Source organism: Arthrobacter sp. YAF17 (genome assembly GCF_052113365.1).
Taxonomy (GTDB): Bacteria; Actinomycetota; Actinomycetes; order Actinomycetales; family Micrococcaceae; genus Arthrobacter.
Genome location: NZ_JBFRDB010000003.1, coordinates 1 through 230,686, shown reverse-complemented (window position 1 = coordinate 230,686; position 230,686 = coordinate 1). Strand labels below are relative to the sequence as shown.

The following is a 230,686-nucleotide window of genomic DNA, read 5'->3' as shown; positions in this document are numbered from 1 at the left end:
CGTGGGAGGAGTGCCGGAGTTGCCGCACCCGGACCAGCACACAGAGGCACAGCACCACGGTGGCGACCATCGCTGCCAGGGCACAAACCCCGAGAAAGTCAGTGGTTGCGGCCCCTGCCCACCTGATGTAGTTGGAGGCCGGGTCCGGGGCGGGGACGGGCTGCGACGCCGCGACCGCCCAGCTGCGCCAAATCAGCAGGTCCGCGGCGAGGATGGCCAGCAGCGTCCGGCCCCAGGACAGCTCGGTCCGCTCCGGCTGCAATCCGGGGTCCCGCACGGCGGCGGCGCTCACCGGGCCACCACGAGCAGCACGGCCAGCACAAACGCGGCCGCCGCCACCCCTACCGTCATCACGAGCATCACACCGGAAAACGGCAGCTCACGGTTGTTGCGCATGGCTTCTTCCATCTGCCCCCAGCGGCGGTAGGCCAGGACGGCGAGGACGGCACCGATGAACGCCAAAGCAACGCACATGGCGATCCGCAGCGGGGCGGGGGCAATCTCCGGGAACAGCTGATCGATGCCCAGGGCCCCCACAATCAGGGCCAGCGAAGTCCGGATCCAGGCCAGGAACGTCGTTTCGTTGGCGAGCGAGAACCGGTAGTCGGGGGTGGATCCGGTCTTCCGCCATGCTGGTTCGCGCATTCGTCGCCTGCTGTCCGCTGTTGACTTGTGGCACCGGCTCCGACTGGGGGCCGGGGTAAAATTCTAAGTCATGAGCAATGAGCCCGTCATCACCCCCGCACTGCCGTCAACACCGTCCCGCGAATCCCGGATCCACGGGTGCCTGCTGGGCGGCGCCCTCGGTGATTCGCTGGGGTACGCCGTCGAATTCGACGACATCTCCACGATCCGTTCGACGTACGGCCCGGACGGGCTGCAGGACTTTTCAGCGCTCGACGGCGGCAGCCACTTCTCCGACGACACGCAACTCACGCTCTACACCGTTGACGGGCTGCTCGAGGCGCTCGAATGGGCCAATTCGGGCGTGGCCGCGGACACCAACGCGTGCCTGTGGCTCGCGTACCTGCGCTGGCTCGCCACCCAGGGTGTGCCGGTGCCGGACGCGGCACCGTTCCAGCCGCCCCGCTGGATCGATTCCCACGGCGTCCTGAAGCACCGCCGCGCTCCGGGAAACGCCTGCCTGAGCGGACTGGCCACCGGCGAGATGGGAACGTTCTACCGACCCGTCAATCCGGACTCCAAGGGCTGCGGCACCGTCATGCGTTCCGCCCCCTTCGGCCTGGTCCCCTACATCCCGGCCGAAGCCGTCTACAAGCTCAGCGCCGATGCGGCATCGCTCACCCACGGGCATCCCGCGGCGCGGCAGAGCTCCGGCGTCTTCAGCCTCCTCATCCATGCCCTGTCCGCCGGCCGCGGACTGCGTGAAGCTGCGGAATTCGCGCTCGGAGAACTCGGCGCGGGGCACCAGCGCAAAGGTGAAGAGCCCGACGCCGATCTTGTCGCCCGGCTCGAGACAGCCCTCCGGCTGGGCGCCGCCGGCGCAGTGCTCGACCCCGAGGAACTGGTCCGGGAACTCGGTGAGGGATGGGTAGCGGAGGAGGCCCTCGCCGTCGCACTCTACGCGGTGCTGGCTACGGCACCGGATCCGACGGCGGCTGCCGGCCACCCGGAGGCCCACTTCCGTGCGGCCATCGCCGTCGCCGTGAACCACAGCGGCGACAGTGACTCCACCGCGTCGATTGCGGGCAACATCCTGGGCACGTTCTACGGCGAGGACTGCCTGCCGGCGGAGTGGCTCGACGTTCTCGAGGCCCCGGAGCTCATCCGGGGCATGGCCTCACAGCTGGCGGCGGTCACCGGCCCCTAAGCCCGCGCCCAAGTGCCGGACGCCCCGGACACCTAGGCGCTGCGGAGGGTGATGTTGTTGCAGGCCTCGCACACGTCCTCGGGGATCAGGCCGCGGCGCTGGAGGAAACCGAAGATGGCGCAGCCCAGGCAGAAGCCGGCGAACGCTTCGAGGGACGCGGCAACAATGAGGACCGCGAGCAGGATCCAGGCGGCCAGCGCCAGCCCCACGGCCAGCAGGACGGCGGCGGCGGTGGACATCGCGGCACCGATGCCCTGCGCGAACCGCTTCGGCGGGCCCGGCACGAGCCGGGTCTTACCCAGCCGCGGCGTCAGGACCTTGACGGACAGCTGGGCGAGCGGCGAGATCCGCGGGCCGAACAGGACGCGCAGCCAGAACCCGGCGGCAATGACGCCAAGTCCCCAGCCGAAGCCGGTCAGCAGCGTCACCACGGACAGGATCACCACGAGTCCGGCCGTGATGCGGGCGGCATACTCATTCACCGGGTTCGGAAACGCGAAGACCGCCCGCCAGTCGATTCCGCTCTTCCGGGCGGTTGCGGGCGCCGGACTCCCGGAGGGCGCCGAGGTGGGTTTGCTCATCGTCCAAAGCTAGGAGCGGGCCCGCCCGGGCGGAATGTTTGTTGCGCCGTATGACCCCTGGCGCGCCCGGCTCCCGACGTGCTGTGCGCCTCACATGCCCGAACGGGCGTTCAGGCGATCGCGGCCGAAGCAACGTGACCGCCCACCATCTGCAGGAATTCGCCTTCGGACAGGACCTCGATCCGCCGGCCCCGCTCGTGCAGCTCCAGTACGCGCCGGGCCTTGCCGGTGAGGCGGCCGGAGCGCAGGTCGGCGGCCACAAAGCCGTCTCCCACCACCAGGACCGTGGTGCGGGCCGTGACCCGGCTTTCCGGACTGGCGCCGAACTCGGCGGAACGGATCTTGGCCTCGGGCCGCGGTATGGCGAGTTCACCGGTGAACACGACGGTCTGGCCGAACAGGGGGTGTCCGGGATCGGCGAAGGCGTTGGGCAGCGGGTTGGCGCCCTCCTCGGGCCAGCCCGGCCGGTAGTCCCGGACAGGGACGGCCGCGCCAGCTCCGCCGGCGAGTGCCTCCACTGCTGACTGGCTGGCCTTGGAGAGCGGGTCGCGCCGCGGGTCGAACGCCGGCTGGCGGGACACCGTCAGGCCCAGGGACAGGTAGAGCTCGGCGATGCTGCCCGCGCCGTTGCGCGCGGCAATGTCAATCAGGATCCCGGCACACGCCCGAGCGTCCTCGGCGGCGTCGTGGTGGTTGACCAGCGGGACACCGGCTTCCTCGGCAGCATACGGCAGGGAATTGGACACCAGTGAGTAGCAGCGGCGTGCCAGCATCACGGTACAGACGTAGTCGTAGGCCGGGCCGGCGAGGCCGGAGACCTCGAGGCCGGAGCGGATCACTCCGAGATCGAAGGCGGCATTGTGGGCGGCCAGGATGTCGCCGCCGATGAAGGCGCCGATCTCCGGGAACAGCTCGCCGAAGCGCGGCAGCCCGGTCACCTGTTCGGGCCGGATGCCGTGGATCCGGACGTTGTGGTGGTCGAAGCGGTCGTGGTTTTCCGGCGGCCGCATCAGCCAGGACGCCTCCTCGACGACGACTCCGCCGCGGACTTTGCTGAGGCCAACAGCGCAGGGTGAACCCCGGAAGCCGTTCGCCGTCTCAAAGTCGATCGCCGTAAAGTCCAAACCCACGCCCCAAACTTTACCGCCCGAATCCGGGCCGGCCCGCACCGGGCTGCCGCCTGTCGCGCGCCGTGGGCCCGGGAAGGAAGGCTGGCGCGCCGGCCGTCAAGTACCCTTAACAAGTGAACCTTCTAGCTTTGAATGACTTTGCCGTGTCCACGATCGGCGGTGCAGGACCGGTCCAGCCGCAGCTGGCCTCCTTCCTGCCCGACTGGCTGAACCCCCAGATCTTCCTGGCCGACCCCGCCCTCGCACCGTGGGTGGTGCTGCTGGTCTGCGGCATCATCTTCGCGGAAACCGGCCTGCTGGTCGGCTTCTTCCTGCCGGGCGACTCACTGCTGTTCACGGCCGGGCTGCTGGTTGCCACCGGGACCATCAAGGTCAACATCTGGGCCTTCATTGCGCTGATCATCGCCGCGGCGATCATCGGGAACCAGGTCGGCTACCTGATCGGGTCCAAGGCCGGCCCGGCCATCTTCAACAAGCCCAATTCCAGGCTCTTCAAGCGCGAAAACGTCGAAAGCGCCCACGCCTTCTTCGAGAAGCACGGCGGCAAGGCCCTCATCCTGGCCCGTTTCGTGCCGATCATCCGGACCTTTGTCCCGGTGATTGTGGGCGTCGCCCAGATGGACAAGCGCAAATTCTTCCTGTTCAACGTCATCGGCGCCGTGCTGTGGGGCGGCGGCGTGACCCTGCTGGGCTACCTGCTGGGCGACACGTTCCCGTGGGTCCGCGACAACCTGGATATCATCTTCATCATCATCGTCCTGGTCTCGGTGATCCCGATCGGCATTGAGGTCGCCCGCGGCTTCATCGCCAAGCGCCAGGCCGAAAAGTACGGCACCGACGTCGTCGAGGAGTTCATCGAGGAGCACGAGCCCGAAGAGGAACGCAAGACGCCGTAGCTCCCGTTCCGGGCGGCAGTCCGGACAGCAGCCCGGACGGACAAGCCAAAGGAAGGCGCCCCACGTCGTGGGGCGCCTTCCTTTGTTAACTGTCAGTGCGGCTGCCGGCTACCTTCCGGACAGGGCCTCGATGATCGCCGGGAGGAGCGCCCGGAAGGCGTGCCCGCGGTGGCTGATGGCGTTCTTCTCCTCGGGACTGAGCTCGGCGCAGCTGCGGTCCAGCCCGGTGGGCTGAAGCACCGGGTCGTAGCCGAATCCCCCGGTCCCGCGCGGTGCGCGCAGCAGCGTACCCTCCAGCTGCCCGTATTCCACGACTTCCCGGCCCTCCTCCGGGGTCGCACCTGCGCCGGAAGAGGGTACGGCTAGCGCCGCGGCGCAGACAAAGGCGGCGCCCCGGAACTCATCCGGCACGTCGGCCAGCTGGTCCAGAAGCAGCTGCAGGTTGGCGGCGTCGTCCCCGTGCCGGCCGGCCCAGCGGGCCGAGAAGATCCCGGGTGCCCCGCCGAGCACATCGACGGCGAGCCCGGAATCGTCGGCGATGGCCACGAGCCCGGTGGCCATCGCCACCGCGCGGGCCTTGAGCAGCGAGTTCTCGGCAAACGTCACGCCGGTCTCGGCGACGTCGGGGGCACCCACGGCCCCCGCGTCCACCACCTGGGTGTCGACGTCGAGGCCGGGCACCTGCCCGCGCAGCAGTTCGCGGAGCTCCCGGAGTTTGCCCTTGTTGTGGGTGGCGAGCACCAGCCGCGGCGCTGTGCCCCCTGTCACGGGGCTTCCGCCAGGGTCTCGCGCTGGATCGCGGCGAGCTGCTCGGTGCCCATCAGGGCGAGATCGAGGAGTTTGTTGAGCTCGTCCCGGTCGAAGGGGGCGCCTTCGGCGGTGCCCTGGACCTCGACGAACTTGCCGGATCCGGTGACAACGACGTTCATGTCGGTCTCGGCGCGGACGTCTTCGACGTACGGCAGGTCCAGCATGGGGACGCCGTCGATGATGCCGACGGAGACGGCGGCGATCGTGTCGGTCAGGGGCTGGGCGTTGCGGGCGATCATCTTGTTTTCGCGGGCAAAGCGGATGGCATCGGCCAGGGCCACGTAGGCGCCCGTGATGGCGGCGGTGCGGGTTCCGCCGTCGGCCTGCAGGACATCACAGTCCAGCACGATGGTGATCTCGCCCAGGGCCTTGGTGTCGATGATGGAACGCAGCGACCGGCCGATCAGACGGGAGATCTCGTGGGTGCGTCCGCCGATCTTGCCCTTGACGGACTCGCGGTCGGAGCGGGTGTTGGTGGCCCGCGGCAGCATGGCGTACTCGGCCGTGACCCAGCCGCGTCCTTCGCCCTTGAGCCAGCGGGGCACGCCCTCGGTGAGGGAGGCCGTGCACAATACCCGGGTGTTGCCGAACTCGATCAGGGCCGATCCTTCGGCCTGCTTGGACCAGCCGCGGGTGATGCTGATCGGCCGGAGCTGATCGGGCGTGCGGCCGTCGGCGCGGATGATGGGGGCGGTAAGGGCTTCGGAAGTCATGCCATTAGCTTATCGACCCTGGCAGGTCCCGGCGCGCGGTGCCCGGCCCCGTTCAGATGGTGTAGTGCACACCCGCCACGGCCACGGCCACATGCTGGCCGAAGACACCCTTGGCTTCCGCCATAACGGTGGTCGGCGAGGTCCAGACGGGAATGTGGGTCAGCAGCAGCCGCCGGGCACCGGCGGCCACGGCGGCCTCCCCCGCCCGCTTGCCGGTCAGGTGCACGTCCTTGATGCCGTCGTCGCGGCCCTCCTCGAAGGCTGCCTCGCAGAGAAACAGGTCGGCGTCGCGGGCCGCATCCTCGAGGCCGCTGCAGGAGTCGGTGTCCCCCGAATAGCTGAGCACCCGGGTGACGGGGTTGCCGTCCTTGTCCGGTTCGGTGACCTCCACGCGGAGCGCGTACGCCTCTTCGACCGGGTGGTTGACGGCGTACGGGGTGACCGTGAAGGGGCCCATGGTCACCGGCTTGCGCTCGGACCAGTTGCTGAAGTCGAATTCCTCGTGCATCCCGGGGTCCAGTTCCAGGCCGTAGGCCGTGGCCATCCGGTCGGCGGTGGCGGCGGGCCCCCACACGGGAATCCTGCCGCGGCCCCAGCCGCCCGGCTTCCAGCGCACGGCGACATGGAGCCCGCACAGGTCCATGCAGTGGTCCGGGTGCAGGTGGGTGAGGAAGATGGCGTCAATGTCCTCGAGATCGGTGTAGCGCTGGATGGCGCCGAGCGCCCCGCTGCCGAGGTCCAGCACAATCTTCCAGTCCCGCTCGCCGTCGTTCGCGGTCAGCAGGTAGCACGACGCCGGCGAGCCCGGACCCGGAAAAGATCCGGTACAGCCCACGATGGTCAGCTTCACAGCAGGGTTCCCCCGCCCGCGGATCCGCCAACGAAGTTGGAGATCCGGGGGCGGCCCGCGCCGGCCTGCGCTGCGGCAATCATTTCCGGCGTGATCCTGGCCAGGCTGCCCGTGGGGTACTGGGCCGCCACATGGTCGACGTGGCGGACGCTGAGGACCTCGGGGCCGAGGAAGCGCCGGGCGAGGTGCTCGAACTGCGAGGCGTCTCCCGTGGCGATGAAGTTGTGTTCGGGCGCCGTGGCGTCGGTGCGCTCCAGCCCGCGGGAGGCCAGTGCGCGGTAGACATCCTTCGCCGTCTCCTCGGCGCTGGAGACGAGCGTGACGTCCTCTCCCATCACATACGAGATGACGCCGGTCAGCAGCGGATAGTGCGTGCAGCCCAGCACGACTGTGTCGACCCCGGCGGCCTTGAGCGGTTCCAGGTACTCGCGGGCGACGGCGAGCAGCTCCGGGCCCGTGGTGATGCCGGCTTCGACGTAGGGCACGAACGCGGGGCAGGCTGCGGAGGTGATGTGCAGGTCCGGGGCAGCGGCGAAGGTGTCCTCGTAGGCGCGGGAGCCGACGGTGGCGGAGGTGCCGATCACGCCCACCCGGCCGGTGCGGGTGGCAGCGACGGCACGGCGCACGGCCGGCTGGATCACTTCGACGACGGGAATCCCGTACCTGGCCGTGTAGCGTTCGCGGGCGTCCCGCAGCACGGCGGCCGAGGCGGAGTTGCACGCGATGGTCAGCAGCTTCACGCCGGAATCCACCAGCTCGTCCATCACCCCCAGGGCGTTGGCCCTGACCTCGGCGATGGGGAGCGGACCGTACGGGCCGTGGGCGGTGTCGCCGACGTACAGGATGGATTCGTTGGGCAGCTGGTCGATGATGGACCGGGCCACGGTGAGTCCGCCGACGCCGGAATCAAACACACCGATCGGACGCGAACCCATCTCGCTGTAGGCCTGGCTGACGGACTGGCTGCTGCCGGTACTGCTCGCTGGGGAGTCCGCAACAGCTCCCGCTGCCGGATCCATGCTCGATGCTGAAGTCATGATTATTCGAGGATAGGGCTTAGCCACGGGCCCGGCCATCACATTGTGTTGTCCGACTCATGTCAAATGTGTCACACGCCGCTGCCCAGGCACTGTTGAGCCGCAGCTCAGCCGTGCGTCTCCAGCGACTGCAGCATTGCCTGGACCAGCGATTCCTGGAGCCAGGTGGTGAAGTTGTAGACGAGCGCCAGGTAGCTCTCGACGTCTTCGGCCTGCGACCAGTCCTGCATCAGGTGCACGTGCCCGGCGTCCTCGTCGTCGCGGATGTCCAGCCGTTCGGCCAGCACCAGCCGGACGTCGTTGAGCGCCATGGACCAGTGCCGCGCGTCGTCGGGCGTCAGGACCAGCTCGTCCTTGTCCAGCCCAAGGGACGCGGCCTTCAGCGCGCCGATCTTGCTCTCACGCAGCGACCGCTCTGTGTACCGGCGGAACTCCAGCGAGGCGGCGGCGTCGTTCTTAGAAACGCTCGGAAGCAGCCGGCGGAGGGCACGGTCCGAGGGTTCGCGGGCGTCGGCGTCGAGTCCGACCAGCGCCGCGAGGGGGTCCTCATTGGCGCGTTCCTCCGGCTCCAGCATGGACACGACGTCGTCGAACAGGCTGCGCAGCAGTTCCCGCTCGGCCGGTTCCAGGTAGCCGCTGATGCCTTTGATGCCGTACTTGAATGCCTTAGCCACGTTTTCCCTTGCCCTTGCCCGATCCCCCGCCTGATCCGGCGCCGCCGGTGGCCTTTTCCACAGTGGCCCACAGACCGTAGCCGTGCATCGCGACGGCGTGCTGCTCCACCTGCTCCTTGCTGCCGTGCGCCACGATGGAGCGGCCCTTCTTGTGGACTTCGAGCATGAGCTTGTTCGCCTTGGCCTCCGAGTAGCCGAAATAGCTGCGGAACACGTAGCTCACATAGCTCATCAGGTTCACCGGATCGTTCCAGATCACGAGGTTCCACGGGACGTCCGGGGCGATCAGGACATCGGTCGACGTCGCTGTTCCGGTCTGGGTGCTCTCCTGGGTATCAGGGCCGAGCGCAACGCTGAGGGTCATCTGTCCATTCTATGTGGATGATGGGCCCACGCCGGCGAGGGCCCCGCGGCGAAGCGAAGCAAGACGTGGGAGCCGGTGGGTGGGCCCACGCCGGCGAGGGCCCCGCGGCGAAGCGAAGCGAGACGTGGGAGCCGGTGGGGACTAGAGTGAATTCGTGAGTACCTCAGCTGGCTGGGACCGTCCCCGCACGTCCCTGTACACCGATCATTACGAGCTGACCATGCTGCAGGCCGCGCTGCATTCCGGCGCCGCCCACCGCAAGTCAGTGTTCGAGGCGTTCGCCCGGCGGCTGCCGGACGGGCGCCGCTACGGCATTGTGGGCGGCACGGGCCGGCTGCTGGAGGGCATCGCGGATTTCCGCTTCGGCGACGTCGAAATCGACTTCCTCCGCCGCACCAAGGTGGTCAACGAGGAGACCCTGGACTATCTGGCCGGGTTCTCCTTCTCCGGCGACATCTGGGGTTACGCGGAGGGCGAAGCGTACTTCCCGAACTCCCCCATCCTCATTGTTGAATCCACCTTCGCAGAAGCGTGCATCCTTGAGACGTACATCCTGTCTATCCTCAACCACGACAGCGCGATCGCCTCGGCGGCCTCGCGGATGATCACCGCGGCCGGCAGCCGCCCCTGCGTGGAGATGGGTTCGCGCCGCACGCAGGAGGAATCGGCCGTCTCCGCCGCCCGCGCCGCCATCATCGCCGGCTTCGACAGCACCTCGAACCTGGAGGCCGGCCTGCGCTACGGGCTCAAGACCGTGGGCACGGCCGCGCATTCCTTCACTCTCCTGCACGACTCCGAGCGCGAGGCGTTCGAGGCGCAGATCGCCTCGATGGGCGCCGGCACCGCACTGCTGGTGGACACCTACGACGTCGAGGCGGCGGTGCGTACCGCCGTCGAACTGGCCGGTGACAAGCTCGGCGCGGTGCGGCTCGACTCCGGCGACCTCGTGGCGCAGGCGCAGTGGGTCCGCCAGCTCCTGGACGACCTGGGCAACGAGCGGACCCGCATCATCGTCACCTCCGACCTGGACGAGTTCGCCATCGCCGCCCTGCAGTCCGCCCCGGTGGATTCCTACGGCGTCGGCACGTCCCTCGTGACCGGTTCGGGCGCCCCCACCGCCAGCATGGTCTACAAGCTGGTCAGCCGCACGGACGACGGCGGCGAATTCGAACCCGTCGCCAAAGCCGCCAAGAACAAGACCAGCAAGGGAGGGCGAAAGTACGCGCTGCGCAAGCTCAACGAACGCGGCACGGCCACCCAGGAGATCGTCGGAATCGGGCACCGCCCGGAGGACGACGGCAACGACCGGCCCCTGCTGCAGCAGTTCGTCAAGAACGGCGAACTCCTGCCCGGCTGGACCGGTCCCGAGGGTGTGCTGCGCGCACGCCAGCGCCACGCGGACACCATGAAGGAGCTTCCCGCAGTCGTGAACCGGCTGCAGCGCGGCGAAGCAGCCATCCCCACCATGTACGAGGAGAACTGATGTCCCGCGCCCTCATCATTGTCGACGTCCAGAACGATTTCTGCGAAGGCGGCTCCCTGCCCGTCGAAGGCGGCGCTGAACTCGCCGGCGCCATCAGCGAATACGTCGACGCCCACCACGGGCAGTTCGACCACGTCGTGGCGACTCAGGACTGGCATGTCGATCCCGGTGCGCATTTCTCGGAGGAGCCGGACTTCATCGACAGCTGGCCGAAGCACTGCGTGGCCGGTACCCGAGGCGCCGATCTCCACCCTGACCTCGACACGGAATACATCCAGGCCTACTTCCGCAAGGGCCAGTTCACCGCGGCCTACTCGGGCTTTGAGGGCCTGCTGGCCCCGGACGACGCCGTGCCCACCGGGGACCGGAAGCCCGGCGCCATGCCGGTCGCCGGGGGCGCCCCCGGCGGTGACCTCGACGTCGAGACCGGAGGCGTGGCTCTGGCCGGCGAGGACGCGATCGGGCTCGACGACTGGCTGCAGAGCCACGACGTCGAGGACGTTGTGGTCGTCGGAATCGCCACCGACCATTGCGTCAGGGCGACCGCCCTCGACGGCGTGCAGGCCGGGTACTCGGTCACTGTGCTGCGGGATCTCACCGTCGGGGTGGCCGAGGATCTCGACGACGCCATCGCGGAGATGGAACTCGGCGGCGTCGACATCGCCTGAGGCGGCGTCTTTCGCCCGCACGTTCCTTGCACGCTGACGGGAAAGCCGTGCCGCCGCAGTAGACTCGAAATCCTTGCCAATATCGTCTGACCAGTAAGAACCCCGGAGTACATCATGAAGAAGACCCTGACCGTCCTGATCGCTGCCGGGGCCCTGCTCGGCGCTGCCGGCTGCTCTGCGCCGCAAGACACCACTGCGGAGAGCTGCGCCCGGATCCAGTCTGTCGGCGCCGGACCCACGTCCGCGGCGGACAAGGCCGGGATGATCCGCCTCGCCAACCGGCTCCGGCCCATCGAGGCGACGGCGTCCAAGGAACTGCAGGCTCCGCTGCACTCCATCATCGAGTTCCTCGACGCGTCCGCGCAGGAGAACCCCGACAACGCCAAGCTCGAGGAGCTGCACGGCTCCTACACCGAGGCGGGCCAGAAACTCAGCGAGCTCTGCACCGCCGGCACCCAGTAGCGTCGAGCCCGCAGCTGCGAAATCTTTCACCAAGAAGGGACCGGGTAACCCCGGTCCCTTTCTTGTGCTCCGCCGTGTGCCTGCCGCCCCTACTTCCGGCCGATGAACCAGTCCTGCAGTTTGCGCAGCCGGGTCTGCAGCTGTTCCTCGTTGGCCTGCGCCACGGCCGGGCCGCCGCAGACCGTCCTGAGCTTGGTGTGGATGACGCCGTGCGGCGTGCCGGTCCGCGCAGACCAGGCCGCGACGTTTTTTGCCAGTTCGGTGCGCAGGTCCATCAGCATGCGGTGGTCCGGCACGGCAGCGGCCACGGCCGGACCGGCCGCACTCTGCGGTGCGCGCGCGTTCTTGCGGTTGAGCTGCTCGTGCTGGCGCTGGCGCAGCAGCGTGCCGACCTGTTCGGCGTCGAGCAGGCCGGGAATCCCGAGGAAGTCGAGCTCGTCCTCCGAACCCACCTCGCCGCCGGTGCCGAACTCGCCGCCGTCGAACAGCACACGGTCAAAGGAGGCCTGCGAATCCAGGGCCTCGAACTTGCCCTTGGTCAGCGAGTCGGAGGCTTTCTCCTCGCGGTTCGCCTCGTCCATCAGCGAGTCTTCCGGGTTGAAGAGGCCGTCGCCGTCCTCCTTCTCCGGGCGGTCCAGGGCGTGGTCCCGTTCGGCTTCCATGGAGTTCGCCAGCGCCATGAGCTGCGGCACCGAGGGCAGGAAGACCGACGCCGTCTCACCGCGCTTCCGCGCGCGCACGAAACGCCCCACGGCCTGGGCGAAGAACAGCGGAGTGGCGGTGGAGGTCGCGTAGACGCCGACGGAGAGCCGGGGGACGTCCACGCCTTCGGAGACCATGCGCACGGCCACCATCCAGCGCTTCTCGCTGGCGGTGAACTCCTCGATCTTGCTGGAGGCCTTTGTGTCGTCCGAGAGGATGACCGTGGGCGACTCGCCGGTGATCCGCTTCAGCTGCCCGGCGTAGGCGCGCGCGTCCTCGTGGTCGGTCGCAATGACCAGTCCGCCGGCGTCGGGAACGGTCCGGCGCACCTCGCTGAGCCGCTTGTCCGCCCCGGCAAGCACGGCGGGAATCCATTCGCCCGCCGGGTTCAGGGCGGTCCGCCAGGCCTGGGAGGTGACGTCCTTGGTGACGGCTGATTCACCGAGGGAGGCGGCCATCTCCTCGCCGCCGCTGGTGCGCCAGCGCATCTGGCCGGAATAGGCCATGAACATCACGGGCCGGACCACGTGGTCCCGGAGCGCTTTGCCGTAGCCGTAGGTGTAGTCGGCCTTGGAACGCCGGATGCCGTCCCGGTCCTCTGCGTATTCCACGAACGGGATCGGCGACGTGTCGGAACGGAACGGCGTGCCCGTCAGTGAGAGCCGGCGCGCCGCGGGTTCAAAGGCTTCGCGGAGCCCGTCACCCCACGAGAGCGCCTCGCCGCCGTGGTGGATTTCATCGAGGATGACCAGCGTGCGGGCGGCTTCGGTCTTGGCGCGGTGCAGCATCGGCTTGCTCGCCACCTGCGCGTACGTGACCGCGACGCCGATGAAGCCGCGGCCGTGCTGGCCGTCAGCGTTCTTGAAGTTGGGATCGATGGCGATGCCCACCCTGGCGGCCGCGTCGGCCCACTGCCGCTTCAAATGGTCGGTGGGCGCCACGATGGTCACGCGGTTGACGATGTTGGCTTCGATCAGCATGGAAGCCACCCGCAGGGCAAAGGTGGTCTTGCCGGCGCCGGGGGTAGCGACTGCGAGGAAGTCCCTGGGATGCGTGGCGAAATAGCTGTCCAGGGCCTCCTGCTGCCAGGCACGGAGCTTCGGCGCGGTGCCCCAGGCTGCCCGCTCGGGATACGCGGGCGGCAGTACGGGTCCGCCGAAGAGTGTCTCTGTCACTGAGGGCCCTCCATTGCGCATGCTGCTGCCGCTGACGGGGAAACCCACTTAAGCACAAAAAACACCAATCTTTTTCGGATAAACCGTAAGCAATCACCGGCCAGCATGGACCGGGCACCATTCATCGGGAGAACAGGCTACCCCGGCACGGGGCGGCGCTTGTCAGCGCGGGACGCGCGGAGCCGTTGCGTCCCCGCCTGGCGCGGCCGTGCTACTTGTCGCCGGAACCCTTGCCGCCGTCGCTGCCCGGGCGGAGGCCGTCGTAGACCTCTTTGCATTCAGGGCAGACGGGGAACTTCTTCGGATCGCGGCCCGGCGTCCAGACCTTGCCGCACAGGGCGATGACGGGTTCCCCGGACAGCGCGGATTCCATGATCTTTTCCTTGCGCACGTAGTGCGAGAAGCGTTCCCGGTCACCGGGTTCGACTTCCTGGCGCAGTTCCTCGCGCTCGATCGTGGCCGTCGACGTCCCGGCTCCGGAGAGCTCGCGCATCGGGTCGTTTTCGAGAGGATCGGTCATGCTGTTCATGAGTCCCATCTTAGCCGCTGGATCGGACGAAACGGCACCAGCAGGGCGGGAGTGCGGCGGCGGCATGTTGACGGTGGAGTGCTACAGCCCCTGCCACGCGGGCTTGTTCTCATAGCTGTGGCGGTAGTAGTCGGCGAGCCGCAGCGACGACGCCGCCGCCTCGTCCAGCAGGATCGTGGCATGGGGGTGCAGCTGCAGGACCGAGGCCGCGCAGATGGCAGCGACGGGTCCTTCCACGAGGTCGCGGACGGCCTGCGCCTTCTGCGCGCCGGTGGCAATGAGGATCACATGCCGGGCCTCCAGGATGGTTCCCAGTCCCTGGGTCACAACGTGGTGCGGGACGTGGGACAGGCTCCCGAAGAACCGTGCGTTGTCCCGGCGTGTCTGCTCGATCAGCGTCTTGATCCGGGTCCGCGAGGCCAGGGAGGACCCGGGCTCGTTGAATCCGATGTGGCCGTCGGTGCCGACGCCCAGCAGTTGCAGGTCCACTCCCCCGGCCTCGCGGATGGCGTCCTCGTAGGCCTGGCAGGCGGCGGGGATGTCCGCGGCCGAGCCGTCCGGGCCGCGGACGTTCGCCGGGTCGATGTTCACCCGCTCGGTGAATTCGCGCCGGATCACCTCATGGTAGGACTCCGCGTGTCCGGCTGGCAGCCCCACATATTCATCCAGGGCGAAGGCACGCACCCGGCTGAAGTCCAGGCCGGCCCGTTCGTGCCGCAGCGCGAGTTCGTTGTAGACCGGCAGCGGGGACGAACCTGCCGCCAGGCCCAGGACGGCGTCGGGTTTGCGCCTGAGCAGCGCCTCCACGGCATCGGCCGCGAGCGCGGCGGCTGGCTTGCTGCCGGACAGAATGACGACTTCCATGGCCCTGCCTTTACCGTTGCACTGCCGCGGCCGCTGCGGCCTGTACCGCTGCCTTACCGTTGCACTGGCGCTTGGCCGCACCCGTTGCCGGATCCGCCCCTAGGGGCAGGTTATCCCAGTCCCGCCCGCGGCGCCCGCGTCAGCGGTTGACGGCCAACTGGGCAAGCAGTTCCGGCCCCCGTGCATCGAGCCATTTGCCGCCCAGCCTGACTCCGAGGGCGAACAACACGAGCCCCAGGACGGGGCCCAGGACCAGATTGATCCAGCCGGGCACGGCGCTTCCGGTGACGAACTGTGCCACCACGAGCGCTATTTCCGGGATCATCAGGACCAGGAGTGCCCCCATCCCGCCGAACTGCACCGCCAGGGTCTGCGCCACATTGCCGGGCGGCTTCTTGAAGGGGCTGTCCCCGGGGAGCGGCACGGCCGTCGTGTAGCGTGCCGAGACGACAGAGGAAAGCCCGATCCCGCTGAACAGGACGCCGAGGGACAAGCCGAGCACCGCGGGCAACTGCTGCCAGTCCGCACCGATCAGGAACGGCAGGACGCTGAGCGCCAGCACCACCGGCAGCGCGAAAACGAGGCATGCCACCGCCCGGCCGAGCCGGTCGTGGACGCCCCGCACGCCCGTGGAGAGATGCAGCGCGAAGGCGGTGTTGTCGTAGGAGACGTCTGCTGAGATGGACCAGGCAAGCAGAAACGCGGTCAGCGGGCCGATGAAGAGGAGCAGCCCGTAGGATCCCGTCTGGGTGGCCTGGAACAGAAGCAGCACCGGGAGCAGCGGGACAATGACGAGGGAGCCAGAGTACCGGGGGTCCCGGAGCCAGTAGGTCAGGGACCGTGCGGCGACCGCGCCCGTTGGCGTCGCCGGGAACAGCCCGAAGAAGCCAAGCCCGCCGGCCCGCTTTCGGGAACTGCCGGCATAGGGCGGCGTCACGAGCGCGCGCTGCAGCAGGAGCTTCCAGCAGAACGCGAGTCCGCCGAGTGTGGCAAGCGCGATCAGGAACTTGAGGGCCGCGGCGCCGTAGCTCCCCGCGGCAAGGTCGCCGCCAAGGGACCACGCGGCCCCCGCCGGCGTCCAGGACAGCGTGCGGGCCAGCCCGGTCAGGAAATCCCCGGAACTGGCAATCCCGTCGGCGATGCCGGCGATGATCGGGCCCATCAGGATGAGGGGTATCAGGAAGATCACCGCGCTGACGTCCTTGAAACGGCGGGAACTGGCCAGCCCTGCGGTGGCGGTGGTGACCACCTTGGACAGGACGATGCAGCTCAGCACGCCGAGGACCGCGCCCACCAGGGCGCCGCCCGCGGCGGGCAGGCTCCGGGACCAGGTCCCGACGGTGCCAAGCGCCACCAGCGTGGTCGCCGTGCCCGGGATGCCGATCAGCCCGCCGAGGGCCAGGCCCGTGAGCAGCTGCGGCATCGGCACAGCGAAGGTGGTGAACCGTGCCGGGTCCAGTGTCATGTCCGCGGCCGCGGCAGCGACCGGGACGACGGCCCACCCCAAAAGTGCCGCGGCGCCGCCCAGCACCACGACAGTGTGCGCCAAGCCGGCGTCCTCCCCGCGGAGGAACAGGAGTCCCGCGATGGCGAGCCCCACGAGTCCCAGGGCATACAGGACGCCGACGCCGAGGCCCACAAGTTGCCAGGGGCTGCGCCGGACGCTGTTGCGCAGCAGGATCAGCTTGAGCCTCAGAAGGTGCGCAACCATTCGAGACCTTCCGTGGGGTTGCGGCCGCCGACCAGCTGGACGAAGCGGTCTTCGAGGGACTCGCCCGCGCGGACTTCTTCGACCGTCCCGGCGGCGAGCAGCCGTCCGGCGGCGACGACGGCGACGTGGTCGCACATCCGCTGGACGAGGTCCATGACGTGGCTGGAGACAATGACCGTGCCGCCAGACGCCACATAGCGGTCCAGGATGTCGCGGATGTTGGCCGCGGACACCGGGTCGACGGATTCGAACGGCTCGTCGAGCACCAGCAGCCGCGGTGCGTGGATCAGGGCCGAGGCAAGCGCTATCTTCTTGGTCATGCCGGCGGAGTAGTCCACCACCATCGTGCCGGCGTCGGAGCTGAGGTCCAGTGCCGCGAGCAGCTCCTTGACGCGCCCTGCCACGACGTCCTTATCCATGCCCCGTAACAGCCCGGCGTAGCTCACCAGCTGCTCGCCGGTCAGCCGGTCGAAGAGCCGGACGCCGTCGGGCAGGATGCCCATCAGTTTTTTGGCTTCCAGCGGCTGCTTCCAGACATCCACCCCGTGCACGAACGCGGTGCCGAACTCGGGCCGCAGCAGTCCCGTGGCCATCGACAGGGTGGTGGTCTTGCCGGCGCCGTTCGGACCGACGATTCCATAGAAGGAGCCCGCCGGAACGTCCAGGCTGATACCGTCCACGGCGATCTTGCCGCCAAAGCGCTTGGCGAGCCCGCGCAGGGACAGCGCGGGCACCGGCGGGGCTGGCTGGCTTTCAGGGGCAGGCGGATGCGGTTGCTGAAAAGTCATGTCGTTAGACTAACCGCCACCCTACCCGGAATGGATCGTCCGCAAGGCGTACCCCCATGGGCGGACACTCTCCGCCGGAAGTCCCGCCCGCAGGCCGCTAGAAGGAGTGGCGCGGAATGGCACGTTCGTACTGCGGCGGCCAGGCCATTTCATGGCCGAGTTCGAACGCGGCCCTCAGCCACCAGTGCGGGTCGCGCAGGGCGGCCCGGGCGATGAAGACGCCGTCGGCCTGTCCGGTGGCCACGGCATGTTCGGCCTGGCCCGCCGAGGTCAGCAGCCCGACCGTCCCGGTTCTGACTCCGGTTTCGCGCCGGATCCGGGCGGAGAAATCGGTCTGGTAGCCGGGCCCCACCGGGATCTGCTGGTAAGCCACGGCGCCGCCGCTGGAAACGTCGACGAGGTCCACGCCATGTTCCGAGGCCGCCTTGGCCATCCGCACCGACGCCTCCGCATCGATGCCACCCTCGGCCCAGTCCGAGGCGGAGATCCGGAGCAGCAGCGGCATGGAGTCGGGGATGACGTTGCGCACGGCATCCACCACGGCCAGGGTGAGCCGGTTCCGGCCTGCCTCGTCGCCGCCCCAGCGGTCGGTGCGGTCGTTGACCAGCGGACTTTGGAACTGGTGCAGGAGGTAGCCGTGCGCGCCGTGGATTTCGATTGTGTCGAAGCCGGCACCGACGGCCCGCTCCGCTGCTGCGGCAAAATCGGCGATCACGCCGCCGATCTCCTCCTCCGACAACGCGGAGGGGGCGTCGTAGCCGTCAAAGGCCGAGGTGCCGGGACCCACGATGGGCCAGCCGCCGTCGTTGGCAGCCACCGTGCCCTTCTGGCCGGAGAACGGCCAGTAGGACGACGCTTTCCGGCCGGCGTGCGCCAACTGGGTGCCGATCTTGGTCTCCGCGGATCCGTGCCGGTGGACGAACGCCGTGATCCGTTCCCACGCCGCCGCCTGGTCGTCGTTGTAGAGTCCGGCGTCCCGCGGGCTGATCCGGCCGGCGGCGTTGACGGCGGCCGCTTCGGTGAGGATCAGGGCTGCGCCGCCGGTGGCGAAGGAGCCCAGATGCATCAGGTGCCAGTCGTTGGGGACCCCTTCACCGGTTTCCGGCTCACAGCTGTACTGGCACATCGGCGATACCCAGCCGCGGTGCTGCAGGTGCAGGGAGCGCAGGTCCAGCGGCGTGAAGAGCGCGGATCCCATCAGAAGAGGACCCGTGCCAGGTTCTGGCGAGCCTTCGCGACCCGGTCGTCGCCGGTGCCCACGACGTCGAACAGTTCCAACAACCTGACCCGCGCCGTTTCGCGCTCGGGGCCGAAGTTTCGGCCGATGAACGCGACGATCCGGCCGAGCCCGTCCTCGACGTGTCCGCCGGCGATGTCCACGTCGGCAACACCAAGCTGGGCTTCGAGGTTGTCCGGCTCGTCCGCGGCCAGCTTGCGCAGTGCGTCCGTGTCCGCGGCGGAGACCGGCTGGAGCCGGCCCATGAGCTCCACCTGGGCGAGCCCGGCCTTGGCTTCCGCGTCGGCGGGCATCTCCAGGAGCGCCTGGCGGTAAGCGTCCGCGGCCGCGGCGTAGTCCTCGGCCTCGATCGCGTCGAAGGCCTTCTGGTGCAGGGGTGGCAGGGGCGGAGCCTCGGGGGCGGCGGCGCCGGGGCCGCCCGTGCCGATCCGTCCCGACACGCCATTGGCGGCGGCGACCTTAAGCAGTTCGTCCAACAGGCCGCGGACCTGCGTTTCCTCGGCGCCGCCCTGGAAGAGGGGCACCGGTTGGCCCTTGACGAGGGCGACGGCGGTGGGAACCGCCTGGACCTGGAACGCCTGGGCAAGCTGCGGGAACACCTCGACGTCGGCGGCGCCAAGGACCAGCTGGCCGTCGTAGCCGTCCACGATCCGCTCGAGGACGTCAACCAGTTCGGCTGAGCCGGGCGAGTACGCCGCCCAGAGCGCGACGACGACGGGAACCTGGGCGGACAGCTCCACGAGTTCCTGGAAGTTGGCTTCGGTGATGTCCACCCGCAGCCGACGGCTGCCGTGCTCCGCGTCCCCGTTGTCCGGTGCCCCCGGAGCGCCCGGCATGCCTGCCGGGCCAGCCGCGGCCGGCGGCGCGGCTTGTCGCTGTTTCAGGGCGGAGAGGTCGACGGCGCCCCGCAGGTTAAGCGGGTTGGCGGCAGCAGGCGGGACCGGTCGGGAAGCTGGCGAAGTCATGGTTCCACTCTAGCCACATCGGCCCCGGGCGGTGCCACCTGGCGGACCCGGAGAGCAGAAAAGACCCGGCCAGGCGGCCGGGTCTTTCCTGTCAGCGTGGCTTCGGTCAGCCGTTTCATTCAGGGCTGGCCCTGTCCTACTTGAAGCTGGCTCCCGTGAGGCCGCGGGTCGCGGCCACGAGCTTCATCGGGTCCTGGGACCCGGCCGGCGGGATGTAGACAGCCACGGACTCGGCGAAGTTCAGCACCATGCCGGTGCTGGTCTCCTTGCCGCCGGCCAGGGCAGCTGCGTCGTCGCCGATGGTCAGCTTGTCGCCCTCGGCCTTCGGGGTACCGTCGAACGCGAAGTTCAGGCGGCCCAGGGCGAGCGCCCCGCCGTCGGCGGTCCGGAACACCACGACGCTCTCCGGGACCACCTTGTGGGTGAAGGAGAAGGTGCCGTTGACGCCGGAGTTCACCACATCGGCCTGGTAGGCCAGCGTGTCCGCAATGTACGGGGAGGACTCGCCCTCGGCGAGCTTGTCCTTGAACGCGGAATCGGCGGAATTCAGCCGGTCGCCCAGGCCGCCCAATGCTTCCTCGCCGCTGTAGAGGAGGCCCGACTTATCCGACGGCGCCACAGTCTGCGTGCCGCCGCGTGCGATCCCCGGGAAAGTTGTCCCCGGCTGCAGCGGTGTTGTGAGGACCAGCTTGTAGTTCTCCCGCGCGGAGGCCTGGGTGAGGGTGAGCAGCTGCGGAACTACGTTGCCCTCGCCCTGGGTGACGGCCATGACCGTGCGCGGCCAGCTGCGCTTCTCGGTGACCACGGTGGTGAGCAGCTTCGTGGCACGGACCGGCATGCGGGCCTCATACGAGCCGACCTGGGACCGGATCTTGTAGTTCTGCGTGCGGACTTCGAGTTCGGGATTGGCCACGCGAGGCTCCAGCTTGCTGGCATCCTTGGCGGCATCGCCGGCGTCGACCGCACTGGCAACCTGCTCCAGGATGCGGCGGAACTGGGCATCGACCAGCACCGGCGAATCCGGGGCCTGCTCCGCTGCGGCGGACGACGTGCCCGGCGACGGGGCCGGCGCCTGGCTGGCCTGAGCCGCCACGCCGCTGCCGGCGACGGCGGTGGCCGTCAGCACGGCCACGACCGCTCCGGAACGCCTCAGCCGCTGCAATACGGTGGCCGGCGCGGCAACGGACTTCTCTGCGGCGCCCTTGGGGGTGGTGTTCGTCGGGCCAGTATTTGCCGGGTCCGGGCTTGTCGGGGCTGTGTTTGTCGGGGCTGCGCCCTTCGAGTCAGCTGCCGGCGAGTCGACAACGGGGACCGCTGCCGTGGCTGCGGCGGATTTCCGGGCTTCGTTGCGGGCCGCGGCCTTGGCCTGCGCACGGCGGGCAAAGCCGCTCCCACCGGTCGAACCATCGCCTGAACCGCCGCCGGTCCCGGAACGGGTCCCGGACTTGGGCTTGAGCACCAGCAGGGCGGCGCCGGCCAGGATCAGCAGGCCGCCCAGGACCATAAACGGGATGGCCCACGGAGTAGAGGTGTCATTCGGGAAGGTCATGGTGATCGACGTCGGGGCGGGCTCGGTGCCGTCCGTCGCGAGCAGCAGCGACCAGTCGCCGTCGGCGGGCGGGGTCCAGTCGTACTTCAACTCGCCGCTGGCGTTCTCCGTGCTGACCCACAGATCCGAACCCGCCGGTGAAGGTGCGGTCGCTTCGCCGTCGGCATGCGTCAACTGCAGCGCCTTGCCGTCCTCGGACACGCCGGAGACCGTGTTGTGCGCGGTCTGACCGACCCAGGCCTCGACGTCGTCCGGGCGCCCGGCGGCCAGCATGAAGCTGCCTTCGCCCTTGACGTTGATCGTCACCGTGCCGTCCCGCATGGTACGAAGCTTCTCGTCAAATACGGTCAGCGGCGCCGCGGTGGCACCGGAGGGTGCGGTGGCGGTTACGGTCTCGGCCGGGGCCCAGAAAGTCTTTTGGCCGATACCGGCCAGGAGTGTCAGGAGGCCGAGCAGCACTAATGCAACTGCAGTCTTGAAACGCAAAATATTACCTATCATCAGCGGACACTTAGCTTCAATAGTAACGGTTTTGTTACCACGGAGTCAGATCGGCCTGCTTGTCAACCCCTTCCGCGGCCTCCGCAGAAGCCGCCTCACCGCGCCAAAACAAGCCTGCTGATAGTGTTTGCGTTGATCATCACAGTAGGGCCGTGACCGCGGCACCGACGGGAAAATTCTCAAGGATTAAGGGCTTTCAACGCAGTGACTGGATACACGGATCCGCCCCTCTCAGGACAAGAAGAAAGCCAGGAATCCGGCAGCACGGCAGGCGGTCCGCAGGAGCAGGTTTCCCCCCGCCGGTCAGCCTTGGCCGGAATGCTGAACGCGATGGCCCACCGCCTGCGCCAGCCCCTTCCGGGAGCCCAGCCGCGCCTGCGCTTCGAAATGCCCCCGGAACAGGACGACGAGACGACACCCGAGACTGAGACGGGCACCCGTTTTGGCGATCCCGGCCCGCGGATGTCCTCCCAGCACCCCCTCTACGTCGGGTTCATGGGTACTGTCGGCGTCGGCGTGGCCCTGCTCGTCTACTGGATCGGCTCCAACACAACGCAGCTGCTCCTCTGGATCGTGGCGGCGCTGTTCATCGCGCTGGGTCTGGACCCGGTGGTGCGCTGGCTCGAGGCGAAGAAGTTCCCCCGCGCCGCCGGCATTGTGGTGGCCGTTTCTTCCCTGGCCCTGGCCGTCGCCGCCTTCTTTGCCACACTGATTCCCACGATCGTGCAGCAGGTCACCCAGATCGTCGAGGAGGCCCCGAGCTGGATCACGGAGTTCATTAACTCCGACTTCTTCCGCAGCATCGACAACCAGTACGGGGTGCGGGAACGCATCACCCAGGAGCTGGAGAAGTTCGTCAACAACCCGGAGGCGATGGGCGGCATCTTCGGCGGCGTCGTGGGCTTCGGCTCGACCGTGGCGAACGGCCTGTTCGGCGCCCTGATTGTGCTGGTGCTCAGCCTCTACTTCCTGGCTGCCCTGCCGGCCATGAAGAAGTGGGGCTACCGCCTGGCCCCCCGGTCGCGCCGTGCCAGGGTCGAGGCCCTGTCCGAGGAAATCACCGGTTCGGTGGGCAACTACGTGATCGGCCAGGCCGTCGTCGCCCTCGTGAACGCCACCTTCGCGTTCATCGTCATGACGATCGTCGGCGTCCCGTTCGCCGTGCTGCTGGCCTTCGTCGTTGCCCTGCTGGCCTTCATTCCGCTGGTCGGCGGCCTGATCGCCGGCGTGATCGTCACGCTGATCGCCCTCACGGCCGGCTGGCAAACCGCCGTGGTCTATGCCATCTGCTACTTCGCCTACCTGCAGTTCGAGGCCTACTTCATCTCCCCGCGCATCATGCAGAAGGCCGTCGCGGTTCCAGGCGCCGTCGCCGTCATCTCGGTGATCGCCGGCGGCAGCCTGCTGGGTGTCCTGGGCGCGCTGATCGCGATCCCCACCGCAGCCGCCATCATGCTCCTGGTCAAGGAGATCTTCATCGTCCGCCAGGACAAGCACTAGCAAGCATTTCGCTACGAAAAAGGACAGCCGCTGCGTGGATCCACGCAGCGGCTGTCCTTTTTCGTAGCGTCTTTTGCAGTGTGCCCTCAGGCGTGCGCCGTCGCGACCGGACCGTCCCATTCCTGCGGCAGTCCAGTACCCGAGCCGGCGTAGCCTCCCGGCAGCACCTCCTCGACAATCTCGTTCAGCACCCGGCCGGCGTACTTCTCCCCCACCCACAGGTGCTTGGCGCCGTCCACGCCCACGACGCGGGCCTGCGGCACCACCCCGAAGCGCTCCGTGGCCGCAGCCGGCTGGAGGTAATCGTCGTGCTCGGGCACCAGGACCTTGAGCGGCTTGCCGGAGGCCGCCCACTCCTTGAGGTGCACGTCAGTGGCCCGGTGCAGCGGCGGCGAGAGCAGGATGGCGCCCTCCACCCCGGAGGCCACCGGCTCCGTAGCGCCGTACATCAATGCGAGCTCGGTCCCGAAGGACCAGCCCACCAGCCAGCGGTTCGGCAGGCCGCGGTCGACGGCGAACTGCACGGCCGCCTCGACGTCCAGGCGTTCGCCGATGCCCTCCTCGAACGCTCCGTCGCTGGTTCCGCGCGGCGAGGCAGTGCCGCGGGTGTTGAACCGGAGCACGGCGATCCCGGCGAGGGCGGGCAGGCGGTAGGAGGCTTTGCGGTAGACATGCRAGTCCATAAAGCCGCCGTGGGTGGGCAGCGGATGGAGCGTGATGAGGGTGGCCTTCACCTCGCCGGACTCCGGGAGCGCCAGCTCGCCGACCAGCCGGTGCCCGTCGCCGGTGCGGAGCTCCACGTTCTCCCGGCGGGCGGGCAGAACCGTGGAGGCGCGGATCGCGGTCGGTGCGGAAGGCTGGCTGAAGACGTACGACGCCGGGTCAAAACTCATGCGTCCAGCTTAGCGAAGGCACCAAGCGGAGACAGCAAGCGCAGCCGCCGGACTGAGACGGCAAGCGGAGATGTTCCGCGAAGCAGTCAGCGGTACCGGTAGCTGCGGGAGGTCCAGCAGTTGGTATGCCAGTGCCGCCGCTCCGCCAGCCCCGCGGCCGCCCCGAAGAGGTGGTCCTCGGACCACACGACGAGATGGGCCACGCCGGGCAGAACCGCCGTCGAACAGCCCGGACAGATGTAGGTCTTCTCGGCGCGTCCGGCGGTGATGGGCCGGACCGACCACTCGCCGTCCGGCGCACTCTCACGGCGTGCGAAACCCGAGCGTGCGCGCTCAAGGTCCAGCTCGGGCACCGGGCCGCCCTTCGCTCCGGGCTTCGCTCCCCTACCGGATCCGGCCCGTCCTGGGACGGCACGGCGGGGGCGGTTGGAACGGGGCATGGTTCCATTCTGCCCCAGTCCGGGTGCCTCCTGTCCCCGCAGACGGTAGTGTTGACCGGGTGCGTTTAGTGATAGCCCGTTGCTCCGTTGATTACGTCGGCCGGCTCAAAGCCCATCTTCCGCTTGCCACCCGGCTCCTGCTGGTCAAGGCCGACGGTTCCGTCCTGGTCCATTCAGACGGCGGATCCTACAAGCCGTTGAACTGGATGAGTCCTCCCGCGTCCCTGCGGGTCTCCACTCCGGACGAGGTCGACGTCGAAACCGGCGTGGTGGAGCAGTGGACCGTCCAGTCGGCCAAGACCGATGACCGGCTGATCATCAACATCCATGAGCAGCTCCATGACACCTCCCACGAGCTCGGCCAGGACCCCGGGCTGATCAAGGACGGCGTGGAGGCGGACCTGCAGCGGCTGCTGGCCGACCAGATCGAACTTCTGGGCGCCGGTTTCTCCCTCATCCGCCGCGAGTACTTCACCGCCATCGGCCCGGTGGACATCCTGGCCAGGGATGCCAGGGGCGGCACCGTGGCCATCGAGCTCAAGCGCCGCGGAGACATCGACGGCGTCGAGCAGCTCACGCGCTACCTTGAACTGCTCAACCGCGACCCGCTGCTGGCTCCGGTCCGCGGGATCTTCGCCGCCCAGCAGATCAAGCCCCAGGCCAAGGTCTTGGCAAACGACCGCGGCATCGACTGCATCACCCTCGACTATGACGCGATGTGCGGAGTCGACGACGTCGAATCCCGGCTCTTCTAAAGGGCCGCGGCCGGTCAGCGAACCGGAAAGGCCGCAAATGCTGCAGCTAATGCACCTTCTCAGGCATTCATCGATACTTTGTACAAAATTTATGCCAATTGTGCGCCGTGCCCGTTGACCTGACGCAACTGTCATGAAATTCTTATACGAGTCTTTGTGTAGGTGTTTTTTCATGCTCGCAAGACATGTTGCGAGCGTGAAGCGCCTGCCGCCTAAGCCCGGTATTCCGGTCCCACAGCCAAGGTTCTTCTCGCGGAGTGACCAAGTCCGGCACGAAGTGTGCCGGCCTTAACCAAGATCCATAATGAGGAGAAATACATGGCACAGGGAACTGTCAAGTGGTTCAACGCTGAAAAGGGCTTCGGCTTCATCACCCCGGATGACTCCGATGGCGATGTCTTCGTTCACTACTCGGAGATCCAGACCGGCGGCTTCAAGACCCTCGACGAGAACGCCCGCGTTCAGTTCGAAATCGGCCAGGGCGCCAAGGGCCCCCAGGCTACCGGCGTAACGCTGGTCTAGTATCCCGCCGCGGAAACTGCCTGCGGCGGTCTCCGCGAAAAAAAATGATCCCCGGCTTCGGAGCCGGGGATCATTTTTTTGTCGTGTTGGCGCATTGTTTGGGCTGTCGGACACGACGCGGGCACCTGCCGGCCGTGTCACGGACGTCCTGCCGGGGCCTCGAGTTGCATGGCTTGGCCGCCGCCGGTCCCGCCCGGAGGCTGCAGTCCGGGGGCACGTTGACACGGACACGCCGCGGTAACAGGACTAAGCGGCCGGAAATGGTGTTCAAAAGCGCCCCTGACGGCGAGCTGCGGTGCCGGGAGCTTCCTTCGATGCGGGGTTTATGGGCACGCCCGCCGGGCAGTTTTCGGCGTCACAGCTTAGCTAGCGAGGATGTGCCCCACCCGCACCGGGAAACCGGCTACACCTATACACATCCTTCGTCCGATAACCCCATTGTTTGGCACATTGCCGTGCATTGTTTGGACACCGTATTGGAGGCTGCTATTGGCCGGCCCGAATTGTTGCCGCCCGTGCTGCCGCCTTGTTGCCCTGCAATCGTGCCCTGTGTGGGCGCCCCAGGGTTGTTGCCCCAGATTGTGGTCAAGGGCCGTGCAGAATGCCCCATGACCCGGGGTCAGCGCACAAGGGTCCTGAGCAGCCGTGCGCTTTGGCGCACGGACAATCCGGGCAGGTAGGCCCGGCTCAGCGCCCGGCCCATCGCCGGCAGCTGCAGGGGGTCCTGGTAATAAAGGTACAACGTCCGGTAGTCGGGCTTGAAACGGGACTTGAAGCTGGCCAGCGAACGGAACCCGTACACGGGCTCCAGTGCTTTCCCGACGACGTCGAGGATCCCCGCCAGGCCGCCGGCCGCCGCCTCCTCGCCGGCCACGTCCGCCACCTGCGCCATGTCCTTGGCCAGCGGCGATCCGGACAGCGAGATGACCTCCACTGAGCTGCGCAGCTCCTGCACCGCGGAGGCGATCAGGAACTCCATGACGCCGGGGAAGGCGTCGCCGCGCCGGCGCATGAAGTCCAGCGTCCAGCTCACAACGCGCCCCTCCGTGTGCACCGGAAGCCAGCTCGTAACGCCCTGGACCTGCCCCTCGGCGTCGACGGCCACGCAGCAGAGCACCTCCGGGTCAACAAGCTCGTCGATGCCACCAAGGGTGAAGCCCATCTCCGGGACGGACTTCTGGGCGGCCCACTCCTCCGATACTTCGCTCAGCTGGGCGCGCAGCGCCGGTGAAAAGTCGGCGTAGCGGCCCCACACCGCGCGCACCCCGGTCTTCTCCGCCCGGTTCAGGGCCGTACGGACGTTTTGCCAGTCCTTGCCCTTGAACTCGAGGGAGCGCACCGCCAGCCTGGTTTCCTGGGCCACCGCCACCCGCCGGAAGCCGCGGCCCTGCAGCATCGGCCACAACTGGTCTGTGCAGGAGTAGAAGCACGGGATGAGGGCGTGTTCGGCGCAGTAGCGGATGAAGCCTGCTGCGGCCTCTTCGTGGAACGCCGCCGGGCCAAAGGGCCCGGCCAGCGTCAGTGCGACGTTGCCGTGCTGCTGGTACGCCACTCCCCCGCGGCCCTCCGGTGCGAACCAGTACTTGTTGGGCTCCCACAGCGCCATCCAGGACAGGGAGTCCCCGCCTTGGCGGATCAGGCCACGGGCCACGTCGCGGTCCTCCGCCCCGGCGTCGGTGCGGTGCAGCCGGCGCTGCAGTACCAGCCAGACGGCGGCCAGGGTGACCGCCCAGAAGATGATTCCGGAGGTGGCGAACAGGAAAGCCTCGACGGCGTCGCGGCCCTGGAAGATGCGGCTGTAGATTCCCGGGATGGGTAACGGCAGGTACTGGCGGGAGAGCTCGGCGGCCAGTCCCAGCAGGCCGCCGTCGCGGTCCATGCCGCCGGCGGCCAGCCACACTCCGGTGTAGCAGGCGGCGAGCACCAGCCAGGTGCCGCCGACGACGGCGGCGAGGGCCCGGCGGGCCCGTGGACTTGTTTCCACGCGGAACTGGCGCCGGTTGGCAGTGAGCAGCACCACCAGCACCAACGGGACCACCACGAGCGGCAGAATGTGGACAAACCCGGATCCCATCACTCCGGTGCGCGGCCGGTTGGGGTACTGCGGGATCCTGGCGACCAGGGTCAGGTAGACGGCGGCCATGGCTGTCACGGCGAGCTGGACCATGATCGCGATCCGCAGGGCCAGCCGGCGGCCGTGCCGCATGCCGTCGGCGCAGATCAGCAGCAGCACCACGGGGACCACCGCCAGCGCAAGGCCCAGCGGCCCCGCGAAGCCGGCGCGCCCCGCCTCCAGGCACGTGGCATCCAGGGTGCCGCCGCAGTATTGTTCCAGCTGGTTCAGCGTGGGCAGCGGGTTCAGGACGACGTCCCGCAGCAGGGCCAGAGGCCCGGTGGGCGTCCGGACGGTCGCCGTCAAGATCGGCCCGACGGCGAAAATCGCCACGGTCAGCGCGAGCAGGTTGCGGGTCTCGCGGCCTGTGGAGCGGTGGCGGTGCAGGGTGCCCTTGTCGCCCTGGATCCACCAGCCCGCCGCCAGCCCGGCCAGTGCCCCGGCGAACCCGACGACCGTCTCGGCATGCCCGACGTACAGCACAAGCATGAGGGAGATGGAGATGACGGCGGTGCGCAGGCGCCTTTGCCACAGCGTGGGCAGGAGCCCGCTGGACGCCAGCGAGACGGCGATGACCGCCGCGTAGGGGCCCATCAGCCGCGCGTTGACCATCCGGCTGAGCCAGCCGTCGTCGACGTAGCGCGCCAGCTGGGTCAGGAGCAGGAACAGCGTCACCGCCGCGAATTGGGCGGCGAAGTAGAACACTGCGGTGCGCCGCGTCCCCAGCTGCCGCTCGGCGAGGCCCAGCAGGAGCAGGATCATTAGCGCGGCCGCGGCGTAGGCCAGCAGGTTCGTGGCGAAGAACATCGACGTGAACAGCGCCCACCACTGCCCTGCTTTCAGCTCCGGGGCACTGACGGACGCCACGTCGAGCAGCGATTCCGGTGGCCCGGAGAGAAAGCTTCCGGTGGCTGCGCCGGTGATCAGGAAGACAGCGAGGACGGCAAGGGTGAAGGGTATGGCGCGCAGATGCCCCAGCGACTGCCGGACGCCGTGGAGGCCGAGGCCCTGAAGGGAGGCGGCCCCGGTCCCCTTCTTCTGTGCCGTTGCTCCCGGACTCACTGCGGGATGCCCCAGCGGGAGGCCAGGAAGTCGAGACCGCCGGGCAGGCCCCTGGACGCGGTCTCCCAGGAATGCCCGGCACCGGCAATCCGGTGGGCCTCCACGGTGAACCCGGCGGAGCGCGCCGCATCGGACAAAAGATCCATGTAGCCGATGAATTCGGGGTCCCGTTCACCGGCGCCAAAATAGATGGCATGCCCGTCAAAGCGGTTGTCCTTCATGAGCCGCAGCGGCGTCTGGCGGTCGAAGGCCTCGGTGTCGCCGCCGAAAGACGCGGCGATGGTCTTCTCCCGCTCCTTCGCGAGGGCGGGTTCCTTCTCGCTGGAAAAGGCCAGGGCGGAGCTGTAAACGTCCGGGTGCCGGGTCACCATCTGCATCGCACACGTCCCGCCGAAGGAGAATCCTCCGGCCGCCCACCGCGAGGGGTCCGGGTCCACGTCCAGCGTCCGGTTGATCCATGCAGGCACGTCCGCGGCGAGGAACGTGTCGGCCCGGGCGATTTTGCTGTCCATGCAGAGGGTGTTGCCCGAGGCGGAGCCGTTGGGGTCCACCACCACCACTACCGGGGACACGCCGTGGTGCTCGGCCGCATACCTGTCCATGCGGCTGCGCAGCGCCCCTCCCGTGAGCCAGTCTGCCGGTGCGCCGGGCTGGCCGGAGAAGAGGACCAGGACGGGAAGGGCCGGCCGGGGGGTGGTCCGGTACGCGGGCGGCAGATAGATGTAGGCCTCGCGGCTCCCGAAGCCCGAGGTGGTGCCGGGGATGACGGCCCGCCGCAGCACGCCGCCGTCGGGCAGTTCAGCCGGGGGGGTCCATTCGGAGAGGCTGACGCCGGCCGGGGCTCCGGGAGCGCGTTTCAGCCCGTCTTCCAGCGGCTGGATCCGGGCAACGGCGGTGCCCATCAGGTCGCTCATCGTGTGGTTGAGGCCAAAGTATCCGTTGATCTGGACGGCGGAGAGCAGGACCACGCCGAGCAGCGCACCCGTTGCCACCCCGGCCGCGCGGGCCGGGTGCCGGGGGCTTCCCTGCCCGGTGGCAGGGTCCCGTCCGGGCCGCCAGATCCCCCACAGGCGGAAGGCCCAGAGCAGCAGTGCCGTGACCGGGAGAAGGGACCAGGCCAGGACCTCGCGGGGCAGCTCCTCCGGGAAGACCGAGACGGCGTAGATCATCAGCCAGTGCACGCCGGCGAGCAGCGCGGCGGCTGCCAGGATGGCGGCGGCGGGGACTAGGAGGAAACCCAACCGGCGCGGGGTGGCGGTATTCCCGTGGCGGCGCCGTGCGCCGTGCCAGAGCAAGTAGGCAACGCCCGCGGCGCCGGCAGCCCAGGCAATCCACAGCACCGGGCCGTCGACCAGCCGGAGGTCTTCGAGGAAGTCCACCGCGGCTAGCGCCAGGTGCCGACGCCGACGACCGGCCCGGCTTCAAGCCAGGAAGACAGCCCGGTGTAGGCGTCGAACCGCATCGCGAGCAGGACGTCCTGCCCTTCATAGCGGAGTTCCACGATCACGGCATCGGGCTGGACCTTGACCAGCTCGGATTCGGTGGGCTTGCGCCTGCCGATCAGCTCCAGCGAACTACGGCGGAAAGTGTGCTTTGGCCGCATGCTCAGCGAGGCAAGGCGGAACCACTCAAGGTCGTTGTCCTGATAACGACAAACCCCCATCTGCCAGCTGTTTCCAGCCGTGCAAATGGAGGCGTCCACCGTGCCCAGGGCGCGCCGCAGATTGAAGCGGCGCACCCCGGAAAGGCACAGTGCAAGTACCAGCAACGCAAAGATCGTTGCCAGGACGATGAACGGAAAAACAGTATCGTTCATCAAGGTCGTGCTAGCGGATCCCCGCAGTAGCCGCGTCGCCCATTTGGGCGTTGTCAGCAACAATGACGACCCGGTTGTTGTCGACGGAGAAGAATCCCCCGTCGACTACTACAGCAATGCGGTCACCGGAAACCGGCTCGATGGCCAGCTCACCTTCGGCCAGAATCGCCAGCAGGGGCGAGTGGCCGGGCAGGATTCCGATTTCACCATCGCTGGTGCGGGCCTTGACCATCTTGGCCGCTCCGGACCACACAAAGTGGTCTGCTGCGACAATCTCAACCTCAAGCTCAGCCATATTACTTGGTCTGTTCCTGGATCTTGGCCCACTGGCGCTCGACGTCATCCAGGCCGCCGACGTTGAAGAACGCCTGCTCTGCGATGTGGTCCAGCTCGCCGTCGCAGATCGCGGTGAAGCCTTCCACGGTGTCCTTGATGGACACGGTGGAGCCTTCGACGCCGGTGAACTGCTTGGCGGTGTAGGTGTTCTGCGAGAGGAACTGCTGGATGCGGCGTGCACGCGACACGACGATCTTGTCCTCTTCAGACAGTTCGTCAACGCCGAGGATGGCGATGATGTCCTGGAGTTCCTTGTTCTTCTGCAGGATCTGCTTGACGCGGACGGCTGTGTTGTAGTGGTCGTTGCCGATGTACTGCGGATCCAGGATGCGGGAGGTCGACGTCAGCGGGTCAACGGCCGGGTACAGACCACGGGAAGCGATTTCACGGGAAAGTTCCGTGGTCGCGTCGAGGTGTGCGAAGGTCGTGGCCGGAGCCGGGTCGGTGTAGTCATCTGCGGGGACGTAGATGGCCTGCATCGAGGTGATCGAGTGGCCCTTGGTGGACGTGATGCGCTCCTGGAGGAGACCCATCTCGTCAGCCAGGTTGGGCTGGTAGCCCACGGCGGACGGCATGCGGCCGAGGAGGGTGGAAACCTCAGAGCCTGCCTGTGTGAAGCGGAAGATGTTGTCGATGAAGAGCAGCACGTCCTGGTTCTGCACATCGCGGAAGTACTCGGCCATGGTCAGCGCGGACAGGGCCACGCGCAGACGCGTTCCCGGCGGCTCATCCATCTGGCCGAAGACAAGGGCGGTGTCCTTGAGGACGCCTGCCTCTTCCATTTCAACCCAGAGGTCGTTGCCTTCACGGGTACGCTCGCCGACACCGGCGAACACCGAGGTGCCGCCGAAGTTGCGGGCAACACGGGTGATCATTTCCTGGATCAGAACGGTCTTGCCGACGCCGGCACCACCGAACAGACCGATCTTGCCACCCTTGATGTACGGGGTGAGAAGGTCGATGACCTTGATGCCGGTTTCCATCATCTCGGTGGAACCCTCGAGCGTCGCGAAGGCGGGAGCCTTGCGGTGGATGGGCCAGCGCTCGGTGATCTCGAGTTCCGACTCAGCCACGTCAAGCGGCTGTCCGAGGACGTTGAAGATGTGTCCCTTGACGACGTCGCCGACGGGGACGGAGATGGGGGCGCCCGAGTCCACTACAGCGGTGCCGCGGACGAGTCCGTCGGTTGCCTGCAGGGAGATGGCGCGAATGACGTTGTCGCCGAGGTGCAGAGCAACCTCGAAGGTGATCGTCTTGGTCTCACCGTTGAGAGTAATCTCGGTGGTGAGTGCGTTGTAAATCGAGGGGATTGCGTCAGCCGGGAATTCGACGTCGACAACCGGGCCAATAACACGTGCAATACGGCCGGTAGCACCGGTCGTCGCGGCTACGTGTTCGGTAGCTGTGGCAGTCATCTCTCTCACTTCACTCAGTAGATGGCGTTGGGGTTAAGTTTACTTTGGTGCAGGTAAAGCTGGTTCCGAATTCGGGGAGGTTATGACGCGTTCAACGCGTCGGCACCGGCCACGATTTCGGAGAGCTCCTGCGTAATTTCAGCCTGGCGGGCGGTGTTGCGCAGACGCGTGAACTTCTTGATGAGCTCCGTGGCGTTGTCGCCGGCGGACTTCATTGCCCGCTGGCGGGCAGCGAGCTCCGAGGCTGCTGCCTGCAGCATCGCGGCGAAGATACGTGATTCGATGTAGCGCGGCAGCAGAGCATCGAGAACCTGCTCCGTTTCCGGCTCGAATTCGTAGAGCGGCAGGAGGTCCGATTCGGACGATGCCTGCTCTTCGACAACCTCAAGCGGGAGAAGACGGACAACCGTCGGCTCCTGCGTGACCATTGACTTGAAGCGGGTGTAGACGACATGAATCTCGTCGACGCCGCCCTCTGCGTAATCGGTCGCAAAGTCAGCCAGCAATGCCTCGCCGATTTCCTGTGCGGTGGCAAACTCCGGTGCGTCCGTGCCGCCGGTCCAAACGCGCTCGTAAGGACGGTTCCGGAAGTCGAAGTATGCCTGCGCCTTGCGGCCGACCAGGTACATCTTGACTTCTTTGCCTTCCTCGACGAGCAGCTCGTTGAGGCCTTCGGCCTGCTTGAGCACGCTCGCGGAGTACGATCCTGCGAGGCCACGGTCCGAGGTGATTACCAGGACGGCGGCCCGGCGGATCTGCTCCGGCTCGGTGGTCAGCGGGTGGTCGATTTCGCTCTGGCTTGCGACAGCAGAAACGGCACGCGTGATGGCGTTTGCGTAAGGCAGTGAAGCTGCTACGCGTGCCCGGGCCTTGCCGATGCGCGAGGTAGCGATCAGTTCCATCGCCTTGAAGATCTTGCGCATCGACGTCGTCGAGCTGATCTTCTGGCGGTAGACCCGGATCTGGGCTCCCATACTTATCCTTTCCTAAGATCCCGGTGGCCGGGACTGCCGGAACCCGCGAAGGTCCCGGCAGTCCCTGCCAGCGAAACTAGCGCTTCTGCTTGACGATTTTTTCCTGGTCGACCTGTGCCTCGTCGATGGCGGCGTGCTCTTCATGGCCCGCACCCACCAGGAGGCTGTCTCCCTCGCCGAAGAAGCCCTTCTTGAAGTCCACGATCGCGGTCTTCAGTGCTTCTGCAGTGTCATCGCTCATGACGTTGGTCTGGGCCAGCGTCGTCAGGATGGAGGACTTGTGTTTGAGGTGCTCCAGGAACTCGGTCTCGAACCGGTTGATGTCCTCAACCGGAACGTCGTCCAGGTGTCCGTTGGTGCCGGCCCAGATGGAGACGACCTGGTCCTCGACCGGGAACGGCGAGTACTGGCCCTGCTTGAGCAGTTCCATCAGGCGTGCACCACGGGTCAGCTGCTGGCGCGATGCGGCGTCGAGGTCCGACGCGAACATTGCGAACGCCTGCATGTCGCGGTACTGGGCCAGTTCCAGCTTCAAGGTACCGGAGACCTTCTTCATGGACTTGACCTGGGCGGAGCCACCCACGCGGGAAACGGAGACACCCACGTCGACGGCCGGACGCTGGTTGGCGTTGAAGAGGTCCGACTGCAGGAAGATCTGGCCATCGGTGATGGAGATCACGTTGGTCGGGATGTACGCGGAGACGTCGTTTGCCTTGGTCTCGATGAGCGGCAGGCCGGTCATCGAACCTGCACCGAGCTCGTCGGAGAGCTTGGCACAACGCTCCAGGAGGCGGGAGTGCAAGTAGAAAACGTCGCCCGGGTAGGCTTCGCGTCCCGGCGGGCGGCGGAGCAGCAGCGATACTGCACGGTAGGCCTCGGCCTGCTTGGAGAGGTCATCAAACACGATGAGGACGTGCTTGCCGCCGTACATCCAGTGCTGGCCGATTGCCGAACCGGCGTACGGTGCCAGGTACTTGAAGCCTGCGGGGTCGGACGCGGGAGAAGCCACGATGGTCGTGTACTCCAGTGCGCCGTTGTCCTCGAGGGTCTGGCGGACAGCCGCGATCGTGGATGCCTTCTGGCCGATGGCCACGTAGATGCAGCGCACCTGCTTGTTGACATCGCCGGAAGCCCAGTTGGCCTTCTGGTTGATGATCGTGTCGATCGCGATTGCCGACTTGCCGGTCTGGCGGTCACCGATGATCAGCTGACGCTGGCCGCGGCCGATCGGAATCATGGCGTCGATAGCCTTGAGGCCGGTCTGCATCGGCTCGTGGACCGACTTGCGCTGGGTCACGCCGGGCGCCTGGAGTTCCAGTGCACGGGTGGTCTCGGCCTTGATCTCGCCGAGGTCGTCGATGGGCTCGCCCAGCGGGTCGACTACGCGGCCGAGGAAGGCGTCGCCCACCGGTACGGACAGAACCTGTCCGGTGCGGTGAACTTCCTGGCCTTCTTCGATGCCGGTGAAGTCACCGAGGATGATGACGCCGATCTCGCGCACGTCGAGGTTCTGGGCCAGGCCCAGGGTGCCGTCTTCGAAGCGAAGCAGCTCGTTCGCCATGACCGAGGGAAGGCCCTCAACACGGGCGATGCCGTCACCTGCGGTTGTTACACGGCCGACCTCTACGCGCTCTGCGTTTCCGGGTTCGTAGGACGCCGCGAACTCGTTCAACGCATTACGGACGTCGTCGGCGTTGATGGTCAATTCGGCCATCTGCAGTCCCTGCTCTCCTGTTTTCGTGATCATCGTTGCTCACGATGACCGGGGTTTCGTTTCGTTAAGTTGTGCTTGTCCGGCTGGCTAGGCAAGCTGACGGTGAAGCTGGCCCAGGCGGGCGAGGACCGAAGCGTCTACCACTTCGTCACCGACCTGGATCCGGATGCCACCGATAAGTGCCGGGTCAACGTTCATGTTGATCTTGAGCTCGCGACCGTAGAGGGCGTTGAGCCCCGCCTGCAGGCGGCTGGTCTGTGTCTCCGTCAGCGGACGGGTGACACTGACCGTTGCAATCCAGCGCTGCTGGCGCTTGGCTGCCAGCTCGGCGAAACGACGGACAAGCTTGGTCACCTTGAGCCCGCGCGGCTGCGAAACTGCCTGTCCGATAAGGACTTTCGCTTCTTCGCTGGCACTGGGCACGAGCTTTTCGGCGAGGGCAACCTTGGCAGCCGGGCTGGCCTGCGGTTCGGACACAGCACGCTGTACCTCGTGGTTGGACTCCACAGCCTGGTTGAAGGAGAACAGATCGTTCTCCAGCGCTTCCAGCCCGGTGATTCCTGAGGCAGAGACGGCAGACTTGTTTTCAGCAACGGCGATGACCACCGAAGCGGCAAGAGTCTCGAGTGCATCGCCGATGTCCCGGGCGGATGCCCAGCGTGAGCCGGCCAGTCCGCTCGCAATTTCCACAGCATCCGCGGAGACTTTCCCACTGAAGAGCTGCTTGATAAGCGCCGACTTTTCGTCACCGGAGCGGGACGGGTCAGTCAGGGCGCGGCGCAAGCCAGCCGAGCTGTCCACCGTTCCCAGGATTCCGAAGAGTTCCTTAGCCAACTGCAGCGAGGCAAAAGGAAGCTTGGCTTCCAGCGCCACCAGGGCTGCGGTCAGCGATTCGCTCGATACACCTGCCATTACTTAGCTACACCTGCGTTCTGGTTCTCCAGATCTGCCAGGAAACGGTCAACCACACGGGCCGAACGCGCGTCGTCCTCGAGGGACTCACCGACGATGCGGCCTGCCAGCGTGGTGGCAAGCGTGCCCACCTCCGTGCGGAGCGACACAACGGCCGCCTGACGCTCGGACTGGATCGCAGCGTGGGCCTGTGCCGTGATGCGGGCAGACTCTACAGCTGCCTTCTCCTTCAGGTCCGCAAGGATCTGAGCGCCTTCGGCGCGGGCTTCCTCGCGGATGCGGTTGGCCTCGGCACGGGCATCGGTGAGCTGCTGCTTGTACTCCTCGAGTGCAGCGGAAGCCTCTGCCTGTGCCTTTTCAGCCTTGGCGATGCCGCCTTCAATGGCCTCCGCCCGCTCGGCGAAGGTCTTCTCGAACATCGGGACAACGTACTTGACCACGATGAACATGAGAACAGCGAAGCCGGCGAAGACGACAAGCATTTCCCAGGGATTGGGAACCAGAGGGTTAGTGCCCTCTGTGGCGGCTGAGATGATCGTTTGATGCATATTTCACCCGTCCTTATCTACTCGGTTCTGGATGTTCGGTTGTTCTGTTTACTTGAGAACGAACGCGAAGACCAGGCCGAGGATGGCGAGGGCTTCAGTCAGCGCAAGGCCGAGGAATGCGATCGGCTGCAGGACGCGCTGGGCTTCCGGCTGACGTGCCACACCGTTGATGTAGGCGGCGAACACGAGACCCACACCGATACCACCACCGATGGCGGAGAGGCCGTAGCCGATGAGGTTGAGGGAGCCGTTGATGGAGCCTTCCATTTTTCTTCCTTTCAAGATGCCACCTATGTGGCAGGTTGTTTGGGTTGCTTCATCCCCGTGAGGGGAAGTTTGTGGGAGCCTAGTGGCTATCGGCGTTTAGGGCGCCTTCGATATAGATCGCGGTCAGCAGCGTGAAGACGTAGGCCTGCAGCACCATGATCAGCGCCTCGAGCATGTACATCGCGATGGCGCCGCCAAGGACGAGTACGGACGCGCCCTTCATGAGAACGCTTTCCTGCATCACGAGGAACTCGATGCCGGAACCGGCGATCATGACGATCAGGTGGCCGGCCAGCATCGTGGCGAACAGACGGAGGCTGTGCGTGACCGGGCGGACCAGGAAGTTGGAGATGATCTCGATCGGGATAACGATCGGGAGGATGTACCAGGGAACGCCGGAAGGAACCGTAGCGAGCTTGAAGTACTTCAGGCCGTTCTTCCTGACGCCGATGGCGATCCAGGTGATGTACACGATCCCCGCGAGCACGTAGGCACCGCCGACGTGCGAGAAGGTCGGAAGCTGGATCAGCGGGATGGCACCGTAGATGTTGTTTACCAGGATGAAGAAGAAGAGGGTGAACAACAGCGGGACGTACTTCATGAAGTCCCGGCCGCCGATGATGTCCTTGGCAATGCCGTTGCGGACGAAGCTATAAGCGGCCTCGCCTGCGAACTGCAGCTTGCCGGGGACCAGCTGCTGCTTCCGCGCAGCTAGCAGAAAGAATGTAGCGATAATAACGACCGAAAGGATTACCAGCAGCATCTGCTTGGAGAATCCATCGACCGCCCCCCACGGCAGGATTGCCGGCAGGTGGATTTCTTCAATTCCAGGAGGCGTAAAAGTTCCTGAATCTTGGGCCGGGAGCGCAAGCGCGATCAACGCGTTTCCTCTCTGCAGTGTCCATCATTGGGCGTTGGTAGGGAAAAGGCGGCGTAGCTGCCGGCCTGTCCCCCTGTGAAATTATTTGGCATTACTGATCCTCGTCCTTGGACGGGCCACGTGCAGCATTGTCCCCGCCAACGGAATTATCCGGGCTGGTGAGGCCGTGCATATGAGAAAGATAGAACCCTCCCGCGGCTCCCAGCAGGGCGCCTGCGAGCACAATCCAGCGGGTTCCCCACAGATTATCCAGACCCCACCCTATCAAACTCCAGACGAGGATTCCGCCAACAATGTAGCTGAAGACGGCGATGCCGGCGTTGTATCCGCCGTCGTGTCCTTTGTCGGAAACACCGGGGGCTCCGGAGGTGCTTTGAGGGGTGCGGGGCTTGTTCTTCCGCCAGTCTTTGCGGCTAAACATCGGTGCCGCCTTCAGGGATCTCCGGGTCGTTATAGAGCTGCAGCCGTGACTTGCTGAAACCGTAGATCTCGGCAGCCTGCCACAGGACCACGGTCACGACGGCGCCGGCCAGGAACCAGCTCCCGTTCAGCCACTCCGGGCTGCCGATCGCGAACAGCACCACAGCAAAGCCGACGACCTTGATGAAGTAGGTGGCCGCGAACAGGCCGATGGCACCGGAAGAATGGTTCCGGCCGCCGAAGTGTCCGACCAGGAGGCTGATCGCGAAGAAGGCGATCACCAGCACCCCGCCGAAGAGGGATGACAGCGCGGCAGCTGTGCCGTCGAGCAGCAGTGCCGTCAGGCTGGTGAGCAGCAGGGCGCCGCCGCCAACGGCCGAACTGATGGCCAGCAAGCGCAGCCACAAGGATTTTGTGGGACCTGAGACACCAACGGGTCCGGCGCCGGGCGTTCGCCCGGGTTCGGCGTTGGAGGTCATGTGATCCCAATCGTCGAGGTGTTGGTTGCTGGTCAGACGTCGCGGCGTGAACCCGCCCCTGAATTCTACACGAGATAGAACACGCCGTTGTCCGGTTCGTCATCTGGCGCCGTTGCGGTGTCTAGGATGCCGGCACCCGGGTGACCTTCTTCCGCCGCCGGAGGCGCCGGATGAGGTCCGGGGAGGCAAGGTAGAGCGCCAGTACGGCCAGGCTTCCGGCCACGCAGAGCACCACCGCGGGCAGCGGTGCCGTGGCCGCGATGAACCCAAGGACGATCACTGCGGCCGTGCATACCGAGACAGTGCCGGCCGACTGCAGGTGCGAGAAGCCGACGTCGGTCAGCCGCTGGTACACGTGCTCGCGGTGGGACGCGTACCACCTTTCGCCGGCGTTGATCCTGCGCAGCAGGGTGTACCCGGTGTCGGCCAGGTACACCAGGATCGGGGACAGGACATATTCCACGTACACGCCGCTCAGGAACCCTGCCACCGCCAGGGCCGCAACCGAGGCGCCGAGCAGGTAGCTGCCGACGTCGCCCAGGAATACGGAGCCCCGGGAGAGGTTCCACGGCARGAACCCCAGGAAGGCCATGGCCAGCACGGCGCCGCCGGCGGTCAGCCATGGCTGCCCGGACAGCGCTCCGGCCACCGCATACGAGCTGCCCGCGAGGATGCCGTGGAAACTGGAAATCCCGTTAATGCCGTCCATGAAGTTGGCGATGTTGATATAGGCGGCAATGGCCAGCGCGGCCAGCGGCAGCCACCAGAAGGACTGGCCGGTGAGGACCAGCAGGGCCGTGGACCCGGCAGCACCGATCCCCAGCTGCGCGGCGGCGCGGCCCCGGATGGAGAGACCCCGGAGGTCTTCGATCCAGCCCACTCCCGCGCTCGCGACGATGATCGCCAGGACCACAAGGAAGACCGACCGGTCCACTGTCACCGCCCCCAGCAGGACGGCGGCCGCATATCCGATGCCGGTGGCCAGGGACACGGCCACCCCCATGCCGCGGATGGTGGTCCGGGCGTGGGACGACCTGGCCGAAGGAACGTCAACGACGCCCATCCTGACCAGCCACGGCTTGACCGCGAACGGAAGCAGGATGCTCGCGAGCAGGGTGATGCCGGCGGCGAGGTAGACRGGCATCATGACGCCGCCCTGATGCTCTCGCCCGGTTCATCCGCCTCGTCGTCAGGGATGGACTCGATGTCCAGGCCCTGCTCCGCCTCACAGCGGGCCAGCCAGACATCAAGGTCCAGCCCGTCCGGGTCCTGCTCGTGGGCCCGGGTGTGCGAAATCTTCGGATGCAGTGGGCGCTCGTCCAACTCGCCCGTCCCCACGAGTTCCTCATGGAGCTTCTCTCCGGGACGGAGCCCGGTGTAGATGATGTCTACCTTCTTGCCGGACATCGCGATCATGCGCTGGGCGACGTCCAGAATCCTGACCGGTTCCCCCATGTCAAGGATCATGACCTCGCCTCCGCATCCGATCGCGCCGGCCTGGATCACCAACTGGCAGGCCTCCGGGATCGTCATGAAGAAGCGGGTGACCTCGGGGTCCGTCACCGTCACGGGTCCGCCGACGCGGATCTGTTCCGTGAAGAGCGGCAACATCGAGCCGCGGCTTCCCATCACGTTGCCGAACCGGACGGAGACGAATTTGCGGCCGGTCTGGCCCGCCATCCAGGCGGCCAGCTTTTCGGCGACACGCTTGGAGTGGCCCAGCGCCGTCGTCGGATTTGCCGCCTTGTCGGTGGAAATATTCACAAAATGTGAAACGCCGGTGCGTTCGGCGGCGCGCAGCACGTTCAAGGTGCCCAGGACGTTGGTCTTCCAGGCCTCGACCGGATACTGCTGCAGCAGCGGTGCGTGCTTGAGGGCGGCAGCGTGGAACACTACCTCCGGGCGGCGGTCCTGGAAAATCTCCTGGAGGGCGGCCCCGTCGCGGATGCTGGCCAGGACAGTGTCACGCCCGGCGAGCAGTCCCCGCCCGGTGATGGAAATCTGCGTTTGCTGCAGCCCGGTTTCGTCATGGTCAAGCATGATCAGTTCCGCCGGAGCAAACTGGACGATCTGCCGGCACAGCTCGGAGCCGATGGAGCCGCCGGCACCGGTGACCAGGACGCGCTTGTCCTTGATATAGCCGGCAATCTCGTCGACCTTGATGTCCACCGGCCGCCGCCCGATCAGGTCCTCGACCGCCACGTCGCGGAAATCGGAGAAACCTTCGGGCGCCCCCCGGCCAAGCATGTCGCGCAGCGGGGGAAGGACCAGCACCCTGACATTCAGTCCGGCTACGGCGTCGGAAATCCGCCGGACCACGGCCGCCTCCACGTTGGCGAAGGCCAGCACCAGCACGGAGGCGCGGGTGCGGCGGATGAGGGCCGGCAGGTCATCGCCGCGGCCCAGGACCTGGACGCCGGAGAGCCGCAGGTGCTTCTTGGTGGGGTCGTCGTCGATCAGCCCTACCGGGAAATACGGCGAATCGGCATCCTGCAGCATGCGCGTCAGCAGGGAGTTGCCGAGGAAGCCCGCACCATAGATCAGGGTGTTCTGCGCGCCCTCGCCGGGGCGGTTCTTGCCCTCGACGTAGAGCCTCTTGGCGTAGCGGGCTGCTCCCATAAAGAGGCAGGCGAACGGGAACGCGATGAGCCCGACGCTGCGGCCGATCCCGATGGTTTCATAGAGCACCAGCAGGCTCAGCGTGATGGAGGCGGCCACAATCACGGTGACGAAGACGAGGGCCTTGGCCTCCTGGAAACTGCCGAAGGGGTACCTGCCGCGGTACAGTGCCAGCGCGTACCCGGCCGCGGCCTGCACAACGATAGCGATGGCCATGATGATGATGGCGCTGACCAGCTGTTCTTCGCGGATGCCCATCTCGTAGCGCAGCAGCAGGGCCAGGATGATCGCCACAACCCACGACATCGAGTCGAGGAAAAGCTGGATCCAGATCCAGAGCGGGGGCTTCTTCTCGTCCCGTGCTGCGGCGGGTTCGCGCGCTTCAGATTTCGTAGTCAACAGAGATTGCAACCGACTTCCACTACCACGGCGGCCATGCGCCTGTTTCAAAAATTACCCGCCGTGCAACTGTCGGACAGCACCCGGGTCTCCCACGATACTAATCGCTATCGTGCTGGAAACTGGGCTCCGTGCCGGTCACGAGGGGCTGGTCCAGCTTGATCCGCGCCGGAGTCAGCCCTGATCCGGGGCCGTCCCGGAGGGCACCGGCGGCATCGGCTGCCAGCTGCGGTCGGCAAGGATGCCGCGCGATTCGCGCCATCCCTGCCACAGGGCACCGGCCCCCTTGATGCGGCGTTCAACCAGCACCAGGCGCACGAGTTCCTTCAGGTAGGTCAGTGCCGTCCCGGCACCGAATCCGAGCCGGTGGTACTTGCCGTGCGCGCGCAGGTACTGCGCCACATGGCCCCGGTTCCGCATCACATAGCGGCGGCTCAGGTCGGAAGAATCGTTGAGGTGGCGCACCCCCAGGTCCACCTGGCGCTGTGCCCGGACCTTCTTGATGACAAAGGCGTTCACGTAGACCACCGGCGTCTGCTGTGCGGCCAGCCAGCCGTAGATCAGGTCATCCCAGGTGATAAAGAACCGCGGGTCCGGCAGCCCGATGGTCCGGGCCACCGACGCCTGGATCAGCATGCCCTCGAAATTTCCGACGTTGGTGGGGAAAACCTGGGACGTACGGAACACATCGCCGCGGACGGGCAGGAAGACGCCCAGCGCCTCAACAAAATGGTGCTGCCAGAAGAACGGCTTGCCAGCGGCGTCGTAGCGCCGACCGATCATGCAGGAGTACTCCGCCGTGAACTCATCGAGCGCCTCCACGGCCCCCGGGAGCACCTCGACGTCGTCGTCCATGAGCCACAGCCACTCTGCGCCGGCGCCGAGGGCAAGTTCAACGCCGCGGGAGAACCCGCCGGAGCCGCCCACATTCGCGGCCAGCCGTTCGTACTGGATGGGCAGTCCGCCGGCGGTCATGGCGCGGGAGACGACGTCGGCGGTGTGGTCCGTGCTGGCGTTGTCCACCACCACGATCCGGTCCGGCCGGGTGGTCAGGCGGCTGAAGGAATCGAGCAGATTCTGCAGGAAGTCGGCACGGTTGTACGTGACGACGACGGCAAACAGGTTCTTCACATCAGGCCTGGCGGTTGGTGGACATAAGCCGGGTGGGTGAGCCGAAGCCCTTTCCGCGGAAACCGGTGGAATAGGCCCCGAACCAGTGCGCCAGGCCTTTGAGGTCCCCGTTCTTCAGGAAGTAGTAGGGGAAACCGACGATGTCCGCGCCAAACCAGCGCAGGTTCCGGTATTTGCGGGTGAGGTAGCCGCGGTTGCGGAAGTAGCAGTACCGCTTGAACTCCCCCTCGGGGATGACCGGGGTGATGAAACCGCCAAAGACGGGCTTCATCTCGGTCCACGTGGCGGGGTGCTGCACCGCGACAGTAGCAAGTGTGCCGTACTTCAGGCCGGCCTTCTTTACGCGCGACAGGAAATCGACTTCATCGCCGCGGATGAAGAACTTCACGTCGGGGATTCCGATCTTGTAGAAGACCTCGGTGCGGATCAGGGCGCCGTTGAAGAAGTGCACCATGTCCGGGAGGTAGCCCATGGGCGCCAGCCGAGAGCGGTCGTTGGTCAGCAGCCCGTTGATGCGGAAGTTGAACGAGAGCCGGTTGGGGTCGGCGGTGGCGGCGACGAGCGGGCTCACGATGTCGAGCTGGTGCTCCTCCGCGGTCTTGAGCAGTTCGGCGAGGCAGCTTGCATCCTCGGGGTGGCCGTCGTCGTCCATCATCCAGATCCAGTCCGCGCCGCTGGCCATGGCGGCCAGGATCGCGTAGGCGAATCCCCCGGCGCCGCCGAGGTTGGCTTCGGAGCGCAGGTAGTTGATGTTGTCCCCGCCGGCGCTGACGATCTCCGTCGCCGGAACGGTGCCCGAGTCCACGAGCGCGATCGAGTGGATGGGGGCGGTCTGTTCGGCAAGGCCTTTGAGGAGGAGGGTGAGCTCCTCATGGCGGTCAAAGGTTACTGCCGCGACGGCGACTTTGGGCTGCATATCAGTTCCTCGGGGAATCGTCGACGGCGGTTGCACCGGCTTCGGCGGTTGCGCTGGCTTCAGGGGATGCGCTGGCTTCAGGGGTAGCGCTGGCGACGGCGGTTGCGCTGGCTTCGGGGGTCTCGACGGCGGCAGGCTCCTCGCCGACGCCCAGCACGCCAGGGACAACTTCACGGAGCCGTTCCAGGCTGATGGCGCCCTGGCGGACCACCCGCAGCGGCACGGCGGTGCCGTCGACGATGGTGGACGGCAGCGCGTCGGCGCCCTCGGTCGGGCGGTGCCCGCCCTCGAGGTAGACCTCCACCGACTCGGCGAGCTGGGCTTCGGCGTCGGCCGCGGTCTGCGCCGCCGGCTGGCCCGTGCGGTTCGCCGAGGAGACGGCCAGCGGCCCGGTCAGCGTGAGCAGGTCCTGGGCGACGTCGTCGGCCGGGATCCGCAGGGCGACGGTGCCCTTGGTTTCGCCAAGGTCCCAGTCGAGGGACGGCTGGGCATGCAGGATGAGGGTCAGTCCGCCGGGCCAGAACGCCTCGGCCAGGCGACGGGCCTCGGCCGGGACATCGGTGGCGAGGCCGTCGAGGGCATTGAGCCGCGGAATGAGGACGGGCGGCGGCATCTTGCGGCTGCGGCCTTTCGACGCGAGCAACAAGGTCACGGCGAGGGGGGAGAACGCATCGGCGGCGATCCCATACACGGTGTCCGTCGGGAGGACCACACACTTGTGCTCCCTGATGGCCCGCTGCGCATGTTCGAGTCCCGCAGCGCGTTCCTCGGCTGCCGTGCAATCGTAGCTAGTCGTCACTGGCCTATTCTTTCATCACGTCGGGTAGTGCCCGGGCCGCCGTCAGGCAGCCGGGCCGGCGAGGACGGCGCTGGTGGCCCGGTCCTTGCCGTTGAGGTCGCGGTGGGTGGTTACCCCGGTCCACAGCCCGGACCGCTCCAGCATGGCGGCGATCCATTCGGCCTGGACTTCGGCATGCTCCATCACGAAGTAGCCCCCGGGGACCAGCAGCCGGGCCGCCGAGGCCGCCGCCGCCGTCGGAAGCTCCATGCCGTCCGCTCCCCCGCCGTACAGCGCCTCGGGCGGATCGTGCAGCGCAACTTCGGGTTCGTTGGGGATGGCTTCGGCGGGGATGTAGGGAGGATTGGAGACGACGACGTCGAAGGTTCCGTTGTGCGCGGGCAAGGCATCGCGCAGGTCACCGCGGATGAGGTGGACGCCGAGGGGCAGAAGGTTTTTGGCCGCCCAGGCGTGCGCAAACTCGCTGAATTCGACGGCGTGGACCTCCGCACCGGGGACTTCGTGGGCGATCGAACCGGCGATGGCCCCGGAGCCCGTGCCAAGGTCCACAACTTTGGGATGAGACGTGCCCTGCAGCCGGCCCGTGTCTTTGAGCCAGTCCAGCACGAGCTGCACCACGGATTCCGTTTCCGGCCGGGGAATGAAGACCCCCGGTCCCACGGCGAGTTCCAGGTAGCGGAAATGCGCGACGCCGGTGATGTGCTGCAGCGGAATGCGCCGGGCCCGCTCCGCGACGAGCTCCCCGTAGCCCTCCGGTGCCGGGGTGTCCCCCAGCATCATCGCGCGCAGCCTGCCAAGCCCCACGCCAAGCAGGTGCTCGGCCAGGAGTTCGGCGTCGACCCGGGGACTCGGGACGCCGGCGGCGGTCAGGGCGGCGGTAGCCTCGCGGACCGCGTCCGCGAGACTAGGGCCGTTGCCTTCTGTCATCAAGACGGGGCCGGACTAGTCGCCGATGGCGTCGAGGCGGGCCTGTTCGTCCATCTCGATGGCCGACTGGATGACCGGTTCCAGGTCGCCGTTCATGACCTGGTCCAGGTTGTACGCCTTGTAGCCGGTGCGGTGGTCCGCGATCCGGTTTTCAGGGTAGTTGTAGGTGCGGATGCGCTCGGAGCGGTCCATGGTGCGGATCTGCGACTTGCGCTGGGCCGAGTTTTCGGCGTCGATCTGCTCCTGCTGGTGCGCCAGGATACGGGCGCGGAGGACGCGCATGCCGGCTTCGCGGTTCTGCAGCTGCGACTTCTCGTTCTGCATGGCCACCACGATGCCGGTCGGAAGGTGGGTGATCCGGACGGCGGAGTCGGTGGTGTTCACGGACTGGCCGCCGGGGCCGGAGGAACGGTAGACGTCGATCTTCAGGTCGTTCTGGTTGATCTCGAGCTCTTCGGGCTCGTCGACTTCCGGAAGGACCAGCACGCCGGCAGCCGACGTGTGGATGCGGCCCTGGGATTCCGTCACGGGAACGCGCTGCACACGGTGCACGCCGCCCTCGAACTTGAGCCGGGCGTAGACGCCCTCGGCGGGATCGTTCGAGCTGCCCTTGATCGCCACCTGGACGTCCTTGTAGCCGCCGAGGTCCGACTCGTTGGCGGAAATCATTTCGGTCTTCCAGCCGCGGGATTCCGCGTACCGGGTGTACATCCGCAGCAGGTCGGCCGCGAACAGGGCAGCCTCATCGCCGCCTTCACCGCCCTTGACCTCGAGGATCACGTTGCGGGCATCGTCCGGATCCCGCGGGATCAGCAGCCGGCGCAGCTTCGCCGCAGCCGTCTCCAGCGATTCCTCCAGCTCCGGCACCTCCGCGGCAAACTCCGGGTCCTCGTCCGCCATTTCCTTGGCAGCCGCCAGGTCATCCTGGATGCCGTGCCAGGCGTGGTACGCCTCGACAATGCCGTTCAACTGGGCAGAACGCCGCCCCAGCTTCCGGGCAAGCTTCTGGTCAGCATAAACAGCAGGATCCCCCAGCTGCGCCTGGATAGCATCATGCTCATCCAACAGGCCCTGTACGGACTCAAACATTTTCAAAACCTTTCAACGCTCTGCGTCTAAGTCTAGTAACAGTATGTCAGCAGCAACGCGAAGGGGCGGGGCCGGCAAAAATATGCGACGGCCCCACCCCCAGCTCAGCTACTTGTCGTTATCGGACTTCGCACCAAGCGTCGTCTTCTGCACCTGCATGAGGAACTCGACGTTGCTCTGGGTCTCCCGGATCTTGTTGGTCAGCAGCTCAAGGCTCTGCTGCGTCTCAAGGCCGGAGAGGACGCGGCGCAGCTTCCACATGATCTTGACTTCCTCGGGGGAAAGCAGGTTCTCTTCGCGGCGGGTACCGGACGCGTTGACGTCCACGGCCGGGAAGATGCGCTTGTCCGCGAGCTGGCGGGACAGGCGCAGTTCCATGTTGCCGGTGCCCTTGAACTCTTCGAAGATGACCTCGTCCATCTTGGAACCGGTCTCTACGAGCGCGGTGGCGAGGATGGTGAGCGAGCCGCCGTTTTCGATGTTGCGGGCTGCACCGAAGAAGCGCTTCGGCGGGTACAGCGCGGCGGAGTCGACGCCACCGGACAGGATGCGGCCGGAAGCCGGTGCTGCCAGGTTGTAGGCGCGGCCCAGGCGGGTCATGGAGTCGAGGAGCACCACAACGTCCATGCCCATTTCCACGAGGCGCTTGGCGCGTTCGATGGAGAGCTCGGCCACGGTGGTGTGGTCGTCGGCGGGACGGTCGAAGGTAGAGGCAATAACCTCGCCCTTGACGGTGCGCTGCATGTCCGTGACTTCTTCGGGACGTTCGTCAACGAGCACCATCATGAGGTGGACCTCAGGATTGTTGGTGGTGATGGCGTTGGCGATGGACTGCAGGATGAGCGTCTTGCCGGCCTTCGGCGGCGAAACGATCAGGCCACGCTGGCCCTTGCCGATCGGGGCAACCAGGTCGATGACGCGGGGGCCGATCTTCTTCGGGTCCGTCTCGAGGCGCAGGCGCTCGGAGGGGTACAGCGGGACGAGCTTCGCGAATTCGACGCGGTCCTTGAGTTCCTCGGGGGTCTTGCCGTTGACCGAGGTGACGCGGACCAGGGCGTTGAACTTCTGGCGGGCGGACTGCTGCTGGCTGCGGTCTTCGCCTTCACGCGGGGCGCGGATGGCACCGACGACGGCGTCGCCCTTGCGCAGGTTGTACTTCTTGACCTGGGCGAGGGACACGTAGACGTCGTTCGGACCGGGCAGGTAGCCGGAGGTGCGGATGAACGCGTAGTTCTCCAGCACGTCCAGGATGCCTGCGACGGGCAGCAGGACGTCATCCTCGGTGACCTCGACGTCGTCGACGTCCGGCCCCTGGGCGCGTCCCCGGCGGCGGTCGTTGCGGTCACGGAAGCGGTCGTTGCGTGAGGTGTTGTCGCGGCTGTCCTGCCCGCCGGAGCGGTCGGGACGGTCATTGCGGTCGCGCCGGTTGCGGCGGTTCCGGCGGCTGCCGCCGTCGCTGTCGTCATTGTCGCGGGTGCCCGCATTGTCGCGGGTGTTATCGCGGCTGCCGGCAGCCTCGTCGCGGCCGCCGCGGGTGCGGGTGTTCTCACGGCGCTGGCCGTCATCGCTGCCCTGTTCAGCCTGGCGCTGCTCGGTGCGCTGGTCAGCCTGGCGCTGCTCGGCCGGGGCCTCGACAGCCGGGGCTGTGCCCTGGGCCGCGCCTTGGGCAGTGCCCTGACCTCCGGTCGGCTCGGCGGCTTCGCCGCGGCGGCGGTTGCGGGTGCGGGGCTGGCGGGTGCGGTCGCTGCCTTCGGTAGCGGAGGCGGCAGAACCTGCACCGGCAGCGCCGGTTTCAACAGAACCGGTCTCGGCGGCAGCTGCGGGGGCTTCCACTGCGGGAGCGGCGGCGGGTGCTTCGGCGGCGGGAGTCGTGATGACACCGTCGCTGCCGGCGCGGCGGCTGCGGCCACGTCCACGGGCCCGCGGGTTTTCCTGGGCCGGGGCCTCGGAATCGGCGGCGGCAGGTGCAACGGCCGGAGCCGCGGACTGGGAGACGGTGCCGTTGTCGGTCGCCTTTTCAGCAGCGCGGGCCGGAGCCTTGCTCACGGGAGTGCCGGCGCGGTGGGCGGAAATGGCGGTCACAAGATCGCCCTTCCGCATCCGGGAACCGCCGGAGATCCCCAGCTGGCTGGCAAGAGCCTGGAGCTGGGCGAGCTTGAGGCCGGCGAGGCCGCTGCTCTTGGCGGGTGCTGCCGTTGACGATCCGGCAGCAGAAGATGATGTTTCCACAGCTGAAGACAGCTCAGTGGTTTCGGTCACGAAGGATCCTTCCCCCTCGACGGCGTCCAGGCTAGGAGCTGGACGCGATGATTTTGATCCGGGCTGCAGTTCAGATCTGCAGCCGCGATTTTCGGCCCTGCCGGATGGATATTGGCCAGCACGGCCGGATACTGCATTCACCTGGCGCGTTCCGAAAATGAGGAACGGCGGGCTGACTTTTCAGGGAGGCAGAGATAGTTTCTGCGGATTCCTGCGTCAGACCGAAAGCAGGTGGCACCGGAAAATATTGCGCAGTGAAAGATGAGAGAGGCAACTAGGCCAACATCGCGGTCTTGTGAACGGTATTTTACATACCGCCTGCGTGATTACCGCCGGTGCACTTCCACTTTAGCACCTTCAACGTCCACAGCCAGCTTCATCACACGCCAGCCCACCTCCGGCGTGTTGCCGGACGTGAAGGAGCCGATAAACCCGACGGCGGCCTCCGCCTGGGCCTCCCCGTTGGCAAGGACCAGCACGGTGGGACCGGCCCCGGAGACGACGGCGGCGAAGCCTGCGCGCCGCAAGGCAGCGATCAGGTCGGCGCTGGGCCGCATGGCCGCGGCGCGGTAGCTCTGGTGCAGGTAGTCCTCGGTGCCGGCCAGCAGGAATTCCGGCTTCTGCGTCAGCGCGTGGATCAGCAGGGCCGCACGCCCCGAATTCATGGCCGCAGCGTGGTGGCCAACCGAGGCGGGAAGGAGGGCCCGCGCCGCTTCGGTTGACAGTTCAAAGTCCGGCACGGCTACCACCGGGATGACCGTGGCGGCCACGGCCGCGCAGGTGCTGCTGTACTGGTCACTGTCCTGCCATGACAGCGCCAGTCCGCCGAAAATCGCGGGTGCGACGTTGTCCGGGTGGCCTTCCATCTCACTGGTGAGCTGGAGGACCCAGTCCTTGTCCCGGCGGAACGGCTCCGGAACCAGGGCGTTGGCAGCGGTCACGGCCGCGACCACGGCACAGGCGGAGGAGCCAAGGCCCCGGCCGTGGGGATTGATGTTGTCGGCGGTGATCCTCAAGCCCTCGTGCCGGAAGCCGAGGCGGTGCAGGGCCTCGGTGATGGCCCTGACCACCAGGTGGCTGGCGTCGCGGGGCAGGGATTCCGCGCCTTCCCCGCTGAGTTCGAACTCCAGCTCGCCGCTGTCCAGGGTTTCCACCGTCAGGGTGTCGAACAGCGTCAGCGCCAGGCCGAGGCTGTCATACCCGGGTCCGAGGTTCGCGCTCGTGGCCGGCACGCGGACGGTCACGAGCTGCCCGGCCGGAACCGCCGGGGTGTCGGCGGCGGACTCGGCCGGGATGGTGAGGGTGGTTTCCACGGCTACTTTTCTTCCAGGCCCAGGGCTGTGGCCACGGTGACCACGTCGTTCGAGACCTTGACCGGCTGCACTTCACTGCCGTCCTCGGTGCGGAGCGCCCACTGCGGATCCTTGAGGCCATGGCCCGTGACCGTGATGACGATTGTCTTGCCGGCCGGCACTTCGCCGGCGGCGTGCTTCTTGATCAGCCCGGCGACGCCGGCAGCGGAGCCCGGCTCGACGAAGACGCCTTCACGGGCGGACAGCCAGCGGTGGGCGGACAGGATTTCCTCGTCGGTCACGGCCTCGATTACGCCGCCGGACTCGTCGCGCGCGGCGACGGCGGTCTCCCAGGACGCGGGGTTTCCGATCCGGATGGCGGTCGCGATCGTGTCGGGTTCCGTGATCGGGTGGCCGGCGACGAACGGTGCCGCACCCGCGGCCTGGAAGCCCCACATGACGGGGGTCTTGGTTGAGACTGCGGCGAGCGTGCCGGCGGTGACGGATTCGAAGGGCGCACAGTATTCCTTGTAGCCCTTCCAGTACGCGGTGATGTTTCCCGCGTTGCCGACCGGGAGCACGTGGAAGTCCGGGGCGTCACCGAGCGAGTCGACCACTTCGAACGCGCCGGTCTTTTGGCCCTCGATCCGGGCGGGGTTGACCGAGTTGACCAGGAACACCGGGTAGGACTCACCCAGCTTGCGGGCGATGTCGAGGCAGTCGTCGAAGTTGCCGTCGACCTGCAGCAGGGTTGCACCGTGCGCGATCGCCTGGCTGAGCTTGCCCATGGAGATCTTGCCTTCGGGCACCAGCACCACGCATTTGAGCCCGGCGGCGGTGGCGTACGCGGCGGCGGACGCGGAGGTGTTGCCCGTGGAGGCGCACACCACGGCCTTGGCGCCGGCGGCGACGGCGGCCGTCATGGCCATGGTCATGCCGCGGTCCTTGAAGGAGCCGGTCGGGTTCATCCCCTCGACCTTGAGGTAGACATCGCTGCCGGTGAGCGCGGAGAGCTGCTGCGCGTGGACGAGCGGGGTGCCGCCCTCCCCCAGGGTGATGACCGTCGTCTCCTCGGTGACAGGCAGACGATCAGCGTATTCGCGGATGACGCCGCGCCATTGGTGAGCCACTTAGACTCCTTCTACCCGCAGTACGGATGTAACGGAATTGATGACGTCCAGGCCCTTGACGGCCTCGACGGTGGCTGCCAGTGCAGCCTCGCTTGCGCGGTGGGTCACGATCCGGAGTTCCGCTGATTCGATGTTGGAATCAGCATCGCGGTGGATGGTCTGCCGCATGATTTCGATGGAGACCCCGTGCTCGGCGAAGAGACGGGCGATTTTTGCCAGCACACCGGGCTGGTCCGCGACGTCGAGGCCGATGTAGTAGCTGGTAACCGCGGAGGCAATGGGCAGCGCCAGGACCTGGCCAGTCGTCGTCTCAGCGCGGCCGGGGCCGCCGAGGACGATGCTGCGGGCAGCGGAGATGAGGTCGCCCATCACGGCGGAGGCGGTGGGCTTGCCGCCGGCACCCTGGCCGTAGAACATCAGCTCGCCGGCGTTTTCGGCCTCGACGAAGACGGCGTTGAAGGCGCCGTGGACTGCAGCCAGCGGGTGCTCCCGCGGCAGCAGCGTCGGGTGCACGCGCACGGAGACGCCGGTGTTGCCGTCGGCTGTTTCCGTGCCTGCGGCCGCCCCCAGCTTCTCGGCGATGGCCAGCAGCTTGATGACGAACCCGGCGTCCTTCGCCGCGGCGATGTCGGCGGCGGTGACGGAGCTGATGCCCTCGCAGTACACATCGTCCAGGGAGAAGCGGGTGTGGAAGGACAGCGAGGCAAGGATCGCGGCCTTGGACGCGGCGTCGTGGCCCTCGACGTCGGCGGTGGGGTCGGCCTCCGCGTAGCCCAGGCGCTGCGCCTCGGCCAGGGCGTCGGCGAACTGGGCCCCGGTGGAATCCATCTGGTCCAGGATGAAGTTGGTGGTGCCGTTGACGATGCCGAGCACCCGGGTGATCCGGTCGCCGGAGAGGCTGTCCCGGATGGGCCGCAGGATGGGGATCGCGCCGGCCACGGCGGCTTCGTAGGACAGCTGCACGCCGGCCTTGTCCGCTTCCTCGTGGAGGGTGGGACCGTCCTTGGCAACGAGCGCCTTGTTGCCGGTGACCACGCACGCACCGTTCCGCATGGCGGCCAGGATCAGGCTGCGGGCGGGCTCGATGCCGCCCATCAGCTCGATCACCAGGTCGGCGTCCTTGACGAGGGTCTCGGCGTCGGTGGTGAACAGCTCCCGCGGCAGATCGACCTCGCGGGGGGCGTCGATGTTGCGGACGGCGATGCCGGCCAGCTCCAGGCGGGCGCCGGCACGCGACGCCAGCATGTCGGCGTCGTCGAGGAGAATCCGCGCAACCTGGGCCCCGACGTTGCCACAGCCCAGCAGGGCTACTTTCAGGGTTCGCAATTCGGTCATTCAGACTCCCATGTCGCGGTTGAGCAGATCTTCTTCGGTTTCCCCGCGGACAATGAGCCGGGCAGATCCGTCGCGCACAGCGACTACGCCCGGCCGGGCCAGATAGTTGTAGTTGCTTGACAGGGCCCAGCAGTAGGCGCCGGTACCCGGTACAGCGAGCAGATCACCGGCTGCCACGTCCTCGGGCAGATATACATCTCTAACAACTATGTCGCCGCTCTCGCAATGTTTGCCCACTACGCGGGACAACTCCGGGGCCGCGTCCGACGTCCGTGAGGCCAGAATTGCCGAGTAATCCGCGTCGTACAGCACCGGACGCGGGTTGTCGCTCATTCCGCCGTCGACCGACACATACCGGCGCGGGTGCGTAACGTCGTTCTCCGCGTTTTCGCCCGGGGCGTCGACCCGGACGGTCTTGAGCGTGCCCACTTCGTAGAGCGTGAACGTGGTGCTGCCGACGATCGCACGGCCCGGTTCGATCGAAATCCGCGGGGCGGAGATCCCCAGCTCAGCGCATTTGGAGCGGACGACGGCGGCCATCGCCTGGGCGATTTCGGCGGCCGGGCGCGGGGTGTCCACCGGCGTGTAGGCGATGCCGTAGCCGCCGCCGAGGTCGAGTTCGGGGAGCACGATCGAGTACTTGGCCTGCATCGCGGCGAGGAAGTCCAGCAGTTTCTCCGCGGCGAGGGCGAAGCCGTCCGGTTCGAAGATCTGCGAGCCGATGTGGCAGTGCAGGCCCAGGAGTTCGATGCTGGCGTGGCCGGACGCGGCCGCCACGGCTTCCTCCGCCGCGGACAGGCCGGCCTGCTCGGTGGAGTCCTCCGCCATGGAGAGGCCGAACTTCTGGTCCTCGTGGGCCGTGGCGATGAACTCGTGGGTGTGGGCGTGGACCCCCGGGGTCAGCCGCAGCATGACCTTGGCGGTTTCGCCGCGGTTGGCGGCGATCGCTGCGACGCGTTCGAGCTCGGCGAGGCTGTCCACCACGATCCGGCCCAGTTTCAGGTCCAGCGCCCGGTGGATCTCGCCGTCGGACTTGTTGTTGCCGTGCAGCGCGACGTCGGCGCCGGGGATCCCGGCGCGGGCGGCGACGGCGAGTTCCCCGCCGGAGGCCGTGTCCAGCCGCAGGCCCTCTTCCTCGACCCAGCGGACCACTGCGGTGCACAGGAAGGATTTGCCGGCGTAGTAGACGTCCACTCCCCCGCAGATGTCGGCGAAGGCGTCATTGAAGGCGTCGGAGAAGGCGCGTGCCCGGGCGCGGAAGTCGGTCTCGCTCAGGACAAACAGTGGCGTGCCGTACTGGCGCTGGAGCTCGCTGACGGAGATGCCGTCAATGGCGAGTTCGCCGGCGTCGTTGCGTTCGACGCCGCCGGCCCACAGGGGCTCGTGCAAGGCGTTGAGGTCGGCGGGGACCTGCAGCCACTCCGGTGCGAGCGGGGAAGCTGCGCCGGCCTGGTTCAACGGGGCAGGGTTGGACGGGCTCGTGGTCATGGCGGTTACATCCGTTCCGGCGCCGAGACGCCCAGCAGTTCCAGTCCGTTGGCCAGCACCTGGCTCGTGGCGTCGTTGAGCCACAGCCGGGTGCGGTTCAGGTCGGTGATCGGCTCGTCGCCCTGCGGGGCCACGCGGCAGGCGTCGTACCAGCGGTGGTAGGCACCAGCGATGACCTCGAGGTGGCGGGCCACCCGGTGCGGCTCGCGCAGTTCAGCAGCCTTGGCCACAATCGAGGGGTAGCTGCCCAGGTAGGAGAGCAGCTCGTTCTCCGTCGCGTGGTCGAGGAGCGAGGCCACGAAGCAGTCTTCGCCGTCCACCCTGCGCTCCACCCCGGCGGCAACGGCATTGCGGGCGGTGCCGCGGGAACGGGCATGGGCGTACTGGACATAGAAGACGGGGTTCTCGTTGCTGTGCTTCTTCAGCAGCTCCGGGTCCAGGGTCAGGGGCGAATCGGCGGGGAAGCGCGCCAGCGAGTAGCGGACCGCGTCCTTGCCCAGCCAGGAGATGAGGTCCTTGAGCTCGATGATGTTGCCGGCCCGCTTCGAGAGCTTGGCGCCGTTGACGGATACCAGCTGGCCGATCAGGACCTCGATGTTGACCTCGGGGTCGTCGCCGGCAGCGGCCGCGATCGCCTTGAGCCGGTTGATGTAGCCGTGGTGGTCGGCGCCGAGCAGGTAGATCTTCTCGGTGTAGCCGCGGTCCTTCTTGGACAGGTAATAGGCGGCATCGGCGGCGAAGTAGGTCGGCTCGCCGTTCGCGCGGATCATTACGCGGTCCTTGTCGTCACCGAAGTCGGTCGTGCGCAGCCAGACTGCACCGCCGTCGTCGTAAACGTGGCCCTGTTCCCGGAGCCGCGCGACGGCGTCTTCGATCGCCCCGGCGTCGTGGAGTTCCTGCTCGGAGAAGTAGACATCGAATTCGACGCCGAACCCGGCGAGGGTGCTCTTGATGTCGTGCAGCTGCGCCTTGTACGCAGCGCCGCGGATCACCGGCAGGGCGGCGACGTCGGTCAGTTCGCGGATGTCCGGGTGCCGGGTCAGCACCTCGTGGCCAAGATCCGCGATGTACTCGCCGGGGTAGCCGCCTTCCGGGACGCCGCGGCCGTGCAGCCGCGAGAGCACGGAGTGGGCGAAGACGTTCATCTGCGATCCGGCGTCGTTGATGTAGTACTCCGCAGTGACGTCCGCGCCGGAAGCCCGGAGGACGCGGGCGATCGCGTCGCCCAGGGCGGCCCAGCGCGTGTGGCCGATGTGCAGCGGGCCGGTKGGGTTCGCGGAGACGAACTCCATGTTGACCGTGTGGCCCGCGAGCGCCGTGTTGGTGCCGTAAGCACGCCCCGCCTCGACGATGGCCTTGGCGAGGGCACCGGCGGCGGCGGCGTCGACGGTGATGTTCAGGAACCCCGGTCCTGCGATGTCGACGGCGGACACACCGTCGATGGTCTTTAGCCGGGCGCTCAGGACGGAGGCGAACTCCCGGGGGTTGGTCCCCGCGGTTTTGGCCAGCTGAAGGGCGATGTTGGTGGCCCAGTCGCCGTGGTCCCGGTTCTTCGGACGCTCAACGCGCACCTCATCCGGGACGTCGGATGCGGAAAGCCCGATTTCGCCGGCGGCGACGGCGTCCTTCAGGCAGGCGGATATGGCGAGGGAGAGTTCTTCTGGGGTCACACTTCCAGCCTACCGGTGGCCCGCAGTGTGGCGGAATTTGGCGCCCGTCATGACAACGGGGCCCGCCTCCGGGCGCGCTGCCTGGGCAGCGTCGGAAAAACCACAGTTCACGGCGGCAGGATCACAGGGTGAACCACTACGCTGATTTACACGTCGTTATCGGAGTATCCGCTGCGGGCCATCCTTGGGGGCCACAGCGTTCCTTCACTCCCCACCCGATCGTCGCTAGAGAAATGAGCCGCTGCATGAACACCTCTCTCCGAAAAAGCGTTTTCGTCGGCATCGCCGGACTTTCCCTGGCCGGCTCGGCAGCCGGCTGCGCTCCCGGGCAGGCTTCCACCCCGCCGGCCACCAGCGCCGCACCGTCAGCCGCCGCGGGTGCCGGCACCTACAAGGACGGGACCTACAGCGCGGACGGCAACTACGTCTCGCCGAACGGCAACGAGACCGTGGGTGTGGAACTTACGCTAGCTGGCGGCACCGTGACCGGAGTCAAAATCACGCCGCACCCGACCAACTCCAATACCCGGAAGTTCCAGGGCGAGTTCTCCGGCGGCATCCAGTCCCAGATCGTCGGCAAGAAACTCGACGAGATCAAGGTCTCAAAGGTCGCAGGTTCATCACTGACGAGCGGCGGCTTCAACCAGGCTGTGGACAAGATCAAGTCCGAGGCCGGGGCCTAGCAGCCAGTCATAGCCGGCGATCAGCAAGCAGGAGGGAAATTGCCGCATCCGGGCTGGACGGGCTTCAGCTTCGACGGGATCGGTACCCGTTGGGAGATCTCGACACCGTCCCCGCTCTCCGGCGCGCTCTGCCGCCGGCTGCTGGACACCGTGGCTGACTACGACGCCGTCTGGTCCCGCTTCCGGCCGGACTCGCTGATCTCCGCCGCGGCCCGGCACCCGGGGCGCCATGAGCTGCCCGCCGGGGCGGGCGACCTGGGTGCCCTCTATGAAACCCTGTACCGGCTTACCAGCGGGGCCATGACCCCGCTCATCGGCGGCAGCCTGGAACAACTCGGCTATGACGCCAAATACTCCCTGCGCCAGGGCGGCCCGCCCCTGCCCGCCCCGCCCTGGGACGAGGTGCTGGACTGGCAGGGCAGCGTGCTGACCACCCGCGCCCCGGTGGTGATCGACGTCGGTGCGGCCGGAAAGGGACAACTGGCGGACATGTTGTCCGGTGTCCTGCACGAGGGCGGCGTCGGAGAGCACCTCATCGACGCGAGCGGCGACTTGCTCAACGCCGGGCCGATGCCGGTCGATGTGGGCCTTGAGCATCCTTACGACCGGACCCGGGCCGTTGGCATCGTCAGCCTCGGCGCCGGTGCGCTCTGCGCCTCCGCCGCCAACCGGCGCGTCTGGGGCGACGGGCTGCACCACGTGCTGGACGGCACCACCGGGGTGCCCGTGCGCACCGTCGTCGCCAGCTGGGCGATGGCGGCGAGCGCCATGGTGGCCGACGCGCTGGCAACGGCTCTGTTCTTCGTCGACGGATCCCGGTTGCGGGAAGAGTTCGACTGTTCGTGGCTGACCGTCTACTCAGACGGCCACGCGGAGTATTCGGCCGATTTTGAAGGAGTGCTGTTCTCATGACCACAACCATCTCCACTCCCATCAGTTCGCGGCTGGACACGGCGCTGGGCCGGTTCACCATGTACCGGCTGGTCCTCTGGGTCCTTGCTGTGCTGGCCGGCTACAGCCTGCTGCTGAATGTGCTCGGCTGGCTGACGTTCGGGCTTCCGGAGATGATTGCCCACCTGGTGCTCTGCCTCGGCCTGACGTACGCCTCCAACCGCGCCATTGCGGCCCTGTTCCATGTGCGCCCGCACTCGGAATCGTCACTGATCACCGGCCTGCTGCTCTATTTCCTCTTCTGGCCGACGCAGTTCTCGGCGGGGCTGCAGTACCTGGACCTGGCCGGCGTCGCCCTCGCCTGTGTGATCGCGTCGGCGTCCAAATACGCCCTGGCCTGGCGCGGCCGCCACATTTTCAATCCGGCGGCGGCCGGAGCGTTCATCACCGGGCTGACGGGACTCAATATCGCCACGTGGTGGGCCGCCACCCCCGCAATGCTCTGCCTCGTGCTGCCCGGGGTCCTGCTGGTCCTGTTCCGGGTCCGGAAGCTGCTGATGGCGACCGTCTTCACGGTGGTGGCGGTGTCCATTGTTGCCGTGGAATTGCTGCGCACCGGCATGGCGCTGGGCGAGGCGCTGTGGCAGCCCATAGCCCAGCGCCCGGTGCTGTTTTTCGTCGGCTTCATGCTGACCGAGCCGCTCACCCTGCCGCCGCGCCGGTGGCAGCAGCTGGCGCTGGCCGCCGTCGTCGGACTGCTGTTCGCCGTCCCTTACAACCTGGGCTTCGTGGCAAATTCCCCCGAACTGGCGCTGCTCGTGGGGAACGCGCTCGCCTTCATCGCCGGCCAGCGCGGCCGCGTCCTGCTCCGCTACCGCGGCTCCCGCCCGTTGACGCCGACGACGACGGAATTCAGCTTCCAGCCCGAGCGCCCGCTCCGCTTCACCCCGGGACAGTACATCGAACTGAACCTGCCTCACGGGAAAGCCGACCATAAAGGCCGCCGCCGGGTGTTCAGCCTGACCAGTCCCCCGGGTGCGGCAGAGCTCACGATCGGGGTGGGAACTGCCGCGCCGCTGTCCACGGCCAAGCAGTCGCTCCTGGCTTTGGAAGCCGGCGACGAGCTGACGGCCACCACGGTGGGCGGCGACTTCGTACTGCCACGGACTCCCGGAGCGCCGGTGCTGCTGATCGCCGCCGGCATCGGCATTACGCCGTATCTGGCACAGCTGTCCGGGAACGCCGGGGACCGGGACGTGGTCCTGCTGTACCTGGCCAGGAATGCCGATGAACTCGCCTACGCCGAGGAACTCGAACGCACCGGTGCGCGGGTCATCGCCCGGCTTTCCGACGGATCGGTACCGCCGGCGTTTATGCAGGATGCGGGTGCTGCCCGGATCGACGGCGCCTCGCTGAAAGAACTGGTTCCTGACGTCGCGGCCCGGGAGGTCTATGTGTCCGGCTCTCCGGCGAGCGTCCGTTCCCTCCGCGCCGCCGCCCGCCGGGCCGGGGCCCGCCGGATCCATGTGGACTCCTTCTCCGGGTACTGAGCGCGTCGATTTTCCCTTGAAGCCCCCCTTCCTGCTAAGCTCTAGGACGTCCCGCCGGTCACGGCAGGAACCCTGACTGCCCTCGTAGCTCAGGGGATAGAGCGTCTGCCTCCGGAGCAGAAGGTCGTTGGTTCGATTCCAATCGAGGGCACAAACAAGAACCCCTAGGATCCACTGGATTCTGGGGGTTCTTTCGTGTTGGCTGGCACTGTGTAAGTGCACAGGCCGCGCCGCGGCCCTACGAACGGGGACATCGGATGGACTTCGGTGCAGCGCTGCTGTTTCCGTTCCAATGGCTGGTCTCGGCGATCTTGGTTGGACTCCACGACGGCCTGAGCATTGTCGGCATGCCGGCGGCCAGCGGCTGGACCTGGACCCTGTCCATCATCGGCCTGGTGCTGGCTATCCGCACCGCCCTGATTCCCGTCGCCCTGAAGCAGATCAGGGCACAACGTCGCATGCGTCAGCTGCAGCCGGACCTGAAGGAGCTGCAGGAAAAGTACAACGGCAGGACCGACGCGCTCTCCCGGCAGGCCATGGCGCAGGAACAGATGGCCCTGTACAAGAAGCACGGCACCAACCCGTTCTCGGCCTGCCTTCCCCTGCTGATCCAGGTGCCATTCTTCTTTGCTCTCTTCACCGTGCTGTCCGGCATCCCGACGGCGGCTGCCAAAGGCCAGGGCATCGGGGCGATGAGCGCGGAGCAGGTGGTGCAGTTCGGGGAGTCGAGCATCTTCGGCGCCCCGCTGGCGGCGTCCATGCTCCACGGCACCCCGCCGGGCGGCAACGTGGTGGCCGTGTGGATCCTCTCGATCGTAATGATCCTCACCATGACGGCGGCGCAGTTCATCACGCAGAAACACGTCATGGCCCGGAACATGTCCGCGGAGACCGTGGCAGGCCCCGTCATGCGGCAGCAAAAGGCGTTGCTCTATGCCTTGCCGCTCGTCTTCGGCGCGGGCGGTATCATCTTCCCGATCGGCGTCCTGATCTACTGGACCACGACGAATCTATGGACCATGGTGCAGCAATTCGTCCTCGATCCCCGGTCCTGAGGCCGGGCAGGAGAGGCCGGCCGGCTCAGGTCCGGGATTCCACGATGGCCTTGAGCTCCGCCAGCGCCAGCGGCCACGCGTCGTCGAACATGGCGACGAATTCCTCTTCGCTGTCGAGCTCCACGTCCACCGTTGTGGCGCCCCCTGACTCGCTGAAGGCGTATTTTTCATGGGCGCCCATAAACGCCTTCGCTGCCTCGCTGGTGGTGTCGTCCTCGCCGTTGACGACCTGCCCGATGTAGCGCAGGGAGATCAGTTCGTTCGGCCTGTTCTCCTCGACCGTAGCGATCATCCCCGCCACCGAGCCGTCGCCGTCGGGCCCGAGGAACCGGATTTCGCTGCCCTGGTCCCAGTTCCCCTCGTAGGAGGACTCACTGTTGAACACACTGGTCCGCTCCCGGTACGTGGCATCGTCCAGCATGGTGGTCCACACGGCCTGCACGGGGGCGTTGACGGTCACCGAATACCGTAACTTTTCCATGGATGATTTTACGTCCGGGCGGGAACCGGCGAATAGTACGCAGTGCAGGACGAAGGAATCTCAATGATGCTAACAATGGATGTTGGCGGAGCCGTTCGGGTGTCCCCACCATGGCGGTCCGGAGCCCTGCGCCGGGCCGCACGGGTCCCGGCCGGCCGCGCCAGCGGACGCCCGTTCTGCTCCTTGGCCTAGGCTGGGCGCATGAATATCACCAGAAGGGCAACGCTCATTTGGTCGCTGGGGGCAGTTATTTTCTCTCTCATCGGCGTCTACACCGCACTGACTTCCGACGGCGTTTGGTACCTGATCGGGTCCGCCGTCGTTCTCCTTCTTGCCGGTGTTGTCTTCGCATCCAAGGCCATTCTGGCCACACGCCCTGCGTCGTAGAGGAACAGGGTCGGGGTTTCCGGTGTCTGCGAAGGAGCACCCAGGACCCAACAGCCGGCCGCGAAGCCCGCTGAATTGGCGTAGCGGATGAGGCGGGAAGGGACTGACGTGCGCGATCTGCAAGACAATGAGGCTGAACTTGACGAGGGTGTCAGCAAGTTTCCTGTCGCGAAGTCCGTGCGGGGCAAGATCGCCGTAATCGTGGGGGTTCTTCTGGTCTCTTCTGTGCTCGGTATTGGCTTGAGCAGCAGGGTGGATGATCGTGGAGAGCGGGATGCCGAAGTGCTGTCCCTCATGTCGGGCTACTCCGTGGATGATGTGAGCATTTACGACGGGTCATGGCACGGGAACGACGGGAGTCTCCCCGGTCGCTATACCCTGAACGTCACCAAAGACGGCTCAGTGCATGTATGCCGCCAAATTATCGTTGAGTCCCTCCGCGCCAATGAGCCGGTCCAATGCGATGGTGGCACGGTCATCCACCCAAGGGTGGTTCCAGCGTCAGGGACCAAAGAAAACCCCGATGGCGACGCAATCACGCCCTAACCGCGTGAACAAGCCCCGTGAGAAGCTTGCTTCGGAAAAATAGAACTTCTGGGGGAAATGGGTTGGACATGCGAGTAAATGAGGGTGTGCTGCTGCTGTCAAAGCTGTCTGTTTACCTGGATGAGCTTGGAAAAGATACGTCCGCAGCATGGTTCCGTCAACGGGCCGATGAATTTCAGAAAGGGATGAATCGAAAGCGACTGCTGGAAGCCTGCCGCAGCATCATCCACTCAACTGACAATGGACCGGGTCGAATTCCTGACCTCTATTTCGCTCATCCTGACGGGTCCCCGGACGTTGTCCGTACCGAGGACTACCTTGACACCATCCGGGCTGTGCGACGATTTGCACGCCGTGGCGTTCCGCCCTGGTCGTTGTTTATGGTGTGACGGGGATTGCCGTCCGAGGACGCCCCTCCACCGGCGATAGGGCCGGGGTGGGATCAGTGAGTGGTCCCGGCCCGGCTGACGCCGGCCGCCGCGGACCTGGTCGTGGACCGTCCCTTAGTTGGCCGCGCTATACGTTTGAGCGCTCTGGCCGGAAAGCGGGCGCGGCCCCTGCCAATTGTCGGTGGTCACTCGTAGGCTGTCTGCATCGGCAGCGGGGTTCCGGCGGCCGGGTGGCTGGACTGGGTGCCGGCTGCCGCACGATCACGGGATCCCGCCGAAGCACAAAGGGGTCTCACATGAACTGCTCCATCATCCCTCCGTACCTGCTCCGCCGCCTGGCAGCCCAGCGCGATCCGGAGTTCTCGGCAACCGCGCGTGCGGCGAAGGAAGCCCTGCAGCACCTCCCCAGCGTCCAGGCATCGCGGGCTGTTCCAGGGCCCGGCAGCCACCCCGGCATGCGGGAACCCCAGCCGTCCCCGCCGGAACGGACGATCTACGACGCCAAGTCCGCCGAGCAGCTTCCCGGCAGCGTGGTCCGGAAGGAAGGGGAACCTCCCACCGGTGATCCTGCCGCCGACGAGGCCTACGACGGGCTGGGGTACACCCACCGCCTCTATGCCGAGGCCTTCGGCCGGAATTCGATCGACGGCAACGGCCTGCACCTCGAGGCCACAGTGCACTACGGGCGCCTGTATGACAACGCGTTCTGGGACGGCCGGCAAATGGTCTTCGGCGACGGCGACGGCCAGGTGTTCCAGCGGTTCACGAAGTCCTTGAGCGTGATCGGCCACGAGCTCGCCCACGGCGTCACCCAGTACTCGGCAGGGCTGGTCTACCGCAACCAGGCCGGCGCGCTGAACGAATCGATGTCGGACGTGTTTGGGGCGCTCGTTGAGCAGCACGTCCGGCGGCAGTCGACGGCGGAGGCCAGCTGGCTGATCGGCGAGGGCCTGTTCACGGACCAGGTCCAGGGGAAGGCGCTGCGTTCCATGAAGGCCCCGGGATCTGCGTACGACGACGACGTGCTCGGCAAGGATCCGCAGCCGGACTCGATGGACGGCTATGTCCACACGAGCGCTGACAACGGCGGCGTCCACATCAATTCCGGCATCCCCAACCGGGCTTTTTGCCTGGTGGCCACCAGCCTCGGCGGCAACGCATGGGACGCGCCGGGCCGGATCTGGTACGACACGCTGACCGGCGGCTCGCTGGCCCCGAACGCAACGTTCGGCGCGTTCGCCAAGGCCACTGCAGCGTCCGCCAAGGAGCTTTTTGGGGCGGATTCCCCAGAGCATGACGCCGTGCGCTCCGCGTGGGAAACTGTGAAGGTAAAGTTCCCGGGAGCCCGGCGGTAACCAGGCTCATGACGATCCGAGCCCCATGAAGATCCGCGACTCATGAAGATCACCGTCTCATGAAGATCACTGTCCAGCGCAGCGGCGGCATTGCCGGCATGAAGCGGACGTGGACCGTGCAGCCCACGCCACCGGAGGATACAGACCTCTGGCAGCCGCTGATTGAGGCCTGCCCGTGGGACGCCGTCGCCGCGTCGGGCCGGGGTGCGGCCGATGGCCAGCCGGACCGGTTCCTGTACAGCATCCGGGCCGGACAGCGCCGTGCCACCCTGCCCGAGCAGGCCGTCACCGGACCATGGCGGGACCTCGTGGAGACGACCAAGGCGGCGGCTGAGCCGCCGCCGTCGGACGGTCTGGCTCCCTAGACAGCGGCGGCCAGATGTCCGCGGAAGGTGCGGCGGTAGGACTGCGGGCTTGTGTCCAGCACCTTGGCGAAGTGGTGCCGCAGCAGCACGGAGTGGCCAAAGCCGGATTCGCGGGCGATTTCGTCGATATTGAGGTCCGTGGTCTCGAGCAGTTCCTGGGCCCGCAGCACACGCTGTGAATTAAGCCAGGCGGCCGGAGTCGCTCCCGTTTCAGAACGGAAGCGCCTGGCGAACGTCCGCGGCGACATGTGGACCCGCGCGGCGAGTTCGTTGACCGAATGGTCCTCCTCCAGATGCCGCACCATCCACTGCAGGAGTTCCTCCATGGGCTCGGAACCGCAGCGCGGGATCGGCCGGTCGATGAACTGGGCCTGGCCGCCGTCGCGGTGCGGCGGAACCACCATGTCACGGGCAATGGCCGCCGCCACATTCGCGCCGAATTCCACCCGGACCAGATGCAGGCAGGCGTCGATGCCGGCGGCTGTGCCGGCGCTGGTGATGATCCGGCTGTCCTCGACGTACAGGACGTTCTCGTCCACGAGGGCAGCGGGGTACCGGCTGGCGAGCTCCTGGGAGTAGTGCCAGTGCGTGGTGCAGCGGCGGCCGTCCAGCAGGCCGGCCCGGGCGAGCGCGAACGCCCCGGAACAGATGGACATGACCCACGCGCCGCGCGCATGGGCTGCGCGCAGGGCATCCAGGACGGATTCGGGGACGTCCCGGTCGTGGCCGAAGGGGGTCATGATGACCAGGTCCGCGTCCGCGGCTGCCTCCAGCCCGAGCCCCACATGCATGGACGGCCCGGACTTCATCGGAACATCGCCCGGCACGGGCGTGCAGACGCGGAAATCAAACGCGGGGACGCTGCTCCCGCGCGCCGAGCGGTCGATGCCGAACACTTCGAACGCGGTCGCGAACTCGAAGATCGAGAAGTTGGGGACCACGATCATTGCCACTGATTTGATCATGCCTCCATTCTGCCAGAACAGTGGCAGAAATTATAGCTTTTTGGGCATTTCTGCCACTTCTGTTGTCTGTGCCACCGGAGAACCATGGAGGTATGGAATTCATCGGAATCGCAGTCATCGTCCTCATCGTCATCGGCGTCGCCGCCACGATCGCCGCTCTTCGGAAGGACGGGCTGGGCCACAACCCGCCGGTCCGCTCGGAAGACTACTGGTCCGCCCTCGACCTTCCCAGCAGCAACTACACCTTCCGGATCTTCTAATCCGGTCCAGAACCCGGATCGCACCGCCCCCAATCGAAGTAAAGCCACAACCGGCCCGGCCCCGAGAGGGACCGGGCACCTTTCTGTCCTGGAACCTGTCCCGGAACCCGCAACGGAGCCGCAACCCGCGGGGACACTTCCCAGTAGACTGTGTGCAGCCATGACATTGCATATCTCCTACCCCGCCGAGCTGCCGGTCTCCGAGCGCCGCGAGGACCTGATGGCCGCCATCGCGGCCAATCAGGTGACCATCATCGCCGGCGAGACCGGTTCCGGTAAGACGACCCAGATTCCCAAGATGTGCCTGGAGCTTGGCCTCGGCGAGAACGGGCTGATCGGCCACACGCAGCCTCGCCGTCTGGCTGCCCGCACGGTCGCCGAGCGCATCGCGGAGGAACTCGGCGTCGAGATCGGCCAGGAAGTGGGCTTCCAGGTCCGGTTTACCGGGGAGGTCAGCCGCAACACCAAGGTCAAGCTCATGACCGACGGCATCCTGCTGGCCGAAATCCAGCGCGACAAGCTGCTGCGCAAGTACAACGCCATCATCATTGACGAGGCGCATGAGCGCAGCCTCAACATCGACTTCATCCTCGGGTACCTCAAGCGGATCCTGCCGCAGCGGCCCGACCTGAAGATCATCATCACCTCGGCCACCATCGATCCGCAGCGCTTCGCCAAGCACTTCGGCAGCGAAGAAGAGCCCTCGCCGATCATCGAGGTCTCCGGCCGCACCTATCCCGTCGAGATCCGCTACCGGCCGCTGTCCCAGCCGGCCGGCGGCGCCGGCGGTACCGGCGAGGATGCAGTTGCCGCCTCCGACGACGAACTCGAAGAGGACCGCGACCCGCTGGACGCAGTGTGCGACGCCGTCGACGAACTCGCGCTGGAGGCTCCCGGCGACATCCTGATCTTCTTCTCCGGCGAGCGCGAAATCCGCGACGCCGCCGAGGCCCTCAACGGCAGGATCCAGTCCAACCGGAAACTGGCCGGCACCGAGGTGCTCCCCCTTTTCGCCCGGCTGAGCCTGCAGGAACAGCACAAGGTCTTCCACCCGGGCAGCAAACGCCGGATCGTGCTCGCCACCAACGTCGCCGAGACATCCCTGACGGTTCCCGGCATCAAGTACGTCATCGACACCGGCACCGCGCGCATCTCCCGCTACTCGCACCGCACCAAGGTCCAGCGCCTGCCGATCGAGCGCGTCTCGCAGGCGTCGGCCAACCAGCGTTCCGGCCGCTGCGGCCGTGTCTCCGACGGCATCGCGATCCGGCTCTACGCGGAAGGGGACTTCGAGTCCCGGCCGCTGTTCACTGATCCGGAGATACTGCGCACCAACCTTGCCGCGGTCATCCTGCAGATGACCGCCATGGGCGTGGCGCGCGGGCCGAAGGACGTGGAGAACTTCCCGTTTGTGGAGCCCCCGGACTCCCGCGCCATCAACGACGGCGTCACCCTGCTCCGCGAACTCGGCGCCCTCAGCGCGGCGCGCCCGCAGGACGAGACGGGCGACGGCGACAGCCGCTCCGGCCGACGCCCGGCTGCCGGCCGGAACGGAGGCAGAAACGGCGGCGGGCTGACCGCCGTCGGGCAGCAGCTTGCCCAGCTGCCCGTCGACCCGAGGCTCGGCCGGATGATCGTCGAGTCCGGCAAGCGCGGCTGCGTCCGCGAGGTCATGATCCTGGCGGCGGCGCTGACCATCCAGGACCCGCGCGAACGCCCGACCGACAAGCAGCAGCTCGCCGCGGAGAAACACGCACGCTTCCGGGACGAGAACTCGGACTTCACCGGCTTCCTGAACCTCTGGAACTACCTCCAGGAGAAGCAGCAGGAGCTCTCCTCCACGGCGTTCCGCCGGCTCTGCCGCGCCGAGTTCATCAACTACCTGCGCGTCCGCGAGTGGCAGGACCTGTTCGCGCAGCTGCGCCAGCTGGCCCGCCCGCTCGGGATCAGCCTGGACAACAAGCGCCCGGCCGATCCGGTGGGCAACCATGAAGGCATCCACATCAGCCTGCTCTCCGGCCTGCTCAGCCACGTGGGCATCCTCGACGAGCGCAAGCGCGAGTACGCCGGCGCCCGCGGCAGCCGCTTCGCGATCTTCCCGGGATCGGCCCTGTTCAAGAAGTCCCCCACCTTCGTGATGGCCGCCGAACTCGTGGAGACGAGCCGGCTGTGGGCACGGGTGGCCGCGAAGTTCGATCCGCTCTGGGTGGAGCAGGTGGCCCCGGACCTGGTCAAGCGCAGCTACAGCGAACCGCACTGGTCGAAGAAGATGGGCTCAGTGATGGCCCATGAGAAGGTCACGCTGTACGGGGTGCCCATCATTCCGAGCCGCCGGATCAACTACGGCAAGGTGGACTCGGAACTCTGCCGGGAGCTGTTCATCCGGCACGCCCTGGTCGAGGGCGACTGGCAGACCCACCACAAGTTCTTCCACCGCAACCGGGCCCTGCTCCACGAGGTCGAGGAGCTGGAGGCACGGATGCGGCGCCGGGACATCCTGGTGGACGACGAGACGCTCTTCGAGTTCTATGACGCCCGGGTCGGCAGGGACGTCGTGTCAGAGCGGCACTTCGACAAGTGGTGGAAAGACGCCCGGCAGCAGGACCCCGCACTGCTCGATTTCGACCAGGCGTTGCTGATCAGCGAAGACGCCGATGCCCTCGATGACTCTGCCTACCCGAAATCCCTGCTGCACAAGGGCTTCGAGCTGCCGCTGAGCTACGAGTTCCACCCCGTGGCCCCCGGCTCGCCGCCCAACCCGTCCGACGGCGTCACCGCCGAGGTGCCCGTGCTGTTCCTGAACCAGCTCGACGACGCCGCCTTCCGCTGGCTGATTCCGGGCCAGCGGGTGGAACTGGTCACTGCCCTGATCAAGTCGCTGCCCAAGCAGGTCCGCAAGAACTTTGTGCCGGCGCCGGACGTAGCCCGGCAGGCCGTCGCGGCCCTCGAAGCCGACTTCGATCCGGCCGCCGACGAGCTGGAGGCCTCCCTCGAGCTCGTCCTGCGCCGGATCCGCGGCCAGGTCATCCCGCCGAATTCCTGGAACTGGGACGCTGTTCCGCCGCACCTGCGGGTCAGCTTCCGCGTCGTGGACTCCCAAGGGAAGGTCCTCGACGAGGGCAAGGACCTCACTGCGCTGCAGGACCGGCTGGCGCCGGCCACGCGCCGGGCCATCGCCGAATCGCTGGGCGCCACGCCCGCGACGACGGCGCCCGCCTCAAACGGCAGGTCGAAAGCCCAGGCCAACGGCAAGGCCGCGGTTCAGGCGCCCGGCACGGCAGCAGGAACCGCAGCCTCCGCGGCGTCGGCCGCCTCGACCGGTTTCGCCGAACAGGCGGGGTTGACCTCGTGGACCTTCGGGACACTGCAGCGCCAGGTCCAGGGCACGGTGAAGGGACATACTGTCACCGGCTACCCTGCGCTGGTGGATGAGGTATCCTCCGTGGCCCTGCGGCTCTTCCAGACCAGCTCGGAACAGGAACCGGCCATGCGCGGCGGAGTCATCCGCCTGCTCGCCCTCAGGGTGCCGCCGCCGGACCGCTACGTCTTGGAGCACCTGAACAATACCGAGAAGCTGACGTTCAGCCAGAACCCGCACGGCTCTGTCACGGCATTGATTGCGGACTGCGCCCTCGCCGCAATCGACAAGCTCACCCCCGCAGAGCTGCCGTGGGACGAGGCGTCCTTCAGCGCGCTGTACGAGAAGGTCCGCGCGGAACTAATCGACACGGTCTTCACCGTCACCGCCGTCGTGGAGCGCATCCTGGCCAGCACCCGCCGGATCGAGAAGGCGCTCAAGGGAACCACCAGCCTGGCCCTGATCAGCGCCCTCAACGACATCAAGAGCCAGCTGGAGCAACTGGTGTTCCCCGGTTTTGTGGCACGCACCGGCTACAGCCAGCTCAGCCAGCTGCCGCGCTACCTCGCAGCGATCGAGAAGCGCCTCGAGAAACTCCCGACCAACGTCCAGCGGGACGCCCAGCACATGGCCGCGGTCCAGGCCATCGAGGACGACTACGACGACGCTGTGTCGGCCCTGCTCCCGGGCCGGCGGGCCGGCGCTGAGTTAACCCAGGTCCGCTGGATGATCGAGGAGCTCCGGGTGAGCCTCTTCGCCGTCGAGCTCGGCACCGCCTATTCGGTGTCCGAGAAGCGGATCCGCGCGGTGCTGAACAAGGCGCTGGCGCCGGCGTAGCGGTCTTCTAGGCGTCCGGGACGTGGGCGGCGTGCCCGGCTTTCCGGAGCCCTTGGCGCAGCTTCTCCGCGTTGGCGTCCAGCCGCGCCGGGTCCGGGTTCTGGTTCGCCGAGCCGAAGTCGAAGTCCGCCATCGTGTTGGACGGCCACACGTGGACGTGCAGGTGGTTGATTTCGTAGCCGGCCACAATGAGTCCGGCCCGCGCCGCCCCGAACACGTCGATCTGCACGGCGCCGATCTTCTGGGCCACGTACATCACGCGTGCCAGCACCTCAGGGGAAGCATCCGTCCAGCGGTCCACTTCCTCGGTGGGCACCACCAGGGTGTGGCCGTCGGCGAGCGGGCCCACCGTCAGGAACGCCACGACGTCGTCCTCGCGCCAGACGAAGCGGCCGGGGATCTCGCCGTCGATGATCCGGGTGAAGAGAGTGCTCATACGTCTGCCCTTTCCGAGGGTGTTCCGAGGGTACTGGTGTCCAGGACAAAACGGTACTTCACATCTCCGGCCACCATGCGGTCGTAGGCCTCGTTGAGCTGCCCGGCCTTGACCACCTCGACGTCGGAGGTGACGCCGTGCTCGGCGCAGAAGTCCAGCATCTCCTGGGTCTCGGCAATGCCGCCGATCAGGGACCCGGCGTAGGCGATCCGGCGCCGGATCAGCGCGCCCGGGTTTACCGGCGGCATGTCCTCCGAGGGGAGCCCGAGCTGGAACAGGGCACCGTCGACGCGCAGGGTCCGGAAGTACGGGTTGAGGTCGTGCGGTGCCGCGACAGTGTCGATGATGACGTCGATGCTGCGGTTGGCGGCGTCCATCTGGGCCGCGTCGCCGGACAGGATGACCTCGTCCGCGCCGAGCTCCCGGGCCGCGGCTACCTTGGACTCTGACGTGGTGAAGACCTTCACCTCGGCGCCCATGGCCTTGGCCAGCTTCACGGCCATGTGCCCCAGCCCGCCCAGGCCGACAACGCCGACGACGTCCCCCTCCTCGACGTCGAAATGGCGCAAGGGAGAGTACGTGGTGATGCCGGCGCACAGCAACGGTGCGGCCGCGGCGGGGTCGAGGCCGTCCGGGACGTGCAGGACATAGCGGCGGTCCACGACGATCGAGGTGGCGTAGCCGCCCTGGGTGATGGCGTCGCCGTTGCGGCGGTCCTTCGAGCCATAGGTCCCGGTCATGCCGTTTTCGCAGTACTGCTCCAGGCCGTCGAGGCAGCTGTCACATTCCCGGCAGGAATCCACCAGGCAGCCGACGCCCGCCCGCTCGCCGGGGGTGAAATCGTCGACGGCGGAACCGACCCGGCTGACGCGGCCGACGATCTCGTGGCCCGGGACCAGCGGGTAGTTCTGGTTGCCCCATTCGCCGCGCGTGGCGTGGACGTCCGAGTGGCAGAGCCCGCAGAATTCGATCTCGATCTCGACGTCGTCCTCTTTCGGCTCGCGGCGCGCAACTGTCAGGGGAACCAGGCCGCTGTCGCCGGCTGTCGCGCCGTAGGCGGCGGCACGGCGGGGTCCGCCGGCGGTATCCGGCGTGTCCACGGTGAGCTCAGGAAGCGGTTTGGCAAGGGGCGGCGGTACGGGGCGTCCGGGAGTCATGCCCCGACGCTACCCCCGGGAGTTGTTTCCGGGCCAATTGGGGCCACCTTGTGCACCGTGGCCGCGCGGGGCCCGAAGCTCGGCTCGGACAACTTCTACCGTGCCGTGTTGCTGACGGACGTTTCGATGGCAGTCCAGGTCGTTGCTGTTCCCGCCGGAATGCCCTCCTGGGCCTGGGTAAGCACAGATCGCTCTCCGATCAGCAGCCCGGTCCCGGGGTCGATGATGAGCTCCTGACGTGTTCTGGCCGGGCCCTCCTCGAGGCGACCAATGGCCACACCGGTGCGGCCATCCAGGTTGGCCTGGCCTTCGGTGACTGTCACCCCGGGGATCATGGCCGCGGCCTTGTAGAGCGCGGCCCGCAGGTCGGCAGGGACGACGCCGGTCCTCAGGAGGTCCGCGATGAACACGAGCGCTTCCCCGTCGACGGACTGGCCCTTCCCCACGGTTTGTTTGTAAATGCTGTTCAGCAGCCGGTAGGGGTCGCGGGGCAGCTTGGACAGATCCGTGGCGTCCCACCAGCCCGAGCTTCCGTAGAAGGCTCCGTTGCGCGCACGCAACACCTCCGGGTAGGGCCGTATGTTCTGCTTGAGAACGTAGTCCTTGGACGTGGCGTCGAAGAAGGTCGTGGGTACGCGTCCCGATCGGTGCCACACCCATTCAGCGGAGCGGTCAGCGGGAATGTACATGTCCGATTTTTCCGTATCCAGCCACCGGTACTGGGATCCGTCTTGCTCCGTGGAGTATGAAGCCCAGACATTGGTGCTTTTGATCCTCAGATACTGGCCCGGGTTCACCACCGGGTCAGTCGTTTTGATGGTCGTCTCCGCAGCGTTGTTGAGCACTTCCGCAGCCTGGGCGGTGGCTCCGCCGCGCCAGCCGGCAAGGCCGATGACATCTCCCGCTATCAGTGCTGCGACCACAGCAGCGGCGGCGGCCGACGTCAGCCACATGCGTGTGCGGCGCGGACGCCGGGCGGAAAGTTCTGTGGGCGCAAGGTGTGGGGCCAGTTTGTTTGAAACGGTCGCACGGCCGTTGTCCTGAGCCGCCTCTGCGAGGGACTGCATGGCCGCCAGGGATCGATCGCGGCTCCGGGTCAGTTCGTCGTCGGTGATTTCTGCCGCCGGATCAACGGCTGCCAGCCGGCGACGAATCTGGTCAGTGGTTGTATTCGTGTTCATAGGTCTGCACCCTCTGCCTGTGGCTGTGCGCGAATAAGGTGGCTCAATGCCTTGCGTGCCCGGTGAAGGCGCATCCTGACCGCCGTTGCACTCGTGTTGAGCAGGTCGGAAATCTCCTTGGAAGTGAAGCCGTCCCAGTAGGTCAGGAGCAGGACCTCACGTTCGTCCGGACTGAGTCGCTCCAATGCTTCCCGGACGGGCGAATCATGGTTGGGGGCTTCGTCGCCCCGCGCGGACCGGAGAGCGCCGATGAGATTCGCGGACCGGACGGCGGAACGCTCGTGGTTTCGAAGGACATTCTTGGCCACGCCAAACAGGACCATGACGGACAGGTCGCCGTCAGTGGCCAGCTTTTCCCACGCGATCCTGAAAACCTCAGAACAGAGATCCTCCGCGGTGCTGGCGCCGTCCGTTCGTCGTCGAAAATAGCGGTAAATGCGGTCATGGCTGGCCGCGTGCGCGGCCAGGAAACGCTTCTCGCGTTCCAAATTCCCGGGAACCGTCCGGACTGCTTGCAAGCTCATACCCCATTAATGTCCGGCAACATCGAAAGTGTAACGACAGTGCTGAACAAACGCGCGATTGACCCCAACGGCGGAAACGGCACCACGGGCATTATTGTCACAGGTGCCTGATTGACTGGGTTCCATGGACGGCAAGGGTGAGCTGGATTCAGCTTCGGCGGGAGTTGCGTCTTGGCCCGGCGGATTCCCGGACCATTCCGAAGCGGTGGAACGGCTCCGCCGGGCCATAAATGTCATAGCCCGAAGGGCCACTTGAACCATGGACGGCAAGCAAGAGCCCGACGTGGTTTCGGCGACAGTGACGGTCGCGGACCTGGCGCGGATCCTGGCAGGGATCCCGTCCCCGGCCAGCGCCGCGGCACTGGTCACCGAAACACGCGAATTGGAGAACTTGAAGTGCGCCCTGGCCGCCCGTCAGGCCAGGCTTGCCGTCGCCTTCGATCTGCTCCAGAGTCGTGAACAGTCCGACGCCGGGATGCCCGCCGAGCAGCTCGGCGCCGGCGTTGCTGCCCAGGTCGCACTGGCCCGGCGGGAATCCCCGGCCAAGGGCAGCAGGCTCCTGGGGTTGGCCAAGGCGCTTGTTACGGAGATGCCTCACACCCTGGCCGCGCTGGATAAAGGAAAGCTCAACGAATGGCGCGCGACGCTTCTCGTGCGCGAGACTGCCTGCCTGTCCGCCGCCGACCGTGCTGCAGTGGACGAGGAGCTGGCCGCCGACGCCGGGACCTTCGACGGCGCCGGGGACCGGGCCATCATCGCCGCCGCCCGGGCGGCAGCCTACCGGCGGGACCCACGCACGGTCACCCAGCGCGCCAGCCACGCCGCCACCGAACGGCACGTCAGCCTCCGCCCGGCCCCTGACACCATGTGCTACCTCACCGCCCTGCTCCCCGTCGCCGCCGGCGTCGCGATGCACGCCGCCCTCACAAGGCGCGCCGACTCCCTGCGTTCCGCCGGAGACCCCCGGACCCGAGGCCAGCTCATGGCGGACTCCCTTGTCGAGCGCACCACCGGCACCCCCGGCGGGATCACCGGGATCGAGATCCAGCTCGTCATGACCGACCGCACCCTGTTCCAGGGCGACAGCGAACCCGCCCGCCTCCCGGGCTACGGGATCGTCCCCGCCGGCTGGGCACGGGAACTGCTAACTCGTGGAGGAAAAGCGCGCGGCGCAAGCCAGGAAACAGAGCTCGGAACCGGAGCAGGCGGCGGCGTGGCAGGAACAGACGCCGGCCGAGCACGAGCAGAGGGAACGGACAAGGCCACGGACACCGCCGACGACGACTGTGACCTTAGCGTCTGGCTGCGGCGGCTCTACACAGCCCCCTGCACGGGGGAGCTCACCGCAATGGACTCCCGCGCGCGGCTCTTCCCGCCGGGGCTGCGCCGTTTTGTCCATGCCCGGGACGAGACCTGCAGGACGCCGTACTGCGACGCCCCGATCCGGCACCTGGACCACATCATTCCCTGGCACCGAGTCGGACCAACAACCAGCGCCAACGGCGCCGGGCTCTGCGAAGCCTGCAACCACACCAAAGAAACCCCCGGCTGGCGCGCCCACCCCAGACCGGGGCCTAGACACACCTTGGAACTCACCACCCCCACGGGCCACACCTATTTCTCCACCGCTCCGCCACTGCCGGGGACGGTCGTCACCCGGCGGCCACCACCGCGGTCCGGGAAGGACCGAGAAACCGCGGAACCGCCAAGACCGCTCCAGAGCAGACAGCTCAGGCACCGGGCAAAAGTCAGGCGCCGGGCGAAAGTAACGGTGGGCGCCAGCCAGGCAGTGCAGGCTGCGGCCTAGCTCGGACTCGTTTCCGGGCCGCCCCAGCCGGGCAGGGCTGCCGCTCGGTTAGCCGCCTGGCCGTTGCGGCCTGGGCCGGGCTGCCCTATGGCGCGACGCCGTCGGGGGAAGCACCGGTGACGACGTCGTTTGAAGGGTTATTCGACCACTCGGAGAACGACCCCGGATAGAGTGCCGCAGGGAATCCGGCGATTTCCAGGGCCGCAACTTCGTGGGCCGCCGTGACGCCTGAGCCGCAGTAGACGGCTGTGGGGACATCGGCCCGGACGCCGAGATCGGTGAACCGCTCCCGCAACGCCGCCGGGGACAGGAACCTGCCGTCGGCACCCAGGTTTGCGGTGGTGGGGGCGCTTACGGCTCCCGGGATATGGCCCGCCCTCGGGTCAACGGGCTCGAACTCGCCGCGGTACCGCTCCCCCGCCCGGGCGTCCAGCAGCAGTCCCTGCCGGCCCCACGAGGCCGCCTGCCCGGCGTCGATCACGGGCAGTGCGCCGTCCATCAACTCGACGTCGCCCGTCTCCGCCTGCCGTTCGCCGCTTTCGACGGCGTAGCCCGCCCCACGCCAGGCGGCCAGGCCGCCGTCGAGCAGGTAAACGTCGGCGAGACCGGCGTTCCGCAGCATCCACCAGAGCCTCGCGGCGGCCATGTTCCCGCTGTCGTCATAGGCCACCACGACGTCGCCGCTGCGGATGCCCCAGGAGCGCGCAGACGCCTGGAACTGCTCCAGGGTTGGGAGCGGGTGGCGGCCGCGGCTGGGGTCCGCGGGTCCGGCAAGTTCGGCGGCGAGGTCCACAAAAAGTGCACCGGGGAGGTGTTCCGCCAGATAGTGTTCCCGGCCGTGCGGGTCGCCGAGTGTCCAGCGCACATCGAGCAACACTGTTCGCTGCCCGGCGGTGCCGGCGCCGTCCAGCCGGTCCTTCAAGGTGGCCACGTCCATAAGGGTCTGCATCCGCCAACTCTATCCATCCGGGACCTGCCCCCGCGGGTAGGCTGGTGCGGTGATGAGAGTGCAGCAGCAGGACAGGGCATGGGCCGACGAAGCGATCCGCAGAATCAACGCCGAGAACAACCGGTCCGCAGACACTCACTTGTATTCCGTCCCGCTTCCCGAGCACTGGGGTGTCCAGCTGTACCTCAAGGACGAGTCAACTCACCGCACCGGCAGCCTGAAGCACCGCCTGGCCCGCTCGCTGTTCCTCTTCGGGCTGGTCAACGGCTGGATCTCGGAAGGCACCACCATTGTGGAGGCCTCCAGCGGCAGCACGGCCGTGTCGGAAGCCTACTTTGCCCGGCTGCTGGGGCTGCCGTTCATCGCTGTGATGGCCCGGACCACCAGCCGGGAGAAGATCGCCCTGATCGAGCAGTTTGGCGGCTCGTGCCTGCTAGTGGACCACGCCTCGGAGGTCTATGAGGCTGCCGGGGACCTCGCCCGGCGCACCAACGGCCACTACATGGACCAGTTCACCTACGCCGAACGGGCCACGGACTGGCGCGGCAACAACAACATCGCCGAGTCCATCTTCGGCCAGCTTGCCCTGGAGGAGCACCCGATCCCCCGCTGGATCGTCGTGGGTGCAGGCACCGGCGGCACCAGCGCCACCATCGGCCGCTACCTCCGGTACCAGCGCCACAGCACTGAACTCGCAGTCGTGGATCCGGAAAACTCCGCGTTCTACCCCGGGTGGCTGGAAAACCGAAGGGGCGCCGGCGGAACGCACGCGGCGCCGGCAGGCCAGCCGTCACGGATCGAAGGGATCGGCCGGGCGCGGCTGGAGCCCAGCTTCGTCCCGGCCGTCATCGACCACATGATCCAGGTCCCGGACGCGGCTTCTGTGGCGGCCATGCGTCATCTGAACCACCACGCCGGCCTGCATGCCGGGCCCTCCACCGGCACGAACCTGTGGGGCGTCTGGCAGCTCATCGCCGAGATGATCGCCGAGGGCCGCCGCGGCAGTGTCGTGTCATTAATGTGCGACGGCGGCGACCGCTACGCCGGCAACTACTACGACCCGGAGTGGCTGCAGGCCCAGGGACTGGATCCCGAGCCGCATGAAGCGACCATCCGCGACTTCTTCGCCAGCGGGGCCTGGCCTGCCTAGGCCCATGCACCCCTAGACCTCGACGGTATCCCCGCTGGAGAGGTGCCGGTATTCCGTGCCGTACTTGGCGCCGAACCGCGTCACATGCCCTTCCACCAGTCCGCGCCCGTTGTCATTGAGCAGCGCGTCGTGGATCGGGAAGGCCCTCGGGGCCCGGACACCGATCAGGAAGTCGACCACCTCACCCAGTTTGTTCCAGGGTGCGTGGATCGGCACCAGCAGTGTCCGCACGTCCACGCCGTCGGGCACAATGAAGGAATCGCCCGGGTGGTAGACGTTCGAGTCCACGAAATAGCCGATATTGGCCACCACCGGAATCTGGGGATGGATCACCGCGTGCTGGCCTCCAAACGTCCGGATGGAGAACCCAGCCGTCTCGAAGTCCTCGCCGGTGGCGACCGTATGGATCCGCTGCCCGGCGTCGGGCGCCTTCTCCCGCAGTTGCGCCGCGACGCCTGCCGGAGCGTAAATCTGTAGCGCATCGCCGGCCAACAGGGCGGCAGTGACGGCGTCGACGTCGATATGGTCCGGATGCTCGTGCGTGATCAGCACGGCATCGGCGCCGGCGAGGGCCAGGTCCGCCTCCGAGAAGTTCCCCGGATCGAACACCAGCACCTTGCCGTCCTTCTCCAGCCGGACACAGGCATGCGTGAATTTGGTCAGCATCATCCGGCCAGCCTAGGGTTCCGGCAAAGCGGTGTCCACGGGCCCGGCTGGTAATCTTGGACCTTGCCACCATCCCGTATCGAGACCACCAGCGAAGCGAGTTCCACGATGTCCCAGGGCGCCACCGCCAACGGCAGCCGGGCAGCGGCGCCGGCTCCCGCCGCGGCCAAAGAGCAGCGCGTCACGAAGCAGCGGCTCGCGGTCAGCGCCGTCCTGGACGAGCTGACGGACTTCGTCAGCACCCAGGAACTGCACCGCATCCTGCAGGAGCGCGGCACGTCGGTGTCCCTCGCCACGTCATACCGGATCCTGCAGTCCCTCGCTGACGAGGGCCAGGTGGACGTGCTCCGGAACGCCGACGGCGAGGCCGTGTACCGGCGCTGCGCCGTCACCGGCCATCACCACCACCTGCTGTGCCGCAGTTGCGGCAAGGCCGTCGAAGTCGAGGCGCCGGCGGTAGAGGCCTGGGCCGCGCGGACCGCCACCGAGCACGGCTTCACCGCGGTGGAACACACCGTCGAAATTTTTGGGCTGTGCCCGGAGTGCACGGCCCGGACTACCGCCTAAGCCCTGGCTCCGCGGGCAGGAGCGAGGGCGTCGTCGGCGTCGTCGGCAGTGATCAGGATGTTGCCCTCCGAAATGGATTCGGACAGCACGTCGTGCTCAATGGCGGTGGCCAGCGGCTTCTGCTTGACGAAGCACATCAGCACGGCGGCGGCCAGAGCCAGCGGCACCATCCAGATGAAGATCGGCGTCAGCGCGTCGTTGTAAGAGGAGATGATGGCCTCCTTGATCGGCGCCGGCAGGTGGCTGACCACCGCGGGAGTCAGTGAGTTCGATCCTCCCGGGGCACCTCCCCCGGTGGCTGCGGCCGGCAACCGCTCGGCGAGCAATTCGGCCAGCCGGCTCGCAAAGAGGCTTCCCACCACTGCGGAGCCAAGGGTGGCCCCGATCTGCCGGAAGAAGTTGTTCGACGCCGTTGCAGTGCCGACTTCACGCAGCGGGAAGGAGTTCTGCACAATCAGCACCATGATCTGCATGCTCAGGCCCAGCCCCAGGCCCATCACAGCGAGGTAGGCGCAGATTTCCCAGAGCGGCGCTCCCGGCTTCAGGGTGGAGAGCAGCACGAGGGCGACTGCGACCAGTACGCCGCCGGCAATCGGCATCCACTTGTAGCGGCCGGTGCGGCTGACCAGCTGGCCCGAGACGACCGAGGCAACCAGCAGGGCGCCCATCATCGGGATCATCAGCAGCCCGGATTCGGTGGCGTTGACGCTGAAGGCCATCTGCAGATAGGTGGGCAGGTAACCGATGGCGCCAAACATGGCCACACCGATCAGCAGCCCGGCAATGGTCGAGAGGTTGAAGTTGAGGTCTTTGAACAGGTGCAGCGGAATTATGGGCTCGGCCGTGCGCCGCTCCACCAGAACGAAGGCAACAGCGCTGAGGATGGTGCCGGCGATCAGGGCCAGGATGATCGGATCGGTCCACTCGTACTTGCCGCCGCCCCAGGTCGCGAACAGCACAAGGCAGGTCGTGGCGATCGCGAGCAGCACCATGCCGCCGAGGTCCAGGCGCGGCTTGCCGCTGTGCTTGGGCAGCTTGAGGAAGAAGACGGCCCCGGCCAGCGCCAGCAGGCCCAGGGGGATGTTGATCCAGAACACCCAGCGCCAGCCGGGTCCTTCAGTGAACCAGCCGCCCAGCAGCGGCCCGGCGACGGAGGCGATGGCAAAGACGCCGCCCATCATTCCCATGTACTTTCCGCGTTCGCGGGGCGGTACGACGTCGGCAATGACGGCCTGCGACAGGATCATCAGGCCACCGCCGCCGAGGCCCTGGACGACGCGGGCGGTGATGAGCACTCCCATGTCGTTGGCGAGGCCGCCGATGACGGACCCGATCATGAACAGGACAATGGCGGCGATCAGCAGGGCTTTGCGTCCCATGAGGTCGCCGAGTTTGCCGTAGATGGGCATGGTGATGGTGGAGGCGAGGATGAAGGCGGTGATGACCCAGAGCATGTCGCTGACGCCGTGGAGTTCACCCACGATGGTGGGCAGCGCGGTACTGAGCACCGTCTGGTTCAGTGCCGCGAGCAGCATCGAGAGCATCAGGCCGACAAACAGCAGCACCATGTGCTGTTTTTCCCCGGCAGGTCCCGTGGCGGGGACAGCGTGCGTGGTCATGAGAGTTTCCTTAGGAGTTCGTGGAGCAGTGCCAACGACGGCTGGAGGGTTTCCGCGGAGAGACCCTCGACGGGGTCGAAATCGGCGGAGGTGAGTTTGAAGCGGATGGGGACGCCGGCGATCATGACCAGCATGCGCGCGGACTCCTCGGGGCCGAAGCCTTCGGCGCCGGCCGCCCAGCCGGGGTCCTCCGCCAGCAGGCCGGCGAGGCCCTGGCAGACAAGTGTCTCGGCTTTGACCATGTAGTCCATGTGGCGGCGGCCCAGGTGCGGATCCCGGGCGATCAGCTGGCGGCGGCGTGCGCGGTCGGCGCCACCGAGCGCGGTCGAGGCAACGGTCATCAGGAGGCCCGCAACCTGCCCCACCAGATCGTCCGCGGTGACGGAGATCCCCGTGAGCAGCGACGCTTCGAGGACAGGCTCGCGCAGGCCCAGGATGGCGTCTTCCTTGGCCTGAAAATAGTTGAAAAACGTCCGCGGGGAGACGCCGGCATTCGCGGCGACGGCCTCCACCGTGGTCTGCTCGACGCCGTTCTGCAGCGCAAGCGACGCGGCCGCCTCATGGAGGGCCATCCAGGTTTCAGCCTTCTTGCGCTCACGCAGGGGCATCGAAACAGCATCAGTCATGGGATAAATAATTGCACGACTGCAACGATTGCACAAATGCATACTTGCAGTGATGCATACTTGCAGCCGCCAGGCTGCGACGGCTCAGGCGGCCGGCGCCGTCCTGCGGACAATCCGGCCGTTGATTCCGCGCTTGGCCCGGGCGCCGCCGATGATACGGCAGACGACGTAGATGAGGAACGACAGCGTGGTCACGTAGGGGCTGATGGGGATCCGGCCGCCGAGGGCCAGCAGGATGCCGCCCACCGTTGCCGTCACGGCGAACACGACGCTCAGGACCACCACCAGCCGCGGCGACGAGGTCACCCGCATGGCGGCAGCCGCGGGAGTGATGAGCAGCGCGAGCACCAGGAGGGCGCCGACGATCTGGATGGAGAGCGCCACGCTGACGCCAAGCAGCAGCATAAAACCGAGGGCCAGCGCCCGCACGGGCACTCCGCGGGCAGCGGCGACGTCGGGGTCGACACTGGCAAACGTCAGCGGCCGCCAGATGGCGACCAGGGCCAGCATCACGACGACGGCGGCACCCGCCAGCACCTGCAGCTGGACCGTTCCGACCGAGACGATCTGCCCGGTGAGCAGGCCAAACTTGTTGGCCGCACGGCCTTCATAGAGCGAAAGGAAGAGGATGCCCAGGCCGAGGCCGAACGGCATGAGCACGCCGATGGTCGAATTCTTGTCCCTGGCGCGGACCCCCATCAGGCCCAGCAGCAGGGCGGCGGCCACGGAGCCCGCCAGGGAACCCAGCACGACGTCGACGCCGATCAACAGGGCGAACGCCGCGCCGGCAAAGGAGAGCTCGGAGATTCCGTGCACGGCGAAGGCCAGATCCCGCTTCATCACGAAGGTTCCCACGAGGCCGCCCAGCAGGCCCAGGACCGCCCCGGCCCAGATGGAGTTCTGGACGAGAATGAGCAGTTCGCCGTAGTTTTCGAAGTTGAAGATTGAATTGAGCAGGCTGTCCAGGTCCACCTAGCCCACCTCCCCCGCCACGGCATGCGCGTCTTCGTGATGGTGGGTCGTGGCGTCGGGGACACCGACCACCACCATGCGGCCGTTCGCGTTGATCACTTCGACATGGCTGCCGTAGAGATCGGACAGGACCTCGGTGGTCATGACTTCCTCCGGCGTCCCCACACGGAACCGTCCGCCGGCCAGGTACAGCACGCGGTCGACGTAGTCCACGATCGGGTTGATCTCATGCGTCACAAACACCACGGCGCTGTCTTGCTCGTGGCACTGTTCATTTATCAGGGCGCTGACAGCCTGCTGATGTTGAAGGTCGAGGGACAGCAGGGGCTCGTCGCACAGCAGGACCTTCGGATCGGCGGCCAGGGCCTGCGCCACCCGCAGCCGCTGTTGCTCGCCGCCGGAGAGCTGGCCCACCGGCACTTTCGCATAGTCCTGCGCGCCCACGAGTTCGAGCAGCCGGTCGATCTTCCGGTTGGCCCGGGCGGCACCAAGGCGGATCCCCCACCGGTGGCCATCGACGCCAAGGCCCACAAGGTCACGGGCCCGCAGCGGAGTGTCGGGGTCGAAGGACTTCTGCTGCGGGACGTAGCCGATCCGCCGGCTCCCCCGCTCCACGGGGTGGCCGTCCAGCACCGCGGTCCCGGACGTGAGCTCCTGCAGCCCGAGCAGCACTTTGAGGAATGTCGTCTTACCGCTGCCGTTGGGGCCGAGGACGGCGAAGAATTCACCCGGGTTGATGTCCAGATCCAGGTTCTCCCAGAGAGTCCGTTCACCGAACGCGAGGGAGGCACCGCGGAGACTCACTACAGGGGTCAACTTCGCTTTCCTCGATTTCTGCGCAAGCCTGGATGGTTGCACTGTCTGCACGCGCGGTCTACTCACGCCGTTCCGATAATCTTAGGCCCCGCCCGGCCCCGGGGCTGTCCTCAGGACAGCGTGCGGACAATGCCGTCCACGTTGTCCGACATCCACGGAAGGTACCCCTTGCCGTCCGGGAGGGTCTCGCTGAAGTCGAGCACCGGGATCCCGGCCGACACTGCGGCGTCCTTCAGGGCGAGGGTCTGCGGGCCCTCGGTCTGGAGGTTGTAGGCCAGCAGCTTGATGCCGCCGGAGCCCACCAGGTCGACGGCGGTCTTCAGCACGGCGGGCGGGACATCGGCGTCGGATTCGATGGCCGACAGGTACTCGGCGGGGGTCTTGTTTTCCAGCCCGGCAGCCTCCAGCAGGTACAGCGGCACCGGTTCGGTGACGGCGGCCGCCCCCGGGCCCGCGGAGGCCTTCACCGCGGCGAGCTTGGCTTCCAGCACGCCGAGCGAGTCCTTGAATGCCGCGGCGTTGCTGCGGAACGTCTCCGCGGAGGACGGCTCCAGCTCACCGAGCTTGGCAGCGACGGCATCCGCCAGCCGTGCCATGGCCGGCAGGCTGTACCAGACGTGCTCGTTGAAGCCCGCATGGTCATGGCCGTGCCCGTGCCCGTCGGCGTCGTGCGAGGCGCCGGCTTCCTCTTCCGGGACCAGCCCGGAGAGCTCCACAGCGTTCAGGATGCGGCCGTGGTCCAGCCCCGTGTCGTCGGCGAGCTTGTGGATGAAGCCGTCATAGCCCCCGCCGTTCTCCACGAGGAGCTCGGCTTTGGACACTGCCAGCTTGTCCTGGGTGGTCGCCTCGTAGGAGTGCGGGTCCTGGCTGGTGCGCGTGATGATGGACTCGACGCGCACCTTGTCGCCGCCGATGGTGCTGACAATGTCGCCGTAAACACTGGTGGAGGCAACGACGTCGACGATTCCGTCGTCGGCGCTTCCCTGCGGGTTCCCCGGGGTCTGGCCGCAGGCCGTCAGGAGCACGCTCAGGCCGGCAAAGGCGGCAACGATGGCACGGGCAGCAGGACGACGCACAGGAAACCTCGGATCTGTTATTGAGAATCAGGAGCAATAGCAACAGATTTGAGTGTAGCCCTAAATAGGAATGATTCCTATTTAGGGCTACCTCCGAGCCTGTCGCAGCTACTGGTCCTGGCCGAGCCTCCKGTAGCCCGTGGCCTGCGTGGCGTCTCGGATCTCGCCGACGAGTTCCTCGATGACGTCCTCAAGGAACAGCACGCCCTGGGTTTTTCCGTCCGCGCCGATCACACGGGCCAGGTGCGATCCGGTCCGCTGCATCACTGACATGGCCTTCTCGATCTCGTCGTCCATGGACAGGTTCGCCAGGGACCGGATGTGGCTTTCGGCGATAGGCTGGTGATAGGCCGCGTCCGGGATGGACAGCACATCCTTGATGTGGAGGTAGCCGGAGAGCATCCCGTCATCGTCCAGCATCGGAAAGCGCGAGAACCCGGTCCGGCTCACGGCCTTTTCAAACTCCACCGGCGTGGTGGCCGACCTCAGCATCACCAGCTTGTCCAGCGGGACCATCACGCGAGACGCGGTATGTTCCGAGAACTCCAGCGCACCGGTGATCAGCCCGGCGTCGTCATCCACCAGCCCGTGGCGGGTCGATTCCTGCACGATCGACTGGACCTCCTCAAGCGTGAAGGAGGACGTGACCTCATCCTTGGGCTCGATCCGCATCAGTTTCAGGATGTGGTTGGCGGCCCAGTTGAGTGCCACGATCACCGGCTTCACCACGCGGGCGATGAACATCAGCGGCGGCGCCAGCAGCAGGGCCGCCTTGTCCGCCACGGACACCGAGATGTTCTTCGGTACCATCTCGCCAATCGTGACGTGCAGGAACGTGACCAGCAGCAGCGCGACGGCGAACGCGGCGATGTCCGCGATCTCCACCGGTACGCCTGCCGCTTCCAGCGGCACCACCATCAGGTGATGGATGGCCGGTTCAGCGACCTGCAGGATCAGCAGCGAACAGACGGTGATGCCCAGCTGGGCGCAGGCCAGCATCAGCGAGACGTTTTCCATCGCCCGCAGGGTGGTTTGCGCGCGCTTGGATCCCGCCTCGGCCAGGGGTTCGATCTGGCTCCGGCGCGCGGACATGACCGCGAACTCGGCACCAACGAAGAAGGCGTTGCCGAGCAGCAGCACAACAAGCCAGAGAATTCCTGCCCAGTCGCTCATGCGGCACCTACCTGCCCGGCCGGGTGGTTCCCGCCCTGGATCCGCACGGGCTTGAAGCAGATCCGGTCGATCCGCCGCCCGTCCATGCGGGTGACGCTCAGGGTCCCGCCGCCGACGTCGACGGTGTCACCGACCGCGGCAATCCGGCCCAGCTGGCTCATGACGTAGCCTCCCACCGTTTCGTAGGCAGACTCGTCGGGCACGGTCAGGCCCGGGATCTGTTCGGAGAGTTCATCCGGGCGGAGCAGCCCCGGGAAGTACCAGTCCCCCGAAGCGCTCTGGAGGAGCCCCGGCCGGACCTTGTCGTGCTCATCGGCGACTTCTCCGACGATTTCCTCCACCAGGTCCTYGAGCGTGGCGATGCCGGCGGTTCCGCCGTATTCGTCCAGGACCACGGCCAGCTGCAGGTTGCCTTCGCGCAGTTCCGCCAGCAGGGCATCCAGGTGGATGGTTTCCGGAACGCGGAGCACGTCCGTCATGATCGCGCCGGCCTCCAGTTTGGCGCGCCGGTCGGAGGGCACGGCGATGGCCTTCTTGATGTGCACTACGCCGCGGATGTCGTCCGAGGATTCCCCGATGACCGGGAACCGCGAATAGCCGGTGCGGCGTGCGGCGTCCACAATGTCGGACACCGGCTGGTCGCCGTCGATGGTCTCGACCCGGATGCGGGGCGTCATGACGTCCGCTGCCGTCCGTCCCGAAAACTTGAGCGTCCTGGCGACGAAGTTGGCGGTCCCGGCGTCGAGGGTTCCCATCGCCGCCGAGCGGCGCACGAGCGAGGCCAGTTCCGCCGGAGTCCGGGCACCGGAAATCTCTTCCTTGGCCTCGAGGCCAAAGATATTGAGCACCTTGTTGGAGAAGCCATTAAGCAGCACAATGGCGGGTTTGAAGATTGCGGTGAAGATCAGCTGCGGGCGGGCCAGGGCCTTGCCGACCTGGAACGAAAGCGCAATCGCCATGTTCTTCGGCACCAGCTCGCCGATCAGCATGGACAGGAGCGTCGCGAACGCCATCGCAAGGATCAGGGACACGGAGGAAATCGCGGCGTCCGGGAGACCCAGGGCGCGCAGCGGCCCTTCGAGCAGTTTGCCGACCGACGGCTCCATAACGTACCCGGTCAGCAGGGTGGTGATCGTGATGCCCAGCTGGCAGCTGGAGAGCTGCGTGGACAGGGATTTAAGGCATTTGAGCAGGGGTGCGGCGGCAGTGTCGCCGTCATCCACGGCGCGCTGGACCGTCGCCTGGTCAAGGGCGACGAGCGAGAATTCAACGGCTACGAAGAAGCCGGTTCCGAGGATGAGCAGCAGGCCCGCGAAAAGAAGGAGCCACTCCATTTAGCGGCCCGCTTCCGGGGCCGTGGCAACGCGTGGTTGCCCGCGTAATCCGCCCGGCGGAGGATGGTCAGCCGCGGCCGACCCTGATTCCTGGAAAGCTCCGGCGTGGCGCGCCGGAGAGTGATGGGCACGTGAACGGGGTTTGCCGGCTCTTCGGGAAGACTGCGCGGGAACGGATTCCGTTCCCCGCTGACAGCCCCCAGGCCGGCACCTAGATTTACTGTCCATAAGAATTTCAGTCTACAGGAGCACCGGCGGCCGGCCGCCGTCATGACACCCTCTAGGAGGGGCCCGACGGCGGCCGGTTCCGTCCGCGGCGCCTCACCAGCTCTGCGGGACCGGACGGCCTTCCTCGTAGCCGGCAGCGGACTGGATTCCCGCCACCGCGCGTTCCCGGAGTGCCGCAAGGTCCGCCGCACCGGCGTAGCTCATGGAGCTGCGGAGCCCGGCGGTGATCATATCCAGCAGATCCTCGACGCCGGGCCTCGCCGGATCGATGAACATCCGGGACGTTGAGATGCCTTCCTCGAACAAGGCCTTGCGGTCCTTTTCGAAGGCGCCCTCGCGCTGGTTGCGGTTCTGCACGGCCCGGGCGGACGCCATGCCGAAGCTTTCCTTGTACTGCCGCCCGCCGGCGTCCTGCTGCAGGTCCCCCGGGCTCTCGTGCGTGCCGGCGAACCAGGATCCGATCATGACCTGGCTTGCCCCGGCCGCCAGGGCAAGCGCGACGTCCCGCGGGTAGCGGACACCGCCGTCGGCCCAGACCCGGCCCTCGGCCGCCCGGGCGGCGGCCGAGCATTCGAGCACCGCGGAGAACTGCGGCCGGCCCACGGCCGTCATCATGCGGGTGGTGCACATGGCGCCGGGGCCAACACCGACCTTAACGATGTCCGCCCCGGCCTGGATGAGTTCGCGCGTCGCCTCGGCCGTGACCACGTTGCCTGCCACCACGGGGACGCCCGGGTTGAGGCCCTTGACCGCGGCCAGGGCATCGAACATTTTCTGCTGGTGGCCGTGCGCGGTGTCCAGGACCAGTACGTTGACCCCGGCGGCGAGGAGTTCCGCGGCCCGCCCGGCGACATCCCCGTTGATACCGACGGCGGCAGCGACCTTGAGCCTGCCGGCGGCGTCCAGGGAGGGCCGGTACAGCGTGGAGCGCAGTGCGCCCTTCCGGGTGAGGACCCCGGCCAGGACACCGTCCCGCTGCACGGGCGCAAAGTCGGTCCCGGCGGCGTCCATCGCGTCGAAGGCGCGGCGCAGGCCGGAGCCGGCGTCGCCGTCGGGCGTGTCGTCCAACATGGCGGCGTCAAGTACCAGCGGCTGGCGCATCACCGAGGCGATCGAGGCGAAACGGTCTTGGCCCTCGCAGTCGGCGGCCCTGACGATGCCGCTCACCGCACCCGAGTCATCCACCACCACGACAGCCCCGTGCGGACGCTTGCCCATCAGGTGCAGGGCATCGATGACGGTGTCGGCGGGCGAGAGCGTAACCGGGGTCTCCAGGACGGCGTGGCGGGTCTTGAGCCAGGAGGCAACATCGCGGATCACATCCAGCGGTACGTCCTGCGGCAGCACCGCCAATCCGCCGCGCCGGGCCATGGTCTCGGCCATACGCTTGCCGGTCACCGCCGTCATGTTGGCCGCCACCAGCGGAATCGCGGACCCTGTCCCGTCATCCGCGGACAGGTCCACGTCCAGCCGGGAGGTGACGTCGGAACGGGACGGTACCAGGAAGAGGTCCGAGTAGGTCAGGTCGGTGGTGGGCTCTGTCAGGAAACGCACTGCTGCTCCTTAAAGTAAGCAAAAATTGGCATTCCGGTGCTCAACGGGTTCTCTGAGCGATTCTAGCGAGGCTTCCCGAACCCTGCGGACGCGTCCGCTCATCTGCCCGGCCGGCCGCGCCGGCAGCCCCGATGGACGGCCGGAAGACGCGCCGCGGCGGCGCTTGAAGCCGACTCGATGATTTGAGTCACCCTTATTGGCGGTTTGGCAAGAATCGTCACTAGACTGGCAGGGGTCTGGGTTCACTGGACGCGGAGACTGGTTCAATCGTTGTGCTGCGGCACCGTGAAACCAGTGGGAATCAAACTCATGGAAGAGGCGTAATTCAAGTGCCAGAGCAGCCTAGCCACCGTCTACCAGAGGAATTTGGCGGAAACGAGTGGCTCGTTGACGAACTGTACGAGCGTTATCAGCAGGACAAGAACACGGTGGATGCCAAGTGGTGGCCCTTGTTCGAATCCTTTGGCGCCGGAGACAGTGCCTCCACCAACGGGACCTCGGGCGCAGCGGCAGTTGCGCACCCCGCCACCCGCGAACTTCCCGTGGTAGCTCCTGCGGCTCCGGCAGCGCAGCCGGCCGCACCTGCAGCTCCCGCCCCGGCCTCGGCCGCTCCTCCCGCCGCGAAGAAGGCTCCGGCCACCATTGCCCGCGACGGTTCCAAGACCTCGGAAGCCGGCCCCGGCACTGCGCCCATCCCGGCCCAGCTGCCCAAGAACATCAAGGCCCCCACGGCTCCCGAGGAAGACGTCGTCTCCGTCCTCCGCGGACCGGCCAAGGCGATCGCGTCGAACATGGTCACCAGCCTGGAGGTTCCGACCGCCACCAGCGTGCGGGCGATCCCAGCGAAACTGCTGATCGACAACCGAGTGGTGATCAACTCCAATCTTGCCCGTGCCCGTGGCGGCAAGGTCTCCTTCACGCACCTGATCGGTTACGCCGTCATCCGCGCCCTGGCCCAGTTCCCCTCGATGAACGTCTACTACGACGAGGTCGACGGCAAGCCAGTCGCAGTCCAGCCGGCCCACGTCAACTTCGGCATCGCCATCGACATGCCCAAGCCCGACGGCACCCGCCTGCTGATGGTCCCGAACATCAAGAAGGCGGAGACCCTCAACTTCTCCGAGTTCTGGCACACGTACGAGGACCTGATCAAGCGTGCCCGCGCAGGCAAGCTGACGGCCGACGACCACTCCGGCACCACGGTCTCGCTGACCAACCCGGGCGGCATCGGAACTGTACACTCCGTGCCGCGTCTGTCCAAGGGACAGGCCGCCATCATCGGCGTCGGCGCATTGGATTACCCCGCGGAATTCCAGGGCGCCAGCGCGAAGATCATCGCGCACAACGCCATCAGCAAGGTCCTTACCCTGACCTCCACCTATGACCACCGCGTCATTCAGGGTGCCGGCAGCGGCGAGTTCCTGAAGCTGGTCCACCAGCTCCTGCTGGGCGCCCAGAACTTCTACGACGAGATCTTCGAATCCCTGCGGATCCCTTACGAGCCCGTGCGCTGGAGCCCCGACCTGCAGGTGGACCCGGCCGACGAGATCAACAAGGTCGCCCGGATCCAGCAGCTCATCCACGCCTACCGCGTCCGCGGCCACCTCATGGCGGACACCGACCCGCTCGAGTACGTCCAGCGCAAGCACCCGGACCTCGACGTCCTGACCTACGGCCTGACGCTGTGGGACCTGGACCGCGAATGGCCCACCGGCGGTTTCGGCGGCAAGCCCATGCTGGCATTCCGCGACATCCTCGGCGTGCTCCGCGATGCATACTGCCGCACCACCGGCATCGAATACATGCACATCCAGGACCCGGAAGAGCGCAAGTGGTTCCAGGACCAGCTGGAGCACCCGTACTCCAAGCCGAGCCGCGACGAGCAGCTGCGCATCGTCTCCAAGCTCAACGCCGCCGAGGCATTCGAGACCTTCCTGCAGACGAAGTTCGTCGGCCAGAAGCGTTTCTCGCTCGAGGGCGGCGAGTCCCTGATCCCGCTGCTGGACGCCATCATCTCCGACGCTGCCGACGACGAACTCGACGAAGTGGCGATCGGCATGGCCCACCGCGGCCGGCTCAACGTGCTCACCAACATTGCCGGAAAGACCTACGCCCAGGTCTTCCGCGAATTTGAAGGCACCCAGGACCCGCGCTCCGTGCAGGGCTCCGGCGACGTGAAGTACCACCTCGGCACCGAGGGCACGTTCACCTCGGACAACGGCAAGGAGACCAAGGTCTACCTGGCCGCCAACCCGTCGCACCTCGAAGCCGTGGACTCCGTCCTCGAAGGCATCGTCCGCGCCAAGCAGGACCGCCTCGACCAGGGCGAAGCCTTCCCCGTGCTGCCGATCATGGTGCACGGCGACGCCGCGTTCGCCGGCCAGGGTGTTGTCGCTGAAACGCTCAACCTCTCCCAGCTGCGCGGTTACCGCACCGGCGGCACCATCCACATCGTGGTCAACAACCAGGTCGGCTTCACCACCGCCCCGTCCTCGTCGCGGTCGTCCACGTACTCCACGGACGTCGCCAAGATGATCCAGGCGCCGGTGTTCCACGTGAACGGCGACGACCCCGAAGCCGTGGTCCGCATCGGCCAGCTCGCCTACGAGTTCCGCCAGCGGTTCCACAAGGACGTTGTCATTGACATGGTCTGCTACCGCCGCCGCGGCCACAACGAGGGCGACGACCCCTCGATGACCCAGCCCCTGATGTACAACCTGATCGAGGCCAAGCGCTCGGTCCGCAAGCTGTACACGGAATCCCTGATCGGCCGCGGTGACATCACCGAGGAAGAAGCCGAGCAGTTGCTGCGCGACTACCAGGAACGGCTGGAGCGTGTCTTCGCGGAAACGCATGCCGCGCAGACGTCGCCGATTCCAATCATTACTGCGGATTCCGCCGCGGTATCGGATCTGGAACGCCCGATGGCACAGCAGTCCGACTCCGGCATCAGCGCCCCGGCGTCGACGGCGATCTCCGCGGAGACGCTGGCGCGCATCGGCAAGGCACACGTCGACATCCCCGAGGGTTTCACGGTCCACGCGAAGCTCAAGCAGCTGCTCGAGAAGCGCGAAGTCATGTCCCGCGACGGCGGCATCGACTGGGGCTTCGGCGAACTGGCCGCGTTCGGTTCGCTGATCATGGAAGGCGTTCCCGTCCGGCTCGCCGGCCAGGACTCCCGCCGCGGCACGTTCGTACAGCGCCACGCCGTCTTCCACGACCGCGCCAACGGCGACGAGTGGCTGCCCCTGGCACACCTCTCCGATGACCAGGCCAAGCTGTGGATCTACGACTCCCTGCTCTCGGAATTTGCGGCCATGGGCTTCGAATACGGCTACTCGGTGGAACGCCCGGATGCCCTGGTGCTCTGGGAGGCGCAGTTCGGCGACTTCGTCAACGGCGCGCAGACCATCATCGATGAGTTCATCTCCTCGGCCGAGCAGAAGTGGGGCCAGCGCTCGTCGCTCGTGCTGATGCTGCCGCACGGTTACGAGGGCCAGGGGCCGGACCACTCCTCCGCCCGGATCGAGCGCTTCCTGCAGATGTGCGCCGAAGAGAACATGATCGTGGCCAACCCCACGACGTCGGCGTCGCACTTCCACCTGCTGCGCCGCCAGGCCTACAGCCGGCCTCGGAAGCCGCTCATCATCTTCACGCCGAAGCAGCTGCTCCGCCTCAAGGCCGCAGCGTCTTCCGTGGAGGACTTCACCACCGGCACCTTCCGGCCGGTCATCCCCGAGCACGAGCAGCTGCAGGCCGACGCCGTCGAACGTGTCCTGCTGGTCTCCGGGCGCCTGTACTACGATCTGCTGTCCACCCGGCAGAAGACCGGCGACAAGACCACGGCGATCATCCGGGTCGAGCAGCTTTACCCGCTGCCTGCCGCCGAGATTGCCGCGGAGCTTGCCAATTACCCGAACGCCGAGGTTGTCTGGGCCCAGGACGAGCCCGCCAACCAGGGTCCGTGGCCGTTCATCGGCCTGAACCTTCCGGACGCGCTGGACCGCCGGGTCCGCCTCGTTTCCCGCCCTGCCTCGGCTGCCACCGCGGCTGGATCGATGAAGCGCCACTCGGCCGAGCAGGACACACTGCTCAAGCAGGCATTCGCACGTAAGTAAGGTCAACGCTGCCCGGCCGGAGATTGGATCACGCAACTCCGGCCGGGCAGAGTTGTTTAAACCGTCACCGTCCCCGGGCACCGTTGTCGTCCGGGGGCGGTTCAATGGACGCTCTGGAGTGAAGAGGTAGTCGTGGAAGATCGAAAGCTGCGGATCGCAGCCGTGGGCGATGAACTGCTGGCCGGCCTGGGTGACCCCCGGGCGCTGGGCTGGCTGGGGCGGGTCCTGGCGCGCACGCCGCAGGACGGACTGTCGCTGGAATGCTATTCCCTCCCCTGTCCGCAGGAGGGAACTGAGGGTCTGGCCGCCCGCTGGCTTGAGGAAGCCGGCCGCCGCTTCAACAGCCACCACGAGAACCGTCTGGTGATTGGCCTTTCCGGCCGAGATGTCGAGTTTGGCCTCTCCACTGCACGCAGCCGGCTCAACCTCGCCAACATCCTCGACTCCGCCTCGCAGAGCAAGATCGAGGTTTTTGTCGTTGGCCCGCCGCCGTCACTGGACCCGGCCCAGAACCGCCGGCTCGGCGAGCTCAATACCGCCTTCGCCGATGTCACCACGCGGCGCAAACATCTCTACGTCGACACCTTCTCCCCCCTGCTCAACCATGAACAGTGGCGGCAGGACCTCGCCGCCAACGGGGGCACGCCCGGCCAGGCCGGCTACGGGCTGATGGCGTGGCTTGTGCTGCACCGGGGCTGGTTCCAGTGGCTGGGGATGGAAACCCCCGAATAGGCCCCGCCCTGCTCCGGGAAATTCGCGATATATCTTGACCGTGCAGTTGCGGCGATATATCGTGACTTCATAGTCGCGATATATCGTAACCATCGCATGAAGTATCGCCCTCCCGGAGGAACCATGTCAGAGAACAGCATGACGGAGAACAACTGGACCGTCACCGGTCCGCAGACCATCGACGTCGACGGCGTCCGGTCGCTCAAGCTCGGCATAGTCCGGGGCCGGTTCGACATCGTCACCCATGAGGAGGCCGTCGCCAGAATCGAGGTCTCCGAGGTCTCCGGCGATCCGCTGGCGATCAGCATCGTGGTCGGACGCCTCGAGGTCCGGCACCAGCTGCACGGCCCGCAGGGCTGGTTCAAGAATTTGATGGACACCGTCAGCAACAACAGCAACAACTCGGCGGTCATCAGCATCGCCCTGCCAGCCGGCGTCGACGTCGAGGCCGGCACCGTCAGCGGCGACGGCATGGTCTCCGGAATCAGCGGGCACACCCGGCTCAACACGGTTTCCGGTTCCGTCCTGGCCGACGGCACCTCCGGAAACCTGGCCGTCAACACTGTCAGCGGCGAAGTGATCGCCCGCAACCACCACGGCGTCCTGACGGCCAAGAGCGTCTCCGGCGAGATCACCGCCTCCGGCGATTTCAGCCACATCCGCGCCAACACCGTCAGCGGAGACCTGAGCTTCGACCTGCACGGCTTTACCCAGGACTTTGGCGCCAACTCGGTGTCGGGTGACGTCACCATCCGCGTCCCGCACGACGTCGGGGTGGACATCATTGCCAAGTCCGCCAGCGGCGCCGTCGTCATTGGCGACACGAAGTACGCCCAGCCCGGCGGCGGCGTGCAGACCATCGCCGGGCCCGACTCCCAGCTCATGCTGGTCCGCACCAACTCCGTCTCGGGCAAGACGTCGATCTTCCACCGCCCGCCGGCCCCGGACACCGAAACGGGGCTCTGATGCCTCCGGTCTTCGCCCATGGCGCCCTCCGGCTCTACCTCCTGGCCCTGCTGGAGACCGGCCCCAAGCACGGCTACGAACTCATCAAGGCGCTCAGCGAACGTTTCGGCGGCACCTACTCCCCCAGTGCCGGGACCATTTATCCGCGGCTCGGCAAGCTGGAAGAGGAAGGGCTCGTGGCCACGCACACGGAAGGCCGCCGGACCCGTTACAGCATCACCCCGGCCGGGCTCCTGGAGCTGAACAGCCGGCGGGACGAACTTGCCGGCGTGGAAAACGACATCTCCGCATCGGTCCGGCGGCTCGCGGACAACCTGCGCCAGGACATCAAGGACAACATGCGCGGGCTGCGGGCGGACCTGGCGGCAACCGCCGAGGCCGCACGCTCCTCGGCCCGCGCGGCCGGTTCAACGGTCGCCTCGCTGGCGGGCCAGCGCTACTCGCAGGAGAGCGATGGCCGGCTGCGGGAAGCGGAGATGCTGGTGCAGGCCTTCCGCGACGACATCCGGGTGGAATTGCGCCGCCACGGCGGCCGGCACCCGATCACGCCGGTGACGCTGGAGACGGTCAGGACGGTGCTGGACCAGGCCCGGATCTCTATCCGGAATTCCCTGGACTAATCGTTTCAGTTTGCATTGCCCCTCCGGGACACCTGCCCGCCCGCCGGTTCGCGGCGGGTCCCCTGATGTGGGAGACTTGAGGGCAGCTCTTTTGAGTACCAAAAATTAAGGAGGCCAGCTATGAGCAAGCGTGCACGTAAACGTCGTGACCGTAAGCGTGGCGGCGCGAACCACGGCAAGCGCCCCAACGCCTAAGCAACGCTTAGGAACCACAGCTTTGGACAGATGACCCCGGAAACCTCACGGTTTCCGGGGTCATCTGTTTAATGGTACTCGGGCGGCGCCGGTTCTGCCTGGGTCAGGCCTCGACGGGGTTACTGGAGTGGATCCGGTCCAGGATCGAGTTCTTCAGGTTCTCCGGGGCGGCTTCGGTGCAGGAACGCTTCACCATCACGCGGATGACACATTCGAGGTCGTACTGCTCAAAGCATTCGGGGCAGCCGTCCAGATGGTCCTTGATCTCCGCGATGTCATCGCGGGTGAGGGCACCATCCAGATACTCGTAGATACGTTGCATCCGGGCGTCATCGCAATCGCCCAGTCCCTGGCAGTCGCTCATTTCCTGTTCTCCTGTTTGTTGCTTCCGGCCGCCGCGGTGGCATCTGCGGCCCTGAATCCCCGCTCGGCGGCGTAGTCGGCGAGCATATCCCGCAGCATTTTCCGGCCCCGGTGCAGCCGGGACATCACGGTCCCGATCGGCGTGTTCATGATGTCTGAAATTTCCTTGTACGCGAATCCCTCGACGTCGGCGAAGTACACGGCCAGCCGGAATTCCTCCGGGATGGCCTGCAGCGCCCGTTTTACGTCGGAATCCGGCAGGTGGTCAAGCGCCTCGGCCTCGGCCGAGCGCAGTCCCGAGGACGTGTGCGACTCCGCCCGGGCCAGCTGCCAGTCCTCAATGGTGTCCGAGTTGGACTGCAGCGGCTCGCGCTGCCGCTTGCGGTAAAGATTGATGTAGGTGTTTGTCAGGATGCGGTACAGCCAGGCCTTCAGGTTGGTGCCCGGCTTGTACTGGTGGAAGGCCGAAAAAGCCTTCGTGTAGGCCTCCTGGACGAGGTCCTCGGCATCCGCGGGATTCCGGGCCATCCGCATGGCCGCGGAATACAGCTGGTCCACATACTGCATGGCGTCGCGTTCGAACCGCACGCGGCGGTCCTCCGCCGTTTCCGTCGCAACATCCAGAGCCTGGCCGTCCACGATCAGCTCCTGGGCGGCCGCATCGTGCGCGGGGTTGGGCGCCAAGGCAGGGCTGGGGAGTGCGCCGGCAGGGCCGGCAACAGGTGACTCGGCGGGCGTCGCGCCGTTTCCGGCTGCCTCGTGCATGGCCGCAACGGCCGGATCCATGGTGCTCATTGCCTTCAAGTCTACTGTTACCTTCCGGCGGGTGTCCGTAATCGCCGGCACCGCTCCATCCTGCAGGGCCATCGTCCACAACGCGGCAGGATCCGCCGCAGGCTGCGCAATGTCCCCGATAAGCGCGGTGCCACGTGTCAGCTTGTCCTTCACCAGAACCAAATCTCCGCCTCCCTGGCGCCACGCCGGAATCCTCCAGCCGCGGCACCGTGTTCCAGCCCGGCATGTGGGCTGGCCTGACTCGTTATCGTGCTCTTGTTGTCTTGCCCCTTGACCAGCCGCAAACCGGCGGCCGGGCCTGTCATTCACAACCCCGCCGGGCAGGCAAATATTCCGCAAAAGTGCAAGACTAGAACCGGTTCTCCCGCATTGATTCCGCGGTTCGTCCATCCAGGAGGAAATTCATGTCCTTTGTCCGCTTTCTCGCCCGGCCCATGCTCGCCTCCAGTTTCGTCCTTGCGGGCATGGACAAGCTAAAGAATGCGGACGACACCGCGACGCAGCTCTCACCCCTGCTGCGCCGCGCCGCGGAGTCCCTTCCCTTCCAGACCAACGAGAAGGTCCTGGCCCGCGTTATCGGCGGCACACAGGTTGGAGCCGGGGTCCTCCTCGCACTCGGCAAGTCAGCACGCCTGGCAGCCACCGTCCTGGCTGTCATCTCCGCGCTCAACGGCTACGTTGAATGGCGCAGTGCGGACATAACGTCCAAGGAAGGCCGCGACGCCCGCCGCAAGCAGCTGCTGAAAAACGTCTCGCTGACCGGCGGCGTGCTGCTGGCCTCCGTCGACACCAATGGCAGGCCCAGCCTGGCCTGGCGCGCCGAACACCTCGCCGCGGACGCCAAGAAGAACGCCGGCCACCTCGCCGCCGACGTCAAGAAGACCACCGGCAAACAGCTTAAGAAGGCCGACAAGGCCGTGCGCAAAGCCGTAGACCACACCCACGGAGCCTAAAACAGCAATGACCGGCACCACCCCCACCGCAGCCGCCCATCCCCTTCCGGCCGGGACCCCTCCGCTCTGGCGGGCGCCCTTCGCCGACCGGCCCGTTGACGCGACGGTCACCGTGCCGGGATCGAAGTCCCTGACCAACCGGTACCTCGTGCTGGCGGCTCTCGCCGACGGGCCCTCGCGGTTGCGCGCTCCGCTGCACTCCCGGGATTCGGCCCTGATGATCGAGGCCCTGCGGCAACTCGGCGCCACTATCACCGAGGTTCCGGGCGACGGCGCCTTCGGTCCCGATCTGGCTGTCACGCCCATCAGCACGGAACCCTCCGGGGCTCCGGCCGCGATCGACTGCGGCCTGGCCGGGACGGTCATGCGCTTCGTGCCGCCAGTCGCGGCCCTGCGCCGGGGGGCGTCACTGTTCGACGGCGACCCGCACGCGCGCAAACGCCCGATGGGCACCATCATCGAGGCCCTGGCCGGACTCGGCGTAGCGGTCAGCGCCCCCGACGGCGGATCGGCGTCGTCATTGCCGTTCACCGTCCAGGGCACGGGGGAGGTCCGCGGCGGCCACCTCGTCATCGATGCCAGCGCCTCATCGCAGTTTGTCTCCGCCCTGCTGCTGGCCGGCGCCCGCTTCACCGACGGTCTTCACCTGGAACACCGCAGTACCGAATACCCGGGAAAGCCCGTGCCGAGCCTGGACCACATCAACATGACCGTGGCCGTGCTGCGCGGCGTCGGCGTGGGCGTCGATGACTCCGTTCCGAACCACTGGGTTGTCTCCCCCGGCCTGATCCGCGCCTTTGACCAGCGGATCGAACAGGACCTCTCTAACGCCGGCCCCTTCCTGGCGGCGGCCCTCGCCACCCGCGGGACCGTGCGGATCCCCAACTGGCCCGCAGAGACCACGCAGGTCGGCGACCTCTGGCGCGGCATCCTCACGGCCATGGGTGCCGCCGTCACACTCACGGACGGCACCCTGACGGTCACCGGCGGGGCCGAGATCAAGGGTGCCGACTTCGACGAGACCAGCGAGCTCGCGCCCACCGTGGCAGCACTGTGCGCCCTCGCCACCGGCCCCTCGCGGCTGACCGGCATCGCCCATCTCCGCGGGCACGAAACGGACCGGCTCGCCGCCCTCGTGGCCGAGATCAACCGCCTGGGCGGGGATGCCGAGGAGACTGGCGACGGCCTCGTCATCCGCCCGGCGCCGCTGCGCGGCGGCATCGTCCACAGCTATGCCGACCACCGCATGGCCACGGCGGGCGCCATCCTTGGCCTGGCAGTGCCCGGCGTCGAGGTCGAGGACATCGCGACGACGGCCAAGACCATGCCGGACTTCCCACAACTCTGGGAAGCCATGCTGGCGCAGCGAACCGCAGCAGAGAAGGACTCCGCCGGTGGCACGCAGCACTGATTCCTGGGACGAATCCGACGTCCGGATCCGCCCCAACAAAAAGGGATCCCGGCCCCGTACCAAGGACCGGCCCGCCTATGACGACGCCGTCACCGGCCGGATCATCACCGTGGACCGCGGCCGCTACACCGCCGTCGTCGCCGAAGGCACACCCGAAGAGCGCAAGATCATCGCCGCCCGGGCCCGGGAGCTGCGCCGCAACCCGGTCGTTGCCGGCGACTTCGTCTCCCTTGTCGGGGACGTCAGCGGCGAGCCGGACACGCTGGCCAGGCTGGTCAAGATCCAGGACCGCAAGACCCTCCTGCGGCGCAGCGCCGACGACACGGACCCGATCGAGCGCGCCGTCGTCGCCAATGCCGACACACTGGTGATCGTCGTGGCGGCCGCCAACCCGGAGCCGCGGACCGGCTTCATCGACCGCGCCCTCGTCGCCGCGTACGACGCCGGCATCGAGCCGCTGCTGCTGGTCACCAAGGCTGACGTCAAGGATCCTGCGGAACTCCTCTCCAATTACCAGCACCTTGCCTTCCCGGTGATCATCTCCAAGACGGCGGATTCCGCCGCCTCCGGCATCGACGCCCGCTCCGACGACGGCCTGTCCGCGCGCCTGGACAAGGACGCCGTCTCGCAGCTGCGCGGCCACCTCGACGGGAAGGTCACCGTCATGCTGGGCCACTCCGGCGTCGGAAAATCCACCATGGTGAACGCCCTGACCGGCGCCGAGCGCGCCACTGGCGGGGTCAACGCCGTCACCGGGCGCGGCCGCCACACGTCGTCCTCCGCCCTGGCCCTCAAGGTCAACGATGCCCCGGCGGGCAGCTGGATCATCGACACCCCGGGCATCCGCTCCTTCGGCCTGGCCCACGTGGACCCGGACCGGATCCTGCGGTCCTTTCCGGACCTCGAGCCCGGCACCGACGACTGCGAGCGGGGCTGCAAGCACGATTCCAGCGCCGTCAACTGCGGAGTGGACGCCTGGGTGGCTGCCGGCCACGCGGGCGAATCCGGCCCGGCCCGGCTCGCCTCGCTCCGCCGCCTGCTGGGGACGGACCCGCGGATGGAAGCACAGGACGTCAAGGAACTGGGCACCGTCTCGTAGCCGGCTGCGGTCCCGCCTACCGCTCCCCCGCCCGCTTTGGCGGTAGTTTGGAACCATGAGTCAACCCGCTTCGAGCTACAACGATGACCTGCGCCTTGCCCATGTACTGGCAGATTCCGTAGATTCCCAGACCATGAGCCGCTTCAAGGCGCTCGACCTTCGGATCGAGACGAAGCCGGACCTCACGCCGGTGACCGACGCCGACAAGTCAGCCGAGGAAGCCATCCGCGGCCAGCTGTCCCGCTCCCGCCCGCGCGACGCCGTGCTCGGCGAGGAATTCGGCAGCTCAGGCCACGGCTCCCGCCGCTGGATAATCGACCCGATTGACGGGACCAAAAACTTCGTCCGCGGCGTCCCCGTCTGGGCCACCCTGATCGCCCTCGTCGACGAAGGCGAGCCGGTGGTCGGCGTCGTAAGCGCCCCCGCGCTGGGCAAGCGCTGGTGGGCCGCCAAGGGCGCCGGAGCCTACATGGGGCGTTCGCTGGCCGCCGCCACCCGGCTGAAGGTCTCCAACGTCTCGGAGCTCTCGGACGCCTCCCTGTCCTACTCCAGCCTGGGCGGCTGGAAGCAGCGCGGCAACCTCGACGAGTTCCTCGGCCTCACCGAGGAAGTCTGGCGCACCCGCGCCTACGGGGACTTCTGGTCCTACTGCCTCGTGGCCGAAGGCGCCGTCGACATCGCCTGCGAGCCCGAGCTGAACCTCTACGACATGGCCGCCCTGGTACCCATCGTCACCGAGGCAGGCGGGCGCTTCACCTCCCTGGACGGCGAAGACGGCCCCTTCGGCGGTAACGCCCTCGCCACCAATTCGATCCTCCACTCCGAGGTCCTCAAGCGCCTCAATCCCGGCCTGGACGACCTGCTCTAGCAACCCGACGGGCCCGCCCCCAAGGATTCCGCAACCTCCCTGTACGACGCTGTCCAGGACGGCCGGCCTCAGCCGGCCTCAAGGTAGGGCATCTTTTTGGGAGGAGAGCAGCCTTGTCTGACACAGCTCATGCCCGGACTGGCGGCACCGCCGGGATCGGCCCGGTACTGCTGGTGCTCATGGCGAAGTACCGGGACCTGGAGCCCGAATCGGCCGCCGCACTGCACGCCGCCGCCACCGGGCTCGCGCCGCAGCTTCTCGCCGGCGGCTCGCCCGTCGCCGCATCCGTGGTCCTGTCCACCTGCAACCGATTCGAAATCTACTGCGAAGTCCCGTCCGAGGCGGGCCTGGCAGCCGCACGCACGGACGTCCTCGAGTCGGTCCATCTCGGCTCCGGGCTGCCCAAGAACCGCCTTTCGGGCCTCTTCGAGGAACTCCGGGGAACTGCGGCCGCGGAACACCTTTTCGCCGTTGCCGCGGGGCTGGATTCCGTCGTCGTGGGTGAACGCGAAGTCGCCGGCCAGGTCCGGCGCGCACTCTCGGACGCGCAGGCCGCCGGAACCACCAGCGGACGGCTGGGCAGGCTGTTCCAGGCCGCATCCCGCACCGCGAAGGACGTGGGGGCACAGACCGCACTCAGCAGCGCGAGCAGATCCATCGCTTCCGTTGCCCTGGACCTTGCCGCCGCCGTGGGCCCGCGGGACGGCACCAAACAGGCCGGGATCGCCGGCGCGTCGGCGGTTCTCTTCGGGACCGGCGCCTACGCCGGGTGCGTCGCGGAGCTGCTCCGGAACCGGAAATGTTCCGACATTTCGGTTTTCTCCCACTCCGGCCGCGCGAAGACCTTCGTGGCGGCCCGGGGCGGCACCGCCCTCTCCGCCGGCCAGCTGCCGGCAGCCGTTGCGGGGGTGGACCTCCTCATTGGCTGCAGCGGCTCGGGGGCCCGGCTCGACGCTGCCGCCCTCACCCGGTGGCGTGAGGGTGCGGCCCGTCCGCTGGCCATCATCGACCTCGCTCCCAGCCACGATTTCGACCCCCGCGTGGGCGGGCTGCCAGGCGTCGAACTCATCACGCTGGAATCGGTGCACCGCGCTGCTCCCCCGGCGGACGCCGCGGCGCTGCGCCGAGCCCGCGCCCTGGTCCGGCAGGCGGCACGCCACTTCGAGGAGGAGGAAGCCGGGCGCGCCGTGGATACCGCCGTCGTCGCGCTGCGCGAGCACCTACATCAGGTCCTCCACAGCGAAATGGAACGCGTCAGCAAACAGCATGGCCGGTCTGCCGCGGCTGACGACGTGAACCTCGCCCTCCGGCATCTGATCCGGCGCCTGCTCCATACCCCGACGGTCCGCGGCCGGGCGCTCGCCGCGCTTGGGCGCCAGGACGACTACGCCGCTGCCCTCGATGCCCTGTTCGGCCTCAGCATCTCCACCGGCAGCCAGCAGACCGCCCCGAGCCGGGACGCCGCCCGGCCAGTCCGGGAACACGCCGAAGAACCCGCCGAAACGGTCGCAGCGACGGCCAATCCGGTCTGCGGCGGCACCGCCCGCCCGGGCGCCGGATGCCCGGGAACCTGTTCAACTTTGCAGTTCCTGACGAGCCCCCGGACCGGCATCGCCGCAGCCAGCCGAGCGTGCTAGCGAGTGTGCTAGCGCCCGCGTAACAAACAGCTTCACAATCGGCCAGCACCTTTTCGCGCGGGCGGGGAATGTCCTAGGCTCGAAACAGGTCACGAGTGCCAGCGCTAAACCCCGGTTTGCTGGCCGGCAAMCCTCCATTCGCGGCGGGGTGCCCCGGGTGACGACCTGGCCGGTCCGGAACGGACCCGGCAAGCGCGGATCCCCGGTACGTGGGGTCCTTTTCAAGCGAGGTCCCATGACGACTGCCACCATTCCCGCCACCCCCGAACTCCGTGCCGTCGCCGGCCAAGCGCATCCCGATGTGCGGTTCGCCGTCGCCCGCCGTCCGCTGGCCGCGGTGACGGGCGCCGAGATCCAGGCGCCGCTGATCCAGGGCGGCAGCGTCCGCTACGCCAACCTGGACTACGGCGCCTCGGCGCCCGCGCTGTCGGTGGTCTCGGCCTACCTCAACGAAATCCTGCCGTTCTACGCCAGCGTCCACCGCGGCGCCGGCTATGCCTCCCAGATCAGCACCTCGGTCTACGAGAACTCCCGCACCATCGTCCGCGATTTCGTGGGCGGCCGTCCGGACGACGCCGTGATCTTCACCCGGAACACCACCGACTCCCTGAACCTGCTGGCCGGCTGCCTGCCCGTCGTCGACGGCGTGAACACCGGCGAGGTGCTCTACCTCGACATCGAACACCATGCCAACCTCCTGCCCTGGCAGCGGGTGCCGCACCGCAGCGTCATCGCCGCGCCCACCCTCGCCGCCACGCTGGAACTGCTCCACGGGGAACTCGCCCACGGCGGCGTCAGCCTGCTCGCCGTCACCGGCGCCTCCAACGTCACCGGCGAGATCCTGCCGATCCGGGCACTGGCCGCCCTGGCCCATGAATACGGCGCCCGGATCGTCGTCGACGCCGCCCAGCTGGCCCCGCACCGGCGGATCGACATCACCGCGGACGGCGTCGACTACCTCGCGTTCTCCGGGCACAAGCTCTACGCGCCCTTCGGCGCGGGCGTGCTGGTGGGCCGTCCCGACTGGCTAGACGCCGGCACGCCGCACCTGGCCGGCGGCGGAGCCGTGCAGGACGCCCGGATTGACACGGTCAGCTGGACCACCGGCCCCGCCCGGCATGAAGGCGGCTCTCCCAATGTCCTCGGCGCAGCCACCCTGGCCCGGGCCACCCAGGTCATCGCCGGCCTGGACGTTGACCAGTGGCACGCGCACGAAAACGCCATCCGGTCGTTCCTCGTTGAGGGCCTAGCGCGGATCGACGGCGTGACCGTCCACCAGATCTTCGCGGACAGTGCATCCTTCGACGTGCCGGCAGGCCACGAACCGGGGAACGGGGCCGGCACCGGCACCATCGGCGTCGTCAATTTCTCCGTGGAAGGCTACGACGCGGGCCTGGTGGCGGCGTATCTCTCGGCCGAACACGGCATCGGGCTGCGCGACGGCCGGTTCTGCGCACACCCCCTGCTCCGTCGGCTCGGGCTGCCCTCCGGCTCGCTGCGGGCCAGCTTCGGAGTCGGGTCCCGGCTGGAGGACGCCCAGCGTCTGCTCGCCGGTATCCAGGAGCTGCGCCAGACCGGCCTCGGCTGGGACTACGTGGTGGACGCGGGAAGGTGGGTTCCGTCCAACGACACCCGCAGCTACCCGCACTGGGCACCCAACACGCCCGGCACTGCCGGCGCGGCCCCCTGCACCCAGGACTGACCGGGCGGGGAACCAACCTGGCATCGCGGCCCTGCCGCGTGCGGTAAATTCGGAAGGTACCCATCCGGACCTGCCGAAGGAGATCGCACGTGGCACGCGGTGGCCCCAAACTGCACCGGGAACGGCGCCAGGAGCTCGGGCAGAGCTTCCAGGACGGCGGGGAGCACTACGAACGCGTGCGCCCGGGCTACCCCGACGATTCGGCCGACTGGCTGATTCCCGCCGGGGCGAAGGACGCCGCGGACGTGGGCGCCGGCACCGGGAAGTTCACGGCGCTGCTGGCCGGGCGCGGGCTGCACACGGTGGCTGTTGACCCGTCCGCCGACATGTTGGAGCAGCTGCGCAGGACGCTTCCGGGCGTCACCGCCGTCGAGGGTACCGCCGAGCACACGGGTCTGCCCTCCGGGGCTTTCGACGTCGTCACGGTCGCCCAGGCGTGGCACTGGTGCGATCCCGTCCTGGCCAGCACGGAGATCGCCAGGATCCTCCGCCCCCATGGTGTCCTGGGGCTCGTCTGGAACCAGCTGGACACGTCCGTTCCCTGGGTGCACCGGCTCTCGCGGATCATGCATGCCGGCGACGTCCACAAACCCCACTTCAGGCCCCCGCTGGGCCCGGAATTCGGGGGGCTGGAGAGCCACCTCACCCGCTGGGAAGATCCCGTGCGCACCGCCGACATCATGGAGCTGACCAAGTCCCGCAGCTACTACCTTGCGGCCAGCGAAGCGGTCCGCGCCAAGGTCCTGGGCAATCTCGAGTGGTACCTGCACGAACATCTGGGCCACGGCCCCGGCGAAATACTCCCCCTCCCCTACCTGACACAGAGCTGGCGGGCCGTCCGGGCCTGACCCGGCGGGCCCACGGTTCCACGCGCCGGCATTGCACCGAATCTGCACGCTGGCCTATGGTTTCGGTATGCCTAATAATTGTTTATAGGCAGCTACAAATTATGGGGCGGGCAACAGCGCGCCGCCACCGGCCGCGTCGTCGTGACGCACCTACCCAGGGGAGCCCGCCGTGCTGGAAGTAACAGGACACGAAGCGCCGGCGCCACAGGCACCCGCCCGGCGGAAAAAGGGCGGCCGCCGCGCCATGATCGGCCTTCTGGGCCCGGCGTTCGTCGCCTCGATCGCCTACGTGGATCCCGGCAACGTGGCGGCGAACCTCACAGCCGGCGCCCAGTACGGCTACCTCCTGGTCTGGGTTCTGGTGGCCGCCAACATCATGGCCGTGCTGGTCCAGTACCAGTCCGCCAAGCTCGGAATCGTCACCGGGAAGAGCCTGCCCGAGATCCTCGGTGAGCGGCTCAAGCCGGTCTGGCGCCGCGCGTTCTGGGTCCAGGCCGAGATCGTGGCCGCTGCCACCGACCTGGCCGAAGTGGTCGGCGGGGCGATCGCGCTCTACCTGCTCTTCGGGCTTCCCCTGCCCCTCGGCGCCGTAATCGTCGGCGGCGTCTCCATGCTCCTGCTGGCCGTCCAGGCCCGGAACCGGCAGCGGCCCTTCGAGTTCATCATCATCTTCCTGCTGGGCATCATCACGATCGGATTCCTGGCCGGCCTCTTCATCAGCCCGCCCGACCCGGCGGGCGTCGCGGCCGGCCTGATCCCGGGCTTCCAGGGTCCGGACACCGTGCTGCTGGCCGCCAGCATGCTCGGCGCCACGGTGATGCCGCACGCCATCTACGTCCATTCGGCCCTTTCCCGGGACCGGCACCGCCCGAACCCGCACCTCCACGTGCCCGCGCCAGCCATGACGCGCCTGGTCAAAGCCACCCGCTGGGACGTCGTGGCGGCCCTCGCCATTGCCGGGATCGTGAACATCGGGATGCTGCTGCTCGCCGCATCGACCCTGGGCGGCGAGGAGGGAACGGACACCATCGAGGGCGCCCACGCCGCGATCACCGCCAACCTGGGTCCGATCGTCGGCGTCATCTTCGCCGTCGGCCTGCTCGCCTCCGGGCTGGCGTCAACCTCCGTGGGCTGCTACGCCGGCGGCTCCATCATGCAGGGCCTGCTCAAGATCCGGATCCCGATGATGACGCGCCGGGTCGTCACCCTCATTCCTGCCGTAGTGCTGCTGAGCATCGGCTTCGATCCCACCTGGGGCCTGGTCCTCAGCCAGGTCGTCCTGAGCTTCGGCATTCCCTTCGTCCTGGTCCCGCTGGTCGTCCTGACCAGCAACAAGGCGCTGATGGGCCGCTTCGCGGACGGAATGGCACTTCGCATTGCCGCCATCACCGCCGTGGTCCTGGTGGTCGCACTCAACCTCGTCCTGCTGTGGCTGACCTTCTCCGGCGCCGCCTGACGGTAGGCTGGACGGTGTGAAGACCAGCCTGCCATCCTCCTCGATCGAGGACTACGTCAAGGTCATCTACTCCTTTACGGAGTGGCAGGACAAGCCCATCACCTCCACCCAGCTGGCCCAGCGCCTCGGCGTCGCCAACTCTTCGGTCTCCGAGATGGTCCGCAAACTCAAGGACCAGGGCCTGGTGGACCACCAGCCCTACAGCGCCATCACGCTGACGGCCGACGGCGTCCGGCTGGCGCTGTCCATGGTCCGGCGGCACCGCCTCATCGAGACGTTCCTCGTGCGGGAGCTCGGCTACCGCTGGGACGAGGTCCACGATGAAGCCGAACTCCTGGAACATGCCGTCTCCGACACCTTCATCGAACGGATGGCTGCGAAGCTCGGAAACCCGGTGCGGGATCCGCACGGCGATCCGATCCCGGCCGCTGACGGCTCCGTGCAGATGCCTGCGGCCCACCGGATGAGCGACCTCGACGACGGCCACACCGGCCTGATCACCCGCATCAGCGACGACAACCCCGAGCTGCTGCGCTACCTTTCCGCCGAGAAGATCGCGCTGGACGCCGACGTCGAGGTGCTGGGCAGGAAGCCCTTCGGCGGTGCCCTGGTGGTACTCATCGGCTCCGGCGGGACCCGGCGCGAATTCGACCTGGCCGAGGAAGTAGCCTCCGCGCTCTGGGTCCACAGCGAGACGACCCATCCCGGCTGCCGCCTCGAACGGCGCTGAATGCGGGCTGGACTGCCGGGCTGGCGCGCCTGGGCCGCTGTCGCCGTCGGCGGCCTGATCGGAACGGAACTGCGCTACGGGGCCGGCCTGCTGTTCCCGGAGGCGGCGGGGAGCGTCCCGTGGACCACCCTGGTGATCAACGTCGTCGGAAGTTTTGTCCTCGCGTCCCTCACCACCGTCTGGATCGCACGGCCAAAGACCGCCTTTTGGCTGCGGGCCGGCCTCGGCCCCGGGCTGCTGGGTTCGTTCACGACCTTTTCGGCGGTGGTGTTCTCCCTTGACCAGCTGTACCGTGGCGGCTTCCATGCCAGCTGGCTGGCCTACCTCGGGCTCTCCCTCGTCCTGGGACTCGGCGCAGCAGCCGCCGGATGGAAGACCGGCAAGGCCCTGGCCGACCTCACCGGCAAGGCATCATGATCACCGCCGCCCTGGTGGGGGTCTTCGGCGTCGCGGGCGCCCTGCTGCGCTTCGCCGTCGACTCCTGGTTCGCGCACCACCCGGGGCGCCATCCGCACTGGCCGTGGGCGACCCTCGCGGTCAACGTCGCCGGCTCCTTCATCATCGGCGCGGCCGTGGGGCCGACGGTCCGGCTGGGGCTGGGGGCCGAGTGGCAGGCCGGTCTCGCGACCGGGCTCGCGGGCGGCCTGACCACCTTCAGTTCCTGGACCACCGCCACGGTGCGGCTGGTGAGCGAGACGCGGTACCGCGCGGCCGCCGCCAACATTGTCGCCAACCTGATCGCCGGCCTGGCCGCGGCAGCGCTCGGGCTGGCCGTCACCGGCCTGTGACGGGCGTAACGCAGGCCTTTCGCGGGCAGTTCGAGGTCCCTCCCATCCCGTATCGTTGAAGGATGGTTACCCGACGTGAAGCAGCCCAGATCCTCGACATTCCGCTGGAGATGGCCCACCGTCACGGTATCCCGCCCCGGCTCAGCGACGCCGAGCTCGGCGAACTCCTGGACAACCCGCCGGCGTGGCTGGTGCAGTCCAAGGCCAACCGGACCGGCAAACGCCCGGTCTGGGTCCAGCTGACGTGTGCGGTCTGCGGATTCTCCGAGGCTGCCCGGCCGAAGAAGTGGTGGCCGGACTTCACCTATGTGTGCTGTGCGCACCACGCCCCCTATGAGGTTCCCGGCGTCGGCGCCGGGCTGGTCCGCAGCGAGTATGAGGGTGTGGGCAGCCGGTTCGTCGGCATCGTGGACGTCGCGGTACCTGAGGCGTAACTTAGTACCACGGGGCCATCCCGGCCCCCTGCTGTTAGGGAGCGCCCACATGCCTGACAAAACGCCGCACCGGAGCGCGGTCAAGAAACCCGTGAAGACCATCAAGGAAAAACGGGCCGAGAAGAAGTCCAAGAACGTCGCAGAGACGCACTCGGACCCCGTTGCCCACATCAAGAAGCGCTGAACGCACTCGGATGGGCGCCGCCCGCCAGCCGGGCCGCTTCTGCCTACAACCGGGCAAAGCAAAAGGCCGGAAGCTGAAGCTTCCGGCCTTTTGTGTGGGACTCTACGGGGTGGAGCACCGTTTCCGGGGCTCCGATGGTGGAGATGGGGGGAATTGAACCCCCGTCCGATGTCGTGTTGTCAGGGCTTCTCCGGGCGCAGTTTGCGTCGGATTTTCTCGGCCCCGGCCATGCTGCAAACAGCTGGCCGATCCGGGCCCAGTCATCTAAGAGTCCCGTTCACCCCGATGACGGAGGTAAACAGCAGTGGCTATCTAAATGACGCCAGGATCCGGGGCAATAGCAACCTCGGGCTGACGGACTGTCTTACTGCTTAGGCAGCGAGAGCGAAGTCAGTGCGTTTTGATTCGGCACTTATTGGTTTGCAGACAGCGTTTACGAGATAATTCTGCATCCTCGGCCCGCTTCACCTGTCGCGACTAACATCGTCGAAACCGATCATCCCCGTATTTTTTTATCAACTATCTTTTTTCAACCCGGACGGGACACTTACGAGTCCATCCCGGACTACCAATCATAACGCAAGGCCCACCGGATTCATTCCCTGGCCGGTCCGGCGGTTCGTCAGCGCCGGTTCCGCTCGCGCATGACGCGCAGGGCCTCGCGCTTGTCCTGCTGCTCGCGCAGCGTCTGTCGCTTGTCGTATTCCTTCTTGCCGCGGGCGACGCCGATTTCCACCTTCGCCCGGCCGTCGACGAAGTACAGCTGCAGCGGGACGATGGTGAAGCCCGATTCGCGGATTTTGTGCGAGATCTTGGTGAGCTCGTCGCGGTGCAGCAGCAGCTTCCGACGGCGGCGTGCGGCGTGGTTGGTCCAGCTCCCCTGGTGGTATTCGGGGATATGGATGCCCTCCATCCACAGCTCGTCGTTGTAGAACGTGCAGAAGCCGTCCACCATGGAGGCGTGTCCCTCGCGGAGGGATTTCACTTCCGTCCCCATGAGGGCAATGCCGGCCTCGTAGGTGTCGAGGATGAGGTAGTCGTGCCGGGCCTTGCGGTTGGTGGCCACTACCTTACGGCCACTTTCTTTCGGCACGGTAGAACTCCTTGGATCGAGGGGAGGCCCTATACCGGATCGGTGCAGGACCGGGACGGAGGGCTTCCTCCAGTTTACGGCAGGGCCGCGGTCCGGCCGGAGCGCTTCCGCTCCGGGCGGATCAGAGCAGGCCCATCGGGTCAACGGCCCGGCTGTTGAGCCAGGTCTCGAAGTGCGAGTGGCAGCCGGTCGAGTTGCCCGTGGTTCCCGAGTAGGCGATCAGCTGTCCCTGGCTGACCTGCTGCCCGGGCGATACCGTAACGCTGACGTTGTGGTAGTAGATCGTTGTCAGGGAGTTGCCCTGGACAACGCCGTGCGAGATCTTGACGTTGTTGCCGCCACCGTCGTTGGCCCATCCCGCGGAGTACACTGTGCCTGCCGCCGCGGCGTAGACGGGGGTGCCGCAGGCCGCGGCAAAGTCGATGCCGGTGTGCATGTAGCCGCCCTGGCCGTAGAAGTCGATGGTGCCCGGCGGCGTCGCGCGCCAACCGAAGCCCGAGCTGATCCGGACGCCGTTGAAGGGGCTCCGGAGGCCGAACGCGGACGGGTTCCCTGGCGGGGCGGGCACATACGGGGGCTTAGCCTGGCCCTGGGCGCGGGCCGCGGCTGCGGCTGCCTCCGCGATGCGCCGCTGCTCGGCTTCCCAGGCTTCGCGCAGCTTGCGGTCGCGTTCGGCGATTTCAGCCGCGACAGCGTCCTGCTGGGCCTTGACCTGCGCGAGCTGATTTTGGATTCCCGGCTTGGCTGCCTGGAGTTCGGCGTCGAGCCGGGTGGTGTCGGCGATGAGCTTGTCCACCTGGGCCTTCTGGGCCTCCGCCTCGTCGCGGGCGGCCTGTTCGCGTGCCAGCGCGGCGTCGGCCTTGGCCTTAAGATCCTTGATCTCGGCTTCCACGGCTTCGAGCCGGGCCCGGGAGTTGATGTTGGTGGCGTTCTGCTGGGTGAGTTTGTCCATCGCGGAGTTCTGGCTGCGCATCGCCTGGTCGGCCAGGTCGATGGTATCCGTGAGGCTGCCGCCGTTGTTGGAGCCGAAGAACAGCGAGAGATTGGACGGCACACCGCCGGACTTGTAGGCCTGGGTGGCGATCTGGCCGATCAGCTTCTTGGTGTCGGCAATTTTCTGCTGGTCCGTCTCGAGCTGTTGGGTGATCTTGGCCTTGTTCTGCTGCGCAAGGTCCACGCGGGCTGCGAGGGCCTCGGCTTCCTTGACCGCACTCGCGACGCGCCCCTGGGCGTCCAGCAGGGCCTGCTGGGCACCGGGAAGCTGGCCCTGGTAGAGGACCAGGTCCGAGGCGGCCTGGGCGATACGGGAGTCCACGAATTCGAGGGAATGCTGGACCCGGGCCGCCTCGTCGCGGAGGGTGGCCTGCTGGTCCTCAAGGTTGTCGGCGAACGCCACCGGGGTAGACGCGCCCATGCTCGCCGCCAGGACGAGCGCCAGCGTGGCGCTGACGAGGCGGCTGCGGCGGCCAGCCGCGCGGAGCCGGGCCGGGCCCGGTTTCGGGGCGGGTCGTTGCAGCGATGTCATGGACGTTCCTTTTTCGTTAAGCACGCTAGACCTTCAAGTATCGACGTAGCGTCAGGAGAGATGATACCCCTGCCAGCAAAATGCCCAGGCCGATCAGTGCCGGTGCAAGAATCAGCGTCTGACCTGCGGAGATGAAGGCGGTGTCGGGATACTGTCTGGACAGATAACCGCCGAGGAAGAAGTGCGCCACGGCCCACAGCGTTCCGGACGCCAGCGCCGCGCCAATCACGGCGGCAATTACGCCCTCGAGGATGAACGGCAGTTGGATCACCATCTTCGAAGCCCCGACGAGGCGCATGATCCCCGTCTCCCGGCGCCGGCTGAAGGCCGAGAGCCGGATCGTGGTGGCAATGAGCAGGATGGCACAGATGATCATGACGCCGGCGACGCTCACGGCCACGAGGGAGGCCGCGTTCATGACGGAAAAGAGCCGTTCCAGGAGCTGGCGCTGGTCGATCACGGTTTCGACGCCGGCCTGCGAGGAGAAGGTTTCGCTGATGATCTGGTACTTCTCCGGGTCCTTCATGTTGATCCGGAAGGAGGCCGGAAGCTGGTCCGGCGTCACCGAGTCGACGATCGGGGAATTGGAGAATTGTTCCTTGAAGTGCTTGTAGGCGTCGTCCTTGGACTCAAACTGGAAGTCGTTGACGTACTGGGCCACCGCGGGCGACTCCAGGACCTTGCGCAGGTTTTCCTGCTGCTCCGCAGTGGCGGGGCCGGTGGCGCACCCGGCCGCCGTCGAACCGTCGCTGCAGAGGAAGATCGCGACCTGGACTTTGTCGTACCAGTAGCCCTTCATCTGGTTGATCTGGAGCTGGAGCATGCCGGCGGCGCCAACGAAGGTCAGCGACACGAACGTCACCAGGATGACCGAGACCACCATGGACAGGTTGCGGCGCAGGCCGCTGCCGATCTCGGCGAGGACGAATTGGAGCCTCACAGCTGGGCCTCCCCTGCGGCGCGGGCTTCGGCGCGGGTGGTGGCTGCCGGGGCGGCGGACTGGGGATCCCGGCCGCTCGCATCCCGCAGCCGGCGGGACTGGCCCACCACCGGAATCATGGACGTGTAGAGTGCCTTGGCTTCGTCGCGGATGATGACGCCGTTGCGGAGTTCGACGACGCGTTTGCGCATCTCGTTGACGATGTCGTCGTCGTGGGTGGCCATGACCACGGTGGTGCCGTTCTGGTTGATCTTGTCCAGCACGCCCATGATGCCCATGGAGGTGGTGGGGTCGAGGTTGCCGGTGGGCTCATCCGCGAGCAGGATGCCGGGGCGGTTGACGACGGCGCGGGCGATCGCCACGCGCTGCTGCTCGCCGCCGGACAGTTCGTGCGGGAGGCGGTTTTCCTTGCCTTCGAGGCCGACGGTCTTGAGGACCTCGGGCACGGTGTCGCGGATGACGCTGCGGCTCTTGCCGATGACCTGCATGGCGAAGGCGACGTTGGCGAACACGGTTTTCTGCGGCAGCAGGCGGAAGTCCTGGAACACGACGCCGATCCCGCGGCGGAGCCTGGGCACACGCCAGCTGGAGATGTTCGCCACGTTCTGGCCGGCCACGTACACGGCGCCGGAGGATGCGCGGTCCTCTTTGAGGACGAGGCGCAGGAAGGTCGATTTGCCGGAGCCCGAGGCCCCGACGAGGAAGGCGAATTCGCCGCGGTCGATCTCAAGGTTGATGGAGTCCAGCGCGGGTCGCGCCTTCTGGTCATAGACCTTGGTGACATTTTCGAAACGGATCATGGCCCTAGAACCCTGCAGGACGGGGACGGTAGGGTCCAGTTCTGCTGCCGGCGCGCGGGCTTTCTAGTGGGGGAAGTAGAGCTCCGGCTTCTCGACTATACGCACGGGCCCGTGCGGAACCGGCTGAGCGCGGGGGCGTGTCGCAGGATTAGACCCGCGGGGCGGATGTGACACAAGAGGCGGATGGGGCAGGTTGCCTGTGCCTACTGGTTGCGTCTACTTCTCCGCGTTGCGGTTGTCCGTGCGCCAGCGGATGCCAGCGTCGATGAAGTCGTCGATCTCGCCGTCGAACACTGCCGAGGTGTTGCCGACCTCGTGCTCGGTGCGGAGGTCCTTGACCATCTGGTACGGGTTCAGGACGTAGGAGCGCATCTGGTCGCCCCACGAGGCTTTGACGTCGCCGGCGAACGCCTTCTTCTCGGCGTCCTCCTGTTCCTTCTTCAGCAGCAGCAGCCGGGACTGCAGCACGCGCAGGGCGGCGGCACGGTTCTGCAGCTGCGATTTCTCGTTCTGCATCGAGACCACGGTGCCGGTGGGGATGTGGGTCAGGCGCACGGCGGAGTCCGTGGTGTTGACGGACTGGCCGCCCGGGCCCGAGGACCGGAAGACGTCGACGCGGATCTCGTTGTCCGGGATGTCGATGGAGTCCGTCTGCTCGATCAGCGGGATGACTTCGACGGCGGCGAACGAGGTCTGGCGGCGGCCCTGGTTGTCGAACGGGCTGATCCGGACCAGGCGGTGCGTGCCGGCCTCGACGCTGAGTGTGCCGTAGGCGTAGGGGGCCTTGACCTCGAAGGTGGCGGACTTGAGCCCGGCTTCCTCGGCGTAGGAGGTGTCCATGATGGTGGTCGGGTAGCCGTGGCGTTCTGCCCAGCGCAGGTACATCCGCATCAGCATTTCGGCAAAGTCGGCGGCGTCCACTCCCCCGGCGCCGGCGCGGATCGTGACGACCGCCTCGCGCTCGTCGAACTCGCCGGACAGCAGGGTCACGACCTCGAGGTCCTTCAGCGCCTTGCGGATGGACTCCAGTTCGGCCGCGGCCTCGCCCATGGAGTCGGCATCGTCCTCGTCCTGGCCCAGCTCCACGAGGACTTCCAGGTCGTCGATCCGCGCGGTGAGGGAATCCAGGCGGGCCAGTTCGGACTGGCGGTGCGAGAGCCGCGACGTGATCACCTGGGCGGCCGCGGGATCGTCCCACAGATTCGGTTCGCCGGCCCGTTCGCTGAGCTCGGCGATGTCTTCCTTCAGCGCCTCGACGTTCGAAACGTTCTCGATCGAGGTGTAGGTGGCGCGCAGGGCGCGGATTTCTGCGGGAAAATCAATGTTTGCCATGGTTTTTTAAGCCTACGCTATCCGTGCGAGCCGCCCGGACCCGGCCCGGGGCTCACCGCGTGAGCCGGGAACGCGCCGTCGAACTCGCCTCGATCCTGATCCCGTCAGGAACCAGGAAATTGACCACGGGCGGGTGGACGGCGGCGCTTAGCACCACGACGGCGGTGGAGCCGTCCGGGCTGCCCGTTCCCGGCCCGATGCTGAGGCCGCTGAACCGGGTGTAGGAGCTGCTGCGGTCCAGGAAGTCGACGGCGGCGCCCCGCACCCGGGCGCCGGTGAGGACGGCGGTGGGGCCGCCGCCGGCGGTCTCAAGCTGTCCCAGCGTGAAACTGTCCGCGGCGGCCACGGAGGCTCCGTCGGCCAGCGACAGGAGCTTCTTGTGTTCGATGTAGACGCTCGAGGCGGCGGTGACAACGGTGGCCAGCAGCAGGGCGAGCAGCACGTAGCCGATGATCAGCACCATGAGTTGCCCGTCCTCGTTGCGCCGGCCCCGGCGTGGTTGACCGGTGCCCGGTCCTTTCCGCGGGCGCCGCCCTGGGCGCTGCTTTGGAGGACGGCTCATCGGAAGCGGCCCACCAGTTGCGTGGCGGAGGCGCTGAGCTGTCCCGCGTTCAGATTCAGTGCCTCGCTGAACGGGACGAACGGCAGCGGCACTGTGAGATGGACGGTGACCGTCACGGCCGAGCCGGCGGCCATGCAGTCTGCCGGGGCGCAACTCGTTTCGACCCGGGCGCCTGCCGCGGAGTGCCCGTGGTCGGCGAGCGCCAGGAGGACGGCCTGCTCGGCGGCGGCCCGGCCGCCTGCGGCGTCGGTTTGGGCGACGAAGACTTTGGCGGCCTGGTCCGCGGCGCCGACGACCGCGAAGGAGCCGCCCTGGAGCTGGCTCATGGTGATGATGAAGTAGACCAGCGGAACCATCAGCAGCAGCGAGAGGAACGTGAATTCGACGACGGCGCTTCCCCGCTCGGCGTCGTCGCCGCCGTTAGGGCTGGATGGCCGCATGCCCTTTCACCTCCAGGACTGCGCGGGGACCGATCAGCCCGATCACGGGTAGCGGCGCGCGGACGGTGACCTCCAGGGTCCGGACGCCCTGGTACGTGGCCTCTGCGGTCGTCACGTCCGTGGCGAACTCCCGGTTGAGCGCGACCCCGATCAGCTGCGCAGTCCGGTCTTTGGCGTCCCCGGCGCCGCGGTCCGCGAGGGTCCCGTACCTGGCGCCCGAGGCCGCGGCGTCGATCAGCGTGTTCCGGACGTGGAGGACCAGGGTGAGCTGGATGATGGCGAGGAAGAACAGCGTCAGCAGCCCGCCCACGAGGACGAAGTCCACCACCGCCGAGCCCCGCTCGTCAGTTCTGCCCCAGCCTCTGCCGGGCAGCCGCACGTACTACTGCCCGACCTTGTCCATGGCCTGGTTGAACAGTCCTTCCAGGGCGGGGCCGGCGAGCGCGAGCAGCGCTGCCACGAGGACGGCCGACATCAGTGTGATCATCACCCAGCCCGGCACATCGCCCCGCTCGGGATGATCGCCGGCCTCTTCAGGTCCCGTGATCCCGTGTGCAGCGGAAAATCTGGCCAGTCCGGGCACAAGGTTGATGCTGCAGAGCCATAGCGCCATGCGGTTTGGGATCTGTTTCACTTTTCTCCCCTTTGTCGGTTCGGTTGTCATCGTGCTGTTTTCGTGCGGTTCCTTTTCCCCCTTTTACAAAAGCCGTGCTGATCTACAAACCCATGCTGATCGCGGCCAGGCCGGGATAGACGGCGAACAAGACCGTCAGCGGCAGAACGCCGAAGACGACCGGCACCATCATTGCGATTTCCTTTTTTCCGGCGGACTCCATCAGTTCGCGCTTAGCCGTGTCCCGCACGTCCTGGGCCTGTGCCCTCAGCACATCGGCGAGGGGCGTTCCCCGTTCGACCGCCACGATCAGCCCGTCCACGAAGCGGAGCAATGGACCAAGCTCCGTCCGTGACGAGAACTCCTGCAGGGCCTCCACAAGCGGCTTCCCTGCCCGGGTCTCCGCCAGGACGCGGGTGAAGTCCTTCGACAACTCTCCCCGGGCGCTGCGGCACACCCTGTCCAGTGCGCCCGTGGCACTTTCACCTGCACTCACCGCGAGTGCCATGAGCTCGGCAATGCTGGGGAACTCCGCCATCATGCGCGCTTCGCGCTTCCTGATTTGGGCGCCCAGCAGGTAGTCCCGCAACATGAAACCACCGGCCGCGCCGCCCAGCACCAGCACGACGGCCAGGAGGGGGCTGAACCGCCCGGCCGCGCCGAAAACAACGACGGCTCCGACCGCAAGGACAAATCCGGCCGCGCCCCAGAGAAGCTGCTCTGCCCGGAAGTCGGCGGGCGACTTGCCGCTCCCGGATCTGGCCAGACGACGGTTCAACGCGGAGGAACCCGGACTAAGTCTCCCCAGCCGCGTCACGGCGTCGCCGATGACCGGACGCAGAATCCTCTCCAAGGGTCCGAAAGGAGTGATGTTTCCCGGTACGGTCCGCAGGAGCCGGGATTCCACGTTATGGGACTTCAGCTGAGGGGCGATGCGTTCAACAAACGTAGCCGGGCGCATAAATGGCAGCCTGACCATCAACAGCCAGGCGCCGCTGCCGAGGACGAGTCCGCAGGCCACTGCCGCCGCCGTCAGCCCGGTCACCGGAGCACCCTCTCATCGGCCGGCAGCGCACCAATGCGCAACATGACGGCATAGGAGATCAGGGAAACCGCCAGCCCGCCAAGCAGGACGGCGGCCCCGACGGGTGTGTTGTATGCAGCCACCGCTTCGGGCCTGCTTGCCAGCAGCACCAGGACTATCCAGGGCGCTGCCACCGCAAGCCGGGCGGCGTTGACGGTCCAGGATTGACGCGCCTCCAGCTCGCTTCTGGTGCGGGCGCTCTCCCGCAGAAATTCCGCCAGGGTGCCCAACAAGCGGCCGAGATCCGAGCCGCCAACCTCCCTGGTCAGCCGGAGGGCCTCGATGATCCGGTCGGCCACGGGATCCGCCAGCCGGTCCTTCAGGCGGGTCAGTGAAGGATCGAACTGCCCTCCCGAACGGTAGTCGGAGCCAAAATCGCGGAACACCTGGCGGAGTTCCTCCGGACCCTTGTCACCCAGCTGGATGAGTGCCTCCGGGAGCGACAGACCAGCCCGGATCGCCGACCGCAGGTGGTCGACGACGTCGGGCCAGAGCTGGCGCAGCACCGCGGAGCGCTTCCGCGCGCGCCATTTCACGATGGCCATGGGAAGCCAGCCCCCGAACAGGCCAAAGCAGCCCGCGATCGGCCAGGACCTGGTCACGGCAAAAAAGACGAGGGTTGTGAAGACTCCGACGCCGAGGCAGCTTGCCAGCAGGCCGGGGCCGCTGACCTTCTCGATTCCTGCGGTCCGCAGCAGGTCCTCCAGACGTCTGGTCTTGGAAGGACTGGCACTGGCAGCGTTGGGTTGTTCCCAGGCAGACCACCAGACCAGCAGGAGCCCCGCACCGGCAAGCATGCCGAGCATCGCGGCCATCAGCGCGGCTCCAGCAGTGCCGCGACGTCATAACCGGAACGGGCGAACTTCTCGGCGGCCGGCATCGAGTTGGCCTTGGGTTGCAGCTGTCCGTCCGCCAGCGCGAAAACCATGGAGGACTCGATGATGCCGTTTTCCACCCGGCGGCCCAACGACAGGATCTCCGTCACCTCCCTGCGTCCGCTGGCATGGCGGGCACAGTGGACCACGAGGTCAATGCAGGAAGCGACCGTCGGCACCACGAAGGCGCTCGAGATGTTCTCGCCTGCCAGCAACGGGAGAGTGCAGATCTTGGTGACGGCGTCGTGGGACGAATTGGCGTGGACGGTACACATGCCGGGCATGCCTGAATTTAAGGCGATCAGCATGTCCAGGCTCTCGGCCTCGCGGACCTCGCCCACCACCAACCGGTCAGGGCGCATGCGCAGGGCCTCCTTGACCAGCCTGCGCATGGGGATTTCGCCTTCACCTTCCAGGTTGGGCTGCCGGCACTGCAGCCCCACGACGTCCCGCAGCGGAAACTGCAACTCAAAGATTTCCTCGACGGTGATGACGCGCTCGCGGGTCCCGATGCTCGCCGCCAGACAGTTGAGCATGGTGGTCTTGCCCGCCTGGGTTGCGCCGGAGACCAGGATGTTGAGGCCGCTGGCCACGGCCGCGCCGAGGAACCGGGCTGCCTGCGGTGTCAGCGTGCCCAGTTCCACGAGATGTTCGAGCCTGCTGGCTTTCACGACGAACTTGCGGATGTTGATGGCCCAGTGACGCCGCGTCACGTCCGGAATCACGACGTGCAGCCGGGACCCGTCCGGAAGGGCGGCATCGACGAAGGGGGAGGACATGTCGAGTCGGCGCCCGGAACTCTTGAGCATCCGTTCCACGAGGTCCCGGACTTGCTGGTCCGTGAGCGAAACCGAGGTCAGCTCGGATTCGCCGTTCCGGGCCACGTAGATCTCGTTCGGAGCATTGAGCCAGATTTCCTCGATGGCCGGGTCGTCGAGCAGGGGCTGGAGGGCCCCGAACCCGGCTACTGCGTCGAAGACGAACCGCCGCGCTGTCTCCAGCGGACCGATTGGCGGAAGGGGGCCCAGCAAGGCCCGCTCGTCGTAATCCATGACGGCTGCCTCGACTAGGCGGCGAACTTCACCGACCTGCCTCAACGGGTCGAGGCCACGCCGTCGAATCAGCTCGCGGACTTCGTCCTCGACAATGCGTACAGCCTCCACAATGGCCCCCAATATGACTGCTTGCCCAGTCCCCGGGGCGCTGCAATTGGGTTAAAACTAGGGGCGCCCGGGCCGCAGTACAAGGGTGCGGCAGGTCGCATGTGGAAAACCAGCCGCCCGATTGATAACAATTGCCCCACTAGTAACATCAGAAACTCTGGTTCACCTTTGTGTCCGGTGTTAGGGTGGGCGCGACAAGTCAGACATTCTCACATCCCGGACAGCATTGCATTGCCAAGCCGCGGGCGCGAGATCACTATGACACTGCCATGAGCGTGTTGTTCCGGAGCGGCATATGAAGCGGACCCTACTTCCCCCCAACAGTCATCTCGTCGGACGGGTTAGTGCCGCGATACTGGCCGTATCCCTCATCGCTGGACCTGGCCTGGCGGCGCCGGCAGCGGCAGTCGAGCCCTCACCGACAGCTACAGCGGCACCAGCCAGCACGTCTTCCCCTTCGCCGTCCGTTAGCACCCCGCCGCCGGTGTCACCGTCATCTGCCACGACACCTGCCGCTCCGACGCCTGCACCGGCACCTGCGCCAGCGGCTCCAGCCCTGACTTCAGGAACGCCGGATCCCTCATCCGCCGCCAGCAAGGCGGCCATGGCAGCGGCTATCGGTCCCGGCGGCGCAGAGATGGGGCAGGGCTCGGCAAGGGTCGTGGCGCCGTCCGCCGGCAGCAGGTCGCGGCTAACCGAGGCTCTTGCGACTGAAGGCACGTGGACTCCGACCTTCGGCGTCCAGGGAATGGACGTCAGCGGGCATCAACCCAGCGTGAACTGGCAGCAGCAGTGGAACATGGGCGCGCGGTTTGCCTATGTCAAAGCCAGCGAAGGCAACTACTTCACGAACGAAGTTTTCGGGTCCCAGTATCAGGGTTCCCGAAGCGTTGGCATGATCCGGGGGGCCTACCACTTCGCCATTCCCAATTGGTCTTCCGGCGCGGACCAGGCCCGCTACTTTGTCCAGAACGGCGGCGGCTGGAGCGCTGACGGTTCAACGCTTCCTCCAGTTCTTGATTTTGAGTTCAATCCGTACGTCGGCAGAACCATCAGCGGTTTCTATTTCGGCAACACGTGCTACGACATGTCACAGGCGCAGCTGAGGTCTTGGGTGCGCGACTTCGGCAACACGATGTTGTCGTTGACCGGCAGACTGCCGGTCATCTACACCAACACCTCTTGGTGGAACCAGTGCCTCGGCAACCCGGCCGGCTTTGGCGACTACCCCCTGTGGGTCGCAGCGTACCCGGGCTCGTTCACGAACAACGCGGGGCCGGTTCCGACGGCGAGCTGGGGCACCTACAGCATCTGGCAATACAGCAGCACCGGACCTTTTGCCGGTGATTCAAATGTCTGGAACGGCGACTATGCCTCGCTTCAGCGCTTTGCCGGGACCCCCATGCCTACCGGCTCCTTCGACGAGCTCGCGATGAGCCGAAACGGAAGTGAGGTCTCCCTCCGAGCGCGCGGCTGGTCCGTGGACCTGGCCAACGCGCCAGCAGCAGCCCAGGCCCATGTCTACGTCACAGACCCTTCGGGCACGACAAAAGGGTATGCGTGGCAGGCCAATAAGCCCCGGCCCGATGTTGACCAGGCCTTCGGATACGGAGCCAGTCACGGTTTCGACGGAACGGTGAGGATCACGCGCTCGGGTACTTACAAAGTTTGTGCCTTCGCCATCGGCACGTTCGGCAACCAAGAGCTGGGCTGTAAGACGTTGCAGGCCACCGGCGTCGAAGCGCCAACCGGCTCCTTTGACAGCGTCAGCCAGGAACGGACAACGGAGACCGTCACGCTGCGGCTCAAGGGCTGGGCCGCCGATCTGGCCAATCCCGCCGAGTCTTCCTACGCCGACGCCTATGTCACTGACCCAGCCGGAAAAACCACTGGGTACCGGATGACTGCAAACCTCGCGCGGAAGGACGTCGCCGACGCGACTGGCCTCGGGCTGGCCCACGGCTTTGATTACCGGGTGAAGGCCACCGTTCCGGGAGCGTACCGTGCCTGCGTCTACGGGATCGGAAAAAACTCCAACGCATTGCTCTCCTGCGAGGTCCTGACCGTCGAATCCAATCCGGCACCATTCGGCTCCTACGATTCACTGTCGCTGACACAGGCACCCAACGCAGCGAACTTGCAAGTCAGCGGCTGGGCTCTGGATCCCGTACAGCCGGGCACCAGCATTCCCGTTCATGTCTACGTTCAGTCGCCTGACGGGACAAGGCCCGGCTATGCCTTCACCGCGAACCGCAAGCGGCCGGACGTCATTGCCGCGCTGCAAACAGTTGGGGACCACGGATTCCAGGCGTCAGTTCCCCTGGGTCCCGCCGGGAAGTACACCGTGTGTGCCTATGCCATTGGAGTCGCTCCGGTTACGGATGGAAATACACTGCTGGGCTGCAAATCCGTCGACGCCGGTCCCACTCCGGCCACCATGGGTTACCTGGATTCGGCCTCAATCAGAGTCTCCAGCGGGAAGGCGTTTCTCGTAGCATCAGGGTGGACTTTGGATCCGTCCTTCCCGGGCACGTCTATACCGGACCACATCTACGTCACGTCGCCGGACGGCACCAGGAAGGGCTACGCCWTCACCGCCGACCAGAAACGGCCGGACGTCAATGGCGCTCTAATGACCATTGGAGATCACGGGTTCACTTCGTCGGTCTCCATCACCCAGCGCGGCCAGTACGAAGTGTGTGCCTACGGCGTGGCGGTCTCGAAGCTGAGTTTGGGCAATTCCCTGCTGGGCTGCCAAACGCTCTCCTACTAGATTTTGCCGAGTCCGTCCAAGGTGATCCCGCGAGGTTCGAGGGGTAGGATTCAGGTCGGCAGTTCTTCCGCACCTATCGGCGGCAAGGAGTTTTCTAGGATCGGAGATCTCGATTGGCTTCGACAACTGCGGCCCTGCTGCGGAGGTTTGGCGGATTTGGGACCTCTTTGGTCTTGTCGACCGCCATCAACCTGCTGGCGATTCCGTTCGTTATCTCCACTCTCGGCGGGGACGTCTGGGCGGAACTGGCGCTGGCTCAGTCGACGGCGGCGATCTTCGGGATTATCGTTGCTTTTGGCTGGGGAACGGTGGGTGCCGCCATGGTCGCGTCCCTGCCGGCACCAGATCGACCGCAGATGTTCTTGGATTCGTTGATTAGCCGCATCTATCTCTTCGTCTTCGCAGCCCCGGTGATGTACGTCGTGGTCCTCATGCTCGGCCAAGTCGACCCGGCGGCGGCGGCATTGGCTTCACTGGCCTACTTGCTGCCGTTTGTTGGCGCATCCTGGTATTTCATTGGACAGGCAGAACCGTGGAAACTGCTCCTCTTCGATGTGCTGCCCCAGGGCCTAGGAACCGTGACGGGAGTTGTCCTGATCCAGTTCTTCCCGGCGCCCATTCTGTTCGTCCTCTGCCTGGTCGTTTTCAATATCCTGGCGGTTGGTCTCGGGGCAGCCGCGGCACTGAGGTCCAGACGCCAGGTACCTCTCACCGCGGATCTTCGTCTGACCTCGGCTATGGGCCGTCTTCGTGGTCAAAAGTACGGGGTCATCGCCGCCGGGACGGGTAGCCTGAACAGCAACCTGCCGATGATTGCAGTCAAGCTGGTCGCCTCCGCGGCGCTGCCCCAGTACGCGCTAGCCGACAAGCTCTTCCGGTTTGCGTTGGCGGGATTTGGTCCCGTGCTACAAGTCATTCAGGGGTGGATTCCGGAAGCCGGTCGGATAGAAAGCCATCAGCGCATACGGATGGTGACCAAGATCGCCCCGGCCGTGGGGCTACTGGGCGGTGTGGTCTTGGCGGTACTCATGCCCTGGGCCAGTTCCCTGTTTTCTCGAGGGGAAATCGTCGTCGATTTCGCACTCAGCATCCCCTTTGGTCTGATTTTTGCGTCCGTACTCGTGGCCCAGGTCGTGGGGCTTGCTTGCCTGATTCCGCTGGGAAAAGGCGCGGCCCTGGCCAAATCGACGGCCATCGGTGCCGCCCTAAACATACCGTTGATGTTTGCCATGGGAATCTTCTTCGGGGCTCCAGGCGTCGCGTGGGCAGTCGGCATTGCCGAGGTCCTCGTCGCCGGTTACCAGATTCTTGTGGTCCGGGACAGCCTCAGGCATCTCGGTCACCCGCCGGTGCCAGCGCCGGAGCCGCTGCGGTAGGTTCGGCCAAACGGTAACTCCTATGCCTGACTGCGGTTCCCTCGGGAGTACAACTCAACCGGAAGCCCGGCAATAAACTCCAGCAGGCAGGGCGCCGCAATATCCCCACGGCGAAAGCCGTCGGCCAAAACACGGGATGTCGGCCCCCAACGGTGGCCGCTCTCAAAGGCCGCCACTCCCCCGTCCAGTCCCGGAGCGCCGTCCACAGCCCGGATTCGCAGGGCGTCTGCCATAGCCCGGCGCCAGCCGAAACTCAAGTCGTTGGCGGTCCGCAGCATGGCGAGCGGACTCGCGCTTCCGTGGAACTTTCTCGACATCGCCGCGACATGCCGGAGCGATCCGGCGATGCCCTTCCGGCCTCCCACTTCGCCAAGCACGTTGCCGCCGTGCTGCACATAGTCCTGGACTACGTCGCTGACTACCAGCACGCCATCCGCCGTCATGGCGCAGACAGCCAGCCAGTGATCGTGCACCTGCGCAATGGTGTCCAAGCGCGGAAACGGCAGAGCCAAGTCCAAGACCTCGGTCCGGAAGACGCTTAGACATCCCGTAACTTGGTTCTGTGCCATCAGCGAGCCGAGCGGAACATTTCGTCGCTGGGTGGACTCTGCGACGATGTCGTTTCCGGGGCGCCGGACCACCCGGGCCTGCGCCGCAACCATGCTCACATCGTCGAGGTGGGGAATGAGCATTTCAAGCTTGTCCGGGTACCAGTGATCGTCTTGGTCCGACAATGCCACCCATTTGGCTTCGGCGGGAACATGTTGAAGGACCCGTTCGAAGTTTCCGAAGAACCCGAGCCGGTCCGGGAAACCTATCACCCGGAACCGGTCATCGTCCCCAAGTTCCTGGGCGACGAAGTCACGGACGCCTGCGAAGCCGCCGTCAGCCGAGATGAGGCAAAGGAAGCGGGAATGGGTCTGGCTCTGGATGGACCGTAGTTGCGCCAGAAACAGGTCCCAATCCGGTTTGTAGGCGGCTAGGGCGACGACGCCGAATGTACTCGAATCGAAAGACACTCTAGCGACCGCTATTCCAACGCACCGAGCTGGCCACAATAGGCTGCCAGCGCGTCCACGGCCAGCCTGGGTTGGAACCCGGAGTTCTTGATTTTAGTCAGCTCCAGGACGCTGTTTAAGGGCCTGGGCGCTGCCGGCTTGTCTCTGAAGTATTCCGCTGTGCTGACGCCGGTCACGGCATCTCTAGGCTGCCCGGAAAGCTCGTAGACGTCTGCTGCAATCTCCGCCCAAGACTGCGGGGCGCCGTCGTTGGTCAGGTTGTAGCTTCCGAAGGCCGCCCCTGATTGCAGCAGGTGCCGGATACCGGCGGCGATGTCTTCGGTGAAGCTGAGCCGTCCGATCTGGTCATTCACCACGGATGGCTCGATCCCGCGCTTAGCGAGCGAAGCCATGGTCCGGACGAAGTTGTTGCCCTCGCCGATCACCCAGCTAGTCCGCACGATGTAGTGCCGGGGAACTACGCTAACGGTGGCGTCGCCGGCGGCCTTCGTCTGGCCATAGACTCCCAGCGGCGCAAAGGGCTCGTCTTCCGCGTGGTTTTCGTGGGTGCCGTCAAAGACATAGTCCGAGGAAACGTGAACAAGCACGAGGTCATGTTTGACCGCGGTCTGAGCCAGTCGGACGACAGCCGCGGCGTTGACGGCCCAGGCAGATGTCCTTCCTTCAGGAGTCTCTGCGGTATCCACAGCGGTGTACGCGGCAGCGTTGATGATCGTGCTGTAGTTCTTCCAGTTCCGGGCGGTGAACGATTCCGCGCTGCCGAGGTCAAATTCCGCCCGAGCTGCGAACTCAACAGACGTGTCGCCGTCGTACAGTATCCGGAGTGCCTTGCCGAGCTGGCCGTCGGCGCCGACCACCAGGATTTTCTTAGCCGGCATCGGCACCACGTCCGCGAGCCGCGGGTGGGCCCTGTCCTTGTCGGACAGTTCGGCCTGCTCCAGCGGGATCGGCCAGGCTATGTTGGCTGTCTCGTCGGCAAGGTTCAGGAACGTGTACTGGTCCTGGGCATCAGCGGACCAGTGGTCGTTGACGAGGTAGGTGTAGGCGGTGTTGTCTTCGAGGGTCTGGAATGAGTTCCCTACGCCCCGGGGAATGAAGATGGCCTGGCTGGGATCCAGCTCAGCGGTGAAGACGGCGCCGAAGGACGGACCCTCGCGCAGGTCAACCCACGCACCGAAAATCCGGCCGGTGGCGACCGAGATGAATTTGTCCCAGGGCTCCGCGTGGATGCCGCGGGTGGTTCCTGCCTTCTCGTTGAAGGAGATATTGTTCTGCACAGGGCGGAAGTCCGGGAGCCCAAGCGCCATCATCTTTTCCCGCTGCCAGTTCTCCTTGAACCAGCCGCGGCTGTCACCGTGGACGGGGAGGTCGTAGAGGACCACCCCGGGGATCGGGGTTTCGTGTGCTGTGAGCTTCTTCGAGAACTCGATCGACATCGTCTACTGGCCCTGTTCCTTGTACTTGGCTTCCGTAGCAGCCTTCTGGGGGCGCCACCAATCCTCGTTGTTCCTGTACCACGCGATGGTGTCCTCGATGCCGGCGTCGAAGTTTGAGAAGCGCGGCTCCCAGCCGAGCTCGGTGCGCAGCTTTGTGGAATCGATGGCATAGCGCAGGTCGTGGCCGGGCCGGTCCACAACGTGATCGTAGGCGTCCGGGGACTGGCCCAGGCGCTTCAGGATGAGTTCGACGACGTCCTTGTTGTTCTTCTCGCCGTCGGCGCCGATCAGGTAAGTCTCGCCGATACGGCCCTTGTCGATGATCGCGAGGACAGCGGAGGAATGGTCGTTGGCGTGGATCCAGTCGCGGACGTTTTCGCCCTTGCCGTACAGCTTTGGCCGGATCCCGTCAATGACATTTGTGATCTGGCGCGGGATGAACTTCTCCACGTGCTGGTACGGCCCGTAGTTGTTAGAGCAGTTGCTGATCGTTGCCTGCAGGCCGAAGGAGCGAACCCAGGCACGCACCAGCAGGTCCGAGCCGGCCTTGGTGGACGAATAGGGGCTCGACGGATTGTAGGGCGTGTCTTCCGTGAAGCGTTCCGGATCGTCCAGCTCGAGGTCGCCGTAGACCTCGTCAGTGGAGATGTGGTGGAAGCGCTTCTGGTGCTTGCGGGCGGCCTCGATCAGCGTGTAGGTGCCGATGATGTTCGTGTCCAGGAACGGGCGCGGATCGTGCAGTGAGTTGTCGTTGTGCGACTCGGCGGCGTAGTGGACCACGACGTCGGCATCTGCCACGAGTTCGTCAACGAGCGTCGCGTCGCAGATGTCACCCTGGACAAAGCGGAAGCGTTCCCCGGGGAGCTCTGCCAGCGATTCCACATTGCCGGCATACGTCAGCTTGTCCAGCACCGTCACATGATGGCCCGTGTTTTCCAACACAAAGTGGACAAAGTTCGAACCGATGAAGCCGGCGCCGCCGGTGACAAGGAGTTTTTGCATTAAGCCAGCTTAGCGTCTCGTGCCGCCGGGGCTGCTGCGACGCAGGCGCCTTCTGCCCTCCAACGCCAACCTGGCAATCATGATCCTGGCCGCAATGATCCGGCGTAGCGAACGGAATCCTGCCGGCGTTTCGTTTTGGTCGTGCAGCCGGCGAAGAAGCGACGGCTCGTCAAGATGGGTTATCGAACCATCGAGGTTTCCGCAAATCGCAAGCCACAAATCATGGGATTCCCGGACATAGGGGGGGATCGGCGTCACCAGCGGCAGAAGGCTCCGCCTGAATGCCATGCCGCAACCGTAGTAAGCACGGTATCCGACCACGATCCCCGCCAGGTTTGCGAGTCGACGCGAGTCCATCCCGGAACTCAAGGGCGGAATCCACGGACGGTCGACGCCGCCGAGCATTGAGAAATTCGTCGCCACCATCTTTGAATCCTGAAGTGCAGCGAGCATCCGGTTCACCCTGCCCGGAATCCAGACATCGTCCTGGTCGGACAGAAAGATGTACTCCCCCGAGCTGGCTCCAATGGCCTTTTCGAACGCCCGGACGTAGCCGGCGTTTTGTGCGGATTTGATGAGTCTTATCCGGGGATCGTGGAAGGTCTCAATGATCTCGGTGGTGTTGTCCGGGGAGGCGTCATCCACAACAACGAGCTCGTCCGACGGGCCAAGCTCCGAGAGAATGGACGAGATCTGTTCCGCGATGAACGTTGCTCCGCGGTAGCTGGCCATGCAGACGCTCACCCGGCGGGCGTGGGAAATGGGGGCTTGGTCGCTCGTCATGGACCGAGACTAGCCGATGGAGCGAGGAGCGATGGAACTGCGGACGGCCACGGGTCAGCGTCTGGAACCGAGCGCGGCCGGCGAAACAGCGGCCGGCCGCCGGGCGGTTGATATAGTTTGGAAGATATGCGCAATTTCGATAAGAACCGGATCTTGGTCATCATGCCCGCATGGAATGAGGCGGATTGCGTGGGTGCGACGGTGTCCGAAGTCCTCAGCCTCGATGAACCTTACGACGTGCTGGTGGTCAACGATGGGTCAACGGACGCCACGTCCACGATCGCTTCCCACGCCGGTGCCACGGTATTGAACCTTCCGTTCAACCTTGGGGTCGGGGGTGCCATGCGTGCTGGATTCAAATACGCCCAGCGGCTGGGGTACAAAACCGTTATCCAAGTGGATGCGGACGGTCAGCACGACCCGCGAAACATCCGGGAAGTCCTCAACGGTCTAAGCAACGCCGACATATCAATCGGGGCCCGCTTTGCCAACCGCGGCGACTATACGGTCCGCGGTCCCCGGAAATGGGCCATGAAGTTCCTCGCGGCGGTCATTTCCGGACTCGCCAAGACGCCGCTAACGGACGTCACGTCAGGGTTCCGGGCCGGCAATGAGCGGGCAATTGCCCAGTATTTGGATCACTACCCGGCCGAATATCTCGGTGACACCATAGATTCCCTCGTCGTAGCTATTCGTTCCGGCCTGACTGTCACGCAGGTACCCGTGGAAATGCGCCCCCGCCAGGGCGGGACACCCAGCCATCACCCGTTCAAGGCCGCGGTCTACCTGGGACGGTCCTTTTTTGCGCTCGCTTTCGCCCTGACCCGCCGTCGGTCACGCGTGGCGCTTCCACTACCGTCAACGGCAGGAATGAAATGATGCCTAACCTAGCGGCCTTCCTCCTGGCGCTCGCCATCGTGGGACTTGTCGCCGAGATGCTCCGGCGGAAGAAGCTCCGCGAGAAATACGCTATCTGGTGGCTCGTGGTCGGCATAGCGACCTTGGTCCTTGCAGCCTTTCCGCAGTTGCTCGTGGCAGTGGCCCAGATTGTCGGCGTGCAACTCCCCTCCAACCTGTTGTTCATCCTCAGCATCCTGATGCTACTCGGAGTCTGCCTCCATCTCTCTTGGGAGATCTCGGTCGTGGAAGAGGAAACACGGGTGTTGGCAGAGGAAGTTGCGATCCTACGGACACAGGTCGAACGGATTTCCAAAACGGTCGGAGTCGGGCAAGACAGCGAAATTCCCCACCCGGAGAGTCCGAACTAGCATGGCAACTTCCCTCGATATCTTCGTGCCCTATTGGGGCGACCCCGACTACATGAAGCTGACCGTCAACAGTGTCTTGGCCCAGTCGGATCCCCGCTGGTTCCTTACCGTAATCGACGACGCGTATCCGGACCCGACCGTTGAAAACTACGTCTTGGGCCTTGCCGATTCCCGCATCACCTACGTGAAAAAACCGTCCAACCAAGGCATAACTGCGAACTTCCGGACGTCTGTCCAGCTCGCCTCCCAGGACCTCCTGGCCGTGGTTGGATGTGATGACATATTGTTGCCAAATTATGTCGCCACGATGTTGGCCGCCCACGCAGAGTACCCGGAAGCCGACATCATCCAGCCCGGCGTCCAGGTGATCGACGCTGACGGTGCGCCGGCGAGGACTGCGGTCGATACGGTGAAGCAAAAACTTCTCCGGCCCCGGTCCTCCGTACCGCTGCTGTTGTCCGGCGAACCGCTTGCTGTCAGCTTGTTGCATGGGGACTGGCTCTATTGGCCCTCGCTGGCTTTCAAAACGGCGTCCATAAGGGCCGTAGATTTCCGCGACGAGTTCCCCATCATCCAGGACCTGGCCTTGATCATTGACATGATTCTGGAAGGTCGCTCCCTGTTGGTGGTTCCGACGAAAAGTTTCGCGTATCGCCGGCATGCCAAAAGCGCCTCGTCAGCGCTTATCATCGGGGGCACAAGATTCTCCGGCGAGCGCGAGTACTTTGCCCTGGCCGCAGAGTTGAGCCGCGCCCGGGGATGGCACAGGGCGGAAAACGCCGCACGGCTGCGGCTCACCTCCCGCGCCCACGCGCTGAGTCTGTTGCCGGCGCTCGTCATGGGACGGAATACCAGGGGTGTCCGTCATATGATCCGCCACGGTCTGGGGGCTTAATGGCCAGCGGGCGGACCCCCACGACAGTAGCTGTCGTCAGCACCTTCCACCCCGAGAACGTGCTAGTTAGGAACTGCACGGCGCTCATGGGCCAGTGCGACGGTGTGATTGTCGTAGATGACGGCAGCAGCACTCCCGACGAGGACGTGTTCACCGCCGTGGAGCGCCTCGGGTGCACTGTTCTGCGTCTGAGAACAAACGCGGGTATCGCTGCGGCTTTGAACCGGGGCATTGAGCTCGCGCGGCGAAGCTATCCCCACCTCCAGTACATCCTCACAATGGACCAGGACTCACTCGTGGAGCCCGGCTTCGTGCGCAGACTCGTGGACGCGGCCTCGTCCGCCGACGCGCTCGGGATGAAAGTGGGCATGATCGCCCCGGGCACGGTGAGTGGCCTACCGAGCCGGGCACGGCGCACGGAGTCGGCCGTGATCATCGGAGACGAGCCAGTGCAGTCCGGACTGCTCATCCCGGTTTCCTGCCTTGATGAAATCGGGCCCTTCAACGAGGAGCTGTTCATCGATGGCGTGGACAGTGAATTCTATCTACGCGCCAAGGCCAAGGGCCTCCAATCGATAATCGCTCCGCTGGCCTCGCTGACACATTCGCTTGGTAGCATGGTGCCGGCCCGGCTGGGGCCCTGGGCCATCCGCTGGCGCGGCGAGCCGCTTCTCATTCGGATCGCCGCGAGCTGGCGCTACTACTTCATCGTCCGAAACCGGTTAGTTCTCTGCCGAAAATACGCTGTGGCAGAGCCCAAATGGGTGATTCGCGGATTCCTGGGCGACGTCCGCCATATCCTCCTCGTCACCCTGCTTGCGCCCGGTCGACAGGAACGCTTGGAGGCGGCCGCTAGGGGCTTCAGCGACGGCGTACACGGCCGGACCGGACCGATGCCCGCTAAAGACATCTAGTATGCCCATCCCGACGTTTTGGCCCTACGGTCAGTGTGGGGAATGATTGACCCATGCGTGGAATAATCTTGGCTGGCGGAACTGGGTCGCGTCTTCACCCAATCACCCTTGGCATCAGCAAACAGCTCGTCCCGGTCTATGACAAGCCGATGATATATTATCCGCTGTCCACGCTGATCCTGGCTGGTATTCGTGACATCCTCATCATCACGACCCCTCACGACGGCGAACAGTTCCGGCGGTTGCTCGGTGACGGATCGCAATTCGGCATCAACCTCAGCTACGTCGAGCAGCCTTCCCCTGACGGCCTGGCACAGGCCTTCATCCTGGGTGCAGAACACATCGGTGATGAGACTGTCGCCCTCGTGCTGGGGGACAACATCTTCTACGGGCAGGGCATGGGCACACAGCTGCGCCGCCACGCGGACATCAAAGGCGGTGCCGTGTTCGGCTACTGGGTCAAGGATCCGAAAGCCTACGGAGTTGTGGAGTTCGACGACGACGGCAGGGCCCTGTCGCTCGAAGAAAAACCGGAGAACCCACGCAGTCACTACGCAGTTCCCGGGTTGTATTTCTACGACAACGACGTTGTCGACATCGCCCGCRAGCTCAAGCCGTCGGAACGCGGCGAGCTTGAAATTACAGATATTAACCGCGCCTATCTGCAGCGCGGCGACCTTCAGGTAGAGATCCTCCCGCGCGGCACAGCCTGGCTGGACACGGGAACGGTCAGCGATCTGAATGATGCCTCGAACTTCGTCCGCACTATTGAGAACCGACAGGGGCTAAAGATCGGAGCGCCTGAGGAGATCGCCTGGCGTCAAGGCTTCCTAAGCGATGCGGAACTCCGCGAACGTGCAGAACCGCTGGTCAAGAGCGGCTACGGCAGCTACCTACTGGGACTCCTGGAGGAGTAAGGCACCCCGCCGCCTAGCGGGAGCACCGCCGTCGTTTCTCGAGTGGAGTCTGAATGAGTTGGTTTTCAACCGTGCCCGTCATCCTGGTGTGCCTGGTGCTTCTTTTTACGCCCGGAATACTGGTCGAGGCGGCTTTGGGGCTCCGGAGACTGTCCTACTTGGCCGTGGCTCCGCTGCTGACAATCAGTCTGGTTGCAGTCAGCGCTATCGTCGCACCATACTTCGGGGTCAGGTGGTCCCTCCTGCCCGTGGCAGTGCTGACCGTTGGCGTGTCGGGAGTGCTCCTCGCCGGCCGTTTGCTGTGGGATCGCCGTAACGGAGTCGCTGCCGGGCCGCGGCTCACGTGGGTGCCCCGCAAACCCCAGAAAGCCCAGGTGATCGAGGGTGTGGGCTTTCTTGCAGGGGCAAGTGCCATCCTGTGGCAACTCCACAAGGCATTCGGCCGGCCGGAAAATATTTCGCAGACCTTTGACAATGTGTTTCATCTGAACGCCGTCCGTTACGTCCTGGACACCGGCAACGCTTCGTCGATGACTCTGACAGCTATGACGAACGGTGATAATCCGCCGTACTTTTACCCCGCGGCCTGGCACGGATTGGCGTCGCTGCTCATCCAATTGACCGGCGCTGAACTTGCTGTGGCCGTCAATGTGCTGAATATGTGCGTCGCTGCAACGGTTTGGACCGCCGGGTGCATGTTCCTGACCCGCACCGTAGTCGGGCCAAGCGCCTATTCTGTTGGGGCGGCGGGAGTCCTCGCAGCGGGTTTTGGCTCATTCCCTCTGCTTTTGCTGGACTTCGGAGTCCTCTACCCGAATTTCCTGTCGGTGAGTATGCTCCCCGCCGCATTGGCATGTGTCGCCCTGTTCTTCGGAGTCAGCGACACTCCAAGCCAGACTGGATTGGCGCGCTACATCCTGGCGCCGGCCGCGGCCGTCGGCGTGGCTATCGCCCATCCGAATGGCCTGATGTCGCTCCTGGCCCTATCGATCCCCATCTTGATTTTTTCCTTTATCGGATTCGCGCTGGCGCGGCACCGGGCGGCAAGAAGCCCGTTACCCGCTCTGCTGATGGGGACAGGGCTTCTCGCAGCCTTCGCAGCAATCGCTGTGATGTGGAAATTTATCCGGCCACCCGCAGAGGCAGCGACGTGGCTGCCATTTCAGACCCAGGGACAGGCTGTCGGGGAAATCCTCACCAACTCCGCCATGCAACGTCCCCCGGCGTGGGCTGTGAGCATCCTGGTCGTCGCCGGCGTCGTGGTCCTCTGCAGCCGACATAGGAGTACCTGGCTACTGGGATCCTTTGCGATCATTTCGGGTCTCTTCGTGGTTGTCTCGGCGGGGCCAAGTGGCTGGCTGAGGAACACACTCACCGGCGTCTGGTACAACGACAGCTACCGCCTGGCAGCGCTCTTGCCGGTTGTTGCCGTTCCGCTTGCGGCCGCTGGCGCGGGATGGCTGACTGGCAGGCTTCAGCGTCTGTGGGCAGGACGCCGCAACGCCGCGGGTATCCTCCCGGCCGGAATCCGGGCTTCGCGTACTATCACCCAGACCGTCGTGCCGCTTGCACTGCTGGCTGTTGTGCTTGTCGCCCAAACGGTGCCGCTGGCCAGCTCAATACGGTCGGCCAACGCTAATTACTACACAACCGCCGACTCGCCGTTGGTCAGCTCGGACGAAATGGCTCTGATAAATGAGCTGGATCAATTTGTACCGGCGGACGCAACGATCGCAGTAAACCCCTGGACCGGCGGGGCCATGGCCTTTGCGATTGCGGACCGCAACACCACGTCCAAGCACACCCTGACCACATATACCCCGTCGACGCTTCTATTGAATGACAAGCTCAGGGACGCCAGCACCGACCCGAGCGTCTGCCGTGCAGCACGTGAAGCCGGCGTGGGCTACGTACTCGATTTTGGAACCCGCGAAGTCCATGGCGGAAACCACGGTTTCCAGGGCCTCCAGATCACCGACTCAGTTCCGGGGTTCAAACTCCTTGCCCGGGTCGGCGAGGCGAAGCTGTTCCAACTCACGGCTTGCAGCTGATTCGTCATGGGCCCTTTGGGGAATGGTCCCCCTTGGAGCACGGGCGGGGGCTAGCATTCGGTGTTGGTGATGACGAGCGCGTTGTCCGGATACTGAGCTGCCGCGGTGATTTCGGACAGCGAAATTAGTGGATTCTTTTACGGCCAAGGCTGGCTGTTGATAACAATAGTGGACTTCGTCGGGCCGCCGGTAACCGGGTGCGGAGTGACACAACGAGCTTCCCTAACTTTTGTCAACCGTTTTGTGTGTCTGGCAGAGGGCAGACCGGAAGGCTCCGCGGCGGTGTTGTCTGCGGAGCTGGTGGTCCGGGCCGGTGGCCGGCGGCGTGGCTGGTGTCGGGACGCTACCGGTAGCACCGGCCGGTGGCGGATGCCGTTCATCTGGTCATGCGGGCTCCTTTCGCGTCGGCGGTGTGGGAGCGGGCCCGGGTCCGTTGGGCCGGAGTGACGGCATAGCGTTCGGCGATGAGTTCCTTGGCGGCCCGCCGGGTGACGGGATTCCCTTGAAGGTCGCGGAGCTGGTAGGTCTCGCCTGTCGTGACGGTTTTCCAGGTCGATTCCGCCAGTTTCCGGGCCCGGCGATAACGGCCTGGGTGTGGGAGTGACCGCTTCGGTCATCAGCCGGTGCTAAAAGCGGCCAGCTGGGGGGGGGGTCCATGGTCCGGGCCACGGAGGCTGCCTGGTAGAACGCCACACGCAACGGGGCTGGGCCTTCCTTGCTGATCGCCCGGCGGGGCTGATTCATGGTTCCGGAGGACCAGTCCTGATGGCGGCGGCGCGGGCAGGAGTATCGCCAAGATCGCGGGGTATGTGTGGCGACCACCGCAGCCAGGGTCGCCGCCCGTGCCGAGGATAGGGAGCGCAGGGGGGGCATCGTTCGAGCACGGCAAGGGCGGTGGCTTCGGATCCGGCGGAGGCAGTCCAGACATCGGAAAATGCCCAGCGGGCCGGTGACACCAGCCGGCGCCAAGAGCGGTTGCCGTCGATGACGGCACCGTGCCGGCGGACCACGCCCCTCCGCAGCGCCAGCTGCGCCGGGGAGGCGAGGACCAGCCTGGGCGGGTCGAAGATTTCCCCGGCATGGGTCAGGACCTCGGAGGCGGTGACATCGGATTTGTTCTTCCCCATGATGGCCCCGCGCAACCGCGCGGAGTGGCGCGCGCCCACCATGGACCTCTGCCCGCCGGCACGTTCGACGACCGCGAGGGTCAGGGCCAACCAGGTCATGGACGTCGGCTCCACGACCGCTGTCACCGGAACCGGCAGCGCAGCCAGGCGTCGTGACAGGGACTCCAGCCCCGCCAGTGTCGGGTCGACGGTGAACCGGCTCAGCTGCTCGGTTCCTCCTCGAATATCTCCCGGACCGCAATACGGTGCCGCGCCGTTACGGCGGCGTCAATACCTGCCACGGCCCTGACCGGGTCCGCAGGTCTATCCCATTTCTGCATGATGTTTCTCCCTCTTCGCATCGAATACATGCGATGGGACAACCCGTCGTTGCCGGCCCACCAGCCGAAGCCACCAGGCGGGCGTTCCCATCCGGGGAGAACCGTCATGCGTCATCTGTCCGGCCTCCGAGGCTTGCCTCCCCTGCCCGGCCCTGCAACTGCTGAGGAAGCGCCGCCTACAGCTCCCGTGCTGTGAGTCATCCGCTGCCTCGCCCAAGGAAAGGCCGGCGCATCGCGCCGCTTCCTTAGGCCACCAATTCCCTCAATCAGGTCTGCCCAGGAGACAGGCCAGGGGCGACGTTTTCTTTCACGGGCCATCACCCCCAGCCGAAAACCACCACCACCCCGGCCCCTCCCCACGGCCACCGTGAACCGACAGCCACCCACCTCAACAGGGGTACGTAAGGGATGCAAGCCTCGTTACTAGCCCCCAGCGCGAACGTCAACTGGTCGCCCGTGGGCAAAATTATTGGTCAAAGACCGGCCACCTGCTCGTTGTCGCGCAGCCTCCCGAGGCACAATCGGCGGGTCGTGCTAGAGGTTGAGTCGCTGCGCCAACGCCGGCGCCAGCGTCTTGGCGAATGTATTGGTCATATGGTTGTCCCGATAGACCATCACATTGCCGATAACTGCCGGACAGACCCCCTGGCGGCAAAAATATGCCGACATGTCGAGGAGCTCGACTCCTTGTACCTGTGCTCCGGCCAGCTGCAGAGGATCCGTCCGGGCGTCCGCCTCGCGCATCCTGGTCTGGCACATCGGTGAATCGGTTCCGTTGAGCGAAACGCACTCAGGAGTGGAGACGTCGGGATAAGGGTTGTCGCCCACAACAGCTACCCGGATACCGGCTGCCCGAAGCGGCTTCAGGACCTCGACGTAGCCGTCGACCAGCGCCTGAGGATTATCCCACCCCCATTTGAGCGCACGCTGGTAGCCGGCTGGCGTCATTCCGGAAACCACTACCAGCTGCGGCCGGAGGAGCAGTATCCGTTCCAGGGTTACCTTGTTCTGCTCGGAACAATTGTGGTAGATCGTCGTGCCATCCGCTGGCGGCGATGTAGAAAAGGGACACCCATTGCGAACCATGGCCCGCACGTTCCATCCCGAAGGGGTGCCGGCGATAAGAAGCGCATCCACGTATTGCGCGGCGTGCGARTCTCCCACAACGACCATCGTTTTCGAGGCATCCGCCGGACCGTACAAGCATTGCTCGATCCTGATGCTCGCCGGATCAAAGGTCCCGCATTCGTCCTTGCCGGTGAGGGGCACATCCTTCAATGCCACGGCGGGATCCGGCTGTACGGGCAGTGCATCGGGAACCGTTGCAGGGCGACTGGGGTCAAACGCCGTCGCTCCCGGATATTCGCGCAGGTTCAGCGCCCCGCTCAACTGCTGGGATTTGACCTCGACAACGACCCAAGGCACAAGGGCTGGAACTGTCGTGGCTGCGATCAAGCCCGCGGCAACGACGAGAGCGTTCCCGCCCCGGGGCCTCCATCGTCGTGCTTTCAGCGGAAGACCCCGGAAAGGGCTGACCGCGTGACGGAACTTTTGCTCGACGAAGTAGTAGGACGTAACCGCCAAACCCAAGCTGATCCCGACAATGGCCGCACCGTGAAGGTAGCCGGGCGTACGGCCAAGGAGAAACACGTAGAAGACGACCACGGGCCAATGCCAGAGGTAGAGGGAGTAAGACAGGTCACCAACGTACGTCACCGGCCGAAGGCTCAGGAGCCGGGTAACCGGATAACCGCGGTCGACTGAAGGCTGCAAGTGCGACGCACCCGAAGCGACTACCAAAACCGTAGCCAGCACCGGCAAGAGTGCGACGGACCCTGGGAAATCCATGGCGGTAGAGAACGTCAACGCGGAGTAGAGGATTGCGCAGAGACCGATCCAACCGGCAGCACGCAGGAACACCGCCCGTGGATGCATCTTCGGCAATAGGACGGCGGCAATACCCCCCATACCGAGCTCCCACATTCGGGTGCTCGTAGCGAAGTACGCGATGCCGTGCTCCGTGGACGAAAACATGATGCTGTGGACGAATGACGCAAGAGACACTGTCGCCAGCCCGGCGAGACAAATGGTTTCAATCCTTAGGCGCAGTTTCGCAGCGACGACCACCCCCGCCAGGAGGATCAGTGGGGTTACCAAATAGAATTGTTCTTCGACGGCAAGAGACCAATAGTGCTGCACCGGCGACACGGCGGCTGTCGCGCCCGCATAGCTGTTTTCGCTGAACGCCTGATTCCAGTTCTGGACCTGCAGCCCGGACATGATCACGTCCAGGGAAATTGACTGCCACCTGTTTTGTGGCAGGAGGATCACAGTCGCGATGGTGGTCGCAATCAGGACCACGCTGGCAGCCGGCAGCAGCCGCCTGATGCGCTTGGCGTAGAAAACGGACAGCCGAATCCGTCCGGTATTGGAGAGTTCCCTGATCAGGGATCCCACAATGAGGAAGCCTGAGATGACGAAGAACACGTCGACCCCGACAAAGCCACCGGGCAGCAGTTCCGGCCAGATGTGATAAAGAATCACAAGTCCCACGGCAAGGGTTCGCAGCCCCTGGATGTCCGTTCTTAGGCCCGTGTTCGCCTTGTCAGGACGGGAACTTACCCGTATATGGCGCCCCTGAAGCACCATCGCCGACGGCCTACTAGTCACAGTTCTCTTCCTATAGTGAAACGGTCGTCGTCGATGTGCTCCGGTCCGGGGACTGAGACGCTCAGTTCCCTTGAGGGCCCTGCCGCTGCCCGGCCCTAGGCCCGAAGAAGGGCCACGGCCTTATCAATAGGGCCGTCGAACATCAGGTTCCCGTGCTCAAGGAGGACACCCCGCTCGCAGATGCGCGACACCAGGTCAAGGTCGTGGCTGACGACAACGAGCGTCTTGCCGTTCTGGGCCAGCTCCTGAATCTTGGAGATGCACTTGCGCTGGAAAGGCTCGTCTCCGACCGCCAGAATTTCATCGATGAGGAAGACCTCAGGGTCCGTATGGACTGCTACCGAGAAGGCCAACCGCAGATACATTCCGGAAGAGTAGAACTTCACTTCCGTGTCGATAAACTGCCCGATTTCTGCAAACTCCACGATGGCGTCGAAGCGATCGTTGACTTGCTGCTCCGTCATCCCCAGGATGGCTCCGTTGAGGTAGACGTTGTCCCGGCCCGACAAGTCGGGGTGGAAACCCGCGCCAACTTCAATGAGGCCGGCCACCCGTCCCCGGGTACGGACAGTGCCGAAGTCGGGAAGCATGACTCCGGATATGTGTTTAAGGAGCGTCGACTTACCGGACCCGTTCAGCCCCAGGAGCGCCACGGACTCTCCGGTCCTTACTGTCAGCGAGACGTCTTTGAGCGCGTGGAACTTCTCCGACAGGTCGCCTCGGCGACCCTTGGCAAGCCATACGACAGCCTCCTTCAACGACCGGGTGTGACGCAGCACAAACTGCTTGCTGACGTCCCGTACTTCAATAGCGTTTGCCACTCACAACTCCTGCGCGAATCGGCCCTCAAGCCGACGAAATGTAAATTGGCCCAGGACAAGGACCGCGATCGAAAGAACGATTCCCACGGGCAACCACAAGGTGAACAAGTTCGGCGGCATCGGCGCTGAACCATCGGTGGTTGGCAACCAGAAAGCGTAGTGGAAGAGCTCCACTCCAACGGTGATCGGATTCGCCTGGTAGACGGCGAAAGCAACGTCCCCAAGCTTGTCCCGAACCATGGTCCACGAGTACATGACCGGCGAAGCCCATGTCGCGATCATCAGCAACATGTCGACGATGTTCTCGGAGTCACGGAAATAGACGTTTGCCGAGCCGAACAGCAGGCCGAGTCCTGTGGCAAGGAGTGCAACGATGACAAAGCCTCCGACCGCAGCCAGGAGCTGGAGCAGATTGGGGTGCCACCCAGCAAAGACACACGCTGTGACGAGCACAACCAGCTGCGGAAAGAAGTGAACCGCGGAAACCCACACAGAGGCGACAGGGAACAGCTCCCGCGGAAGATAGATCTTTTTGATCAAGTTGCCGTTATGGACTATCGACCTCGCAGCATTGCCCAGTGCCTCGGAAAAGAAATTGATGAGCACAATTCCCGAGAAAAGGTAGATGGCATAGTTGGCGAGCCCGTCAGGGTTCTTGGGACTTTTTTCCAGTCCAAGAAATACGCCCAAGGCGATGTAAAAAACAATGAACTGGACGCCGGGCTTCACGTAGGACCACATCAGCCCCAGAACGGAGCCCCTGTAACGGACCTTGAGCTCTTTCCGTACCAACAACTTCAGCAAGAACCCGGACTGGCGGATGTCGCGGATCCCGCCGCCGATGCCGGGGGTGGTGAGTTCGCTTAAGCTGACGCCGCTCACTTGATCTCGTTCTGCGTGTGCTGCTCGAAAGTCTTCCTCCATGACTCCATCGAAGTCAGATCCCCCACGGCAGCCCGGTACTGGGCGCTAAGTTCGCGCCAGTCCTTGAGCAGGACTGAGTGCAGATGCGCGCTCTGGGCGAGCATCTCGCGGAGCTGCTTCGGGTCCCTCTTGTACCAGGACGCACCTGTTCCCTCTGCGTTGGAGACCACCGCGCTGTCGTACTGGGCCATCCGCCACCAACGGTTGTCCTGGTGCGGCACGGTCGCCTGGGGGCGCTCCATGCTTGATCCGCTCACGGGGTTAAGCAGTTGCCGGATGACCGTCTTGGCTGCCCATGGCAGAAGTGAGACCTTCGAGGGCTGTGTGATGCCGTGGCCCCGGCGGGGCGGCTTGTCCATTTTTGGTGCAGGGAAGTCGTCCTGGTCAGGGCGGAACACCGAGTCTGAGTAACCAGCCATCATTTTTCGGATCTCCGGCAACTTCGTCGGCAGAAGCTCCCGAAGACCGGCCGGCCCCTTGAGGACATCTTCCATTGCCCAGTTACGCCCCCTGACAGTTGCATACTGCATCGAAACGAGGTGCTTCACGTCATGGTAGTGAGACTCGCGAACGACGCGCCCGCCGTACTCGTAGGGGCTGTGCAGCAGCGCCACGACAACACGGTTGCGCGCGTGGAAGTACGCCTGCCAGCCGACCAGGTCGTCCTTGTCGATCCACGAAACGTGCCAAACCGCTGAACCAGGCAGGGAGACGGTCGGGAATCCGTGTTTCTTGGCACGAAGGCCGTACTCAGAGTCATCCCACTTGATGAACAGTGGAAGCGACAAGCCAATCTCGCGGATAACGGCGGTAGGAACCAGACACATCCACCAGCCGTTGTAGTCCACATCAACACGACGGTGCAGCCAGGACGTTTGGCGAAGATTTGACGACATGAAGTCGTGCCCCAGAATCATTTCCTCGCTCGGCAGTGCGGGCTGGAACCTGTACGGATTCACAACTTCACCGAACGTGTGCATGACGGTCCGGTTGTAAAGATCGAACATGTGCCCACCGACGATGGTCGGCGTCTTGCACCGGTCCGCGAATGTGAGGAGACGAATGATGCTTTCCGGCTCGACGACTATGTCGTCATCCATAAGAAGCACATAGTCGCTGCCATTTTCAACGGCCTCGAACATTCCCCGGGCGAACCCGCCGGACCCTCCGAGGTTCGACTGGTTGATGATCCTCAGTTTCCCTTGGAGCGCATCCCTGACTTCCGCGAATCCCTCGGCCTCAGAGACTTTTTGTGAGCCCTGATCCACAAGGAGCACTTCCTGAACGTGCTCAAGGGCTTCAGGATTCTCCGCCATGAGACGCAGGTTGTTCAGGCAGAAGTCGTTCTTGTTCAGCGTCGTGATCTGCAGGGTGACGGAGCCCGATGGCTTTTCAACGGCTGGCCCCTGCCATTCTGCCTCGAGCATCACGAGGGGTTCCGTGCCGGCGACCAGATCGAACCAATACCATCCGCCGTCGCCAAACGGTGCCAAGCTCAACTCGAAGACGCTGTCAGCTGTTCCTTCAACCCTCCGGGTGTCGACCCGCTGGAGGGACCCACGTGCATTGGATTTGTAGACAATGACGGAGCCGGGCCCCTGGGTGCGTACCTGAAGCCGAATATTCTCAACGGTTGTCCATCGGCGCCAGTAGCTTGCCGGGAAGGCGTTGAAATAGCTTCCGAAAGACACACGCTCACCCGAACGGACCAAGGTGGACCTGCGGGAGAGGAAATCCTCTATATGAGCTTCTTTCGTTGGGGCTGCGAAGCTGCGGACACTGGCCGGTTTTCCCTCGCGGTCGCCCGCCGTGGGCAGCTGCGTCCCGGTGGCGGCACCCATGTCCATGTAGAGCGGGACAGTGTCCATTTGGCTCTGGCTGGGCAGAATTACCCTCTGGAGAGTCGACCAGCTCAGTTTCGTTTCAACTTCTACTTCGCTTGAGACTGTCACGCGTCCACTCCTCCGCTTTCAATCTTCGCGCCGCCCTCGAAATGCGGGCGGATCTGGTTCTCGAACATGGTCAGCGCGGACCCGATGGCCATGTGCATGTCCAGGTACTTGTACGTTCCGAGGCGTCCGCCGAACAGGACGTCCTTTTCGGCGGCCGCGAGGTCGCGGTACTTCAGCAGGCGCTCCCGGTCCGTTGCCGTGTTGATCGGGTAGTAGGGCTCGTCGCCCTTCTCCGCCGCGCGGGAGAACTCGCGCATGACGACGGTCTTTTCCGTCTGGTAGTCGCGCTCCGGGTGGAAGTGGCGAGGCTCGATGATGCGGGTGTAGGCCACATCGGCGTCGTTGTAGTTGACCACGGACGTTCCCTGGAAATCGCCGACGTCGAGCACTTCTTCCTCGAAGTCGATGGTGCGCCAGGAGAGGTCGCCCTCGGCGTAGTCGAAGTAGCGGTCGACGGGGCCGGTGTAGATGACCGGGACGTTGCCAACAACTTTGTTCTTGCTGTATTCGTGCGACTCGTCGAAGAAATCGGTGTTGAGCCGGACCTCGATGTTCGGGTGCTCGGCCATCTTTTCGATCCACGCGGTGTAGCCGTTGGTCGGCAAACCCTCGTACTTGTCGTTGAAGTACCGGTTGTCGTAGTTGTAGCGCACCGGAAGCCGGGAGATGATGCCCGCGGGCAGGTCCTTGGGGTCCGTCTGCCACTGCTTGCCGGTGTAGTGCTTGATGAACGCTTCGTAGAGCGGCCGGCCGATGAGCTGGATGCCCTTGTCGTTCAGGTTCTGCGGGTCAGTGCCGGCAAGTTCCCCGGCCTGTTCCTTGATGAGCTCCTGCGCCTGGCCGGGAGTCAGGTTGGCGCGGAAGAACTGGTTGATCGTGGCCAGGTTGATGGGCAGGGAGTAAACCTCACCCTTGTGCACGCCGTACACCTTGTGCACGTAGTTGGTGAACGTCGTGAAACGGTTGACGTACTCCCAGACACGTTCGTTCGAGGTGTGGAAGAGGTGTGCGCCGTAACGGTGCACCTCGATTCCGGTCTGCGTGTCCTTCTCGCTGTAGGCATTACCGCCGATGTGGTGGCGGCGGTCGATGACGACAACCTTCAAGCCCAGCTCAGTGGCGGCCTGTTCTGCGATTGTCAGGCCGAAAAAGCCTGACCCTACGATGACAAGGTCAGCGGTCACAAAATCTCCTGGTTCGAATATGGGCAGCGCAACGTTGTGCGTTGTCTGCTGCTCTAGCCTACCCGAGACAGGGTGTAAACCGGCGAATCGGGGCCCGCGGCGGGGGTCGCCGCGGGCCCGGTCGTTTGTACGTTTCCCGAGGTCAGCACGGCTTTCCACATACCAGGATTTCCTTGGCGCGGGCCGCTGCTTCCGCGACTAGCGTGGGATTTAGCGACGCCGCGGGAAAGGACCCCCAGCCGATGATGCTGCACTGCACTCTCGTTCCGGCGCCGGGATCCGCACTCGCGGCCGGGCCGGTGGAGCTGTCCATCGAACTGCCAGCCATGTGTTCCGGAGTGGAACTTCAGGCGGCGATCGCCCGTCGCTACGGGACCCGGGAGCTGACCGTGGACCGGGTCCCGGTCGCCGCGTTCATTGTCGGCGAGCGCCCCCTCGTCGACGGCGCCGTCTTGGTGGACGGCGCAGTTCTGATGGACGGCGCAGTTCTGATGGACGGCGCAGTGACTGCCGCTGCCCCGGATGCGGCACGCCTGGTCCTTGCCGTGCACAGCGGGCCCGGCGCCGGCCTGGTGGTCCCCCTACGGCGCGGAAGATTCCGGATCGGACGCAGCGGCACGGAGATCGTCATCCCGGACACGGAATTGTCCCGCGAACATGCGCAGCTGGATGTCTCCGACTCCGCCGTCACCCTGCTCGATCTTGGGAGTGCCAACGGGATCAGCGTCAACGGAAAAAGAGTGCAGGCCGCGGCCCTCTCGTCAGACGCCATGATCCGGTGCGGCGGTTCGTCGATGTCCCTGGTTTTCTGCGGCGCCTTGGCCCCCGGAGTCCAGAGTTCTGCGGGTTCAGACGCCTCGGCACCGTTGGTGGTCAGCAACCCCGCGGCGAACGGCAACAGGGCTGCCTTGATGCTGGCGGCGGCCCTTCCGCTGGCAATCGGGGCCGGACTGGCGGTCGGAACGGGAATGTGGATCTTCCTGGCGTTCACGGCTGTGTCAGCGGTTTCGGTCCTGGTACCCGTTGTCTTGGGCAGACGGCAGCGCCGGGAGTTGAAGGCTGCCGTCGCCGCGGCGGCGATTGAGGACATGGAACGACGGCGGCGGGCCGCACCGTCTGCAGCAGAGCTGTCCCTGCGAGGCTCATTTGCCGGGCCTGACTCTGTTGTGGCGGCCTCTGCCGGCACAGGGCCCGTATGGCTGCGCCTCGGAGAGGCACAACAATGCGCTAACATCCGGTTGGAGCCGCCCGACGCCGGCGTTCGGCCACCGCTGCTCGGAATGATGCCTGTTACCTTGGATCCTGGAACCACCGTGACCACCCTTTGTGGGCCGGAAGCCAATGTGGCGGGGCTGCTCAGATCCTTCGTGCTGCAGCTTGCCTGCTACCCCGCTGCCCGGCGGACCAGGATTCTCATTCATGGTCCGACCCCGGCTCTCCTTGCCGCGCGCTTCCTTGCAGCCGCGACTCTCTCCACGCAGGAAGCCGCCACTATGGAAACCCTGGCGGCCTGCCCGGACGGGGGCCCCGAGGGCGGGGTACTGATCATCGTCAAAGCCGCCGGAACATCCGCGCTGCGCGCCGTGGCAGTCAGCCGCGGCTGGCAAGTAATCGACTGCGCCGGCGATCCGGACGCAGGTGCAGAGTCATCCATCGTTCTCAATGCCCGGACCGGAACGCTTTCATCAGCCCGCTCATCGCTGGAGTTCACACCTGACCTTGTTCCGGCCGGCGTCTTCGACCGCAACTGCCGCCACTTGGTAGCCGGTGTTCCATCGTCGGTCCCACGGACGGGCATCCCCCCGGCCTGTTCCCTCGGTGGGCTTGTCCCGTTCTCAGCGCGGGACATTTCCCAGCGCTGGACCGAGTCCGCCTCAGCGGGTGGCCTTCCGGTGGTGGTTGGCATCGGAAGTTCCGGTCCCCTGCGGCTGGACCTCCAGGCTGACGGCCCCCACTTCCTCGTGGCGGGCACCACGGGGTCAGGCAAGTCGGAATTCCTCCGGACCCTGGCCGCTGCGTTGGCGGCCGCCCATCCACCCGGCCGAGTCAATTTGCTGTTCATAGATTTCAAGGGCGGCGCCGGTCTGCGGCCCCTGGCCGGCCTGGCCCACTGCGTCGGGCTCCTCACCGACCTCGACACCAATGCAGTAGCCCGCGCTCTCGTCTCCCTGGGCACGGAAGTTCGCCGCCGGGAGGAACTCCTCGCCGAGTTTCGGGCCGCCGATCTCATAGCTTACGAATCGGCTCATCCGGCCGGGCCGTTGCTGCCTCATCTGGTCATCATCATCGATGAATTCAGGATGCTGGTCGATGAGGCCCCTGCCGCCCTGGCTGAACTGATGCGGATTGCCGCCATCGGCCGATCCCTCGGAATACACCTCATCATGGCAACCCAGCGTCCCCAGGGCGCCGTGTCAGCCGATATCCGCGCAAACGTCACCAGCTGCGTCGCCTTGCGGGTCCAATCCGAAATGGAGTCCGTTGACATCATCAATTCCCGTCTGGCCGCCGCTATTCCGATCACCAGACCGGGCCGGGCCTACCTGGTCCGCGGCAACGAAGCGCCGGAGGAGTTCCAGTCGGCCACGGTCACTTCGCCCGTCCAGGAGACGACCCGCCGCCCCGCGGTGATGGAGGCAATGGAATTCCTCAACCGCCCGCCGGCCGGCTCATCAGGCTCGGCGGGCAGCACAGCCCCGCAATCTGCCGGGGCTGTGGCCCGGCTGACGGAAACAGTATCCGCCCTGTGGGAGGCGGCCGGCGGCAGCCCGCCACGCCGTCCCGTCGCAGAGCCCCTCCCCAGGAATCTGCCGTTTCCCGCGGACGGGATCCTCGACGGGACCCGGCTGGGGCTGTTGGACCTTCCCGAAGAGCAGCGCGTCGCCGAGTTTGGCTGGCTTCCGGGCGCACACGGTCATCTGGGATTGATCTCGGGCAGCAATGGCGGCGCCGACGCCGTCCTGGGGCTCATCCTCGGGCAACTCCTTAGCTGCGAGGAGGAATCGCATCTCTATCTCCTGGATGCCGCCGGTTCATTCACCGAAGCGGCCAAGGCGCCGCGGGTCGGCGCAGTCGTGGGGCTGCACGAACTCCGCCGGGCCGCGCGGGTTCTGGAACGGCTCTCGGAAGAAATGACCCGGCGACTGGGCGCGGCGCCCACGGCCGGCCCACCTGACCTGGTCCTCGCACTGTGCGGCTGGGGCTCCTGGGTGTCGGCGTTCCGGGCCGGCCCCCTGGCCTGGGCCGAAGACCTCGTCCAGGACATCGTCCGCGACGGCGCCAGGGCGGGAATCACGGTGCTTGCCGCGGGCGAACGCGAGCTTGTGAGCGCCAGGTTCTTCGCTGCCGTTCCCAACCGGATCTTCCTGCCCGCCGGATCGACGGAAGAGGGGAGGCTCGGCTGGCCCCGGTTGCCCGTCTTTGACGCCGCTTCCGGCCGGGTGGTGGTTTTTGGGCCGATGTCCCCGGCATCCTCTCCGTCGGGGCATGTGGGACAGCTGTTCGGGGCCGCCTCCCCTGCTGCGCTGGCAGGGACCGTTGCCCCGCGGACCCGGCCGTTCCGCGTCGAGCCACTTCCCCGGCTGGTCACGGTCGCCGAAGTCCACTCCCGCCTATCGTGCCCTGCTCCCCCGCCCGGCCACGTGTGCCTTGGCGTCGGAGGCGACGACATGCTGCCGGCGGGCCTACCACTGCAGCAGGGCGATGTCCTCGCCGTCCTCGGCGGCCATTCCTCCGGCAAGAGTTCGCTGCTGACTGCCCTGCCAGGCCTCAATCCGGGGGCCAGTTGGCTCCGCGCCCACGCGGAGGAGGACGCGGAGCAGTACTGGGCGGGGCTCCACGAAGCAGCAAGCTCCGGCGAACTGGACCCGGCAGCGATACTCCTGGCGGACGACCTCGATCTGCAGTCGCCCGAAGCCAACAGCCAGCTGCTTCTGCTCAACAGGCTCGGCTGGCGGGTGGTCCTCACCGCCGTCTACAGCCCGGGCACCCGGCAACGGGTTCCCCTGGTTCTGAGGGCGGCCGGCCAGGTTCGGGGCGTCCTGATCGCCCCGCGCAGCCCTCTGGACGGAGAGCTGTTCGGCGTCCGTTTCGACCTAGAGCAAAACCCTCCCCCGGGCCGCGCGGTCGTGATATCGGACGGCCGGTCGCAGATGGTGCAGTTGGCGTTCGATCCTGCGGCAGACAGCAGCGCCAGGGGACCGTGAATCCGCGGCTACAGGGCGGGCGGCGCCCCGCCTGCACGCGACGCGAAGGCAATGACACGCTTGTCAAACAGCAGCACGATGGCGATTACCGCCGGCACGAGCATGGCCAGACCCGCCAGGGGGAACCCACCCGTCAGCGTTGGAAAGCCGATGGTGAGCGTAAAGAGCTGAGCAACGAGTGCGCCCGCACGCGGCCACCGGTATCCGCGGAACAGGAAGGTGGCCACCGCAAAGAGCCAGGCGGAGAAGGCCAGCAGGAGCCCCAGCGTGAACACCGCGCCCCAGAAGGAGAGTACCGGGGCGCCCGTCAGCAGTTGGCTTCCGTACCAGATGGCCGCCACCAGCAGCGCTGACGCTTCCAGCGCGACGACGACCGCAATCACCAGGATGCCTGAGGGCCGCGCAGGAAGGCCGGCGCCGGGATCGCCGGCAGGGACACCTGGGGGAAGACCATCGCCGTTCGCGGCAGGTCCGGAGGGGTTTTCAGGAGCTCTTGACACACTGGCACAGTACCGGACATAGTCGTCTAGATGTGAGGGCGCCGCCAGCGAATGTGATGCATCGCTCACGATCCCGAGGCATATTGAAGCGGGTTATCCCTTGTTTACGCAGCGTTAACATGACACGCTTAAACCAGATGACCGAGGGGGCCCCAGAGGGCCCCTTTCTTATGAAGCCTCTAGTGAATAGTTTCACAAAGGCATTTAACGAGTGCCCAGGAAATGGAGTGACTGATCAGCATGGATTGGCGTAACCGCGCAGCGTGCCTTGACAAGGACCCGGAGCTTTTCTTCCCCGTAGGAAATACCGGCCCCGCCCTCCTGCAGATCGAGGAAGCCAAAAGTGTTTGCCGTCGATGCCCCGTTGTCGACACCTGCCTCCAGTGGGCGCTGGAGTCCGGCCAGGACGCCGGCGTCTGGGGCGGCATGAGCGAAGACGAACGCCGCGCCCTGAAACGCCGCGCGGCCCGCGCCCGCCGCGCCTCCTAAAGACCAAGTTCCTGATGCCGGCGCACCGGCAATCCGCATTCAGCGGCAGGACAGCAATGGCCGCAGACCTCCGTCTGCGGCCATTTGCCGTTTAACGGCCGCCGGGCCGTGCCGCCGGCCGGACGGGCGGGTTCAATGAACCGGCCCGCCGCCGGCCAACGGTTACCGTTTAGCCAGGCTCAGGACAATCTGGACAGCGGTTCCGCCGCCCTCCCTGGCTTTCCACTGAATGCTCCCGCCCAGTTCGCTCGTCACCAGGGTGCGCACGATCTGCAGGCCCAGTCCCTCCACATACGGCGTGGCCGGGATGCCGACGCCGTCGTCCGCGACAGACACGGTGAGCAGCTCCTCGCCGTCCTCGCTTTCGGAGCGGTCGGCGATCAACCAGACGGTTCCGGTCCGGCCCTCCAGACCATGCTCGACGGCGTTTGTCACCAGCTCGTTGATCACCAGGGCCAGCGGGGTGGCAAAGTCACTCGGCAGCTCGCCGAAGAGTCCCGAGCGGGCCGTTTTCACCTGCTGCGACGGGGACGCCACCTCAGCCGAGAGGCGGAACTGGCGGCCGATGAGCTCATCGAAGTCGACGCTCTGGGTCAGGCCCTGGGAGAGCGTCTCATGCACGAGGGCAATCGTGGCCACCCGTCGCATCGCCTGCTCGAGTCCCTGCTTGGCCTCGTCGCTGACCATGCGCCGTGACTGCATCCGCAGCAGTGCAGCGACGGTCTGCAGATTGTTCTTCACCCGGTGGTGGATCTCGCGGATCGTGGCGTCCTTTGTCACGAGTTCCATCTCCCGCCGCCGCAGCTCGGAGACATCACGGCAGAGCACCAGGGCCCCGAAGCGCTGCTGTTCGTCCCGGAGGGGAATGGCCCGCAGCGACAGGCTGACCCCGCGGGACTCTATTTCACTGCGCCATGGCATGCGTCCCGTCACAACGAGCGGGAGGGTCTCATCCACCATGCGGCGGTCTTTCAGCAGTCCCGCCGTGACCTCGGCCAGGCTCCTCCCCTCGAGGGACTCGCCGTCGCCGAGCCGGCGGAACGCGGAGACCCCGTTGGGGCTCGCGTACTGGACGATCCCCTCGGCGTCGAGCCTGATGAGGCCGTCGCCGACGCGGGGCGCGCCGCGCCGGGAGCCGGTAGGCGAGGCGAAGTCGGGCCAGAGCCCGAGCGTGCCCATCCGGAGCAGATCGTAGGCGCATTGCCGGTAGGTCAGCTCAAGCCGGGACGGCATCCGGGAGCTGGAAAGGTCCATGTGGGTCGTGACGATGGCCAGCGTCCGGCCGTTGCGGACCATGGGTACGGCCTCGACCCGGAGGGCCATGTCACTGCTCCAGTTAGTCTCGTTGGAGCGCTCGATCGTGCGGCTCTCCCACGCCTTGCCAACCAGCGGCAGCAGGTCCGACCTGATCCCCTCCCCCACGAAGTCGGCATGGAACACCGTGTGCGTGGTGGAGGGGCGGACGTGGGCCAGCGCCACGTAACCGAACTCAGGGTGCGGGAACCACAGCGCCAGGTCGGCGAACGCAAGGTCCGCGACCATCTGCCAGTCGCCGACAAGGAGGTGTAGCCATTCGGCATCCCCCGGCCCGAAATCAGCATGCTCCCTGATAGGGTCCGTAAAGATTGCCACAGCACCTCCAATTGCGACGCCGGGGGCGGCAGCCCCTAGCGTCGAACGATTGACCTCAAGAGCCTCAATGCTACCGACAGCGAGGCCATGTCATCGGCCTCGAGGGCATTGACCTCGTCAAACATGGACTTCGCCCGGCCGAGCTGCTCCACATTCTGGCTCTCCCAGGCCGCCAGCCGCTCCTCCGCCGGAGTTCCGGCCGGAGTACTCTCCAGGACCGCCGTCGTCATGTCCGAGACGGTGGAGTAGAGATCATCCCGCAGGGCCGCGCGGGCCAGGGCCTGCCAGCGGTCCGCCCTCGGCAGCTTGGTGATGCGTTCGAGCAGGGAATCCGCGTGGAAGCGGTTGAACACCGTGTAGTACACGTGCGCAATGTCGGCCACGGATTCCGGGCTGACATGGACGATCTTGGCGATATCCAGGAGCACGAAGCTCTCGAACAGCTCCGCCCAGCGGTGCGCCAGGTCCTCGGGAAGGTCCCAGCTGCGCGCCTTCTCCAGCCATTCGGCCACGCGCGCGCGGTCGTCGCCGCGGAGGTAGTCCAGCAGCCGGGCCCGCATGGGGTCCATGAGCGGCTTGAATTCCGCCACAATGTCGGCGATGGGACGGGATGTCGAGCCCTGGCCCAGGAGCCACCGGACGGCGCGGTCCAGGAGCCGCCGGATGTCCAGGTGGACGGTGCTCCAGTGTTCGGTCGGGAACGACGCCGGGAGTTCGTTGAGTTCCTTGACCATGATGTCGAGTTCGTAGACCTCGCGGAGGGCCACGAACGCCTTGGCGACAGCGGCTTCCGTGGCCGAGGTTTCCTCCATGGCGCGGAACGCGAAGGTGATGCCGCCGAGGTTGATCATGTCGTTGGCCACCACCGTCGCGATGATTTCGCGCCGCAGCGGGTGTGTGTCCAGTTCGGCGTCGAACCTGTCCCGCAGCTGTTGCGGGAAGTAGGCACGCAGCGTGGCACGGAACCACGGGTCGTCGGCCAGGTCGCTGTCCCGGAGCGCCGAGGCGAGTTCGATCTTGGCGTAGGCGGCCAGCACTGACAGCTCGGGCGAGGTCAGGCCCTGGCCCTGTTCCAGCCGCTCACGCAGCGTCTCGGTCGTCGGCAGGGCTTCCAGCTCACGCTTCAGATCGGCGCGCTTCTCCAGCCAGTCCATCAGGCGTTCGTAGCTGGGGCTCCATTCGGAAACCCGCATCCGGTCATTGAGCAGGAGGATGTTCTGGTCGATGTTGTCCTCCAGCACCAGCCGGCCGACTTCATCGGTCATCGAGGCAAGGAACTCCGAACGTTCCGCAGGATCCAGCTTCCCGGCGGCGACCATCCGGTCCACGAAGATCTTGATGTTGACCTCGTGGTCGGAGCAGTCCACCCCGGCGGAATTGTCGATCGCGTCGGTGTTGAGGATAACCCCCTGGAGTGCCGCCTCGATGCGGCCCCGCTGGGTCATGCCCAGGTTGCCGCCTTCACCGACCACCTTCACGCGCAGCTCGCGGCCGTCGACGCGGATGGAGTCATTGGCCTTGTCGCCCACCTCGGCATTCGTTTCCGTGCCGGCCTTGACGTAGGTGCCGATTCCGCCGTTGTACAGCAGGTCGGCCGGGGCAAGCAGGATCGCACGCAGCAGTTCGGGCGGGCTGAGCCGTGTGGTCCCGTCGGGCAGCCCGAGGGCGAACCTGACCTGGTCCGATACCGGGATGGATTTCGCCTGGCGGGCAAACACGCCGCCGCCTTCGCTGATCAGTGCCTTGTTGTAGTCGTCCCACGAGGAACGGGGCAGTTCGAAGAGCCGCTGCCGCTCGGCGAAGGAAACGGCCTCATCCGGGGTGGGATCGAGGAAGATATGCCGGTGGTCAAAGGCCGCGAGCAGCCGGATGTGCTTCGAGAGCAGCATGCCGTTGCCGAACACGTCACCGGACATGTCGCCGACGCCGACCACCGTGAACGGCTCGGTCTGCGTGTCCAGGTCCAGCTCGCTGAAGTGGCGCTTGACCGATTCCCAGGCACCGCGGGCGGTGATGCCCATGGCCTTGTGGTCGTAGCCGACGGAGCCGCCGGAGGCGAAGGCATCCCCAAGCCAGAAACCATATTCCACGGCCAGGCCGTTGGCGATGTCGGAGAACGATGCCGTGCCCTTGTCGGCCGCGACGACGAGGTAGGAATCGTCGTCGTCGTGCCGCACGACGTCGGCCGGCGGCACGAGCTGCTCGCCCTCCGGCGTCGTGATGAGGTTGTCGGTGACGTCCAGGAGGCCGCGGATGAACGTCTTGTAGCTTTCGACGCCCTCCGCCATCCAGGCGCTGCGGTCCGCCGCGGGGTCCGGGAGTTGCTTGGCGTAGAACCCGCCCTTGGCACCGGTGGGCACGATCACGGCGTTCTTGACGGTCTGGGCCTTGACCAGGCCGAGGATTTCCGTGCGGAAATCCTCGCGGCGGTCAGACCAGCGCAGTCCGCCGCGGGCCACCTTGCCGAAGCGCAGGTGAACACCCTCGACGCGGGGCGAGTAGACCCAGATCTCGAACATCGGCGTGGGGAACGGCAGTCCGTCAATCGCAGACGGGTTCAGCTTGAAACTGAGGTGCGGCTTGTTCTGGTAGTAGTTGGTCCGCAGCGTCGCCTGGATCAGGTTCTTGAACGTGCGAAGCACGCGGTCCGCGTCTAGGGTCGCGACCTGTTCGATGGCTGCGTCCAGTCCGCCGAGGACCTCCTTTTGCCGGAGCCTGCGCTCGTCCTCACTGAGTGAGGGATCGAAGCGGGCCTCGAACAACGCGATGAGTCCGCGGTTTACGTCAGGGTTGGCCAGCAGGGTGTCGGCCAGGAATCCGTAGGAGTTCGTGTTTCCCATCTGCCGCATGTACTTGGCGTAGGCGCGCAGCACGACGACCTGGCGCCAGTGCATCCCCTCGCGCAGCACCAGTCGGTCGAAGCTGTCCGATTCCACCTCACCGGAGACCGCGGCGCCGAACGAGTCCGCGAGCAGCTGCCCGGTCTTGAGGGGGTCCACCCCGGCCGGGTATTTCAGGCCGAGATCGTAGAGGAAGAAGTCACGTTGGTCCGCCGTTTCGATCTCGAACGGGCGTTCGTCCAGGACTTCCAGGCCCAGGTTGTGGAAGTAGGGCAGGATCTGGCTCAGGCTCTTGGGCTCGAGCATGTAGAGCTTGACGCGTGCGTCCTCTTCCAGCGTTGCTCCGGCGCCTTCGGGGAGGTAGACATGGACACCGGGCTGTTCCTTTCCGGTTTCCCCGGCCTGCCCGGCGCCGGCACCGTACTTCTCGAAGCGGGCGATGTCCTCCAGGGCATCCTCCACTTCGTAGTCGACGCGGTAGGTCGCGGGGAAGGCCTCCGCCCACATGGCGGCACGCTCCTTGGCGCCGTCGTCCTCGGTGCCGCCGTCGCCGTCGGCACGGGCGTGCAGGACCTCCGCGATGCCCTCGCTCCACGAGCGGGCCGCGCGGACCAGCCGCTTCTCAAGCTCGTCGCTGTTGATGTTGCTGACGTCGGCGTTCTTTGGAAGCCTGATCCGGAAGAAAAGCCGGGCCAGCGCGGATTCCGTCATCCGCGCCTCGTAGTCGATGGAAACGGCATCGAAGGTCTCGCGAAGCTCCTCCTCGATGCGCAGGCGCACGTTGGTGGTGTACCGGTCCCGCGGGAGGTAGACGAGGGCGGACATGAAACGGCCATAGATGTCCGGCCGGAGGAACAGCCGGGTCCGGCGCCGCTCCTGCAGCCGCTGGATGCCCGTTGCAATGGCGGCCAGATCGGGGATTTCGATCTGGAAGAGCTCGTCGCGGGGGTAGGTCTCGAGGATGCCCAGCAGGTCCTTGCCGGAGTGGGAATCCGGCGGGAAGCCGGCATCGCTCAAGACCGCGGCGACCTTTTCGCGGACCACCGGGATGTCACGGACGGATCCGGCGTACGCGGTGGTGGCGAAGAGCCCGATGAAGCGGCGTTCGCCGTTGACGTTGCCGGCCGCATCGAAGCTCTTGACACCGATGTAGTCGAGGTAGGCCGAGCGGTGCACGGTGGAGCGGGAGTTGGCCTTGGTGATGACGAGCGCGCGCTTTTCGCGGGCTTTTTTCCTGCCGGTTTCCGTGAGGTGCTGGATCTGGTGCGGGGTGTCGGTTCCTCCCCGCAGCAGTCCGAGTCCGCTCTCTTCCCGGGGTTCCAGCACATCCTCGCCGGATTCGTTCTTAAGGTCGTACTCGCGGTAGCCGAGGAACGTGAAGTTCCCGTCATCCAGCCAGCGGAGCAGTTCCTGGGCCTGCCGGAGTTCGGCGATCTGCGCGGGATTGGCCAGTTTGTCGAGGTCCTCGGCGATCTGAAGCGCCCGGTGCCGCATCTTCGGCCAGTCTTCGACGGCGGCGCGCACGCCGTCGAGCACGCGCCCGATGCCCTCCATCAGCGCCGCGCGCTTCGCGTCGTCCACGAGGTCGATTTCGACGGCGATCCACGACTCCATGTGCGAGGCGTTGTCCCCCTGGGCGATCAGGTGCGAAAGGTTCGGCATCGCTGCCGTGTCGCCGCTCGAGATGCCCAGGTGCGAGGGGACGCGCGCGACCTTCACGAGTTCACCGCTCTCGCGGTTGCGGGTTACGACGAACAGGGGATGCATCACCAGGCGGATGGGGGCACTCTGCCGGACCAGTTCGGCGTTGACCGAGTCAACGAGGAAGGGCATGTCGTCGGTGACGATGTAGACCACACTGCGGTCCGCTTCGTCGGCGATGGTGATGCTGGCGGCGCCGGGGAACCGGTGCGCCGCCGTGCGGCGGTGCGTCTCTGCCCGTTCTGCCAGCAACTCCCCGGGATACGCGCGAGCGTCCTCTTCGGCAAGGTGCTCGTAGTAGTCCCTCAGGTAGCCTTCTCCGGCACCGATCGAAACGGGGTGATCCTCCACGCTGGACCCAGACGACATCGACAAACGCCTCCATCAAAAAGTTCACGGCCGCTTCGTTGCGGCCCTCATGGCGAGCCTAGCCCTTTAGCCGAAGCTTCGCTGTGGAAGAAAATACAGAGGATCTACGGTTTCGCTGGACGGGTGCACAAATCAGCTCGGCGATACCCCTCCGCAGTGGAGAATCCGGTGCGGCCTCCAGCAGGAGGGATCCCGAGAGCAGCGCCGCATCGCTCGAGACCGGATCGGCCGGCAGGAACGCCGAGATGGCGACGGTGGGGCCGTACCGCTCCCACGCATCGCGGAGTTGCCGCTCCGGGGATCGGCCCACCGCGGACTGCCGCACTTTGTTCAGCACCACCCGCGGGGACGCCTGCGGCACGGCCGATTCAAGCTCTGCGAGGCCACGGACCAGCCTCGGGACGCCGATCGAGTCCGCCGCCCCCACGGCGAACACTGTGTCAGCGAGTTCGAGGCTCCTCAGCGTCGCGGCATTCCGGCGCGGCGCCATGGTGTCGAAGCTCAGCTCTTCGTCGGATTCGAGGCAAAAACCGGTGTCGATGACAGTGACATCAACGATTTGCCGGGCCCGGGCCAGCACCAGCGAAAGCGCCGCTGCGCGGAGTTCAGTCCAGCGGTCCGCACGGGTGATGCCGGTCAGCACCCGGAAGGTCCCTGATCTCGTGACCACCGGTGCCGCTATCCTGAGCAGGGCTTCCGCGTCGAGGAGGCCCTGATCCGCCAGGCGGCACGCCTGCGCGAGCCCGGCCGCCTCGTCCAGCAGCCCGAGCATGGCGGCGACGCTGGCACCATAACTGTCGGCGTCCACCAAGAGCACCGACTTTCCGCCGGCGGCGAGTTCTGCCGCCATGTTGGCCGCGAGCATGGTCCGGCCAGGCGAACCGGCGGGCCCCCACACCGCAATGATCTGCCCCTCGGCGGATCCCTCCGGCCGTCCCTCGGCTGTGCCGCCGGACGGTCCGGGCTCAAGGCCCGCGCCCGCCTGGCCGGGGGTGTCGGTCTGCCGGAGCGGGTCAGTCCCGGCCAGCAGTGCGACAGCCCCCGCGATGCGGTTGGCAAGGGCGGCGGCGTCGACTCCAGTTCCTTCGGCGGCCACGCCGATCCCCCGGAGCCGGACGTTTTCGTCCGGATTGTCCGTAAGTGCAACGACCGCGACGCCGACGGCGGACAGCCGGTCAACCAGCGACGCCGTCAGGTCCTCGCTGCCCTCCGCGACGACGGCGGCACGGGCCAGCCCGCCCTGGCAGGCGGCCAGCAGCTCTGCCAGTTCGTGGCACCGCCGCACAACTGATACCGGCCCGTGGAGCCGCTCCAGCCGGCCCACCAGGTCTTCGCGCGAGTCTCCGACCGTGACGACGGGGATGCTCATCGGCCTGCCCCACCCGGGTTCCAGACAACGGAGATCTTTGCCTTGTTGGCCTGCGCCCCCAGCAGATCAGGCATCTGCCCGTCCGCAACAAGCACCATAACGACTGTGGACCGTGCCGAGCCCAGGGCAGTGCTGCCCGGAGTGATCTGGGCGATTTCCGCGCCGGGCAACAGCAGGGTGGGCTGGCTGAATCCGTTCCGGGCATCGGGCAGCGCCACCCAGACGTCCACCCGGGAACCCGCAACTGCCTGGGCCGGCAGTGTCTCGTCAATGGTGACTGCGACCGGCTTCCGGCCCAGCCCGTCCGGCTGCCCGAAGCTCTCGCGCGGCACCAGCTGGTCCTTGCCGATTCTCTGGGCAGCCACGAGCCCGTCAGCCACTCCGGTCGCCGGCGTCAGATAGTGCAGCTCAAGGTCGCCAAGGCGGACCTTGACGCGGTTCAGCTTATCCACCGTCAGCTTTTCGCCCACTGCGATCGCTTCCCGCGCGGTGTACGCCTCGGCGGTTTGATCCGCGGCCCCGACCAGGGACGTGACCCCTGCGACGGAGGCCAGGACGAGCAGGATGCCAACGATGAGCTTGGGATCTTTCCAGGATGGTTTCTTCAGCCTCGCCCCGCCAGCCACCGTGCTCACACTCATGCGCCCGCTCCCCCTGTAGTCGCCGCCCGAATCCGGCCGGGCACCATCATTGTTTCGCCTTCGTGCCCCGACGGGAAGCCTCAGGAACAAAGAAGTGCAAACTGTGGATAACAGCCTCAGATGGACTCATCGGTGGCAAAATGGTGCCATGCCCCGATTCCTTACCCTCGCCGACGTCGCAGAACAGCTCCAGATCAATGCCCCGGCCGCCTACGCGCTGGTACGCAGCGGCGAGCTCAAGGCCATTCAGGTGGGCGGACGCGGCCAGTGGCGCGTCGAGGAGAAGATGCTCGAGCAGTACATCGAAGAGCGGTATGCGGAAGCCAGCCGGATGATCGAAGAAGCCAAGTCCAAGTCCCGCTGAGCGGCATGTGCCGAGCGCGGCAGCCATGCCGTATCTGGCACCCGCCTACCGGCCGGGCGCCAGCTAGCCGGCAGTCAGCGCCGACCTGATTCCGGCCAGCGCCGCGAACGGAATGGTCGCCACCTGCCGCACGTTGGCCGCCCGGCGCTCCTCGCCCTCCCCGGTGACCGCCAGATCAAGGTAGTCACGCCCGACCCGGTCAATCACACCGAAGAGCGTCGTTTCGCCCGTTAGGCCGCCCGCGGTCAGGACGCCCAGGCCAGCGCGGTCCCGGGCAAGGCCGCGCAGGGCGTTGGCCAGGCCAAGTCCTTGCCGGACCTTGGAAGGCTCGGTTACGGCCAGCCGGGAGAGCCCGACGTAGCGGACCGCGGAGGCATAGGGAACCAACACCTGGTGCCGTGGTTCGTCCAGCACCATCGCTTGGCTTCCCGCGTGGCTCAAGGTCCCCTCGAACGTCGATCCGGACGCGAGCTGGACCACAATCAGCCGTCCCAGCGAGCCGCGAAGCCGGTCCGCGAGCTCCACCGAGGCCTCCTCCGTCCGCGTCCGCTCCGCGATTTCGGCATCGAGATCCAGGCGCTCCCCGGCGGCCATCTGGGTCTCCAGATCGGCAAAGAGGGCATCCCAGCGCATGGCGCCAGCGTAGGCGAGCCCTGCCTTGCGGTCAACCGCACCTTTTCGAAGCAGCTATAGACAAATCGGCCAGTTAGAGTGCAAACTGCATCTAAGTGCATCAAACAGCATCAAACACCAAGTAATTGAACCACTCCAATGTGAGGCGGCCTGAACATGAGAACTGCAGAACTCCCGACGTACCCGCGCCGCCGAGTGATTTCCGCCGACGCGGCCATGGCAACAGCCATCCTGCTGATGGGACTGTTCCTCGCCGGAACGGGAGGCCAGGCTGTCCAGCGGTTGCGGTCCTCGACGGCCCGCCACGAGTCCCCCGGGTTCGAAGACCAACTTGGCATTGTGGCGAACACGGCCGGACTCATCGTGACTGTCTGGTGGGCCATGTCATTTGCCATTGCCGTCGCGGCGGCGCTGCTGGAACGGTCCGGGAAGGTCCGCGCCGCTTCGGCTGCGGAAAAATTCGCCCCCGCGTTTATGCGCCGCCTCGCCTTGGCTGCCGTCGGACTCCAACTGCTCACAGCACCGCTCGCCACTGCGTCCACCTTGCCGCCGGCGCCGGGCCCGGCGGCTTCCGCACCCGCGGCCGCATCCGCAGGGTGGACCCCGACGCCGGCGCCTACGCCGCCCGCCGTTCAGCCCGCCGTTCCGCCCGGCACGTCGGTGGCCGTCCATCCGCAATGGCGGCCACTCAGCCCGGTCATCGAACCCGGTCCGTTGACCGGCCGGCCGCTTCGCCTTCAGCGGCCCGCGGGCGAGGGGACAGAGGTGACAGTGCGCCCCGGGGATTCGCTGTGGAGCCTGTCCGCGGCCAGGCTGGGGCCGTTCGCCTCCGACGTCGACATAGCCCTGGACTGGCCCCGGCTTTTCCAGGCCAACAGGGAGGTCATCGGCGCCAACCCCCACTTCCTGCGGCCGGGCCAGATACTGAGGATTCCGCCCGGGCCCTGACACACCGTCGTCACCACCAGCATCGATAAGAACCACAGCAGTCCCCCAACAGCCCCCGTCCCCAGCAAAAGGAAGCACCATGAGCGCCATGACCAGCCCCCGCGCCGCCGCGCAAGTCCACGTAGCCAATGCTTCGCCCTTGCGCCTGGTCCCAGGGGTCGCAGCACCGGATGCGTCCGGGCCAGCGGCGCCGCTGGTTCGGGTTGCCGATGAAACCCGGGAGATCTGTGCGATTTCCCGGAGCACGGTTCAGGCGGCCATCGAGGTGCTGGCCGGCATCCGGCCGGCGCAGCAGCTCGCCCGCCGGCTCGACGAGCGCTGCCTCGCTGCCCTGCAGCACCGTGCCGCGCTGACCCGCAGGGTGCCGTGCGGGGCGTCGCCAACCGCGGGACGGCTGCACCGCAACCCCTCCGTCCGCTCGGTCCGGGCCTGCCGGGTGTCCGCGGATGTCTATGAGGCCAGCGCCGTCGTGGTCGAGGAGCTGCGCGTCCGGGCCGTGGCGCTGAGGCTGGAACGCAGCAGGCTTGCCTGGCGCGTCACGGTCCTGGAAATCGGCTGACAGCCACCGCGCACTGTTACCGGAAAGCAGGCTGGGGGCGACCGACTGCAGCGATGGAAGGAGGAGAGAGCGACAACGAAAGAGGACCGGAACATGTTCCGGTCCTCTTTACTTGCCGCAGAAATTGCTGCGCCGTCAGTTCTGACCGCGGCGGGACAGCCAGCAGCAGATCAGCTAGCGCCGCTTCTTCTTGTTCGCGCGGCGCGGGGCATCCTGCGCCGCGGCCTTGGCCGGGTTTCCGGACCGGCCGGAAGCCTTGGCCTCGACACGCGTCTGGGCCGAACCGTCCTCACCGGGGGCCGTGTACTGCAGCTGGGCCGGCTTTTCCGGCGCTTCCAGTCCTGCGGCCCGGATCTGCGGCTCATGATGTTCAGTGTGTCCGCCCGCGGCGTCTGCGACCACCACGTCTTCGGCGGGTGTCACCTCAACCTCCAGGTTGAACAGGAAGCCGACGCTTTCCTCCCGGATGGCCTCCATCATGGACTGGAACATAATGAAGCCCTCGCGCTGGTATTCCACCAGGGGGTCGCGCTGGGCCATGGCGCGCAGGCCGATGCCTTCCTTGAGGTAGTCCATCTCATAGAGGTGTTCCTGCCATTTGCGGCCGATCACTGAGAGGACAACGCGGCGCTCGAGCTCGCGCATGCTCTCCTGTCCGATGGCTTCTTCGCGGGCCTGGTAGACCAGCCGCGCGTCGGAGAGGATCTCTTCCTTGAGGAAGTCCACGGTGATCCGCGACTTGCCGCCGGCCTCGTCGATGAGGTCGCGAGGGGTGACGCTGACCGGGTAGAGGGTCTTGAGGTTGGACCACAGCAGGTTGAAGTCCCAGTCATCGCCGGTGCCCTCGGCGGTGGCTTCGTCGATGAACGCCGTGATGGTGTCTTCCAGGAAGTATTGGACCTTTTCGTGCAGGTCGTCGCCTTCGAGGATGCGGCGACGGTCGCCGTAGATGGCTTCGCGCTGGCGGTTCAGGACATCGTCGTACTTGAGGACGTTCTTGCGCTGTTCGGCGTTGCGGCCCTCCACCTGGCCCTGGGCCGAGGCGATGGCACGCGAGACCAGCTTGGATTCGAGCGCGACGTCGTCCGGCACCGAGCTGTTCATCAGCCGTTCTGCCGCGCCGGAATTGAACAGGCGCATGAGGTCGTCGGTCAGGGACAGGTAGAAGCGGGACTCGCCGGGGTCGCCCTGGCGGCCGGAGCGGCCGCGCAACTGGTTGTCGATGCGGCGTGATTCGTGCCGTTCGGTGCCCAGCACGTACAGGCCGCCGAGGTTGAGGACTTCCTCGTGCTCGTCCTTCACGGACTGCTTGGCGGCTTCGAAGGCTGCCGGCCATGCAGCTTCGTATTCTTCGGAGTTCTCTTCCGGGTCCAGCCCGAGCTTGGCGAGCTCGGCGACGGCGGTGAACTCGGCGTTGCCGCCGAGCATGATGTCGGTGCCGCGGCCTGCCATGTTGGTCGCAACGGTCACGGCGTCCTTGCGGCCGGCCTGTGCCACGATCGCGGCTTCACGGGCGTGGTTCTTGGCGTTGAGGACCTCGTGCCGGACGCCCTCCTTGGCCAGCAGTCTGGAGAGGTACTCGCTCTTCTCGACGCTGGTGGTGCCGACAAGAATCGGCTGGCCCTTTGCGTGCCGCTCCGCAATATCCTTGACGACGGCGTCGAACTTGACGGTCTCGTTCTTGTAGACGAGGTCCGCCTGGTCGATGCGCGTCATGTCGCGGTTGGTGGGGATGGCAACGACGCCGAGCTTGTACGTGCTCATGAACTCGGCGGCTTCGGTCTCGGCGGTGCCGGTCATGCCGGCCAGCTTGTCGTACATGCGGAAGTAGTTCTGCAGCGTGACCGTGGCAAGGGTCTGGTTCTCGGCCTTGATCTCGACGCCTTCCTTGGCCTCGATCGCCTGGTGCATGCCCTCGTTATAGCGCCGGCCCGCGAGGATACGGCCGGTGTGCTCGTCAACGATGAGCACCTCGCCGTCGAGGATGACGTAGTCCTTGTCCCGCTTGAAGAGTTCCTTGGCCTTGATGGCGTTGTTGAGGAAGCCGATCAAAGGGGTGTTGGCGGACTCGTAGAGGTTGTGGATGCCGAGGTAGTCCTCGACCTTCTCGATGCCTGCCTCGAGCACGCCGACGGTGCGCTTCTTTTCGTCGACTTCGTAGTCATCCTCGGGCTTGAGCCGCGTGACGACCTTGGCGAACTCGCTGTACCAGCGGTTGGTGTCGCCCTGCGCCGGGCCGGAGATGATGAGCGGCGTACGTGCCTCATCGATGAGGATGGAGTCGACCTCATCGACGATGGCGAAGTTGTGGCCGCGCTGGACAAGCTCCGACTTGTCCCACGCCATGTTGTCGCGCAGGTAGTCGAAGCCGAATTCGTTGTTGGTGCCGTAGGTGATGTCAGCGGCGTACTGTTCGCGGCGCACGGCGGGGTCCTGGTTGGACAGGATGCAGCCGCTGGTCAGTCCAAGGAACCGGTAGACACGGCCCATGAGGTCCGACTGGTACTCCGCCAGATAGTCGTTCACGGTAATGACGTGCACGCCGTTGCCGGCCAGTGCGTTGAGGTAGGCCGGAGCGGTGGCCACCAGCGTCTTGCCTTCACCGGTCTTCATTTCGGAGATGTTGCCCAGGTGCAGGGCGGCGCCGCCCATCAGCTGGACATCGAAGTGGCGCAGGCCAAGGGTGCGCGAGGAGGCTTCGCGGACGGCGGCGAACGCCTCTGGCAGCAAGTCGTTGAGCTTCTCGCCGTCAACGTGGCGTGCGCGGAGACGGTCGGTCTCTTCGCGCAGTTCGGCGTCGGTGAAGGTCTGGAAGGAGCTTTCCAGGGCATTGATGGAATCGGCATAGTTCCGCAGTTGCCTCAGGGTCTTTTTATCACCCGTGCGGAGAAGTTTTTCGATAAGTGATGCCACGTGAAGTTGCTCCCAGTCTCAAGCTGCCGAATTCTGGCGTGTTTAGTCTACGGGAGAGACGCAGCGCCGGTTACGCCTGTTCCCTCAGAGCGGATACACCGCTTCCCGCGCCGGACACGGCGTCCGCGAGTGACGGCGCCAGGTCCCCTTTCGGGGACACAACAATCCGGTCCAGTTCCAGCCACTCTGCCATGAGCTGCAGTTCCGCGGCGAGTTCGACGGCGGTGTCGGCCGGGGCGCCCGGCTCCGCGTGCGCAGCCCGGGCCAGCAGGAGGCCGTTGGCCCGGTCGGCCTTGAGGTCGACGCGGGCCACGATCCCGTCGCGCAGGAGGAACGGCAGCACGTAGTAGCCAAACCGGCGCTTCGGCTCCGGCGTGTAGATCTCGATGCGGTAATGGAAACCGAACAAGTCCTCGAGCCGACGCCGCTCGAAGACCAGCGAGTCGAAAGGGCTCAGCAGCGCACGGCCCGTGGCCGTGCGCGGGAGCTTGGCCTCGACGTGCCGGAAGACGGGCTTGTTCCAGCCGGTCACGGTGACCGGCTGGAGCCTGCCGGCGTAAACGAGGTGTTCCACGGCAATGGCGGACGCACGCATGGGCGTCCGGAAGTAATCAGCGAAACACCGCAGCGTGCCGATCCCGTGAGCCCTGGCGGCGGCGTCGATCAGGCGGACCAGCGCTGCCGCCGGCTCCTGCCCGGTGTCTCCTGCGTCGGCGGCTGCGTCGGGATCTGCGTCCGGTCTGGCGGGTAGGACCTTGGCGGTAAGGGTGTAGCGCCGTTCAAAGGAGTCCGTGCGGGACGCGGCCGAAATGAGTCCGGCTTCGAAGAGGTGCTCCAGGACCCGCTTGACCGCGTTCCAGTTCCACCCCCAGTTGTCCTGCGGCCGGTCCTCCACGTGACCCAGCCGGGCGGTGAGTTCGGCGGCGGTCATCGGCCGGCCGGCTGCCAGCGCTTCGAGCACCCGCTCGGCAACGCCGCTGCGCAGCTCGGGGTCCATGGCATGCGCCCCCACCCATTTCCGGCTCTGCCACAGGACCAGGTCCTGGAAGTGGTCGGGCCGGATGAAGCTCGCCTCGTGCGCCCAGTACTCCATCATGCGGCGCGGGTGGGTGCCGGCCATCCGTTGAAGGATGGCGCGGTCGTAGTTCCCAAGGCGGGAGAAGAACGGCAGGTAGTGGCTTCGCGACAGCACGTTGACCGAGTCGATCTGGACCAGCTGGAGACGGGCAAAAGTACGGCCCACCGCCCGTGCAGTCACGGGTCCGGCGGGCCGTACCTTGTCCAATCCCTGGGCTGCCAATGCGATCCGCCGGGCCTGCTTGAGGCTCAGCAATTCCTGCACGTCAGTCCTTTCGTCGGATGGTCAGCACCAGCTTATGCGGTGGCCGGCTCATCCTCGGACCGGTAAGCGAGGATCTTCTCTTCCAGCGCAGCCGCCCCGGGCTCGCAGGTCTGGTCAAGGGAGATCACTCCGTACGTCCACCCGTCCCGGCGATACACGACGGACGGCGCTTTGGTCTCCTTGTCCACGAAGAGGTAGAAGTCGTGCCCCACGAGCTCCATGTTGTCGACGGCGTCGTCGAGCGTGAGGGATGATGCGGGAAAGACCTTCCGGCGGATGAGCACGGGCGAGTCTCCGGCCGGGATATCGTTCTCGACCTCATAGGGCGATTTTTCAGCGGGAGCCTCCTTGGGCTCAAGCCAATGGTTCGCCTCTTCGTATATGGGCTCGCGGGTGCTCGCGGGCTCGAGGGTTGCCGTCGCTTCGGTGACGGACTTGGGGGTGTGCCGGCCGTGGTGGACCTTCTTGCGGTCCTTCGCCCGGCGCAGGCGTTCAAGAAGCTTGTTGTAGGCAAGATCGAACGCGGCGAACTTGTCGGCGGCGCTGGCTTCCGCCCGAATGACGGGGCCACGGCCGAGGACGGTCAGCTCAACCGTGAGCATCTCATCTGTCTGCCGGGCCTTGGTCTCCTTGGAAACCTTCGCGTCCACCCTCTGGACTTTGTCCCCCAGCGACGTGATCTTCGAGATCTTCTCGTCGGCGTACTCGCGGAACCGGTCCGAGACCGTCAAATTGCGTCCGCTGATCATGAACTCCATGGTGCCCTCCAAATGACTTCGGTGACACGACGGCGGCACTTCCTGGGGCTGTTCTGACTGACAGTCGAGCCCCTTTCCGAGCCGCTATCGACAGGTACATCTGTTCTTGGTACCCATCTTCGACGTTAGTTCATAGCAACCTCTTATTCATCCTTTTTTGGTTTATTTTTTTCATTGACGGGCCGCTTCCCTGCCATCGCGGGGCCGGCTGCGCCGAAGTCTCGCGTGCCGGGCGGGCGTGTCGCGGCGAGGACGACGGCGCCCGTCACCAGCGCCCCGGCCGCCCGCAACGCCCGGGCAGCCTCGGCCAACGTGGCGCCCGTGGTGAGCACGTCGTCAACAATGATGCAGGGCCGGCCGTTTACGGTCGGAGCGAAGAGCCCGCGACGTACCCGCATGGATCCCCGCACCCGCTGCGCCCGGTCCCCGCGGCCCAGCCCCTTTTGTCCGCCGGGCTGTCCCCGGAACCCGGGGAGACCGTAAGGGGACCCCGGCGCCGGCCCCGGGGCTCCTCGCCCGGCCGGCCCCCTGCGGGCCCGCAGCCCCGCCTTGTGGAGAGCGTGGACGGTGGACAGGCCGGATTGCCCGCCGGCTCCCGCCGCGCGGAGTGGTCCCAGGCCGCCCAGCAACACATGGACGGGACTGAAGCCCCTCCGCCGAAAGGCGCTTCCGCTCGTTGGCACGGGTACGAGCAGCACCCCCGGGTCCTCCCCGGCGGCAGCCCGGATGGCCCGGGCCAGGCCCGTTGACAGGACCTCCGCGAGCTGTCCCTGGCCGTGCTTCTTGAAGGACAGCACCGCGAGGGCCAGCTCCGCGCGGTAGGCACCGGCGGCCACGACCGGCAGCAGCACCGAGCCGTCCACGTCCATGAGGGCCGGGGCCCGCGCTTCCGCCCGGAACGGTGTGCGCATCAGCTGCCGGACCAGCCGTTCGCAGCCGCCGCAGAGCGCAAGGTCTTCAGCCCCGCAACAGACGCAGTCCACCGGCGCGGCGAGTGCCAGCACTTCGGCCGCGGCGGCCGCGGCCCCGTCCGCCAGCCGTGACAACGGACGGCGGTAGCCACCACGGTGTCTGGCCGCAGCCGTTGCCGGCGGTGCCAGGTCGGGGTCCACAGCTCTCCTCAGCCCGCGGGCTGCGCGGGTCCGGGTTCTCTTGCCTTTGGACCCGGCCCCGACGTTGGCTGCGACGCCGGAACCAGCCCTGGCGCCGGCACTTCCACCACGGCCGGTGTCACCGAGTTCCCTGAAAATAGCCACGTGACAAGGTTCCGCCCGCGCGGTTGCCTGCGGGAGGCCCCGGTGGCGCCATGTGGAAAGCAGCCACGCAGTGACCCGCCCCGCACCGGCCGGGCACGGCTGCCGAAGGGTCCCGGCCGTGCCCGGTCGTAGCGCTAGCCCGGGTAGGACGGATCGATCGGCCCCTTGAGCTGCGGGGACCATCCGTTGCCGATCCGCTGGAAGATGCCTTCCGTCGACTGGGCGTAGATTTCTTCCCCGCCGTTGCCCGCGCTGAGCGCGGTCAGTCCGGGCCAGGGCGCCAGCTTCTGCGTTTGCGACGAGGTGAGGAACAGCAGCTCGGGGGCGACGGCGTCGCTTGGCGAGCCCTTCATCACAGCCACTGTGGAGTCGTCCACCCACACGCCCTGATCCGGGTCATTCGACGCGAGGAGGGTCATCGGCACGGTCAGGTCCTTGGGCGTTCCGTCCGCTGCCCGGACGATGCCGGTTATCTGGACTTTCGTTTTGCCGTTTTGCTCCGTGATGACGAGGGCGCGGGTGCCCTCGCGGGAGACCTTGAATTCCTTGACCGTCCGTCCGGAAAGCCACGCCGGCGACACCGTCACAGTGGGCACGCTGGTGCCTTCGGCCACGCCGGCCGGCCGGTAGGCGACCAGTTCCGTCGCGCCGTTGGCTCCCGGCCCGGCCGTCCAGACCCAGTCGTACCGGTCGAAGGAGGGGCGGGTCAGGGTGGCGCGGGTGGTGAGGGACCTCGCGGGCTGGCCGGGCACGACGGAGTACAGCGTGCCGCGTCCGGCGTTGAGGAAGGCCGCGGATTGCGAGACGGGCGACTCCGCCGGTGCCCGCGGCGACAGGGACGAGACTGGCTGGATGTCCGGAAGCGGCGAGATCCTGTTGTTCTCATACCGGACCAGATCGTTGTTGCTCACGGCGATCTGGCGGGCCGGGACGTTTTTGTCCCGGATCGGCGGGAGGACCGAACCGTTGTCTTCCACGCGCACCAGGTCCTGGTTGGCCCTCAACTCGACGTTGATGACATCCGGCTGGCTGCGGAAAGTGAGGGCAAGCTGGGTCTGCATCCGCAGCCGGTCCTCGTTGGAAGCCTCCACAAGGTCCTTCGCCGTGAGGTCCACCTGGGCAGCGCCGGAGACCACGGGAACCGACTCGCGGGCCAGCTTGATGCCTGAGGGGAAGGCGCTGACGACGGCGCCCTTGAGGTACGGCGCCGGGCCGCCGAGCAGCGCGCTGGTCATGGCCTTGACGGTCTTCTTTTTGATGAACCAGCGGACGTCGGGCACGGCGTAGGTGAACGTGGGGTCATAGAAATAGATCGGATAGGCGCCGTAGATGACTTTGAAGGTCTCCTCCGGGATCGCAGTGCCGTCCGGGAGTTCGGCAATCCGCCATTCACCGTCCACCTTGGTCAGCGTGGCGGGAATGTTTTCCTTGGTCCCCTCCGGCAGCTGGGTGGCCACACCGTCCGCGTCCACGGAGTAGGACAGGTCCAGCTCGTAGTTGAAGACGTTTTCGACGCCGGTCGGCACCACCCGCGCGGAGCGGAAGACGAGCACCCGCTGGTCGGGTTTCCAGGTCACTGACGACGCCTGGGTGAGGTACTGGCGTGCCACCGCGTAGTCGTCCTCGTAGCCGCTGCCGGCGAGATAGAAGTCCTCGATGACCGCTTCCGGCCCGGCACCTGCACGGGGTGCGGACGGGAAGAACACGGGGGCATTGTTGGGGTTCCCCGCGCTCTCGTCAGTGCTCTTTCCCACCGGGCCCGAGCGCGGGATCTGCGCGCAGGACGTCAGCAGGAACAACAGCACCGCCAGCAGCGCGGCCGCGGCACGGGTGGTCTTCCGAGTGGCACCGTTCATGACCCCTCCTTCGTTCCGGTTCCCGTTGATCCGGTGCCCGTTTTTCCGGGGTCCGTGGTTCCGGTACCGGTCTTGCCGGCACCGACAACGCGCGGGGCCGGCGAGGGGTCCAGCAGCAGCATGGTGCGTTCGCTTCCCGTGCCGTGGAGTCCGACGTCGACCGGCTCCAGCTGGAGGGGCGATTTCGTGATGGTCTCCCCCTGGCGCAGCGGGAGGGTGAGGCGGAAGTTCGCGCCGCTGCCCTTGCTTCCCCAGGCCTGGAGCCAGCCGTTGTGGAGTTTCGTGTCTTCGGCGGCGATGGACAGGCCGAGTCCGCTGCCGCCCGTTGTGCGCGCCCGGGCCGGGTCAGCTCGCCAGAAACGGTCGAACACGCGTGCCGCTTCCGCGGGAGTCATGCCGATGCCGTGGTCCCGGACTGCGACGGCTACGGAGTTGCCGTTGGCGGCCACGGAAATGTTCACCGGGCGGCCCTCACCGTGTTCCAGCGCGTTCAGGATGAGGTTGCGCAGGATCCGGTCGATCCGGCGGTCGTCCATATCCACGATGATGCTGTCCCGGGGCGCGTTGAGGGTGACGTCGGAGCCGTACTCGGCCGCCACCGGGGCAACGCCTTCCATCACGTGCGCAACGAGCTGCACAACGTCGCCGGGTTCGGCGTCGAGCGTGGCGACGCCGGCGTCGAAGCGGGAGATTTCCAGCAGGTCGGCCAGCAGAGACTGGAACCGCTCCACCTGGTTGTAGAGCAGTTCCGCGGAGCGCTTGTTGATCGGGTCGAAGTCCTCGCGTGCGTCGTAGAGGACTTCGGCGGCCATCCGCACGGTCGTGAGCGGAGTACGCAGTTCGTGGGAGACGTCTGAAACGAACCGCTGCTGCATCTGGGACAGGGTGGCAAGCTGCGTGATCTGCTCCTGGAGGCTCGCGGCCATGTGGTTGAAGGAGGCCCCCAGCCGCGCCACCTCGTCCTCGCCCTTGACCACCATACGTTCCTGCAGCTGCCCCGCCGCGAGCTTCTCGGACACGACAGCGGCGTGGCTGACCGGGCTGACGACATTTCGGGTCACGTACCAGGCCACGGCGCCAATCAGCAGCGCCAGGACCGCGCCGCCGGCCAGCAGCACGTTCTGGATCTCGTCAAGGGTCTTCTGTGCCGTATTGAGGTCATAGATCAGGTAGAGCTCATAGACCGTGCCGTTGAAGGTGACCTTGTTGCCGACGGCAATTCCGGGCCGGTCTTCGGTACCCACCGGGAACTCCGTGGATGCCCAGAACTGCTCTTTGCCCGAATCCTGCACGGCCTTGCGCAGGTCGGTCGGAATGACGCTGATGGTGAGCTGGTCCGAGGCCCGTGACTCCACCCAGCGGTTGCGGGGTTTGGTCTGTTCCGGCATGGCCTCAAAGACGTAGCGCCGCTGAATCACCGAACCGCGGCCCTCGACGGCGTTCAGCGTGTCGTAGACGAGCGTAATGACACTGGACTGATCGGTGACCTGGGCGCCGTCGAACGTGTCCTGGACCTGTTTGACGTTGTAGCGCGTCTCCGACTCGGCCTGGGCCAGCCGTTCCTGGAAGAGGTTGTTGGCGATCTGGTTCGACAGGTACGCGCCGACGACGGCGAAGGACATGATCGCCAGCATGAGCGTCGTCAGCACGGTCCGGAACTGCATCGACCGCCGCCATTTGCTGTGCAGTGAACGGAGCAGGTAGCGGATTCCGGGGAGCAGGCGGGTGGCTCCCATCCGGACCAGCCTCGCCACGCGCACGCCCACAATCCGGGCGCGCTTAACCCAGATCCTGGTCTGGAAGCCCACGGCATGCCAGCCGGCGGGACCGTCGTGGTGCCCAGCGGCTGTGGGTGCGAACGCGCCGGCGTCGGCGGTATCGGCGTCGGCTGTTTCGGGTTCGACGGCGGCCGGCTCCGGGGCCGCCGTCGGCGTGCCGGCAGCGGGTGCGTCGGCACTGGGTGCGTCGGCGGCGGGAACGGTCAGGCCAGGCTCGCGGAGATCAACCGATGCGCGGGCAGCACTTTTCGGAGCGGCCCCTTGAGCGGGTGCGCCCGCCGGACCATTTCCGGGGCGGCGGTCCGACGGTTCAGGAACCTGCTTTGTAGCCGACACCACGGACCGTCAATACAACTTCGGGGGCTTCGGGGTCACGTTCGATCTTTGACCTCAGCCGCTGGACGTGGACGTTGACCAGCCGCGTGTCGGCGGCGTGCCTGTAGCCCCAGACCTGCTCCAGGAGGAGTTCCCGGGTGAAGACCTGCCAGGGCTTGCGGGCCAGTGCCACCAGCAGGTCGAATTCCAGCGGTGTCAGCGAGATGCGCTCGGTGCCGCGGCTGACGAGGTGTCCTGCGACGTCGATCGTGACGTCCGCGATGCGCAGCGTCTCCGGGGCCTTCTGGTCGCCGGGCCGGAGCCGGGCCCGGACCCGGGCGACGAGCTCGGCCGGTTTGAACGGCTTCGGGACGTAGTCATCGGCGCCGGACTCGAGGCCACGGACGACGTCGGAGGTGTCTGCCTTGGCGGTGAGCATCACGATCGGCACGTCGGATTCGGCGCGGATCTGGCGGCAGACTTCAATGCCGTCTATGCCCGGAAGCATAAGGTCAAGCAGCACGAGGTCCGGCTTGGCGGCGCGGAAAACTTCCAGGGCCTTCCCGCCGTCAGCGCAGAAGACAGGCTCGAACCCGTCATTGCGCAGCACAATACCGATCATCTCGGCCAGCGCCTCGTCATCGTCCACTACCAGAATGCGTGCCTTCATATGTATATATTCCCCTATTGAAATGGCTTTGTCGTATTCGGCGGTGCCCGGGCATGGCGCCGCCGGCGCCCGGACCGCACTTCGACGCCGCAGCCGGGGTTATGACAAACCCCCGTTTGTGCCGCAGGCTGTAGGCAGGAACCCGGCACCAGGCCGGCAACCCAGGAGGTTTCTGTGAGCACCCCGATCTATCAGCTTGCGCTCGGCGCGGACTTTGCGCTCCTGCAGCCGGAGCTGCAGGAGTACTTCTCACTCGCTCCCGGATCCGGCCGCTACGGCGTCGGCGAGGGCGTGTTCGAGGTCGTCGGCTGCCGGCAGAAATGGCTGCGCCCGCTGCTGCGCCTCGCCGCCGGCGAGGAGTCGTTCTTCCCGGAATATGGGGAGGGCATCCGCTTCCGGATCGAGAATCATGCCCACCTGGACCCGTTCGGGCGGTCCAGCCTCACCGCCCGGCGCGAAATCTTCTTCCCGGGCACCACGCGGTTGTTCCACGACACCACGAGCTTCGATGATTCAGGCGGCCGGCACGGTCTGGTGGATTACGTCGGGCGGTACAGGCGGCTCGTGACCGACCTCAACCTCGGCGTCACCGCCGGCGGCAGGCTGCGCGGGGTTTCGGAGGCGTCGCGGCTGTTCCTGGGCCCGCTCCGGATTCCCCTGCCGGCCGCCCTTGATGCCAAAGCGTACGCCGAACAGTGGTGGGCTCCGGAGGAGGGCCCAGCCGGAAAGCACCGGATCCAGGTGAAGGTGATCCAGCCGCAGCTGGGGCTGGTCCTCGTCTATGCCGGGCACTTCGACTACCGGCTGGAACCGTACCCGGACGGCCAGTCGGCCCCGGGGTACCTTCCGGACCGGGCCCGGCCCGAACGCTGGGAAGCCCGCAGCTAGCCGAGCGCGAGCTGGTTGAGGCCGTCGGCGACCTGGGTCAGCCGCCCCAGCACCGCCGTCGCGGATGACGGCGAATGACCGGACAGCCCGTCCGACGGCGTGACCCGCAAGGCGCCAAGGGTCGACGCCGGCAGGCCCAGTTGGCGCCACGGCCGCCAGACGGTCTCCACGACGTCGGCGACGCGGGGAAGCGCAGCGGCGGGATTGGCGACGTCGAGCGCCCCGGCCCACAGCCGCTTACCTGACTCCACAGCGCCGGCCAGCTGTTCCCACTGCCGGGACGTCAGCGCGCGCAGGGGCACGGCGATCCCGTCGGCGCCGGCCGCCAAAATCCGTTCGAACGGCGCCTCGACTTCCGGGACGGACACCACCACCTCGACGGCGCCGGCCGCCCGCAGGGCGTCGATGACCAGCTGCCAGGCGTCGGTGGCTTCCCGGCCCGGCACCGAGCGCAGGGTCCGGTAGCCGCTGGAGGTGGGAATGGTGCCGGCCAGTACCGAGGCGATCTCCGGCTCGTCGATCTGGACCACGATGCGGGCCCCGGGGGCCGCGGCAGCCACACGGCTGAGGTAGCCGCCGGCGCCGGCAGCCAGCGAAGCCGCGAGGTCGCGGCGGGCACCATGGTCTATCAGGGCACGCTCGCCGTTGTGGAGGTGCAGGCCCGCGGCAAGGCTGAGCGGGCCGCGGAGCTGGACCTTGATGTCCGTGGCCGGGGTGTCCTCGGCGCCGATGACGTCGGCAAGGATGTTGATGTCGGTGGACAGGGCCGAATGCGCCCGCCGGAAATCCTTGCCGGGACGGTCCACGATCCGCCAGCCGTGGGGCTGGACGTCCACGGCGAGGTCCACCAACAGGGACGCTGTCCGGCCGAGCGCGTCGGAACCGACGCCCCGGTCCGGCAATTCGGCCAGGAATGGCAGGTGCGGGCTGCCGAGCTCGCCGCGGATGATGCGCGCTGCTTCGAGGGGGTCCTCGCCGGGCCAGGTGCCCAGGGCGGTGGCGGTGACCTGTTCCGGCTGCGCTGCTTGGGGTCCGGCCACGGCTAGGCGGTGGCGGAGACGGTCGGGCCTGCGGCGCCGGGGACTTCGCCGGCGGTCGGCTGGCGCACGGCGTTGGTGGCCCCGGGATCGGCGGCCAGTGCCGCTTCATGGTCCTCGGCGATGGCCTCGTGGTGCCGGATGACCTCGCCGATGATGAAGTTGAGGAACTTCTCTGCGAAGGCCGGGTCCAGGTGGGCCTCCGCGGCAAGGCGTCGCAGCCGCGCGATCTGGGCTGTTTCCCGGCCGGGGTCCCCGGCGGGAAGTTTGTGGGCTGCCTTCAGGAATCCGACCTTCTGGGTGGCCTTGAAGCGCTCGGCGAGCAGGAAGACGAGGGTGGCATCGATGTTGTCGATGCTGGAGCGGATCGACAGCAGCTCCGCCATCACCGCGGGATCCACCTGACCGGCCAGCGAGCTGGCCCCGGGGTCATAGGAATCGGCGTCAGGATTAGTCTGGTTCTGCTCGGTCATTGCTCCAGTCTAGGGGCACCGGCGCTAATCACTTCTGCTGTTAAGCGGGCCCGGGCGGCCTGCCCGGGGTGGCCTTCCGTCCCGTCTCCGGGGTGCGGAAAGGGACATGCCCGCCGTTCGTTGCGAACGGCGGGCATGTCCCTTGGATAACTTGCGGAACGGCTCAGCTGTGGAGGACTGCGCGGAATTCCTGCCGGCGTCTGGCCTGTTCGTCCGGATCCGGAACCGGCAGGGAGGCAATCAGCTTCTTGGTGTATTCGTGCTGCGGATTGCCCATCACCTGGTTCCCGAGACCCTGCTCCACCATTTTGCCCTTGTAGAGGACACCGACCCAGTGGGACAGGATGTCGACGACGGCGAGGTCGTGGCTGATGAACAGCGCGGCGAAGCCGAATTCGGCCTGGATGTCCTTGAACAGTTCCAGCACGACGGCCTGGACCGAAACGTCCAGGGCCGACGTCGGCTCGTCGGCAATGAGCAGCTTCGGGTTCAGGATGAGCGCCCGCGCGAGGGAAGCACGCTGCCGCTGCCCGCCGGAGAGCTCATGCGGGAACCGGTCGGCGTAGGCGGCCGGCAGTTGCACGGCTTCCAGCAGCTCCCTGGTCCGCTTCCTGGCCTCGGCCGGGGTTGGTTTGGTGTGAATGACCAGGGGCTCGGCAATGCAGTCGCCGATGGTCAGCTGCGGGTTGAAGGACGCCGCCGGATCCTGGAACACGAAACCGATCTCTTTGCGCAGCGGCTTGAACGTGCGCTCCTTCAGGTTGAGCATTTCGTAGCCCAGGACGTTCAGGCTGCCGCCGGTGGTCCGGTTCAGGCCCGCGATGGCCCGCCCGATCGTTGTCTTGCCGGAGCCCGACTCCCCCACCAGGCCGAAAACCTCGCCCGCGGACAGAGTGAAGTTGACCCCGTCCACGGCCTTGAAAGCGGGGCTTCCCAGCCGGCCCGGGTACTCGATGGTGAGGTTCTTGGCCTCAACGAGCACCTCGCCGCCCTGGTGCGCCCGCTCCATCATGCCTTCGGAAGCGGAGTTCCTGCCCAGGTGCGGCACCGCAGCCAGGAGCTTCTTGGTGTAATCCTGCTTCGGCTCGGCAAAGAGCACCCGCGAGGTTGCCTCTTCGACGACGTCGCCCTGGTACATCACGACGACGCGGTCGGCGAGGTCCGCCACCACGCCCATGTTGTGCGTGATGAGCACGATCGACGTGCCGTACTGGTCCCGGAGATCCCGCAGGAGCTCGAGGATTTCGGCCTGCACGGTAACGTCCAGCGCTGTGGTTGGCTCGTCGGCCACGATGAGCCCCGGGTTCAGGGCCAACGCCGCGGCGATGACCACGCGCTGCTTCTGCCCGCCGGAAAACTGGTGCGGGTAGTAGTTGACCCTTGTTTCGGCGTCCGGGATCCCCACTTTGCGCAGCGCCTCAATGGCGCGGGTCTTGGCTTCTTTGGCGCTGATGCTGCCGCCTCCCCCGTGGCGTGCATGGGAGCGGATGCCTTCGGCAATCTGCCAGCCAACCGTAAAGACCGGGTTCAGTGCCGTGGACGGTTCCTGGAAGACCATGGCCACGTCGCGGCCCCGGATTTCCCGGAGCTTCGCCGGGCTGACACTGATGACGTTGTTGCCGTTGATCAGCACCGCCCCGGAGCTGATCGCGGTCTCCGGCAGGAGGCCAAGGATCGTCTTGGCGGTGACGGTCTTGCCGGAGCCCGATTCGCCCACGATCGCGACGACCTCGCCGGGGTTGACCTCGAGGCTGACGTCCTTGACGGCGTACACATCGCCGGCGTCGGTGGCGAAGGTGACCTTGAGGTGGTCGATGTCGAGGACCGGGCCCGCGCCGGTGCCGGTGCCCTGCTTGTCGATGTTGATGGTCATGAACTTCTCACTTCTGCTTCGGGTGCGGCCTGGGCGCCGGTGGTGGAGTCCGGGCCGCCCTTGCCGGAGACAGCCTTCTTGCGGCCCCGCAGCCGGGGGTCGTTGAGGTCGTTGATGCTCTCGCCGACGAGCGTCAGTCCGAGGACGGTGAGGACGATCGCGAGGCCGGGGTACACGCCCGTCCACCAGATGCCGGACGTAGTATCCGCCAGGGCCTTGTTGAGGTCGAAACCCCATTCCGCGGCCGACGTCGGCTCAATGCCGAAGCCCAGGAAGCCCAGGCCGGCGAGCGTGAGGATGGCCTCGGAGGCATTGAGGGTGAAGATCAGGGGCAGGGTGCGGGTGGCGTTCTTGAAGACGTGGAGGCGCATGATGCGGATGTTGGAGGCGCCCACAACCTTCGCCGATTCCACAAACGGTTCCGCTTTGAGCCGGATGGTCTCGGCCCGGATGACGCGGAAGTACTGCGGGATGAAAACCACCGTGATGGAGATTGCCGCAGCGAGGATGCCGCCCCAGAGGCTGGACCGGCCGCCGCTGATGGCGATCGCCATGACGATGGCCACGAGCAGGGGCGGGAACGCGTAGATGGCATCCGCGATGACCACGAGGGTCCGGTCCAGCCAGCCGCCGATGTAGCCGCTGACCAGGCCCAGGGCCACGCCGATGAAGATCGACATGACCACGGCCACGATGATCACGAGGACGGCTGTCTGGGCACCCCAGACGACGCGGGAGAAGACATCATAGCTGCCCACGGTGGTGCCCCAGATGTGTTGCCCGCCGGGTGCCTGCTGCGACGGGAAGTTGCCCTCGGCGTCGGAGATCTGCGAAAAGCCGAACGGCGCGATCAGGGGAGCGAAAATCGCGGTCAGCAGGAAGACCGCGGTGAGGATCAGCCCGGCCACAAGCATGCCCCGCTGCAGGCCGACGCTCTTGTTGAAGTGCGAGATGACCGGCAGCCGCCGGAACCAAGGCCCTCGGGGATCCTTGACGGGTTCAATAACGGCAGTGGTGCTCATATCAGTACCTCACGCGGGGGTCGATCAGCGCGGCGAGAATGTCCACGAAGAAGTTGGTAACAGCCACGATCACGGCCAGGAGGACCACGATGCCCTGGACGGCCACGAAGTCGCGGGCTGTCAGGTAGGTCGCGAGCTGGAAGCCCAGGCCCTTCCATTCGAAGGTGGTTTCGGTCAGCACCGCGCCGCCCAGCAGCACGGCGATCTGGAGTCCCATCACGGTGATGATGGGAATGAGGGCCGGCTTGTAGGCGTGCTTGGTGACCAGACGGTATTCGCTGACACCGCGTGAACGGCCGGCCTCGACGTAGTCCTTGCCGAGCGTGCCGATCACGTTGGTCCTGACGAGGCGCAGGAAGATGCCGGCGGTCAGCAGGCCAAGGGCGAGTGCGGGGAGCACGGCATGCGCCATGACGTCGGCCAGGGCGGCCATGTTGCCGCTGCGGATGGCGTCCAGCCAGTAAATGCCCGTGGGTGACTCGAGCGAGGTCAGGGCAAGCTCATTGGCGGGCGTGGCACGTCCGGCGACCGGGAGCCAGCCCAGCCAGACGGAAAATGTCAGCTTGAACAGCAGCCCGGAGAAGAAGACCGGCGTGGCGTAGCAGAGGATCGCGAAGACGCGCAGCCCGGCGTCCGGACCCTTGTCGCGCCGGTGGGCGGCGATCAGGCCCAGCGGAATGCCGACGACCAGGGCCACCAGCAGAGCGTTGAGGGTCAGTTCCAGGGTGGCCGCGCCGTAAGTGAGGAGCATCTCCGAGACCGGGCGGTTGTCGGACAGGGTGGTGCCGAAGTTGCCGGTGATGAGCTGGGCCAGGTACTCGAAGTACTGCACCAGAATTGGCCGGTCATAACCGGCGGCTGTGATGCGCTCCTGGAGCTGTTCCGGCGGCAGCCGGCCGCCCAGGGCTGCCGTAATGGGATCGCCGGTGGTGCGCATCAGGAAGAACACCATGGTGACGAGGATGAGGATCGTCGGGAAGATCAGGAAGAACCTGATCAGGATGTAGCGGCCCAGTCCCCCACCGGACGTTTTCTTCTTGATCGGCAGGAGGCCTTCACCGTCGGTCGGCGGCGCCTCGATAAGTGTTGTCATTGGTACCTAAATGTGTGTTCCGGAAAGCCTTGTGGGCTGCGGAAGCTGTTGTCCTGTATCAGCACCAAAGGCGGGACGCCGTGTGGGCGCCCCGCCTCGTTGGCTGGTCAGAACCGGATGGGGAATGGACCTACTTGGAAATGACACCAAGGCGGGTCTTGAAGGAAGCGTCCAGGGTCTGGTCTACGCCCTTGACGTCCTTGCCTGCGACCATGAGCTGGGCGCCCTGCAGGAGCGGCAGCGTGGACAGGTCCTTGGCGACGGCCGTCTGCGCCTCGCCGAGTACCTTTTCGCGTTCTGCCTTGTCAACGGTCGTCAGCTGCTTGCTGATGAGGTCCGTGACGGCGGGGTTTTCGTAGTGGTTCTTCAGGAAGTTGCCGGGGACGAAGAACGGGGTGAGGTAGTTGTCGGCGTCGGAGTAGTCCGGGAACCAGCCGAGCTGGTAGACCGGGTAGGCGTCGGCCGTACGGTCCTTGGAGTATGTGACCCACTCGGTGGACTGCAGTTCAACCTTGAACAGGCCGGACTTCTCCAGCTGTTCCTTGATCATGGCGTATTCGTCGCCGGAGGACTTGCCGTAGTGGTCCGGGTTGTACTGGAGCTTGATGGTGACGGGACCGGTGACGCCCGCGTCGGCGAAGGCCTTCTTGGCCTTGTCGAGGCTGGGCTTGCCGCTTCCGTCGCCGTACATTTCCTTCAGCGGCTGGATGGCGCCGACGAAGCCGTCGGGAACGACGGAGTAGGCCGGCAGGTACGTGCCCTTGTAGACCTGGCTGGCGATCGCGTCACGGTCAACGACGTCGGCCATGGCCTGGCGGACTGCCAGAGCCTTCGCGGGATCGGCGTCAGCAGTCTTGGCACCAAACGGCATGGTGTCGAAGTTGAAGACGATGTAGCGCAGCTCGCCGCCCGGGCCCTTGTGGACCTTGACCTTGGCATCCTTTTCCAGGTCCGCGACGTCGGTCGCGGTCAGGCTGCGGCCGGCGACGTCGATGTTGCCCTGCTGGACGTCCAGCTTGAGGTTGTTGGGATCGGCGTAGTACTTGATCGTGGCGCCGCCGTTGGCCGGCTTGCCGAGGAGGCCCTGGTAGTCCGGGTTGACCTTGAGGCTGACGAGTTCGTTCTTCTTGTAGCTCTCGATCGTGTAGGGGCCCGCGAACGGCTTGCCCTTGACGATTTCGTCGTCGGTCATCAGCTTGTCGGCCGGGAAGACCTCTTCGTCGATGATCGGACCCGCGTTGGCGGCGAGGACGCCGGGGAAGACCTGGTCGTTGCCGGCCTTCAGCGTGAAGACCACGGTGGAGTCGTCCTTGACGGCGACCGATTCGAGGTTGCCGAGCAGCGAAGCCGGGCCGTTGTCGTCGGCGATCTTGACCACACGGTCGATCGAGAACTTCACGTCGGAGGACGTCAGCGCATGGCCGTTGGCAAACTTCAGGCCGGGCTTGAGCTTGACGGTGTATTCGGTGGGGCTCGTGAAGGAGGCCGACTCGGCAATGTCCGGGGTGGAATCCGCGGTGCCCGGCTTCGAGTTGAGCAGGAACGGATAGATCTGGTTCATCACCATGAAGGAGCCGGCGTCGTACGAGCCGGCCGGGTCGAGGGTGACAACCTTGTCGGTGGTGCCGTACGTAATGGTGCCTCCACCGGCGGCGCTGCCGGTGGCCGTGCCGCCGCCGGAGGGGCCGGTGCAGGCGGTCAGCGCGAAGGCGGATACCCCGGCGAGCGCGATGGCGCTCTTGAGGGCCTTTTTGTTCATTGCCATCTGTGAACTTTCTGTTCGATGAGTACTAGTGCTCAGCCAGGAAGTCGCGAAGAGGACTCGGGGGCAGAAACACTGTCCTGATGCCTCGATTCAACCAGACGATCAGTAGGTGAATCGTTACATCCTGTGAGATGAGACACAAAATTTACACGAACGGGCACAACTCATCACTATCTTCAGGCATTCCGCCTGAAATTCGGCAGGGCGCATAGACGCCGCACGCGCCTGCTCGCGCGGTCCCCGCCCTGCGCAGCAAACGAAAAAGCCGCACACCGACGGTGTGCGGCTTGGTCGCCGGCCTGGTACGGCCGTCGGATATCGGGAGCGTCAGAGTGCGGCCCGCTGCAGCGAACGCGCCGCATCGATGGTTGCCTGGCCCAGCACCCGGCTGCCCTGGTACAGCACAACGGTCTGGCCGGGGGCCACGCCGCGCAGCGGTTCGGTCAACGTGACCACGAGGTCGCCGGCACCTGCCGCGCCGTCCATGCGCGCGGTGGCGGGCACGGGGTCGCCGTGGGCACGGACCTGGGCATAGCAGTCGAATTCCTCGCCAGTGGCGATCTCCGCGATCGGCAGGCCGGCCCAGGAGACCTTGATGCCGCGGATCTCGTCGATAGCGAGGAGTGCCTCGGGCCCCACGACGACTTTGTTTTCCTTCGGCCGGATCTCCAGCACGAAGCGCGGCTTGCCGTCGGCTGCCGGGGTGCCGAGCTTCAGGCCACGGCGCTGCCCGACCGTGAACGCATTGGCGCCGGGGTGCTCGCCAACCTTGGCGCCGGACTCGTCGACGATGTCGCCGGTGGTCATCTCGATCTTCTCGGCCAGCCAGCCGGCGGTGTCGCCGTCGGGGATGAAGCAGATGTCGTGGCTGTCCGGCTTGTTCGCCACGGACAGGCCGCGGCGCTCCGCCTCGGCCCGGACCTCGGCCTTGGACGGCGTGTCCGCGAGCGGGAACATGGAGTGCTTGAGCTGTTCGTGCGTGAGCACGCCCAGGACGTAGCTCTGGTCCTTGGCCCAGTCCGCGGCACGGTGAAGTTCCGGGTTGCCGTCGGCGTCGTTGATCACCTTGGCATAGTGGCCGGTGCAGACGGCGTCGAATCCCAGGGCTATTGCCTTTTCCAGCAGCGCGGCGAACTTGATCCGTTCGTTGCAGCGCATGCAGGGGTTCGGCGTGCGGCCGGCGGCGTATTCGTCGATGAAGTCCTGGACCACGTCTTCCTTGAAGCGCTCCGAGAAGTCCCATACGTAGTACGGGATTCCGAGCACGTCGCAGGCACGCCAGGCGTCGCGGGAGTCCTCGATGGTGCAGCAGCCGCGGCTGCCGGTGCGCAGGGTACCCGGCATCCTGGACAGCGCAAGGTGGACGCCGACGACGTCGTGTCCCGCCTCGACGGCGCGGGCTGCGGCAACGGCGGAATCGACGCCGCCGCTCATGGCTGCAAGAACTCGCATACTGACTTTCTTTGGGGTTCAGGGGTTGTTGCCGGCACCGGCGGCTGCTGGACGCAGAAATAGCACAATGCCTGCCGCCCCATTCTATCGCCACGCCGAATCCTCACCCAAAAGACCTTGACGGCAGTCGGTGGCGATTCTAAAGTCAAAAATATCGGTTTTAGATGCACCTCCCGCGACATGCGGCCCCGGTTGCGCCGGCGGCCGCAGGAATCGAGCACATGATGGCCTCCGAAAACGTTGTGATCGTGGGCGGCGGACTCGCCGGCGCCACCGCTGCCAAGACCCTCCGCGCGGAAGGGTACGGCGGACCGGTGATCCTCCTGGCGGAGGAGCGGCACCATCCCTACCTGCGCCCGCCGCTGTCCAAGGAATACCTCCTGGGCAAGGCCGAAGACGATGCCCTGCCCGTGGCTCCGGGCGGCTGGTACGAAGAGAACGGAGTCGAACTGCTGCTGGGTGCCACCGTCACGGGGATTGATCCGGCCGCCCGCAGCGTGAACCTCCGGGACGGCCAGAGCCTGGGCTACGGCTCCCTGCTGCTGGCCACCGGCGCCCGCCCGCGGCGGATTCCGCTGCCCGGAAGCGACGCGGAGGGGGTCAGCACCTTCCGCACCGTGGACGACAGCCGCCGCCTGCGCGCCGGACTGGCCGACGGCGGCCGGAACGTCGTGATGATCGGTTCGGGCTGGATCGGGATGGAGCTCGCCGCGGCGGCGAGCGCGTATGGAAACTCCGTCACCCTGCTGGGGCTGGAGGACGTTCCGCTGGGCGCGGCGATCGGGCGCGAGCTGGGCGGGTTCTTCCGTGGGCTGCACGAGGCGAACGGCGTCCGGTTCCGGCTCCCTGCCTCGGCTGCGGAAATCAGGGAGCAGTCGGGCCGGGTCACCGGCGTGGTCACGGATGCCGGGGAGGTCCTGCCCGCGGATCTCGTGATCATCGCCGTCGGAGTCGTCCCCGAGGTCTCGCTGGCCGAAGCGGCGGGCGTCGCCCTGCAGAACGGCATCCTCACGGATGCATCGCTGCGGACGTCCGCGCCCGGAATCTTTGCCGCCGGGGACGTCGCCAACGCCCTGCATCCCTTCACCGGCGAGCACCACCGCAGCGAGCACTGGTCCAATGCCCTCAGCGGCGGCAAGGTGGCGGCCCGGGCGATGCTCGGCCAGGACGCCGTGCTGGATGCGGTTCCCTACTTCTACACCGACCAGTTCGACGTCAGCATGGAGTACTCCGGCTTCCCGGCACTCGTCTCCGGGCCGCCCACGATCCGCGGCTCCCTCGAGGGCAAGGAGTTCCTCGCCTTCTGGCAGCGGGACGGCCGGGTGGTCGCGGGAATGAGCGTGAACTGGCCGCGCTCCGGCAAGCCGCAAAAGATGATCAAGCAGCTTGTCTCGGCGAGGACCGCAGTGGACCCGGCAGCCCTTGCCGATCCGGGTGTCCCGCTCGACAGCCTGCTGCCGGAAGCCTAACCTTTCGCGGCAGTGTGGCGGGCGACGGTCCCGGCGGTCTGGATGCTGGACTCGTGGCCGGCCATGCCGGCCTGGCGTGCGCGGGTGTAGGCGCCGGGCAGGGCAGCCAGCAGCGCATCGACGTCGGCCTCGGTGGAGGAATGCCCCAGGCTGAACCGCTGGGCGCCCCGGGCCGTGTCCTCGTCCAGTCCCGTGGCCAGCAGCACGTGGGACGGCCGGGGTACTCCCGCCGTGCAGGCCGAACCGGTGGAGGATTCGACGCCTGCCAGATCGAGCAGGAACAGCAGTGAGTCGCCTTCGCAGCCGGGAAAGGTGAAGTGGGCGCTGCCCGGCAGCCGTCCTGCGCCGGGGGCGCCGCGCAGCACGGCGTCCGGCACCGCCGCCAGGACGCCGTCGATCAGCCGGTCCCGGAGCGCGGCAATGCGCGCCGCCTCCTCCGGGAGTTTGGTGGTGACCGCCTCGGCCGCGGCGGCAAACGCTGCGATGGACGCGGTGTCCAGGGTTCCGGAGCGGACGTCGCGTTCCTGTCCCCCGCCGTGCTGGACGGGGGTCAGCTTCACGGCGCGGCCGAGCATCAGCGCGCCGACGCCGACCGGGCCGCCGATCTTGTGCCCGGAGATGGACATGGCGTCGAGCCCGCTGGCCCGGAAATCCACGGGTACCGAGCCGAAGGCCTGGACCGCATCGGAGTGCACCGGAACGCCGGCCCGGTGGGCCAGTTCGACGATCTCCGCGATCGGCTGGATGCTGCCGACTTCGTTGTTGGCCCACATCACCGTGACCAGGGCGATCGAGCCCGGGTCCCGCGCGAGCTCGGCGGCCAGCACCGCAACGTCCACGACGCCGTCCGCATCCACCGGCAGCCACGACACTTCGGCACCCTCGTGCCGCTCGAGCCATTCAACGGTGTCCAGCACGGCGTGGTGTTCGACGGCGGAGCACAGGATGCGCGTACGGGCGGGATTCTCGGCCTGGCGGGCCCAGTACAGGCCCTTCACGGCAAGGTTGTCGGCTTCCGTGCCGCCCGAGGTGAAGATGACCTCGGAGGGGTGCGCCCCGGCCGCGGCCGCCAGCACCTCGCGGGCGTCCTCGACGGCGCGGCGGGCGCGGCGGCCCGATCCGTGCAGGGAGGAGGGGTTGCCGGTCCGCGCCAGTTCACGGGTCAGCGCCGCCAGGGCCTCCGGGGCCAGGGACGTGGTGGCTGCATGATCAAGGTATACGGGCACAGGGCAATTCTACCTGCGGGCCCGCTGCTGCCCTGGGGTACATTCGAGCGGTGAAAGCGTCCCTGTACCTCGTCCTGGCCACCCTCTTCTGGTCCGGGAACTTTATTGTTGCCCAGGCCGCCGTCGCCTCAATGACACCCATGGACCTGACGTTCTGGCGCTGGGCACTGGCCGCCGTGCCGCTGCTGCTGCTGGCCCACTTCGTGGAGAAGCCGGACTGGCGCGCGGTGTTGCGCCGCTGGCCGGTGCTGCTGCTTCTGAGTGTGCTGGGCATGAGCGGCTACACGCTCCTGCTGTATGGGGCCCTCGGCCACACGTCCGCGATGAACGCTTCGCTGATCACCGCGGCCAACCCGGCCCTGATCGTTGTACTGGCGATGGTCCTGACCGGTGAGAGGACCACCCGCCTGGGCTGGCTGGGCATCTGCCTTGGTCTGCTGGGCGTCCTGCTGGTGCTGACCCGGGGCGAGCTGCAGCGCGTGATCAGCCTGTCCCTGAACATTGGTGAACTCCTGATGATCGGCGCGATCTTCGTGTGGGGTTGCTACACGATCATCGCGCGCAGGCTGGGACTTCCCGCCATCGCGGCCACCGCCGTGCAGGTGGCGATAGCGGCCGTGACGCTGGCACCTGTTGCCCTCGCCACGAATGTGAGGCTCCCGGAAACTCCGGCCGAGGCATGGTCGCTGGCGTACATCGTGGTCTTCCCGTCCCTGGGCGCCTACCTCCTGTGGAACCTTGCCCTGAAGACCACCCCGTCCGGCACCGCCGGGAACTACCTCAACCTCATCGTGGTCTTTACAGCGGTCATCACCGTGGCAATGGGGACACCGCTCACCCTGGTCCAGATCGCGGGCGGCGTGCTGGTGATCGCCGGGGTGCTGCTGACCGGGCTGAGAGGGCAGACCAAACCTCCGGCGATTGCCGCGCCGGGCCCTGCTTCCTGCACCGCTTCGAACGCCCAGGCCCCTAAGGCCTGATCCGGGCACAGCACTGTGCCGGCAGCGCGGCGCCTTGCGCGCGAAGCTCGTCGATGGCGAGGGCCTGCACGCGGTCCGCGTCGATGCCGCAGCCGGCAGCGGCGCCGCCCAGGAACGCGCCGTTCATGGCGCAGACCACCTCAGTGTGTCCTTCGGCGATCCGGTGGAAGGGACAGTTGAGCAGCACCAGGCCGCCTTCGCCGTCCTCCTCGGGGCGGTAGCCCTCCGCGGCGAGGAACCCGGCAAAGTCGGCTCCCCCGACTCCCCCGACTCCCCCGGCTCCCGCCCGGTCATCCGTTTGCCCGGCCGGGCCCGCCTTGGCCCGGGCTGCCGCCAGCCCCCGCGCGTGGGCTGTCCGCACCAGCGCCTCGCGGGCGGAACCGCCGCGGGCGGTTGATTCCTCGATGGCTGAGACCAGCAGCTCGGCGGCCAGGTCATAGTTCCGGTCCGGCACGGACGCTGCGACCTCCCGGACGGCGGCGAGGTAGAGCTTGGCCGGGCGGCCGGACCCCGGCCCGCCCCTGCCGCCCAGCTTCCGGAATTCCACGGTCAGGAGCCCGTCCTGCACCAGCCGGTCCAGCTGGAAGGACGCCGTGCTCCGGGGCAGACCGAGGGCACCGGCGGCGTCGTCGCGGCTGACGGCACGCCCGGCCGACGCGACGTAGTCGAACAGCTTCCGGCGGCTCTCGTCCCCCAGGGAGGCGACGGCCGCAATCCTGCGGTTCCACGGGGCTCGGATCATGGAATCAGCCTAACTCTAAAAACAAGATTCATTGCTTAACTACTGGTTCCATTCTAAAATCAAACTATCCATTTTTAGAAGGAGTCATGATGAAATCCTCTGCATCCCTTGCCTCGCCCGCCAGGCCCCTTGCCTCGGCTCCCGAGCGCCAGGCCTTCCTGCTGCTGCGGACGGTCTTTACGGTCGCCCCGGTGCTGTTCGGCCTCGACAAGTTCATCAACCTGCTCACCGACTGGACCATGTATTTGGCGCCTGTGGTCACAGACGTTGTGCCGCTGCCGGCGCAGACCATCATGTACGTCGTCGGCGTGGTGGAGATCGCCGCCGGCCTGGCGGTGGCACTGAAGCCGCGGTTCGGTTCGCTGCTCGTGGCGGTCTGGCTCCTCGGAATCATCGTCAACCTCATCATCCTGGGCAATTTTTATGACGTGGCCCTGCGCGACTTCGGCCTGCTGGTCGGGGCGCTGGCCCTGAACCGGCTCTCGCAGCCCAGGCAGGGGTGAACGGTTCCCGGCTGACTTATGCCGAAGGCGGTCTCAGTCGGACGGAGGTCTCAGTCGGACGGAGGTACGACGGCGATCCGCGCCTCGGCCTCGGACCGTGCCGCAGCAAGGGTTCCGGCGTCGGGGCAGGAAACGGAGAGATACACCGAGGAGTCCGGCTTGCTGAACAGCCGGGCGTAGATCGCGGTGGCCCTGGCGCCGGACCGTTCGCCGACCTTGAACACGAGCATCTCGACCGCCGGGGCGGGCCCGCCGGGCTCGCCGCCCCAGCGCAGGGCCGCCGGTTCCAGGTAGGCCGGGAGGAAGAGGGCCTCCGTGGATGCCCTGTCGTCCCCGTCGACGGCAAGGGCTGATTGGTTGGTCCGCACCTTCGCGGAGACCACACAGCCGTCGTCTTTCACATATTCACTCGCGCCGGCCAGGTTCTCCTTGATGGGCTTCCATCCGGGCGCGTCACGCAGCCCGTCGGACAGTTGGATGGGCGCCCCGGCGGCCAGGTTCCCGCCGGCGGTGAAGGGCATGTCCTTCGCTGCGACGGCGGCCGCGTCGTGGCCGGGCGTGATGGTGGGGGTGGCGAGGGTCGGGGCCGCCGGTGCCGTCTTGGGGGCGGAGGGGTCCGGGATGCCGACGCTGCAGCCCGCAAGCGCCGCCGCCGCGGCGCCCGCCAAGAATGCACGGCTCGCGCGGCGGGCCAGGCGGGAACCGCCGCCAGTGCGAGTGACGGCCGTTGCCGCGGCCCCGGATTCCAGCCTGTTTTCCATGCCCCCGCCCCAATGTCGCCATGCCCGTTCGCTTTTCCGTCCGGGCCTCCGCACGATTCTAGACTCCCGCCACGACGGGGCCCGTTCCCTGTGCCCCGCGGCGACGGGCTACGCCAGGACGCGAACCGCCCCGGGAACCACCTCGATGGTGAGGGGCAAGGGACCGATCCGTTCCCCGTCGGCGTAGGCCACCACGTTGTCCGCCGACAGCGCGACCTTGCGGACCCGTCGGATGTGGACTGCCGGATGGCCGAGGTGGCCGCCGGAAAAGACCTTTGGAAAGACCTTCAGCAGGCCTGTCCGGGAGAGCCGGCTGACAATGAACAGGTCCAGGAAGCCGTCGTCGAGCACGGCGTCGGGCGTGATCTTCATACCGCCGCCGATCGACTGGCCGTTGGCGACGGAAATGAGCATCGCGCCCTGCTGCCAGGTCGCGCCGTCGGCCGTCACGGTGTAGTCGATGGCCCCGAACGAGGCGAGTTCGCGGAGCATGGCCAAGTGGTAGCGCGCCTTGCCGCGGGGCCACCGCCAGGCGTTGGCCCGTTCGTTGACGGCCGCGTCGAACCCGGCGGACACCACCCCGGCGAACCACCGGGATGCCCCTCCGGAAGAGGCACGTCCGGCGTCGATCAGCCGCCCGCCGGAGTCCAGAGCCGCGAGCACCTTCGCGCAGGCGGCGGGGATGTCGTGGACCGGCACGCCGAGCGCCCGCGCCATATCGTTCCCCGTCCCGGTCGGGACTATCCCGAGCGGGACCGTCCCGAAGGGCATGCCCGATCCGACGAGCGCATTGACGCCGAGGTGGACCATTCCGTCACCGCCCACCACAACGAGGGCGTCCACGCCTGAGGCCAGCGCCTTGTCCACCGACGCAGCCAGCGCGGCGTAGTTGTCCTCGCAGAGGAGCAGAACGTCGGCCCCGACCGCCTCGAAATGAGCGGCCGCCTCGGTGCCGGCGTGCAGCCCGCGGCCAAAGGACGCACGCGGGTTGACGGCAAGGGCGATAAGCATGCGCTGAATTATGCCAGCCGCCGGGAACCTTCCGTGCCGGTGCGCGCGTTCTTCCCCTAGCCGGTTAAACTGGCCAGGCCGGACGTCCAGGCTGTGCTGGCACCATCGAGGCAAAGGATTCTTGCTTGACGCAGGGCAACAGCTCGCATTACCAGGTCCTCCGGATCCCCGTGACGGCGACGGACAAGGAAATCAAGGTGGCCTACCGCAAGGCCGCCCGCACCGCGCACCCGGACCACGGCGGCGACCCGGCTGCCTTCCGGCGCGTCACCCTCGCCTATGAGACGCTGATCGACGCCAAGAGCCGGGCCGACTACGACCGTTCCTACGGCAGCGGCCGCGGCGCCTTCGCATCCCCGCCTGCCGACGAGGGGGCCCACTTTGATGCCCCGGCTGCCGGCAGCCGCGCGTCAGCAAATGTCCGGCGTCCCAACACCCCCCGGAACACGGCCTCCGACGCGGCGGTCTACGTCCCGCCCTTCGAGCAGTACGCCGGGACCGGCGAGGTGCCGTTGATCCCGAAGGACCTGGCCGTACAGCAGGTCCACGGGCTGCCCCGCAAGCGGGGCATCTTCGGGGCTGAGGCAAGGATCCAGCGGGAAATGCGGACGGTGCAGCTCATCAGCCGGCAGGTCCTCCCCGCCATCCCGGCCGCCCGGCTCATCAACGGGCTGCAGTCCCCGGCGGACAACAGCCACATCGACCATGTGGTGCTCTCCGGCTACCGCATGGCGGTCATCGGCTCCATGCTGCTGCCGCCCGGCGCCTACGCCTGGAACGGCGCCGCCCTGACCCACGGCGGTCGGTCCATCGCCCCGCCCCAGCTGGCCCACGTGGTGCGCCGGATGCAGGACATCTTTCCGGAACTCAACGTCACCGGCTGGACCGTGGTCCACAGCACCGACGGAAACCTGCACGAACCGGTAATCGACCGGCACCGCCGTTCCGGCACCCACGAGACCGTCCAGGTGGTCAACGCCGCCGGGCTGGCGCGCGGCCTCAAGCAGTTCCTCAGTTCTGGCCCGGCCCCCAACACCGTCATCGTTCCCGTGCTTGCCCGGCTGCTGCGCGGGATGCACTAGCAGGCTCGCTAGGATGGGACAGTGTTCCGCATCCTCTTCCACACCCCAGAAATTCCCGGCAATACGGGCAACGCGATCCGGCTGGCCGCCATCACCGGCGCCGAGTTGCACCTCGTCGAGCCCCTGGGCTTCGATTTCTCCGACGCGAAGCTGCGGCGGGCCGGCCTCGACTACCACGACCTCGCCGTCGTGACTGTCCACCGGGACATCGACGCGGCCTGGGCGGCCCTCGCACCGGACCGCGTCTTCGCCTTCACCTCCGACGGAGAGGCGTCCTACACGGACATCAGCTACCGTCCCGGTGACGTGCTCATGTTCGGCCGGGAATCCGTGGGCCTGCCCGAGGACCTCAAACACGATCCCCATGTCACGTCCCGTGTCCGCCTGCCGATGCTGCCCTCATTGCGTTCGCTGAACCTCGCGAATGCAGCCTCGATCGCCGTCTACGAGGCCTGGCGTCAGAACGGATTCGACGGCGCCAAGCTCTAGCCTCCGCAAATTCGTCCCGCGTTACGCCCATCCGGGTCCCGCGCTGCCCCGAATCACCTATGAAGCCCAGTGAGCCAACGGGAGCCGGGGGCGGGGAAGGGAGCGAGGAGCGGCAGGTGACAACATTGCAGGTAGACAGGCGTACAGACCGTCGGTTCGCGGGCGGCCACGCCCCCCGAAGAGACCATCCTGACCCGCGATCGCCGGCAGGCACCTTATGCTTGAAGGTGATGGAAACTCCCAACGCCCCGAATCCCGAGGCCACCGCTCCCCCGGGCACTTCAGCCGATGTAAACCGGAGGCTCGGCGCATTGCTGGAACAGATTGCCCGCGGTGACCAGGCAGCCTTCGCAGAGTTCTATGAACTCACGTCCCGGCGCGTGTTCGGCATGGCCCGGCGGGTCCTGATCGACGTGGAACTCAGCGAGGACACCACCCAGGAGGTCTTCCTCCAGGTCTGGCAGAACGCCGCCAAGTTCAATCCCGAGGCGGGGAGCCCGCTCGCCTGGCTGATGACCATCTCGCACCGCAGGGCCGTGGACAAGGTCCGTTCCTCCCAGTCGTCCACCGACCGGGAAGCGAAATACGGCGCCAGCAGCCAGGACATCGACCACGATTCCGTCTCGGATGAGGTCGGCAGCCGGCTTGAGGCCGAGGCTGTGGTCCGTTGCCTGGAGACGCTGACCGATACACAACAGGAGTCCGTGCGGCTTGCCTACTACGGCGGCCTCACCTACCGGGAAGTCGCAGAGAAGCTCAATGCTGCGGTGCCCACCATCAAGTCCCGCATCCGCGACGGACTAATCCGGCTGAAGACCTGTCTGGGGGTGAGTTGAGATGACCGACATGAACGCACACAACAACGGCCGCGTCCCCGCCGGCTTTGCAGCCGAGATCGCCACTGACCTTTCCTCGGGCCGCGCGGCTGACCTCGCCGAGCTGTACGCCCTGAACGCCGTGGACGGCGCCGAGCGTGCCGCCATCGAGGAGTACCTCGCCTCGGCTCCGGCGGCCGAACGCGCCGCCTTCGACGAGCGCGTCCGGCAGGCCCGCGAGACGCTTGCCACCACCTTCACGGCCGAGGAAGAGCCGCCTTCGGGCCTGTTTGACCGGATCATGGCTTCCCTGCCCGCCCAGGACACGGCAGCTGTGGCAGGCATGCACGCGGGACAGGAGCCGACGGCGGCCCCGCCGGTCGTGGCCCGGCCCGTCCGGGAGACGACGGAGCTCTCCGTCACCGACGAACTCGGTGCCGCCCGCAAGCGCCGGGACGAACGACGCCGGCCGCAGGGCATGCGCAACTGGCTCGTCGGCATCGCTGCCGCAGCCATCATCGCCCTGGGCGGAGTCGGCGTCGGCGCCTACGTTGCGAACCAGAACGATCCGCTGAACCAGGTGCTGCAGTCCGGCGACGTGCGGCAGGCGACGGTCGACGTCACCGGCGGCGGCACGGCCACCGTGTCCGTCTCGCCGTCGAAGGACGCAATCGTCGTCAAGATGAACGACGTCCCGGCGCCTCCGCCCGGCAAGGTCTACCAGATGTGGCTGATCCCCAAGGACGGCTCCGCCCCGGTGTCCCAGGGGCTCATGGACGCGGAAGCGCTGTCCAAGCCGGCCGTCGTCAAGGGCATCAGCTCTGCGGCAGCCCTGGGCATCACGGTGGAACCGACGGGCGGCTCGGCCTCGCCGACCATGCCCACCGTGGCGGCTGCCACCCTGGGCGCGTAGCCCCGGCTACCGGCCCGCGCAGCCCACCCGGCAGCAGTGCGAACCAAAAGCCGTGCAGGCCTTGCCTCCTCTGGAGGGTCAAGGCCTGCACGGCTTTTGTTGTTGCTGAATGACGGGCCGATGACCCGGCTAGATGATCATCGAGAGGAGCATCACGAGGCCGAAGCTGACTACGGAAATCAGCGTCTCCATGACTGACCAGGTCTTGAAGGTCTGGCCGACCGTGAGCCCGAAAAGTTCCTTCACCAGCCAGAATCCGGCGTCGTTCACGTGCGAGAAGAACAGTGAGCCGGCGCCTATCGCGAGTGCCAGCAGTGCGGCGTGCGTCGGCGTGAGCGAGCTGGCCAGCGGAGCCACGATGCCGGCGGCTGTCACGGTGGCGACGGTGGCCGAGCCTGTCGCCAGGCGCAGGGCAACGGCCACAATGAAACCGAGCACGAGAACGGACATGTTGGTCCCCTCTGCCCAGGCCTTCACGGAGTCGCCCACGCCGGCGCCAATCAGCGTCTGCTTGAAGCCGCCGCCGGCGCCGACGATGAGGAGTATCCCGGCGATCGGGCCGAGGCTGGCAGCAATCTTGCTCGTGATCTTGCCTCCGTTGAGGCCCACGGCGTAGCCAAAAGTCACCATCGCCAGCAGGACCGCCAGGGTCATCGCGACGAGCGGCTGCCCGACGAAGTCAAAGAAGGTCCGGATGGCCGGCGCCGTCTTGGGGTCGGGCCAGATGATGTCCATGACCGCCTTGAGCAGCATGAGGACCACCGGGAAGAGGATGGTCAATAGCGTGACGAGGAAGCTCGGCGGGCGTTTGACGCCCTCCATGTCCGCTCCGTGCACGGTATCAACGCCGCCGGCCACGGCGGGCGCGCCCACAGGCACCCACCGGGCCGCCAGGCGGGAGAACAGAGGGCCGCAGATGATCACCGTAGGGATGGCAACGATGATGCCGAGGGCCAGGGTGGTGCCCAATTCAGCCTTAACGGCGCTGATGGCGATCAGGGGCCCCGGGTGCGGTGGCACCAGTCCGTGCAGCACGGACAGGCCGGCCAGGGCCGGGATGGCGATGCGCATCAGCGGCATTTTGGAACGCTGCGTGACCAGCACGATCACCGGCAGCAGCAGGACTAGCCCGATTTCGAAGAACATCGGCAGACCGATGATCACGGCGACGAGCGTGATGGACCAGACCAGCTTGTTTCCGGTGGCCTTGGCCAGCAGGGTGTCGACCACCCGGTTGGCGCCGCCGGAGTCAGCCAACAGCTTGCCCAACATCGCGCCGAGCGCTACCAGCAGGCCAACTTCCTTCAGGACGCCGCCTACACCGTCCTCAAAGTTGGCAATCACCTTCGCGGGTTCGACACCGGCGGCGAGGCCGACGAACCCTGACCCCAGAATTAGTGCCAGGAAGGGGTGGAACTTGAATTTGGCGATCAGAACCACGAGGAGGACGATGCCCAGGCCCGCGATGAGCAGTAATTGGGTGTTGACGCCGGTCCCGGCCTCAACGGCAGCCGGAAGTTGCATTGCTATCAGTGATTTCACAAAAAATTCCTTGGTGACGGCAGAACGCGGGAGAGGCTCAGGGCCTGGCGTCCGCGGCGTCGAGGTGGAGCCGGTCGATGATCTCCTGCGCTTCCTCCGAGGGTGCCGAGCTGACGCTCAGCGTGATGGAGTTTTCCTCAGGCGTGGGGGCTTCGAGCGCCTCGAACTGCGATTCAAGCAGGGCTGCGGGCATAAAGTGCCCGTGCCGGGTCGCCAGCCGATCCGAGATCCGGTCCCTGCTGCCGTCGAGGAAGACGAACACCACGCCTTCGCCGCGCAGGACATCCCTGTAGCGCTTCTTGAGCGCCGAGCAGGTGACGATGCCGGGGGTGCCGGTCGCGGTGTGCTGCCGGATCCATCCGGCGATGCTTTCCAGCCAGGGCCCGCGGTCCTCGTCGGTCAGGGGCTGTCCGGCGTGCATCTTCGCCACATTCGATGCGGGGTGCAGATCATCGCCCTCCGCAAAGTCCCAGCCCAGCCGGCCGGCCAGCAGGCCGGCCACGGTTGACTTTCCGGATCCCGAGACGCCCATGATGACGAGAACGGGGTGCTGCGCAGTCTTCACCATTAAAGTCTGCCTTCCTCAATAAATATGATTTAAACAGATTCCAGCTTATGGGAGAAGGGCCGCGGGGGGCAACACTAGAAGCCGGCGATCGTCCCCGCGCCGTTGACTGCCACGACGTGGAACGCCTCGGCACTGCGGCCGGCCGGGAGCCCGCCGCGCTCTGCGGTGCGGACCATCAACCCGCGGACGGTGCGGTCCATGGCCTCGATGTCGGGGTGTTGGCTGACATGGATGTGGATCGCGGCGAGTTTGGCCTCGACATGGTCTGTGACGTCGACGACGTGGTTTTCGCGTTCTTCCGGTCCGGCGAAGAGCCACAGCCACGGCAGCTTGTAGGCCTCCAGCCCGGCTTCGGCCAGCTCCGGGTACGCAAACGGGTTCTCCAGGGCCGGATACACGGCCCGGGTCACCGCCTCGCCCACGGCGAGGTGGTCAGGATGGCTCTTCTGGAGCCGGTTCCAGTTCCGTTCGGGGTGCATCGAGAGCACGACGTCGGGCCGGAGCTGCCGGATCAGGCGCACCACTTCACGGATCACGTCGTGCGAGGGTTCGAGGTAGCCGTCGCGCTCGTGCAGGTAGTGGATGTCGGTCACCCCGACGAGGGCCGCGGCGCGGCGCTGCTCCTCGTTCCGCAGCCGGACGATCTCGTCACGCTGCGCGGGGTCGAAGCCGCCGGCGTCGCCGTCGGTCATGATGCAATAGCTGACCTCGACGCCGGCGGCGGTCCAGGCGGCGATCGTGCCGGCGGCGCCGAAGTCTACGTCGTCCGGGTGCGCAGTGAAACAAAGCACCCGCCCGATCCGCTGGTGCTCCGGATCGAACGGGCTTTGCGCCTGTGTGGCGAAGGTGTTCAAGGATTCAGCCCCTGCGCTTCTTGATTTCTTCGGTGGCCTGCGGCAGGACCTGGAAGAGGTCCCCCACGATGCCGAAGTCGGCGATCTCAAAGACCGGTGACTCGGCATCCTTGTTGACGGCGACGATCACCTTGGCGGTCTGCATGCCGGCTTTCTGCTGGATGGCCCCCGAGATGCCTGCGGAGATGTACAGCTGGGGCGATACCGTCTTGCCGGTCTGGCCGATCTGGGCGTCGTGGCCGATCCATCCGGCGTCCGTTGCGGCGCGCGAGGCGCCGATGGCCGCACCGAGGGCGTCGGCCAGGTCCTCGACGGGCCCGAAGTTGCCGTCCACGCCGCGGCCGCCGGCCACCACGATCCGGGCCTCGGCGAGGTCGGGGCGGCCGCTGACGGCCTTCTCGGTGCGGGAGGTGATCCGTGCCGAAGCCGCGGCGGCAGTCGCCGGCACCTCGACGGTGACGGTTGCCGGCGCGGTGCCGGTGACGGCGGGCTCCGGAGTGACGCTGTTGGATTTGACGGTCAGGACCGCGACCGGAGTCGTGGCCTTCGCCGTGGTGGTGTAGGAACCGGCCAGCACGGATTTGTGCGCCGTTCCGTCCGTGTCCACGGCAACGACGTCGGTGATGACGCCGGCGCCGAGCTTGATGCCCAGCCGCGCGGCGATCTCCTTGGCCTCGGCCGAGTTCTCGGTCAGGACGATCGTGGCATCCGCGGTCAGCACCGCGGCGGCAAGATAGGAAGCCTTGGGACCCACGAGGTAGTCGTCGAGGTCCGCCGAGGAGGGCCGGTACAGCGCTTGGACGCCGTACGCGGCCAGGGTGGATGCGACGTCGTCGTGCAGGTCGCCGTTGAACGCGACCGCAGGCTCACCCAGGGAACGGGCAATGGTGAGTAGCTCCAGGCTGGCCTTCTTCAGGGCCTGGCCGGGGGTGTCAATGAATACCAGTACTTTTGCCATGTCTGAGAATCCCCTTAGAGCAGCTTCTGGGCGGCCAGGAAGTCAACCAGCTTGATGCCGGCGTCGCCCTCGTCGGTGATGATGGTGCCCGCGGTGCGCGCCGGGCGCGCCTCTGCGGAGTCGACGGCGGTCCAGGAGCCGGACCACCCGACCTGCGCGGGGTCGACGCCGATATCGGCCAGTGCCAGCGTGGTGATGGTTTTCTTCTTCGCCGCCATGATGCCCTTGAAGTTCGGGTACCGGGGGTCGTTGATCTGGTCTGTGACCGAGACGAGGGCCGGCAGCGTCGCCTCGACGGTATCGGCGTGCGTGTCGCCGTCGCGGCGGGCGGTGAGCCGGGCGCCGTCGAGCTCCAGCGAAGACGCGAACGTGACCTGCGGCAGGTCCAGGCGCTCGGCGAGCTGGGCCGGCACCAGGGAGGTCTCGCCGTCGGTGGAGGCCATGCCGGTGATGATGAGGTCGGCGGGGGTGTCCGCGCCGAGGTGGCGGATGGCTGCGGCCAGGGCCAGGGACGTGGCCGCGGCGTCGGATCCGGCCAGTGCCTCGTCGGTGAGGTGGACGCCTTCGCTGGCGCCAATCTGCAGGGACTTCTTCACGGCGTTGACCGCGCCGGCGGGACCCATGCTCAGGGCGATGACTTTGTTGCCTGCGGCCTCCCCGCCGCGGGCCTCGATCAGCTGGAGTGCAGCCTCGAGGGCGTACTCGTCCAGTTCGGAGAGGATGCTCTCGGAGCGGTCCGTCGTGTTGCCCCCGCCGGTGAGGTGCCGGTCGAACTGAGTGTCAGGGACGTGCTTGACCAGCACGATGATCTTCAAGGTCTCTTCCACTGTGTTTACAGCAGCCTTCCATGCGGGTGGACAGCCAGCCGGGAGGGGTCGTGGCCACGGAGTTCCGGGTGTGCCGGGTTTCTCCTAGCTAACCATATCGGGGGCGGCCGGCGCGGCTTGGGTTAACGCCTGTGTCAGCGCACACCGGGGCACGGCATAACGCAGTACGCCGAAGGCCGGACCGCTCCTTTTGGAGCGGCCCGGCCTTCGGATTTGTGCGCTGTGCGCTGCTGCTACTGATGCCCGTTACTGTTCGGCGGCAGTGCCGAGGGTCACATCAAGCTGCTGCTCCTTGCCGCCGCGGAGGACCGTGACCTTTACCGTGGCTCCGGCGGGCTGCTCCCGCACGGCTGCCGTCAGCTGGTTCGGGTCGCTGATGGTGAGGTCCTGGAACTTCGTCACCACATCTCCGACCTTGACGCCTGCCTTCTCTGCGGCGGAGCCGGGCTCGACCGTGGCGACCTCTGCCCCGACGGAGAACCCGGAACCCGAGGAACTCGCGGTCTTCTGCTTCACGCTCACGCCGAACTGGCCGTGGGTGGCCTTGCCGGTGCTGATGATCTCCTGGGCGACGCGTTTGGCGTGGTTGATCGGGATGCTGAAGCCGACGCCGATGTTGCCGCTGCTTGAAGAGTCGCCGCCGGCCGAGGCGATGGCGACGTTCACGCCGATGATCTCGCCCTTGGTGTTGACGAGGGCGCCGCCGGAGTTGCCGGGGTTGATGGCAGCGTCCGTCTGGATCACGTTGATGGAGATGCTTCCCTGGTTGGCGGTGCTCTGGCCCTGCCCGCCGTCCGGCGGTGCGAACTGGAAGCCCTGGCCGCCGCCGCCCTGGGAGTTGTCCTCGCCTTGCTTGGGAGCGGCCGAGGAGGCAACGCTGATGGTGCGGTTCAGGGTCGACACGATGCCGTCCGTGACGGTCCCGGTGAGGCCGAGGGGCGAGCCGATGGCGACGGCGGTGTCACCGACGTTCAGCTTGCCGGAATCGCCTAGGACTGCCGGGACGAGCCCGGAGCCGTTCTGGATCTTGACTACCGCGAGGTCCGACAGCGGATCCGTGCCGACGATCTCGGCGCTGTAGACCTTGCCGTCACTCATGCGGACTTCGATTGCGGCGTTGGCCGCCGTGCCGTCGAGGGTGACGACGTGGGTGTTGGTAAGGACGTGGCCTTCACCGTCAAGGATGATGCCGGAGCCGGTGCCGCCCTCGCTGCCGTTCGTTGCCTTGATGGTCACGACGCTGGGCGTGGCCTTCAGGGCAGCGGCGGTGATGGCGTTCACGTCTTCCCTGTTGTTCACGATGACGGGGCCGGCCTGGCTGCTGTTGCTGGACCCCGTGGACGTGACAGCCTGGTCCCCCAGCAGTTGCGTGGTCCCGGCGACGACGCCGCCGCCGACGAGGCCGGCGGCAAGAATGCTGGCGACGAGGGTGGGAACACCGAACGCGGCTTTGCGCTTCGGGGCGTGGGCCGGGTTGGAGGCGTAGGGGGAACCGGGCTGGTTGCCGCCAAAGCCTCCGTGCTGCGGCTGGCCGAAGGAACCCAGGTTGTGCTCGGCGTTCGCGTACTGGCCCTGCGGCTGCTGGGACTGTCCGAAGGCGGAGCTCCCGGCTGCCTGGCCGTAGCCGGGGGTGTGCTGCGGGTTCGGCTGGCCCTGCTGGCCCTGCTGGGCGGGGCCCTGCGGTGCACCGAACTGCTGGGTTTCCGGCGCCGGGGGCCGGCCGTAAGACGGCTGGTGCTGCGGGTAAACCGGCTGCGGGGGGTTGTCCGCGGCCCGGTCCATCCGGAGGGTCGGATTCTCGGGCGCTGAGTCCGGCGCGGGGGCAGCCTGCGGGTGCCCTGACGGCCCCTCATTCGGCGTGGCCGGCTCCCGGTTCTCTGGTGAAGCGCCCTGCGCTGGGTTCTCAGTCATAAGACTTCCTTTCATCCTCGTCTTCATTAACTATGGACGATTTCACTGAGACTAGGGCACACGTTTGCTGGGAGGTTGCTGTGCATCCGGACGGGGCCACTTCCGGTGCCTTCCCGACGGCGCCGTCGGCCGTTCAGCGCTTTTCGCTGGTGGCATATTCCCGCCGGTGGACGGTCCATTGGGTGCACCATAGAATCAAATGGAATCGCCACAGCGACCTGCGGCTTTACATCTGCGTGGGGGCGCTGCTGCATTCTGTGACGACCGGTTCGGCCCGAACTGGTCGCAGAAGTGCTGAAGGGTTGCACATGCGGTCTACCTATAAACGTTTCCTCGCCGTTCTTGGCGTCGTCGGACTGCTGGCGCTTCCTGCCGCTCCGGCCCTCGCCGAAGATCCGGTGACCCTCGACCCCGTCACGAAGGTCGTGGACTCCGCCGGAGTCCTGGGCGACCGGACGGGCGAAGTCGAACAGGCCATCAAGCAGCTCGGCACCGACCACGCGATGACCTACCACGTCGTCTACGTGAAGAAGTTCGAAAACCCCACCGACCGATATGAGTGGGCTAAAGCGGTGGCGGACAAGGCGAGCCTCGGTGCCAACGCCATGCTGTTGACGGTTGCTACGGACACCCGCCAGTACCTGTTGAGCAAGCCCGCCAACAGCAAGATCACGGACGCCCAGCGCGACACCATCGTGAAAAGTGCAGTCGACCCGAACCTCCGCGAAGGTAACTATGCGCAGGCCGCCATCGACAGCGCCGCGGCAATCGGCGACGCCGCCGGCGGCGGCAAGGGCACGGTCCCGTCCGAGGGCGGCGCGGGCAGCGCCGTGCTGGTCGGCGTCGGCGTCGTTGCAGCGGGCGGCGCAGGCGCCTACCTCTACCTCCGCAACCGGCGGAAGAAAGCCGCAGCCGGGTCGGGAGCCGGCGCCGGAGCGCAGGGCGCCGAGCTGGATCCGCTCGCCGGACTCACCGTCGAGGAATTGCGCCGCAAGAGCGGCTCACTGCTGATCGAGGCCGACGACGCCATCAAATCCAGCGAGCAGGAGCTTGGCTTCGCGCAGGCACAGTACGGCGACGCCGCCGTCGGGAACTTCACGAAGGCTTTGGAGGACGCCAAGGGCCACATGTCCGAGTCCTTCAAGCTGCAGCAGCAGCTGGATGACCACATCCCCGATACCGAGGAGCAGCAGCGGACCTGGCTCGGCGAGATCATCCGCCGTTCCGAGGCGGCCCTCGGCTCCCTCCAGGAGCAGAAGGCGGACTTCGATTCACTCCGCGAGCTCGAGAAGAACGCCCCGCAGGCCCTTGCCGCGGTCAGCGCCGGTGCCAGCGAGGCCGAAGCCAAGATCGCCAGCGCCGAGCAGTCGCTCGCCGAGCTGCGCGCCAAGTATGCCGAGAGCGCGCTTGTGCAGGTCGGCGACAACATTAACCAGGCCAAGGAACGGCTGGCCTTCGTGCAGAACGCCTCCGTCACGGCCCAGGAGAAGCTCAGCGCCGGCGAAGGCAGCCTCGCCGCCGTCGCCGTACGGGCGGCCGAAGAGAGCCTGCACCAGACGAACGTGCTGATCGGCGCAATCACCAAGGTCGCAGGCAACCTCGATGAGGCCCGCAACGGCCTTGAGTCCGCCGTCGTCGACACCTCGCAGGACCTGGCCCAGGCCAAGGCCCTCATCCAGTCCGGAGCGCACCCGGAACTTGCCGGCCCGGTCGCCGCGGTGGAGGCATCTCTGGCACGGGTCAAGGCCGACATCCAGGCCGGCAAGATCGATCCGATCGCTACTCTGGAGCGGGTCGAGACGGCACACCAGTCCCTGGATGAGGCCCTGTCCGGCATCCGCGACCAGCAGGACCAGGCCCGCCGCGCGCAGGCCTCGCTGCAGCAGAGCATCATGTCTGCGCAGGCGCAGATCAGCGCGACCTCGGACTACATCACCGCCCGCCGCGGCGGCGTGGGCACCGAAGCCCGGACCCGCCTGGCCGAGGCCCAGCGGAACCTGGACTACGCACTGTCGATCTCGCGCACCGACCCTGTCACCGCCCTGCAGTACGCCCAGCAGGCGCACGCGCTGGCGGCGCAGGCAGCGCAGCTCGCCCAGTCCGACGTCGACCACTTCGGCGGCTACGCCAACCAGGGCTACGGCCGTGGCGGGATGTTCGGCGGCGGAGGTGGTGGCGGCCTGGGTGGCGCCATACTGGGCGGCATCCTGATCAACTCCATCCTGCATGGCGGCGGTGGTGGCGGCGGCGGCGGCGGCTGGGGCGGCGGCGGCGATTCCGGCGGCGGCTGGGGCGGCGGCGGTGACGCCGGYGGCGGCTGGGGCGGAGACTTCGGCGGCGGGGGCGACTTCTAGCAAGCCGCCACCGGCCGCGCACGCGGCAGACACAGACTAGGCGCCAGGGGAACGCTCCGAACGGCGGATAGAAGCAATACGTACATAGTTCACCGAATTCAGTGGGAACCCACTGAGCAGGACGAAAGGTATCACCATGAAGCAGTCCATTTTCGGCCGCATGGCGCAGCTGGCGAAGGCCAACATCAACTCCCTGCTGGACCAGGCCGAGGACCCGCAGAAAATGCTGGACCAGATGGTCCGGGACTACACCAACAACATCGCCGAAGCCGAGGCCGCGGTGGCCCAGACCATCGGCAACCTGCGCATGCTCCAGGATGATTACAACGAAGACATCCGGAACTCCAAGGACTGGGGCAACAAGGCCCTCGCAGCCTCCCGCAAGGCCGACGAGTACCGCGCCAAGGGTGACATCACCGACGCCGAGAAGTTCGACAACCTGGCCAAGGTGGCGCTGCAGCGCCAGATGTCCGCGGAGAACGAGGCGAAGTCCGCCGAGCCGAGCATCGCCTCGCAGTCCGAGGTCGTGGACAAGCTCAAGCACGGCCTGGACCAGATGAAGGGCAAGCTCAACGAGCTCACCAGCAAGCGCAACGAGCTGGTGGCGCGGTCCAAGACCGCGGCTGCCCAGTCCCAGGTGCACGATGCCCTCAAGAGCATCGACTTCATGGATCCCACGTCCGAGGTGGGCCGCTTCGAAGAGAAGATCCGCCGCGAGGAGGCCAAGGTCCGCGGCCAGCAGGAACTTGCCGCGTCCAGCCTGGACGCACAGTTCAACTCGCTGGAGGACCTCGGCGAGCAGACCGAGATCGAGGCGCGGCTTGCCGCGCTGAAGTCCGGCGGCTCCCCCGCGGCCATCGGCGCCGGCGAGGGCCGGGCAGCCGGCTCGACGGTCGACGAAGCCGACTTCGACAAGCTCTAGGCACTTCCCCGGCGGGCTTCCGCCGGACTGTGGGCACCGGATATCTGCAGAGGCCGGGCCCGGGACCGTCGGTAGACGGGTCACCGGGGCCCGGCCTCTGCTGTGTCCTGCCGCGCAGCCGGTACCCGGCCGCCCCGGGCACGGCGGTTGCGCGTGTACCGTTGATCCATGTCTTCGGGATCCCTGTCTTCGACCCTTGTCTGGCTCCGCGACGACCTCAGGCTGGACGACAACCCTGCCCTGAGCGAGGCGGCCGCACTGGGACAGCCGCTGACCGTGGTGTACATCCTCGACGAGTTCTCCCCCGGCGTGCGCCCCCTCGGCGGCGCCACGAAATGGTGGCTGCACCACTCCCTGGCGGACCTCGCCGCCGGCCTGGAGGCCGCAGGATCACGCCTGCTGCTGCGCCGTGGCGAGGCTGCGGGCATCATCCGTGAGCTCGCCGAAGAATCCGGGGCCTCGACGCTGCTGTGGAACCGCCGCTACGGGGGGCCCGAACGCGAGGTGGACGCCGGCGTCAAAACCTGGGCCGCTGAACAGGGGCTCACTGCTTCCAGCTTCCAGGCGAACCTGATGTTTGAGCCGTGGACCGTGCGGACCGGGGCGGGCGGGCCGTACAAGGTCTTCACGCCCTTCTGGCGGGCCTGCCTGGATGCTCCGGAGCCCCGGCTCCCCCTGGACGCCCCGGAGCGCCTCCCGGCGCCGGCTGTGGACGCGGACGGTGGACTCCCCGCCGGCGACGACCTCGACAGCTGGGGGCTGCTCCCCCGCACGCCGGACTGGAGTGCCGGCCTCGCGGACACCTGGCAGCCCGGGGAAGCCGGTGCCCACGAACGGCTTGAGGACTTCCTCGACGGCCCGGCGGAGGACTACGGCACCGGCCGGGACACCCCGGGCGTCGAAGGGACCAGCCGGCTCTCCCCCCATCTGCGGTTCGGCGAAATCAGCCCGTTCCGGATCTGGCACACACTGCGCGGACGCTTCGGCCCCGCGGCGCCGTCCGACGTCGGGATCTTCCGGACCGAACTCGGCTGGCGGGAATTCTGCTGGCAGCTGCTGTACGAGAACCCGGAGCTGGCCACCCGCAACTACCGGCCCGAGTTTGACCGCTTCGCCTGGCAGACGCCGTCGGACGCCGAACTCGGGGCCTGGCAGCAGGGCCGCACCGGCTATCCCCTGGTCGACGCCGGCATGCGACAGCTCTGGCAGACCGGCTGGATGCACAACCGCGTCCGGATGGCCGCCGCGAGTTTCCTGGTCAAGAACCTCCTGGCAGATTGGCGGCTCGGCGAGGCCTGGTTCTGGGACACGCTCGTGGACGCCGACGCCGCGAGCAACCCCGCGAACTGGCAGTGGGTGGCCGGGTCCGGCGCCGACGCCTCGCCCTACTTCCGGATCTTCAATCCGGTCACCCAGAGCAAGAAGTTCGACGCCGGCGCCCGCTACCTGCGCGAGTTCCTCCCGGAGCTGTCCGGGCTGGACGACAAAGCGATCCACGAGCCGTGGAAGGCCAACGGTGCGGCAGCCGACTACCCGGACCCGGTGGTCGGGCTGCCGGAGTCCCGCGCCCGGGCGTTGGAGACGTACCAGAGGCTCAAAGACGCCTGAGGCGCTCTCCGCCTGACCGGCCGCAGCTACTGACACTGCCGCTCGCCGTCCGGGGCGCCTTTGGACACGATTTCCTGCCCTGAGGTCGGCCTCCGCGGCGTGTCCGTGTCAAAGTGCCCCCGGACCGCAGCGGGCGAGACCAGCCGCGCCCGGGTCCGGCGGCTCAGGGGCCCGGCAGAATTCAGGCGAACCGTGACAACAAGAAAGGCCCGGATCACCAGATCCGGGCCTTTCTTTTCTTCTTCAGTTGCGGGGACAGGATTTGAACCTGTGACCTCTGGGTTATGAGCCCAGCGAGCTACCGAACTGCTCCACCCCGCGTCGCTTGATCAACACTACCCTACTTTTGGCGCCGTCCGAGCCACCGCCTGACACGTCGCCCGGGCGACCGCCATGCCGTCGCCCGAACTGCCCTCTGCCGGCTTAAACTGCCGGCTTAAAGCAGAAGGTCCGGGACACTGTTTCCAGTGTTCCGGACCTTCTCTTCAGTTGCGGGGACAGGATTTGAACCTGTGACCTCTGGGTTATGAGCCCAGCGAGCTACCGAACTGCTCCACCCCGCGTCGCAAGATCAACTCTACCTGCCGGTGAACATGAGGCCAAATCGAGGTGGCGTGATGTGCGTCTCCCGGCGCTGCGCCGTGCAGCCGTCGGCTGCGACACAGTGCGGTCCGGGAAGGCCGAAGGCCGGGTTCCCGCCCCCAGAGGAGCGCGGACCCGGCCTTCAACCGTGTGTCCTTTAGCCGTGCATCAGCTGCTGGGCGTCGGGGCCGGGGTGGGCGCCGGCGTCGTGGCATCCGGTGCCGGAGTGGCCGCCGGCGCGGGAGCCGGTGCCGCCGCCGCGATCTTGGCTTCGGCGTCGATGGCCCGCTGCAGGGCGGCCGAGAGCTTCCGCTGCTCCTCGCCGTAGGCGGCGAAGTCGCCCTTCGCGAGGGCCTCCTGGCCCGCCTTGATGGCGGCGTTCGCCTCGTCCAGGGCCGCCTTCAGCTCCGCCTTGGCGTCGGTGCTGCCCGGTGCGGACGGGGTGCCGCCCGGCGCTGGCGCGGCGGGCGTCCTTCCGTTGTTGGCCGAGTCGCCGGCGCTCGCTCCCGACGCACCGCCGAACAACTGGTTCAGGGCCTCATCCAGGGTGGGCGCGAAACCGATCTTGTCACCAAATGCCACCAGGACGCGCTGCAGCGTGGGGTACGAGGTTTCACCCGTGGACCGCAGGTAGACCGGCTGGACGTACGCCATGCCGCCGCCAACCGGCAGTGTCAGCAGGTTGCCGTTGAGCACTGCCGACGCACCCTGGCGCAGCAGGTTCAACGCCTGCGAGACCGTGGGGTCGGAGTTGAACTTGTTCTGCGCCTGGCCGGGGCCGGGGACGTTGGTCTCCGGCGGGATCTGCAGGAGCCTGAGCTGGCCGTAGCTCTCTGCCTTTACGCCCTTCTCCTTGCCGGCATCGGAGTCGGCGGCCAGGAAGCCGTAGAGCACGTTGCGGGCGTTTCCGTTGACCACCTGCGGAATGAAGGAGGAGGTCAGCTGGAAGGCCGGCTTGTCCTGGTCAGGCATTTTCAAGGACATGTAGTACGGGGGCTGCTTTACGTCGCTCTGTACGGTCGGATCGTTCGGCACGCTCCAGGCGTCGTTGTTCGTGTAGAAGTTGTCCGCCTGGGTCACGTGATAGCGGCCCAGGAGTTCCCGCTGGACCTTGAACAGATCCTCCGGGTAGCGGACGTGGCTCATGAGCGCCCCGGACATTTCCGAGAACGGCTTGAGCGAGGTCGGGAAGATGTTCTGCCACGCCTTCAGCACCGGGTCCTGATCGTCCCAGGCATACAGGGTCACCTTTCCGTCGTAGGCGTCCACAGTGGCCTTGACCGAGTTGCGGATGTAGTTGACGGAGGTGTTCGGCAGGGAGGCTGTCCGCCCCGCAGTGGTCTGCGAGTCAGCCGTGGCCTCGGACAGCTGCTCCTGCTGGGAGTACGGGTAGTACTGGCTGGTGGTGTAGCCGTCCACGATCCACTTCACCCGGCCGTCGACGACGGCGGGGTAGGCATTGCCGTCCACGGTGAGGTACGGGGCAACCTTTTCGACGCGTTCCCGGGGGTTTCGGTCGTAAAGGATCTGCGACTCGGCGTTCACACCGTCGGAGAGCAGCAGGTCCGAGGACTGGAACTTGATCGAGTAGAGAACCTTGTTGAAGAAGCTGCCCACGTTCGGGCCGCCGTCGCCGGTGAAGGTGTACTGCGTTTCGCCCCCGCCTTCCTTGGCGGCGGGCCGGTCCTGCTCGCGGTTCGGGGCGCCGTCGGGGGCGCCGACGATTGAGTAGTCGGGCGAGTCTTCGCCGAAGTAGACCCGCGGCTGGTAGGTCGAATCATCGCCGAGAACGCCTGTGGACGGGATTCCGGACTGCAGGAACTCGGGCTTGCCGTCGACGGTGAACTTGTTGCCCTTGGCGGCGACGACGCCGTAGCCGTGGGTGTAGACAACGTGGCGGTTCAACCAGGACTGCTGGTTGGCGCTCAGGCCGTCGGGGTTGAGCTCGCGGACCGCAATGACCGTGTCCTGGATCTTCCCGTCAATCTCGTAGCGGTCCACGTTCAGTGCGCTGGGGAACTGGTAGTAGGGGCGGTACTGCTCGAGCTGGGAGAACGCGTCCGAGATCAGGTTGGGGTCCAGCAGGCGGATGTTGGCCGTGGTCTGCGCGTCAGGGGCCAGGGCGCCCGTGGTGGCGTTGGTGGTGGCGTTATACACCGTCTCCTGGACCTTATCCAGGCCGTAGGCCGAGCGGGTCATGCTGATGTTCCGCTCGATGTACTGCTTCTCGAGCGTCTGCTCCGAGGGGCGGACCTGGAACTGCTGGATCACCCAGGGGTAGACGCCGCCGGCCAGGATGGAGGTGATGACCAGCATGGCGGTGCCGATGACAGGGAGCCGCCACTTGCCGATCACTGCGGCAACGACGAACAGCACGGCGACGAGGATCGCGGCCACGGCCAGGATGGATTTAGTGGGAATGACGGCGTTGACGTCTGTGTACAGCGCACCGGCCCAGCGGCCGCCGCTGTTCTGGACGGATGCGTAGCGGTCCAGCCAGAAGTTGGCGCCCAGCAGGAGCAGGAAGGCGGCACCGGTGACGGCGAGATGGATCTGCGCCGCACGGCTGGTGAAGATGCCGCGTTCCATGATCCGGATGCTGCCGTAGAGGTAGTGCGTCAGGATGCCGGCGACGCCGGCGACGATGGTGACGCTGATCAGGAAACCGGTGACGAAGCCCAGGAACGGCAGGGTCATCAGGTAGAAGCTGATGTCGAGCCCGAACTGCGGATCGTTCTGGTTGAAAGGTTCCTGATTCAGGAACAAGAGCACTCTCTGCCATTGACTGGCGGCTGCGCTTCCGGCGAACAGTCCGAAGAGGATGGGCAGGCCGATCATAACGACGCGTCGGACCGGTTCAAGCTGGACCTGGTAGCGGTTCAGGTTGTCGCGGATGTCCGAGTCCGGTGCGTACACCGGGCGCGCATGGTAGGCGATGCGGATGGCGAAGAAGACGGCGGCGAACATGATGGCGAAGCCGGCCAGGAAGATGGCGATGCGTGCCAGGTTCTCGGTCAGGAAAACTTCGAAGTAGCCCAGCTGCTGGTACCAGAGGACGTCCGTCCAGACATTGGCGAAGAAAATGAAGCCGACCACGATCAAGGCCACCACAATCAACGTCGGCGTCAATGCGCCTCGTCGTTGCTGGGGTCTTCCGGGCGGGACAGTGCTGGCGGGACGGGACAAACTCGGTACCTCATAGCTGGTCGTCAGTTACTGGTTTTTGGTTATCAGTGCGGTGCTTCGACGCGGCAACCCAGGTTGCCGCGCCGTGCCTGCCGCCGGCACCGCCCGTAAGGGGCGGCGGAGCCGTCATATGTGCCACGAGTGGCAGCGGATCTTAGTTCCGCGGCCAGTCTAGTTGGTGGAGCAAACCGGAAGACCGGATGTGTCGGCCCCTGACGCGGCCAGTTCGACCGCCTTCCGCGCTTCGGCCAGGGTCTCGACCCGAACCACCTGCAGTCCGTCCGGGATATGGCCGACGACGTCGTCGCAGTTTGCGGCCGGTGCCAGGAACAGCGTGGCGCCGCCGGACCGCGCGCCGTGCATTTTTTGGCTGATGCCGCCGATCGGGCCAACGGCTCCGTCGGGGGTGATGGTGCCGGTTCCCGCGATGTGCTTGCCGCCGGTCATATCGCCCGGAGTAACGGTGTCCACAATGCCCAGGGCGAACATCATCCCGGCGCTGGGACCGCCGACCTTGTCGAGGGAAATCTTGACGTCGAAGGGGAACTTGAACTGGTACTGCAGCATGACGCCGAGGATGAACCGCCCTGCGGGGGTCTTCGACGGCGTGATGTTTGCCGTCACATTGCTGCCGCCACGGTCGACGACGACGTCCACCGGGGCGCCGTTTCCGGCGGCCAGTTCGGCCTGGACGACGCTCAGCGCGGTGGCCGGCTTGCCGTTGATGGACACCAGCACGTCGTTTTCCTGGAGCTTGCCGGCGGAGGCGGACCCCTCAGGGATACCCGCGACCTGCATTTTCTGCTCGAACGGAATGCCCAGTTCCTTGAGGGCGGCAGCCACGGCGTTCTCCTGCGAGGTGGTCATCGCCACAGCGCTCTCCTGCTGTGACTGTTCCTTCGTGACCCCCGTGGGGAAAACGAGTTCTTCCGGGTAGACGGCCTTGGAGCCATTGAGCCAGGCCGACAGCGCTTCCACGACAGTCACCGGACCGTTGGGGCCGCCGTCGACGTAGACGGTGGTGAGGTCCAGGTTGCCTTTCGCCGGGAACGACTCATGGCCGGTGACATTGATGACCGGTTTGCCGTTGTCACTGCCGAGAGTGTTAAACGTCGGGCCGGGTGATTCCACGACGTAGGGGACGGGCAGGCTCACCGCGGTGATACCCAGCGCCAGTGCGAGCAGCCCCGACACCAGCATGGCTGATGAGCGCTTGTCCGGCTTCCCCGCGGAACGTGGTCCGGAGAGGAGCGATCGTCTGCCCCGGGACTGGCCGGCGGCCGGCTCGCTGGCGGGCTGCCCGCCCTGCGTAATTGTCAATGAAGGACCTCTCCGTGCCGGCGCCCGGGGACCCTGCGGACCCCTGGTCAGCGCACCGCGTCCGCAGCCTGTGCCGCGGCTGCCGCCTGCAAATATTCCAGTGTCTAACACTACGCGCTCGGCTGGCTGCCGGGCTCTTTGCCGACAGCGAACGTGGCGGGGTTTCAGCAGACAGCCCGCTGGCAGCGGGGTACCGTGAACGTGAGAAGCAGCCACACCGACGATCGGCGGGATCATGACCTCCAACCCACTTAATCCGTCCAATGGCGACGAGGAACCCCAGGATCCGCTGGCAGAAATGTTGAAGAACCTGATGGGCGGCCAGGGCATGGGGAACATTGACCCTGCGGAACTGGCGAAGGCCGCGGGGCTTCCGGACGACCCGAACCTCCTCGCCCAGATGTTCTCCCAGGTCCAGGCGATGATGAGCGCCCCGTCGGATGGCCCCGTCAACTGGCAACTGGCGCACGAGAACGCCCGGCGCGTAGCCGCCAGCGGCTCCGACCCGTCCGTCACGGCGCAGCAGTCGCGGGAAGTCGATGAGGCCCTGAGGCTGGCCGAAATGTGGCTTGACCAGGTCACCGGGCTGCCTTCCACCGGACTGATTGGCCGGGCCTGGTCCCGGGCCGAGTGGGTTGAAGAAACGCTCGGCACCTGGAAACGCCTGACCGAGCCGGTAGCCAACAGCATCGCGAATGCGCTGTCCGCCGCCATGACCGAACAGATGCCGGAGGAAATGAAGTCCATGATGGGCGGCGCCTCCTCAATGCTGCAGAACATGGGCGGGGCGATCTTCGGCATGCAGCTGGGCCAGGCCATCGGCGCCCTGTCGGCAGAAGTTGTCAGCTCCACGGATATCGGGGTCCCGCTCGCCGACCTCGAAATGGCATTGCTGCCCTCCAACGTGGCCAAATTCGGCGAAGGCCTCAGCCTGCCGGAGAACGACATCCGGCTGTTCCTCGCAGTCCGTGAAGCAGCCCACGCCCGGCTCTTCGTCCAGGTTCCCTGGTTGCGGGGGCACCTCCTCGGCGCGATCGAAGCATACGCCCGCGGCATCCACATCGATACGTCCAAGGTCGAGGAACTCGCCCGCGAACTGGATCCAGGCAACCCGGAAGGCATCCAGGAGGCCCTGTCGCAGGGCGTCTTTATGCCGCAGCGCACCCCCGCGCAGGAGCAGGCCCTCGAGAAGCTCGAGACCGCCCTTGCCCTGGTGGAAGGCTGGGTTGATGAACTGAGCTGGGCCGCCACCGAAAAGATGCTGCCCTCGGCTGCCGCGCTGCGCGAGACGGTGCGGCGCCGCCGCGCCACCGGAGGACCGGCCGAACACGCCTTCTCCTCCCTCGTGGGACTGGAGCTGCGGCCGCGCCGGCTCCGAGAGGCCGCCGCGCTGTGGGCCACGCTCAAGGACGAACGCGGTGTAGACGGCCGCGACGCCATCTGGCACCACCCGGACCTGCTGCCCACCGCCGAAGACCTGGAAGACCCGAAGGGCTTCAGCGAACGCCGGAAGCTTGCCGAGGCCAGCGACTCCGAGGTTGACGACGCGCTGCAGAAGCTGCTGAGCGGCGGATTCGACGAGCCCGAGGACGCGGGTCAGTCAATAGAAGGCACCGAAGACACCGATGGCGCAGGGGAATCAGGGAAACCCGGTGACGCCGGTGAAGAGTCCGGCGAGGCCGAAACCGGCGACGCAGCCGGCAACGGCGAGAACCCCAAGCCCTAGCTGAATACCCGATGGCCCCGGCCGGAACTTCGGTTCCTGCCGGGGCTTTTCCGTGCCGCCGGCGACCGGTCTTCGGCGACGCGGGCCGGCCGGCTACGGCCGGTCTTCGGCGACGCGGGCCGGCCGGCTACGGCCGGTCTTGTGGTGCCAACCTGAACGGCCAGCCCGAGCAGGGAATTCAGACGGTTTTAGTGTTCGCGTCCACGTTGCCCTCGCAGGCGCCGTCCACGTCGTCCTCGTCACCGGCCGGCGCGAGGCCGCGGGACGTGGCGAAGGAGACGCCCTCGAGGAATGCCTTGGCCCGGGCCGTGTCCGGGTAGGCCTCGAGCAGCCGCCAGAACGCGGCGTTGTGGCCGGCCACCAGCAGGTGCGCCAGCTCGTGGAGGAGCACATAGTCGATCACCCACTGCGGCATGGGCTGAAGCTTGTCGGAGAGCCGGATGGTCCCGTCCGACGGCGTCGCGGACCCCCAGCGCGAGTTCTGGTTGCCCACCCAGCGGACAGAGGACGGCACCGCCCGGCCGCCGAAGTACCTGGCGGAGAGCTCCGCGGCGTACGCCGCCAGGGCGGCATCACTGCGCGGACGCCGCCTGCCGACGCCGCGCGTACCGCGCTCCCCCTGGAGCCGCAGCTTCTCCAGCATCCGGTGCACCCATTCGCGTTCCTGGGCGCGGCTGAAGGAGGCCGGTATGGCGACCACCGCGGTGCCGTTTTCCCAGAATGCCGCGACGGTGCGGCGGCGGCGGGCGGAGCGCCGCACTTCCACCGGGGCGCCGTCGGCGGTGGTCAGCGGCGTGGCTGCGGGGGTTGCCGGGCTGCCTGCCCGTTCGCCGGAACGTGTGGTGCTGCGGCCGGCCATCAGACGGTGGCGCTTTCGACCAGCACTGCCAGTACTGCCTCACCGTACTTCTCCAGCTTGGACGGGCCCACGCCTGGCAACGTGGCCAGTTGCTCGAGGGATTCGGGCCGGGCTTCGGCGATGGCGGTCAGGGTTGCGTCCGTGAAGACCACGAAGGCGGGGACGTCGGCCTCGAGCGCGATGTCCTTGCGCCATTGCCGGAGCGCATCGAAGGTCTGCTCCTCGTAGCTGGGCGGGCACTGGTTGCAGCGGCCCACCTTGCGTTCGGCGCCGGAGGAGAGCATGGTCCCGCAGACCCGGCAGGTGGCCGGCACGGCGGCCTTGCGCCGCGGCGCGGGTCCCTTGCCGCGGGCCGAGGAGCTGGCCACGGAGTCGGGACGCAGCCCGTCCAGGAAGCGCGAGGGCTTGCGGTTGGCGCGCCCGCCCGGCGTGCGCGCCGTGGACCAGGACAGGAACAGGTGCTCCCTGGCGCGGGTGATCCCGACGTACAGCAGCCGGCGTTCCTCATCGACTGACTCGGGGCTGTCGGCGAAGGAGATCGGCATGAGGCCCTCGCTGAGCCCGACGAGGAACACGGCATCCCATTCGAGGCCCTTGGCGGCGTGCAGCGAGGCGAGCGTGACGCCCTGCACGGTCGGGGCGTGCTGGGCGAGGGAGCGTTCCTGGAGTTCGTTGACGAACTCCGAGAGGGTGAACTGGGCACCGCGGCTGACCACGAGCTCGTCGGCCAGCGCCACGAGCGCCGCGAGGGATTCCCAGYGTTCCCGGAGGGCACCGCCGCTGTGCGGGGCGGCCTCGGTGTATCCCAGCGAGGCGACGATGTCGCGGACGAGCTGGCCCAGCGGCTCGGGGCTGGCGGTTTCCGCGACGGCCCGGGTGGCTGCCCGCAGTTGCAGGATGGCGTCGCGGACTTCCTTGCGCGCGAAGAAGCGTTCGCCGCCGCGCAGCTGGTAGCCGATCCCGGCGGAGGCCAGCGCCTGTTCGTAGGCCTCGGACTGGCCGTTAGTGCGGAACAGCACGGCGATCTGGCTGGCCGGGGTGCCGGCGTCGAGGAGTCCGCGCACCTTGACCGCCACGGTGGCGGCCTCCGCCTCGTCGTCGGAGCATTCCGTGAATTGCGGGACCGGGCCGGGCGGGCGCTGCGCCACGAGCTGCAGGGGCGTGGCCCAGGCGGCGTCGGCAGCCGGGCCGCCGCTGCGCCGGCCGCCCAGCAGCTCGTTGGCCAGTTTCACCACCTGCGGGGTGGAGCGGTAGTCACGGATCAGCTTGACTACGGTGGCCTCGGGGTACTGCGCCTTGAAGCCGAGCAGGTGCTTCGGCGAGGCGCCCGTGAACGAGTAGATGGTCTGGCTGGCGTCGCCGACGACGCACAGCTCGTCACGGCCGCCCAGCCACAGTTCCAGCAGCCGCTGTTGCAGCGGCGAAACGTCCTGGTACTCGTCGACGACGAAATGCCGGTACTGCTCGCGGACGGTGGCGGCGACCTTCGGGTCCTCCTGGAGGATGCCGACGGTGATCAGCAGGACGTCTTCAAAGTCGATGACGTTCCGGTCGGTCTTGACGTCCTCGTAGGACTGGAAGACACGGGCGACGGCGGTCAGGTCAAAGCCGCCCGGAGTGCCGCGGCCCTGTGCTTTTTCCAGGTAGTTGGCGGGCGTCAGCATAGACACTTTGGCCCATTCGATTTCGGAGGCCAGGTCCCGGATCGAGGCGCGGTCGGTGCTGAGGCGCAGCCGCCGGGCGGCCTCGGCGATCATCTGGGCCTTGTGGTCCAGCAGGTTGGGCAGGACTCCGCCGACGGCCTGGGGCCAGAAGAACTGGAGCTGGCGCAGCGCTGCTGCGTGGAAGGTCCGGGCCTGGACGTTGCCGACGCCGAGGTCGCGGAGGCGGCTGCGCATTTCGGCCGCCGCCCGGGCGGTGAAGGTGACGGCCAGCAGCCGCTGGGGGCTGTACACCCCGGAGTGCACGCCGTAGGCGATCCGGTGGGTGATGGCGCGGGTCTTTCCGGTACCTGCGCCCGCGAGGACGCACATGGGTCCCTGCAGGGTGCTGGCGACGTCGCGTTGTTCGGCGTCGAGGCCGCCGAGGATGCGCTCCTCAAGGGAGCGGTTGTCCGGCGCGAGGGGTTCCGCTTCCGGCACCCCGTCGCCGGACGGGAAGGCGCTGGACTGGAAGATATCTGTGTTCACTTTTGCTGCTCAGCCGTTCGAGGATGTCCTGTGGATGCGCCGCGGCGGAGGATCTGCCGCGGGTCGGTGCCGTTGGGTGTTGTCACGAGGGCCTCATGCGGTGTCCGCGCGGTCCTGGATGACACCGCCGTACCAGTGCTCGATCAGGGACCGGGCAATGGACAGCCTGCTGGAGATGACGATGTCGCCGCTGAGCACTGCTTCCTGCAGTTCGCTCCGGCTGAACCAGCGTGCCCGGGTGACTTCGACGCCGTCGGGCGTGGCTTCGGTGTCCTCGGTGGTGGCGGTGAAACCGAGCATCAGCGAGGCGGGGAAGGGCCACGACTGGGACCCGAGGTACTGGCACGCGGTGACCCGCACACCGACTTCCTCGCCGATCTCCCGGACGACGGCCTGTTCCAGGGACTCCCCCGGCTCGACGAAGCCGGCGAGGGTGGAGTAGTTCCTGGCATCCAGCGGGCCGCCGCCGCCGAGCAGCAGCCGGCCGTCCGGTCCGACGACAGTGACAATGATGGCCGGATCGGTCCGCGGGTAATGCTCTGAGCCGTCCGAGGGGCAACGGCGTACCCAGCCTCCGGCTTCCGGCGCCGTTGGGGTCCCGCAGCGCGGGCAGTGGGTGTGGGTGGCGTGCCAGTTCGCGATGGCGCTGGCTTCGACGAAGATGGCGGTGTCTGTGGGGTTCAGCGCCGCCGCGACGTCACGGAACCCGGCCCACTGCGCGCCCTCGGGGATGCCGGCAATGTGGGCCTCGAATTCCTCGGCCTGGACCTCGAACTGCTGCGGCAGGATAAACAGCACCAGTTCGGTGCCCGCGGCGAGATCCGTGCCTGGCAGGGCAGAACCCAGATAGATCAGCTGTTCGGGGGCGTAGGCAGTGTCCCGCAGGTGCCGGGCCAGTTCGGCCGCATCCAGCAGCACCAGGCTGTTGCCGTCGACGAGGGCCTGCCGGCCGGACAGCACCATGGCGCGTGCGCCACCGGCGGCCATGAGCGCCTCAAGCATTCCGGGCTTCAGCCGGGCCGCTGATCCGCGGTCGATCAGCGCCGGCCGCACGGGAAGGGCGAAGTCTTCGAGCAAGTTGGCTGCCGGGCCGGGGTGCGCGGAGGTTAACGTGCCCGTCCGGGCTTGGTGATTGGGCGCCGGTGACTCCGCAAGACTCATGTACCCACCGTACTGACTCGCGCTGACAAATGACATTTTTCTCCCTCGTATGTGGGCATCCGCACGTGCCCGGCGGGCGGCCGCCGGGGCGGTTTGGCAACGGATTCCCGGGGCGCAATTTATTCCTGATCTTTCAGACTCGCCGTGGTGCATCGCAGTCTTCGGCGCCGGTCAATCTACCGTGGAAGAGTGAGAAGAAAACCAATCGAACTGGCAGCTGTGGCAACCGCGGCAGTCCCCGGACTGACCCCGACCGCCGTTAGCTCTGCGCCCGACGATCCGGCAGACTTCGATTCGGCTTTACTCGTGGATTCCGAAGGCAAGCGCTGGCGCGTCCGCTCGCCGCGCCACGCCGAGGCCAGTGCCCGGCTGGAAACGGAATTCCTGGTGCTCCGCGCTTTCGTCCCGGCCATCCGGGCCGAGCTCCCCTTCCTGATGCCCACCATTGCCGGCACGGTGCGGCAGGGACCGCTGAGCACTTTCGTGTACTCCCATCTGGCCGGTTCCACGCAGTCGGTTGAAGAACTCGGCGCCGCGTCCCCCGCGGTCGCCCGCGAAATCGGCGCGGCCCTCGCCGCCATCCATGACCTTCCCCACTCGCTGGTCAGCAACGCCGATCTGCCCAGCTACACGCCCAACGAGTTCCGCCAGCGCCGGCTCAACGAACTGGACCAGGCCGCGACCACCGGCAAGATTCCGCCGCTGCTGCTCCGGCGCTGGGAACATGCCCTCGAAGACGTCTCCCTGTGGCGCTTCAACCCTTGCGTGGTCCACGGGGACCTCCACGAGGACAACCTGATGGTCGACGGCGACCGCGTCACCGCCGTGACCGGCTGGACCGATCTGCGCATCGGTGACCCGGCCGACGACATGGCCTGGCTCGTCGCATCCAACGACCAGGATTTCGTGGACTCCGTGCTGGAGCACTACACCTCCTCCCGCCGCGACGTGCCCGACGCCCACCTGTTGCGCCGTGCAGCGCTCTCCGCGGAATTCGCCTTGGCGCAGTACCTCGTCAAGGGCCTCGCCGCCGGGAACCAGGACATGATCGACGAGGCCGAGTCCATGCTGACCGTGCTCGCCGACGACGTCGCCGAACACGGCGGGCAGCCGATCAGTGTTGAACCACTCCCGGCGCCGGGGCCCGCCCCTGATCCTGGCCATGCACCGCGACCGGACGATGCGCCGCTCCCGGCCGTCAGCAAGGTCACGCTGCTGGCCCCGGATTCGGTGTCCGGGCTTGCCGCCGTTCCAACCGGCAGCGCGATGCCTGCCGTCCAGGTGACGCCGATCCCTGTCGACGCCCCTGACACCGACGGCGCGGCCGACAGCGTCGAAATCGACAGCGCCGGCGAAGAGGAGCGTGCCGGCACCGCCGACGGCGCCGGGCAGGCCGGGCCTGCGGCCCACAAGGTCTCCAGCGTCTCAGTGACGGCAATCCCCGTCGACGAACCGGCCGCCGACGAGAAGTCCGACGAAGACACCTCGACGCAGTCGATCGCCGCAGTTCAGGCAGACGGTCACGTTCAGGCAGACGGCGCAGTTCAAGCAGACGGTCAGGTTCAGCCAGACAGCGCCGATCCAGCAGACGGTGCAGTTCAAGCAGAGGGTGCAGTGCCAGCAGACGGTGCAGTTCAGCCGGTTCAGGCAGACGGTCCGGTTCCGGCCGATGCTGCCGCGGTGGCCCCTGCAGACCAGGTTCGCGCTGCCGACGACACGTCGACCACCGCTCTCACGGTGGTCGAGGCGAAGTCCCGCTAGCCTGCTCCCAGGGCCGTGGCCACGATTTGTTCGAGCCGTTCCGCTGAGCCCAGATCGTGCGGGCGGACCACCTGGTTGTCCGCCACGTAGTAGAACGCTGCCCGGACCTGGTCCAGGGGAACGTCCTTGAGCCGGGCCCAGGCGAGCCGGTACACAGCCAACTGCACGGCCTTGGTCTTGAGCTGGGCGGCGGACGGGCGGCGGCCGGTCTTCCAGTCCACCAGGTCCCAGCGGCCGTCGGCATCGCGGAAGACGGCGTCGATCCGGCCTCGGACCACGACGTCACCGATCCGGGTCTCCACCGGCACCTCGACGTGGGCCGGGGCGCGGTTGGCCCACTCGGACCGGCGGAAGGTCTCCACCATGGTGTCCAGTCCGTAGGCCTCGTCGATATGGTCGTCGGAGCCTGCCGCCTCACCGAGGTCCAGCATGCCGGCGGTGCCGAAGTACTCCTCCACCCAGGCGTGGAAAGCGGTGCCTTTGCGGGCGGACATTCCCGGTTCCCGCGGGACCGGACGACGCAGCCGGGCGACGACGGAGCCGGCGTCGTCGTCCAGATCCACCAGGGTGGACGCGGAGATGTGGCCCGGGAGGTGCACATCCTGCATCAGGGTGCGGCGGGAGCGGCGCTCCAGCAAGGTCGCGGCCTCGAGCGCCCAGCCGCCGGCCGGGCCGCGAAGGGGCCGGCGCCGTCCCGGATCAGTGCCGCTTGCCTCAGCCGCGGCAGCCACGAGCACTCCGGAATCGAGTGATTCCAGCACGCGTGCCGCCGCGGACTGCATGGCCGCACGCCGGCCCGGAACCAGCCGCAGCCGGGCTCCCGTGCGCGGATCGGTCGGCCCCTCAAACGGGTCATACGGCCACCCGGCCACTTCCAGTTCCGAGGTCAGCGGGCTCTCGTCCGGCAGCGATTCCTCACTGACGGACTGGGGGTGGATCCCGGCGGCGCCGTCGGGAATAAGAATCTCAAGCTCGGCCAGGAAGGGCGACATGTCGGCCATGCCGGCGCGGGAGCCGACCCATGCGGCGCTGGAAACCCAGAGCACGTGTTTGGCCCGGGTGTAAGCCACGTAGGCGAGCCGACGTTCCTCGGCCTCGCCGTGCACCTGCACCGCGGACTTGAACTCCTTCTCGGCGTCGAGCCAGCCTTTTTGGTCCGGGTGGTCGAGGTCCCATTGCGGCAGGTCCGCGCGGTCCCCGCGCAACGGCCACGGCAGCGCGGCGCTGCCGCTGCTCCAGCGCGAATCCCGGCTGCTGGGGAACGCCCCGGCATTAAGCCCGGGCACGAAGACCACGTCCCATTCCAGGCCTTTGGAGGCATGGACTGTCAGAAGCTGCACCGCTTCGTGGTTCACCTCCGGTGCAGCGGCGTCAAGGCCGTTCTCTTCGGCGGCTGCGGCCTCCAGCCAGGCCAGGAAGGCGAGCACATCGACCCGATGTGACGTGTACAGGAACCCGGCTGCGGCGTCCTGGAAGGCGTCCAGGTTGCGGCGGGCCTGGTGGATGCTGATTCCGGGCCGCGCGGCCACTTCGATGTCCAGAAGCATGGCCCGCTCCACCTCGCCGAGGAGGGTCGTGAGGTCATCGCCCATGTAGCCGCGCAGTTGCCGCAGCTCGGCCGAGAGCCGGTGCAGGCGTTCCAGCGCCTCGGGGCTCAGCCGGCGGCCGTGCGCCGAGGTCCAGTCCTCGCGCGGCAGCCAGTCAAGGGCCTCGACCAGGCTGGCGGCGTCGGTGAGGTCACCCTCGATCACGGCAGTCTCTGCAACGTCGTCGGCGGCGTCGTCGTCCGTGCTGCCGGGCCGGCCGCGGCGCCGGGCAAGGAAGCTGGACCAGTCCCGCAGGGCCATCAGGTCCGCGGCGCCGATCCGCCAGCGCGCCCCGGCGAGCAGGCGCATGAGCGAGTCAGAGCGGCCCGGATCGGCCAGCACGCGGAGGGTCGCGACCAGGTCGACAATCTCGGGGGTGTCCAGGAGCCCGCCGAGGCCGACGATCTCATACGGGATCCCGCGCACCTCGAACTCGCGGCGGATGCATTCCATCTGGGCGCGCCGCCGGCACAGCACGGCCATGGCGGGAGGCTCAGGCTCCGCTGCCGAGGCGTCAAAGTCGGTCACCCGGAACTTCAACACGTCGTCCGCGATCGCCGTTGCCTCGTCCTCGTCGGTGCCGAAGCGGCCCATCAGCACGCGGCCCTGGACCGCGGCCGGGCTGGGCTGCAGCGGCGGCACTTCGACGCCGCCGGCGGTGTCGCGCTCGCCGGCCGGGCCGGTCTGGGCTGCGGCCTGGCTGAGCGGTGCCGAGATGACGTTGGCGGCGGCGAGGATATTCCGGCCGTTGCGCCACGCGGTGGTGAGGTACGACGTCGGCGCCACGGCAAAGCGCGCGGTGTTGTCCGTGCCGGCAGCGCCGGACTCGGGAACCCCGCCGCCCGCAGATTCGTCCGCAGATTCGTCTGTGGCAAGCCGTACCGGGAATTCGCGGACGAAGTGGAAGAGCTGGCCGGCGGATGCGCCGCGGAACCCGTAGATGGACTGGTTCGGGTCCCCCACCGCCGTGACCGCGTGGCCGTCGCCGAACAGCCGGGAGAAGAGGACCAGCTGGGCGTGCGAGGTGTCTTGGAACTCATCCAGGAGCACCACCTTGTAACGCTGCCTTTCGATTTCCGCGGCGACCGGGATCTCGTTGGCGACACGGGCCGCGAGGGCCACGAGGTCGCCGAAGTCCAGGGCGCCGCGGGCGCGCTTCGCGTCCGTGTAGCGTCCCACCATCTCCGCGACGCTGGCCCGCGTGCGCAGCAGCCCGCTGAGCTCCCCCGCCGCCTGGCTGGGGTTCTTCTTGGCCGTGGCGAGATAGGGCAGAGATTCGAACTCGGCCACCCGGTCCAGCAGCCAGCCGCGGACCCCGGACGGGTCCTGGAGATGTTCGGCGCACTCGCCGGCGAGCTGGATGACGGCCTTGACCAGGGTGGATTTGGCGGCGCGGAAGTGTTCGTAGTCGCCGTCGAACGCCTCCACGACTTCGCTGGCGAGCTGGAAGGACTGGGCGCCGCCGAGCAGCACGACATCCCGTTCGACGCCGAGCCGGAGACCGTAATCGGACACGATCCCGCTGGCGTAGGAGTGGTAGGTGGAGACCTTGGGTTCCAGGGCGTCGGTGCTGAGCAGTCCGGCGGGGAAGACCTGGTTCTGGGTGTCGGCCGCGGCGATGCGCTGCAGCGCGGCCAGCTTGGCGCGGATGCGGGTGGCCAGCTCCCCGGCGGCTTTCCGGGTGAAGGTCACGCCGAGCACTTCCTCCGGCCGGACCCACCCGTTGGCGACGAGCCACACAACACGGTCGGCCATGGTGGCGGTCTTGCCCGACCCGGCGCCGGCAATAACGAGCCGGGGTGACAGCGGCGAGGAAATGATGTGCGACTGTTCGGCGGTGGGGCTGTTCTTTTCCCCCAGCATGGCGGAGAGCTCCTCGGGGGTAAACCGCGGCCGCGGCATGGCGTCCGGCCGCGTGGCAGCCTCCGGCCCTGCCGCCGTGGTTGTCTCGGCGCTCATTCGGTGACCTGCTTTCCCCGCACGCACAGCGGGCAGACTTCGGGAAGGCGGCAGCCGTGGCCGCCGTGGCCGCCCTTGGACGGATCGTGGCGGGCCTCGAAGGTGCTTCCGGACATGACCCGCGCGGCATCGCCCACCATGTCCAGGGCCCAGTTCTCCGCCGGGTCCAGCGGTGTCTGGGCCTGGATGCCCGGGCTCTTGGTGGTGGTGCCGAGCTGGGCCAGGACGGCCCCGCCGGGGAGCGGGGGCGGCCCGTCGTCGGGGCCGGCAAATCCGCCGGCCAGCACGGCCGCCTGGTAGGCGCCAAGCTGCGGATGCCGCTCGAGATCGGCTTTGCCCGGCTGCCGCTTGCCGGTCTTGAGGTCCACGACGACGAGCCGCCCCTCCGCGTCGATCTCCAGCCGGTCGACCTGGCCGCGGAGCACGGCCGGGCGGGCCGGCCACGATTCGCCCTCGATCTCGGCGGCGTTGTCGCCATCGGCGCCGACGCTGCGGGCCGAGGCCGCAACGTCCGGGAGTTTCACTTCGAAGTCCTGCTCGACGCCCACCAGGGACCGGCCCTCGCTGCGCATCACCAGCACGTACTGGGCGAGCTTACGGACCATGTTTTCGGCGCGCTGGAAGTCCAGCTTGCCTTCCCAGTTGTCCTTCATCCCGAGCGCCGGCCAGCGGCGTACCAGCTCGGCCACGTATTCGCTGCCGGAGGCATCCGGCAGGTCCTGCGCGATGGCGTGGACCAGGGTGCCGAGGCTGCGGGCAAAGTCGGTGGCGGCCTCGCCGCCGGCCGCCTGGACAAACCAGTCCAGCGGCGACTTCTGCACGGTTTCCACTTTCGACGGCGACACATAGACGGTGCCGCCCGGGGGAACGAGGGGCTCCTCGGTGGACAGCGGCGCCAGGCCCCACCAGCTCGCGGGGTGCGCGCCGGGGACGGGCGGCTCGGCGGCGGCCAGGGCACCGAGCACGGCGCCGGCTTCCAGCGCTTCGGGGACTCCGGCGTCGAGCTGGGCGTACTGGCGCAGTTCGGCGACGAGGGCGCGCAGTGTGAGCGGACGCTCCACCGGGGTGAAACCGCGCCGGTCCTGGTCCGGGTCCAGCGGCACCACGTAGTCCAGGAACGAGGAGGGCTGCTCGTCCTCCGAGGACACGGCGGTGCAGATCAGCACCTCCTGCGCCCGTGACACGGCGGTGGAGAAGCTGCGCAGTTCGTCATAGCGGATTTCGCGCAGTCGACTGAGGGGATCCAGCTGCAGGGCATAGTCCACGCCGTGTTCGACCGCGTCGGCGAACAGCGTGCTGCCGAGCAGTTCGCCGCGGAGCCGGGTGTTGGGCCACACGCCTTCCTGCAGGCCGGGGACGATGACCACGGGCCATTCCCGGCCGGCGGCGCTGGCCGGTGTCATGAGTTCCACGGCGTCCTCCAGCTGGGCCCGTGCGGCGAGGGTGTCCATGGGGAGTTCCTGGCTGAGCAGGTACTCGAGGAACTGTTCCGGGCCGGATCCGGGCAGCTGGTCCACGAAGCGCTCGGCGGTGTGGAAGAGAGCCATCATGGCGTCGAGGTCCCGGTCCGCCCGGGCCCCTGCCGCTCCCCCGGCCAGCGCCGTCTCGGTCCAGCGGGAGGCGAGGCCGGTAGAGCTCCAGAGCGCCCACAGCACGGTTTCTGCGTTGCCGCCGGGAGCCTGGGCCGCGTCCCGGCCGGCCTGGATCATCCGGGCAATCCGGCGCGCGGAGTGCCCCTCGATGCCGAGGGTGGCCAGCGCGCCAGGTTCGAGCAGCGCCTCGACGAGGAGAACATCGCTGGTGCGGCCGCCGCCGCCCAGGAGCTCCTCCCGGCGCAGGGACTGGCGCAGGCGCCGCAGCTCGATCGCGGTGGCGCCGCCGATCCGCGAGGTCAGCAGCGCCACGGCCGCCTCGGGGCTCAGCAGTGCCGGGTCCAGGGCTACGGCATAGGCGTCGAGCAGGGGCCGGACGGCGACTTCGTCACGGACCGCGGATTCGGCCACGGGGATCCGGACCGGGATACCCTGGCCGGCGAGGTAGCGCTGCAGCTGGCTGAGCTGGCCGCCGTTGCGGACGATGACGGCGATGTCACCGAGTTCGCGGCCGTCGTTCAGCTGGGCTTCCAGGATCCGTTGGGCGACATACCGAAGTTCGTGCACCGGTGACGGCAGCAGGTGCGCCTCCACTGTGCCGCCGGCGGGGCCGGAATCCCGGGGCTGTTCGAGCCGCCGCGCCGACTGCCCGCCGGCCCGGCGGGAGATCCGCCCGGCGACGGAGAGCCAGGCGTCCGCGACGGCCGGAGTGTGGCGGTGCGCGGTCCAGAGCGGCCTTTCGATGACGGTGCCGCCGGCGGGGGCGAGCAACCGGGGAAGCTCCGCCACGAGGTCCGGGCGGGCGCCGCGGAAGCCCTGGACCACCGTGTCCGGCGATGAGGTGATGAGGACGTCCTTGCCCGCGGCGATATCCGCGAGCAGCTCGAACACGGCAGGGTTGGCTTCCTGCATGTCGTCCACGAGGACCAGCTGGAGCCTGTCGCGTTCGGCGGCCAGGAAGTCCGGTTCGTCCTGGAAGATCTGGCGTGCGGCGGTGATGATGCCGGCCGGGTCAAAGGATTCGGGCATGCGCAGGTCCAGCACGTCGCGGTACTCGGCGTACAGGGCCGCCGCGGCGACCCAGTCCGGCCGGTGGCAGCGGCGGGCGAGGACCACGAGGTCCTCGGCGGTCCGTCCGGATTCGATGATCCGGTCAAAGAGCTGSCGSACCTCCTGCCGGAAGCCGCGGGTCTGCAGGGCCGCGCCCAGGTCCTCCGGCCAGGGCAACTCGAGCCCGGGCTGCGCGTGCCCTTCGAGCAGTTCCTTGATGATCAGGTCCTGCTCCGGGCCGGACAGGAGTTTCGGCGGGCGGGGCAGCGGCAGGATTCCCTCCGCCTTGGCGCGCCGGATCAGGTCGAAGGCGTACGACGCCCAGGTGCGGGCCGGCGTCGTACTCAAGCTGCGGTCCAGCCGCGCGGTGAAGCGGTCCCGGAGCGAATCGGCGGCGAGGCGTCCGGGGGCGAGGATGAGCATCCGTTCCGGGTCGAGGCCGTCCCGCTGCGCGCGCCGGACGGCCGCTTCCACGAGCACCGTCGATTTGCCGGTCCCCGGCGCGCCGGGGATCAGGACGGGACCGGAGCCGTGGGGCACGTCGACGGCGGCGAGCTGGTCCGCGGACAGCACAGGCACCGCGCTGTGCAGCTTGCGCGGCGGCAGCAGGCGCAGCGCGGAACCGGAGCTGCCTGAGGTGCCGGACCGGGCAGGACGCGGCCCGCCCTTCGAGGGCACGGCCGACGTCGGCGGTGCTGCTGTGGGCTGGGCTGTTGTGGGCTGTGTTGCTGTGGGCGGGGCGGACTCAGGATTCTGGCTGGGGATGCTCACACAGTCATTTCATCATCGGGGGCCGACAGTTTATGCAAGGAGCGCTCCAGCCGTTCGGCAACCGCGTCGATCATGTCGAACTCTCCGTCGCCCGGTGCCCAGCGGGCGGCCATGAGGTCCACGCGCCAGCGTCCCTCGCCGGCCCGGAGATACTCGGCATAGCTGCCCAGCAGCGGGGTGCCTTCCTGCAGGTACAGGGCAAGGGCCTCGCGCTCGTGCCCCGGAGGCGCGTCTCCGCTGGCCTTCAGGACCCGCCACCAGGGCACGGAGCTGCCATGGTGGCTCATGACGGAACCGATCTGCCGGGCACCGCCGGAACCGAGGAGTTCGGCGACGTCGCCATACGCCACCGCGGTGCCTGCAGGGATCAATGCCACCACTTCCAGCACCGCTTCCACATACTCCATCCGCATGGCACAAGCCTAGCGTCCGGACGACGCCGACCGCCCACCGCGCAGGTCCGCTTCGCCCCGGTTCAGCCGCTGCGGCCGCAAGTCAGGCGGCGCCGTGCGGGGCACGGGGTGGCGGCGCATTACCGTCGGTGGCAGCAGGTAGCGTTGAAGCATGAGCACCTGGAACACCCTCCCCCGCGCAGCCTTCGACCTTGAAACCACCGGACGGAACTCCCGTGCCGCCCGGATCGTCACGGCGTCCATCACCGTGGTCGACGCCACGGGTGGGATCATCAACGAGCACGAGTGGCTCGCCGATCCGGGGGTCGAAATCCCGACGGAGGCCAGTGACATCCACGGCGTCACGACCGAGCGTGCCCGCAGCGAAGGCCGCCCCGCCGCGGAGGTGACGCGGGAGGTCGCCGCCGTGCTGCAGGAGCTCTTCGACACCGGGGTGCCGGTCATCGCGTTCAACGCCAGCTACGACTTCACCGTGCTCGCCGCGGAATCGGCCCGCTACGGCGTGCCGCAGCTGAGCCGTTTCCCCGTGCTGGATCCGTACATCATGAACAAGCAGGTGGACCGCTACCGCAAGGGCAAGCGCACCCTCACTGCCCTGTGCGAGGAGTACGGGGTGAACCTGGACAACGCCCACACCTCGGCGGCTGACGCCCTGGCCACCCTGCGTATGCTCGACGCCATGGCCGGGAAGTTCCCCAAGCTGCGGATGCCGGCCAGCCACCTGCACCAGCTCCAGGTCGAATGGGCCTCCGCGCAGGCCTCGGATTTCCAGAGCTACCTGCGCAAATCCAAGCCCGCCGCCGTCATCGAGGGCGACTGGCCGGTCCTCCCGCCCGAGGACGCCAGCCGCGGGGACTTCTAGCCCGGCGGGTTTTCGTCCGACGCACCGCCCCGGCGACCGCCCGGGCAGTGCGTCGTGCGGGAGGTCCGGCCACCGCCGCGCAAGTCGTTGGGACGGAAATCACAGCCCGTCCCGGCCCCCGCCACGCCCCGACGCCGCTGTCAGGGATTCCGGGAACCGGGGAGGCGCAGCCGCGCCGCCCGGGCAACCGGGCGATCAGCTGAATTATCCGCATCGTTTYACCCTTTGTGACGAACTAAATGCGCAAGTGGATGCCAAATGGCGCCCCTGACATAATTTAGTTCAGAACCCGGCGTGTGTTATGCCGCGCCGACCCCAAACCGCCAAGGGATAGATGATCACAGTTACTGACCTGCGCAAGGTCTACCAGCAGGGCAAAAAAGAGGTGGTAGCCCTCGACGGCGTCACCCTCTCGGTGCCCAAGGGCTCCATCCACGGCATCATCGGCCATTCGGGTGCCGGCAAGTCGACCCTCGTGCGCTGCCTGACCCTGCTGGACCGTCCGACGTCGGGCTCCGTCAGCATTGACGGCACCGAGCTCAGCTCCGTGAAGGACTCGGAAATAYGGGCCGCGCGGCGGCGCATCGGCATGGTCTTCCAGCACGCGAACCTGATGGACTCCCGCACCGCGGCCGGCAACGTGGCGCATCCCCTTGAACTCGTGAAAACTCCGAAGGAAAAGATCCGGACCCGGGTGGCTGAGCTCCTGAAGCTCGTCGGCCTCGAAGGGTTCGAGAATGCCTACCCTTCGCAGCTCTCAGGCGGCCAGCGCCAGCGTGTCGGCATCGCCCGGGCGCTGGCGTCGGACCCGGACGTGCTCCTGTGCGATGAGCCCACCTCTGCCCTGGACCCGGCCACCACGGACGAAATCCTGGACCTGATCCAGGACCTCACGAAGCGTCTGCAGCTCACCGTGCTGATCATCACGCACGAGATGAACGTCGTAAAGCGTGTCTGCGAATCCGTGTCGCTGCTCTCCCGTGGCCGCATCGTCGAGCACGGCGCCCTTCGGGACGTCGCGGGGGACCTGGACAGCAAGCTTGCCAAGGCACTCTTGCCGCTGCCGGCGTCCGAGCCCCTGACGGGTGCACTGCAGCGCGGGCCGGTGCTGGAGATCCTGTTCTCCGGCGACAGCGCCAAGGAACCCGTCCTTACCGGCGTCGCCCGGCATTTCGACATTGACATCAACGTCCTGGCCGGCAGCGTGGAGACCCTCGGCGGCCAGCAGTTCGGCCACCTGCGTGTTCAGCTGGCCGAAACCGCGGACGCTGACGCCGTGCTGGCCTACCTGCACGAGCGCGGCATCGGCGCGAAGTGTTCGGCCTCCGCCGCAGCCCAGGACCCCGACACCGCCGGCTCTGCCGTGCCGGCCTCTGTCCTCACCAACGGGGAACAGGGAGGTAACTCATGAACGACATCTTCAGCAATCCCGTCCTGGCCAAGGCCCTGCCCGAGGCCATCATCGAAACCCTCCAGATGGTGGGGATATCGTCCTTCTTCACCGTGCTGATCGGCCTGCCGCTGGGCGTGTTCCTGCACGTCTCCGCCCCGGGGGGACTCCGCCCGATGCCGGTCACCAACCGGATCCTCAGCGACGTGATCGTCAACATCACCCGTTCCATCCCGTTCGCCATCCTGATGGTGGCCCTCATTCCGCTGGCCCGCGCCCTGACCGGCACCAGCCTCGGCCCGGTGGCCGCCTCGGTGTCACTGTCGATCGGCACCATCCCGTTCTTCGCCCGGCTGGTGGAAAACTGCCTGCGCGATGTGCACCACGGCAAGATCGACGCCGCCCAGGTGATGGGGTCCACCAAGATGCAGGTCATCAACAAGGTGATGCTGCGCGAATCCCTCCCCGCCCTCGTCGCGGCCGCCACCACCACGGTGGTCACCCTCGTGGGGTTCTCCGCGATGGCAGGCCTGGTCGGCGGCGGCGGCCTCGGCAAGCTCGCATATAACTACGGCTTCCAGCGCTTCGACGTCACGGTCATGCTCGTCACCATCGTGCTGATCATCGTCCTGGTCCAGGTCATCCAGCTGGTCGGCGAGCGGATCTCACGCAGCCTCGACCACCGCTGACGCCGGACTCACCTCCTAACCCTGCAGCGGGTAGCCGCCCTCTGCATCTGCGCGGACCACGGCGTCGTCGTCGTGAATCCAGCTATTTCGAAAGGAACGCATCCAATGCGTAAGTCACTCACCCTCCTGGCCACCGGCATTGTCACTGCCCTGGCGCTGACGGCTTGCGGTGGTTCGTCCACCCCCAGCGCCCAGACCACTGCCCTGGATCCGGCCAAGCCCGTCACGCTCAAGGTCGGCGCCAGCCCCGTGCCGCAGGCGAAGATCCTCGAGTTCATCAACCAGGACCTCGCCCCCAAGGCCGGCCTGAAGCTGGACATCAAGGAAATCGAGGATTACCAGACGCCCAACACCGCACTCAGCGACGGCTCCCTGGACGCCAACTACTACCAGCACCTTCCCTGGTACGAAGACCAGGTCAAGACCAAGGGCTACAAGTTCGGGCACGGCGAAGGAATCCACATCGAGCCCTACGCCGCGTTCTCCGAGAAGGTCAAGGACATCAAGGACATCCAGGACGGCGCCAAGGTGGCCATCACGAATGACCCGTCCAACCAGGTCCGGGCCCTCAAGGTCCTCCAGGTCGCCGGCCTGGTCAAGGACATCAAAGATGACTCCTCGGTGATCACGCTGACTGATGAGCAGAACCCGAAGAAGCTTAAGTTCTCGGAGAACCAGCCGGAACTGTTGATCAACGACCTCAAGGACCCGTCAGTCGACCTGGCCCTGATCAACGGCAACTTCATCCTCAAGGCCGGCCTGAGCACCAAGGACGCCCTCGCGGTCGAGTCCGTGGAGAACAACCCTTACGCCAACTTCCTGGCCTGGCGCGAGGACTCCAAGGACGATGTGCGCATCAAGAAGCTCGACGAGCTCCTGCACTCCCCCGAGGTCAAGGCCTTCATCGAGAAGGAATGGCCCAACGGTGACGTGACCGTGGCGTTCTAGTCCCCGGTTCAGACTCCGCTTAACAACTTTGGGCACCCGCCGCGGCGGGTGCCCAAAGTGTTTAACGACGACGCCGTAACGCCGCCTTTAGCTTCTGCTGCCTTTGGGCCTAGGCCTTCGCGGCGGCCGCGGCCTTGGCGGCGGCGGGCAGGGCGTCGAAGATCCGGTTCATCGCGGCGTCGTCGTGCGCGGCGGAGAGGAACCAGGCTTCGAAGACCGACGGCGGCAGGTAGACCCCGGAGTCCAGCATGGAGTGGAAGAACGGCGCGTACCGGAAGACTTCCTGGGCCTGGGCGTCCTCGTAGTTGTGCACGCCGCGGGCGGACGTCCCGAAGGCCACGGAGAACAGGTTCCCGGCGCGCTGGATGGAGTGGTCCACGCCCGCCGAGTCCAGCGCCGACGACAGGGCTGCAGAGAGTTCCAGCGACCGGGCGTCCACGAAGGAGTAGACCTCGGGCGTGGCGTGGGTGAGGGTAGCGACGCCGGCGGCCATYGCCACCGGRTTCCCGGAGAGCGTGCCGGCCTGGTAGACCGGTCCCAGCGGGGCAAGGTAGTCCATGACCTCGGCGCGGCCGGCGAGGGCCGCCGTCGGCATGCCGCCGCCGATCACCTTTCCGAAGGTCAGCAGGTCCGGGGCCCACGGCTCGGCGGCGCCGGCCGCCCCGCCGGTGAGGCCCCAGTAGCCGGAGTAGCCGGTGCGGAAACCGGTGAGGACCTCGTCGAGGATCAGCAGGGCGCCGTGGTCGCGGGTGATCCGGGCCAGCCCGGCGTTGAAGCCCTCGCCCGGGGTCACTACGCCCATGTTGGCCGGCGCGGCCTCCGTGATGACGGCGGCGATGCTGTCGCCGTGCTTGGCGAAGGCGGCTTCGACGGCGTCGAGGTCGTTGTAGGGCAGCACCAGGGTCTCGGCGGCCGTGGCTGCGGTGACGCCGGCCGAGCCGGGCAGCGCAAGGGTCGCGAGGCCGGAGCCGGCGGCGGCGAGGAGCCCGTCCAGGTGGCCGTGGTAGCAGCCGGCGAACTTGATGATGAGGTTCCGGCCGGTGAAGCCGCGGGCCAGCCGGACGGCGGTCATGGTCGCTTCGGTGCCGGTGGAGACCATCCGGACCCGCTCGGCGGCCGGGACGCGCTCCTGGACGATCGCGGCGAGGGTGGCCTCATCCGGGGTGGAGGCGCCGAAGGACAGCCCGCGGTCGACCGCGGCGTGCACGGCGGCGAGGACGGCCGGGTGGGCATGTCCCAGCAGCGCCGGCCCCCACGAGCAGACGAGGTCGACATACTCGTCGCCGTCGGCGTCGGTCAGGTACGGGCCTTTGGCGGAGACCATAAAGCGCGGGGTCCCGCCCACGGAGCCGAACGCGCGGACCGGGGAGTTGACGCCGCCCGGCATCAGTTGGCGGGCGCGGTCGAAGAGTTCCTCGTTGCGAGGATGGCTGGAAGTCATGGTTCCTATTCTTTCAGTTCAGTTCGGGGGCGCAGACGCCAGCAGGGCGGCCACCCGGGGGGCCACCTCGGTGCCGAACAGCTCGATGGAGCGCATCATCGCCTTGTGCGGCAGGGTTCCGTTGCTGTATTTGAGGTCGAAGCGGTCCACTCCGAGGTTCTTTTTCAGCAGTGCGATCTTCGCGGCGACGGTGTCCGGGGAGCCGACGTAGAGGGCGCCCTCGGGCGTGCACATGGCGTCAAACTCGGCCCGGCTGGCCGGCCCCCAGCCGCGCTCGGCGCCGATCAGGTTGCGCTGTCCGAGCCAGTGCGGGAAGAACTCGTCCCGCGCCGCCTCGTCGGTCTCGGCAACGTGTCCGGGTGAATGTGTGGCCATCTGCTGCATCGGATGCCCGTACTTGGCCATCGCCTCGCGGTAGAGGTTCGTCAGGGGGCCGAAGGACCGCGGCTGTCCGCCGATGATCGCGAAGATGACCGGGTAGCCGTACTCGGCGCAGCGCAGCACGGACTCGGGGGTCCCGCCGACGCCGATCCATGCCGGCAGGAGGTGGTGCTCCAGCGGCGGGTAGGCACTGAGCCCGTTGATGGCAGGGCGCGTGCGGCCTTCCCAGCGGATGGGTTTCTGGGCGCGGACCTTGTCAAAGAGCTCGAGCTTCTCCTCGAACAGGACCTCGTAGTCGGCCAGGTCGAGGCCGAAGAGCGGGAAGGACTCAACGAAGGAGCCGCGGCCCAGCATGACCTCGGCCCGGCCGTTGGAGATGGCGTCGACGGTGGAGAAGCGCTGGAAGACCCTGATGGGGTCATCGGAGCTGAGGACGGTGACGGCCGAGCCGAGCCGGATGTGCTTGGTCCTGGCCGCTGCCGCGGCGAGGAACACCTCCGGGGCGGAGACTGCGAAGTCGCGGCGGTGGTGCTCCCCCACACCGAAGGCATGGAGCCCCACCTCATCCGCCAGCTCTGCCTGCTCCAGCAGCTGCCGCAGCACCTGGGCGTGCGGGACGGGGTGCCCGTCGGGGAAGACCCCCACGTCGCCGAAAGTGTTCAGTCCCAGCAGGATGCGGCCAGGCCCCACGGGGGCAGTCGGGTTCGCCCCCGATGCCGGGCCGGGGGTTGTCGTGTTGTTCATTAGGACTCCTTCAGCCAGCCGGCAAGCTCGCTCGCCCAGTAGGTCAGGACCATGTTGGCCCCGGCGCGCTTGATGCCCAGCACGGATTCGGTGATCGCGGCCCGGCGGTCGATCCAGCCGTGGGCGGCGGCGGCCTCGATCATCGAGTACTCACCGGAGATCTGGTAGGCGGCCACCGGGACCGGGCTCATCGCGGCGACGTCGGCGAGGACGTCGAGGTAGCTCATGGCGGGTTTCACCATGACCATGTCGGCTCCTTCCTCGAGGTCCAGCTCCACTTCGAGGATCGCTTCGCGGCGGTTTGCCGCGTCCATCTGGTAGGTGCGGCGGTCGCCCTTGAGCTGCGAATCGACGGCCTCGCGGAACGGGCCGTAGAAGGCCGAGGCGTATTTCGCTGCGTAGGCGATGACCGCGGTGTTGGCGTGGCCGGCGTCCTCCAGGGCCCGCCGGATCACGCCGATCTGGCCGTCCATCATCCCCGACGGGCCGAGCACGTGCGCACCCGCCTCCGCCTGGGCCACGGCCATCTGGCCGTAGATCTCCAGCGTGGCGTCGTTGTCCACATAGCCGTTGGAGTCGAGGACGCCGCAGTGCCCGTGATCGGTGAATTCGTCCAGGCAGACGTCGCTCATGATGACGAGTTCGTCCCCGACCTCGGCGCGGACGTCCCGGATGGCCTTGTTCAGGACGCCGTCGGGGTCCAGCGAGGCTGTGCCCGCGGCGTCGCGGACGGCGGGGATGCCGAAGAGCATGATGCCGCCGACGCCGAGCTCCACGGCTTCGGCAGCGGCGCGCTTCAAGGTGTCCGTGGTGTGCTGCTGCACGCCGGGCATCGACGCGATGGGATTCGGCTCGCTCAGGCCTTCGCGGATGAAGGCGGGCAGGATGAGATCCGAGGCCGAGAGGCGGTGTTCGGCGGTCAGCCGGCGCATGGCCGGGGTGGTGCGCAGCCGGCGGGGGCGGTGGGTCGGGAAGCTCATATGGTGTCCTTTGCTGGGGGCTCGGCGACGGGCTGATGAGGTGTGGACGGTTGGCTGGCCAGGGCCCGGATGACGGCGGCAACCAGGCCGGAGGCGGTGGGTTCCGCGGCGGTGGAGGCGACGCTGAGGCCAAGCGACTCTGCCTCGGCGGCGGTCGAACGTCCGATCGCCACGAAGCGGCAGGTGCCCAGCGGGGCGAGGTCCTCGCGGATCCGCCGGGCAGCGCTCGGGGACGCGGCGACGACGGCGTGCAGCCGGCCGGCCGCGATTTCGGCCTTCGCCTGGTCGGGGGTGAGCACCGTTGCCCCGTTGTCCCGATGTGAGCCGGCCCCGGGCGGCGCTGCCGGCTGGCACACGGCGAGGCTGCGGCCCGGGTCGGCCGGGTAATCGACTGTGCGGTACGCGGTCACGGTCTGGACGGAGGCGCCCCGGGCCTCCAAGCCGCGGCGGAGCCGGGGGTCGGCGATGTCGGCCTGCGGCAGGAGCACGCTGCCTTGGTGTTCCGGCCAGATGTCGATGAGCCCCGCACCGGACTGCTGTCCGGTCGGTGCCAGGTCGACGGCGACTCCGCGGCCTTCCAGGAACCGGCGGGTCGCGGGTCCGACCGTGGCCACGAGGAGGCTGCCCGGGAGCCAGTTGCTGAGGGTTGTGCCCCGCTCGGCGGCTTTGGCCTCGAGCGCCTGGACTGTGGTCACGCTGCTGACCACCAGCCAGGCGTAGGCACCGGCGCCGAGGGCGTCGAAAGCCACATCCAGCGAGTGCTGGTCGCTGGCGAGTTCGAAATCGATGAGCGGCAGCAGCAGCGGTTCGGCACCGGCGCCGCGCAGGGCGGTCACAAGCTCCGCCGCGCGGTCCGGGCTGCGGGCAACGAGGACCCGGGCGCCCGGAGCCCTCATGCCGGGCTGCCCGCTGCGGTCCGGGTCATTTCGGGCGCCGTCGTTTCGGGCGCGGTCATTTCGGGCGCCGTCGTTCCAGGCGCCGTCGTTCCGGACCTCGTCGTTTCGGGCGCTGTGCCGTCCCATGACCTGATGGATTCCGCGGTTCAGGAAGCGGCCAGGTCCGCGATGTCGGCGGCGCCGCGGGCCAGCAGGACTTCGGCGAGCTCAATCCCGAGCAGGGTTGCCCCGACTTCCGTCAGTCCGTCCGTGGCCTTCTGGTCCCGGACGAAGGCTGTTCCGTCGACGGCACAAACCACGGCTTCGAGGTGCAGGAGGCTGCCCTTGCGGTAGGCGTATGCACCTACCGGCGCGGCGCAGCCGGCTTCCAGCCGGGCCAGGAGCGCCCGCTCGGCGGTGACGGCGAGGCGGGTGTCGGGATCGTCGAGGGCGGCGAGTGCCTGCGCCAGCACACCCTGCGATCCCTCGGTAGATCCCGCCTTGCGCGGCGCATCGGCCGAGCGGCATTCGATCGCAAGAGAGCCCTGGCCGGCTGCGGGCAGCATGACGTCGGTTTCAAGGTACTCGCTGACAGCGTCGAGCCGGCCGATCCGGTGCAGCCCGGCAGCGGCGAGCACGACGGCGTCGAGGTCGCAGCTCTTGCCTTCCACCACGGCGTCGGTGGTGTTGCCGGGCAGTCCGGGGACGCGGCCGAGCCGGGTGTCCACGTTTCCGCGGATGTCCCGGATGTCCAGATCGGGGCGGGCGGCACGCAGCTGGGCAGCGCGGCGCGGGGAACCTGTGCCAACGGTGCCGCCGGCGGGCAGGTCGGCGAGCTTGAGCCCGTCGCGGGCGCACAGCACGTCCCGGACGTCGACGCGTTTGGGTGTCGCGGCGAGGGTCAGTCCAAGGGCGGCGCCGGTGGGCAGGTCCTTGAGCGAGTGCACAGCCACGTCGCATGCGTCCTGCAGCAGCGCATCGCGGAGGGCGGCGACGAAGACGCCGGTGCCGCCCATCTGGGACAGCGAGCCCTTGAGGACATCGCCGTCGGTGCGGATGTGGACCAGCTCGACCGGGAAACCGCCGACGGCGGCGAGCTGGTCAGCGGTCTGCTGCGTCTGGGTGAGGGCCAGTTTGCTGGCGCGGGTTCCGATCCGGACGGTCATGATGCGTTCCCGCCTGCCGGAGCGGACGCGCCTGCCGGGGCGGAGGCCGCCGGGTAGGGATCGTGGCCGGTTCCGACGGTGGTGTCGGCTCCTGCGATGGTGGGCTTTTCGCCGCGGAAATTGGCGCAGCAGCCCGGGCGGCAGACGTCGTACCAGGGGCCGAGTTTGGTCAGGTGGGGCCGGTCGGCGATGTTGTTGGCGGCGGTCCGCTCGCAGATGAGGTCCACGATGCCGCCGACGAACTTGCGGTGCGTCCCGGGCGTCGGGACCCGGCTCGCGGCGAGGCCCAGCCTGGCGCAGGTTTCCAGGGCTTCGGTGTCGAGGTCCCAGACAACTTCCATGTGGTCGCTGACGAAGCCGAGCGGCACGATCACGATGCCCTTGACACCCTGGCCGGCCAGTTCCTCGATGGCGTCGTTGATGTCGGGTTCCAGCCACGGCACGTGCGGGGCACCGGAGCGTGACTGGTAGACGAGGGACCAGGGGGCGGTGTCGCCGGTCTCGGCCTCCACCCGGCGGATGACCTCGGTGCCGGTCGCGAGGTGCTGCGCGGCGTACGCGGAGTCTTCCGCGAAGTGGCGCGGCTCGGCGTCGGAGCGGCCCGCGGCCTCGGCGTCACGGGTGGGGATTGAGTGCGTGGCAAACAGGATGTGCACGGGCGCGTCGGGGGTGCCGTCCGCGGCCAGCTTGGCCCGGACGTCGGAGAGGCCGGCGGCTGTGCCCTCGATGAACGGTTCGACGAAGCCGGGGTGGTCGAAGTATTGGCGGACCTTGTCGACTTCGAGCTTCCCGTCAAGGCCGGACTCCGTCAGCGCGATGCCGATGTCCTCGCGGTACTGGCGGCAGCTGGAGTAACAGGAGTAGGCGCTCGTGGTGACCATGAGGACCTTGCGGTGCCCGGCGTCGTACATGTCCTGGAGTGTCTGCGGGATGTAGGGGGCCCAGTTGCGGTTGCCCCAGAACACCGGCAGTTCGATCGCGCGGGCGGCGAGCTCGGCCTCGATGCCGGCCTTGAGTTCCCGGTTCTGCTGGTTGATCGGGCTGATGCCGCCGTTGGCGCGGTAGTGGTGCGAGACCTCTTCGAGCCGCTCGTCCGGGATGCCGCGGCCGCGGGTGACGTTACGCAGGAACGGAATGACGTCGTCCTGGCCTTCGGGCCCGCCGAAGGAGGCGAGGAGCACGGCGTCGTACTCCTTGGGGGCCATCCGGCCGGCTTCGGTCACCTCATTGACGGCTGTGACGGCAGCTGCAGGTTCCGCCGGATCCAGCGGGCTCATGACAGGACCTCGGCGATCTCGGCGGCGCCCACCCGGCGGCCGGTGTAGAACGGGATCTCTTCGCGGACGTGGTGGCGTGCTTCGGTGGCCCGCAGGTGGCGCATCAGGTCCACGAGGTCCACGAGGTCGGGGGCTTCCAGGCCCAGGATCCATTCCCAGTCGCCCAGGGCGAAGGAGGACACCGTGTTGGAGATGACCTGGGGGAAGTCACGGCCCAGCATGCCGTGGTCGCGGAGCATTGCGCCGCGCTCGGCGTCCGGCAGCAGGTACCACTCGTAGGAGCGGACGAAGGGGTACACGCAGAGCCACTCGGCCGGCTCCACGCCGCGGGAGAAGGCGGGGGTGTGGTTCTTGGCGAACTCGGCCTCGCGGTGCACGCCCATGGCGGACCAGGCGATCTCGGTGCCGGTGAAAAGCTTGCTGCGGCGGATGTCCCGGATGGCCCGCTGAAGGGCTTCGGGCTGGGGGCCGTGCAGCCAGATCATGATGTCCGCATCTGCGCGCATCGCCGACACGTCATAGCTGCCGCGGTGGACCACCCCTGCCTCGGCCAGCCGCGCAATGAGGGCGTCGAACTCTTCGGCAGCATCGCCGCTGCGGAGCACGTCGGCGGAGCGCTTGAAAACCGTCCAGAGCGTGAAGAACTGCTCGGCTGCTTCTTCGCTTGCTGATTCAGTTTTAGTGACAGTTTCGGCAGAAGTGTGGCTCATGGATACCAGTTTGCCCCTTCCCCTCAGCTAAGTCGAAATAAAGCACTTCTACAGCGCGTAGAAGTGCTTTATTTCACATCGATGGGGATTCCGGCGTCGGATCCGGCGCTCCGGGCAGGGAGGCGTCAGCGCCGTCAGACGCGCCGCATCCGCAGGACCACAGCACCGGCGACGAGGGACAGCGCAACGAGGCCGATGCCCGCGCCCAGCAACGGCGACGGCCCAGCGGCCTGGCGCGTCGACGTAGCCTCCATGGAAGTGCTGCCGGACCGGGGCTTGGCCGACGCCGTGGCGGGACCGCCAGTGGCCGTCGGGGAAGCGGCGGCGGCCGACGGCGATGCGGGAGCACTGGCCGACGGCGACGGTGCGGCTTCCGCCGGCGCCAGGATCACGGCCGGGGCGCTGCCGGCCGGGGCCGGAGCGGCGGTTGAGGGGCCCGGCCCGGGAACCGCGGGCA

Annotated in this window: 201 protein-coding genes, 3 tRNA genes, 1 other RNA gene, 1 pseudogene and 1 riboswitch (1 of these 207 cut by a window edge); of the genes and pseudogenes, 72 read left to right on the top strand and 134 right to left on the bottom strand. The window is 66.9% G+C overall.

The features are described 5' to 3' along the window. On the bottom strand, nt 1–292 hold the 5' portion of the coding sequence (locus tag AB4Y67_RS05080) for a DUF202 domain-containing protein (protein ID WP_441404687.1). Its footprint begins 89 nt before the window's first position; 292 of the gene's 381 nt are visible here — the first part of the coding sequence; the start codon lies at nt 290–292; its stop codon lies off the left edge, out of view. Continuing rightward, a complete protein-coding gene (locus AB4Y67_RS05075; protein WP_441404686.1) occupies nt 289–645 on the bottom strand; it encodes a YidH family protein in 357 nt (118 codons plus the stop codon). Before AB4Y67_RS05075 ends, AB4Y67_RS05080 begins: the two co-directional genes overlap by 4 nt. A gap of 70 nt (nt 646–715) precedes the next feature. Between AB4Y67_RS05075 and AB4Y67_RS05070 the strand changes: the two genes are divergently transcribed. Next, nucleotides 716–1,831, top strand: coding sequence for an ADP-ribosylglycohydrolase family protein (locus AB4Y67_RS05070; RefSeq protein ID WP_441404685.1), 1,116 nt, complete (start codon nt 716–718; stop codon nt 1,829–1,831). A 32-nt stretch (nt 1,832–1,863) separates the two neighbouring features. Here AB4Y67_RS05070 and AB4Y67_RS05065 read toward each other — a convergent pair whose 3' ends face one another. Together AB4Y67_RS05065 and AB4Y67_RS05060 are read right to left on the bottom strand one after the other, a co-directional pair. After that, on the bottom strand, nt 1,864–2,412 hold the full coding sequence (locus AB4Y67_RS05065) for a DUF4395 domain-containing protein (protein ID WP_441404684.1): 549 nt from the start codon (nt 2,410–2,412) through the stop codon (nt 1,864–1,866). Nucleotides 2,413–2,522: 110 nt separating this feature from the next. Then, nucleotides 2,523–3,542 (bottom strand): exonuclease domain-containing protein, encoded by a 1,020-nt coding sequence (locus AB4Y67_RS05060; RefSeq protein WP_441404683.1) that lies wholly within the window; start codon nt 3,540–3,542, stop codon nt 2,523–2,525. 128 nt (nt 3,543–3,670) lie between these two features. On the opposite strand from AB4Y67_RS05060, the gene AB4Y67_RS05055 reads away from it, so the two are divergent. Further along, a complete protein-coding gene (locus AB4Y67_RS05055) occupies nt 3,671–4,438 on the top strand; it encodes a VTT domain-containing protein (RefSeq protein ID WP_441404711.1) in 768 nt (255 codons plus the stop codon). Between the two features lie 108 nt (nt 4,439–4,546). Here the strand turns inward: AB4Y67_RS05055 and rdgB are convergent, their stop codons facing one another. From rdgB to clpS, 6 genes are all read right to left on the bottom strand, one after another. Further along, nucleotides 4,547–5,206 carry an RdgB/HAM1 family non-canonical purine NTP pyrophosphatase gene (gene rdgB / locus AB4Y67_RS05050; protein ID WP_441404682.1) on the bottom strand — a complete coding sequence of 220 codons (660 nt, stop codon included), beginning with the start codon at nt 5,204–5,206 and terminating at the stop codon, nt 4,547–4,549. Then, the gene (rph, locus tag AB4Y67_RS05045; protein WP_441404681.1) at nt 5,203–5,961 is read right to left on the bottom strand and encodes a ribonuclease PH; all 759 of its coding nucleotides are present in this window, start codon (nt 5,959–5,961) and stop codon (nt 5,203–5,205) included. The genes rdgB and rph overlap by 4 nt, the downstream gene beginning before the upstream one ends. Nucleotides 5,962–6,013: 52 nt before the next feature. Next, the gene (locus AB4Y67_RS05040) at nt 6,014–6,811 is read right to left on the bottom strand and encodes an MBL fold metallo-hydrolase (RefSeq protein WP_441404680.1); all 798 of its coding nucleotides are present in this window, start codon (nt 6,809–6,811) and stop codon (nt 6,014–6,016) included. Further along, nucleotides 6,808–7,848 carry a glutamate racemase gene (gene murI, locus AB4Y67_RS05035; RefSeq protein ID WP_441404679.1) on the bottom strand — a complete coding sequence of 347 codons (1,041 nt, stop codon included), beginning with the start codon at nt 7,846–7,848 and terminating at the stop codon, nt 6,808–6,810. The genes AB4Y67_RS05040 and murI overlap by 4 nt, the downstream gene beginning before the upstream one ends. Nucleotides 7,849–7,955: 107 nt before the next feature. Continuing rightward, on the bottom strand, nt 7,956–8,522 hold the full coding sequence (locus tag AB4Y67_RS05030) for a DUF2017 domain-containing protein (RefSeq protein WP_441404678.1): 567 nt from the start codon (nt 8,520–8,522) through the stop codon (nt 7,956–7,958). Next, nucleotides 8,515–8,886: an ATP-dependent Clp protease adapter ClpS gene (gene clpS / locus AB4Y67_RS05025; RefSeq protein WP_441404677.1), complete on the bottom strand. Its 372-nt coding sequence runs from the start codon at nt 8,884–8,886 to the stop codon at nt 8,515–8,517. Before clpS ends, AB4Y67_RS05030 begins: the two co-directional genes overlap by 8 nt. 154 nt (nt 8,887–9,040) lie before the next feature. On the opposite strand from clpS, the gene AB4Y67_RS05020 reads away from it, so the two are divergent. The 3 genes from AB4Y67_RS05020 (at nt 9,041) to AB4Y67_RS05010 (ending at nt 11,499) form a co-directional block, all read left to right on the top strand. Continuing rightward, nucleotides 9,041–10,369: a nicotinate phosphoribosyltransferase gene (locus AB4Y67_RS05020; RefSeq protein ID WP_441404676.1), complete on the top strand. Its 1,329-nt coding sequence runs from the start codon at nt 9,041–9,043 to the stop codon at nt 10,367–10,369. Next, on the top strand, nt 10,369–11,037 hold the full coding sequence (locus tag AB4Y67_RS05015) for an isochorismatase family protein (RefSeq protein ID WP_441404675.1): 669 nt from the start codon (nt 10,369–10,371) through the stop codon (nt 11,035–11,037). Before AB4Y67_RS05020 ends, AB4Y67_RS05015 begins: the two co-directional genes overlap by 1 nt. A gap of 114 nt (nt 11,038–11,151) precedes the next feature. Beyond that, complete coding sequence (locus tag AB4Y67_RS05010) at nt 11,152–11,499, top strand: hypothetical protein (RefSeq protein ID WP_441404674.1); 348 nt, start codon at nt 11,152–11,154, stop codon at nt 11,497–11,499. 89 nt (nt 11,500–11,588) lie between these two features. Here the strand turns inward: AB4Y67_RS05010 and AB4Y67_RS05005 are convergent, their stop codons facing one another. The 8 genes from AB4Y67_RS05005 to AB4Y67_RS04970 form a co-directional block, all read right to left on the bottom strand. Continuing rightward, complete coding sequence (locus tag AB4Y67_RS05005) at nt 11,589–13,376, bottom strand: DEAD/DEAH box helicase (protein ID WP_441404673.1); 1,788 nt, start codon at nt 13,374–13,376, stop codon at nt 11,589–11,591. A 211-nt stretch (nt 13,377–13,587) separates the two neighbouring features. Then, nucleotides 13,588–13,896, bottom strand: a complete 309-nt coding sequence (locus AB4Y67_RS05000; protein ID WP_374724962.1) for a DUF3039 domain-containing protein — start codon at nt 13,894–13,896, stop codon at nt 13,588–13,590. Between the two features lie 90 nt (nt 13,897–13,986). After that, complete coding sequence (gene nagB, locus AB4Y67_RS04995) at nt 13,987–14,769, bottom strand: glucosamine-6-phosphate deaminase (RefSeq protein WP_441404672.1); 783 nt, start codon at nt 14,767–14,769, stop codon at nt 13,987–13,989. A 139-nt stretch (nt 14,770–14,908) separates the two neighbouring features. Beyond that, nucleotides 14,909–16,480 (bottom strand): transporter, encoded by a 1,572-nt coding sequence (locus AB4Y67_RS04990; protein WP_441404671.1) that lies wholly within the window; start codon nt 16,478–16,480, stop codon nt 14,909–14,911. Continuing rightward, nucleotides 16,462–17,268 (bottom strand): ABC transporter ATP-binding protein, encoded by an 807-nt coding sequence (locus tag AB4Y67_RS04985; protein WP_441404670.1) that lies wholly within the window; start codon nt 17,266–17,268, stop codon nt 16,462–16,464. The genes AB4Y67_RS04990 and AB4Y67_RS04985 overlap by 19 nt, the downstream gene beginning before the upstream one ends. Nucleotides 17,269–17,365: 97 nt before the next feature. Beyond that, nucleotides 17,366–18,466: an NADH:flavin oxidoreductase/NADH oxidase gene (locus AB4Y67_RS04980; RefSeq protein WP_441404669.1), complete on the bottom strand. Its 1,101-nt coding sequence runs from the start codon at nt 18,464–18,466 to the stop codon at nt 17,366–17,368. Then, a complete protein-coding gene (locus AB4Y67_RS04975; RefSeq protein WP_441404668.1) occupies nt 18,466–19,470 on the bottom strand; it encodes a co-chaperone YbbN in 1,005 nt (334 codons plus the stop codon). The genes AB4Y67_RS04980 and AB4Y67_RS04975 overlap by 1 nt, the downstream gene beginning before the upstream one ends. 136 nt (nt 19,471–19,606) lie before the next feature. Further along, on the bottom strand, nt 19,607–21,520 hold the full coding sequence (locus tag AB4Y67_RS04970) for a hypothetical protein (protein ID WP_441404667.1): 1,914 nt from the start codon (nt 21,518–21,520) through the stop codon (nt 19,607–19,609). A 318-nt stretch (nt 21,521–21,838) separates the two neighbouring features. On the opposite strand from AB4Y67_RS04970, the gene AB4Y67_RS04965 reads away from it, so the two are divergent. Beyond that, nucleotides 21,839–23,020, top strand: a complete 1,182-nt coding sequence (locus AB4Y67_RS04965) for an AI-2E family transporter (RefSeq protein WP_441404666.1) — start codon at nt 21,839–21,841, stop codon at nt 23,018–23,020. Nucleotides 23,021–23,106: 86 nt separating this feature from the next. Here AB4Y67_RS04965 and AB4Y67_RS04960 read toward each other — a convergent pair whose 3' ends face one another. Continuing rightward, a complete protein-coding gene (locus AB4Y67_RS04960; RefSeq protein ID WP_441404665.1) occupies nt 23,107–23,913 on the bottom strand; it encodes an alpha/beta hydrolase in 807 nt (268 codons plus the stop codon). An 86-nt stretch (nt 23,914–23,999) separates the two neighbouring features. Continuing rightward, nucleotides 24,000–24,353 carry an ATP/GTP-binding protein gene (locus AB4Y67_RS04955; protein ID WP_441404664.1) on the bottom strand — a complete coding sequence of 118 codons (354 nt, stop codon included), beginning with the start codon at nt 24,351–24,353 and terminating at the stop codon, nt 24,000–24,002. 59 nt (nt 24,354–24,412) lie between these two features. On the opposite strand from AB4Y67_RS04955, the gene nucS reads away from it, so the two are divergent. Next, the gene (nucS, locus tag AB4Y67_RS04950; protein ID WP_441404663.1) at nt 24,413–25,108 is read left to right on the top strand and encodes an endonuclease NucS; all 696 of its coding nucleotides are present in this window, start codon (nt 24,413–24,415) and stop codon (nt 25,106–25,108) included. 318 nt (nt 25,109–25,426) lie between these two features. After that, entirely contained in the window at nt 25,427–25,630 is a 204-nt protein-coding gene (locus tag AB4Y67_RS04945) for a cold-shock protein (RefSeq protein ID WP_024365900.1), read from the top strand. Between the two features lie 619 nt (nt 25,631–26,249). Here the strand turns inward: AB4Y67_RS04945 and AB4Y67_RS04940 are convergent. The 26 genes from AB4Y67_RS04940 to argS form a co-directional block, all read right to left on the bottom strand. Continuing rightward, nucleotides 26,250–28,805 (bottom strand): bifunctional lysylphosphatidylglycerol flippase/synthetase MprF, encoded by a 2,556-nt coding sequence (locus tag AB4Y67_RS04940; RefSeq protein WP_441404662.1) that lies wholly within the window; start codon nt 28,803–28,805, stop codon nt 26,250–26,252. Beyond that, entirely contained in the window at nt 28,802–30,184 is a 1,383-nt protein-coding gene (locus tag AB4Y67_RS04935; RefSeq protein WP_441404661.1) for an alpha/beta hydrolase, read from the bottom strand. The genes AB4Y67_RS04940 and AB4Y67_RS04935 overlap by 4 nt, the downstream gene beginning before the upstream one ends. Nucleotides 30,185–30,189: 5 nt before the next feature. Then, the gene (locus AB4Y67_RS04930) at nt 30,190–30,621 is read right to left on the bottom strand and encodes a DUF2550 domain-containing protein (protein ID WP_441404660.1); all 432 of its coding nucleotides are present in this window, start codon (nt 30,619–30,621) and stop codon (nt 30,190–30,192) included. 10 nt (nt 30,622–30,631) lie between these two features. Continuing rightward, nucleotides 30,632–30,916, bottom strand: coding sequence for a F0F1 ATP synthase subunit epsilon (locus tag AB4Y67_RS04925; protein WP_104172348.1), 285 nt, complete (start codon nt 30,914–30,916; stop codon nt 30,632–30,634). 1 nt (nt 30,917) lies between these two features. Then, nucleotides 30,918–32,372, bottom strand: a complete 1,455-nt coding sequence (gene atpD / locus AB4Y67_RS04920) for a F0F1 ATP synthase subunit beta (protein ID WP_056426125.1) — start codon at nt 32,370–32,372, stop codon at nt 30,918–30,920. 80 nt (nt 32,373–32,452) lie between these two features. Beyond that, nucleotides 32,453–33,346, bottom strand: a complete 894-nt coding sequence (locus tag AB4Y67_RS04915; RefSeq protein WP_441404659.1) for a F0F1 ATP synthase subunit gamma — start codon at nt 33,344–33,346, stop codon at nt 32,453–32,455. Nucleotides 33,347–33,422: 76 nt separating this feature from the next. Next, nucleotides 33,423–35,060: a F0F1 ATP synthase subunit alpha gene (gene atpA / locus AB4Y67_RS04910; protein WP_441404710.1), complete on the bottom strand. Its 1,638-nt coding sequence runs from the start codon at nt 35,058–35,060 to the stop codon at nt 33,423–33,425. A gap of 87 nt (nt 35,061–35,147) precedes the next feature. After that, the gene (locus AB4Y67_RS04905; protein WP_441404658.1) at nt 35,148–35,972 is read right to left on the bottom strand and encodes a F0F1 ATP synthase subunit delta; all 825 of its coding nucleotides are present in this window, start codon (nt 35,970–35,972) and stop codon (nt 35,148–35,150) included. Further along, entirely contained in the window at nt 35,972–36,520 is a 549-nt protein-coding gene (locus tag AB4Y67_RS04900; protein WP_441404657.1) for a F0F1 ATP synthase subunit B, read from the bottom strand. Before AB4Y67_RS04900 ends, AB4Y67_RS04905 begins: the two co-directional genes overlap by 1 nt. Before the next feature lie 48 nt (nt 36,521–36,568). Beyond that, nucleotides 36,569–36,787, bottom strand: coding sequence for an ATP synthase F0 subunit C (gene atpE / locus AB4Y67_RS04895; protein WP_003804776.1), 219 nt, complete (start codon nt 36,785–36,787; stop codon nt 36,569–36,571). A gap of 79 nt (nt 36,788–36,866) precedes the next feature. After that, the gene (gene atpB / locus AB4Y67_RS04890) at nt 36,867–37,667 is read right to left on the bottom strand and encodes a F0F1 ATP synthase subunit A (protein ID WP_441404656.1); all 801 of its coding nucleotides are present in this window, start codon (nt 37,665–37,667) and stop codon (nt 36,867–36,869) included. A 91-nt stretch (nt 37,668–37,758) separates the two neighbouring features. Then, nucleotides 37,759–38,088: a hypothetical protein gene (locus AB4Y67_RS04885; protein ID WP_441404655.1), complete on the bottom strand. Its 330-nt coding sequence runs from the start codon at nt 38,086–38,088 to the stop codon at nt 37,759–37,761. Beyond that, nucleotides 38,081–38,566, bottom strand: coding sequence for a hypothetical protein (locus tag AB4Y67_RS04880; RefSeq protein WP_441404654.1), 486 nt, complete (start codon nt 38,564–38,566; stop codon nt 38,081–38,083). Before AB4Y67_RS04880 ends, AB4Y67_RS04885 begins: the two co-directional genes overlap by 8 nt. 121 nt (nt 38,567–38,687) lie before the next feature. Then, a complete protein-coding gene (locus AB4Y67_RS04875) occupies nt 38,688–39,713 on the bottom strand; it encodes an MraY family glycosyltransferase (RefSeq protein ID WP_441404653.1) in 1,026 nt (341 codons plus the stop codon). Then, the gene (locus AB4Y67_RS04870) at nt 39,710–41,584 is read right to left on the bottom strand and encodes a polysaccharide biosynthesis protein (protein WP_441404652.1); all 1,875 of its coding nucleotides are present in this window, start codon (nt 41,582–41,584) and stop codon (nt 39,710–39,712) included. The genes AB4Y67_RS04875 and AB4Y67_RS04870 overlap by 4 nt, the downstream gene beginning before the upstream one ends. Nucleotides 41,585–41,758: 174 nt before the next feature. Then, a complete protein-coding gene (locus tag AB4Y67_RS04865; protein ID WP_441404651.1) occupies nt 41,759–42,715 on the bottom strand; it encodes a glycosyltransferase in 957 nt (318 codons plus the stop codon). Between the two features lies 1 nt (nt 42,716). Then, nucleotides 42,717–43,631, bottom strand: coding sequence for a glycosyltransferase (locus AB4Y67_RS04860; protein WP_441404650.1), 915 nt, complete (start codon nt 43,629–43,631; stop codon nt 42,717–42,719). 1 nt (nt 43,632) lies between these two features. Next, nucleotides 43,633–44,430, bottom strand: coding sequence for an L-threonylcarbamoyladenylate synthase (locus AB4Y67_RS04855; protein ID WP_441404649.1), 798 nt, complete (start codon nt 44,428–44,430; stop codon nt 43,633–43,635). Between the two features lie 42 nt (nt 44,431–44,472). Continuing rightward, nucleotides 44,473–45,357 (bottom strand): peptide chain release factor N(5)-glutamine methyltransferase, encoded by an 885-nt coding sequence (prmC, locus tag AB4Y67_RS04850; protein WP_441404648.1) that lies wholly within the window; start codon nt 45,355–45,357, stop codon nt 44,473–44,475. Between the two features lie 15 nt (nt 45,358–45,372). Next, nucleotides 45,373–46,446 (bottom strand): peptide chain release factor 1, encoded by a 1,074-nt coding sequence (prfA, locus tag AB4Y67_RS04845; RefSeq protein ID WP_224046965.1) that lies wholly within the window; start codon nt 46,444–46,446, stop codon nt 45,373–45,375. Nucleotides 46,447–46,554: 108 nt separating this feature from the next. Then, nucleotides 46,555–48,705, bottom strand: a complete 2,151-nt coding sequence (rho, locus tag AB4Y67_RS04840) for a transcription termination factor Rho (RefSeq protein WP_441404647.1) — start codon at nt 48,703–48,705, stop codon at nt 46,555–46,557. Between the two features lie 326 nt (nt 48,706–49,031). Then, nucleotides 49,032–50,018: a homoserine kinase gene (gene thrB / locus AB4Y67_RS04835; RefSeq protein WP_441404646.1), complete on the bottom strand. Its 987-nt coding sequence runs from the start codon at nt 50,016–50,018 to the stop codon at nt 49,032–49,034. Between the two features lie 2 nt (nt 50,019–50,020). Further along, on the bottom strand, nt 50,021–51,127 hold the full coding sequence (gene thrC / locus AB4Y67_RS04830; RefSeq protein ID WP_441404645.1) for a threonine synthase: 1,107 nt from the start codon (nt 51,125–51,127) through the stop codon (nt 50,021–50,023). Then, complete coding sequence (locus AB4Y67_RS04825; protein ID WP_441404644.1) at nt 51,128–52,462, bottom strand: homoserine dehydrogenase; 1,335 nt, start codon at nt 52,460–52,462, stop codon at nt 51,128–51,130. Next, the gene (gene lysA / locus AB4Y67_RS04820) at nt 52,463–53,950 is read right to left on the bottom strand and encodes a diaminopimelate decarboxylase (protein ID WP_441404643.1); all 1,488 of its coding nucleotides are present in this window, start codon (nt 53,948–53,950) and stop codon (nt 52,463–52,465) included. A 5-nt stretch (nt 53,951–53,955) separates the two neighbouring features. Next, nucleotides 53,956–55,620 carry an arginine--tRNA ligase gene (argS, locus tag AB4Y67_RS04815; protein WP_441404642.1) on the bottom strand — a complete coding sequence of 555 codons (1,665 nt, stop codon included), beginning with the start codon at nt 55,618–55,620 and terminating at the stop codon, nt 53,956–53,958. Between the two features lie 245 nt (nt 55,621–55,865). Between argS and AB4Y67_RS04810 the strand changes: the two genes are divergently transcribed. From AB4Y67_RS04810 to yidC, 5 genes are all read left to right on the top strand, one after another. Then, nucleotides 55,866–56,303 carry an FMN-binding protein gene (locus tag AB4Y67_RS04810; protein WP_441404641.1) on the top strand — a complete coding sequence of 146 codons (438 nt, stop codon included), beginning with the start codon at nt 55,866–55,868 and terminating at the stop codon, nt 56,301–56,303. Nucleotides 56,304–56,342: 39 nt separating this feature from the next. Further along, nucleotides 56,343–57,215: an FAD:protein FMN transferase gene (locus AB4Y67_RS04805; RefSeq protein ID WP_441404640.1), complete on the top strand. Its 873-nt coding sequence runs from the start codon at nt 56,343–56,345 to the stop codon at nt 57,213–57,215. Further along, nucleotides 57,212–58,744: an FAD-dependent oxidoreductase gene (locus tag AB4Y67_RS04800; protein ID WP_441404639.1), complete on the top strand. Its 1,533-nt coding sequence runs from the start codon at nt 57,212–57,214 to the stop codon at nt 58,742–58,744. The genes AB4Y67_RS04805 and AB4Y67_RS04800 overlap by 4 nt, the downstream gene beginning before the upstream one ends. 78 nt (nt 58,745–58,822) lie before the next feature. Continuing rightward, a tRNA-Arg gene (locus tag AB4Y67_RS04795) sits at nt 58,823–58,895 on the top strand. 106 nt (nt 58,896–59,001) lie between these two features. Beyond that, the gene (gene yidC, locus AB4Y67_RS04790) at nt 59,002–59,799 is read left to right on the top strand and encodes a membrane protein insertase YidC (RefSeq protein ID WP_441404638.1); all 798 of its coding nucleotides are present in this window, start codon (nt 59,002–59,004) and stop codon (nt 59,797–59,799) included. On the opposite strand, the gene AB4Y67_RS04785 is transcribed toward yidC, so the two are convergent. Further along, entirely contained in the window at nt 59,755–59,970 is a 216-nt protein-coding gene (locus AB4Y67_RS04785) for a hypothetical protein (protein ID WP_441404637.1), read from the bottom strand. The two genes, yidC and AB4Y67_RS04785, sit on opposite strands and share 45 nt — an antisense overlap. 511 nt (nt 59,971–60,481) lie before the next feature. Here AB4Y67_RS04785 and AB4Y67_RS04780 point away from each other — a divergent pair. The 5 genes from AB4Y67_RS04780 (at nt 60,482) to AB4Y67_RS04760 (ending at nt 63,322) form a co-directional block, all read left to right on the top strand. Next, entirely contained in the window at nt 60,482–60,667 is a 186-nt protein-coding gene (locus tag AB4Y67_RS04780) for a hypothetical protein (RefSeq protein ID WP_441404636.1), read from the top strand. Between the two features lie 108 nt (nt 60,668–60,775). After that, a complete protein-coding gene (locus AB4Y67_RS04775) occupies nt 60,776–61,213 on the top strand; it encodes a hypothetical protein (protein WP_441404635.1) in 438 nt (145 codons plus the stop codon). 68 nt (nt 61,214–61,281) lie between these two features. Beyond that, nucleotides 61,282–61,602: a hypothetical protein gene (locus tag AB4Y67_RS04770; RefSeq protein ID WP_441404634.1), complete on the top strand. Its 321-nt coding sequence runs from the start codon at nt 61,282–61,284 to the stop codon at nt 61,600–61,602. A gap of 296 nt (nt 61,603–61,898) precedes the next feature. Beyond that, nucleotides 61,899–62,957 (top strand): M4 family metallopeptidase, encoded by a 1,059-nt coding sequence (locus AB4Y67_RS04765; RefSeq protein ID WP_441404633.1) that lies wholly within the window; start codon nt 61,899–61,901, stop codon nt 62,955–62,957. 59 nt (nt 62,958–63,016) lie between these two features. After that, entirely contained in the window at nt 63,017–63,322 is a 306-nt protein-coding gene (locus AB4Y67_RS04760; RefSeq protein WP_441404632.1) for a protealysin inhibitor emfourin, read from the top strand. Here the strand turns inward: AB4Y67_RS04760 and AB4Y67_RS04755 are convergent. Then, nucleotides 63,319–64,287 (bottom strand): GlxA family transcriptional regulator, encoded by a 969-nt coding sequence (locus AB4Y67_RS04755; protein WP_441404631.1) that lies wholly within the window; start codon nt 64,285–64,287, stop codon nt 63,319–63,321. The two genes, AB4Y67_RS04760 and AB4Y67_RS04755, sit on opposite strands and share 4 nt — an antisense overlap. A 92-nt stretch (nt 64,288–64,379) precedes the next feature. Here AB4Y67_RS04755 and AB4Y67_RS04750 point away from each other — a divergent pair, with 92 nt between their 5' ends. Both AB4Y67_RS04750 and hrpA read left to right on the top strand, forming a co-directional pair. Next, nucleotides 64,380–64,547, top strand: a complete 168-nt coding sequence (locus tag AB4Y67_RS04750) for a hypothetical protein (protein WP_441404630.1) — start codon at nt 64,380–64,382, stop codon at nt 64,545–64,547. Nucleotides 64,548–64,707: 160 nt separating this feature from the next. Further along, nucleotides 64,708–68,742, top strand: coding sequence for an ATP-dependent RNA helicase HrpA (hrpA, locus tag AB4Y67_RS04745; protein WP_441404629.1), 4,035 nt, complete (start codon nt 64,708–64,710; stop codon nt 68,740–68,742). 7 nt (nt 68,743–68,749) lie between these two features. Here hrpA and AB4Y67_RS04740 read toward each other — a convergent pair whose 3' ends face one another. From AB4Y67_RS04740 to AB4Y67_RS04725, 4 genes are all read right to left on the bottom strand, one after another. Next, on the bottom strand, nt 68,750–69,178 hold the full coding sequence (locus AB4Y67_RS04740) for an HIT family protein (protein ID WP_441404628.1): 429 nt from the start codon (nt 69,176–69,178) through the stop codon (nt 68,750–68,752). Continuing rightward, nucleotides 69,175–70,335, bottom strand: coding sequence for an NAD(P)-dependent alcohol dehydrogenase (locus AB4Y67_RS04735; protein WP_441404627.1), 1,161 nt, complete (start codon nt 70,333–70,335; stop codon nt 69,175–69,177). Before AB4Y67_RS04735 ends, AB4Y67_RS04740 begins: the two co-directional genes overlap by 4 nt. A gap of 95 nt (nt 70,336–70,430) precedes the next feature. Beyond that, entirely contained in the window at nt 70,431–71,516 is a 1,086-nt protein-coding gene (locus AB4Y67_RS04730; RefSeq protein WP_441404626.1) for a CU044_5270 family protein, read from the bottom strand. Next, a complete protein-coding gene (locus tag AB4Y67_RS04725; RefSeq protein WP_441404625.1) occupies nt 71,513–72,040 on the bottom strand; it encodes an RNA polymerase sigma factor in 528 nt (175 codons plus the stop codon). Before AB4Y67_RS04725 ends, AB4Y67_RS04730 begins: the two co-directional genes overlap by 4 nt. Nucleotides 72,041–72,299: 259 nt before the next feature. Here AB4Y67_RS04725 and AB4Y67_RS04720 point away from each other — a divergent pair, with 259 nt between their 5' ends. Further along, nucleotides 72,300–73,847, top strand: coding sequence for a DUF222 domain-containing protein (locus tag AB4Y67_RS04720; protein ID WP_441404624.1), 1,548 nt, complete (start codon nt 72,300–72,302; stop codon nt 73,845–73,847). An 85-nt stretch (nt 73,848–73,932) separates the two neighbouring features. Here the strand turns inward: AB4Y67_RS04720 and AB4Y67_RS04715 are convergent, their stop codons facing one another. After that, a complete protein-coding gene (locus AB4Y67_RS04715) occupies nt 73,933–74,796 on the bottom strand; it encodes a sulfurtransferase (protein ID WP_441404623.1) in 864 nt (287 codons plus the stop codon). A 52-nt stretch (nt 74,797–74,848) separates the two neighbouring features. Here AB4Y67_RS04715 and AB4Y67_RS04710 point away from each other — a divergent pair, with 52 nt between their 5' ends. Further along, a complete protein-coding gene (locus AB4Y67_RS04710) occupies nt 74,849–75,946 on the top strand; it encodes a PLP-dependent cysteine synthase family protein (protein ID WP_441404622.1) in 1,098 nt (365 codons plus the stop codon). A 12-nt stretch (nt 75,947–75,958) separates the two neighbouring features. Here AB4Y67_RS04710 and AB4Y67_RS04705 read toward each other — a convergent pair whose 3' ends face one another. Next, a complete protein-coding gene (locus AB4Y67_RS04705; RefSeq protein ID WP_441404621.1) occupies nt 75,959–76,615 on the bottom strand; it encodes an MBL fold metallo-hydrolase in 657 nt (218 codons plus the stop codon). 105 nt (nt 76,616–76,720) lie between these two features. On the opposite strand from AB4Y67_RS04705, the gene AB4Y67_RS04700 reads away from it, so the two are divergent. After that, on the top strand, nt 76,721–77,179 hold the full coding sequence (locus AB4Y67_RS04700; protein WP_441404709.1) for a Fur family transcriptional regulator: 459 nt from the start codon (nt 76,721–76,723) through the stop codon (nt 77,177–77,179). Here AB4Y67_RS04700 and AB4Y67_RS04695 read toward each other — a convergent pair. The 8 genes from AB4Y67_RS04695 to AB4Y67_RS04660 form a co-directional block, all read right to left on the bottom strand. After that, nucleotides 77,176–78,798 (bottom strand): MDR family MFS transporter, encoded by a 1,623-nt coding sequence (locus tag AB4Y67_RS04695; RefSeq protein ID WP_441404620.1) that lies wholly within the window; start codon nt 78,796–78,798, stop codon nt 77,176–77,178. The two genes, AB4Y67_RS04700 and AB4Y67_RS04695, sit on opposite strands and share 4 nt — an antisense overlap. Then, on the bottom strand, nt 78,795–79,424 hold the full coding sequence (locus AB4Y67_RS04690) for a TetR/AcrR family transcriptional regulator (protein ID WP_441404619.1): 630 nt from the start codon (nt 79,422–79,424) through the stop codon (nt 78,795–78,797). Before AB4Y67_RS04690 ends, AB4Y67_RS04695 begins: the two co-directional genes overlap by 4 nt. Before the next feature lie 84 nt (nt 79,425–79,508). After that, nucleotides 79,509–80,396 (bottom strand): metal ABC transporter permease, encoded by an 888-nt coding sequence (locus tag AB4Y67_RS04685; protein WP_441404618.1) that lies wholly within the window; start codon nt 80,394–80,396, stop codon nt 79,509–79,511. Next, complete coding sequence (locus AB4Y67_RS04680; RefSeq protein ID WP_441404617.1) at nt 80,397–81,212, bottom strand: metal ABC transporter ATP-binding protein; 816 nt, start codon at nt 81,210–81,212, stop codon at nt 80,397–80,399. A 110-nt stretch (nt 81,213–81,322) separates the two neighbouring features. Further along, the gene (locus tag AB4Y67_RS04675; RefSeq protein WP_441404616.1) at nt 81,323–82,288 is read right to left on the bottom strand and encodes a metal ABC transporter solute-binding protein, Zn/Mn family; all 966 of its coding nucleotides are present in this window, start codon (nt 82,286–82,288) and stop codon (nt 81,323–81,325) included. Nucleotides 82,289–82,396: 108 nt separating this feature from the next. Next, entirely contained in the window at nt 82,397–83,461 is a 1,065-nt protein-coding gene (locus tag AB4Y67_RS04670) for a hemolysin family protein (RefSeq protein ID WP_441404615.1), read from the bottom strand. Further along, nucleotides 83,458–84,795: a hemolysin family protein gene (locus AB4Y67_RS04665; RefSeq protein ID WP_441404614.1), complete on the bottom strand. Its 1,338-nt coding sequence runs from the start codon at nt 84,793–84,795 to the stop codon at nt 83,458–83,460. The genes AB4Y67_RS04670 and AB4Y67_RS04665 overlap by 4 nt, the downstream gene beginning before the upstream one ends. Nucleotides 84,796–85,116: 321 nt before the next feature. Further along, nucleotides 85,117–86,577 carry a GuaB1 family IMP dehydrogenase-related protein gene (locus AB4Y67_RS04660; protein WP_441404613.1) on the bottom strand — a complete coding sequence of 487 codons (1,461 nt, stop codon included), beginning with the start codon at nt 86,575–86,577 and terminating at the stop codon, nt 85,117–85,119. Nucleotides 86,578–86,906: 329 nt separating this feature from the next. Here AB4Y67_RS04660 and AB4Y67_RS04655 point away from each other — a divergent pair, with 329 nt between their 5' ends. The 5 genes from AB4Y67_RS04655 (at nt 86,907) to AB4Y67_RS04635 (ending at nt 93,208) form a co-directional block, all read left to right on the top strand. Beyond that, a complete protein-coding gene (locus tag AB4Y67_RS04655; RefSeq protein WP_441404612.1) occupies nt 86,907–90,695 on the top strand; it encodes a multifunctional oxoglutarate decarboxylase/oxoglutarate dehydrogenase thiamine pyrophosphate-binding subunit/dihydrolipoyllysine-residue succinyltransferase subunit in 3,789 nt (1,262 codons plus the stop codon). Between the two features lie 132 nt (nt 90,696–90,827). After that, nucleotides 90,828–91,427: a GDSL-type esterase/lipase family protein gene (locus AB4Y67_RS04650; protein ID WP_441404611.1), complete on the top strand. Its 600-nt coding sequence runs from the start codon at nt 90,828–90,830 to the stop codon at nt 91,425–91,427. A 138-nt stretch (nt 91,428–91,565) separates the two neighbouring features. After that, nucleotides 91,566–92,393 carry a DUF4097 family beta strand repeat-containing protein gene (locus AB4Y67_RS04645; protein WP_441404708.1) on the top strand — a complete coding sequence of 276 codons (828 nt, stop codon included), beginning with the start codon at nt 91,566–91,568 and terminating at the stop codon, nt 92,391–92,393. Beyond that, a complete protein-coding gene (locus AB4Y67_RS04640) occupies nt 92,393–93,013 on the top strand; it encodes a PadR family transcriptional regulator (RefSeq protein WP_441404610.1) in 621 nt (206 codons plus the stop codon). Before AB4Y67_RS04645 ends, AB4Y67_RS04640 begins: the two co-directional genes overlap by 1 nt. Nucleotides 93,014–93,133: 120 nt before the next feature. Then, on the top strand, nt 93,134–93,208 hold the full coding sequence (locus tag AB4Y67_RS04635; RefSeq protein ID WP_104061284.1) for a 50S ribosomal protein bL37: 75 nt from the start codon (nt 93,134–93,136) through the stop codon (nt 93,206–93,208). A gap of 103 nt (nt 93,209–93,311) precedes the next feature. Here the strand turns inward: AB4Y67_RS04635 and rsrA are convergent, their stop codons facing one another. Continuing rightward, nucleotides 93,312–93,572, bottom strand: a complete 261-nt coding sequence (rsrA, locus tag AB4Y67_RS04630) for a mycothiol system anti-sigma-R factor (protein WP_441404609.1) — start codon at nt 93,570–93,572, stop codon at nt 93,312–93,314. Next, the gene (locus AB4Y67_RS04625; RefSeq protein ID WP_441404707.1) at nt 93,569–94,438 is read right to left on the bottom strand and encodes a sigma-70 family RNA polymerase sigma factor; all 870 of its coding nucleotides are present in this window, start codon (nt 94,436–94,438) and stop codon (nt 93,569–93,571) included. The genes rsrA and AB4Y67_RS04625 overlap by 4 nt, the downstream gene beginning before the upstream one ends. 332 nt (nt 94,439–94,770) lie before the next feature. Between AB4Y67_RS04625 and AB4Y67_RS04620 the strand changes: the two genes are divergently transcribed. The 13 genes from AB4Y67_RS04620 to AB4Y67_RS04560 all read left to right on the top strand — a co-directional run bounded on the left by AB4Y67_RS04620 (nt 94,771) and on the right by AB4Y67_RS04560 (nt 106,476). Beyond that, the gene (locus AB4Y67_RS04620) at nt 94,771–95,319 is read left to right on the top strand and encodes a DoxX family protein (protein WP_441404608.1); all 549 of its coding nucleotides are present in this window, start codon (nt 94,771–94,773) and stop codon (nt 95,317–95,319) included. Nucleotides 95,320–95,326: 7 nt separating this feature from the next. Further along, the gene (gene aroA, locus AB4Y67_RS04615; protein WP_441404607.1) at nt 95,327–96,730 is read left to right on the top strand and encodes a 3-phosphoshikimate 1-carboxyvinyltransferase; all 1,404 of its coding nucleotides are present in this window, start codon (nt 95,327–95,329) and stop codon (nt 96,728–96,730) included. Beyond that, nucleotides 96,714–97,829 carry a ribosome small subunit-dependent GTPase A gene (gene rsgA, locus AB4Y67_RS04610; RefSeq protein ID WP_441404606.1) on the top strand — a complete coding sequence of 372 codons (1,116 nt, stop codon included), beginning with the start codon at nt 96,714–96,716 and terminating at the stop codon, nt 97,827–97,829. The genes aroA and rsgA overlap by 17 nt, the downstream gene beginning before the upstream one ends. Before the next feature lie 55 nt (nt 97,830–97,884). Further along, nucleotides 97,885–98,697: a histidinol-phosphatase gene (gene hisN / locus AB4Y67_RS04605; protein WP_441404605.1), complete on the top strand. Its 813-nt coding sequence runs from the start codon at nt 97,885–97,887 to the stop codon at nt 98,695–98,697. Nucleotides 98,698–98,876: 179 nt separating this feature from the next. Further along, a complete protein-coding gene (locus AB4Y67_RS04600) occupies nt 98,877–100,334 on the top strand; it encodes a glutamyl-tRNA reductase (RefSeq protein ID WP_441404706.1) in 1,458 nt (485 codons plus the stop codon). A gap of 87 nt (nt 100,335–100,421) precedes the next feature. Further along, nucleotides 100,422–100,535: riboswitch (SAM riboswitch) on the top strand. A gap of 34 nt (nt 100,536–100,569) precedes the next feature. Then, nucleotides 100,570–102,036, top strand: coding sequence for an aminotransferase class V-fold PLP-dependent enzyme (locus AB4Y67_RS04595; protein WP_441404604.1), 1,467 nt, complete (start codon nt 100,570–100,572; stop codon nt 102,034–102,036). An 89-nt stretch (nt 102,037–102,125) separates the two neighbouring features. Beyond that, entirely contained in the window at nt 102,126–102,884 is a 759-nt protein-coding gene (locus AB4Y67_RS04590) for a class I SAM-dependent methyltransferase (protein ID WP_441404603.1), read from the top strand. 169 nt (nt 102,885–103,053) lie between these two features. Then, nucleotides 103,054–104,340, top strand: coding sequence for an Nramp family divalent metal transporter (locus tag AB4Y67_RS04585; protein ID WP_441404602.1), 1,287 nt, complete (start codon nt 103,054–103,056; stop codon nt 104,338–104,340). Nucleotides 104,341–104,356: 16 nt separating this feature from the next. Then, the gene (locus AB4Y67_RS04580; RefSeq protein ID WP_441404601.1) at nt 104,357–105,070 is read left to right on the top strand and encodes a metal-dependent transcriptional regulator; all 714 of its coding nucleotides are present in this window, start codon (nt 104,357–104,359) and stop codon (nt 105,068–105,070) included. After that, the gene (locus AB4Y67_RS04575; RefSeq protein WP_441404600.1) at nt 105,071–105,487 is read left to right on the top strand and encodes a fluoride efflux transporter FluC; all 417 of its coding nucleotides are present in this window, start codon (nt 105,071–105,073) and stop codon (nt 105,485–105,487) included. Next, nucleotides 105,484–105,858, top strand: a complete 375-nt coding sequence (locus AB4Y67_RS04570) for a fluoride efflux transporter FluC (RefSeq protein ID WP_441404599.1) — start codon at nt 105,484–105,486, stop codon at nt 105,856–105,858. The genes AB4Y67_RS04575 and AB4Y67_RS04570 overlap by 4 nt, the downstream gene beginning before the upstream one ends. 62 nt (nt 105,859–105,920) lie before the next feature. Beyond that, nucleotides 105,921–106,292: a hypothetical protein gene (locus AB4Y67_RS04565; RefSeq protein ID WP_441404598.1), complete on the top strand. Its 372-nt coding sequence runs from the start codon at nt 105,921–105,923 to the stop codon at nt 106,290–106,292. A 49-nt stretch (nt 106,293–106,341) separates the two neighbouring features. Continuing rightward, nucleotides 106,342–106,476 (top strand): hypothetical protein, encoded by a 135-nt coding sequence (locus AB4Y67_RS04560; RefSeq protein ID WP_263422131.1) that lies wholly within the window; start codon nt 106,342–106,344, stop codon nt 106,474–106,476. 135 nt (nt 106,477–106,611) lie between these two features. Here the strand turns inward: AB4Y67_RS04560 and ssrA are convergent. The 13 genes from ssrA to AB4Y67_RS04495 all read right to left on the bottom strand — a co-directional run bounded on the left by ssrA (nt 106,612) and on the right by AB4Y67_RS04495 (nt 116,903). After that, nucleotides 106,612–106,980: a transfer-messenger RNA gene (ssrA, locus tag AB4Y67_RS04555) on the bottom strand. Between the two features lie 118 nt (nt 106,981–107,098). Next, nucleotides 107,099–107,569, bottom strand: coding sequence for an SsrA-binding protein SmpB (gene smpB / locus AB4Y67_RS04550; RefSeq protein WP_224047014.1), 471 nt, complete (start codon nt 107,567–107,569; stop codon nt 107,099–107,101). Nucleotides 107,570–107,690: 121 nt separating this feature from the next. Next, nucleotides 107,691–109,094 carry a peptidoglycan DD-metalloendopeptidase family protein gene (locus AB4Y67_RS04545; RefSeq protein ID WP_441404597.1) on the bottom strand — a complete coding sequence of 468 codons (1,404 nt, stop codon included), beginning with the start codon at nt 109,092–109,094 and terminating at the stop codon, nt 107,691–107,693. A 25-nt stretch (nt 109,095–109,119) separates the two neighbouring features. Next, nucleotides 109,120–110,034, bottom strand: coding sequence for a permease-like cell division protein FtsX (gene ftsX, locus AB4Y67_RS04540; RefSeq protein WP_441404596.1), 915 nt, complete (start codon nt 110,032–110,034; stop codon nt 109,120–109,122). Then, the gene (ftsE, locus tag AB4Y67_RS04535) at nt 110,031–110,834 is read right to left on the bottom strand and encodes a cell division ATP-binding protein FtsE (RefSeq protein WP_441404595.1); all 804 of its coding nucleotides are present in this window, start codon (nt 110,832–110,834) and stop codon (nt 110,031–110,033) included. The genes ftsX and ftsE overlap by 4 nt, the downstream gene beginning before the upstream one ends. Before the next feature lie 216 nt (nt 110,835–111,050). Continuing rightward, nucleotides 111,051–112,166, bottom strand: coding sequence for a peptide chain release factor 2 (prfB, locus tag AB4Y67_RS04530; protein WP_441404594.1), 1,116 nt, complete (start codon nt 112,164–112,166; stop codon nt 111,051–111,053). Nucleotides 112,167–112,218: 52 nt separating this feature from the next. Further along, the gene (locus AB4Y67_RS04525; RefSeq protein WP_441404593.1) at nt 112,219–112,629 is read right to left on the bottom strand and encodes a pilus assembly protein TadG-related protein; all 411 of its coding nucleotides are present in this window, start codon (nt 112,627–112,629) and stop codon (nt 112,219–112,221) included. A 95-nt stretch (nt 112,630–112,724) separates the two neighbouring features. Next, nucleotides 112,725–113,168, bottom strand: coding sequence for a hypothetical protein (locus AB4Y67_RS04520; protein WP_441404592.1), 444 nt, complete (start codon nt 113,166–113,168; stop codon nt 112,725–112,727). Further along, nucleotides 113,149–113,547, bottom strand: coding sequence for a TadE family protein (locus AB4Y67_RS04515; protein ID WP_441404591.1), 399 nt, complete (start codon nt 113,545–113,547; stop codon nt 113,149–113,151). The genes AB4Y67_RS04520 and AB4Y67_RS04515 overlap by 20 nt, the downstream gene beginning before the upstream one ends. 3 nt (nt 113,548–113,550) lie before the next feature. Next, the gene (locus AB4Y67_RS04510) at nt 113,551–113,802 is read right to left on the bottom strand and encodes a hypothetical protein (RefSeq protein WP_441404590.1); all 252 of its coding nucleotides are present in this window, start codon (nt 113,800–113,802) and stop codon (nt 113,551–113,553) included. Nucleotides 113,803–113,884: 82 nt separating this feature from the next. Further along, on the bottom strand, nt 113,885–114,826 hold the full coding sequence (locus AB4Y67_RS04505) for a type II secretion system F family protein (RefSeq protein ID WP_441404589.1): 942 nt from the start codon (nt 114,824–114,826) through the stop codon (nt 113,885–113,887). Continuing rightward, the gene (locus AB4Y67_RS04500) at nt 114,823–115,680 is read right to left on the bottom strand and encodes a type II secretion system F family protein (protein WP_441404588.1); all 858 of its coding nucleotides are present in this window, start codon (nt 115,678–115,680) and stop codon (nt 114,823–114,825) included. The genes AB4Y67_RS04505 and AB4Y67_RS04500 overlap by 4 nt, the downstream gene beginning before the upstream one ends. Next, on the bottom strand, nt 115,680–116,903 hold the full coding sequence (locus AB4Y67_RS04495; protein WP_441404587.1) for a CpaF family protein: 1,224 nt from the start codon (nt 116,901–116,903) through the stop codon (nt 115,680–115,682). The genes AB4Y67_RS04500 and AB4Y67_RS04495 overlap by 1 nt, the downstream gene beginning before the upstream one ends. Nucleotides 116,904–117,198: 295 nt before the next feature. Between AB4Y67_RS04495 and AB4Y67_RS04490 the strand changes: the two genes are divergently transcribed. Beyond that, nucleotides 117,199–119,676 (top strand): lysozyme, encoded by a 2,478-nt coding sequence (locus AB4Y67_RS04490; protein WP_441404586.1) that lies wholly within the window; start codon nt 117,199–117,201, stop codon nt 119,674–119,676. A 173-nt stretch (nt 119,677–119,849) separates the two neighbouring features. Then, nucleotides 119,850–121,052: a lipopolysaccharide biosynthesis protein gene (locus AB4Y67_RS04485; RefSeq protein ID WP_441404585.1), complete on the top strand. Its 1,203-nt coding sequence runs from the start codon at nt 119,850–119,852 to the stop codon at nt 121,050–121,052. 20 nt (nt 121,053–121,072) lie between these two features. Here AB4Y67_RS04485 and AB4Y67_RS04480 read toward each other — a convergent pair whose 3' ends face one another. From AB4Y67_RS04480 to AB4Y67_RS04465, 4 genes are read right to left on the bottom strand one after another with little or no spacing between them, the layout of a single operon-like run. Beyond that, nucleotides 121,073–122,071, bottom strand: a complete 999-nt coding sequence (locus AB4Y67_RS04480) for a glycosyltransferase (RefSeq protein ID WP_441404584.1) — start codon at nt 122,069–122,071, stop codon at nt 121,073–121,075. 11 nt (nt 122,072–122,082) lie between these two features. Further along, nucleotides 122,083–123,507, bottom strand: coding sequence for a sugar nucleotide-binding protein (locus AB4Y67_RS04475; RefSeq protein WP_441404583.1), 1,425 nt, complete (start codon nt 123,505–123,507; stop codon nt 122,083–122,085). A gap of 3 nt (nt 123,508–123,510) precedes the next feature. Further along, nucleotides 123,511–124,509 carry a dTDP-glucose 4,6-dehydratase gene (gene rfbB, locus AB4Y67_RS04470; protein WP_441404582.1) on the bottom strand — a complete coding sequence of 333 codons (999 nt, stop codon included), beginning with the start codon at nt 124,507–124,509 and terminating at the stop codon, nt 123,511–123,513. Between the two features lie 9 nt (nt 124,510–124,518). Continuing rightward, a complete protein-coding gene (locus AB4Y67_RS04465; protein ID WP_441404581.1) occupies nt 124,519–125,292 on the bottom strand; it encodes a glycosyltransferase in 774 nt (257 codons plus the stop codon). A gap of 126 nt (nt 125,293–125,418) precedes the next feature. On the opposite strand from AB4Y67_RS04465, the gene AB4Y67_RS04460 reads away from it, so the two are divergent. From AB4Y67_RS04460 to AB4Y67_RS04435, 6 genes are read left to right on the top strand one after another with little or no spacing between them, the layout of a single operon-like run. Next, nucleotides 125,419–126,171, top strand: coding sequence for a glycosyltransferase family 2 protein (locus AB4Y67_RS04460; RefSeq protein WP_441404580.1), 753 nt, complete (start codon nt 125,419–125,421; stop codon nt 126,169–126,171). Then, nucleotides 126,171–126,560 carry a DUF2304 domain-containing protein gene (locus AB4Y67_RS04455; RefSeq protein WP_441404705.1) on the top strand — a complete coding sequence of 130 codons (390 nt, stop codon included), beginning with the start codon at nt 126,171–126,173 and terminating at the stop codon, nt 126,558–126,560. Before AB4Y67_RS04460 ends, AB4Y67_RS04455 begins: the two co-directional genes overlap by 1 nt. A 1-nt stretch (nt 126,561) precedes the next feature. Continuing rightward, on the top strand, nt 126,562–127,455 hold the full coding sequence (locus AB4Y67_RS04450; RefSeq protein WP_441404579.1) for a glycosyltransferase: 894 nt from the start codon (nt 126,562–126,564) through the stop codon (nt 127,453–127,455). Continuing rightward, on the top strand, nt 127,455–128,369 hold the full coding sequence (locus AB4Y67_RS04445) for a glycosyltransferase (RefSeq protein WP_441404578.1): 915 nt from the start codon (nt 127,455–127,457) through the stop codon (nt 128,367–128,369). Before AB4Y67_RS04450 ends, AB4Y67_RS04445 begins: the two co-directional genes overlap by 1 nt. A gap of 53 nt (nt 128,370–128,422) precedes the next feature. Continuing rightward, nucleotides 128,423–129,286, top strand: coding sequence for a glucose-1-phosphate thymidylyltransferase RfbA (rfbA, locus tag AB4Y67_RS04440; RefSeq protein WP_441404577.1), 864 nt, complete (start codon nt 128,423–128,425; stop codon nt 129,284–129,286). Between the two features lie 53 nt (nt 129,287–129,339). Then, nucleotides 129,340–131,337: a DUF6541 family protein gene (locus AB4Y67_RS04435; RefSeq protein WP_441404576.1), complete on the top strand. Its 1,998-nt coding sequence runs from the start codon at nt 129,340–129,342 to the stop codon at nt 131,335–131,337. A gap of 740 nt (nt 131,338–132,077) precedes the next feature. Here the strand turns inward: AB4Y67_RS04435 and AB4Y67_RS04430 are convergent. The 6 genes from AB4Y67_RS04430 to glf all read right to left on the bottom strand — a co-directional run bounded on the left by AB4Y67_RS04430 (nt 132,078) and on the right by glf (nt 140,335). After that, nucleotides 132,078–132,563, bottom strand: a complete 486-nt coding sequence (locus AB4Y67_RS04430; RefSeq protein ID WP_441404575.1) for a hypothetical protein — start codon at nt 132,561–132,563, stop codon at nt 132,078–132,080. 755 nt (nt 132,564–133,318) lie between these two features. Further along, the gene (locus tag AB4Y67_RS04425; RefSeq protein WP_441404704.1) at nt 133,319–135,433 is read right to left on the bottom strand and encodes an acyltransferase family protein; all 2,115 of its coding nucleotides are present in this window, start codon (nt 135,431–135,433) and stop codon (nt 133,319–133,321) included. Nucleotides 135,434–135,549: 116 nt separating this feature from the next. Further along, the gene (locus tag AB4Y67_RS04420; RefSeq protein WP_441404574.1) at nt 135,550–136,275 is read right to left on the bottom strand and encodes an ABC transporter ATP-binding protein; all 726 of its coding nucleotides are present in this window, start codon (nt 136,273–136,275) and stop codon (nt 135,550–135,552) included. Next, nucleotides 136,276–137,199, bottom strand: coding sequence for an ABC transporter permease (locus tag AB4Y67_RS04415; protein ID WP_441404573.1), 924 nt, complete (start codon nt 137,197–137,199; stop codon nt 136,276–136,278). Continuing rightward, nucleotides 137,154–139,067 carry a glycosyltransferase gene (locus AB4Y67_RS04410; protein WP_441404572.1) on the bottom strand — a complete coding sequence of 638 codons (1,914 nt, stop codon included), beginning with the start codon at nt 139,065–139,067 and terminating at the stop codon, nt 137,154–137,156. Before AB4Y67_RS04410 ends, AB4Y67_RS04415 begins: the two co-directional genes overlap by 46 nt. An 80-nt stretch (nt 139,068–139,147) precedes the next feature. Beyond that, nucleotides 139,148–140,335, bottom strand: coding sequence for a UDP-galactopyranose mutase (gene glf / locus AB4Y67_RS04405; protein ID WP_441404571.1), 1,188 nt, complete (start codon nt 140,333–140,335; stop codon nt 139,148–139,150). Between the two features lie 242 nt (nt 140,336–140,577). On the opposite strand from glf, the gene AB4Y67_RS04400 reads away from it, so the two are divergent. Continuing rightward, nucleotides 140,578–144,540, top strand: coding sequence for an FtsK/SpoIIIE domain-containing protein (locus AB4Y67_RS04400; protein WP_441404570.1), 3,963 nt, complete (start codon nt 140,578–140,580; stop codon nt 144,538–144,540). 8 nt (nt 144,541–144,548) lie between these two features. Here the strand turns inward: AB4Y67_RS04400 and AB4Y67_RS04395 are convergent, their stop codons facing one another. After that, nucleotides 144,549–145,040, bottom strand: coding sequence for a hypothetical protein (locus tag AB4Y67_RS04395; protein WP_441404569.1), 492 nt, complete (start codon nt 145,038–145,040; stop codon nt 144,549–144,551). A gap of 240 nt (nt 145,041–145,280) precedes the next feature. Between AB4Y67_RS04395 and AB4Y67_RS04390 the strand changes: the two genes are divergently transcribed. Beyond that, entirely contained in the window at nt 145,281–145,529 is a 249-nt protein-coding gene (locus tag AB4Y67_RS04390; RefSeq protein WP_003804966.1) for a WhiB family transcriptional regulator, read from the top strand. A gap of 162 nt (nt 145,530–145,691) precedes the next feature. On the opposite strand, the gene AB4Y67_RS04385 is transcribed toward AB4Y67_RS04390, so the two are convergent. Genes AB4Y67_RS04385 through AB4Y67_RS04370 form a run of 4 tightly spaced genes read right to left on the bottom strand, consistent with a single transcriptional unit; the run spans nt 145,692 to nt 154,081 of the window. Then, nucleotides 145,692–147,161: a sensor histidine kinase gene (locus tag AB4Y67_RS04385; RefSeq protein WP_441404568.1), complete on the bottom strand. Its 1,470-nt coding sequence runs from the start codon at nt 147,159–147,161 to the stop codon at nt 145,692–145,694. A gap of 35 nt (nt 147,162–147,196) precedes the next feature. Continuing rightward, nucleotides 147,197–152,071 carry an NAD-glutamate dehydrogenase gene (locus AB4Y67_RS04380; protein WP_441404567.1) on the bottom strand — a complete coding sequence of 1,625 codons (4,875 nt, stop codon included), beginning with the start codon at nt 152,069–152,071 and terminating at the stop codon, nt 147,197–147,199. 58 nt (nt 152,072–152,129) lie between these two features. Next, nucleotides 152,130–153,440: an AAA family ATPase gene (locus AB4Y67_RS04375; protein ID WP_441404566.1), complete on the bottom strand. Its 1,311-nt coding sequence runs from the start codon at nt 153,438–153,440 to the stop codon at nt 152,130–152,132. Next, entirely contained in the window at nt 153,437–154,081 is a 645-nt protein-coding gene (locus tag AB4Y67_RS04370; RefSeq protein WP_441404565.1) for a hypothetical protein, read from the bottom strand. Before AB4Y67_RS04370 ends, AB4Y67_RS04375 begins: the two co-directional genes overlap by 4 nt. Before the next feature lie 148 nt (nt 154,082–154,229). Between AB4Y67_RS04370 and AB4Y67_RS04365 the strand changes: the two genes are divergently transcribed. Further along, complete coding sequence (locus AB4Y67_RS04365; RefSeq protein ID WP_224047050.1) at nt 154,230–154,445, top strand: helix-turn-helix domain-containing protein; 216 nt, start codon at nt 154,230–154,232, stop codon at nt 154,443–154,445. 63 nt (nt 154,446–154,508) lie between these two features. Here the strand turns inward: AB4Y67_RS04365 and AB4Y67_RS04360 are convergent, their stop codons facing one another. After that, complete coding sequence (locus AB4Y67_RS04360) at nt 154,509–155,078, bottom strand: hypothetical protein (RefSeq protein WP_441404564.1); 570 nt, start codon at nt 155,076–155,078, stop codon at nt 154,509–154,511. 156 nt (nt 155,079–155,234) lie between these two features. On the opposite strand from AB4Y67_RS04360, the gene AB4Y67_RS04355 reads away from it, so the two are divergent. After that, entirely contained in the window at nt 155,235–156,026 is a 792-nt protein-coding gene (locus AB4Y67_RS04355) for a LysM peptidoglycan-binding domain-containing protein (protein WP_441404563.1), read from the top strand. 79 nt (nt 156,027–156,105) lie between these two features. Beyond that, complete coding sequence (locus AB4Y67_RS04350; protein ID WP_441404562.1) at nt 156,106–156,585, top strand: Rv3235 family protein; 480 nt, start codon at nt 156,106–156,108, stop codon at nt 156,583–156,585. Between the two features lie 174 nt (nt 156,586–156,759). Here the strand turns inward: AB4Y67_RS04350 and secA are convergent, their stop codons facing one another. The 7 genes from secA to mtrA form a co-directional block, all read right to left on the bottom strand. Continuing rightward, complete coding sequence (gene secA, locus AB4Y67_RS04345; protein ID WP_441404561.1) at nt 156,760–159,498, bottom strand: preprotein translocase subunit SecA; 2,739 nt, start codon at nt 159,496–159,498, stop codon at nt 156,760–156,762. A 70-nt stretch (nt 159,499–159,568) separates the two neighbouring features. Further along, the gene (locus AB4Y67_RS04340) at nt 159,569–160,840 is read right to left on the bottom strand and encodes a winged helix-turn-helix domain-containing protein (protein ID WP_441404560.1); all 1,272 of its coding nucleotides are present in this window, start codon (nt 160,838–160,840) and stop codon (nt 159,569–159,571) included. Nucleotides 160,841–160,872: 32 nt separating this feature from the next. Then, a complete protein-coding gene (gene hpf / locus AB4Y67_RS04335; RefSeq protein WP_441404559.1) occupies nt 160,873–161,598 on the bottom strand; it encodes a ribosome hibernation-promoting factor, HPF/YfiA family in 726 nt (241 codons plus the stop codon). A gap of 143 nt (nt 161,599–161,741) precedes the next feature. Next, complete coding sequence (locus tag AB4Y67_RS04330; RefSeq protein ID WP_441404558.1) at nt 161,742–162,854, bottom strand: ComF family protein; 1,113 nt, start codon at nt 162,852–162,854, stop codon at nt 161,742–161,744. A 134-nt stretch (nt 162,855–162,988) separates the two neighbouring features. Next, nucleotides 162,989–164,710, bottom strand: a complete 1,722-nt coding sequence (locus AB4Y67_RS04325) for an LpqB family beta-propeller domain-containing protein (RefSeq protein ID WP_441404557.1) — start codon at nt 164,708–164,710, stop codon at nt 162,989–162,991. After that, a complete protein-coding gene (mtrB, locus tag AB4Y67_RS04320) occupies nt 164,707–166,446 on the bottom strand; it encodes an MtrAB system histidine kinase MtrB (RefSeq protein WP_441404703.1) in 1,740 nt (579 codons plus the stop codon). Before mtrB ends, AB4Y67_RS04325 begins: the two co-directional genes overlap by 4 nt. Before the next feature lie 352 nt (nt 166,447–166,798). After that, nucleotides 166,799–167,473, bottom strand: coding sequence for an MtrAB system response regulator MtrA (mtrA, locus tag AB4Y67_RS04315; RefSeq protein WP_441404556.1), 675 nt, complete (start codon nt 167,471–167,473; stop codon nt 166,799–166,801). Nucleotides 167,474–167,647: 174 nt separating this feature from the next. On the opposite strand from mtrA, the gene AB4Y67_RS04310 reads away from it, so the two are divergent. Then, nucleotides 167,648–168,361 carry a DUF4166 domain-containing protein gene (locus AB4Y67_RS04310; protein WP_441404555.1) on the top strand — a complete coding sequence of 238 codons (714 nt, stop codon included), beginning with the start codon at nt 167,648–167,650 and terminating at the stop codon, nt 168,359–168,361. On the opposite strand, the gene AB4Y67_RS04305 is transcribed toward AB4Y67_RS04310, so the two are convergent. From AB4Y67_RS04305 to mnmA, 7 genes are all read right to left on the bottom strand, one after another. Beyond that, a complete protein-coding gene (locus AB4Y67_RS04305; RefSeq protein ID WP_441404554.1) occupies nt 168,358–169,401 on the bottom strand; it encodes a hypothetical protein in 1,044 nt (347 codons plus the stop codon). The genes AB4Y67_RS04310 and AB4Y67_RS04305 overlap by 4 nt on opposite strands. A 2-nt stretch (nt 169,402–169,403) precedes the next feature. Then, nucleotides 169,404–169,871 carry a chorismate mutase gene (locus AB4Y67_RS04300; protein WP_441404553.1) on the bottom strand — a complete coding sequence of 156 codons (468 nt, stop codon included), beginning with the start codon at nt 169,869–169,871 and terminating at the stop codon, nt 169,404–169,406. Between the two features lie 163 nt (nt 169,872–170,034). Next, on the bottom strand, nt 170,035–171,744 hold the full coding sequence (locus tag AB4Y67_RS04295; RefSeq protein WP_441404552.1) for an ABC transporter ATP-binding protein: 1,710 nt from the start codon (nt 171,742–171,744) through the stop codon (nt 170,035–170,037). Continuing rightward, nucleotides 171,741–172,766, bottom strand: coding sequence for an ABC transporter permease (locus AB4Y67_RS04290; protein ID WP_441404551.1), 1,026 nt, complete (start codon nt 172,764–172,766; stop codon nt 171,741–171,743). The genes AB4Y67_RS04295 and AB4Y67_RS04290 overlap by 4 nt, the downstream gene beginning before the upstream one ends. Before the next feature lies 1 nt (nt 172,767). Next, nucleotides 172,768–173,859, bottom strand: a complete 1,092-nt coding sequence (locus AB4Y67_RS04285; protein WP_441404550.1) for an ABC transporter permease — start codon at nt 173,857–173,859, stop codon at nt 172,768–172,770. A 130-nt stretch (nt 173,860–173,989) separates the two neighbouring features. Beyond that, nucleotides 173,990–175,624 carry an ABC transporter substrate-binding protein gene (locus tag AB4Y67_RS04280; RefSeq protein ID WP_441404549.1) on the bottom strand — a complete coding sequence of 545 codons (1,635 nt, stop codon included), beginning with the start codon at nt 175,622–175,624 and terminating at the stop codon, nt 173,990–173,992. A 327-nt stretch (nt 175,625–175,951) separates the two neighbouring features. Next, nucleotides 175,952–177,076 carry a tRNA 2-thiouridine(34) synthase MnmA gene (gene mnmA / locus AB4Y67_RS04275; RefSeq protein ID WP_441404548.1) on the bottom strand — a complete coding sequence of 375 codons (1,125 nt, stop codon included), beginning with the start codon at nt 177,074–177,076 and terminating at the stop codon, nt 175,952–175,954. A 224-nt stretch (nt 177,077–177,300) separates the two neighbouring features. Between mnmA and AB4Y67_RS04270 the strand changes: the two genes are divergently transcribed. Beyond that, complete coding sequence (locus AB4Y67_RS04270; RefSeq protein ID WP_441404702.1) at nt 177,301–178,545, top strand: NAD(P)/FAD-dependent oxidoreductase; 1,245 nt, start codon at nt 177,301–177,303, stop codon at nt 178,543–178,545. Here AB4Y67_RS04270 and AB4Y67_RS04265 read toward each other — a convergent pair. Next, nucleotides 178,542–179,771 (bottom strand): cysteine desulfurase family protein, encoded by a 1,230-nt coding sequence (locus AB4Y67_RS04265; protein WP_441404547.1) that lies wholly within the window; start codon nt 179,769–179,771, stop codon nt 178,542–178,544. The two genes, AB4Y67_RS04270 and AB4Y67_RS04265, sit on opposite strands and share 4 nt — an antisense overlap. A 50-nt stretch (nt 179,772–179,821) precedes the next feature. Here AB4Y67_RS04265 and AB4Y67_RS04260 point away from each other — a divergent pair, with 50 nt between their 5' ends. Beyond that, entirely contained in the window at nt 179,822–180,751 is a 930-nt protein-coding gene (locus AB4Y67_RS04260) for a DMT family transporter (RefSeq protein WP_441404546.1), read from the top strand. On the opposite strand, the gene AB4Y67_RS04255 is transcribed toward AB4Y67_RS04260, so the two are convergent. After that, the gene (locus AB4Y67_RS04255) at nt 180,741–181,493 is read right to left on the bottom strand and encodes a helix-turn-helix domain-containing protein (protein WP_441404545.1); all 753 of its coding nucleotides are present in this window, start codon (nt 181,491–181,493) and stop codon (nt 180,741–180,743) included. The genes AB4Y67_RS04260 and AB4Y67_RS04255 overlap by 11 nt on opposite strands. Before the next feature lie 89 nt (nt 181,494–181,582). Between AB4Y67_RS04255 and AB4Y67_RS04250 the strand changes: the two genes are divergently transcribed. Continuing rightward, entirely contained in the window at nt 181,583–181,996 is a 414-nt protein-coding gene (locus tag AB4Y67_RS04250) for a hypothetical protein (protein WP_441404544.1), read from the top strand. A 50-nt stretch (nt 181,997–182,046) separates the two neighbouring features. On the opposite strand, the gene AB4Y67_RS04245 is transcribed toward AB4Y67_RS04250, so the two are convergent. Next, entirely contained in the window at nt 182,047–182,757 is a 711-nt protein-coding gene (locus AB4Y67_RS04245) for a hypothetical protein (RefSeq protein ID WP_441404543.1), read from the bottom strand. A 108-nt stretch (nt 182,758–182,865) separates the two neighbouring features. After that, a complete protein-coding gene (locus tag AB4Y67_RS04240) occupies nt 182,866–183,768 on the bottom strand; it encodes a diacylglycerol/lipid kinase family protein (RefSeq protein ID WP_441404542.1) in 903 nt (300 codons plus the stop codon). 125 nt (nt 183,769–183,893) lie between these two features. Between AB4Y67_RS04240 and AB4Y67_RS04235 the strand changes: the two genes are divergently transcribed. The 4 genes from AB4Y67_RS04235 to AB4Y67_RS04220 all read left to right on the top strand — a co-directional run bounded on the left by AB4Y67_RS04235 (nt 183,894) and on the right by AB4Y67_RS04220 (nt 187,067). Beyond that, nucleotides 183,894–184,850: a J domain-containing protein gene (locus AB4Y67_RS04235; protein ID WP_441404541.1), complete on the top strand. Its 957-nt coding sequence runs from the start codon at nt 183,894–183,896 to the stop codon at nt 184,848–184,850. 21 nt (nt 184,851–184,871) lie between these two features. After that, a complete protein-coding gene (locus AB4Y67_RS04230; protein WP_441404540.1) occupies nt 184,872–185,339 on the top strand; it encodes a tRNA (cytidine(34)-2'-O)-methyltransferase in 468 nt (155 codons plus the stop codon). Nucleotides 185,340–185,569: 230 nt separating this feature from the next. Continuing rightward, nucleotides 185,570–186,175 (top strand): ECF RNA polymerase sigma factor SigK, encoded by a 606-nt coding sequence (sigK, locus tag AB4Y67_RS04225; RefSeq protein ID WP_441404539.1) that lies wholly within the window; start codon nt 185,570–185,572, stop codon nt 186,173–186,175. 10 nt (nt 186,176–186,185) lie between these two features. Then, a complete protein-coding gene (locus tag AB4Y67_RS04220; RefSeq protein WP_441404538.1) occupies nt 186,186–187,067 on the top strand; it encodes an anti-sigma factor in 882 nt (293 codons plus the stop codon). A gap of 129 nt (nt 187,068–187,196) precedes the next feature. Here AB4Y67_RS04220 and AB4Y67_RS04215 read toward each other — a convergent pair whose 3' ends face one another. From AB4Y67_RS04215 to AB4Y67_RS04190, 6 genes are all read right to left on the bottom strand, one after another. After that, nucleotides 187,197–188,591, bottom strand: a complete 1,395-nt coding sequence (locus AB4Y67_RS04215; RefSeq protein WP_441404701.1) for a GntT/GntP/DsdX family permease — start codon at nt 188,589–188,591, stop codon at nt 187,197–187,199. A 55-nt stretch (nt 188,592–188,646) separates the two neighbouring features. Continuing rightward, nucleotides 188,647–189,177, bottom strand: a complete 531-nt coding sequence (locus AB4Y67_RS04210; protein WP_441404537.1) for a gluconokinase — start codon at nt 189,175–189,177, stop codon at nt 188,647–188,649. A 74-nt stretch (nt 189,178–189,251) separates the two neighbouring features. Continuing rightward, nucleotides 189,252–190,031: a PIG-L deacetylase family protein gene (locus tag AB4Y67_RS04205; RefSeq protein WP_441404536.1), complete on the bottom strand. Its 780-nt coding sequence runs from the start codon at nt 190,029–190,031 to the stop codon at nt 189,252–189,254. Between the two features lie 4 nt (nt 190,032–190,035). Next, nucleotides 190,036–190,989: an electron transfer flavoprotein subunit alpha/FixB family protein gene (locus tag AB4Y67_RS04200; RefSeq protein ID WP_441404535.1), complete on the bottom strand. Its 954-nt coding sequence runs from the start codon at nt 190,987–190,989 to the stop codon at nt 190,036–190,038. 14 nt (nt 190,990–191,003) lie between these two features. Then, the gene (locus AB4Y67_RS04195; protein WP_441404700.1) at nt 191,004–191,804 is read right to left on the bottom strand and encodes an electron transfer flavoprotein subunit beta/FixA family protein; all 801 of its coding nucleotides are present in this window, start codon (nt 191,802–191,804) and stop codon (nt 191,004–191,006) included. A gap of 258 nt (nt 191,805–192,062) precedes the next feature. Further along, nucleotides 192,063–193,727 carry a trypsin-like peptidase domain-containing protein gene (locus tag AB4Y67_RS04190; RefSeq protein ID WP_441404534.1) on the bottom strand — a complete coding sequence of 555 codons (1,665 nt, stop codon included), beginning with the start codon at nt 193,725–193,727 and terminating at the stop codon, nt 192,063–192,065. A gap of 308 nt (nt 193,728–194,035) precedes the next feature. On the opposite strand from AB4Y67_RS04190, the gene AB4Y67_RS04185 reads away from it, so the two are divergent. The 3 genes from AB4Y67_RS04185 (at nt 194,036) to AB4Y67_RS04175 (ending at nt 198,611) form a co-directional block, all read left to right on the top strand. Further along, nucleotides 194,036–196,081 carry a TPM domain-containing protein gene (locus AB4Y67_RS04185; protein ID WP_441404533.1) on the top strand — a complete coding sequence of 682 codons (2,046 nt, stop codon included), beginning with the start codon at nt 194,036–194,038 and terminating at the stop codon, nt 196,079–196,081. Between the two features lie 136 nt (nt 196,082–196,217). After that, nucleotides 196,218–197,003, top strand: coding sequence for a PspA/IM30 family protein (locus AB4Y67_RS04180; protein ID WP_441404532.1), 786 nt, complete (start codon nt 196,218–196,220; stop codon nt 197,001–197,003). Between the two features lie 168 nt (nt 197,004–197,171). Then, complete coding sequence (locus AB4Y67_RS04175; protein WP_441404531.1) at nt 197,172–198,611, top strand: cryptochrome/photolyase family protein; 1,440 nt, start codon at nt 197,172–197,174, stop codon at nt 198,609–198,611. A 247-nt stretch (nt 198,612–198,858) separates the two neighbouring features. On the opposite strand, the gene AB4Y67_RS04170 is transcribed toward AB4Y67_RS04175, so the two are convergent. The 4 genes from AB4Y67_RS04170 to AB4Y67_RS04155 all read right to left on the bottom strand — a co-directional run bounded on the left by AB4Y67_RS04170 (nt 198,859) and on the right by AB4Y67_RS04155 (nt 203,699). Beyond that, a tRNA-Met gene (locus AB4Y67_RS04170) sits at nt 198,859–198,932 on the bottom strand. Between the two features lie 168 nt (nt 198,933–199,100). Further along, nucleotides 199,101–199,174: transfer RNA gene (locus AB4Y67_RS04165), tRNA-Met, on the bottom strand. A 187-nt stretch (nt 199,175–199,361) separates the two neighbouring features. Continuing rightward, entirely contained in the window at nt 199,362–202,379 is a 3,018-nt protein-coding gene (locus AB4Y67_RS04160) for a UPF0182 family membrane protein (RefSeq protein ID WP_441404530.1), read from the bottom strand. A gap of 171 nt (nt 202,380–202,550) precedes the next feature. After that, nucleotides 202,551–203,699: a YlbL family protein gene (locus AB4Y67_RS04155; protein ID WP_441404529.1), complete on the bottom strand. Its 1,149-nt coding sequence runs from the start codon at nt 203,697–203,699 to the stop codon at nt 202,551–202,553. Nucleotides 203,700–203,934: 235 nt separating this feature from the next. Between AB4Y67_RS04155 and AB4Y67_RS04150 the strand changes: the two genes are divergently transcribed. Then, entirely contained in the window at nt 203,935–205,425 is a 1,491-nt protein-coding gene (locus tag AB4Y67_RS04150) for a zinc-dependent metalloprotease (protein WP_441404528.1), read from the top strand. A gap of 178 nt (nt 205,426–205,603) precedes the next feature. On the opposite strand, the gene AB4Y67_RS04145 is transcribed toward AB4Y67_RS04150, so the two are convergent. The 3 genes from AB4Y67_RS04145 to nudC all read right to left on the bottom strand — a co-directional run bounded on the left by AB4Y67_RS04145 (nt 205,604) and on the right by nudC (nt 209,634). Next, on the bottom strand, nt 205,604–206,284 hold the full coding sequence (locus AB4Y67_RS04145) for a M48 metallopeptidase family protein (protein ID WP_441404527.1): 681 nt from the start codon (nt 206,282–206,284) through the stop codon (nt 205,604–205,606). Beyond that, a complete protein-coding gene (locus AB4Y67_RS04140) occupies nt 206,284–208,425 on the bottom strand; it encodes an ATP-dependent DNA helicase UvrD2 (RefSeq protein ID WP_441404699.1) in 2,142 nt (713 codons plus the stop codon). The genes AB4Y67_RS04145 and AB4Y67_RS04140 overlap by 1 nt, the downstream gene beginning before the upstream one ends. 141 nt (nt 208,426–208,566) lie before the next feature. Further along, nucleotides 208,567–209,634, bottom strand: a complete 1,068-nt coding sequence (nudC, locus tag AB4Y67_RS04135) for an NAD(+) diphosphatase (RefSeq protein WP_441404526.1) — start codon at nt 209,632–209,634, stop codon at nt 208,567–208,569. Between the two features lie 189 nt (nt 209,635–209,823). Here nudC and AB4Y67_RS04130 point away from each other — a divergent pair. Then, nucleotides 209,824–210,774, top strand: a pseudogene (locus tag AB4Y67_RS04130) (macrolide 2'-phosphotransferase); the annotation flags it as partial. Between the two features lie 617 nt (nt 210,775–211,391). Here AB4Y67_RS04130 and AB4Y67_RS04125 read toward each other — a convergent pair. The 3 genes from AB4Y67_RS04125 to AB4Y67_RS04115 all read right to left on the bottom strand — a co-directional run bounded on the left by AB4Y67_RS04125 (nt 211,392) and on the right by AB4Y67_RS04115 (nt 218,766). Then, nucleotides 211,392–214,940, bottom strand: a complete 3,549-nt coding sequence (locus AB4Y67_RS04125) for an ATP-dependent helicase (protein WP_441404525.1) — start codon at nt 214,938–214,940, stop codon at nt 211,392–211,394. Further along, nucleotides 214,937–218,260 (bottom strand): ATP-dependent helicase, encoded by a 3,324-nt coding sequence (locus AB4Y67_RS04120; RefSeq protein ID WP_441404698.1) that lies wholly within the window; start codon nt 218,258–218,260, stop codon nt 214,937–214,939. Before AB4Y67_RS04120 ends, AB4Y67_RS04125 begins: the two co-directional genes overlap by 4 nt. A gap of 89 nt (nt 218,261–218,349) precedes the next feature. Continuing rightward, complete coding sequence (locus tag AB4Y67_RS04115; RefSeq protein ID WP_441404524.1) at nt 218,350–218,766, bottom strand: MGMT family protein; 417 nt, start codon at nt 218,764–218,766, stop codon at nt 218,350–218,352. Between the two features lie 151 nt (nt 218,767–218,917). Here AB4Y67_RS04115 and AB4Y67_RS04110 point away from each other — a divergent pair, with 151 nt between their 5' ends. The 4 genes from AB4Y67_RS04110 (at nt 218,918) to AB4Y67_RS04095 (ending at nt 222,655) form a co-directional block, all read left to right on the top strand. Beyond that, nucleotides 218,918–219,628 carry a 3'-5' exonuclease gene (locus AB4Y67_RS04110; RefSeq protein ID WP_441404523.1) on the top strand — a complete coding sequence of 237 codons (711 nt, stop codon included), beginning with the start codon at nt 218,918–218,920 and terminating at the stop codon, nt 219,626–219,628. A 334-nt stretch (nt 219,629–219,962) separates the two neighbouring features. After that, the gene (locus tag AB4Y67_RS04105) at nt 219,963–221,039 is read left to right on the top strand and encodes a methionine ABC transporter ATP-binding protein (protein ID WP_441404522.1); all 1,077 of its coding nucleotides are present in this window, start codon (nt 219,963–219,965) and stop codon (nt 221,037–221,039) included. Then, a complete protein-coding gene (locus tag AB4Y67_RS04100) occupies nt 221,036–221,707 on the top strand; it encodes a methionine ABC transporter permease (protein WP_441404521.1) in 672 nt (223 codons plus the stop codon). The genes AB4Y67_RS04105 and AB4Y67_RS04100 overlap by 4 nt, the downstream gene beginning before the upstream one ends. Before the next feature lie 105 nt (nt 221,708–221,812). Next, nucleotides 221,813–222,655 (top strand): MetQ/NlpA family ABC transporter substrate-binding protein, encoded by an 843-nt coding sequence (locus AB4Y67_RS04095; RefSeq protein WP_441404520.1) that lies wholly within the window; start codon nt 221,813–221,815, stop codon nt 222,653–222,655. Between the two features lie 109 nt (nt 222,656–222,764). Here the strand turns inward: AB4Y67_RS04095 and hemL are convergent, their stop codons facing one another. The 7 genes from hemL to hemQ form a co-directional block, all read right to left on the bottom strand. After that, nucleotides 222,765–224,096 carry a glutamate-1-semialdehyde 2,1-aminomutase gene (gene hemL / locus AB4Y67_RS04090; protein WP_441404519.1) on the bottom strand — a complete coding sequence of 444 codons (1,332 nt, stop codon included), beginning with the start codon at nt 224,094–224,096 and terminating at the stop codon, nt 222,765–222,767. 18 nt (nt 224,097–224,114) lie between these two features. Then, the gene (locus AB4Y67_RS04085; protein ID WP_441404518.1) at nt 224,115–225,221 is read right to left on the bottom strand and encodes an LLM class flavin-dependent oxidoreductase; all 1,107 of its coding nucleotides are present in this window, start codon (nt 225,219–225,221) and stop codon (nt 224,115–224,117) included. Beyond that, the gene (gene hemB / locus AB4Y67_RS04080) at nt 225,221–226,201 is read right to left on the bottom strand and encodes a porphobilinogen synthase (protein WP_441404517.1); all 981 of its coding nucleotides are present in this window, start codon (nt 226,199–226,201) and stop codon (nt 225,221–225,223) included. Before hemB ends, AB4Y67_RS04085 begins: the two co-directional genes overlap by 1 nt. Next, nucleotides 226,198–227,097 carry a uroporphyrinogen-III synthase gene (locus AB4Y67_RS04075; protein ID WP_441404697.1) on the bottom strand — a complete coding sequence of 300 codons (900 nt, stop codon included), beginning with the start codon at nt 227,095–227,097 and terminating at the stop codon, nt 226,198–226,200. The genes hemB and AB4Y67_RS04075 overlap by 4 nt, the downstream gene beginning before the upstream one ends. Nucleotides 227,098–227,243: 146 nt before the next feature. Further along, the gene (gene hemC / locus AB4Y67_RS04070) at nt 227,244–228,242 is read right to left on the bottom strand and encodes a hydroxymethylbilane synthase (protein WP_441404516.1); all 999 of its coding nucleotides are present in this window, start codon (nt 228,240–228,242) and stop codon (nt 227,244–227,246) included. Beyond that, nucleotides 228,239–229,519, bottom strand: coding sequence for a ferrochelatase (locus tag AB4Y67_RS04065; RefSeq protein WP_441404515.1), 1,281 nt, complete (start codon nt 229,517–229,519; stop codon nt 228,239–228,241). Before AB4Y67_RS04065 ends, hemC begins: the two co-directional genes overlap by 4 nt. Further along, the gene (gene hemQ, locus AB4Y67_RS04060; RefSeq protein ID WP_441404514.1) at nt 229,516–230,229 is read right to left on the bottom strand and encodes a hydrogen peroxide-dependent heme synthase; all 714 of its coding nucleotides are present in this window, start codon (nt 230,227–230,229) and stop codon (nt 229,516–229,518) included. Before hemQ ends, AB4Y67_RS04065 begins: the two co-directional genes overlap by 4 nt. A 195-nt stretch (nt 230,230–230,424) precedes the next feature. On the opposite strand from hemQ, the gene AB4Y67_RS04055 reads away from it, so the two are divergent. Beyond that, nucleotides 230,425–230,686, top strand: a 262-nt coding sequence (locus tag AB4Y67_RS04055; RefSeq protein ID WP_441404513.1) for a hypothetical protein, incomplete at its 3' end; no start/stop codon positions are given.

Excerpts from the sequence above, each read along its gene's own strand:
- AB4Y67_RS04750 (WP_441404630.1), top strand. The coding sequence starts at position 64,380 with ATGGAATTCATCGGAATCGCAGTCATCGTCCTCATCGTCATCGGCGTC.
- atpA (WP_441404710.1), bottom strand. The coding sequence starts at position 35,060 with ATGGCCGAATTGACCATCAACGCCGACGACGTCCGTAATGCGTTGAAC.
- yidC (WP_441404638.1), top strand. The coding sequence starts at position 59,002 with ATGGACTTCGGTGCAGCGCTGCTGTTTCCGTTCCAATGGCTGGTCTCG.
- AB4Y67_RS04250 (WP_441404544.1), top strand. The coding sequence starts at position 181,583 with ATGAAATCCTCTGCATCCCTTGCCTCGCCCGCCAGGCCCCTTGCCTCG.
- nagB (WP_441404672.1), bottom strand. The coding sequence starts at position 14,769 with ATGGAAGTCGTCATTCTGTCCGGCAGCAAGCCAGCCGCCGCGCTCGCG.
- AB4Y67_RS04110 (WP_441404523.1), top strand. The coding sequence starts at position 218,918 with ATGAGCACCTGGAACACCCTCCCCCGCGCAGCCTTCGACCTTGAAACC.
- AB4Y67_RS04175 (WP_441404531.1), top strand. The coding sequence starts at position 197,172 with ATGTCTTCGGGATCCCTGTCTTCGACCCTTGTCTGGCTCCGCGACGAC.
- AB4Y67_RS04180 (WP_441404532.1), top strand. The coding sequence starts at position 196,218 with ATGAAGCAGTCCATTTTCGGCCGCATGGCGCAGCTGGCGAAGGCCAAC.
- AB4Y67_RS04145 (WP_441404527.1), bottom strand. The coding sequence starts at position 206,284 with ATGGCCGGCCGCAGCACCACACGTTCCGGCGAACGGGCAGGCAGCCCG.
- AB4Y67_RS04955 (WP_441404664.1), bottom strand. The coding sequence starts at position 24,353 with ATGCCCCGTTCCAACCGCCCCCGCCGTGCCGTCCCAGGACGGGCCGGA.
- AB4Y67_RS04880 (WP_441404654.1), bottom strand. The coding sequence starts at position 38,566 with ATGACCTCCAACGCCGAACCCGGGCGAACGCCCGGCGCCGGACCCGTT.
- mtrB (WP_441404703.1), bottom strand. The coding sequence starts at position 166,446 with ATGGGAGCCACCCGCCTGCTCCCCGGAATCCGCTACCTGCTCCGTTCA.
- AB4Y67_RS04600 (WP_441404706.1), top strand. The coding sequence starts at position 98,877 with ATGGCGAAGTACCGGGACCTGGAGCCCGAATCGGCCGCCGCACTGCAC.
- aroA (WP_441404607.1), top strand. The coding sequence starts at position 95,327 with ATGACCGGCACCACCCCCACCGCAGCCGCCCATCCCCTTCCGGCCGGG.
- AB4Y67_RS04645 (WP_441404708.1), top strand. The coding sequence starts at position 91,566 with ATGACGGAGAACAACTGGACCGTCACCGGTCCGCAGACCATCGACGTC.
- prfB (WP_441404594.1), bottom strand. The coding sequence starts at position 112,166 with ATGGCAAACATTGATTTTCCCGCAGAAATCCGCGCCCTGCGCGCCACC.
- AB4Y67_RS04115 (WP_441404524.1), bottom strand. The coding sequence starts at position 218,766 with ATGCGGATGGAGTATGTGGAAGCGGTGCTGGAAGTGGTGGCATTGATC.
- AB4Y67_RS04985 (WP_441404670.1), bottom strand. The coding sequence starts at position 17,268 with ATGACTTTTCAGCAACCGCATCCGCCTGCCCCTGAAAGCCAGCCAGCC.
- AB4Y67_RS04990 (WP_441404671.1), bottom strand. The coding sequence starts at position 16,480 with ATGGTTGCGCACCTTCTGAGGCTCAAGCTGATCCTGCTGCGCAACAGC.
- AB4Y67_RS05065 (WP_441404684.1), bottom strand. The coding sequence starts at position 2,412 with ATGAGCAAACCCACCTCGGCGCCCTCCGGGAGTCCGGCGCCCGCAACC.
- AB4Y67_RS05000 (WP_374724962.1), bottom strand. The coding sequence starts at position 13,896 with ATGACCGATCCTCTCGAAAACGACCCGATGCGCGAGCTCTCCGGAGCC.
- AB4Y67_RS04245 (WP_441404543.1), bottom strand. The coding sequence starts at position 182,757 with ATGGAAAACAGGCTGGAATCCGGGGCCGCGGCAACGGCCGTCACTCGC.
- clpS (WP_441404677.1), bottom strand. The coding sequence starts at position 8,886 with ATGACCCTCAGCGTTGCGCTCGGCCCTGATACCCAGGAGAGCACCCAG.
- AB4Y67_RS04710 (WP_441404622.1), top strand. The coding sequence starts at position 74,849 with ATGAGAGTGCAGCAGCAGGACAGGGCATGGGCCGACGAAGCGATCCGC.
- AB4Y67_RS05070 (WP_441404685.1), top strand. The coding sequence starts at position 716 with ATGAGCAATGAGCCCGTCATCACCCCCGCACTGCCGTCAACACCGTCC.
- AB4Y67_RS04095 (WP_441404520.1), top strand. The coding sequence starts at position 221,813 with ATGCGTAAGTCACTCACCCTCCTGGCCACCGGCATTGTCACTGCCCTG.
- AB4Y67_RS04435 (WP_441404576.1), top strand. The coding sequence starts at position 129,340 with ATGAGTTGGTTTTCAACCGTGCCCGTCATCCTGGTGTGCCTGGTGCTT.
- AB4Y67_RS04885 (WP_441404655.1), bottom strand. The coding sequence starts at position 38,088 with ATGTTTAGCCGCAAAGACTGGCGGAAGAACAAGCCCCGCACCCCTCAA.
- AB4Y67_RS04640 (WP_441404610.1), top strand. The coding sequence starts at position 92,393 with ATGCCTCCGGTCTTCGCCCATGGCGCCCTCCGGCTCTACCTCCTGGCC.
- AB4Y67_RS04785 (WP_441404637.1), bottom strand. The coding sequence starts at position 59,970 with ATGAAAAATACGCCTTCAGCGAGTCAGGGGGCGCCACAACGGTGGACG.
- AB4Y67_RS04965 (WP_441404666.1), top strand. The coding sequence starts at position 21,839 with ATGCTGAACGCGATGGCCCACCGCCTGCGCCAGCCCCTTCCGGGAGCC.
- hemC (WP_441404516.1), bottom strand. The coding sequence starts at position 228,242 with ATGACCGTCCGGATCGGAACCCGCGCCAGCAAACTGGCCCTCACCCAG.
- AB4Y67_RS04220 (WP_441404538.1), top strand. The coding sequence starts at position 186,186 with ATGAACGCACACAACAACGGCCGCGTCCCCGCCGGCTTTGCAGCCGAG.
- AB4Y67_RS04945 (WP_024365900.1), top strand. The coding sequence starts at position 25,427 with ATGGCACAGGGAACTGTCAAGTGGTTCAACGCTGAAAAGGGCTTCGGC.
- AB4Y67_RS04190 (WP_441404534.1), bottom strand. The coding sequence starts at position 193,727 with ATGACTGAGAACCCAGCGCAGGGCGCTTCACCAGAGAACCGGGAGCCG.
- AB4Y67_RS04695 (WP_441404620.1), bottom strand. The coding sequence starts at position 78,798 with ATGACCACGCACGCTGTCCCCGCCACGGGACCTGCCGGGGAAAAACAG.
- AB4Y67_RS04525 (WP_441404593.1), bottom strand. The coding sequence starts at position 112,629 with ATGGTGCTGATCATCGGCTACGTGCTGCTCGCCCTGCTGCTGGCCACC.
- AB4Y67_RS04800 (WP_441404639.1), top strand. The coding sequence starts at position 57,212 with ATGACCACAACCATCTCCACTCCCATCAGTTCGCGGCTGGACACGGCG.
- AB4Y67_RS04430 (WP_441404575.1), bottom strand. The coding sequence starts at position 132,563 with ATGACCTGGTTGGCCCTGACCCTCGCGGTCGTCGAACGTGCCGGCGGG.
- AB4Y67_RS04725 (WP_441404625.1), bottom strand. The coding sequence starts at position 72,040 with ATGAGCTTGCAAGCAGTCCGGACGGTTCCCGGGAATTTGGAACGCGAG.
- AB4Y67_RS04125 (WP_441404525.1), bottom strand. The coding sequence starts at position 214,940 with ATGAGCGCCGAGACAACCACGGCGGCAGGGCCGGAGGCTGCCACGCGG.
- AB4Y67_RS04400 (WP_441404570.1), top strand. The coding sequence starts at position 140,578 with ATGATGCTGCACTGCACTCTCGTTCCGGCGCCGGGATCCGCACTCGCG.
- AB4Y67_RS04460 (WP_441404580.1), top strand. The coding sequence starts at position 125,419 with ATGCGCAATTTCGATAAGAACCGGATCTTGGTCATCATGCCCGCATGG.
- AB4Y67_RS04375 (WP_441404566.1), bottom strand. The coding sequence starts at position 153,440 with ATGAGCATCCCCGTCGTCACGGTCGGAGACTCGCGCGAAGACCTGGTG.
- AB4Y67_RS04410 (WP_441404572.1), bottom strand. The coding sequence starts at position 139,067 with ATGGACACTGTCCCGCTCTACATGGACATGGGTGCCGCCACCGGGACG.
- rsrA (WP_441404609.1), bottom strand. The coding sequence starts at position 93,572 with ATGAGCGACTGCCAGGGACTGGGCGATTGCGATGACGCCCGGATGCAA.
- rph (WP_441404681.1), bottom strand. The coding sequence starts at position 5,961 with ATGACTTCCGAAGCCCTTACCGCCCCCATCATCCGCGCCGACGGCCGC.
- AB4Y67_RS04700 (WP_441404709.1), top strand. The coding sequence starts at position 76,721 with ATGTCCCAGGGCGCCACCGCCAACGGCAGCCGGGCAGCGGCGCCGGCT.
- murI (WP_441404679.1), bottom strand. The coding sequence starts at position 7,848 with ATGACTTCAGCATCGAGCATGGATCCGGCAGCGGGAGCTGTTGCGGAC.
- AB4Y67_RS04295 (WP_441404552.1), bottom strand. The coding sequence starts at position 171,744 with ATGACCATCAACATCGACAAGCAGGGCACCGGCACCGGCGCGGGCCCG.
- AB4Y67_RS04810 (WP_441404641.1), top strand. The coding sequence starts at position 55,866 with ATGAACACCTCTCTCCGAAAAAGCGTTTTCGTCGGCATCGCCGGACTT.
- AB4Y67_RS04365 (WP_224047050.1), top strand. The coding sequence starts at position 154,230 with ATGCCCCGATTCCTTACCCTCGCCGACGTCGCAGAACAGCTCCAGATC.
- AB4Y67_RS04085 (WP_441404518.1), bottom strand. The coding sequence starts at position 225,221 with ATGAACAACACGACAACCCCCGGCCCGGCATCGGGGGCGAACCCGACT.
- atpE (WP_003804776.1), bottom strand. The coding sequence starts at position 36,787 with ATGGAAGGCTCCATCAACGGCTCCCTCAACCTCATCGGCTACGGCCTC.
- AB4Y67_RS04915 (WP_441404659.1), bottom strand. The coding sequence starts at position 33,346 with ATGGGAGCCCAGATCCGGGTCTACCGCCAGAAGATCAGCTCGACGACG.
- AB4Y67_RS04570 (WP_441404599.1), top strand. The coding sequence starts at position 105,484 with ATGATCACCGCCGCCCTGGTGGGGGTCTTCGGCGTCGCGGGCGCCCTG.
- AB4Y67_RS04825 (WP_441404644.1), bottom strand. The coding sequence starts at position 52,462 with ATGACCGAATTGCGAACCCTGAAAGTAGCCCTGCTGGGCTGTGGCAAC.
- lysA (WP_441404643.1), bottom strand. The coding sequence starts at position 53,950 with ATGACCACGAGCCCGTCCAACCCTGCCCCGTTGAACCAGGCCGGCGCA.
- AB4Y67_RS04380 (WP_441404567.1), bottom strand. The coding sequence starts at position 152,071 with ATGTCGTCTGGGTCCAGCGTGGAGGATCACCCCGTTTCGATCGGTGCC.
- AB4Y67_RS04210 (WP_441404537.1), bottom strand. The coding sequence starts at position 189,177 with ATGGTGAAGACTGCGCAGCACCCCGTTCTCGTCATCATGGGCGTCTCG.
- AB4Y67_RS04475 (WP_441404583.1), bottom strand. The coding sequence starts at position 123,507 with ATGTCGATCGAGTTCTCGAAGAAGCTCACAGCACACGAAACCCCGATC.
- AB4Y67_RS05075 (WP_441404686.1), bottom strand. The coding sequence starts at position 645 with ATGCGCGAACCAGCATGGCGGAAGACCGGATCCACCCCCGACTACCGG.
- AB4Y67_RS04415 (WP_441404573.1), bottom strand. The coding sequence starts at position 137,199 with ATGGAGGAAGACTTTCGAGCAGCACACGCAGAACGAGATCAAGTGAGC.
- AB4Y67_RS04925 (WP_104172348.1), bottom strand. The coding sequence starts at position 30,916 with ATGGCTGAGCTTGAGGTTGAGATTGTCGCAGCAGACCACTTTGTGTGG.
- mtrA (WP_441404556.1), bottom strand. The coding sequence starts at position 167,473 with ATGAAGGCACGCATTCTGGTAGTGGACGATGACGAGGCGCTGGCCGAG.
- AB4Y67_RS04595 (WP_441404604.1), top strand. The coding sequence starts at position 100,570 with ATGACGACTGCCACCATTCCCGCCACCCCCGAACTCCGTGCCGTCGCC.
- AB4Y67_RS04450 (WP_441404579.1), top strand. The coding sequence starts at position 126,562 with ATGGCAACTTCCCTCGATATCTTCGTGCCCTATTGGGGCGACCCCGAC.
- AB4Y67_RS04065 (WP_441404515.1), bottom strand. The coding sequence starts at position 229,519 with ATGAGCCCGCTGGATCCGGCGGAACCTGCAGCTGCCGTCACAGCCGTC.
- ftsE (WP_441404595.1), bottom strand. The coding sequence starts at position 110,834 with ATGATCCGTTTCGAAAATGTCACCAAGGTCTATGACCAGAAGGCGCGA.
- AB4Y67_RS04300 (WP_441404553.1), bottom strand. The coding sequence starts at position 169,871 with ATGACCGAGCAGAACCAGACTAATCCTGACGCCGATTCCTATGACCCC.
- AB4Y67_RS04370 (WP_441404565.1), bottom strand. The coding sequence starts at position 154,081 with ATGAGTGTGAGCACGGTGGCTGGCGGGGCGAGGCTGAAGAAACCATCC.
- mnmA (WP_441404548.1), bottom strand. The coding sequence starts at position 177,076 with ATGCGAGTTCTTGCAGCCATGAGCGGCGGCGTCGATTCCGCCGTTGCC.
- AB4Y67_RS04280 (WP_441404549.1), bottom strand. The coding sequence starts at position 175,624 with ATGGCAATGAACAAAAAGGCCCTCAAGAGCGCCATCGCGCTCGCCGGG.
- AB4Y67_RS04705 (WP_441404621.1), bottom strand. The coding sequence starts at position 76,615 with ATGATGCTGACCAAATTCACGCATGCCTGTGTCCGGCTGGAGAAGGAC.
- AB4Y67_RS04765 (WP_441404633.1), top strand. The coding sequence starts at position 61,899 with ATGAACTGCTCCATCATCCCTCCGTACCTGCTCCGCCGCCTGGCAGCC.
- AB4Y67_RS04860 (WP_441404650.1), bottom strand. The coding sequence starts at position 43,631 with ATGCAGCCCAAAGTCGCCGTCGCGGCAGTAACCTTTGACCGCCATGAG.
- hemB (WP_441404517.1), bottom strand. The coding sequence starts at position 226,201 with ATGAGCTTCCCGACCCACCGCCCCCGCCGGCTGCGCACCACCCCGGCC.
- AB4Y67_RS04900 (WP_441404657.1), bottom strand. The coding sequence starts at position 36,520 with ATGCATCAAACGATCATCTCAGCCGCCACAGAGGGCACTAACCCTCTG.
- AB4Y67_RS04715 (WP_441404623.1), bottom strand. The coding sequence starts at position 74,796 with ATGCAGACCCTTATGGACGTGGCCACCTTGAAGGACCGGCTGGACGGC.
- atpD (WP_056426125.1), bottom strand. The coding sequence starts at position 32,372 with ATGACTGCCACAGCTACCGAACACGTAGCCGCGACGACCGGTGCTACC.
- sigK (WP_441404539.1), top strand. The coding sequence starts at position 185,570 with ATGGAAACTCCCAACGCCCCGAATCCCGAGGCCACCGCTCCCCCGGGC.
- AB4Y67_RS04215 (WP_441404701.1), bottom strand. The coding sequence starts at position 188,591 with ATGCAACTTCCGGCTGCCGTTGAGGCCGGGACCGGCGTCAACACCCAA.
- AB4Y67_RS04735 (WP_441404627.1), bottom strand. The coding sequence starts at position 70,335 with ATGACTCCCGGACGCCCCGTACCGCCGCCCCTTGCCAAACCGCTTCCT.
- AB4Y67_RS04740 (WP_441404628.1), bottom strand. The coding sequence starts at position 69,178 with ATGAGCACTCTCTTCACCCGGATCATCGACGGCGAGATCCCCGGCCGC.
- AB4Y67_RS04455 (WP_441404705.1), top strand. The coding sequence starts at position 126,171 with ATGCCTAACCTAGCGGCCTTCCTCCTGGCGCTCGCCATCGTGGGACTT.
- AB4Y67_RS04240 (WP_441404542.1), bottom strand. The coding sequence starts at position 183,768 with ATGCTTATCGCCCTTGCCGTCAACCCGCGTGCGTCCTTTGGCCGCGGG.
- AB4Y67_RS04285 (WP_441404550.1), bottom strand. The coding sequence starts at position 173,859 with ATGACAACACTTATCGAGGCGCCGCCGACCGACGGTGAAGGCCTCCTG.
- AB4Y67_RS04975 (WP_441404668.1), bottom strand. The coding sequence starts at position 19,470 with ATGACTTCGCCAGCTTCCCGACCGGTCCCGCCTGCTGCCGCCAACCCG.
- AB4Y67_RS04445 (WP_441404578.1), top strand. The coding sequence starts at position 127,455 with ATGGCCAGCGGGCGGACCCCCACGACAGTAGCTGTCGTCAGCACCTTC.
- AB4Y67_RS04770 (WP_441404634.1), top strand. The coding sequence starts at position 61,282 with ATGCGAGTAAATGAGGGTGTGCTGCTGCTGTCAAAGCTGTCTGTTTAC.
- hrpA (WP_441404629.1), top strand. The coding sequence starts at position 64,708 with ATGACATTGCATATCTCCTACCCCGCCGAGCTGCCGGTCTCCGAGCGC.
- AB4Y67_RS04325 (WP_441404557.1), bottom strand. The coding sequence starts at position 164,710 with ATGAACGGTGCCACTCGGAAGACCACCCGTGCCGCGGCCGCGCTGCTG.
- AB4Y67_RS04620 (WP_441404608.1), top strand. The coding sequence starts at position 94,771 with ATGTCCTTTGTCCGCTTTCTCGCCCGGCCCATGCTCGCCTCCAGTTTC.
- AB4Y67_RS04930 (WP_441404660.1), bottom strand. The coding sequence starts at position 30,621 with ATGAACGATACTGTTTTTCCGTTCATCGTCCTGGCAACGATCTTTGCG.
- AB4Y67_RS04390 (WP_003804966.1), top strand. The coding sequence starts at position 145,281 with ATGGATTGGCGTAACCGCGCAGCGTGCCTTGACAAGGACCCGGAGCTT.
- hisN (WP_441404605.1), top strand. The coding sequence starts at position 97,885 with ATGAGTCAACCCGCTTCGAGCTACAACGATGACCTGCGCCTTGCCCAT.
- AB4Y67_RS04980 (WP_441404669.1), bottom strand. The coding sequence starts at position 18,466 with ATGGGATCCGCGCTCTTCACGCCGCTGGACCTGCGCTCCCTGCACCTG.
- AB4Y67_RS04545 (WP_441404597.1), bottom strand. The coding sequence starts at position 109,094 with ATGACATCGCTGCAACGACCCGCCCCGAAACCGGGCCCGGCCCGGCTC.
- AB4Y67_RS04465 (WP_441404581.1), bottom strand. The coding sequence starts at position 125,292 with ATGACGAGCGACCAAGCCCCCATTTCCCACGCCCGCCGGGTGAGCGTC.
- AB4Y67_RS04355 (WP_441404563.1), top strand. The coding sequence starts at position 155,235 with ATGAGAACTGCAGAACTCCCGACGTACCCGCGCCGCCGAGTGATTTCC.
- AB4Y67_RS04755 (WP_441404631.1), bottom strand. The coding sequence starts at position 64,287 with ATGATCAAATCAGTGGCAATGATCGTGGTCCCCAACTTCTCGATCTTC.
- AB4Y67_RS04520 (WP_441404592.1), bottom strand. The coding sequence starts at position 113,168 with ATGCGGCCATCCAGCCCTAACGGCGGCGACGACGCCGAGCGGGGAAGC.
- AB4Y67_RS04690 (WP_441404619.1), bottom strand. The coding sequence starts at position 79,424 with ATGACTGATGCTGTTTCGATGCCCCTGCGTGAGCGCAAGAAGGCTGAA.
- AB4Y67_RS04150 (WP_441404528.1), top strand. The coding sequence starts at position 203,935 with ATGACCTCCAACCCACTTAATCCGTCCAATGGCGACGAGGAACCCCAG.
- AB4Y67_RS04360 (WP_441404564.1), bottom strand. The coding sequence starts at position 155,078 with ATGCGCTGGGATGCCCTCTTTGCCGATCTGGAGACCCAGATGGCCGCC.
- prmC (WP_441404648.1), bottom strand. The coding sequence starts at position 45,357 with ATGACAGAAGGCAACGGCCCTAGTCTCGCGGACGCGGTCCGCGAGGCT.
- AB4Y67_RS05015 (WP_441404675.1), top strand. The coding sequence starts at position 10,369 with ATGTCCCGCGCCCTCATCATTGTCGACGTCCAGAACGATTTCTGCGAA.
- AB4Y67_RS04290 (WP_441404551.1), bottom strand. The coding sequence starts at position 172,766 with ATGAGCACCACTGCCGTTATTGAACCCGTCAAGGATCCCCGAGGGCCT.
- nudC (WP_441404526.1), bottom strand. The coding sequence starts at position 209,634 with ATGAGTCTTGCGGAGTCACCGGCGCCCAATCACCAAGCCCGGACGGGC.
- AB4Y67_RS04560 (WP_263422131.1), top strand. The coding sequence starts at position 106,342 with ATGCCTGACAAAACGCCGCACCGGAGCGCGGTCAAGAAACCCGTGAAG.
- AB4Y67_RS05010 (WP_441404674.1), top strand. The coding sequence starts at position 11,152 with ATGAAGAAGACCCTGACCGTCCTGATCGCTGCCGGGGCCCTGCTCGGC.
- AB4Y67_RS04780 (WP_441404636.1), top strand. The coding sequence starts at position 60,482 with ATGAATATCACCAGAAGGGCAACGCTCATTTGGTCGCTGGGGGCAGTT.
- hemQ (WP_441404514.1), bottom strand. The coding sequence starts at position 230,229 with ATGAGCCACACTTCTGCCGAAACTGTCACTAAAACTGAATCAGCAAGC.
- AB4Y67_RS04500 (WP_441404588.1), bottom strand. The coding sequence starts at position 115,680 with ATGGCCGCGATGCTCGGCATGCTTGCCGGTGCGGGGCTCCTGCTGGTC.
- AB4Y67_RS04720 (WP_441404624.1), top strand. The coding sequence starts at position 72,300 with ATGGACGGCAAGCAAGAGCCCGACGTGGTTTCGGCGACAGTGACGGTC.
- AB4Y67_RS04075 (WP_441404697.1), bottom strand. The coding sequence starts at position 227,097 with ATGAGGGCTCCGGGCGCCCGGGTCCTCGTTGCCCGCAGCCCGGACCGC.
- prfA (WP_224046965.1), bottom strand. The coding sequence starts at position 46,446 with ATGTTTGAGTCCGTACAGGGCCTGTTGGATGAGCATGATGCTATCCAG.
- AB4Y67_RS04100 (WP_441404521.1), top strand. The coding sequence starts at position 221,036 with ATGAACGACATCTTCAGCAATCCCGTCCTGGCCAAGGCCCTGCCCGAG.
- hpf (WP_441404559.1), bottom strand. The coding sequence starts at position 161,598 with ATGGAGTTCATGATCAGCGGACGCAATTTGACGGTCTCGGACCGGTTC.
- AB4Y67_RS04200 (WP_441404535.1), bottom strand. The coding sequence starts at position 190,989 with ATGGCAAAAGTACTGGTATTCATTGACACCCCCGGCCAGGCCCTGAAG.
- AB4Y67_RS04565 (WP_441404598.1), top strand. The coding sequence starts at position 105,921 with ATGGTTACCCGACGTGAAGCAGCCCAGATCCTCGACATTCCGCTGGAG.
- AB4Y67_RS04255 (WP_441404545.1), bottom strand. The coding sequence starts at position 181,493 with ATGATCCGAGCCCCGTGGAACCGCAGGATTGCGGCCGTCGCCTCCCTG.
- AB4Y67_RS04905 (WP_441404658.1), bottom strand. The coding sequence starts at position 35,972 with ATGGCAGGTGTATCGAGCGAATCGCTGACCGCAGCCCTGGTGGCGCTG.
- AB4Y67_RS04575 (WP_441404600.1), top strand. The coding sequence starts at position 105,071 with ATGCGGGCTGGACTGCCGGGCTGGCGCGCCTGGGCCGCTGTCGCCGTC.
- AB4Y67_RS04760 (WP_441404632.1), top strand. The coding sequence starts at position 63,017 with ATGAAGATCACTGTCCAGCGCAGCGGCGGCATTGCCGGCATGAAGCGG.
- AB4Y67_RS04270 (WP_441404702.1), top strand. The coding sequence starts at position 177,301 with ATGGCCTCCGAAAACGTTGTGATCGTGGGCGGCGGACTCGCCGGCGCC.
- AB4Y67_RS04730 (WP_441404626.1), bottom strand. The coding sequence starts at position 71,516 with ATGAACACGAATACAACCACTGACCAGATTCGTCGCCGGCTGGCAGCC.
- AB4Y67_RS04970 (WP_441404667.1), bottom strand. The coding sequence starts at position 21,520 with ATGATAGGTAATATTTTGCGTTTCAAGACTGCAGTTGCATTAGTGCTG.
- AB4Y67_RS04625 (WP_441404707.1), bottom strand. The coding sequence starts at position 94,438 with ATGGCCCTGCAGGATGGAGCGGTGCCGGCGATTACGGACACCCGCCGG.
- rfbB (WP_441404582.1), bottom strand. The coding sequence starts at position 124,509 with ATGCAAAAACTCCTTGTCACCGGCGGCGCCGGCTTCATCGGTTCGAAC.
- AB4Y67_RS04350 (WP_441404562.1), top strand. The coding sequence starts at position 156,106 with ATGAGCGCCATGACCAGCCCCCGCGCCGCCGCGCAAGTCCACGTAGCC.